At 35.8% G+C, this 230,686-nt stretch carries 208 protein-coding genes and 3 tRNA genes (2 of these 211 running past the window's edge); 116 read left to right on the forward strand and 95 right to left on the reverse strand.

Features of this window, described 5'->3' with window-relative positions; all coding sequences use genetic code 11:
• Both ACS8MM_RS05760 and ACS8MM_RS05765 read right to left on the reverse strand, forming a co-directional pair.
• A protein-coding gene (locus ACS8MM_RS05760; RefSeq protein WP_379713989.1) for a hypothetical protein crosses the window boundary here: on the reverse strand, positions 1–331 show its 5' portion. 32 nt of this gene lie to the left of the window's left edge; 331 of the gene's 363 nt are visible here — the first part of the coding sequence; its start codon is at positions 329–331; its stop codon lies beyond the left edge, outside the window.
• A gap of 81 nt (positions 332–412) precedes the next feature.
• Complete coding sequence (locus ACS8MM_RS05765; RefSeq protein WP_379713994.1) at positions 413–1,402, reverse strand: aspartate-semialdehyde dehydrogenase; 990 nt, start codon at positions 1,400–1,402, stop codon at positions 413–415.
• 246 nt (positions 1,403–1,648) lie between these two features.
• On the opposite strand from ACS8MM_RS05765, the gene ACS8MM_RS05770 reads away from it, so the two are divergent.
• Both ACS8MM_RS05770 and ACS8MM_RS05775 read left to right on the forward strand, forming a co-directional pair.
• The gene (locus ACS8MM_RS05770) at positions 1,649–3,616 is read left to right on the forward strand and encodes a metallophosphoesterase (protein ID WP_379713996.1); all 1,968 of its coding nucleotides are present in this window, start codon (positions 1,649–1,651) and stop codon (positions 3,614–3,616) included.
• Positions 3,609–4,004 carry a hypothetical protein gene (locus ACS8MM_RS05775; protein ID WP_379713998.1) on the forward strand — a complete coding sequence of 132 codons (396 nt, stop codon included), beginning with the start codon at positions 3,609–3,611 and terminating at the stop codon, positions 4,002–4,004. Before ACS8MM_RS05770 ends, ACS8MM_RS05775 begins: the two co-directional genes overlap by 8 nt.
• Positions 4,005–4,047: 43 nt before the next feature.
• On the opposite strand, the gene mscL is transcribed toward ACS8MM_RS05775, so the two are convergent.
• The 3 genes from mscL to ACS8MM_RS05790 all read right to left on the reverse strand — a co-directional run bounded on the left by mscL (position 4,048) and on the right by ACS8MM_RS05790 (position 7,627).
• The gene (gene mscL / locus ACS8MM_RS05780; protein ID WP_379714000.1) at positions 4,048–4,473 is read right to left on the reverse strand and encodes a large conductance mechanosensitive channel protein MscL; all 426 of its coding nucleotides are present in this window, start codon (positions 4,471–4,473) and stop codon (positions 4,048–4,050) included.
• Between the two features lie 74 nt (positions 4,474–4,547).
• Positions 4,548–6,992, reverse strand: coding sequence for a bifunctional UDP-N-acetylmuramoyl-tripeptide:D-alanyl-D-alanine ligase/alanine racemase (locus ACS8MM_RS05785; protein ID WP_379714002.1), 2,445 nt, complete (start codon positions 6,990–6,992; stop codon positions 4,548–4,550).
• Positions 6,989–7,627, reverse strand: coding sequence for a thymidine kinase (locus ACS8MM_RS05790; protein WP_379714004.1), 639 nt, complete (start codon positions 7,625–7,627; stop codon positions 6,989–6,991). The genes ACS8MM_RS05785 and ACS8MM_RS05790 overlap by 4 nt, the downstream gene beginning before the upstream one ends.
• A 153-nt stretch (positions 7,628–7,780) precedes the next feature.
• Here ACS8MM_RS05790 and ACS8MM_RS05795 point away from each other — a divergent pair, with 153 nt between their 5' ends.
• The 6 genes from ACS8MM_RS05795 (at position 7,781) to ACS8MM_RS05820 (ending at position 15,056) form a co-directional block, all read left to right on the forward strand.
• Entirely contained in the window at positions 7,781–8,683 is a 903-nt protein-coding gene (locus tag ACS8MM_RS05795) for a hypothetical protein (RefSeq protein WP_379714006.1), read from the forward strand.
• On the forward strand, positions 8,684–9,385 hold the full coding sequence (rsmI, locus tag ACS8MM_RS05800) for a 16S rRNA (cytidine(1402)-2'-O)-methyltransferase (RefSeq protein WP_379714008.1): 702 nt from the start codon (positions 8,684–8,686) through the stop codon (positions 9,383–9,385).
• Positions 9,378–9,731, forward strand: coding sequence for a HopJ type III effector protein (locus ACS8MM_RS05805; RefSeq protein WP_379714010.1), 354 nt, complete (start codon positions 9,378–9,380; stop codon positions 9,729–9,731). Before rsmI ends, ACS8MM_RS05805 begins: the two co-directional genes overlap by 8 nt.
• Positions 9,732–9,751: 20 nt before the next feature.
• Positions 9,752–11,440, forward strand: a complete 1,689-nt coding sequence (gene recJ / locus ACS8MM_RS05810) for a single-stranded-DNA-specific exonuclease RecJ (RefSeq protein WP_379714012.1) — start codon at positions 9,752–9,754, stop codon at positions 11,438–11,440.
• A complete protein-coding gene (locus ACS8MM_RS05815) occupies positions 11,441–12,715 on the forward strand; it encodes an MFS transporter (RefSeq protein ID WP_379714014.1) in 1,275 nt (424 codons plus the stop codon). It abuts the gene before it with no gap.
• Positions 12,716–12,833: 118 nt separating this feature from the next.
• Positions 12,834–15,056: an NADP-dependent isocitrate dehydrogenase gene (locus tag ACS8MM_RS05820; RefSeq protein WP_379714016.1), complete on the forward strand. Its 2,223-nt coding sequence runs from the start codon at positions 12,834–12,836 to the stop codon at positions 15,054–15,056.
• A gap of 75 nt (positions 15,057–15,131) precedes the next feature.
• Here the strand turns inward: ACS8MM_RS05820 and ACS8MM_RS05825 are convergent, their stop codons facing one another.
• The 7 genes from ACS8MM_RS05825 to ACS8MM_RS05855 form a co-directional block, all read right to left on the reverse strand.
• Positions 15,132–18,452, reverse strand: a complete 3,321-nt coding sequence (locus ACS8MM_RS05825; RefSeq protein ID WP_379714018.1) for a T9SS type B sorting domain-containing protein — start codon at positions 18,450–18,452, stop codon at positions 15,132–15,134.
• A 130-nt stretch (positions 18,453–18,582) separates the two neighbouring features.
• On the reverse strand, positions 18,583–20,454 hold the full coding sequence (locus tag ACS8MM_RS05830; protein WP_379714020.1) for an OmpA family protein: 1,872 nt from the start codon (positions 20,452–20,454) through the stop codon (positions 18,583–18,585).
• A gap of 14 nt (positions 20,455–20,468) precedes the next feature.
• Positions 20,469–21,404 (reverse strand): PorP/SprF family type IX secretion system membrane protein, encoded by a 936-nt coding sequence (locus ACS8MM_RS05835; RefSeq protein WP_379714022.1) that lies wholly within the window; start codon positions 21,402–21,404, stop codon positions 20,469–20,471.
• A gap of 72 nt (positions 21,405–21,476) precedes the next feature.
• Positions 21,477–28,373 carry a choice-of-anchor J domain-containing protein gene (locus tag ACS8MM_RS05840; protein ID WP_379714024.1) on the reverse strand — a complete coding sequence of 2,299 codons (6,897 nt, stop codon included), beginning with the start codon at positions 28,371–28,373 and terminating at the stop codon, positions 21,477–21,479.
• 88 nt (positions 28,374–28,461) lie between these two features.
• Positions 28,462–34,650 (reverse strand): T9SS type A sorting domain-containing protein, encoded by a 6,189-nt coding sequence (locus ACS8MM_RS05845; protein WP_379714026.1) that lies wholly within the window; start codon positions 34,648–34,650, stop codon positions 28,462–28,464.
• 996 nt (positions 34,651–35,646) lie between these two features.
• Positions 35,647–36,846 (reverse strand): tetratricopeptide repeat protein, encoded by a 1,200-nt coding sequence (locus ACS8MM_RS05850; protein ID WP_379714028.1) that lies wholly within the window; start codon positions 36,844–36,846, stop codon positions 35,647–35,649.
• The gene (locus ACS8MM_RS05855) at positions 36,821–38,398 is read right to left on the reverse strand and encodes a helix-turn-helix domain-containing protein (RefSeq protein WP_379714031.1); all 1,578 of its coding nucleotides are present in this window, start codon (positions 38,396–38,398) and stop codon (positions 36,821–36,823) included. Before ACS8MM_RS05855 ends, ACS8MM_RS05850 begins: the two co-directional genes overlap by 26 nt.
• A 342-nt stretch (positions 38,399–38,740) precedes the next feature.
• Here ACS8MM_RS05855 and ACS8MM_RS05860 point away from each other — a divergent pair, with 342 nt between their 5' ends.
• From ACS8MM_RS05860 to ACS8MM_RS05910, 11 genes are all read left to right on the forward strand, one after another.
• Positions 38,741–41,119 carry a TonB-dependent receptor gene (locus ACS8MM_RS05860; protein WP_379714035.1) on the forward strand — a complete coding sequence of 793 codons (2,379 nt, stop codon included), beginning with the start codon at positions 38,741–38,743 and terminating at the stop codon, positions 41,117–41,119.
• Positions 41,120–41,122: 3 nt separating this feature from the next.
• Positions 41,123–41,938, forward strand: coding sequence for a DUF4249 domain-containing protein (locus ACS8MM_RS05865; protein ID WP_379714038.1), 816 nt, complete (start codon positions 41,123–41,125; stop codon positions 41,936–41,938).
• Between the two features lie 52 nt (positions 41,939–41,990).
• On the forward strand, positions 41,991–42,653 hold the full coding sequence (locus tag ACS8MM_RS05870) for a thiamine diphosphokinase (protein ID WP_379714041.1): 663 nt from the start codon (positions 41,991–41,993) through the stop codon (positions 42,651–42,653).
• Positions 42,654–42,658: 5 nt separating this feature from the next.
• Positions 42,659–43,087, forward strand: a complete 429-nt coding sequence (locus tag ACS8MM_RS05875) for a thioredoxin family protein (protein WP_379714043.1) — start codon at positions 42,659–42,661, stop codon at positions 43,085–43,087.
• 3 nt (positions 43,088–43,090) lie between these two features.
• Complete coding sequence (locus ACS8MM_RS05880) at positions 43,091–44,011, forward strand: FAD:protein FMN transferase (RefSeq protein WP_379714046.1); 921 nt, start codon at positions 43,091–43,093, stop codon at positions 44,009–44,011.
• Between the two features lie 11 nt (positions 44,012–44,022).
• Positions 44,023–44,229, forward strand: a complete 207-nt coding sequence (locus tag ACS8MM_RS05885; RefSeq protein WP_379714048.1) for a DUF4266 domain-containing protein — start codon at positions 44,023–44,025, stop codon at positions 44,227–44,229.
• 17 nt (positions 44,230–44,246) lie between these two features.
• A complete protein-coding gene (locus ACS8MM_RS05890; RefSeq protein WP_379714050.1) occupies positions 44,247–45,458 on the forward strand; it encodes a DUF3570 domain-containing protein in 1,212 nt (403 codons plus the stop codon).
• Positions 45,459–45,500: 42 nt separating this feature from the next.
• Complete coding sequence (gene rlmF, locus ACS8MM_RS05895) at positions 45,501–46,457, forward strand: 23S rRNA (adenine(1618)-N(6))-methyltransferase RlmF (protein WP_379714052.1); 957 nt, start codon at positions 45,501–45,503, stop codon at positions 46,455–46,457.
• A 225-nt stretch (positions 46,458–46,682) separates the two neighbouring features.
• Positions 46,683–47,216, forward strand: coding sequence for a sigma-70 family RNA polymerase sigma factor (locus tag ACS8MM_RS05900; RefSeq protein ID WP_379714054.1), 534 nt, complete (start codon positions 46,683–46,685; stop codon positions 47,214–47,216).
• Between the two features lie 66 nt (positions 47,217–47,282).
• A complete protein-coding gene (gene uvrB / locus ACS8MM_RS05905; RefSeq protein ID WP_379714056.1) occupies positions 47,283–49,271 on the forward strand; it encodes an excinuclease ABC subunit UvrB in 1,989 nt (662 codons plus the stop codon).
• A 73-nt stretch (positions 49,272–49,344) separates the two neighbouring features.
• On the forward strand, positions 49,345–50,241 hold the full coding sequence (locus ACS8MM_RS05910) for a DUF6252 family protein (protein ID WP_379714058.1): 897 nt from the start codon (positions 49,345–49,347) through the stop codon (positions 50,239–50,241).
• Positions 50,242–50,292: 51 nt separating this feature from the next.
• On the opposite strand, the gene ACS8MM_RS05915 is transcribed toward ACS8MM_RS05910, so the two are convergent.
• Entirely contained in the window at positions 50,293–50,694 is a 402-nt protein-coding gene (locus tag ACS8MM_RS05915; RefSeq protein ID WP_379714061.1) for a TerB family tellurite resistance protein, read from the reverse strand.
• A gap of 49 nt (positions 50,695–50,743) precedes the next feature.
• Between ACS8MM_RS05915 and ACS8MM_RS05920 the strand changes: the two genes are divergently transcribed.
• The 10 genes from ACS8MM_RS05920 to ACS8MM_RS05965 all read left to right on the forward strand — a co-directional run bounded on the left by ACS8MM_RS05920 (position 50,744) and on the right by ACS8MM_RS05965 (position 62,576).
• Positions 50,744–51,529, forward strand: coding sequence for an alpha/beta hydrolase (locus ACS8MM_RS05920; RefSeq protein WP_379714064.1), 786 nt, complete (start codon positions 50,744–50,746; stop codon positions 51,527–51,529).
• A gap of 5 nt (positions 51,530–51,534) precedes the next feature.
• The gene (locus ACS8MM_RS05925) at positions 51,535–51,978 is read left to right on the forward strand and encodes a DUF1456 family protein (protein ID WP_379714067.1); all 444 of its coding nucleotides are present in this window, start codon (positions 51,535–51,537) and stop codon (positions 51,976–51,978) included.
• A 120-nt stretch (positions 51,979–52,098) separates the two neighbouring features.
• A complete protein-coding gene (locus ACS8MM_RS05930; protein WP_379714070.1) occupies positions 52,099–54,378 on the forward strand; it encodes a T9SS type B sorting domain-containing protein in 2,280 nt (759 codons plus the stop codon).
• Positions 54,379–54,410: 32 nt separating this feature from the next.
• A complete protein-coding gene (locus ACS8MM_RS05935; protein WP_379714072.1) occupies positions 54,411–58,823 on the forward strand; it encodes a T9SS type B sorting domain-containing protein in 4,413 nt (1,470 codons plus the stop codon).
• A gap of 153 nt (positions 58,824–58,976) precedes the next feature.
• The gene (locus ACS8MM_RS05940) at positions 58,977–59,771 is read left to right on the forward strand and encodes an alpha/beta fold hydrolase (protein WP_379714075.1); all 795 of its coding nucleotides are present in this window, start codon (positions 58,977–58,979) and stop codon (positions 59,769–59,771) included.
• Positions 59,772–59,781: 10 nt separating this feature from the next.
• A complete protein-coding gene (locus tag ACS8MM_RS05945; RefSeq protein WP_379714078.1) occupies positions 59,782–60,105 on the forward strand; it encodes a hypothetical protein in 324 nt (107 codons plus the stop codon).
• Positions 60,106–60,114: 9 nt separating this feature from the next.
• Complete coding sequence (locus ACS8MM_RS05950) at positions 60,115–60,588, forward strand: hypothetical protein (RefSeq protein WP_379714081.1); 474 nt, start codon at positions 60,115–60,117, stop codon at positions 60,586–60,588.
• A gap of 25 nt (positions 60,589–60,613) precedes the next feature.
• Entirely contained in the window at positions 60,614–61,465 is an 852-nt protein-coding gene (locus ACS8MM_RS05955; RefSeq protein WP_379714084.1) for a hypothetical protein, read from the forward strand.
• A gap of 30 nt (positions 61,466–61,495) precedes the next feature.
• Complete coding sequence (locus ACS8MM_RS05960; RefSeq protein ID WP_379714086.1) at positions 61,496–62,095, forward strand: peptidylprolyl isomerase; 600 nt, start codon at positions 61,496–61,498, stop codon at positions 62,093–62,095.
• Positions 62,096–62,177: 82 nt separating this feature from the next.
• A complete protein-coding gene (locus tag ACS8MM_RS05965; protein WP_379714089.1) occupies positions 62,178–62,576 on the forward strand; it encodes an ACT domain-containing protein in 399 nt (132 codons plus the stop codon).
• A gap of 422 nt (positions 62,577–62,998) precedes the next feature.
• Here the strand turns inward: ACS8MM_RS05965 and typA are convergent, their stop codons facing one another.
• Positions 62,999–64,798, reverse strand: coding sequence for a translational GTPase TypA (typA, locus tag ACS8MM_RS05970; protein ID WP_379714092.1), 1,800 nt, complete (start codon positions 64,796–64,798; stop codon positions 62,999–63,001).
• A gap of 188 nt (positions 64,799–64,986) precedes the next feature.
• On the opposite strand from typA, the gene ACS8MM_RS05975 reads away from it, so the two are divergent.
• Entirely contained in the window at positions 64,987–65,757 is a 771-nt protein-coding gene (locus tag ACS8MM_RS05975) for a DUF5995 family protein (protein ID WP_379714094.1), read from the forward strand.
• A gap of 58 nt (positions 65,758–65,815) precedes the next feature.
• Here ACS8MM_RS05975 and rpsT read toward each other — a convergent pair whose 3' ends face one another.
• The 4 genes from rpsT to proS all read right to left on the reverse strand — a co-directional run bounded on the left by rpsT (position 65,816) and on the right by proS (position 67,999).
• Entirely contained in the window at positions 65,816–66,067 is a 252-nt protein-coding gene (gene rpsT, locus ACS8MM_RS05980; protein ID WP_379714096.1) for a 30S ribosomal protein S20, read from the reverse strand.
• Positions 66,068–66,224: 157 nt separating this feature from the next.
• Positions 66,225–66,296 (reverse strand) — tRNA-Glu (locus ACS8MM_RS05985).
• A gap of 32 nt (positions 66,297–66,328) precedes the next feature.
• Positions 66,329–66,400, reverse strand: a tRNA-Glu gene (locus ACS8MM_RS05990).
• Positions 66,401–66,520: 120 nt separating this feature from the next.
• Positions 66,521–67,999: a proline--tRNA ligase gene (proS, locus tag ACS8MM_RS05995; protein WP_379714098.1), complete on the reverse strand. Its 1,479-nt coding sequence runs from the start codon at positions 67,997–67,999 to the stop codon at positions 66,521–66,523.
• A 99-nt stretch (positions 68,000–68,098) separates the two neighbouring features.
• Here proS and ACS8MM_RS06000 point away from each other — a divergent pair, with 99 nt between their 5' ends.
• The 4 genes from ACS8MM_RS06000 to ACS8MM_RS06015 all read left to right on the forward strand — a co-directional run bounded on the left by ACS8MM_RS06000 (position 68,099) and on the right by ACS8MM_RS06015 (position 73,126).
• Positions 68,099–69,076, forward strand: coding sequence for a hypothetical protein (locus tag ACS8MM_RS06000; RefSeq protein WP_379714100.1), 978 nt, complete (start codon positions 68,099–68,101; stop codon positions 69,074–69,076).
• Between the two features lie 75 nt (positions 69,077–69,151).
• On the forward strand, positions 69,152–70,666 hold the full coding sequence (locus tag ACS8MM_RS06005; protein ID WP_379714103.1) for an OmpP1/FadL family transporter: 1,515 nt from the start codon (positions 69,152–69,154) through the stop codon (positions 70,664–70,666).
• 138 nt (positions 70,667–70,804) lie between these two features.
• Positions 70,805–72,109, forward strand: coding sequence for a 30S ribosomal protein S12 methylthiotransferase RimO (gene rimO, locus ACS8MM_RS06010; protein ID WP_379714105.1), 1,305 nt, complete (start codon positions 70,805–70,807; stop codon positions 72,107–72,109).
• An 87-nt stretch (positions 72,110–72,196) separates the two neighbouring features.
• Positions 72,197–73,126 carry a C1 family peptidase gene (locus tag ACS8MM_RS06015; protein ID WP_379714108.1) on the forward strand — a complete coding sequence of 310 codons (930 nt, stop codon included), beginning with the start codon at positions 72,197–72,199 and terminating at the stop codon, positions 73,124–73,126.
• Between the two features lie 85 nt (positions 73,127–73,211).
• Here the strand turns inward: ACS8MM_RS06015 and ACS8MM_RS06020 are convergent, their stop codons facing one another.
• Complete coding sequence (locus ACS8MM_RS06020; RefSeq protein ID WP_379714111.1) at positions 73,212–73,616, reverse strand: DUF1573 domain-containing protein; 405 nt, start codon at positions 73,614–73,616, stop codon at positions 73,212–73,214.
• A gap of 166 nt (positions 73,617–73,782) precedes the next feature.
• On the opposite strand from ACS8MM_RS06020, the gene ACS8MM_RS06025 reads away from it, so the two are divergent.
• Both ACS8MM_RS06025 and ACS8MM_RS06030 read left to right on the forward strand, forming a co-directional pair.
• Complete coding sequence (locus ACS8MM_RS06025) at positions 73,783–75,042, forward strand: sensor histidine kinase (RefSeq protein WP_379714113.1); 1,260 nt, start codon at positions 73,783–73,785, stop codon at positions 75,040–75,042.
• Positions 75,042–75,731, forward strand: coding sequence for a response regulator transcription factor (locus ACS8MM_RS06030; protein WP_379714116.1), 690 nt, complete (start codon positions 75,042–75,044; stop codon positions 75,729–75,731). The genes ACS8MM_RS06025 and ACS8MM_RS06030 overlap by 1 nt, the downstream gene beginning before the upstream one ends.
• Positions 75,732–75,742: 11 nt before the next feature.
• On the opposite strand, the gene ACS8MM_RS06035 is transcribed toward ACS8MM_RS06030, so the two are convergent.
• From ACS8MM_RS06035 to ACS8MM_RS06060, 6 genes are all read right to left on the reverse strand, one after another.
• Positions 75,743–77,851 (reverse strand): ATP-binding protein, encoded by a 2,109-nt coding sequence (locus ACS8MM_RS06035; RefSeq protein ID WP_379714119.1) that lies wholly within the window; start codon positions 77,849–77,851, stop codon positions 75,743–75,745.
• A 100-nt stretch (positions 77,852–77,951) separates the two neighbouring features.
• Positions 77,952–80,144 (reverse strand): B12-binding domain-containing radical SAM protein, encoded by a 2,193-nt coding sequence (locus tag ACS8MM_RS06040; RefSeq protein WP_379714122.1) that lies wholly within the window; start codon positions 80,142–80,144, stop codon positions 77,952–77,954.
• Between the two features lie 22 nt (positions 80,145–80,166).
• On the reverse strand, positions 80,167–80,511 hold the full coding sequence (locus tag ACS8MM_RS06045) for a helix-turn-helix domain-containing protein (RefSeq protein ID WP_379714125.1): 345 nt from the start codon (positions 80,509–80,511) through the stop codon (positions 80,167–80,169).
• 410 nt (positions 80,512–80,921) lie between these two features.
• Positions 80,922–81,452, reverse strand: coding sequence for a hypothetical protein (locus ACS8MM_RS06050; RefSeq protein ID WP_379714128.1), 531 nt, complete (start codon positions 81,450–81,452; stop codon positions 80,922–80,924).
• The gene (prfH, locus tag ACS8MM_RS06055; protein WP_379714131.1) at positions 81,436–82,128 is read right to left on the reverse strand and encodes a peptide chain release factor H; all 693 of its coding nucleotides are present in this window, start codon (positions 82,126–82,128) and stop codon (positions 81,436–81,438) included. The genes ACS8MM_RS06050 and prfH overlap by 17 nt, the downstream gene beginning before the upstream one ends.
• 2 nt (positions 82,129–82,130) lie before the next feature.
• Positions 82,131–83,522 (reverse strand): RtcB family protein, encoded by a 1,392-nt coding sequence (locus ACS8MM_RS06060; RefSeq protein WP_379714134.1) that lies wholly within the window; start codon positions 83,520–83,522, stop codon positions 82,131–82,133.
• A 419-nt stretch (positions 83,523–83,941) separates the two neighbouring features.
• Between ACS8MM_RS06060 and bshC the strand changes: the two genes are divergently transcribed.
• The 4 genes from bshC (at position 83,942) to ACS8MM_RS06080 (ending at position 88,892) form a co-directional block, all read left to right on the forward strand.
• Positions 83,942–85,531, forward strand: a complete 1,590-nt coding sequence (gene bshC, locus ACS8MM_RS06065) for a bacillithiol biosynthesis cysteine-adding enzyme BshC (protein WP_379714137.1) — start codon at positions 83,942–83,944, stop codon at positions 85,529–85,531.
• A gap of 71 nt (positions 85,532–85,602) precedes the next feature.
• Positions 85,603–87,303: a carbamoyltransferase family protein gene (locus ACS8MM_RS06070; protein ID WP_379714140.1), complete on the forward strand. Its 1,701-nt coding sequence runs from the start codon at positions 85,603–85,605 to the stop codon at positions 87,301–87,303.
• A 275-nt stretch (positions 87,304–87,578) separates the two neighbouring features.
• Positions 87,579–88,400 (forward strand): formylglycine-generating enzyme family protein, encoded by an 822-nt coding sequence (locus tag ACS8MM_RS06075; RefSeq protein ID WP_379714143.1) that lies wholly within the window; start codon positions 87,579–87,581, stop codon positions 88,398–88,400.
• 72 nt (positions 88,401–88,472) lie between these two features.
• Complete coding sequence (locus tag ACS8MM_RS06080; protein ID WP_379714146.1) at positions 88,473–88,892, forward strand: nucleoside-diphosphate kinase; 420 nt, start codon at positions 88,473–88,475, stop codon at positions 88,890–88,892.
• A 48-nt stretch (positions 88,893–88,940) separates the two neighbouring features.
• Here ACS8MM_RS06080 and ACS8MM_RS06085 read toward each other — a convergent pair whose 3' ends face one another.
• Positions 88,941–90,419 carry a helix-turn-helix domain-containing protein gene (locus ACS8MM_RS06085; RefSeq protein ID WP_379715006.1) on the reverse strand — a complete coding sequence of 493 codons (1,479 nt, stop codon included), beginning with the start codon at positions 90,417–90,419 and terminating at the stop codon, positions 88,941–88,943.
• A 143-nt stretch (positions 90,420–90,562) separates the two neighbouring features.
• On the opposite strand from ACS8MM_RS06085, the gene aceB reads away from it, so the two are divergent.
• The 3 genes from aceB (at position 90,563) to ACS8MM_RS06100 (ending at position 94,054) form a co-directional block, all read left to right on the forward strand.
• Positions 90,563–92,143, forward strand: a complete 1,581-nt coding sequence (gene aceB, locus ACS8MM_RS06090) for a malate synthase A (RefSeq protein ID WP_379714148.1) — start codon at positions 90,563–90,565, stop codon at positions 92,141–92,143.
• 79 nt (positions 92,144–92,222) lie between these two features.
• Positions 92,223–93,500 (forward strand): isocitrate lyase, encoded by a 1,278-nt coding sequence (aceA, locus tag ACS8MM_RS06095; RefSeq protein ID WP_379714151.1) that lies wholly within the window; start codon positions 92,223–92,225, stop codon positions 93,498–93,500.
• Between the two features lie 128 nt (positions 93,501–93,628).
• On the forward strand, positions 93,629–94,054 hold the full coding sequence (locus ACS8MM_RS06100) for a hypothetical protein (RefSeq protein WP_379714153.1): 426 nt from the start codon (positions 93,629–93,631) through the stop codon (positions 94,052–94,054).
• Positions 94,055–94,145: 91 nt separating this feature from the next.
• Here the strand turns inward: ACS8MM_RS06100 and ACS8MM_RS06105 are convergent, their stop codons facing one another.
• Positions 94,146–94,442: a DUF721 domain-containing protein gene (locus tag ACS8MM_RS06105; protein ID WP_379714156.1), complete on the reverse strand. Its 297-nt coding sequence runs from the start codon at positions 94,440–94,442 to the stop codon at positions 94,146–94,148.
• The gene (locus ACS8MM_RS06110) at positions 94,423–94,860 is read right to left on the reverse strand and encodes a lipocalin family protein (protein WP_379714159.1); all 438 of its coding nucleotides are present in this window, start codon (positions 94,858–94,860) and stop codon (positions 94,423–94,425) included. The genes ACS8MM_RS06105 and ACS8MM_RS06110 overlap by 20 nt, the downstream gene beginning before the upstream one ends.
• Before the next feature lie 76 nt (positions 94,861–94,936).
• Here ACS8MM_RS06110 and ACS8MM_RS06115 point away from each other — a divergent pair, with 76 nt between their 5' ends.
• On the forward strand, positions 94,937–96,013 hold the full coding sequence (locus ACS8MM_RS06115) for a serine hydrolase domain-containing protein (protein WP_379714161.1): 1,077 nt from the start codon (positions 94,937–94,939) through the stop codon (positions 96,011–96,013).
• Positions 96,014–96,038: 25 nt separating this feature from the next.
• Here ACS8MM_RS06115 and ACS8MM_RS06120 read toward each other — a convergent pair whose 3' ends face one another.
• The 3 genes from ACS8MM_RS06120 to ACS8MM_RS06130 all read right to left on the reverse strand — a co-directional run bounded on the left by ACS8MM_RS06120 (position 96,039) and on the right by ACS8MM_RS06130 (position 100,344).
• Positions 96,039–96,632, reverse strand: a complete 594-nt coding sequence (locus tag ACS8MM_RS06120; RefSeq protein WP_379714163.1) for a glutathione peroxidase — start codon at positions 96,630–96,632, stop codon at positions 96,039–96,041.
• 3 nt (positions 96,633–96,635) lie between these two features.
• Entirely contained in the window at positions 96,636–99,758 is a 3,123-nt protein-coding gene (gene ccsA / locus ACS8MM_RS06125) for a cytochrome c biogenesis protein CcsA (protein ID WP_379714166.1), read from the reverse strand.
• A 145-nt stretch (positions 99,759–99,903) separates the two neighbouring features.
• Positions 99,904–100,344: a hypothetical protein gene (locus ACS8MM_RS06130; RefSeq protein WP_379714168.1), complete on the reverse strand. Its 441-nt coding sequence runs from the start codon at positions 100,342–100,344 to the stop codon at positions 99,904–99,906.
• A gap of 143 nt (positions 100,345–100,487) precedes the next feature.
• Between ACS8MM_RS06130 and ACS8MM_RS06135 the strand changes: the two genes are divergently transcribed.
• From ACS8MM_RS06135 to ACS8MM_RS06170, 8 genes are all read left to right on the forward strand, one after another.
• Entirely contained in the window at positions 100,488–101,249 is a 762-nt protein-coding gene (locus ACS8MM_RS06135; RefSeq protein ID WP_379714170.1) for a Rossmann-like and DUF2520 domain-containing protein, read from the forward strand.
• Positions 101,233–101,760, forward strand: coding sequence for a KdsC family phosphatase (locus tag ACS8MM_RS06140; RefSeq protein WP_379714173.1), 528 nt, complete (start codon positions 101,233–101,235; stop codon positions 101,758–101,760). The genes ACS8MM_RS06135 and ACS8MM_RS06140 overlap by 17 nt, the downstream gene beginning before the upstream one ends.
• A complete protein-coding gene (locus ACS8MM_RS06145; protein WP_379714175.1) occupies positions 101,760–102,683 on the forward strand; it encodes a geranylgeranylglycerol-phosphate geranylgeranyltransferase in 924 nt (307 codons plus the stop codon). The genes ACS8MM_RS06140 and ACS8MM_RS06145 overlap by 1 nt, the downstream gene beginning before the upstream one ends.
• Positions 102,673–103,251, forward strand: a complete 579-nt coding sequence (locus tag ACS8MM_RS06150) for a Maf-like protein (RefSeq protein WP_379714177.1) — start codon at positions 102,673–102,675, stop codon at positions 103,249–103,251. Before ACS8MM_RS06145 ends, ACS8MM_RS06150 begins: the two co-directional genes overlap by 11 nt.
• A gap of 97 nt (positions 103,252–103,348) precedes the next feature.
• Complete coding sequence (locus tag ACS8MM_RS06155) at positions 103,349–103,909, forward strand: hypothetical protein (RefSeq protein ID WP_379714179.1); 561 nt, start codon at positions 103,349–103,351, stop codon at positions 103,907–103,909.
• A gap of 105 nt (positions 103,910–104,014) precedes the next feature.
• A complete protein-coding gene (truA, locus tag ACS8MM_RS06160; protein ID WP_379714181.1) occupies positions 104,015–104,770 on the forward strand; it encodes a tRNA pseudouridine(38-40) synthase TruA in 756 nt (251 codons plus the stop codon).
• Positions 104,757–106,517, forward strand: a complete 1,761-nt coding sequence (locus tag ACS8MM_RS06165; protein ID WP_379714183.1) for an ABC transporter ATP-binding protein — start codon at positions 104,757–104,759, stop codon at positions 106,515–106,517. The genes truA and ACS8MM_RS06165 overlap by 14 nt, the downstream gene beginning before the upstream one ends.
• An 8-nt stretch (positions 106,518–106,525) precedes the next feature.
• Positions 106,526–106,924, forward strand: coding sequence for an acyl-CoA thioesterase (locus ACS8MM_RS06170; protein ID WP_379714185.1), 399 nt, complete (start codon positions 106,526–106,528; stop codon positions 106,922–106,924).
• Here ACS8MM_RS06170 and folP read toward each other — a convergent pair.
• Positions 106,921–107,742 (reverse strand): dihydropteroate synthase, encoded by an 822-nt coding sequence (gene folP, locus ACS8MM_RS06175; RefSeq protein ID WP_379714187.1) that lies wholly within the window; start codon positions 107,740–107,742, stop codon positions 106,921–106,923. The two genes, ACS8MM_RS06170 and folP, sit on opposite strands and share 4 nt — an antisense overlap.
• Before the next feature lie 77 nt (positions 107,743–107,819).
• Here folP and ACS8MM_RS06180 point away from each other — a divergent pair, with 77 nt between their 5' ends.
• From ACS8MM_RS06180 to tpiA, 5 genes are read left to right on the forward strand one after another with little or no spacing between them, the layout of a single operon-like run.
• Positions 107,820–108,359 (forward strand): DUF1599 domain-containing protein, encoded by a 540-nt coding sequence (locus ACS8MM_RS06180; RefSeq protein ID WP_379714189.1) that lies wholly within the window; start codon positions 107,820–107,822, stop codon positions 108,357–108,359.
• A 1-nt stretch (position 108,360) separates the two neighbouring features.
• Positions 108,361–108,807, forward strand: coding sequence for a GNAT family N-acetyltransferase (locus ACS8MM_RS06185; protein ID WP_379714191.1), 447 nt, complete (start codon positions 108,361–108,363; stop codon positions 108,805–108,807).
• 3 nt (positions 108,808–108,810) lie between these two features.
• Positions 108,811–109,908, forward strand: a complete 1,098-nt coding sequence (locus ACS8MM_RS06190) for a BT_3928 family protein (protein ID WP_379714194.1) — start codon at positions 108,811–108,813, stop codon at positions 109,906–109,908.
• Positions 109,909–109,910: 2 nt separating this feature from the next.
• Positions 109,911–110,423 (forward strand): TlpA family protein disulfide reductase, encoded by a 513-nt coding sequence (locus ACS8MM_RS06195; RefSeq protein ID WP_379714196.1) that lies wholly within the window; start codon positions 109,911–109,913, stop codon positions 110,421–110,423.
• Positions 110,424–110,430: 7 nt separating this feature from the next.
• Positions 110,431–111,180 (forward strand): triose-phosphate isomerase, encoded by a 750-nt coding sequence (gene tpiA, locus ACS8MM_RS06200; RefSeq protein ID WP_379714198.1) that lies wholly within the window; start codon positions 110,431–110,433, stop codon positions 111,178–111,180.
• A 298-nt stretch (positions 111,181–111,478) separates the two neighbouring features.
• On the opposite strand, the gene ACS8MM_RS06205 is transcribed toward tpiA, so the two are convergent.
• From ACS8MM_RS06205 to ACS8MM_RS06220, 4 genes are all read right to left on the reverse strand, one after another.
• Positions 111,479–113,680, reverse strand: coding sequence for a TonB-dependent receptor (locus ACS8MM_RS06205; protein ID WP_379714200.1), 2,202 nt, complete (start codon positions 113,678–113,680; stop codon positions 111,479–111,481).
• A complete protein-coding gene (locus ACS8MM_RS06210; RefSeq protein ID WP_379714202.1) occupies positions 113,680–114,972 on the reverse strand; it encodes a tetratricopeptide repeat protein in 1,293 nt (430 codons plus the stop codon). The genes ACS8MM_RS06205 and ACS8MM_RS06210 overlap by 1 nt, the downstream gene beginning before the upstream one ends.
• A gap of 69 nt (positions 114,973–115,041) precedes the next feature.
• Positions 115,042–115,575: a DUF4331 family protein gene (locus ACS8MM_RS06215; protein WP_379714204.1), complete on the reverse strand. Its 534-nt coding sequence runs from the start codon at positions 115,573–115,575 to the stop codon at positions 115,042–115,044.
• 26 nt (positions 115,576–115,601) lie between these two features.
• The gene (locus ACS8MM_RS06220; protein ID WP_379714206.1) at positions 115,602–116,249 is read right to left on the reverse strand and encodes a DUF4331 family protein; all 648 of its coding nucleotides are present in this window, start codon (positions 116,247–116,249) and stop codon (positions 115,602–115,604) included.
• Positions 116,250–116,402: 153 nt separating this feature from the next.
• On the opposite strand from ACS8MM_RS06220, the gene ACS8MM_RS06225 reads away from it, so the two are divergent.
• A complete protein-coding gene (locus ACS8MM_RS06225) occupies positions 116,403–116,933 on the forward strand; it encodes an RNA polymerase sigma factor (RefSeq protein ID WP_379715008.1) in 531 nt (176 codons plus the stop codon).
• A complete protein-coding gene (locus ACS8MM_RS06230; protein WP_379714208.1) occupies positions 116,934–117,719 on the forward strand; it encodes an anti-sigma factor in 786 nt (261 codons plus the stop codon).
• 47 nt (positions 117,720–117,766) lie between these two features.
• Here the strand turns inward: ACS8MM_RS06230 and ACS8MM_RS06235 are convergent, their stop codons facing one another.
• The 11 genes from ACS8MM_RS06235 to ACS8MM_RS06285 all read right to left on the reverse strand — a co-directional run bounded on the left by ACS8MM_RS06235 (position 117,767) and on the right by ACS8MM_RS06285 (position 125,831).
• Positions 117,767–117,928, reverse strand: a complete 162-nt coding sequence (locus tag ACS8MM_RS06235) for a hypothetical protein (RefSeq protein ID WP_379714210.1) — start codon at positions 117,926–117,928, stop codon at positions 117,767–117,769.
• Position 117,929: 1 nt separating this feature from the next.
• The gene (ftsY, locus tag ACS8MM_RS06240) at positions 117,930–118,883 is read right to left on the reverse strand and encodes a signal recognition particle-docking protein FtsY (protein WP_379714213.1); all 954 of its coding nucleotides are present in this window, start codon (positions 118,881–118,883) and stop codon (positions 117,930–117,932) included.
• 188 nt (positions 118,884–119,071) lie between these two features.
• Positions 119,072–119,224 (reverse strand): DUF4295 domain-containing protein, encoded by a 153-nt coding sequence (locus ACS8MM_RS06245; protein ID WP_014166478.1) that lies wholly within the window; start codon positions 119,222–119,224, stop codon positions 119,072–119,074.
• Positions 119,225–119,302: 78 nt separating this feature from the next.
• Entirely contained in the window at positions 119,303–119,485 is a 183-nt protein-coding gene (gene rpmG, locus ACS8MM_RS06250) for a 50S ribosomal protein L33 (protein WP_011963553.1), read from the reverse strand.
• Between the two features lie 26 nt (positions 119,486–119,511).
• A complete protein-coding gene (rpmB, locus tag ACS8MM_RS06255; protein ID WP_073309425.1) occupies positions 119,512–119,748 on the reverse strand; it encodes a 50S ribosomal protein L28 in 237 nt (78 codons plus the stop codon).
• 74 nt (positions 119,749–119,822) lie between these two features.
• Positions 119,823–121,073, reverse strand: a complete 1,251-nt coding sequence (locus ACS8MM_RS06260) for a CinA family nicotinamide mononucleotide deamidase-related protein (RefSeq protein ID WP_379714220.1) — start codon at positions 121,071–121,073, stop codon at positions 119,823–119,825.
• Positions 121,074–121,120: 47 nt separating this feature from the next.
• On the reverse strand, positions 121,121–121,465 hold the full coding sequence (locus ACS8MM_RS06265; RefSeq protein WP_379714223.1) for an Hpt domain-containing protein: 345 nt from the start codon (positions 121,463–121,465) through the stop codon (positions 121,121–121,123).
• Positions 121,465–122,076: a fumarylacetoacetate hydrolase family protein gene (locus tag ACS8MM_RS06270; RefSeq protein ID WP_379714225.1), complete on the reverse strand. Its 612-nt coding sequence runs from the start codon at positions 122,074–122,076 to the stop codon at positions 121,465–121,467. The genes ACS8MM_RS06265 and ACS8MM_RS06270 overlap by 1 nt, the downstream gene beginning before the upstream one ends.
• A 98-nt stretch (positions 122,077–122,174) precedes the next feature.
• A complete protein-coding gene (locus ACS8MM_RS06275; RefSeq protein WP_379714228.1) occupies positions 122,175–122,948 on the reverse strand; it encodes an exonuclease domain-containing protein in 774 nt (257 codons plus the stop codon).
• A gap of 337 nt (positions 122,949–123,285) precedes the next feature.
• Positions 123,286–124,587: a dihydrolipoamide acetyltransferase family protein gene (locus ACS8MM_RS06280; protein WP_379714231.1), complete on the reverse strand. Its 1,302-nt coding sequence runs from the start codon at positions 124,585–124,587 to the stop codon at positions 123,286–123,288.
• An 83-nt stretch (positions 124,588–124,670) separates the two neighbouring features.
• A complete protein-coding gene (locus ACS8MM_RS06285; protein WP_379714234.1) occupies positions 124,671–125,831 on the reverse strand; it encodes a glycosyltransferase family 2 protein in 1,161 nt (386 codons plus the stop codon).
• A gap of 99 nt (positions 125,832–125,930) precedes the next feature.
• Between ACS8MM_RS06285 and ACS8MM_RS06290 the strand changes: the two genes are divergently transcribed.
• The 5 genes from ACS8MM_RS06290 (at position 125,931) to ACS8MM_RS06310 (ending at position 131,713) form a co-directional block, all read left to right on the forward strand.
• The gene (locus ACS8MM_RS06290) at positions 125,931–127,781 is read left to right on the forward strand and encodes a CocE/NonD family hydrolase (protein ID WP_379714237.1); all 1,851 of its coding nucleotides are present in this window, start codon (positions 125,931–125,933) and stop codon (positions 127,779–127,781) included.
• An 86-nt stretch (positions 127,782–127,867) separates the two neighbouring features.
• Complete coding sequence (locus ACS8MM_RS06295) at positions 127,868–129,727, forward strand: ABC-F family ATP-binding cassette domain-containing protein (RefSeq protein ID WP_379714239.1); 1,860 nt, start codon at positions 127,868–127,870, stop codon at positions 129,725–129,727.
• A 51-nt stretch (positions 129,728–129,778) separates the two neighbouring features.
• On the forward strand, positions 129,779–130,543 hold the full coding sequence (locus tag ACS8MM_RS06300) for a hypothetical protein (protein WP_379714242.1): 765 nt from the start codon (positions 129,779–129,781) through the stop codon (positions 130,541–130,543).
• 4 nt (positions 130,544–130,547) lie between these two features.
• On the forward strand, positions 130,548–130,937 hold the full coding sequence (locus tag ACS8MM_RS06305; RefSeq protein WP_379714244.1) for a hypothetical protein: 390 nt from the start codon (positions 130,548–130,550) through the stop codon (positions 130,935–130,937).
• Positions 130,938–130,939: 2 nt separating this feature from the next.
• Entirely contained in the window at positions 130,940–131,713 is a 774-nt protein-coding gene (locus tag ACS8MM_RS06310) for an O-methyltransferase (RefSeq protein ID WP_379714247.1), read from the forward strand.
• A gap of 45 nt (positions 131,714–131,758) precedes the next feature.
• Here ACS8MM_RS06310 and ACS8MM_RS06315 read toward each other — a convergent pair whose 3' ends face one another.
• Positions 131,759–132,427 (reverse strand): DUF6565 domain-containing protein, encoded by a 669-nt coding sequence (locus ACS8MM_RS06315; protein WP_379714250.1) that lies wholly within the window; start codon positions 132,425–132,427, stop codon positions 131,759–131,761.
• Between the two features lie 152 nt (positions 132,428–132,579).
• Here ACS8MM_RS06315 and ACS8MM_RS06320 point away from each other — a divergent pair, with 152 nt between their 5' ends.
• The 11 genes from ACS8MM_RS06320 (at position 132,580) to ACS8MM_RS06370 (ending at position 142,260) form a co-directional block, all read left to right on the forward strand.
• Positions 132,580–133,269 (forward strand): ABC transporter ATP-binding protein, encoded by a 690-nt coding sequence (locus tag ACS8MM_RS06320; RefSeq protein WP_379714253.1) that lies wholly within the window; start codon positions 132,580–132,582, stop codon positions 133,267–133,269.
• A gap of 100 nt (positions 133,270–133,369) precedes the next feature.
• Positions 133,370–133,939, forward strand: coding sequence for a cob(I)yrinic acid a,c-diamide adenosyltransferase (locus ACS8MM_RS06325; protein WP_379714256.1), 570 nt, complete (start codon positions 133,370–133,372; stop codon positions 133,937–133,939).
• A gap of 163 nt (positions 133,940–134,102) precedes the next feature.
• A complete protein-coding gene (locus ACS8MM_RS06330) occupies positions 134,103–134,324 on the forward strand; it encodes a DUF2795 domain-containing protein (RefSeq protein WP_002986941.1) in 222 nt (73 codons plus the stop codon).
• A 76-nt stretch (positions 134,325–134,400) separates the two neighbouring features.
• The gene (gene secA / locus ACS8MM_RS06335; protein WP_379714259.1) at positions 134,401–137,754 is read left to right on the forward strand and encodes a preprotein translocase subunit SecA; all 3,354 of its coding nucleotides are present in this window, start codon (positions 134,401–134,403) and stop codon (positions 137,752–137,754) included.
• Between the two features lie 189 nt (positions 137,755–137,943).
• Positions 137,944–138,114 (forward strand): hypothetical protein, encoded by a 171-nt coding sequence (locus ACS8MM_RS06340; protein WP_379714262.1) that lies wholly within the window; start codon positions 137,944–137,946, stop codon positions 138,112–138,114.
• Positions 138,115–138,117: 3 nt separating this feature from the next.
• Positions 138,118–138,912 (forward strand): hypothetical protein, encoded by a 795-nt coding sequence (locus ACS8MM_RS06345; RefSeq protein ID WP_379714265.1) that lies wholly within the window; start codon positions 138,118–138,120, stop codon positions 138,910–138,912.
• A gap of 17 nt (positions 138,913–138,929) precedes the next feature.
• The gene (locus ACS8MM_RS06350) at positions 138,930–139,562 is read left to right on the forward strand and encodes a hypothetical protein (RefSeq protein ID WP_379714268.1); all 633 of its coding nucleotides are present in this window, start codon (positions 138,930–138,932) and stop codon (positions 139,560–139,562) included.
• Positions 139,563–139,630: 68 nt separating this feature from the next.
• Positions 139,631–139,918: a hypothetical protein gene (locus ACS8MM_RS06355; protein WP_379714271.1), complete on the forward strand. Its 288-nt coding sequence runs from the start codon at positions 139,631–139,633 to the stop codon at positions 139,916–139,918.
• A gap of 22 nt (positions 139,919–139,940) precedes the next feature.
• Positions 139,941–140,777, forward strand: coding sequence for a sulfurtransferase (locus tag ACS8MM_RS06360; RefSeq protein ID WP_379714275.1), 837 nt, complete (start codon positions 139,941–139,943; stop codon positions 140,775–140,777).
• A gap of 102 nt (positions 140,778–140,879) precedes the next feature.
• Positions 140,880–141,626, forward strand: coding sequence for an alpha/beta fold hydrolase (locus ACS8MM_RS06365; RefSeq protein ID WP_379714278.1), 747 nt, complete (start codon positions 140,880–140,882; stop codon positions 141,624–141,626).
• 1 nt (position 141,627) lies between these two features.
• Positions 141,628–142,260, forward strand: coding sequence for a class I SAM-dependent methyltransferase (locus ACS8MM_RS06370; protein WP_379714281.1), 633 nt, complete (start codon positions 141,628–141,630; stop codon positions 142,258–142,260).
• Here the strand turns inward: ACS8MM_RS06370 and ACS8MM_RS06375 are convergent.
• A complete protein-coding gene (locus ACS8MM_RS06375) occupies positions 142,257–143,660 on the reverse strand; it encodes an FAD-binding oxidoreductase (protein WP_379714284.1) in 1,404 nt (467 codons plus the stop codon). The two genes, ACS8MM_RS06370 and ACS8MM_RS06375, sit on opposite strands and share 4 nt — an antisense overlap.
• Before the next feature lie 165 nt (positions 143,661–143,825).
• Positions 143,826–144,737 (reverse strand): AEC family transporter, encoded by a 912-nt coding sequence (locus ACS8MM_RS06380; RefSeq protein ID WP_379714286.1) that lies wholly within the window; start codon positions 144,735–144,737, stop codon positions 143,826–143,828.
• 48 nt (positions 144,738–144,785) lie between these two features.
• Between ACS8MM_RS06380 and meaB the strand changes: the two genes are divergently transcribed.
• Positions 144,786–145,901: a methylmalonyl Co-A mutase-associated GTPase MeaB gene (meaB, locus tag ACS8MM_RS06385; protein WP_379714289.1), complete on the forward strand. Its 1,116-nt coding sequence runs from the start codon at positions 144,786–144,788 to the stop codon at positions 145,899–145,901.
• Between the two features lie 22 nt (positions 145,902–145,923).
• On the opposite strand, the gene ACS8MM_RS06390 is transcribed toward meaB, so the two are convergent.
• From ACS8MM_RS06390 to ACS8MM_RS06400, 3 genes are read right to left on the reverse strand one after another with little or no spacing between them, the layout of a single operon-like run.
• Positions 145,924–146,799, reverse strand: coding sequence for a hypothetical protein (locus ACS8MM_RS06390; RefSeq protein WP_379714292.1), 876 nt, complete (start codon positions 146,797–146,799; stop codon positions 145,924–145,926).
• A 13-nt stretch (positions 146,800–146,812) separates the two neighbouring features.
• Positions 146,813–147,319 (reverse strand): acyl-CoA thioesterase, encoded by a 507-nt coding sequence (locus ACS8MM_RS06395; protein ID WP_379714295.1) that lies wholly within the window; start codon positions 147,317–147,319, stop codon positions 146,813–146,815.
• 47 nt (positions 147,320–147,366) lie between these two features.
• Positions 147,367–147,957 carry a TetR/AcrR family transcriptional regulator gene (locus tag ACS8MM_RS06400; protein WP_379714298.1) on the reverse strand — a complete coding sequence of 197 codons (591 nt, stop codon included), beginning with the start codon at positions 147,955–147,957 and terminating at the stop codon, positions 147,367–147,369.
• A 178-nt stretch (positions 147,958–148,135) separates the two neighbouring features.
• Between ACS8MM_RS06400 and ACS8MM_RS06405 the strand changes: the two genes are divergently transcribed.
• From ACS8MM_RS06405 to ACS8MM_RS06420, 4 genes are read left to right on the forward strand one after another with little or no spacing between them, the layout of a single operon-like run.
• Positions 148,136–148,777 carry a hypothetical protein gene (locus tag ACS8MM_RS06405; RefSeq protein WP_379714300.1) on the forward strand — a complete coding sequence of 214 codons (642 nt, stop codon included), beginning with the start codon at positions 148,136–148,138 and terminating at the stop codon, positions 148,775–148,777.
• Positions 148,778–148,785: 8 nt separating this feature from the next.
• A complete protein-coding gene (locus ACS8MM_RS06410) occupies positions 148,786–149,451 on the forward strand; it encodes a hypothetical protein (protein WP_379714302.1) in 666 nt (221 codons plus the stop codon).
• Entirely contained in the window at positions 149,424–150,182 is a 759-nt protein-coding gene (locus ACS8MM_RS06415; RefSeq protein ID WP_379714305.1) for a sensor histidine kinase, read from the forward strand. The genes ACS8MM_RS06410 and ACS8MM_RS06415 overlap by 28 nt, the downstream gene beginning before the upstream one ends.
• 2 nt (positions 150,183–150,184) lie before the next feature.
• The gene (locus ACS8MM_RS06420; RefSeq protein WP_379714308.1) at positions 150,185–150,823 is read left to right on the forward strand and encodes a response regulator transcription factor; all 639 of its coding nucleotides are present in this window, start codon (positions 150,185–150,187) and stop codon (positions 150,821–150,823) included.
• Between the two features lie 3 nt (positions 150,824–150,826).
• Here ACS8MM_RS06420 and ACS8MM_RS06425 read toward each other — a convergent pair whose 3' ends face one another.
• Positions 150,827–151,054, reverse strand: coding sequence for a hypothetical protein (locus ACS8MM_RS06425; protein ID WP_379714311.1), 228 nt, complete (start codon positions 151,052–151,054; stop codon positions 150,827–150,829).
• Between the two features lie 10 nt (positions 151,055–151,064).
• Entirely contained in the window at positions 151,065–152,438 is a 1,374-nt protein-coding gene (locus ACS8MM_RS06430) for an MATE family efflux transporter (RefSeq protein WP_379714314.1), read from the reverse strand.
• A gap of 77 nt (positions 152,439–152,515) precedes the next feature.
• On the opposite strand from ACS8MM_RS06430, the gene ACS8MM_RS06435 reads away from it, so the two are divergent.
• Complete coding sequence (locus ACS8MM_RS06435) at positions 152,516–152,989, forward strand: hypothetical protein (protein ID WP_379714317.1); 474 nt, start codon at positions 152,516–152,518, stop codon at positions 152,987–152,989.
• Here the strand turns inward: ACS8MM_RS06435 and ACS8MM_RS06440 are convergent.
• Positions 152,984–153,379, reverse strand: coding sequence for a hypothetical protein (locus tag ACS8MM_RS06440; RefSeq protein WP_379714320.1), 396 nt, complete (start codon positions 153,377–153,379; stop codon positions 152,984–152,986). The two genes, ACS8MM_RS06435 and ACS8MM_RS06440, sit on opposite strands and share 6 nt — an antisense overlap.
• A 4-nt stretch (positions 153,380–153,383) precedes the next feature.
• The gene (locus ACS8MM_RS06445; RefSeq protein WP_379714323.1) at positions 153,384–154,256 is read right to left on the reverse strand and encodes a PPK2 family polyphosphate kinase; all 873 of its coding nucleotides are present in this window, start codon (positions 154,254–154,256) and stop codon (positions 153,384–153,386) included.
• Positions 154,257–154,391: 135 nt separating this feature from the next.
• On the opposite strand from ACS8MM_RS06445, the gene ACS8MM_RS06450 reads away from it, so the two are divergent.
• From ACS8MM_RS06450 to ACS8MM_RS06465, 4 genes are all read left to right on the forward strand, one after another.
• A complete protein-coding gene (locus ACS8MM_RS06450; protein ID WP_379714326.1) occupies positions 154,392–155,207 on the forward strand; it encodes a DUF6929 family protein in 816 nt (271 codons plus the stop codon).
• A gap of 101 nt (positions 155,208–155,308) precedes the next feature.
• Complete coding sequence (locus ACS8MM_RS06455; protein WP_379714328.1) at positions 155,309–155,809, forward strand: RNA polymerase sigma factor; 501 nt, start codon at positions 155,309–155,311, stop codon at positions 155,807–155,809.
• Positions 155,810–155,812: 3 nt separating this feature from the next.
• A complete protein-coding gene (locus tag ACS8MM_RS06460; RefSeq protein ID WP_379714330.1) occupies positions 155,813–156,721 on the forward strand; it encodes a hypothetical protein in 909 nt (302 codons plus the stop codon).
• 99 nt (positions 156,722–156,820) lie between these two features.
• Positions 156,821–158,941 (forward strand): vWA domain-containing protein, encoded by a 2,121-nt coding sequence (locus ACS8MM_RS06465; RefSeq protein WP_379714333.1) that lies wholly within the window; start codon positions 156,821–156,823, stop codon positions 158,939–158,941.
• Positions 158,942–159,004: 63 nt separating this feature from the next.
• On the opposite strand, the gene ACS8MM_RS06470 is transcribed toward ACS8MM_RS06465, so the two are convergent.
• The 3 genes from ACS8MM_RS06470 to ACS8MM_RS06480 form a co-directional block, all read right to left on the reverse strand.
• Positions 159,005–160,078 (reverse strand): PAS domain-containing sensor histidine kinase, encoded by a 1,074-nt coding sequence (locus ACS8MM_RS06470; protein WP_379714336.1) that lies wholly within the window; start codon positions 160,076–160,078, stop codon positions 159,005–159,007.
• Positions 160,079–160,262: 184 nt separating this feature from the next.
• Positions 160,263–161,897: an ABC-F family ATP-binding cassette domain-containing protein gene (locus tag ACS8MM_RS06475; protein ID WP_379714339.1), complete on the reverse strand. Its 1,635-nt coding sequence runs from the start codon at positions 161,895–161,897 to the stop codon at positions 160,263–160,265.
• 126 nt (positions 161,898–162,023) lie between these two features.
• Entirely contained in the window at positions 162,024–162,836 is an 813-nt protein-coding gene (locus tag ACS8MM_RS06480; RefSeq protein WP_379714342.1) for an alpha/beta hydrolase, read from the reverse strand.
• Between the two features lie 112 nt (positions 162,837–162,948).
• Here ACS8MM_RS06480 and ACS8MM_RS06485 point away from each other — a divergent pair, with 112 nt between their 5' ends.
• Positions 162,949–163,236, forward strand: a complete 288-nt coding sequence (locus ACS8MM_RS06485) for a hypothetical protein (RefSeq protein WP_379714345.1) — start codon at positions 162,949–162,951, stop codon at positions 163,234–163,236.
• 35 nt (positions 163,237–163,271) lie between these two features.
• On the opposite strand, the gene ACS8MM_RS06490 is transcribed toward ACS8MM_RS06485, so the two are convergent.
• The 9 genes from ACS8MM_RS06490 to ACS8MM_RS06530 form a co-directional block, all read right to left on the reverse strand.
• Positions 163,272–163,493 carry a putative signal transducing protein gene (locus ACS8MM_RS06490; RefSeq protein ID WP_379714348.1) on the reverse strand — a complete coding sequence of 74 codons (222 nt, stop codon included), beginning with the start codon at positions 163,491–163,493 and terminating at the stop codon, positions 163,272–163,274.
• Between the two features lies 1 nt (position 163,494).
• Positions 163,495–164,127 (reverse strand): DEAD/DEAH box helicase, encoded by a 633-nt coding sequence (locus ACS8MM_RS06495; protein ID WP_379714351.1) that lies wholly within the window; start codon positions 164,125–164,127, stop codon positions 163,495–163,497.
• An 8-nt stretch (positions 164,128–164,135) separates the two neighbouring features.
• Complete coding sequence (locus ACS8MM_RS06500) at positions 164,136–165,299, reverse strand: sigma-54-dependent transcriptional regulator (protein ID WP_379714354.1); 1,164 nt, start codon at positions 165,297–165,299, stop codon at positions 164,136–164,138.
• Positions 165,277–165,711, reverse strand: coding sequence for a hypothetical protein (locus ACS8MM_RS06505; RefSeq protein WP_379714357.1), 435 nt, complete (start codon positions 165,709–165,711; stop codon positions 165,277–165,279). Before ACS8MM_RS06505 ends, ACS8MM_RS06500 begins: the two co-directional genes overlap by 23 nt.
• Positions 165,712–165,715: 4 nt before the next feature.
• Positions 165,716–166,144 carry a hypothetical protein gene (locus tag ACS8MM_RS06510; RefSeq protein ID WP_379714359.1) on the reverse strand — a complete coding sequence of 143 codons (429 nt, stop codon included), beginning with the start codon at positions 166,142–166,144 and terminating at the stop codon, positions 165,716–165,718.
• A 96-nt stretch (positions 166,145–166,240) separates the two neighbouring features.
• Complete coding sequence (locus tag ACS8MM_RS06515; RefSeq protein WP_379714362.1) at positions 166,241–167,548, reverse strand: ABC transporter permease; 1,308 nt, start codon at positions 167,546–167,548, stop codon at positions 166,241–166,243.
• Positions 167,548–168,471 (reverse strand): ABC transporter ATP-binding protein, encoded by a 924-nt coding sequence (locus tag ACS8MM_RS06520; RefSeq protein WP_379714366.1) that lies wholly within the window; start codon positions 168,469–168,471, stop codon positions 167,548–167,550. The genes ACS8MM_RS06515 and ACS8MM_RS06520 overlap by 1 nt, the downstream gene beginning before the upstream one ends.
• Positions 168,472–168,615: 144 nt before the next feature.
• Positions 168,616–169,734, reverse strand: coding sequence for a molecular chaperone DnaJ (gene dnaJ / locus ACS8MM_RS06525; protein ID WP_379714369.1), 1,119 nt, complete (start codon positions 169,732–169,734; stop codon positions 168,616–168,618).
• 85 nt (positions 169,735–169,819) lie between these two features.
• On the reverse strand, positions 169,820–170,356 hold the full coding sequence (locus ACS8MM_RS06530) for a nucleotide exchange factor GrpE (protein ID WP_379714372.1): 537 nt from the start codon (positions 170,354–170,356) through the stop codon (positions 169,820–169,822).
• Between the two features lie 185 nt (positions 170,357–170,541).
• Between ACS8MM_RS06530 and ACS8MM_RS06535 the strand changes: the two genes are divergently transcribed.
• On the forward strand, positions 170,542–171,198 hold the full coding sequence (locus ACS8MM_RS06535; RefSeq protein ID WP_379714374.1) for a YceI family protein: 657 nt from the start codon (positions 170,542–170,544) through the stop codon (positions 171,196–171,198).
• A 20-nt stretch (positions 171,199–171,218) separates the two neighbouring features.
• On the opposite strand, the gene ACS8MM_RS06540 is transcribed toward ACS8MM_RS06535, so the two are convergent.
• Positions 171,219–172,127, reverse strand: coding sequence for a TIGR01777 family oxidoreductase (locus tag ACS8MM_RS06540; protein ID WP_379714377.1), 909 nt, complete (start codon positions 172,125–172,127; stop codon positions 171,219–171,221).
• Between the two features lie 82 nt (positions 172,128–172,209).
• The gene (locus ACS8MM_RS06545; protein WP_379714380.1) at positions 172,210–172,665 is read right to left on the reverse strand and encodes a DUF4442 domain-containing protein; all 456 of its coding nucleotides are present in this window, start codon (positions 172,663–172,665) and stop codon (positions 172,210–172,212) included.
• A gap of 195 nt (positions 172,666–172,860) precedes the next feature.
• On the opposite strand from ACS8MM_RS06545, the gene ACS8MM_RS06550 reads away from it, so the two are divergent.
• The 7 genes from ACS8MM_RS06550 (at position 172,861) to ACS8MM_RS06580 (ending at position 179,292) form a co-directional block, all read left to right on the forward strand.
• Positions 172,861–173,325, forward strand: coding sequence for a DUF4870 domain-containing protein (locus tag ACS8MM_RS06550; RefSeq protein ID WP_379714383.1), 465 nt, complete (start codon positions 172,861–172,863; stop codon positions 173,323–173,325).
• 111 nt (positions 173,326–173,436) lie between these two features.
• The gene (locus ACS8MM_RS06555; RefSeq protein WP_379714386.1) at positions 173,437–173,766 is read left to right on the forward strand and encodes a PadR family transcriptional regulator; all 330 of its coding nucleotides are present in this window, start codon (positions 173,437–173,439) and stop codon (positions 173,764–173,766) included.
• A gap of 6 nt (positions 173,767–173,772) precedes the next feature.
• Entirely contained in the window at positions 173,773–175,488 is a 1,716-nt protein-coding gene (locus ACS8MM_RS06560; protein WP_379714389.1) for a PspC domain-containing protein, read from the forward strand.
• 408 nt (positions 175,489–175,896) lie between these two features.
• Entirely contained in the window at positions 175,897–176,970 is a 1,074-nt protein-coding gene (locus ACS8MM_RS06565) for a M23 family metallopeptidase (protein WP_379714392.1), read from the forward strand.
• A gap of 21 nt (positions 176,971–176,991) precedes the next feature.
• Positions 176,992–177,735: a head GIN domain-containing protein gene (locus ACS8MM_RS06570; protein WP_379714396.1), complete on the forward strand. Its 744-nt coding sequence runs from the start codon at positions 176,992–176,994 to the stop codon at positions 177,733–177,735.
• A gap of 103 nt (positions 177,736–177,838) precedes the next feature.
• Complete coding sequence (locus ACS8MM_RS06575; protein ID WP_379714399.1) at positions 177,839–178,675, forward strand: GIN domain-containing protein; 837 nt, start codon at positions 177,839–177,841, stop codon at positions 178,673–178,675.
• A 65-nt stretch (positions 178,676–178,740) separates the two neighbouring features.
• Positions 178,741–179,292, forward strand: a complete 552-nt coding sequence (locus ACS8MM_RS06580; RefSeq protein WP_379714402.1) for a lysozyme inhibitor LprI family protein — start codon at positions 178,741–178,743, stop codon at positions 179,290–179,292.
• Between the two features lie 50 nt (positions 179,293–179,342).
• Here ACS8MM_RS06580 and trxB read toward each other — a convergent pair whose 3' ends face one another.
• Positions 179,343–180,293, reverse strand: coding sequence for a thioredoxin-disulfide reductase (trxB, locus tag ACS8MM_RS06585; protein WP_379714404.1), 951 nt, complete (start codon positions 180,291–180,293; stop codon positions 179,343–179,345).
• Between the two features lie 163 nt (positions 180,294–180,456).
• Between trxB and ACS8MM_RS06590 the strand changes: the two genes are divergently transcribed.
• From ACS8MM_RS06590 to ACS8MM_RS06635, 10 genes are all read left to right on the forward strand, one after another.
• Positions 180,457–180,531 (forward strand) — tRNA-Pro (locus ACS8MM_RS06590).
• Between the two features lie 294 nt (positions 180,532–180,825).
• Positions 180,826–181,434, forward strand: coding sequence for a uridine kinase (udk, locus tag ACS8MM_RS06595; protein ID WP_379714406.1), 609 nt, complete (start codon positions 180,826–180,828; stop codon positions 181,432–181,434).
• A 3-nt stretch (positions 181,435–181,437) separates the two neighbouring features.
• A complete protein-coding gene (locus ACS8MM_RS06600; protein ID WP_379714409.1) occupies positions 181,438–181,767 on the forward strand; it encodes an FtsB family cell division protein in 330 nt (109 codons plus the stop codon).
• Positions 181,768–181,861: 94 nt separating this feature from the next.
• Positions 181,862–183,232 carry a methylmalonyl-CoA mutase subunit beta gene (locus ACS8MM_RS06605; protein ID WP_379714412.1) on the forward strand — a complete coding sequence of 457 codons (1,371 nt, stop codon included), beginning with the start codon at positions 181,862–181,864 and terminating at the stop codon, positions 183,230–183,232.
• A gap of 10 nt (positions 183,233–183,242) precedes the next feature.
• Positions 183,243–183,695 carry a hypothetical protein gene (locus ACS8MM_RS06610; protein WP_379714415.1) on the forward strand — a complete coding sequence of 151 codons (453 nt, stop codon included), beginning with the start codon at positions 183,243–183,245 and terminating at the stop codon, positions 183,693–183,695.
• Positions 183,696–183,753: 58 nt separating this feature from the next.
• Positions 183,754–185,358, forward strand: a complete 1,605-nt coding sequence (locus ACS8MM_RS06615; protein ID WP_379714417.1) for a WG repeat-containing protein — start codon at positions 183,754–183,756, stop codon at positions 185,356–185,358.
• A gap of 74 nt (positions 185,359–185,432) precedes the next feature.
• Entirely contained in the window at positions 185,433–187,574 is a 2,142-nt protein-coding gene (gene scpA, locus ACS8MM_RS06620; RefSeq protein WP_379714420.1) for a methylmalonyl-CoA mutase, read from the forward strand.
• A 104-nt stretch (positions 187,575–187,678) separates the two neighbouring features.
• Positions 187,679–188,902, forward strand: a complete 1,224-nt coding sequence (locus ACS8MM_RS06625) for a DNA cytosine methyltransferase (protein WP_379714423.1) — start codon at positions 187,679–187,681, stop codon at positions 188,900–188,902.
• The gene (locus ACS8MM_RS06630; protein ID WP_379714426.1) at positions 188,893–191,091 is read left to right on the forward strand and encodes a sensor histidine kinase; all 2,199 of its coding nucleotides are present in this window, start codon (positions 188,893–188,895) and stop codon (positions 191,089–191,091) included. The genes ACS8MM_RS06625 and ACS8MM_RS06630 overlap by 10 nt, the downstream gene beginning before the upstream one ends.
• Positions 191,079–192,194: a hypothetical protein gene (locus ACS8MM_RS06635; RefSeq protein ID WP_379714430.1), complete on the forward strand. Its 1,116-nt coding sequence runs from the start codon at positions 191,079–191,081 to the stop codon at positions 192,192–192,194. Before ACS8MM_RS06630 ends, ACS8MM_RS06635 begins: the two co-directional genes overlap by 13 nt.
• 56 nt (positions 192,195–192,250) lie before the next feature.
• On the opposite strand, the gene ACS8MM_RS06640 is transcribed toward ACS8MM_RS06635, so the two are convergent.
• On the reverse strand, positions 192,251–193,171 hold the full coding sequence (locus ACS8MM_RS06640; RefSeq protein ID WP_379714432.1) for a glycerophosphodiester phosphodiesterase family protein: 921 nt from the start codon (positions 193,169–193,171) through the stop codon (positions 192,251–192,253).
• Between the two features lie 75 nt (positions 193,172–193,246).
• Positions 193,247–193,801 carry a hypothetical protein gene (locus ACS8MM_RS06645; RefSeq protein ID WP_379714435.1) on the reverse strand — a complete coding sequence of 185 codons (555 nt, stop codon included), beginning with the start codon at positions 193,799–193,801 and terminating at the stop codon, positions 193,247–193,249.
• A 520-nt stretch (positions 193,802–194,321) separates the two neighbouring features.
• Between ACS8MM_RS06645 and ACS8MM_RS06650 the strand changes: the two genes are divergently transcribed.
• Positions 194,322–195,761, forward strand: coding sequence for an amino acid permease (locus tag ACS8MM_RS06650; RefSeq protein WP_379714438.1), 1,440 nt, complete (start codon positions 194,322–194,324; stop codon positions 195,759–195,761).
• Positions 195,762–195,912: 151 nt separating this feature from the next.
• Here ACS8MM_RS06650 and ACS8MM_RS06655 read toward each other — a convergent pair whose 3' ends face one another.
• Positions 195,913–196,245, reverse strand: a complete 333-nt coding sequence (locus tag ACS8MM_RS06655) for a hypothetical protein (RefSeq protein WP_379715010.1) — start codon at positions 196,243–196,245, stop codon at positions 195,913–195,915.
• A gap of 67 nt (positions 196,246–196,312) precedes the next feature.
• Here ACS8MM_RS06655 and ACS8MM_RS06660 point away from each other — a divergent pair, with 67 nt between their 5' ends.
• Positions 196,313–197,440 (forward strand): methionine aminotransferase, encoded by a 1,128-nt coding sequence (locus tag ACS8MM_RS06660; RefSeq protein WP_379714441.1) that lies wholly within the window; start codon positions 196,313–196,315, stop codon positions 197,438–197,440.
• A 74-nt stretch (positions 197,441–197,514) separates the two neighbouring features.
• Here the strand turns inward: ACS8MM_RS06660 and ACS8MM_RS06665 are convergent, their stop codons facing one another.
• Positions 197,515–200,715, reverse strand: coding sequence for a VIT domain-containing protein (locus ACS8MM_RS06665; protein ID WP_379714444.1), 3,201 nt, complete (start codon positions 200,713–200,715; stop codon positions 197,515–197,517).
• Positions 200,716–200,894: 179 nt separating this feature from the next.
• Here ACS8MM_RS06665 and ACS8MM_RS06670 point away from each other — a divergent pair, with 179 nt between their 5' ends.
• The gene (locus ACS8MM_RS06670; protein WP_379714447.1) at positions 200,895–201,776 is read left to right on the forward strand and encodes an SDR family oxidoreductase; all 882 of its coding nucleotides are present in this window, start codon (positions 200,895–200,897) and stop codon (positions 201,774–201,776) included.
• Between the two features lie 66 nt (positions 201,777–201,842).
• On the opposite strand, the gene ACS8MM_RS06675 is transcribed toward ACS8MM_RS06670, so the two are convergent.
• A complete protein-coding gene (locus ACS8MM_RS06675) occupies positions 201,843–203,813 on the reverse strand; it encodes a T9SS type B sorting domain-containing protein (RefSeq protein WP_379714451.1) in 1,971 nt (656 codons plus the stop codon).
• Between the two features lie 255 nt (positions 203,814–204,068).
• Between ACS8MM_RS06675 and ACS8MM_RS06680 the strand changes: the two genes are divergently transcribed.
• From ACS8MM_RS06680 to ACS8MM_RS06705, 6 genes are all read left to right on the forward strand, one after another.
• A complete protein-coding gene (locus tag ACS8MM_RS06680; protein WP_379714454.1) occupies positions 204,069–204,833 on the forward strand; it encodes a ParA family protein in 765 nt (254 codons plus the stop codon).
• A gap of 8 nt (positions 204,834–204,841) precedes the next feature.
• Complete coding sequence (locus ACS8MM_RS06685; protein ID WP_379714457.1) at positions 204,842–205,738, forward strand: ParB/RepB/Spo0J family partition protein; 897 nt, start codon at positions 204,842–204,844, stop codon at positions 205,736–205,738.
• Positions 205,738–206,295: a DUF5683 domain-containing protein gene (locus ACS8MM_RS06690; RefSeq protein ID WP_379714460.1), complete on the forward strand. Its 558-nt coding sequence runs from the start codon at positions 205,738–205,740 to the stop codon at positions 206,293–206,295. The genes ACS8MM_RS06685 and ACS8MM_RS06690 overlap by 1 nt, the downstream gene beginning before the upstream one ends.
• A 178-nt stretch (positions 206,296–206,473) precedes the next feature.
• A complete protein-coding gene (gene dapB, locus ACS8MM_RS06695; RefSeq protein ID WP_379714463.1) occupies positions 206,474–207,175 on the forward strand; it encodes a 4-hydroxy-tetrahydrodipicolinate reductase in 702 nt (233 codons plus the stop codon).
• Positions 207,176–207,242: 67 nt separating this feature from the next.
• Positions 207,243–208,808: a signal peptidase I gene (gene lepB / locus ACS8MM_RS06700; protein WP_379714466.1), complete on the forward strand. Its 1,566-nt coding sequence runs from the start codon at positions 207,243–207,245 to the stop codon at positions 208,806–208,808.
• A 67-nt stretch (positions 208,809–208,875) separates the two neighbouring features.
• A complete protein-coding gene (locus ACS8MM_RS06705) occupies positions 208,876–209,487 on the forward strand; it encodes a WbqC family protein (RefSeq protein WP_379714469.1) in 612 nt (203 codons plus the stop codon).
• Positions 209,488–209,493: 6 nt separating this feature from the next.
• Here the strand turns inward: ACS8MM_RS06705 and ACS8MM_RS06710 are convergent, their stop codons facing one another.
• The 7 genes from ACS8MM_RS06710 to ACS8MM_RS06740 all read right to left on the reverse strand — a co-directional run bounded on the left by ACS8MM_RS06710 (position 209,494) and on the right by ACS8MM_RS06740 (position 216,827).
• Positions 209,494–210,546: an endonuclease/exonuclease/phosphatase family protein gene (locus ACS8MM_RS06710; protein ID WP_379714472.1), complete on the reverse strand. Its 1,053-nt coding sequence runs from the start codon at positions 210,544–210,546 to the stop codon at positions 209,494–209,496.
• 61 nt (positions 210,547–210,607) lie between these two features.
• Positions 210,608–211,474 carry a rhomboid family intramembrane serine protease gene (locus ACS8MM_RS06715; RefSeq protein ID WP_379714474.1) on the reverse strand — a complete coding sequence of 289 codons (867 nt, stop codon included), beginning with the start codon at positions 211,472–211,474 and terminating at the stop codon, positions 210,608–210,610.
• A 2-nt stretch (positions 211,475–211,476) separates the two neighbouring features.
• Positions 211,477–212,094 (reverse strand): rhomboid family intramembrane serine protease, encoded by a 618-nt coding sequence (locus ACS8MM_RS06720; protein ID WP_379714477.1) that lies wholly within the window; start codon positions 212,092–212,094, stop codon positions 211,477–211,479.
• The gene (gene mutL, locus ACS8MM_RS06725; RefSeq protein ID WP_379714480.1) at positions 212,091–213,953 is read right to left on the reverse strand and encodes a DNA mismatch repair endonuclease MutL; all 1,863 of its coding nucleotides are present in this window, start codon (positions 213,951–213,953) and stop codon (positions 212,091–212,093) included. The genes ACS8MM_RS06720 and mutL overlap by 4 nt, the downstream gene beginning before the upstream one ends.
• Positions 213,954–214,070: 117 nt before the next feature.
• Positions 214,071–214,916 carry an alpha/beta fold hydrolase gene (locus tag ACS8MM_RS06730; RefSeq protein ID WP_379714482.1) on the reverse strand — a complete coding sequence of 282 codons (846 nt, stop codon included), beginning with the start codon at positions 214,914–214,916 and terminating at the stop codon, positions 214,071–214,073.
• 36 nt (positions 214,917–214,952) lie between these two features.
• Positions 214,953–215,729, reverse strand: coding sequence for a zinc ribbon domain-containing protein (locus tag ACS8MM_RS06735; RefSeq protein WP_379714485.1), 777 nt, complete (start codon positions 215,727–215,729; stop codon positions 214,953–214,955).
• A 3-nt stretch (positions 215,730–215,732) separates the two neighbouring features.
• On the reverse strand, positions 215,733–216,827 hold the full coding sequence (locus tag ACS8MM_RS06740) for a Nif3-like dinuclear metal center hexameric protein (protein ID WP_379714487.1): 1,095 nt from the start codon (positions 216,825–216,827) through the stop codon (positions 215,733–215,735).
• A 59-nt stretch (positions 216,828–216,886) separates the two neighbouring features.
• Here ACS8MM_RS06740 and lpxK point away from each other — a divergent pair, with 59 nt between their 5' ends.
• Together lpxK and ACS8MM_RS06750 are read left to right on the forward strand one after the other, a co-directional pair.
• Positions 216,887–217,918, forward strand: coding sequence for a tetraacyldisaccharide 4'-kinase (gene lpxK / locus ACS8MM_RS06745; RefSeq protein ID WP_379714490.1), 1,032 nt, complete (start codon positions 216,887–216,889; stop codon positions 217,916–217,918).
• Positions 217,890–218,702, forward strand: a complete 813-nt coding sequence (locus ACS8MM_RS06750) for a purine-nucleoside phosphorylase (RefSeq protein ID WP_379714492.1) — start codon at positions 217,890–217,892, stop codon at positions 218,700–218,702. Before lpxK ends, ACS8MM_RS06750 begins: the two co-directional genes overlap by 29 nt.
• Here ACS8MM_RS06750 and ACS8MM_RS06755 read toward each other — a convergent pair.
• Genes ACS8MM_RS06755 through lipA form a run of 3 tightly spaced genes read right to left on the reverse strand, consistent with a single transcriptional unit; the run spans position 218,689 to position 222,827 of the window.
• Complete coding sequence (locus ACS8MM_RS06755; protein ID WP_379714495.1) at positions 218,689–220,890, reverse strand: ATP-binding protein; 2,202 nt, start codon at positions 220,888–220,890, stop codon at positions 218,689–218,691. The genes ACS8MM_RS06750 and ACS8MM_RS06755 overlap by 14 nt on opposite strands.
• Positions 220,891–220,921: 31 nt before the next feature.
• Positions 220,922–221,926, reverse strand: coding sequence for a type I glyceraldehyde-3-phosphate dehydrogenase (gene gap, locus ACS8MM_RS06760; protein ID WP_379714498.1), 1,005 nt, complete (start codon positions 221,924–221,926; stop codon positions 220,922–220,924).
• Positions 221,927–221,954: 28 nt separating this feature from the next.
• On the reverse strand, positions 221,955–222,827 hold the full coding sequence (lipA, locus tag ACS8MM_RS06765) for a lipoyl synthase (protein ID WP_379714501.1): 873 nt from the start codon (positions 222,825–222,827) through the stop codon (positions 221,955–221,957).
• 239 nt (positions 222,828–223,066) lie between these two features.
• Here lipA and ACS8MM_RS06770 point away from each other — a divergent pair, with 239 nt between their 5' ends.
• On the forward strand, positions 223,067–223,858 hold the full coding sequence (locus tag ACS8MM_RS06770) for a hypothetical protein (RefSeq protein ID WP_379714503.1): 792 nt from the start codon (positions 223,067–223,069) through the stop codon (positions 223,856–223,858).
• 62 nt (positions 223,859–223,920) lie between these two features.
• Here the strand turns inward: ACS8MM_RS06770 and ACS8MM_RS06775 are convergent, their stop codons facing one another.
• From ACS8MM_RS06775 to ACS8MM_RS06810, 8 genes are all read right to left on the reverse strand, one after another.
• Entirely contained in the window at positions 223,921–224,739 is an 819-nt protein-coding gene (locus ACS8MM_RS06775) for an energy transducer TonB (protein WP_379714505.1), read from the reverse strand.
• A gap of 121 nt (positions 224,740–224,860) precedes the next feature.
• A complete protein-coding gene (locus tag ACS8MM_RS06780) occupies positions 224,861–226,105 on the reverse strand; it encodes an MFS transporter (RefSeq protein WP_379714507.1) in 1,245 nt (414 codons plus the stop codon).
• A gap of 63 nt (positions 226,106–226,168) precedes the next feature.
• Complete coding sequence (locus ACS8MM_RS06785; RefSeq protein WP_379714509.1) at positions 226,169–226,717, reverse strand: RNA polymerase sigma factor; 549 nt, start codon at positions 226,715–226,717, stop codon at positions 226,169–226,171.
• Complete coding sequence (locus ACS8MM_RS06790) at positions 226,708–227,820, reverse strand: glycosyltransferase (protein WP_379714511.1); 1,113 nt, start codon at positions 227,818–227,820, stop codon at positions 226,708–226,710. The genes ACS8MM_RS06785 and ACS8MM_RS06790 overlap by 10 nt, the downstream gene beginning before the upstream one ends.
• 61 nt (positions 227,821–227,881) lie before the next feature.
• On the reverse strand, positions 227,882–228,502 hold the full coding sequence (locus tag ACS8MM_RS06795; protein ID WP_379714513.1) for an FMN-binding negative transcriptional regulator: 621 nt from the start codon (positions 228,500–228,502) through the stop codon (positions 227,882–227,884).
• A 2-nt stretch (positions 228,503–228,504) separates the two neighbouring features.
• Positions 228,505–229,101 carry a hypothetical protein gene (locus tag ACS8MM_RS06800; RefSeq protein ID WP_379714515.1) on the reverse strand — a complete coding sequence of 199 codons (597 nt, stop codon included), beginning with the start codon at positions 229,099–229,101 and terminating at the stop codon, positions 228,505–228,507.
• A gap of 15 nt (positions 229,102–229,116) precedes the next feature.
• Positions 229,117–230,130 (reverse strand): UDP-N-acetylmuramate dehydrogenase, encoded by a 1,014-nt coding sequence (gene murB, locus ACS8MM_RS06805; protein WP_379714517.1) that lies wholly within the window; start codon positions 230,128–230,130, stop codon positions 229,117–229,119.
• A 41-nt stretch (positions 230,131–230,171) separates the two neighbouring features.
• Positions 230,172–230,686 carry the 3' portion of a DUF2461 domain-containing protein gene (locus ACS8MM_RS06810; RefSeq protein ID WP_379714519.1) on the reverse strand. 160 nt of this gene lie beyond the right edge of the window, so the window shows 515 of its 675 coding nt (coding positions 161–675); its start codon lies beyond the right edge, outside the window; it ends in the stop codon at positions 230,172–230,174.

Here is a 230,686-nt window from a genome sequence, read left to right on the forward strand (position 1 = left end):
GGCCTCGGGATTTTGATGTACTACCAGAGAAAAAAACAAATTTTTCACCGTAACCAAACAAACTGATAGTATCGTAAACCGGAATTTTACTTTCAAAAGTAAAAAAATCGGTTGGTATGTAGTTGCTAAAAGCATATTCACAAACAAAACAGTCGTCAAAATCATGATGACTGTGTGTGAATTCAGTTTTATCTTTATGGTATTTGTGGTCGCAATGTTCAGAAGTTAATTGCTCGACTAAATGCTCGAATGAATGCAGTGATTGAAACAGTACTCCAAAGAGTACTACCATCACCAAAGAGTAGTTTAATATGACTAATTTCTTTTTCATTCTGAACAAATATATAAAACAAAAAATAAATCCGTTCAACAAAAAGTCAAACGGATTCAAATTAATTTATTTTTTAAGCGGTTACACTAAATTATTAGCTACAAGATATTCAGCGATTTGAATGGCATTTGTAGCGGCACCTTTACGTAAATTATCCGCAACAATCCACATATTTAATGTATTCGGCTGACTTCCATCTCGACGAATTCTACCTACGAAAACATCGTCTTTGCCTTGGGCGTATAAAGGCATTGGGAACGTAAAAGTATCTACATTGTCCTGAACATTGACACCTTGGGTATGATGCAAAATCTGACGAACATTACTTACTTCAAAGTCTTTTTCAAACTCAACGTTTACCGCTTCACTATGCCCTCCAACAACTGGTATTCTAACTGCAGTGGCTGTAACAGCAATTGTTTTATCGTCTAAAATTTTTTGTGTTTCACGAACTAATTTCATTTCCTCTTTAGTGTAATCATTTTCTTCAAAAACATCACATTGAGGTATTGCGTTGCGGTGAATTTGATATTTATAAGCCATTTCACCTTTTACACCTTCGTATTCATTTTCCAATTGTCGAACCGCTTTCACACCTGTTCCTGTGATGGACTGATAGGTAGAAACAACTACACGCTTGATGTCGTATTCTTTATGTAATGGTGCCAAAACCATTACCATTTGAATAGTCGAACAATTGGGGTTAGCAATAATTTTATCTTCTTTCGTCAAAACAGAAGCATTGATTTCAGGAACAATTAATTTTTTGGTTGGATCCATTCTCCAAGCAGAAGAATTGTCAATTACTGTGGTACCAACCTCAGCAAATTTGGGTGCCCATTCTTTAGAAGTATCTCCACCAGCAGAAAAAATTGCAATAGCAGGCTTCATGTCAATAGCTGTTTGCATTCCAACCACCTTATACTTATTGCCTTTAAATTCAATCTCGTTTCCAACAGATCTTTCTGAAGCAACTGGGATTAATTCTGTAATTGGAAAATTTCTTTCCGCCAATACCTGAAGCATTACTTCTCCTACCATACCGGTAGCACCTACAACGGCTACTTTCATCTTAAATGTGTGTGTTTAAATTTTGACAACACAAAAGTAAATAATATTTGGTTTCCAAAAACGTATTAACAAAATTTAACAAAATGTTATAAACATACAAATTACTTCTTTTTGAATACGAGTATAACATTAACTTAACAAGTTTTTACAACCCGAATTCAATTGATTTACAAAAGAATAACCCAAATATAAACTAAGAAAATTCTTATTTTTATTATTTTTGCGCCAACTAAAAAATGAAAAAAAATGAAAAAAATCTTATTACTTCTGTTATGCTTTGGGGCGCATAACTTACTTACAGCGCAAACCACGCTTGTCAGTACCGGTTCTTCATGGAAATACTTAGCCAATGGCTCCAATCAGGGAACGGCTTGGAGAGCCACTACCATTAACGAAACAGGATGGTCGCAAGGAAATGCGCAACTGGGCTACGGTGATGGAGACGAAGCCACTGTGGTATCCTATGGGTCAAGTTCTTCAAACAAATATATTACTACCTATTTTAGAAAAACATTCAATGTAGCTAATGCAAGTGCGTTCTTGAACTATACATTAAAAGTAAAAAGAGATGATGGTGTTGCAGTTTACGTTAATGGAACGGAAGTTTACAGAAATAATTTAGCCTCCGGAGCGAGTTATACTACTTTAGCAACATTGGCGAGTGATGACGGTGGAACATTTCAAACTACAACTCTTCCTGTCAATACTTTTGTAACCGGTAATAACACAATCGCAGTTGAAATTCATCAAAATGCAGCCAACAGTTCTGACATCAGTTTCGATTTGGAACTTATCGGTAACATCAGTGCACCAGCATCTGTAACACAGAAGCATATTCGTTGGGGAACTACAAAAAATCCATTGGAAGGTTTGACCGTATCATGGACCAATTCAACCGCAGCAACCACAGACCAAATTAAATGGGGATACACTACATCGTATGAACAAGGCACAAGTAATGTAGCTTCTCGTTCCGGATATTCGTCATCTACTAATAAATTTTTCAGTTATACTTTTCCAGGAGCTGTGACCGCTAACTCAATTATTTACTATTCTTTATTTGATTCGGTTTCAGGAGTATGGAGTGCACAAAAAACATACTCAACCGCTCCAGATTTAACTACCAATACATTTAAATTTGCAGCGGTTGGAGACAGTAGAACTAATGTTGGTGTTTGGAATACCATTTCTACATTAACCAACAACAGAAATCCCGCTTTTGTGGTATTCAACGGAGATATTGTTGACACGGGTAGTTCAGCATCACAATGGAATGCTTGGTTTGATAATGGAAAAAATCTAATTGAAAACAAATTAATTTTACATGCTCAAGGTAATCACGACGTAGCTTCCGCTTCCTATTACCAGAACATTTTCGATTTACCAAAAAACAACACTCCACAAACCGAATTGTATTATTCGGTAGAATATGGAGAAACAGTATTTATTTGTTTGAACTCTGAAACACCTTCGGATGTAACTCAATACAATTGGCTTAAAGCAACTTTAGCTGCCAACGCAACAAAAAAATGGAAAATAATATCTTTTCACAGACCATTCTATACTGTTGGTCCTCATGCTGGTGAAATGGATGCCTATTGGAATACATGGTTCAAAGCTTTTGACGATTATGGAGTAGATTTGATTTTAACAGGCCATGATCATTTGTACGAGCGTTTTAAACCTATAAACCGAAATGTAAGTACTACATCTCCGGTAGCAAATTATGGTAGCCAACCAACTGAAGGAAGATGTCAGGTTGTTTGTGGTGGTGCTGGCGCGCCTTTATATACAGCGGGAAGCTCTTCTTTCTTACAAGCCTTTAAATCCGATTATCATTATGTAATGTTTGATGTAACCAATACAATGTTATGCGGTACTGTTTACGACGATACTAATGTAGCAATTGATAATTTCTGCATTAACAAACCGTATTTAGCAACACAACCACAAAAGCAAACTTTCTATCCAATTAAAGTGTATCCGAATCCGATTCAAGAATCATTCAAAGTTGATTATTCATCACCATACACAGGAAATGCTATTATCAATATTTACGATGTAAAAGGAAAACTAATTACAACGGAAAAAACCAACAAATCGACAACAGATTTCTCATACACCTATAATGGCAAAGCATTAAAAGCAGGTGTATATGTTTTTGAAATTCAAATGGAAAACCAAAAAGACACATCCATATTAGTCCGTGAATAAGAATATCTTAAATAGCATTGAAAAATGTGCCCGATTAGGTGTTTTCGGCACCTATTTGGGTCATGGTATTGTAGCTTTGGGCGTCAACCCAAAATGGATACCATTACTTACCTGTTTCGGTTTTACCGATGCACAAGCAATACAACTACTGCCACTTATAGGAATTTTGGATATTATTGTAGCAATACTAGTTTTATTATTCCCCATCCGAATTATTGTCTTATGGGCTATCCTTTGGGCATTAGCAACTGCCTTAAGCAGACCAATTTCCGGTCAAGAATTTATAGAATTTGTTGAGAGGTCAGCCAATTGGTGTTTACCATTAGTTTTACTTCTCATTTTAGGAATACCTGAAAACGCAAAAAACTGGCTCAAGGTAAGATCATAAAAAAAGGAGGATTTTTGAATCCTCCTTTTTTATAAACAAAACTTTATTTTTTAAGCAAATCTCTAATTTGAGTAAGCAATTCTTCCTGAGTTGGACCTGCTGGAGCAGCTGGCGGTTCAGGCTTCTTCATTTTATTGATTGCTTTAATAATCAAAAACATTACGAATGCGACAATGATAAAATCAATAAGAGCAGTTAAAAAAGCGCCCCATTGGATTGCAACTTCAGCAACGGCGGGTGTAGTTACAGCTCCTGCAGTATCTTTAACTTCAGCTACCCCATCGACAATAACAAATTTTTTGTCATTAAGATCTATACCTCCCATTAGCAGACCAACAACCGGTGCGAACATTTTCTCAACAAAAGCGGTAACCACTTTTCCAAAAGCGCCTCCCATTACGAAAGCAATTGCCATATCCACCAGATTGCCTTTCATGGCAAACTCTTTAAATTCTGAAATAAATCCCATAAATAATTGTTTTTTTTGGTTAGTTAATTGTAATTGATTCGCTAATTTAACATTTTTTATCAATTGACAAATTATTATTCCCTGTAAAAAACTCGTTTTACTCTAGCAGAAATACTTGTTAATATTTCATATGGAATAGTATTGGTCGCTTTAGCAATATCAATAACAGAAGGGTTTTTTCCGAAAATTATTACTTCACTACCTTCAATACAATTAATGCCAGTTACATCTATCATCAACATATCCATACAAATACTACCTATGATTGGCGCTTGCTTTCCGTTAATTGAAACATAACCAACTCCATTACCCCAAAGTCTTGAAATTCCGTCAGCATATCCAATAGGAATCGTTGCGACTTTTGTAGTCGTAGTTGCCATAAATCGGCGCACATATCCCACACTTTCACCTGCCTCAATGGTACGAATTTGGGAAATGACAGATTTCAATGTTCCTACATTTTCCAATTTCACTTGTTCGTACGCTTCATTAGAAACACCATACAATCCTATTCCAAGTCGGACCATATCGAACTGAGCTTGCGGATAATTACTGATTCCGGAAGTATTACAAATATGACGAATAGGATCGATATTCAATTCACTTATCAGCAAAGACGAATCCCTTTCAAAATCGGCTATTTGCTGCAATGTAAAATCTCTATGTTCCGGCACATCACTTGATGCCAAATGCGACATGATACTTTTAATTACAACCCTTTTATTCTGTTGAAGAATCGTAATCAGTTCGGGCAAAACTTCAGGATCAAAACCCAAGCGATTCATCCCTGTATTAATTTTTATGTGTATCGGATAATCTTGCAACTGTTTTTCATCGGCAATCTTTAGAAACGCTTTCAAACCTCTGATATTATAAATTTCAGGTTCCAAATGGTATTGGATTATTGTCTGAAAACTAGTCATTTCGGGATTCATCACCAAAATAGGCAATTCGATTCCCGCTTTGCGCAATTCGATTCCTTCATCGGCGAAAGCCACACCTAAATAATCCACTTTGTGGTGTGCCAATAATTTCGCAATTTCATAACTTCCACTTCCATAACCAAAAGCTTTTACCATGATCATTAGCTTGGTTTTTGGGTTTAATTTGGACTTAAAGTAATTCAAATTATGACTGATGGCGTTCAGGTTAATTTCCAGAATAGTTTCGTGTGTCTTTTCCTCAAGTAGTGACACGATATTTTCAAACTCGAATTGACGTGAGCCTTTAATTAAAACGGTTTCACTAATAAAATGTAGATTTTCGAATGCTTTAATAAAATCTTCTGTCGTTGCAAAAGATGTAGCGTTAAGAAACTTATTCTTAAATTTTGATACCGTTTCACCAATACAGAAAACACGATTTATTTTATGCGAAACGATAAGATGAGAAACTCTCGAATACAATTCTTCATCTGACAAACCCGATTGGAAAATATCCGATAAAATCAACGTTCTTTTTTTATGCTGTTTTTGATGTTCCAGAAAATCCAAAGCAATTTTAAGGGATTGAAAATCGGAACTATAGCTATCGTCGATAAGCGTACAATTATTAATCCCGTTTTTTACTTTCAGTCGCATTTCCACAGGAAACAACTCCTTAACCCTTTCCTCAATCGTTTCGATAGAATAATTCAAATACAACATTGCCAGAATACAATGCATACTGTTTTCGATGGAAGCTTCATCGGTAAATGGAATAGCTATTTTAAAACAATGCTCTTTCCGGGTTATATTCAATTCCGAATGCTCTTCTACCACTTTTTTCTGAATAAAAACATCGGCACTTCTATCTTGTGTACTCCAAGTAAATGTTTTCGTATTCGATTTTAGAAACGCTTCTATCGTTTTATTCTTATTCAGAATCAGCACCTCAACATCTGAAAACAACTTTAGCTTTTCCTTAATTTTTTGAGAAATATCGACAAAGCCTTCATCATGTGCCGATCCTATATTGGTTAATATTCCAATAGTAGGTCGAATGATCTTTTGTAGATGGGCCATTTCACCAACAGTAGAAATTCCAGCTTCAAAAATTCCAAAATTATGATTTTCATTAATACCAATTACCGATAAAGGAACGCCCACTTGCGAATTATAACTCTTCGGACTTCGAATAATGTTGTAATCAGGACCCAATAAAAAATTCAACCATTCTTTAACTATCGTCTTACCATTGCTACCTGTAATTCCAATAACTGGAAAACCAAACAAACCACGGTAATAAGCCGCAAAATCTTGCAAAGCCTTTAACGTATTGTCAACAACTAAGAAATTAGCTCGGGAATTTAATCCTTCCGGAATATAATTGACTACAAAGTAATGAACTCCTTTAGTGATTAACTCATCTATGTATACATGAGCATCGTGATTGGGGCCAACCAGCGCAAAGAATAAAGTTTTATTATTATTTTGAAGAGAGCGACTGTCAATAGAAACATTTTCAATACTATCTAAAACATTTTCGAAATTCGTTTCAGCATGTATACTTTGGATAATGTCTTTTAGAATTACACTCATTTTGTATCGTTTTCGTTCTGGTTTTTATTGACAATTTCCTCATCAACGACCTCCATATTGTTTCGAATCGCATTGAAATAAGCCGCTCTACTCAATGGTTCGTATTCATCTGTTTCACCTAACAAAACCAAATTATCACTGGCTGCTTTTCTAAAACTAAAATGGGCCAAATTACCCGTTCGGGTACATACAGCATGCACTTTGGTCACATATTCTGCAGTAGCCATCAAAGCAGGCATCGGCCCGAAAGGATTTCCTTTAAAATCCATATCCAACCCAGCCACAATGACACGAATTCCGGAATTTGCCAAATCGTTACAAACAGCAACGATTTCGTCATCAAAAAACTGCGCTTCATCAATACCTACTACATCACAACCTTGAGCTAAAATTCGAATATTCGCTGCTGCCGGAACCGGTGTGGAACGAATCTCATTTTTATTGTGAGAAACCACCATTTCATCGTCGTATCGGGTATCAATCGTAGGCTTAAATATTTCTACTTTCTGTTTTGCGAACTGGGCTCGTTTCAATCTACGGATTAATTCTTCGGTTTTTCCCGAAAACATTGACCCACAGATGACTTCAATCCATCCAAATTGTTCTTTATGATTTACTGTATTTTCAAGAAACATTTTTTATTTTTATAACGATAAAAATGAATAGTTTTTATTACTTTGTAACAGAACAAAAATATCAAAAAACTAACGCTATTAATAGCACATCTGAGAAAGTTATCAAAAAAAGTATCATTTAACATTCTTCAATAAAAATTAAGTAACAAAACGATGAGAAAGAAACTTGAAGCCGAATTAATTAGTATTGCGCACCGAATTTTAAAAATGAAACATAAAGACGATGTACGTGAATTACATCATGAAACACAAAAGCTTTATGAGAAATTATCGGTATTGTTATTTGTGGAGGAAAACTTTGACGAAGTAAAACCAACAATTGGTATTCATGACATTGAAGATAGATTAGAACGTGCATTTGATTTTGATGAAAAAATTGTAGTTGCCGAATTGAAAGAAGACGACACTATTGAAATTAAAACAGAAGAAAAAGCCGTTGAAGAAAAAATTGAAGCGACTAAAGAAGTTGAGGAAGTTACTGAAGTTAAAATTGAAGAAATTACAGCAGCTGACACTAAAATAGAAAGTACTAAGGAAGAAGTAATCAATCCTGAAGTAAAAGAAATAAAAGAAGCAAATGTTGAAGAAACTACTAAGGAAGATAAAAAGCATTTTCTTTTTGATGACATTTTAAGTGATTTGCAACCGGAACCCGTTTTCGAACGTGTTGATAACAACAAGCTACCTAACGAGATTGCGAAAATTATCGAAACTAAGGTAGAAGAAACAAAAAAAACGGAAACTGAAATCTTTGTTGCTGCCGAAGAACCTATTTTTGAAAAAGCTGAAAAGTCAAAACCGGGCAGCAATCTTAATGACAAATTAAACAAGGGCATCAATATCACTTTAAATGACCGTATTGCTTTCGAAAAAAATCTTTTCGACGGTAGTACAGCTGATTTGAACCGCGTTATTTCTCAAATTTCAACATTTGACACTTTTGAAGATGCTAAAAACTTCATTGACGAAATGGTACGCCCTGACTACAACGATTGGAAAGGAAAAGAAGAATTTGCAGAGCGCTTCATGGAATTTGTTGAAAGTAAATTTGCCTAAATGTCAAAATTATATCTTGTACCCACTCCTATTGGCAACCTTGATGATATGACTTTCAGAGCTATTAAAGTACTGAAAGAAGTCGATTTAATCCTTGCCGAAGACACACGCAACAGTGGTAAACTATTAAAACATTTTGAAATTGCCACGCATATGCAAAGTCACCATATGCATAATGAACATAAAACGGTTGAAAATATAATCAAACGCATTCAGGCAGGTGAAAATATTGCATTAATTAGTGACGCTGGCACTCCTGCCATATCTGATCCCGGTTTCTTACTTACTAGAGCATGTGTAGAAAATGGCATTGATGTGGAATGCTTGCCAGGAGCTACCGCCTTTGTTCCCGCATTGGTAAATAGCGGACTTCCCAATGACCGATTTATTTTCGAAGGGTTCCTTCCTGATAAAAAAGGAAGACAAACTCGTTATTTGGCTTTGGCAGAAGAAACCAGAACCATGATTTTATACGTCTCTCCTCATAAATTAATCAAAACTCTAGGCGAATTTATTCAGTATTTCGGTGCAGAGCGCCAGGTTTCGGTTTCAAGAGAATTATCAAAATTGCACGAAGAAACGGTTCGTGGTAATGCTGAAGAAGTTTTAAAACATTTTGAAGCAAAACCTCCGAAAGGTGAAATCGTAGTTTGCATTGCAGGCAAATCTTCATCAAAAGAAAAAAGAAAAGAGGATGAATAATATCAACACATTCATAGAAACTATTAAGAAAAAAACTGAAGCATTCGATTTTCAGAATGTTATCAGCATCATAGATGCTAATTACGACTTTACTCCCACCACCTTTAAAAACGGTCATCAACTTAATAATGCTGGTGAAAATAATGGATCATGTAAAATATTCGGATTCGCACAAATGCATAACTTAACAACAGAAGAAACGTTATCTCTTTTTGGTGGTTTTTACAAAGATGTACTTCAGACTCCTGAAGGAACGGACCATCAAAACATCCGAAACTTTATGCAATTTGGTTGGGATGGAATTCAATTTGAAGGTAATCCGCTCATTCAGAAATCAACTATATAAATTCAGAAATCAATTACTAAATGCGTTGGACAATCAAATCAAAGCCCGAAAAAGAAAAAATACAAGCCTTACAAAACGCTTTACAAATTGACGAAATCATTGCCACTCTTTTACTACAGAGAGGAATTGAAACCTTTGATCAAGCACGACAATTTTTTCGTCCTAACTTAGAAGATTTGCATGACCCCTATCTTATGAAAGATATGGAAAAGGCCGTAAGACGAATAGAAGCAGCCTTTCAAAATCAAGAGAACATATTAGTTTTTGGCGATTATGATGTTGATGGTACGACTTCGGTTTCACTAATGTCTTCGTATCTAAAAACAATTTCACCTAACATTGCCACTTACATTCCTGATCGTTATGATGAAGGTTACGGCATATCCTACAAGGGAATTGATTTTGCCGACGACAATGGCATCAGTCTGATTATTGCTCTGGATTGTGGCATCAAATCAATCGATCATATTCATTATGCAAAAGAAAAAAACATTGATTTCATCATTTGCGATCATCACCGCCCAGGAGATACCATTCCGGATGCAGTAGCTGTTTTAGATCCAAAACAAAGTGATTGCAATTATCCTTTCAAAGAATTATGCGGATGCGGTGTTGGATTCAAACTGATTCAGGCTTTAGCGCAAAACCGAAATGAAACCATTGAAGATTTAGTTCCTTATCTTGATTTAGTAGCAACAGCAATTGCTGCCGACATTGTCCCAATAATAGGTGAAAACAGAATATTGGCAAAATTCGGATTGGATGTCATCAATAGCAACCCAAGACCGGGTATTAAAGCCTTGATTCAAAATGTAAAAAAACAAAAACTCACCATTACCGATGTCGTTTTTATCATTGCCCCACGTATTAATGCTGCAGGAAGGGTAAAACATGGTAATTATGCTGTCGAATTGTTGTCCGAATTCAATTTGGAGCAAGCCGAAGAGTTTGCCTCTCAAATTGAAGTCTTTAATGCCGACAGAAAAGACTTGGATAAACAAATTACTCAGGAAGCGTTATTGCAAATTCAAACCAATGATGAGCATGACAAATTTACTACCGTGGTGTATCAAGAAGACTGGCACAAAGGCGTTATTGGTATTGTCGCTTCTCGCTTAATTGAAACCCATTACCGACCTACCATCGTGTTTACAAAGAGTGGCGATAAATTGGCTGCATCTGCACGATCTGTTAAGGACTTTGACATCTATAACGCATTGGAGGCAAGTTCAGAGTTTTTGGAACAATTTGGCGGACACATGTATGCTGCAGGAATGACAATCAAGGAAGAAAATTATGAAGCCTTCAAAAATAAATTTGAGGAAATAGTTCAACAAACCATCCATCCCGATTTATTAACTCCAGAAATTACTGTGGATTTAGAAATCAATCTCGAAGACATTAACGACAAATTACTTCGTATACTAAAACAATTTGAACCTCATGGTCCAGAAAACATGAGCCCAATATTTATTTCAAAGGGCGTAAATGATACCGGATACGGAAAATCTATAGGAAAAGATGAAGAACATTTGCGTTTGTATCTAAAACAAGACGAAAGTGAAGGTTTTGGTGCCATTGGATTTGGATTAGCCAAAAAGAAAACACTTACCGAAAATCATAAAAAATTTGACATCGTTTATTCCATTGATGAAAATGAATGGAACGGAACCACATCCACACAATTGCGATTAAGAGATCTAAAATAATTGAATAAAGTGATAAAAGACAACAGAAAAGATCCGTTTTCTTCATTAAAAATTAAGGAGTTTCGCTGGTTTTTATTCATGCGATTGGGAATTGTTCTAGCGTGGTCCATGCAATTTGTACTAATCGAATGGGAAGTTTACCGATTAACCAAAGACCCTTGGTCATTAGGACTTATCGGTTTAATGGAAGTCATCCCTGCGATTACTTTTGCTTTATTCGCAGGTCATATTGTAGATCAAAACGAAAAAAAAGGAATGCTCATCAAATGCTTTTCCGCTTTGGCCTGTATAAGTATCTTACTGTGTTTGGTCACAAAACCTGAAATAATCAATACCCTTTCCAAAAATAGTATACTTTGGTCAATTTATGGATTGGTCTTTTTAGGTGGAATCGTTCGAGCTTTTATCATACCGTCTATTTTCAGTTTGTTAGGACTAATCGTCCCTAATAAAGAAAAAGCCAATGCTGCTGCCTGGAGTAGTTCAACTTGGCAGATTGCAGCAGTATTCGGCCCAACATTCGCTGGATTTGCAATTGGATTTATTGGTGTGTATTATTCTATGCTATTTGTTGTAGCATGTATTATTATAGGTATAGTAGCGCTTTTACAAATCGATTCAAAACCTATTTTAAACCCCAAACGAGGAGAACCATTTCTCAATAGTCTCAAAGAAGGAATCACTTTTGTGTTTGAAAACAAAACCATTTTAAATGCAATTTCATTGGATATGTTTGCCGTATTATTTGGAGGAGCAGTTGCATTAATTCCTGTCTTTGCCACCGATATTTTAAAAGTGGGTTCGGAAGGGTTTGGTATTTTGAGAGCTGCACCTTCTATTGGCGGATTAATTACGATGCTAATTGCAACCTATATTCCTTTGAATCGCGATGCTGGTAAAAAATTACTCACAGCCGTATTTTTATTCGGAATATGTATCATCATTTTTGGCATATCAAAAAATTTCTGGATTTCGGTCATTGCTTTATTTTTCAGTGGTGTAACAGATGGTATTTCGGTTGTTATTCGACAAACCATTTTGCAACTCTATACACCCGACAACATGAGAGGCAGGGTATCTTCCGTAAATTCGATATTTGTTGGATCATCCAATGAATTAGGCGCCTTTGAAAGTGGATTAACTTCACGACTCATGGGAGTTGTTCCAGCCGTAGTTTTTGGTGGGATTATGACATTACTAGTAGCAGTCACCATGGGTATTAAATCCCCGAAGTTCAGAAATTTAAATATTGAAAAAGACATAGCTGAAAATTAGATTTCGACAATAAAAACCATTAATTATTATCGTTTTCTCATCATTGTTTCGGGTTGAAATAACTATATTTGCTAACTTATTTTATAACACGTACATACATTTTTGAAATAGAAATACAATGACAAAAAAATCGACAATCCACTACACTTTGACGGATGAAGCTCCAATGTTAGCCACACATTCGTTTTTACCAATTGTACAGGCATTCACAGCTCCAGCTGATATTGACATAGAATTGAGAGACATATCCGTAGCATCGAGAATTTTATCACAGTTTCCAGAATACTTAAAAGACAATCAGAAAGTAGCCGATAATTTAGCTGAATTAGGTCAGTTAGCTACAACTCCAGATGCAAACATCATCAAATTACCCAATATTTCAGCTTCGATTACTCAATTAAAAGAAGCTATTGCAGAATTGCAAGCTCACGGTTTTGCTGTACCTAATTTCCCAGAAGAACCTTCCAATGATGAAGAAAAAACAATCAAAGCCAAATACTCTAAAGTATTGGGTTCTGCAGTAAATCCAGTATTACGTGAAGGGAACTCCGATCGTCGTGCACCAAAAGCAGTTAAAAACTATGCCAAAGAAAACCCTCATAAAATGGGTGTTTGGGCTTCAGACAGCAAAACAGCTGTAGCGCATATGAATTCAGGTGACTTTTATGGTACTGAAAATTCAACAACAGTGGCCAACGACTGTAAATTCAGAATAGTTTTTACAGGAAATGACGGCTCAACTAAAGTTTTAAAGGATTTTTCAAACTTAAAAGCTGGAGAAGTAATCGATAGTTCGGTAATGAATCTTGCAGCATTAAAATCCTTTGTTTCAGAGGCAATTGCTGAAGCCAAAGAAAAAAATGTATTGCTTTCTGCTCACTTAAAAGCGACTATGATGAAAATTTCAGATCCGATTATTTTCGGAGCTATTGTTGAAACTTTCTTCAAAGAGGTTTTCGTTACCTATGCCGATTTATTCAAATCATTAGATATCAATCCGAACAACGGTTTACAAGATTTATTCGAAAAAATAACTGGTAATGCACAAGAAGCTGAAGTAAAATTAGCCATTGAAAATGCTTTGGCTAATGGACCACGCGTTGCCATGGTAAATTCTGACAAAGGAATAACCAACTTCCACGTTTCATCGGATGTAATTGTAGATGCTTCTATGGCAGCATTAGCTCGTAGTGGTGGTAAAATGTGGAATGCAGAAGGAAAAGAAGAAGACACGATTTGTATCATTCCAGACCGTACTTATGCAGGTTTCTACCAAGCAGTAGTTGATGATATGATTAAGAATGGAGCATTAGATCCAAAAACAATGGGATCTGTTCCAAATGTGGGCTTAATGGCTCAAAAAGCGGAAGAATACGGTTCTCACGATAAAACTTTCCAAGCAGATGCTGCTGGAACAGTAAAAGTTGAAGATGAAAACGGAACTGTTTTATTATCTCAAAATGTAGAAAATGGTGATATTTTCAGAATGTGTCAAACCAAAGACGCTCCAATCCAAGACTGGGTTAAATTAGCTGTTAACAGAGCCCGTTTATCGGACACACCTGCTATTTTCTGGTTGGATAAAGGTAGAGCACACGACAGAGAAATCATTAAAAAAGTTGAGAAATACTTAAACGACTACGATACTACTGGACTTGACATTCGCATCATGGACGTGAAAGATGCGATGACTGAAACCTTACGTAGAATTCGCGAAGGGAAAGATACCATTTCAGTTTCAGGAAACGTATTACGTGATTATTTAACCGATTTATTTCCAATTTTAGAATTAGGAACATCCGCAAAAATGTTGTCTATCGTTCCTTTGATGAATGGTGGTGGTTTATTCGAAACTGGCGCTGGAGGTTCTGCACCGAAACACGTTGAACAATTTACAGAAGAAGGATATTTACGTTGGGATTCACTAGGTGAATTTTTAGCATTACAAGCCTCATTGGAACATTTAGCTCAAACTCAAAACAATCCGAAAGCACAAGTTTTAGCTGATACTTTGGATGAAGCCAATGCAAAGTTCCTTGCAACTGATAAATCTCCTGCAAGAAAAGTTGGCCAAATTGACAACAGAGGTTCTCACTTCTATTTGGCATTATACTGGGCACAAGCTTTGGCTAACCAAACAAAAGATGCTGAACTACAAGCAAAATTCTCTTCAATTGCTAGCGAATTAACCGCTAATGAAACTAAAATTGATGCGGAGTTAATTGGAGCGCAAGGCACAACACAAAATATTGGTGGTTATTATCAGCCATCCAATGAGTTGACAGACAAAGCCATGCGTCCAAGCGAAACTTTCAATACGATTTTAGCTAAATTAGCATAGTCAATCCGAATAAAGTTTTCATACAAAAAGCCCACGTATACCGTGGGCTTTTTTATTTCTATACTATACTGCTTTTTAACGCTTTAATGAAAAATGAGAACGGAATGTTTTCTCTACATTGTTTTCGGTAAATTTCACAGCAAACCAATAATCGTTCGAAGGCAAATCATTTCCGTTAAAAGTACCATCCCAACCATCGCTACTTGGTCGGATCGTTTTTAAAACTTTACCGTAACGATCGAAAATATGAATCTCGGAATTAGGTTGGCTTTTCAATGCCCAAATATTCCAAGTATCATGATAACCATCTGCATTTGGTGTAAAATACTGAGGATATCCTATAGTAAAAATATGTTCCAAAACAATATTCGTACAACCATTCGTATCCTGAATCGTTACATAATGTTCACCGGTTAGCACATTACTAAACACATTGCTGGTTTGAAAAGAACCCCCATCAATACTATACAAGTAACTACCTTGACCCACAACATTGATAGTAATCATCTGATTGTCCTCAAAATAATTACTTACTGTATATGTCGCTGTTTCGGCTGCTTGAAATGCTTCTACAGTGGCAGTAGCTGCTTCGGAAGTACAAACATTGGTTACTTGCACAGAATAATTTCCTACTTCATTTAATTGATCTACTAAATAGGTACTACCTGTTGCTCCGGGAATAAGCGTACCATTCAACATCCATACAAATGAATATCCTGTACTACTCAACCCCGTATCTAATAAATAATTCGTCAAAACAATATTATTCTTATCGATACAAATTCCTCCGCTGGTTAAAGTAATTTTTGGCAATGGATTAACCACGACCGTATACGTTTTTGTTGGTCCGGCACAATCTCCGAGTAAGGTTGTAATTGTATACACAGCAGTTCCTTGTAAATTCCCGGCATTTATAAAAGTATCATTAATAATAAATACATTACTGGAAGAAATACCACTAAGAACTCCTCCTTGAACACTCACTCCGTTTAATACCAAACTCCATTGAAAAACAGCATTTGGATTCGGGCTTGACATCGATATTGATGTACTTTGCCCGCTACAAATCGCTGGCGGATTAGCTCCAAAAACTGCAGTGGGTATAGGATTAACCGTCACTGTAATTCTTTGTGGATCTCCATAACACGAACCAAGTTTAGGCGTTACTGTATACACAACTGTTCCAGAACTCGCTCCAGTTACCGATAAAACATCAACTATTTCTGGTGAAGAAGAATTAGTCACGTTGTTTTGACCAGAAGCTCCGCTAACCCCCGTTTGCGTTACACTCCAATCGTAAGTAACTCCCGTATTTGGCGATTCTAAATTAATTGCTACAGCGCTGCCCGAACATACAGAATTATCAGCAACGGTAAAAGTCATAGTTGGTTTTGGGTAAACCATTATATCCACTTGTTGTTCACTACTTCTACAACCAGATTCTGCATACACTTTATAACTCACAACAGTAGGCACTAAAATTGTATTGGATAATGTAATCACATCCGTTAAGTTAATTGATCCAACTCCATTTCCACTTGTTCCACCTGAAGCATTGGTTCCTGACAAAAATTGCCAATACAATGTTGCTCCCGGAACGTTTGAACAACTCAGCGCTACATTAATTGAATTACCCGAACAAATTGAAAGACTATTATTAGTTACTGCTATTATAGGTGTTGGATTAACTGTAATCGTCATTGAAGTGGCAACTGCACATTCACTAGTTGCGGGAGTAAATGTGTAGGATGTCGTTGATGTATTGTTTAATGACGGTGTCCATGATCCCGTAATTCCTTCATTTGAAGTTGTAGGTAAAGGAGCAAGTGTTTGCCCTGAACAAATTGGAGAGACTTGGCTAAACGTTGGCGTTACTTTCTGATTAACCACAATTGTCATTGAGGCAGTTCTTACACAAGTTCCGCCTGTTGGGGTGAACACATAAGTCTTTGTCACCGTATTATCTATAGTTGGCGACCAAGATCCCACTATTCCATTGTCTGAGGTAGTTGGCAATGGAGCTAAGGCATCACCTGAACAAATTGGGGCTACTTGCCTAAAAACGGGAACTACCACTGGAGTTACATCTATTGTCATTGTTACAGGAACTGCACATTGTCCTGAGTCTGGCGTGAATGTATATGTTGTTGTTGTAGTGTTGTTTATAGAAGGTGACCAGACGCCAGTAATTCCATTATTTGATGTAGTTTGCAAAGGTAGTAATGCATCACCAGAACAAATAGGAGAAATTTGAGTAAAAACAGGAGTATTTTGAAACACACTAACCGTAATCGATTCATTTTCGGTACGTGAACACAAAGTATTATTGTTAGAATCCAAAATTCTAGTGCTCACCAAGGCAAATGTTGTATTAGCCACTACGTTCTTTGTTATTGTAAAAATCCCAGAAGTATCTAAAAGTCCTCTTTGAATTGTACTGCCATCAATCGTATACTCGACAGTAGCTCCAGGCGTTCCTGTGAAAGTGACCACTACATCACTACCCGAACAAGCGTTTGTAGTTGAAACTGACATATCTGCCGTAGGTATCGGATACACTTTCAAATTGAAATCGGTTATTGTAAAACAACCTGAAACATTATTTACCACTTTCGCATAGATAGTTTGTGGGCTTGAAGTATTGGCTATAATGTTTGGAAGCGGAGAAATTCCATCAATTGCGTTAGCATAGGTCGAATAAAAATTAATGGTATTATTCGTTAAATCCGAATTAATTTGACTTCTAACCGAATTCAAATCAAAGATTCCAACATTTGGGGTAACACTACAGGATTTTAGTTCAACAATTTCATTTGCCGTTGGAGGTGTTGGAAATGCACCTGTTCCATTGGTTGCAGTGCCTGTCCAGCGAATTTCAAACCCGCCATCACCATGCGGTCTGTCGATTGCAATATAATACGACTGTCCAGCAAGAACGGGAATCGATCTTACATATCCGTCGTTATTCCCCGGATTTGTAGCACCTGGACCAATTTGTGTGAACGTATTCGTCATATTCATACCCGTATGATTATTGGAAGCATTCACTGCTTGTGGATTTAATGTTGCACAACGAATAGGGCTTCCCAAACTACCACAAGATTTGTTGGGTCCGTAAACCCAAAAATCATAATCGACTGAAATTGCCGGGTCATTCGGAATCAAATCGAAACCTAAGTTTCCAGATTGCACAATATTAATTTTAATCCATAACGAATTATGTTCTGAACCTCCGCACGATGCAACTTCTTGTGTATTTCCAACACCAGTTGCATTTGAGCTGAAATTACCATTTCCACAAACCGTGATTGCATTAACACAATCATTTGGTTGATTTTGCCCTAACACTATGCTGGTAAAAAACAACCCCAGAAATAATATAAAACTCTTTTTCATTATATCCTCTTTTACAATTAATGATAATTTACCGACTACAAAACAAAGCAGTCACAGTGTTTAGAAGAAGTTCCTTCGCGCCATTTCTAACGCGAAGTGAACCACTAAAAAACAAATTAAAAAACCAGTCTTACTTGGTAACAATCATGAATTCAGAACGTCTGTTTTGAGCATGATCCTCCTCTGTGCATTTAACACCGCATGTTATTTTTGGTGTAGAACTACCGAAACCTTTTCCAGAAATTCTATTACCTGAAATACCTTTAGAAATAATATATTGAACCGTTGATTGTGCTCTTTGTTCTGATAAATTCAAATTGTAAATCGCTTTCCCTTTTGTATCAGTGTGAGATTTAACTAAAATCGCCATAGTAGGATGATCATTCATTATTTTAACAAGCTTATCCAATTCACTCGCCCCTTGAGTTGTGATGTTACTTTTATTGAATTCAAAATAAATTGGAGCTAACAGCACTTCGGTATCTGTAATAATCACATCCTCCGGTTTCAATTTTGCTTCAATTAAATTTTCTCCCGCTTTGGTTTTAGCCAATGAAAATGTCTGAGTATTATAGTTCAAAGCAGAAACTCTCAACTCATAAGCCATATCACAATCAACTGCGTAACTAACTCTTCCAGAAGTATCCGACTGTTGAGTTGCAATTGTATTCCCTTTATCATCTAAAATAGCTACAGTAGCATTAGCAATGCTTTCGCCAGTATTTTGGTTCGTTACTATTGCTATGGCTTCGGCTTTACAAACAGGAATTGCAGTATAAATTGCATCGAAACCGTTGCGATTGGAAGCAAAATAGCCCACATTTAACCTTGAATTCAAACTGAATGAAAAATCATCTTTCTCACCATTGACAGGTTTGCCAAGGTTTTGAACATTATTCATGTTGCTCAAATTCACTTTAAAAATATCCAAACCACCAAAACCTTGTTGTCCGGAAGAAGCAAAATACAATACGTTATCCTCGGTTATGAATGGAAAACTTTCTTTTCCCGGAGTGTTGATCTGATCTCCTAGGTTTTGAGGACTTCCGTATTGTTTTCCGACGACCAACACTTTCCAGATATCTGATTCTCCGTATCCACCCGGCATGTTTGATGCAAAAAATAATGTAGTTCCATCTTGACTCAAACTTGGATGTGATACGGAATAACTGTTACTATTGAAAGGAAGCGCTTCGATATTTGACCATTTGCCATCCACCTTAGTAGCTTTATACAAACCTTGTTGCCCTACTTTAACATTGCTTTTCTTATCCTTTTCAAATTGTCCTTTACTGTGACTGTCTCTAGCAAAAAACATGGTGTTCCCGTCGGCACTGATTGCTATTGGTCCGTCGTGAAAAGGGGTATTAAGTTCATCCACCGATTTGGGTTCAGACAATGTACCGTCTGCTCCCCTAACCGATTGAAAAATATCTACATACGGTTGATTTGCCCATTTATCCTTTTTATTGGAAGCATTTCTAGTACTTACAAAATAGAATGTATTATCATTAGCTAAAACCGGAGCGAAATCACTTTGGTTTTTACTTTGGATGTTCGTTTGAGCTACATCAAACAATTTAGAGTTATTGGATAAACTTGGAATATAATTCGGATTAGCCCTGTGTGCTTTGGCTCTTGGATCATCTGAAGCTTGAGCGGCAAAAACATCCATTTGTTTGTTGGCTTCCTCATACTTCCCTAAAGTCTTTAGAGATTGTGCATAGCGATAATAGGTTTCAGCATCAACTTTTCCCTGAATAGCTTTAGCATACCATTGAGCAGCAGCTTCGGTATTAAAAATTGTATAATAGCTATCCGCCAATCTGGTAAAAACATAAGTATTAGCATGCTTCCCTTCTGCCAGTTTAGAATATTCAGCTATAGCATTGACATATTGATAACTTTCAAAAAGCTTGTCGGCTCTTTCCGTAGATTTATTCTGCCCGTAACCTGTCGTTAAAAGCAAGAATAAACTGATGGTTATATATCTTTTTTTCATGGTTGTTGTTTTGGTTAGAAAAATCTAGGTGAAATCGAAACTTTTTTCGGGAAATTCAAATCAAAAAGTAACATTACTTCATGCGAAGAAGCAGCAGCAATTTTCAAATCTGACACAATATGATCATAGGCATATCCGATTCTTAAACTAGGCGTAATAGCATAATTGACCATAGCTCCGAATGAATCGTCCAATCTAAAAGTTGCTCCGGCTTCAAACTTTTCAAAAAACAAAAAGTTGGCCGATAAATCCAATGACACTGGAGAGCTAAAAGCCGATTTCATCATAAATGAAGGCTTAAATTTAGTTTGATCAGAAAGGTTAAAAACATAACCTCCCGTTAAAAAATAATGTTGTGTTTCACTACCAAAATGGTACTCCTGTCCGTTTTGCGTCAATTCTAAATGTTTACTTTGCAACATATTAGGCACAGAAAAAGCCAAATAATACGAATTGGAATAATAAAACAATCCTGAACCTATATTCAAAAATGTAGAATTAGAGTTTTCGCTGAAGGCTGCATCTCCCGAATCAATAACGTGTCCGTTTCCTATTTCAGAAAACAACCCCACATTGTGTAATGTAGCTCCGGCTTTGATTCCCATTGCTAATCTATGATCACCTCCTAAGTTCAATGTATAAGAGAAATCGGCATAGATATTATTCTCTTCAACCGGACCAATTTTATCCGATATCACCGAAAGTCCCAATCCAACATTTTTTCCTACGGGACCATGAACTGAAAGAGTTGCCGTTTTTGGCGCACCTTCAATATTCACCCATTGCTGTCTGTATAAAAGTCCAACAGACAAATTCTCTTTTGAACCCGCATAAGCAGGATTCATGACGTTCATATTATACATATATTGTGTATAATGTGGATCCTGCTGTGCCTGCATATCAAAGCACAACATCATCATCAGTATTGAGGCTAAATATATTCTTTTCATTGTATGCTCTTGCTTTATATTATTAATAACAGTCTGTTTGAATGACTAAAACAAACAGACTGTTTTTCACTTTTATCTGTTGATATATACCCAACCTGTTGCAGTAGTACCATCCGCCTTAATAATGGTATAGAAATAAGTTCCATCAGGCAGCTTGTCTCCTTTATTGGATACCCCTTTCCACTGATTGGTATAATTTCCACTAAATGCGTACACTTCGGTACCATAACGGTTATAAATAGTTACATTTCTGATATCCAATCCCGTCAAATCAAAGCTTTCATTTGCTCCGTCATTGTTTGGTGAGAAACCTCGTGGAATTTCCACACAAGACGCATCAACAGTTAAAGAAACTGAAGTTGCCCCAGCATTTGAACATCCATTTTGTGCGATTTCATAAGTAACTGTATATACCCCTCCCGCACTATTTGACAAAGTAATTTCCCCAGTAGCAGCATCAATATTCAATCCGTTAGGTTGCGCACTGAAAGTACCACCAGATGTAAAATTCGGAACGGTTGTAATTACCGGATTAGGGTCATTTTTACAGAATATAGTGTTATCATAAGCAAAGCCAACAACAGGAGTAACCGTTTCGTTAACAACTACCTCAATAGCCGCTCTTGGACCAATGCAACCATTAGCATCTACAGCACTTACATAATACATTGTAGTACCGAGAACAGCAACATTTGGTGTAGGTGCTGTTGTAGAACCATTCCCGCCAACAGCCTGTGTATACCAAAGTAATGTATGATTTGCTGGTGCTACTGCAGTCAAAGCCGAAGCCGTTTCGTTTGTACAATACGTAACTTGAGAAGCAACCGTTGGTAAAGCAGTTACTCCTTGATAGGTAATTGTAACTGTATTATCACAGTAACGCGTTTTCCAGTGGTATACATAAACTCCAGGAATCGTAAATCCAGAAATTGTCGTTTGTTTAGCATTTGGCGAATCGATAGTTGTTGTAGCAGGGTTTAATGGATCTTCAGACCATGTTCCTATACCTTCCGCTTCGACAATTGTAGCGGTTTCAGCACAACCTAAAGTAAGCGATGCATTTTTTACTTTGGTATTCGCCTTGAAATTAGCTGCATCCAAAATATGGCCAATAGCATTACCCACAACACGGAAAATAAAACGAGTAGTAGTTTGACCCGTCGGAACGGTATAACTTCCTTGAATTAACTCCCAGATTAAACTATCTGCATGATCTTGCGCAATTACTGTAAACGGCCCGGAAGGAGGTCCGGCAAACAATTGGACTGTCGTCCCGGTACCGTTTGCTTGTCTTGTAGCACTGGCAAAACTGTAATCCATTACAGTGATTTCAGAAGTATCAAAATCTTTGTATAATCCTTTAATATTAGGATCATTTGGATCCCATTCGTCTGCACCATCTTGAACCAATTGCAGATACTGTCCTCCCGAATATGCCGTTGCATCACCTAGAGTTCCTTCCTGTAAAAACATAGCTTTCCAGTCTGTATTCACTCTCCAACCCGGTATAACTTTGGCATCAATAATTGTAGACACACCCGTAACATATTGCATTTGAAGTTTTTCAAAATCATAATTGAAAGCATTCATGGTACACATATCCGTTGGCGTACTCACACAAATGTCAAATAGCTTAACATTCGATTCATTTGAATCTAGTTTTACTCTGATTTTATAGGTCTTACCAACAGTTAATTCAGAAGAGTAAACCGTTACTAAGGAATTATTTTCACTACATGCTCTTTCGGTTAACGAACCATCGGTTTGGACTTCGTAAAGTGATAGTATAATTTTGGGCCAAGTTCCCTGAAAGCTGCTTGTATAATAGCTTCCTGGGCTGAAATTGCTCAATTCAACGGTATGTACTTTAGAATTGGCAACAAATTCATACCAAATATCACCACCGTTTATACCTCCGCAAGAAGTTGGCACAGCAGAAGGTGTCGCTCCAATAAAAGAAGCTTTTGTTCCTTGAGATTCGCAAGAACCATTCGTATTCACTTGAAGTCGAATTGCCGTTGAAGGCTCATCATTTCTAATAAACACCTTAGGACCTGACCAATAACTTTTATCAGTAGTTCCACAAACAGCTCTAACAAAATATTCATTGGTTCCAGCCAAAGGATAGAAAAAATCAGCAGCTTGAGGTGTGTAAGAAGGAGTATTTACAACTACAACTCCCGATTGTGGTATTGTACCATGTTCAAAAGGTTGAATTGCTACTTCCCATTGAGTTTCTGAACCTCCTGGAGTCCATGAAAGTACACCATTTGCATTCACTATAAGGTTCGTCGGTTGAGGACAAGTTACAGGTCCACAACTTGCAACACCAGTATAAATATTTGTGTTAACAGTGCCTAAACCCAGTGGACTCGTCCAAATCACCGTATCGGAATAATCTTTGATTACTGCCTGAGCTTGTGAATATTGAACACCACTACCTAATCCTTCCCAGTACAAACTAAACTCAACACCAGTACACAAGAAAACTTGATGATCCAGCACCGTAGGTTGGTTTGGAGCTACAATAGGGAAAGTAAGTCTTTGAACAACTATTCCATTTTGAACTACATTCAAACTACGACTAACTTGTCCAGTATTTCCATTACTAAGTGAAATGGTATATTGGCATAAATTTGAAGTGTCACATTTGGTAAGAATATCAATAGGTCCAACCCATGAACTTTGATCAGTTCCGGTACAAATTGCTCTTACATAAACTTGATATCTTGTTGAAGGAGTAAGACCTGTGATTGTATAAGGATGAGCCGTTGCTGTATGCAAATATTGAGGAAGAGTATTTCCTACCGGAGCAGGAGTTCCAAAAGGCTGCACTGACAATTCCCATGAAGTTTCAGCACCTGCTACTCCCCAATTCATAATGGCAGTGGTATCAGTTATAGTTCCACTAGTTAAGTTAATAACAGAAGGACAAACCGGTATATCTTCTACGACTACATTGTCAATAAATGTATATTGACCTCTATAATTCCAAGGATTTTCTGGATAATATGGCGTATGAAATCCAATATTGATATCTGTTGGAGATGTAATATCGGTAAGATTAATAACCATTTCACGAGTTTCCACATTATTGATTACTTCATGAATGAATTCAACATGTAAATTCCCAGTTTGAGTTATTGTTGCGCTCGACGATAAGGTTATAACTAGTCCATTTTTTGCAGTAACCGTTGTTCCATAAGGAATTGGAAAACCAGGAATATATACCCTATCTCCTACTCTTACTCTTTGACTTGCAGAAACAGTTATAGTATTACTTCCTGCTGTGGTTCCATTTGCATCTGTTGTAGTCGAATAATTATTTTCATATAAAATAGTTGCAAACTGATTGGTTACCGAACCATTTGTAGAAAGCATCACTTTTAAATCCTCTTGAAAATCACTATTATATACTTTATAAGAGAATCGTAGTCTTTGTCCAGCACGCGCTTTTAACGTTGGTGTTATCAACCAATCATTATTAGCGCCATTCATACCCGTAAATAAAGCTGCCATTTGATCTCCAGCAATAGGCTGAACTGTCTGATCAAGATTCCAACTGTTACCGTCTGCGTTTGCATTTACGACTTTCCAACAAGTTTCTGTTGATGAATTGGTATCAAAAGTTTCGAAAAAAGGTGTCGCCAACGGATTACAATCTGTTCTGAAAGTCAATGGTCCAATCCATTCGCTTTGTTCAGTTGTATTACAAATTGCTCTAATATAATATTCATAAGCAGTATCAGGTGTTAAACCTGTTGCATTGTAAGTCGGTGTAGTATTAACTATTACTCCGGAAGCAGTTGGAATTCCACTACCTATTGCTTGAACAACTATCTCCCATCTTGGTTCTGTATAACCTGCAGTCCATCCCAAATTTGCAGAGGTAGCAGTAACATTGTTAACGGTTAGATGAGACGGATTTGGACACGCGGGTGCATTTTCTACCACGAAATCATCTACAACAATAATCCCTGTATCACTTGGATTTGGCATATTAGAAGGAAGTCTGAAAGCAAAATAAGTCACTCCAGTTCCTGTAAACAAAACAGAGTCTTCCATAAAACTCGGATTAGAGAAGTCATGCATTGCAATCAGCGTCGTATAATTACTGAAATCAGGTGTAGAAGACATTACTACTTCAAAGTTCCCTCTTGGAGAAGGAAAAAATGGAGACGTAGTTACTCTATATTTAAAACGCAATCTTTTTGGACCAACGGCATTAACCGGCGCACTAATTAACCAATCGTTGTAAGCAACAAACGGGTTAAAAAAGGAGATTGGTTGAGGGCGTATTGATGCTTCGGTACCGCTGATTGACCATTGTGCTGGATCATTATCCACGTTATTTGTAGACCAACAGAATTTTTTGGTATTTACATCAGTATCGTTAAAACTCTCTACATATGGTGTTGGTTGGGCAATACACAACGTATTGAAATTAACTGGACCAACCCAAGTACTTTGCAAAGTTGACGAGCAATAAGTTCTCACGTAAAACTCGTATCGTGTTGATGGATCTAATCCAGTGATTGTATAGGGGTTTGTACTGGCAATATTTACCACAGCGCCGACAGCAGGAGGCGTAGTTGGAGTCCCTGTTCCTAAAGGTTGTGCCACCACTTCCCATTGACTATTATTGAAACCATTAGTCCATGAAACTTGGGCTGAGTTTGTTGTAATTGAATTGAAATTCACAGCAGGATAACTAGGCTCAGAACAAGCTGGAAGATCTTCAATACAAACATCATCGATATAAATCCACGTTCCAGTTTGGGTTGCGCCAGCCGGTATTATCCAAGCAATGTTTACATCTCCTGTGATATTTGGTATTGGCACCACCATTTCGACAAAATTATAAGCCGTAGTATAAGACGCCAATGGAACAACTGTTGTAGTAAAGTTTTGAGTACCGATTCCTGTCGATGAAATTTTCACTTCAAAAGAACCCGGCCCTCCAGTAGGATTATCTGCAATAAGGCCCCAATTTCCGTAAATATTATATTTGAATCGTAATCGTTTTTGAGTCACTCCGTCCAAATGAAATTGTGGAGAGATCAACATATCGCTGGTATTTGTACCTGCATTTGATGTACGTAACTTTGCCACTGGTTCATTGAATCCATTATTACCGAAATGGAAAAAATCACTATCATTATTCAAGTTCAATTGTGACCAACAATCGTTCTTTCCTGAATCTTCAAAACCATTACAATAGGGCAAGGTTTGCATATTACAAGGTGTTTTGAAAGCCAAAGGTGCTGACCATGGTCCTGGTGTACTTCCACAAACAGAACGTACATACAAATAATAGTTCGTAGCTGCACTAAGTACCGGACTTGGGTTATTACTGTTTGAACTTGTTGGATTAATAACATCAGCTCCAGTTGGAGTTACTGCTGCTGTTTTTACAACATATTCCCAGTTACCCACTAAATTCTGAGGATTATCCCAATTAAAAGTCGCTCCTGTTTGCGTTAAATTATTATAGGCCAATCCAGAAGGGATAGGACATGAAGGTTGCGATAGCGTTAGCGTGAAACAGATACTTGCACCAGGACTGGTATGTTGATAAGGTGACGAAATCACAAAATAATATGTCTGACCAGCCGTCATGTACATATTTTGAATTTGTGCTGATGTTGCAGTTGAAGGTTGACCAGTTGTAAGAGATGCCAAACAATTAGCAGTAGTTCCAATGGCACAGCTATCGAAAATAAAAACACTTGAAAGTGTGTTAAAACATCCAGCTGACGAATTGGTATTTACTGTCATATTCACATTAACCAATCCCGAAGTCGCTGGAGTATACGATAAAAAGGCATGATCACCACTTAACCAGTTTTGAGTTGATCCAGATGGTTGACAACTCAAATTTTGAGAGTTTAAAGCTGTATAGTTTTGAAAATCATTAAAAACATTCAGATTCGTGCTTAATACATATGGCGTTGTCGAAATATTAGGTGGTATTACAACAGGTGTTGCACACGACAGTCCCAATCGAGTAGTCGTTATTTTAAATGGTCCTGCCCAACCACTGGTAGTAGTGGCATCACAAACCGTCTTAATATATACATCATAGGTCGTACCATTGTCCAAAGGCGCACCGTTAGTGGTTAAATTAGTGACATTGAAAGTTGTTCCAGTTACAGCAGTACCTGATGCAGTAGGTGCAAAATTTTCAGGCCCAACCTGGATTTCGAAATTATTTGCAACTGCATGTGCCCAGTTTAGAGTACCGCTGTTCGCTGACATATTAGAAGAAATACTGGTCACTTTTCCGCAACTTTCAATTACTCTGACATTATCTACAAACCAAATGTCACCACTAGTTCCTGAAATGTTAGCGGCATCTTGATTCGTAACAGCAACAAATGCCAGATAAACCGGTATCCCTTGTGGAATACCCGTAAGAGGAACTATTTTTTCGACATATGTTGTAGCTGGTGAATTTAATTGTGCTTCTGTCCATGAAGCCACCACAACGTTGAAACTATTGATATCTGGTTGTGTCGCAGTCGAAATTCTTAATTGATAAACCGCTCCTCTATTCACAAAACTTCCTTGTTTCGTCCAAAATCGAATTTCAGAATCATTGGGAGTTGTAAATTGAGGAGAAATCAGAAAATATTCCGCAGTTGTTCCAACAGTATTGTTCAAAGCCGGATTTACTTTTGCTCCAGGTGTACCCAGATAACCTTCGGCTGGTGTAGATGCTACCCAGTTACTCGAAACTGTTTGGTTACTGTTAATTGCCCAAGTGGCAGGAATTCCTCCTCCAAAATCTTCCATTGTTAATCCTCCAGATGCGGGGGCAGCAGATTGTGTGCTTCTCTGAGCTGACATCTCATTCGATACCAACGCAAATGTCAAAATCATCAGCATGGCTACTCCATAATTTTTCCTACACTGAAGAAAAATCCGGAAAAGAAAAAGCCAATTTGAAAGGTGTACTTCTTTTCGCATTTTTTTAATTTTTTGGGGGTTAAAAAATAAAAACTGTTATAAAAATGGGAGTAAGACAATCTTTAAGACTGTCTCACATCCCATGAAATTATTTTTTGATTACTTTAAACAGTTGAACATTTCTTTCTGAATATACTTTGATCAGATAAGTAGATGAAGCGAACTCGTTAAAATCGACTTGTACTGTATCTCTAGTAACATGCAATACTTTCAATTGCTGACCTAATAAATTATAAAACTCAACTTTGGTAATAGGCTCTTTAGCAGAAATGGTCAGAAGATCTGTAACCGGATTAGGATAATACAATAGACCCTTGATTGTAAAATGATCTGTATCCAAACACGGTCCTTGAGCAAGTACTGCCATTCTTGGTCCCTCGCAACCATTCACTGTTTGCGATACATAATAAGTCGTATTGGTTACTGCGTTTGTTGAAGTTGGTAAAACATTACCTAAAGTTGCTGCATCGTACCATGTAAAAGTAGCACCAGTCTCTCCGTTAACTGAGAAATCAGCAATTGTACCTGTCAAACATGAGTCTTGTGTTCCTGAACCAGAAGGAGCTTGAACATTAACTACTGTAGCAGTTACGGATATCCTTGCAGATTCACAGATTTCATCAAAGTTCAAGTTATGAAAGCAGTTTGTTGTATTCGCTGTTGTAACAATAGCATCATTTATTCCTGACACATTACCCGTTAATCTAAGTGGGCCACTAGTTGGATAAGATATTACAGCTGTACTGTTCCCCAATGTATTGGTTGTAGTCGCTAATCCATAAGTCGCTAGTAAACGATAATCTTTACCCACTGGAATAGTATAATTAAGCGTAACTACTTGTGAAGTCGTACCTACAGTTCCAGTCACTAAATTTGGAGTAAAAGTTACTGGAGTAGTTCCAGAAACTACATTTCCAGCAGCATCAAACAATGTAATAGTGATTGGTGTTAATGCAGCAGTATTTTTAGGATAGACAGTAACAGTTTTTAATTTTAAAGTATTAGTTACATCGAATGCGATACCTTTGAATAAAGCCGTTGAAGCTGCTATACCTGTGTATGCATTTGTATTTACCGAACCAGCCGATTCAGAACCTGAAGAAACATAATAAGTAGTCGTTGAAGAAATGTTCGGACTATAGGTTGTACCTGTAGCAACAATTGAACCTCCATCCTGTGCATCATACCAATTTAAAATTGTACTTCCTGATGCTGTTAAGTTCGCAACTCCACTACTACATATTGAAGCACCATTCACAACAGCTGTTGATGTTGAAACTGTAACCGTTACTGGAGTTGAAGTCCCTGTATTTGAAGAACAAGTCACGTTACATCTGTACATTGTATTGACAGTTGGCATAACGGTATAAGTTGCGGCTATTGCTCCAGAAATACTATTCCACAATCCTCCACCATTTACTGAACTTTGCCATTGATAAGTGACGTTTGCACCTGTTGTAGCTGTTGCTAAGCTCAATACGGTTGATTGACCTGAACAAACCGAAGATGAAGAAGCAATCGTAGCACCCGGAGCTGGTGTTCCTGAACAAGCAACACCTTCTGCAAAGGCATAATTCCCTAAAAACCCAGCTGTTTGGGGAGTAGCTAAATACAGAGTTGGCATGTTTGGCGTTGCAAAATAAGCTTGCTCGAATGTTGTCGATGAAATTGGTGCTGAAAGCAAATCATAAACTCCATTATCAGAAGCTGAGTGCACAATATTATTTAAAGAAGTAACGGCAGTTGATCCAATTCTTACATTATAACTAGTAAAATTACCAGCAACTCCTACTCTTGAGACTTTCCATCTGTCAGAACTTAAATTCGAACCATTTGCTGGATTGATTGACCCCGTATTGGTATCAAAAGCCTCGGCCATTAATTCAACACCACCTGTAGAAGCAACTAATACCGGAAGATATTTTCCATTTTTACCTACAGGAAATAATCGGTAATTTGTAATTGTACTGTCGAATCGGTTAGCATGAACACAAGGGCCATCGATATGAGTCGTATTACTACCACCGTTTGCAGCACTAAATGTACCTCCGTTAAAAGTAGATCCCATAACATCCTGGATTCCACAATAAATAGGATAAGCAGCTGAAGTATGTAAAATTCCATTGGTTAAGGTAACAGATCCCCAAACTTTGAAATTAGGCACTTGCAAAGTAATCCCCGAAGGATTCGTATTATTGATTGTTAATGATGATAAAGCATATCCATTCGTTGGACCGTTTGTTAATGACCACTGATTGGTAGACCATACTCCTGAACCTGAAATAGTCTGCGCTAATGTAGTTGGTACTGCACTTCCATTAATGAAATTACCAAGATATAGACCTGTTCCAGCAGAAGGAAAATTAATAGACCCGTTATTTATGATATCACCACCTAAGTATACTGTTGCGTTAGCAAATGTCTTTTTGAACACACTTCCAGGTGTAACCGTTAATGTATTCTGAACATTCATGTGATAGTTATTGTTAACGTTGTTACTACTAACATTCATGAATCTTGTGCTTCCGTTAGGGGCGTCTACCGTTAAGTTTCCTAAAGAAAATAATCCTCCCATTGCTTGGAATTGGCAATTAAATCCAGTAGAAACAAGCGCTGAATTTTCAGTTGAAACTCCATCACCTATTTGCAATGTATGATTCAAACCAGAAGCATAATGATTTGTCGAAGCGTAAACAAATGATCCACTTGATAGTGTATTAAATGGATAAAAATTCATAGCTAAAGGAGAAGGAGCACCAACTTGAATGGGTTCAGAAAGTGTGAGTTTTGTACCCGAAATTTCAGCTACAAAAGTCCCTGGTAAAATTCCTGCTCCACTCACTGGCATTCCTGGAATAATATTTGAATTAGAAGCCGATAAAATTGTAGAATAACTTCCTTCAGTCACCGCATTAAAAGTCAATGTTTGTTGAGCATCAATTGGAGATGTCGCTAAACCAGAAATTGGAGCAGATAAAGTAACTTTAGTTAATGTATTTTGATCAACATTACTATTGAATACCAAACCTGTAATTGTTGAACCCGGTTGAATTCCAACACCAGTTACTCCCTGTCCAATTGCAAGATTTGCATTAGCTGTATTCGCCGTAAGTACTATAGTAGAACCTCCATTCTTCATTGATGAAAACTGTAAAGGAGTGCCTGCTGGTATTGATGCTGATACTGGAGTTGATAAGGTTAAAGTAATTGGAGGAGGAAAACCTACAAATCCTACGCTAACGTTTGTAATCGTTGTACCTGGTGCAATATTGGCATGTCCAGAAACTACTTGCCCAACTTCAAAAAGGTTATAAGTGCCGGTTATATTAACTGTACTGGCAGTTACTCCTCCGTTTACTGTAAATGTTCCAGTGGTACCTGCCGTATTCAATGTATAGTCTCCGATAGAAGAACCCGAAATTGGTATTCCTGTATTTACTAAAGGGTCTACCACTGTAATTTTTCCTCCTGTTAGGTTTAGATTTGAAGTTTCAATTTTACATGAAGTGCCTCCAAATGCAACAGAAGTTGCCGCATCACCATTATTATTACTGTCGATTATAATGTCTCCACCAGTTTGGTTAAAGAAACTTCCTGTTTTATGTGCAACAAAACCATTTACTTTTAAATTCCCGGCAGTCATAGTATACGTACCGTAATTGTAAAATGCCGAATTATTATTTGTGCAACCAATCGTCATTGTTGTTGAACCTGCATTGTTGGTTAAAGTACCTCCTTTTGCAATAATTACACCCGCAACATTAGCTGTTGAAGTCACAGTTACATTGTGTCCATTAGCAATTGTTGCAACAGTAGTACATGAAGGAACTACACCACCAACCCAAGTTGAAGGAGTATTCCAGTCACCTGAAGTAGCTGATACAATTCCCGTAGATGTAGTTAAAAGCGAAGAATCATTCACTCCTACATAAATTGGAGCGGCTGTTAAACTTGTAAAAGGCAATCCTTTTCTGAAAGCAAAAGGTTGGGCCGTTCCGTCTTGATGAGTACCCGTTAAAGCGGCTGATGCATTCATTATTCTTGAAGAGCCATCAATGGCTTCAAAGGCTCCGTTTGCATACACCCCTACTCTGTTGGTAGGCGTTGTTGCGTTTGGCGCATATACTAGAACTGGTCCTGCAGGAACAGCATTGCTATCTGGAGTTGAAAAAGTCCAATTACCATTGTATCTTTTGTTAATGGTATAACCGCCATCGGCAATTGAAAGACTTCCGCTTACTGTTGAGGCATCTGTATAAGTTACTGCTACTTCACCTGAAGTTGCTGGTGTAGCATCCGGTAATAAATACAAAGATCTCTCTAAACCTGAATTACTGATAAAAGGAAACCAAAAAGGTTTCGCATTATTATCAGTTCCTGGATATTCTGTCCCGACTTGAACATCTTTTGTATTGGCCGCTGCTATCCATCTAGATATCATACCATTTGTAAATCCATTTCCAGGAGGTATAACGACATTACTCCCTAGTATTGACCCAAAATTCCCAAGAACCAAACGATTACCGGAAGTAACATTTATTCTCCCGTTGGTTAAAAATATCCCTCCGTTAATTCTAACACCGTTGACATTCCATATTACATTAGAAGCAGCTGTAGCAGTGTTATTCACTTCCAATTGATTTAAAACTCCAGCTCTGTTGCCAAAAGCATTCGTTCCTGGAGCTGATCCTCCCATAAAACCAGATGGATCAACAGTTATAGTTTGAATTAATGAACCATTAAGTGCTACTCTACCTTGAAAAGCTGTGGTAGAACCAAAACTACTATCAAATCGGGCACCGGCAGCAACATCCAAATTATGTCCTAATTTTAAATATTTACCATTAGTACCATCGTGGTTATTAAATCGCGCACCACCAGCAGCTAAGTTCAAATCATTACTAATCGTAAATTCATCCATTACTGTACTGATAGCGAACTGTGTTAATGTATTAATTCCAGCAAGAATTAAATCGGAGCATCCTGAATATCGTGAATCAATCATCACTACTTCATTGTCATTATCTAGAATTACAGTATCTGCTGGTGTTGGAACTTTTCCTCCATCCCATGTACTTGTTTGTGACCACAATCCAGATTGAGCACAAGTGATTTCTTCTGGTATTCTAGAAACAAGAGATATATTATCGATGGCAGCCGGAGGAAGTGTTCCTACGGAAGTATTGTTTGTCCACACGAAAATCAACCTGAAAGTTGTTCCTGCAAAAGATTTAGGAACAAAGGCTGTTGTTTTTGTTGTAGCTACTTGCGGATTAGAATTGAAAGAAATCAATGTTGCTCCTGGCCATGAAACTCCATAGGCAAATGGTGCAGTTACCTGCGAATTGGTTCCTACAACCGATTGTGTAATTGGTGCAGCCCAAACTTGCCAACCTCCTCCTGAAGCTGGAGCAGATTTCACATCAAAAGTCAGAGTAATTGCCTTTTCTGCAGTTGGAACCGTTACATCCCGGTAAAAATATAAAGTTCGATTGCTGGAATAACCTCCATAAGAATTGGTAATTCCATTATCATTTGTTATATAAGCTGCATTACCCGAAATTGCAGCCGAAGTAGCCGTAAAATTAAGTGTTTGAGCCACAGCAAGTGCGGTACCATTGATCGAAGCTTTGGACAAACCTAAAGTTGTACCATTAATACTGGCAACATAAGTATTAGCATCAATAAATCCCGGTATTGGAGCAATTGCCATACCGACAGATATTGTAGGATTGGCTGCAGCCAAAGTAACGGAATAAGTATTAGCTGCTATAGAAGCTGTTGTAAGTTGAATCGCGCCAACGCTGATACCTCCAGAAAATTTCCCAAAACCTAAAGTGATTCCCGAAGCGGTAGCAGTCGCATTTTGAGACAATGTTAATGTTGTTCCTGAAATACTTTGAACGAAAGTATTTACTGGGATATTTGTTCCATAAACAAGTTGCCCTTGCGAAATGTTGCCATTTGGAGCCGTAAGCGTAACAATCGTTGATGCAGTTGTTGTAGCACCAGTAGAAGATGTTCCTGAAGCCGCTGTCCCTATTGCCCATTTAATTGGACCTGATCCTTCATTAGCCACTGTCCATCCGTTTGCCCCGAATGTGCTACCTGAATTAAATCCGCCATCTGTATTCGGATTAATTAATGTAGTCTGTGCAAACAAACTATCAGTAAAACAAAAAAGCGAAGTAAATAGAAACATACAATGAAGTAGTTTATTTCGCTCTTTAGAAACAAAGTAATCGATCACTTTGTAGAGATGTAATTTTTTTTGCATAATCATACTTTTTCGGTTAGTAGTTGATTGCATAAAAATAATTCTACAAAGCATACATTAATGGGTTATGGCTTTGTCAATTACTGAATTTTAAAAGAAGAAAAAAGGCTCAAAACACCTATAAAACAAGGAATTAATAAAAAATTAGAAGAAAAATAAGAGTACCTACAAAACATGTGGTTTTATGGTATTTTGGCTACATTTTGGGCTGATTTAAGCCAACTTCAAATCGAAAAATCATCACTAAAAGTGTTAAAATAACTTTCATTTATAAAAAATAAAATCATCAATCAATTAAAACAAAAAGTTATAATTAATTACTTTTTAACTTAATTTAACAGAAATAAATTAAAAACTAAGGATTATAAATAATCGTGTTTTTCAATGAATAGTTCTACAGTGGAACAAAAAAAAGAAAGCCCCTCAAATCGTAAAGACTTGAAGGGCACAACTAAAAAACAAATTAAAAAAACCTATTTTTCGGAATAACAATCTTAATGCAAATGGATGATCATTATTCGTGCAGCGTAACTGCAATATATTATTATGAACTTTATGAGGCGAAACTCTTGTTCAATTCACTCTATTTTTAGAAAACAACAGGCACTTTTGATGTTCTCTCAATGAACTATATCGAAAATATGTTACTAACAATAAATCCGAATCGATTCGTTTTAACTTTAAACTTTGTTAAGATAAAAGTAGTTATTGTTAGAATATTTAAATAGACGATGCCTTTTACAATTACTGAATTTCAAAAACAAAAAAGAACTCTAAAGAGACTATTAAACAAGGTATTAACAAAAAAAAAGCATGAAAATCAGAAGAAAGTTATTTTTAGTTTTCTGTAAGTATTTGGCTTCAAAAAAAATAAAAAAATTATACTTTTTGTTACAATTCCAAAGTAATAAAACAAAGTTTTACACTAAAAACAAAAAGTTGCATTTAACGAATAAAACAATTTTTTAAAACAAAAATCAAATATTTAAGGATAATTTATTCTACCTCTTCACTGACCGTTTTATCTGTTTGAAGAGTTTTAATAATCTCTTCTAATTTTACGATTTGAGATTCCGATTTTTTCTTGTAGACTATCAAAGCAACAACAAACACCAAAGAAACAATTAGAACAATCACAATTGCATACCAAAATTGAGGTATCGAATCTTCATATTTTTTTTGCTCCTCTTGCTCCTTTTGAAGTAGGGAATCACTAACCGAACTTCGTTCTTGTTCTTTAAGTTTAAGCTGAGTCTTAAGGTATTCAGAACGGTATTTTGTATACTTTTTCCATTCATTAATAGCAAGGTAATTCTCCGATAATCCTTTAAATATTTCCTGCTTAAGTACTAAATCATCAACATTTTTAGATACAACAAGAGCTTCTTCAAGAGTTTTTACCGCATCTTTATATTTACCTTCCATTGTATACACCTGAGCCAATCCCTTTTGTGCAAAAGCTAAAAGACTGCTGGCATTCATTTTTTTCGCATAAGCAATCGACTCCAAAAAACTTTTAGTAGCTAATTTTGTATCCGACATTAACAGATAGCAATTCCCCTTATTGTATTTTGCTATACTTATTTTATTAGCATTGTCTTTGGCTCCTTTATTTAACAATAATTCGTCAATACCTCGATCAAAATAATTATTAGCGATATCACAGTTTAATTTTTCTTTATAGATAAAACCTCTCACAATGTAATTCACACCAAGAAATACATGCACCGAATCACGAACGGGATATTCCAAACTTAACTTTTCTGCTTCATCAAGATACTGTATCGATTTGTCATAGACTTTCAGTTGATGGTATTGAATCCCGGTTTTATTAATGATAAGAATTTTGAGCAGTTTATCCTCACTTTGAGGTAATAATTCGTTCGCCTTAATAACATATTGCAATGATTTCTTATACTCCCTTTTGGAAGAATATCCGTCAGAAATCAATTTATAACCTCTAATTTTAATATCAATATCATCCCCGGCTTCTTTAACCACTTGATTTCCGGCAAGAATCACAGCATCAGGATTTTCATACATTTTAATAGTATTGACTTTAATAATACTATCCAAACGCTTAGAATGCTGTGCTTGGGTTGACACAGTTGTCATTAGCATCAAAATAATAGCCAATACAGACAGATACCTATTTAGTATTTTGTTCGTTTTATGAATTAACGGCTTCTTTCTCATCTTTCAAGAGTTCAATAAACGTTATGGGAGCGATCCCAGTGATTGATTTAAAAACGGTAGCAAAACTACTATGAGATGAAAACCCACAAGTTTCAGCCAAATAACTAATTTTATAATTGATGAAATTGGAATCTGATTTTAATTTTTTAACAATAAAATTAATTCGAAGTTTATTTATGTAGGTATTGAAATTAACGTTGTAATGCTTATTAATAACTTCCGATAAATACTTCGTATTAGTTTCAAACTGACCAGCTAAAACAGCCAAAGACATATCTTTACTGGTAAATCGAGTAGAGTTTTCAAACTTTTTCAATTTAGCCAAAAGCAATTGTTCTGTGTCTTGAGGTACAAAAAATTTCTTACCAACCTCTTTCTTTTCAGTAAAACGAATAATAAAATTGTTTCTAGTGACCTCCAGATAACTGATAATTTCACTCAACCTTTTCTTTTTCCAGTACAATTTGGAGTAAACAAATCCACCTCCGACTAGAATCAATACTAAAACAAAAAGTGCAACGTACAATTTGGTAAAATATTCATCCCGTTGACGCTGATAATATTTTTCCTGTTCCTTTACAATAAAATTAAAGGCTGTATTCACGGATTCCTGATCGGCATTTTCTAACTGAGCCTGTGTTTTTAAAAAAGCTTGGTGGTAGAGTTTATAATTTGTACTGTCATTCAAAGCAATAAAATTAGCCACCAACAACCTATTTGCTGTATCAATATAATATAGATTTTGTAGCTTATTTCCAATTTCCAATGATTTCAGAAGAAAATTCGTTCCTTCTTGTGGAACTTTCTCATGAAACTTTATAGTGGCAAGTCCGGTTAAGGCATGAAATTCCGCAAAAATGTTACGTTCTTTTTCCTTATCGAGTAATTGCATCACTTTATTATAAAACGCCTTTGCCTTCTCATAATTTCCAAAACCAAAATTGATTCTTCCATTTACAATAAGATATTTTAAATTAAGGGATGGATGTTCTGCCAAAGTGGAACCGAAATCATTCTCTTCCTCACTCAATTTTTCAAACGCCTCTTTGTATTTTTGACGTTCAAGCAATAACGCACATTGCTCCAAAGTAATCGAAGTATGAAGAAAACTTTTAATCTTTCGATCTTCAACCAATGCAATTTCCTCTTTGGCAAGTAAAAGATACTTTTTCGCTTGTTTATCAAGGTACAATGTTCGTAAAACAATCGATTTTCCTATCAATATCTGAATTCTGTCAAGTGGAAGAATTCCCGAGGCATTTTCATCTGCTAAATACAAATAATTAAGCATGTTATTATGATCGCCTTTGACTTTATACGTTTCCGCAATTAAGAAATGAATTCTTGTCCTTTCCGCTTCAGATATATTTCCTTTTAAAAGATGCAAGGCAATCTTCAAAGCCTCATCTGGCTTAGAATAAATCAAATCATTCGATTCTTTATACAATGCCTCTCTTTTTATATAATCCTGTGCAATGATTTCATCATAACTGAACAAAAACATCAGATTGATTAATATCAAAAAGAAAAGTGAAAACTCTTTATCTCTCATTGGAATAGGTTGCTGATAAATCTAAACTCATTTCATAAAATGTCATACAAATGTATCTATTTAAAGAGTTACACAAAACCCTTTGAATTTCCCTTGAATAGTTGCTAAAAAAACGATTTTGATTTTCGTTTAAATTTAACTAAAAAAACACGAATTCAATCAAAAACAATTAAATTTTATAAATAATTGATTACAAAAACCATTACTATCAAAAAATAACGAACCTACTCTTTTTTGTGATTTTTAATCGCTACATTTTCATCTTGATTTAACGATACATTAACATATTTTCAAAATTAAAAGGGGCAACTTTACTCTATATTTTAACAGATTCCAATCCTAATGAAAAAAAAGTTTCTTTTCGCCATATTACTGTTAATAGTTAATTACTCACTTTTTTCTCAGGAGAAATATACACTGAGTGGAGTTGTTACAGATACCAAAACCAATGAAACACTCATTGGAGTTTCTATTTTCATTAAAGAAACAAACACAACTTTGTACACCAATGAATATGGTTTTTATTCTATTACTCTTCCTTCGGGAAACTACGCTATTGAACTCAGCGCTTCTGGTTACAGCTCATTAACCGAAACAACCGTTTTAAATCAAAACACACGCAAAGACTTTCATTTAATAGAACAGAACAAGCAAATCAAACAACTTGATGAAGTTGCAGTTACCGGAAAAAACCGAGCCAATATTCGAAAACCTGAAATCAGCGTAAACAAATTAAGCATTCAAACCATCAAACAAATGCCTGTAGTTTTGGGTGAAGTTGACATCATCAAATCACTACTTTTTCTTCCAGGTGTTACAAATGCGGGTGAAGGACAATCCGGTTTCAATGTTCGTGGAGGCGGTGCAGATCAAAACTTAGTCCTTTTAGACGAAGCTACTGTTTATAATTCTTCTCATGTTTTTGGCTTTTTTTCCGTATTCAACCCCGATGCCATCAAAGATTTGAAGTTGTTTAAAGGTGGTATTCCTTCACGCTATGGCGGCAGAGCTTCTTCTGTACTTGATATTTATCAGAAAGATGGAAACAGTAATAAATTTGCTATGAATGGTGGTATTGGACTCATAACGAGTCGTATTCTTGCAGAAGGTCCAATTGTAAAAGAAAAAGGCTCATTCCTTTTTGGTGCTCGAGGATCGTACGCACACTTATTTCTAAAATTTACAGACAATGACAACAAAGCCTATTTTTATGATTTAAACACGAAACTGAATTACAAACTAAACAACAACAACAATTTATACCTTTCCGGTTATTTTGGAAGAGATATTTTTTCGTTAAGTGAAAGTTTCACCAATACTTACGGTAACAGCACCTTAAACCTCAGATGGAACCATCTCTATTCAGACAAACTCTTTTCAAATCTGTCATTGATTTACAGTGACTATTATTACGGTTTAAAACTCGATTTCATTGGATTTAATTGGGATTCCGGCATAAAAGCCTACAACCTAAAATACGATTTCAAACATTATCTTTCCGATCGCTCTAAAGTAAATTATGGTGCCAATGCTATTTATTACAATTTCAATCCGGGAACCATCGAACCCATAGATGATGAATCATCAATAAACTATAGACAACTGGATCGCAAGTATGCTCTAGAACCCTCTTTTTATATTGATGCTGAACATACCTTCAAAGAGAAAGTATCCATTTCATACGGTATGCGATGGAGTTTATTTTACCGATTAGGACAATCTACCATAAATTATTATGAAAACAATCAACCAGTAGTTTATGATGAAGAATTGAAAATCTACGAAAAAGCAACTCCAATACGAACCGAATACTTTGGGAAAAACAAAACCATAGCGAACTTCGGCTATTTGGAACCACGCTTTGCCATGTCGTATGAAATCAACAAGGATCAATCCGTAAAATTCGGTTACAACCGCATGGTTCAATACCTTCAATTAGTTTCCAACACTGCTTCTCCTACTCCACTTGATGTTTGGACTCCAAGTGACAATTATATTAAACCGCAAATTGCCGATCAAATCTCCTTGGGCTATTTCAGAAATTTCAACGATGACAACTATACTTTGGAACTAGAAACGTATTATAAAGGAGTACAAAACAGAATGGATTATATTGACGGTGCCGATTTAATTGCAAACGAAGCCATTGAACAGGTAATTCTCAACGGACGAATGCGATCGTATGGATTAGAAATGCTTTTTCGAAAAAACACAGGCGATTTCAACGGATGGATAGCTTACACATTATCGCGTTCGGAACAACAAACACCGGGAAGAACTGCAACAGAAATTGGAATAGCCAATGGTCAATGGTATCGCTCTGCTTATGACAAAACACACAACTTTGTAGCAACAGCAAGCTATAAACTTAATGATCGATGGACATTTGGTGGTAATTTTACTTTCCAAACCGGTCAACCTGTAACATATCCATCTGGAAAATATGTCTTTGAAGATGTTGTAGTTCCGTACTATAATTCCCGAAATGAAAACCGTTTACCAGCTTATCATCACTTGGATGTTTCGGCAACTATGAAAACAAGACAAAAAAAAGACAAACGATTACGAAGCGAATGGGTGTTTAGTATCTACAATTTGTATAGCAGAAAAAATGCTGCATCCATCAGTTTTAGTCAAAATAGTGAAACCGGAAAAAATGAAGCCACACGCTTATCAATCTTCGGGATTGTTCCGGCAGTTTCTTATAATTTTAAATTTTAAACCATGAAACGATTTTTATTTATAATCACCATTGCAGCCCTTTTGAATTCTTGTCAAGACACAGTTGACATCCCTTTGGAGACTGGAAAACCTAAATTGGTAATCAACGCCGTAATCAAATGGGCAAAAGGAACTACAGGTGAAAACCAAACCATAAAACTAAGTCTTACTAATGATTTCTATAGTAACACTGTAGTTTTCGCCAATGGAGCAACTGTAACTGTAACCAACAGTTCAAACACGGTATTTAATTTCGTTGAAGATCCAGGAACCGGAAATTATATTTGTACCAATTTCCAACCTGTAATCAATGAAAATTACACTCTAACCGTACTCTATCAAGGCCAAACTTATACTTCTACAGAAAAGTTAATTGCAACACCTCCAATTATTAATGTACAACAGCAAACTGTTCCTGGACCAACCGGAGCAGACGAAATTCAAGTGAAATACTTTTTTCAAGACAACGGTACAGAAAATAATTTTTACTTACTTGGGGTACGAAACTCGAAGAAAAAAGTACAGGAATACGGAGTGGTTAGCGATGAGTTTTTCCAAGGAAATGTAATGTTCGGTTTTTATGCCAGTGAAGTAGAAGAAGGAAATACATTAAAATTATCGCTTCAAGGCATCACCAATTCGTATTATAATTATATGAACAAATTAATACCGATTTCAAGTACCAATACAGGAAATCCTTTTGCTACTCCACCTGCGACACTTAGAGGAAATATCATCAATCAAACCAATAGCAACGAATATCCATTAGGTTATTTTGCTTTAGGGGAAACTGACTCAAGAGATTATGTTGTCCAATAATTTCTTATTTTTGATACCTACTTTTACTCACAACCCTCAAATACTCAATTAAATGTCTTCACATCACATTGTCAGAGACGACCAAGAACCTGCTTTAATTATTGCTAATGGTGCTGAATGTTCCCGCGATTTATTAGATCAACTGCTGGAATGGTCACCGTTTGTGATTGTTTTAGACTCTGCAATTGAACGTGTATTGAATTTAGGCATAAAAATTGACGTTCTCCTTGGAGATTTTGATCACGGTTTTGACCCTCAAATCTATAAGGAAAAACAATACCCTTTGGAAATCGTTCATACACCAGATCAAAACAAAACCGATTTAGAAAAAGCATTTGATTATCTTATTGAGAAAGGCCATAAAGCGGTAAATGTAGTTTGGGCTACAGGCAAAAGAGCCGATCATACTATCAGTAACCTGACCAATATTGTACGCTATAGAGAGGAATTAAAAATTGTTATTCTAGATGATCATTCTAGGGTATTTCTATTACCAAAAAAATTTGAAAAATGGTACACAAAAAATAGTATTATATCGTTAATACCAGTTGGGGAAGTTACAGGAATTTATTCCGAAAATTTGTTTTACTCATTAAAAAAAGACACCTTAACTATAGGATTTCGAACAGGAAGCAGCAATCATGTAACTGAAGACGGATTAGTCGCCATTACTTATGAAACAGGTCATTTATTATTAATTGAATCCCTAGATTAAACCACATGAAAAAATTAATCTCATTAACATTCTTACTGATTGCATTGGCAGGATTTTCGCAACAAACAGAAAAAATCACTTTCTCTCAATCACTGGATAAAGCAAAAACCGAAAACAAAAAAATCCTATTGTACTTTTCGGGCTCCGATTGGTGTGCTCCTTGTGTAAAGTTCAAAAAACAATTTGTTTTCACAGATCAATTCCAATCTTACGCAGCAAACAACTTAGTCGTTTACAATGCTGACTTTCCAAGATTGAAAAAAAATCAATTACCTCCAGACACAACAAAAGAAAACGAAACATTGGCTGAGAAGTACAACAACAAGGGTTTATTCCCACTCATTTTGCTTTTAAATAGCGATGGAAGTATTCTTAAAAAATGGGAACATTTGCCTTCAGAATCATTAGAAACATTCATTGCCGAAATCAAATAAATCATGCTGACAAAAAGAGTAGCCAAATTAATGGGAAATCGATTCGAAATTTCGGTGATAGGTCCAGATGAAAATTGGGGCAACTCGAAAATTGAATTGGCTATTCAGGAAATTCAACGCATTGAAAAACTACTGACTACTTTTTCGGAAGAAAGCGTCACTTCACACATCAACAATAACGCTGGTATCCAAGCAGTAAAAGTTCCAGTAGAAGTTTTTGAGCTTATCGAACGAAGTCAAATGATTTCTAAAATAACACAAGGAGCATTTGATTTAAGCTATGGGAGTATCGACAAAAAACTATGGAATTTTGACACCAAAATGAAAGTGCTTCCTGATGAAGAAACTGCAAAAAAAGCGGTTGCACTCATCAATTACAAAAATATCTTCCTAGACAAGGAAGAACAAACGGTTTTTCTTAAGAATAAAGGAATGCGAATTGGTTTTGGTGGCATTGGGAAAGGATACGCCGCAGAAATGGCAAAAAAAGTACTTCTCAAAGAAGGCGTGAACGACGGAATTGTAAATGCTTCAGGCGATTTATCAGCCTGGGGAACCCAAGAAAATGGAGAACCCTGGACGATAGGTATTGCTAATCCGAATCATCAAAATGCTATCTTTTCGACATTTAAACTAACGAATAAAGCTGTGGCAACCTCAGGAAATTACGAGAAATATGTGATTATTGACAATAAAAAATACTCGCATACCATTGATCCAAAAACAGGTTATCCCGTATCAGGTATAAAAAGTGTCACCATCATTGCAGAAAATGCTGAAATTGCTGATGCTTTGGCAACTCCGGTTACTGTCATGGGAATTGAAGTCGGAATGGATTTTATCAATCAATTAAAACACATCGGATGCATCATTATCGATGACAACGACAGAAAATATTTTTCAGAAAACATTAAACTAACCTAACACCCAAATACATGAAACTGACATCCTCACTTCTATTCATGCTTATTTTAAGTAGCTGTACGTCTGTTAAAGAATATCAAAAATCAAAAATCAATGATTCAGATATGGAATTGGCAGCAAGAAAATCGGAAAAATTCGAAAACACATTCCAACTTTATAGAGAAGCAAGCTCAGGTGCCAATGGTGGAAAAACAGGTGGAGGCTGCGGCTGTAATTAATTCAAGTAAGGAAAAAGATGAAAAGAAGAATAATTACCGCATCGGTATTGGCGCTCTTGCTCAATAGTCAAACTAAAGCACAAGAAAACACTAGTAGTGATTCAACCTCAGCTTATAAAAAAAATAAATTAAAAATTGAAGAAGTAAATTTCATCAGCAGCTACTACACTCAAAACGGCGATAATTCAGCAGTAACAGGAGGTGAAGGAACTGAAAAACTGACTGATATAGCCACTACAATTGAAGTGAAATTATCCAAATTGGATAAAAATCAAAACAAACACAATTTTAATTTTGAATTGGGTGTCGATTCCTATACCTCCGCTTCCTCAGACAAAATTGACCCTAATACGGTAACTTCAGCATCATACCAAGACGTAAGAGTTTATCCGTCTTTAAATTATGCTTTCCAAAATGATGAAAAGAACTACATTCTTAACGGTGGGATTTCAGGATCAGCCGAGTTTGATTATTTTTCAATTGGAGCCAATGCCGGATTCACAAAACTGTCAAAAGATAAAAACAGGGAGTTTTCCATCAAAGGAATGGCCTTTTTTGACACTTGGAAAGTAATACTTCCCGTCGAATTAAGGAACAATCCATCCGACAATGAAGCAAAACACGGAGATAGCAAACCGAGAACATCTTACAACTTAGGATTGACTTTTTCACAAGTAATCAATAAAAACCTTCAATTAGCTTTGATGACGGATATAGGCTATCAAGAAGGTTTGTTAGCAACCAAATTCAACAGGGTGTATTTTAATGGTGGTGATGTCGCCTCAGAAAAACTGCCAAGTACCCGTTTTAAAATTCCTTTCGGCGCTAGGTTGAATTATTTCCTTGGTGATCATATTGTATTACGTAGTTATTATCGTTATTACCAAGACAATTGGGACATCAAGTCGCATACTTTTGGTTTTGAACCGACAGTCAAACTGACTGCTTTTTCATCACTATCAATCCCTTATCGATTCTATACACAAAGTGCTGCCGACTATTTCAAACCTATATTGACACATCAGCTGGGTGAAGAATTCTATACAAGCGACTATGATTTATCGGACTTCAAAAGTCACATGATTGGAATGGGGTATAAAATTACCGACTCCGACAAAGGAATTTTTGGTGTCAAAAGAATCAATACTTTCGAACTTCGCTATGGGTATTACACTAGAGATACCGGTTTGAACTCACATATTATTACTCTTTTGATGAAATTCAAATAACCGTTTATACTTACCTTTGTTCCTTAAAATCTTTACCCAGAAATGAAACCCAAAATTATCACAGAAAAAAAGAATTTGCATCCGAGAAATCCGCATCGGTTTGGGTATGATTTTAAGGAATTAACGGTACGTTATCCTGAATTGGAAAAATTTATTCAAACGAATAAGTACAAGACTGAAACTGACGAAAAAACGATTGATTTCAGTAATCCGAATGCAGTAAAAGCATTAAACAAAGCTTTATTAATGACTGATTACGGAATTCAGTATTGGGACATCCCTGAGCAAAATCTTTGTCCACCCATACCCGGAAGAGCAGATTACATCCATTATATTAGTGATTTGTTGGCAGAATCCAACAAGGGAGCTATTCCCGAAGGAACAACGGTAGAAGGATTGGATATTGGTATTGGAGCCAATTGTATTTATCCAATACTTGGTAACAAAGCCTATGGTTGGCGTTTTGTTGGGACTGACATTAATGAAAATGCGTTACAAAACTGTAAAAAAATCATCCATAACAATCCGGCATTAATCGATGCTATACGTCTTCAAAAACAATCGGAATCCAGATTTATTTTCAAGAATATTATTGCTCCGGAAGACCGCTTTTCTTTTACCATTTGCAATCCACCATTTCATGGATCTGCGGAAGAAGCCAACAAAGCGACTACCCGAAAAAGCAACAATCTTCAAAACACGAAAACAACAAAACCAATATTAAATTTTGGCGGTAAAAATGCAGAATTATGGTGTGAAGGTGGTGAAATAGGCTTTCTAACCCAAATGATTTACGAAAGTGTGAAATACACAAATCAAGTGCTTTGGTTCACAACTTTGGTTTCCAAAAAAGAAAACCTCAACCGTATTTACAAACTATTAAAAAAAGTCGGTGCCGTAACTGTCAAAACCATTGATATGGCGCAAGGCCAAAAAACAAGCCGAATCGTAGCTTGGACTTTCTTAACCGAAAAACAGCATCAAACCTGGAAGTTTTAAAAAATTATTAATCCATTTTGCATCTTTTTTATTATTTCAAAGTCTTATAGGTATAACTTTTAAATTATAATAAAATGGAAAATACTGAAAATTGCGTTTGTCAATGCTCAAATTGCAGCGATTGTACTTGTGAAAACTGTACTTGTAAAAATTGCAACTGCTAAATAATGCAAAGCCCAAAGCTAATTTAGCAATGGGCTTTTTTTAATTTTATACCAAAGAACAATGGAAACAATAGATATTTGGAAACAGTTTTCAGAAAACTTAAAAGGATATATCGTAAGCAAAATAAAAGACACTGAAATCACCAAAGATTTACTTCAGGAGGTTTTTATAAAAATCCATCTCAACAACCATAAACTTAAAAATACGGATAGTCTGAAATCCTGGGTTTTCAGTATTACACACAATACCATCATTGACTATTTTAAAAGTCAATCCAAACCGATTCCTTTGCTCGAATTACCCGACAATGAAGAAACCAACCATCATTCGGCCGAAAATTGTATTATACCTCTGATCAATCATCTCCCAGAAAAATATAAAGAAGCCTTACTCCTAAGTGAAATAAAAGGTAAAAAACAACAAGAAGTCGCAGAAATTTTAAATATAACGCTTCCAGGAGCGAAGTCACGAATTCAAAGAGGGCGAAAATTATTGCAACAAGGATTAATAGACTGTTGCGATTATACACTGAACAACAAAGGTTTTTTAGTTGGTGAACATAAAGACAAAGAAAATTGCAAAGTATGCAACTAATGATTTTTAATAGTTATCTTTTTACTTTGTAACTTAGCACATCTGAACTTTTTGCAATTATAACCAATGAAATTCCAAGTCATATCCGATTACAAACCAATGGGTGATCAGCCTCAAGCTATTGAAAAATTAGCAAAAGGCATTATCAACGAAGAAAAATACCAAACTTTATTAGGTGTAACGGGGTCAGGAAAAACATTTACCGTTGCCAATGTGATTCAGGAAGTGCAACGTCCTACATTAGTGTTAGCGCACAATAAAACGTTAGCCGCTCAGCTCTACTCGGAATTCAAACAGTTTTTCCCGAATAACTCGGTGCAATATTTTGTTTCTTACTACGACTATTATCAGCCCGAGGCATTTATACCGGTTACAGGAACTTACATTGAAAAAGATTTATCCATCAACGATGAATTGGAAAAATTGCGTTTGAGCACTACTTCTGCCCTGCTTTCAGGCCGTCGCGATGTATTGGTGGTTGCATCAGTCTCTTGCTTGTATGGTATCGGAAATCCAGTAGAGTTTCAGAAAAATGTGATTTCCATCGAAAGGGATCAAACCATTTCACGAACTAAATTCTTACACCGATTGGTACAGAGCTTATATGCTAGAACCGAAGCTGATTTCACACCCGGTACATTCCGCATTAAAGGTGATACGGTAGAAGTTTTCCCTAGTTATGCAGACGAACCGTTCCGAATTCATTTTTTTGGTGATGATATTGAGGAAATCGAAGCTTTTGATGCCAAAACGGCCAAAGTGATTGAAAAATATTCAAAACTAAACATCTATCCTGCCAATATGTTTGTGACTTCACCTGATGTTTTACAGAATGCTATTTGGCAAATACAACAAGACTTAGTCAAGCAAGTTGATTATTTCAAAGAAATTGGCAAACATCTTGAAGCCAAACGTCTTGAAGAACGAACCAATTTCGATTTGGAAATGATACGTGAGTTAGGTTATTGTTCCGGAATTGAAAACTACTCCAGGTATCTTGACGGTCGCGAAGCAGGCACTCGTCCCTTCTGCCTTTTGGATTATTTCCCAGAAGATTATCTGATGGTTGTCGATGAAAGTCACGTAACTATTTCGCAGGTACATGCCATGTATGGAGGTGACCGAAGCCGCAAAGAGAATTTAGTGGAATATGGCTTCCGACTGCCTGCAGCAATGGATAACCGCCCTTTAAAATTCGAAGAATTCGAAGCGTTACAGAATCAAGTTTTGTATGTATCTGCAACACCAGCCGATTATGAATTGCAAAAATCGGAAGGAATCTATGTAGAACAGGTTATTCGACCTACCGGATTGTTAGATCCTATTATTGAAGTACGACCAAGTGCCAATCAGATTGACGATTTGATTGAAGAAATCCAACAGCGCTGTGAACTGGACGAACGCACTTTGGTAACAACACTAACCAAAAGAATGGCGGAAGAATTAGCCAAATACCTTACTAAGGTTTCCATACGTTGCCGATACATCCACTCTGATGTAGATACTTTGGAACGTGTTGAAATTATGCAGGATTTACGTAAAGGAATTTTCGATGTACTGATTGGTGTTAACTTGCTTAGAGAAGGTTTGGATTTACCGGAAGTTTCGTTAGTTGCCATTTTAGACGCGGACAAAGAAGGCTTCCTAAGAAGTCATCGATCACTTACACAAACCGTTGGTCGCGCTGCACGTAACGTAAATGGTAAAGCTATAATGTATGCCGATAAAATCACTGCATCCATGCAGAAAACCATCGATGAAACCAATTACCGCCGTGAAAGACAAACGAATTTCAATACGGCTAACAATTTGGTTCCAAAAGCATTGAACAAAAGTTTAGGTAGTGCATTGAGCGGTAATTCTGTTTCTACGAAATATTACGAAGAAAAAATACTGAAAGCTGCCGAACCGGAAAGTGAATACTTATCAAAACCGGAAATCGAAAAGAAAATCCGCGACAAACGTAAAGCCATGGAAAAAGCGGCTAAAGATTTAGACTTCATGCAGGCAGCCAAACTTCGAGACGAAATAAAGGCACTACAGGAGAAAATTTAAAATAGGAAACCTCTTACTTTTTTAGTTTTTTTGATATTTTTGTCGCTCAATTAAATCTATCAACTAAAAAATTATGAAAAATTTCTTAAAATTCTTTTGTCTTGCTCTGACAGGAATGTTATTATTTTCATGTAGCGGTTCTGATGACGCTTCAAATAACGAATCAATTACGGCGACTATCGATGGACAAAGATGGTCTTCTACTGGTGCTGGTGCCACAATTGAAGATTACTCTACCGCTGAAGAGAACGTTCATGTCTTGGAAATTTTTGGTGTTAAGTCCAATGGTTCATCCATGACCTTCCAAATTCCAATTGCTGATTTAACTGTTGGTACCCACAACTATGATATCGATAGTGGAGCATTGTTGACATATGTATCGGCTGATGAACAATATTACGCTAGCCATGAAACCGGATCATCTTTTACGTTAACTATTTCGGATATAAACATCAATACAGGAAGACTTTCGGGTACATTTTCAGCAACTTTACACGATTTGGATGGTAATAGTATAACCATAACAGATGGAGAAATAAACAATGTAATTGTAATCAATAATGACTTCTATACTAACGGCACTATGACGTTGACCAAAAACGGAGGTACAGCATTCACTATGGACAACAATCCTAGTGACAGTAAGTTTTTAATGATTTCTCAAACTTCGGCTTCTACTGGGATTAATTTATTCGGAAACAATACAAATATTGGTTCAGATTTCGGTGTTTATAACATCTCTTTTCCAAAAAACGTAACGCCTGGAACCTACAATTTGGCTTCTACAGATGGTTTCGGTGCCGGAATTGGAAATGCCGAAAATCAAGCTGAGTTCAATTTAACCTCTGGTAGTTTAACCATCAGTTCACACAATGGAAATAACGTTGTCGGAACCTTTAATTTTACAGTAAGTAATGGTTCACAAACGGTAACACTTACCAACGGAAGTTTCAACATTACACACAAATAAAAACAAACAGAAATCCCTTGAATATTCAAGGGATTTTTGTTTGTTTTTTTATTAATTCAATTGTTCATGAAAAGCACCTAACAAAACTTCAGCTTCAACCATTTGGTCTGGAGATGCTTCCATTAGATGCAAAATTCGTTTCATGGCATTAGGATTCAATCCCATGTTAATACCAATTTCATTGATTGCAATTCGCTCGTGTTCGTGCATTACGCCATCACAATGCATAAGCAACGCCAAACGATAAAAATGTAAAATACGATGAAACTCATCTTTGATCACAGTTATCTCGTTACGTCTTTTGAATAAATCTAAAAAAGTCGCTTTATCTATTTGTAATTCCTGAGAAACCATTAGTAAAAAATCATATTCACGATCGTGCAATTCCCCATCAACAACAGCGAATGCAATCATTTCAGACAACAAGCTGATTTTCTCTTCGTATGAATCCATAAATTGATTATTTTTAGCAAAACTATACTTTTTACTGTAAATCCAAAACATGTTTCAAAAAATATTCCTCTTTGCAATTGTTCTATTAATTTTCCCTAAAGGAATGAGCCAGGAAAATACAGCAAGTAAACAAGTTTCCACATTTATCATTGAAGCACTTCAATTGAAAAAAACCAAAAAAATATGGGTATATCTTCCAGAAAATTATCATTCTACTACCAAAAAATATCCTGTGATTTATTTGAATGATGCTCAAAACCTTTTTGATACTAAAACCTCCTTTTCTGGAGAATGGAAAATTGATGAAACCCTAGACAGTTTAAAAGCCGAAGTGATAGTAATTGGTATTGAACATGGTAACGAAAAACGAATAGATGAATTAACTCCTTATGCTAACGAAAAATACGGAGGCGGTAAAGCAGATGAATACTTGGATTTCATCGTAAAACAACTCAAACCACATATAGACAAAACGTATCGTACAAAAACTTCTTCCAAACATACTACAATCGGAGGCAGTTCTCTTGGCGGATTATTTTCATTGTATGCGCTTCTAAAACATCCAGATATTTTTCAAAAAGGTATTATTTTCTCGCCTGCATTTTGGATAAATCCCGAAATGTACCCACTAGTTCAAAAGTCAAACCTGAAAGCAAGAATGTATTTTTTATGTGGTGACAAAGAAAGTGAAGATATGGTGACCGACATGCAAAAAATGATTAACGTACTACCTAAAAATTGTACAATTGCATCCAAAATCATAAAAGATGGACAACATAACGAAAAATTATGGCGGGAAGCTTTTGCAAAAGCGTATCTTTGGCTTTATAAATAATTGACATGAATAATAACGAAATATTCAAAAAACTTCGAGTTGCTCTACAGCTTCGCGATGATCAGATAGTAGAAATTTTAGAACTGGTTAATTTTAGAATTTCAAAGGGAGAAATTGGCAATTTTTTTCGTCAGGAAGAACATCCAAAATTTATGGAATGTGGCGATCAGGTTTTACGTAATTTCCTAAACGGGTTGGTGATTCATTTGCGAGGTACTAAAGAACAACCTAAAAACGCAATGGATGTAATTAATGAAAACGCAAAAAAAGTAGCCTCAGCACCCAAATCCACTGAAGAAAAAAAGAAAAAAAACTTTTCAGAAAAACCCAAAACCGATTTCAAAAAGAAAACTACTTTTAAACCAAAATCGGCACCAAAAAAACCGGAAACAAAGACATCCGTAGTTGAAAATGTTAAATTCAATAACGGAAAAAACAAAAAAAAATAATCCCAAAAATCCCTTTGTGAACAGCTTAGGGATTTTTTCCATTCAACAAAAGCTATCATTTTGTTAAAAACTCCTAAAAAATTACAATTGTAATTATATTTGCGGGCTATTTATTTTAGAATGAGAAACTTTGCCCTACTTTTTTTATTCAGTTGTACCAGTTCATTATATTCACAATATATCCAAGTTGACGATACTTACACAGCGCAACAATTGGTAACCAATTTCTTTGCCAACAACACCAATTGCGGACAAGCAATCAATGTCTCTGTTAGCGGAGGTAATTTCTCAGGAGCACAAAGTTTCGGAAGTTTCAGTCAAGGAACAAGTACATTCCCCTTTGCAAATGGTATTGTGTTAAGCACCGGAAGAGCTTCCTCAACGGTTGGTCCAAATACAGGAAACAGTAGTGAAACCATTTCCACATGGCTCGGAGATGCTGATCTAGAACAAGCTTTATCACTAGGAAGCACTTTCAATGCCACTGTTTTAGAATTTGACTTTATACCAAACACCAATTCAATCAGTTTTGATTATATATTTTCTTCGGAACAGTATTTAAGTAATCCTTCCCAAAACCAATGCGGTTTCACTGACGGATTTGCATTTTTAATTAAACCAATTGGCGGTACCTATCAAAACATCGCATTAGTACCCGGCACAAACATTCCGGTTTCGGTGAATACAATCCGAGGCACAGGTACGGTTTGTCCACCAAGTAACGAAATCTATTTCGATGCGTTCAATGGACCAAATCATCCCACCACATTCAACGGTCAAACCAAAGTACTCAAAGCACAAGCCAATGTGATTGCTGGTAATTCGTATCATATCAAATTAGTCATTGCAGATCAAGGCAACGGCTTATATGATTCAGCCATTTTTCTCGGTGGAGGTACTTTCCAAAGCGAAACCGACCTAGGTCCGGATCGCCTTGTAGCCACAAACAATTCGTATTGTGCAGGTGACAGTGTTGTTCTTGACGGTACCCAATCTGGAACAAATAATACTTACAGATGGTATAAGGACAATGTTTTTACAGGAATTACAACACCTACTTACAATGTCATTGACAATTCCAATCAAAATATTGTGGAATACAAAGTGGAAGTATTAATTAATGGTACTTGTCTTTCCACCGGTGATGTACGACTTCAATTTGCACCACTACCATCACTTTCAAATCAAACTTTGGTTCAGTGTGATAGCGACAATAATGGATCGGCAATCTTTAACTTGACTAAACTGGATAATTTAATCCGAAACAATGACCCGAATCTTGGTGCAGTAACATATACTGAAAGTATCGGAGGTAACCCAATTCAAAATCCTACTAGTTACACCAGCACTCCCAAAACAATTTACGCAAATGTCACTAATACATACGGATGCACTGCAGTAGCCCAAGTAACTTTAAGTATTGAAAACAATACTGTTTCTTCAGTTACCTATTCCAAATGTGATGAAGATGGTACTAAAAACGGAATCACAACTTTTGACTTGAATACAGAAATAACTCCTTTGGTAACGAATGGACTTCCATCAGGAATTGTAGTTGAATATTATAGTTCTGCTAGCAATGCCGAAAATCAAACCAATCCATTAGCAAACAACTATACGAATACAAATGCGAACAATCAAACGCTCTATGCAAGATTGGTTAATGGTCCCGATTGTTATGATATTGTGCAAATACAACTAAATGTAAATTACAATACACCAAATAATTTTGGTGATGAAAATTCGTATTTATGTCCAAACGAAACAGTAACGTTGAGTGTTTCTTCAACTTTTAACAGTTACAATTGGTCCAATGGAGATACTGATTTTGAAACTCAAATTACTACTTCCGGCACCTACACCGTAGAGGTTACAGATACCAACGGATGCAAAGCAACAAAAACATTCAATATACTACCATCTGCTCCGGCAAGTAATATCGCTGCAATTATTCGTGACTTTTCAGAAAACAATTCAATAACGATTACCTATACTGATAATGGTGGTGATTATGAGTTTTCGATTGATGGAGTAACTTTTCAAGATAGTCCCACATTCAACAACCTCGAAGCAGGTGAATATACTATCTATGTAAGAGATAAAAATGGTTGCCAACCAACACCATCAACAACAATCTACATACTCGACTTTCCTAAATATTTTACACCAAATAATGATGGTTATAATGATACTTGGAAAATAGCTAATTTGGAATTAAATGGACTTTCCTACATTTCTATTTTTGACCGTTATGGTAAATTAATCAAACAAATGGATTCCAATTCATCCGGTTGGAATGGAACTTATAATGGAAAATCTCTTCCCGCTGATGATTATTGGTTTGTTTTAACACTTTATAATGGAAAAACATTAAAAAGTCACTTCTCGCTTAAAAGATAATTATCTACCTTTGGGCTGCAATTAAAAAACCCATGAAGATAAAATTACTTTTACTAACTTTTTTAGTTAGTGTAACTTGTTTTGCACAATTTAGTAAAACACATTACATACCTCCTATCTCGAATGCTGCGAGTATTGTACCGCAAGATCAAAGCTTATACATTTCTTGTCCAAGCGTTACGCCTATAAACTTCAGAATTATTCAATTGGGAGGAACTACGATTAATGGAACTGTTTCTAGAGACAATCCTTATATCCTATCTATTGCCACAAACGGTTCCAACAACCAGTTAATGGTAGATGAAACTGGCGCAAATTCAGTATTCAATAATAAAGGTTGCATTATTGAAGCCGAAGACCTTGTATATGTAACAGTTCGAACTGTGGCAACACCAGGCCGATTTCACGCTGGTGGACTAGTATCCAAAGGATTAGCAGCACTCGGAACACAATTCAGAATTGGTGGATTCTTAAATCTTGGAACTCCTGTTTTCTCTGAAAATTACTACACATTTGCTTCCATTCTAGCTACTGAAAATAATACAGTTGTTACATTTGACGACATCAAACCCGGAGTAACTTTGGTGAATAGTTTCACTGGAAATCTTCCCTTCAGTATCACACTGAATGCAGGTGAAAGTTATATTATAGCTACCCAAGGTGGCTTGACCGAAGCCAATCGCGATGGCTTGATTGGAGCATCAATCTCAGCCACTAAACCGATTGCTGTAAACTGCGGAACTTTTGCAGGAAGTAATAGTAATACAACCAATTTAGATTTAGGTTTCGACCAAATCGTATCTGCCGAAAGAACAGGTATGGAATATATCTTTGTTAAAGGTGATGGTTATGACGAAATCGAAAGACCACTACTTATCGCTAATGAAGACAATACCGAAATTTTCATCAATGGAAATGCAACACCAATCGCTACCATTAACGAAGGAGAGTACTATACTTTTGACGGAAGTTTTTTTTCAGGAAATAGAAACTTGTATGTACGAACTTCAAAAAAAGTATTTGCCTACCAAGCTATTGGTGGAATAGGCACAGATGGCGGACCTAATTTAGCCAATCAAAACATGCACTTTGTACCGCCTTTAAGCTGTGAAACCCCCAAGGTAATCAACAACATTCCTCGTATCAATGAAGTAGGTAATGATACCAATTTTGGTGGAACGGTATGTGTGGTTACCAAAACAGGTGCAGCGCTTAATTTCATAATCAACGGTACTAATCATACGCTAAGTTCTTTAACATCCATAGGTGTTTCTTTTATTGGGCCTTCAGTTGTTAACGGAAATAGTGATTATGAAACTTATATTTTCTCAGGACTTAACGGTAACATATCCGTTTTTTCCAGCGAATCGGTTTACCTTTCTTACTACGGATCATCTGGGGCTGCAACTTATGGTGGCTTTTACTCTGGATTTACATTCGAACCTGAAATTGCATTCAATAAGATTGCGGTTACTAGCGAAAACTGCTTACCCAACGTTAATCTTAGTGTAAACGATGCTACATCCTTTGACGTTTTTCAATGGTATTTCAATAATACAATTATTCCAAGTGCTACAACAAACTCATACAACCCTACTCAACCGGGATTTTATCATGTTAGGGCCACTATTTCTACTTGTGGAACGAATTTAGAATCTGACAGAATCCCCGTAAGTGCTTGTCCTACAAACGCAGATGGAGACTTAGCAAACGATAATATCGATATCGATTATGATAACGATGGTATCACCAATTGCACAGAATCATTCGGAAATCAAATTATAAATACTTCTGTTGCTGCTGGAACCATTCCAAACACAACAACAACATACACGGGAGTAGCTTCAAATTCGCTACCGGCTGCCACAATACCCTTTACTGGAAATGCAGATGGAAGTTTTATCACCGATATATTACCTGGAAAAGGATATTATGTTGATTATACGTTAACGTTCAGTCAACCTAGTAATATTACTTTGGAATACCCGCAAATTGCAGCTGCAACCGATTTAATGAATGCCAATGCCGAATACATTGTCAACTCTGATACCGATAAAAACGTAACGGTTTTAAATCCTGATAATCAGTTATTAATCGACACCAATTATGACGGTATTTACGAAAGTGGCGTAACGCAATTCTCTTCCTTCGAAATTCGATTCCGACTTAATGGAAATGCACCTTTAGCTGCTGGAACTGGAACTTTCAAATTCCAGACTTTCCAATCTAGCTCGTTCAAAATAACACACAAAAACTTATTGGACTCAGCACCAAACAAATCGACTTTCAAAGTTGTGGCTACTTGTGTATACAAAGACACCGATTTGGATGGCACTCCTGATATGTTCGATACAGATAGTGATAATGATGCTATACCAGACGTTATTGAAGCACAAGGAAATTCACCGGTAACGATTGCAAATGCCGACACTAACTTGGACGGATTAGATAATGCTTTCGAACCTGGATTTGTTCCTGTGGATACCGATTTGGATTTAATTCCAGACTATATTGATTGGGATAGTGATAATGATGGTATTTACGACAGTGTTGAAACCGGAATTGATACCGATACCGACACCATTGGGAATTATAGAGATTTAGATAGCGATAGCGACCAATGTTTTGACGCCAAAGAAGCTGGCTTTGCCGATACTGATAATGATGGAATACTCGGAACATCTCCAGCAACAGTTGCAGCCAATGGTGAAGTCACAAGTGCTACTGGATACACAACTCCTAACCCGAACTACATCACTTCTGCATCAATTACAATTACAACACAGCCTGCAAATAAAGCACAATGTTTATTTGAAAGTACTACTTTCGAATTGGCAAGTAATGCCGAATTTTTCCAATGGCAAGTATCTGTCGATGGAGGAGTTAACTGGACCAACCTTGTCAATGATGCAACTTATTCGAATGTGACCTCAAATCAATTGACTTTGACAAACATTCAGAATAATATGAATGGTTATTTATACCGTACGCAGTTAAACCGTACCGGAAATAGCTGTGATTTCTTTTCCAATTCCGCACAATTGACAGTATATCCAAAACCGGTTTTAAACACTGGCGTACGAATCGTTCAATGTGATGATAATACAGACGGCATCACTGTTTTCAATCTTCGTCAAAAAGAATCTGATATCTCTGCTACAGCCACAACTGAAACTTTCACCTATTTCACTACACAAACTGGAGCGCAAAACAACGACACCTCGCTACAAATCACTAATCCATTAGCATTTGCCAATACGACACCGTACTCTCAAATTATTTGGGTTAGAGTAACCAATGCAAACAACTGTTATGAAGTAGTAGATATGCAGTTGGTTTCATCAACTACCAATGCCATTTTGAGTGCTGCAGTAATTAATCCATTACACGTTTGTGATGATTTTGTAGATGCTACCAATGATGACTACGACGGTATTTCAGAATTTGATCTGACAACTGTTCAATCGTACATCGATGGCTTAATTACCGCAACTGGTTACACCTACAAGTTTTATAAAAACTACAATGATTTCCTTCAGGAAGTAGATGCTGCTGGGAATTCATTAGCAATAACCAATATTACCAATTACAGAAATATCGGCTACCCTAATACACAAACAATTTGGGTACGTTTGGAAGACGCAAGCACAAATGACTGTGTTGGAAGTACGAATTTTCAACTGATTGTTGATCCGAAACCAAATATTGACACGAATGTTGACATGGAAGACGACGCATACATCTGTACCAATGAACCGAATATTTATCAAACCATTACAGCCGGATTACCGAATGGCGCCAACCCAGCGGATTACACTTACACATGGTACAAAGATGGTAATCTATTAACTGGTGAAAACAATGCCACATTAATTACCAATCAGGATGGTGTTTATAAAGTTGAAGTAGCGAATGCAACTGGTTGTTTCAAGGAAAGAATAGTAACTATAAAACAATCCAATTCAGCTACCTTGGTAGGCGACCCAATAGTTAAAGATTTAACTGAAAACAATACCATCACTGTTACCGTAACTGGTTTGGGCAACTATGTTTTTGCTTTGGATGATTTATATGCTGAAAGACAAACTACTGGTTTCTTCGAAAATGTTCGTCCTGGTTTACATACTGTTTATGTGATTGATTTGAACGGATGTCCGGTATTGGAAATCCCTATTTCTATAACTGGATTCCCACAATTTTTCACACCTAACGGAGACGGATACCATGAAAATTGGAACATTATTGGAGCCAACAGTCGCTTCAATGCGAATGCTAAAATTTATATTTATGACCGTTTTGGAAAATTCCTAAAAGAAATCACTCCCCTTTCACAAGGTTGGGATGGTACCTATTTAGGAACTCCATTACCTGCTGACGACTACTGGTACAAAGCTACTTTAGAAGATGGTAGAGAAGTAAGAGGTCACTTCACACTAAAACGATAAAGATAAACTCCCGCAAATGTCGGGAGTTTTTTTATGTGCTTTTTCTTATATTTATAGTTCACTTTTAAAAAACAGACAGCAATGAAACTAATTGTAATAGCAATTTTTTCCCTCTTAACAATGACTGGCTGTAAGAATTCAAACCACAAAGCAATGAAAACTTCTAAATCTTTGGAAAGTTCAAATGGTTATGCCAATGTGAACGGAATCAAAATGTATTATGAAATTCACGGCACTGGAGAACCATTAGTAGTGATTCACGGTGGCGGTTCAACTATTGAAACTTCATTTGGTCGTATATTACCCGAACTAGCCAAAAACAATACTGTCTATGCACTGGAAATGCAAGCACATGGACATACAACCGACAGGAACTCGCCGCTATCTTTCGAACAAGATGCAGATGATATCGCTGCACTTCTTAAGGAATTGAAAGTCAAAAAAGCCCATATTCTTGGTTTCAGCAACGGCGGAACGACAACTTTGCAATTTGCTATCCGTCATCCGGAAATGACAAATAAAATTATCGTGGCTTCGGCTTTTTATAAGAAATCTGGTGCTCCGGATTGGTTTTGGCCCATGATGCAAAATCCGACATTTGAAGGGATGCCACAAGCGCTCAAAGAGGCTTTTCTTAAGGTCAATCCAGATCCGAAAGCATTATACAAAATGTACGAAAGAGATGTCGCCAGAATGCAATCGTTCAAAGATATAACAGACGAACAACTCCAATCAATCAAAGCACCCGCACTGATTCTCTTGGGAGATAAAGATGTGGTCACCATTTCTCATGCAGCCGAAATGCAAATCATCCTATCGGGTGCACGATTAGCGATATTTCCTGGTGGCCACGGAGATTATATTGGTGAAATTACGACACCACAAGATTCGACTTTAATCAAAACCACCGCTACAATAATTCATAAATTTCTAAATGATAAACTTTAAAAAACAAACTATGAAAACTGATCTATACACTAAAACTGTTCTCTCTATTATTGCCGTTTGTTTAACGATTCTAACTTTACAAAGCATTGATATCATTCCGAAATCATACGCTTCGGAAGGACATAAAAACCTATCCATAGTACCCAACCGTAACTATGGTTTAGTACCTTTGAACGAAAACGGAACTATCGATGTCAATATCACTTCTTCTAGCGCTGAATTGGACGTCAATCTCAGAAGAATCAATACAAACGATGAATTGGATGTGAATATAGACGAAATTGGAGGCGGCTTCATTTCGCATGGCGGACCTATACCGGTTACCATTAAATAATCCAAACCCATGCAAACGCTCAAACTATCCGAATTAATCGGTAAAGAAATTACAGATATAAGGTTTCACTATACCGAAGAAAATCAATATGGCTTACAATCATTTCATGCTTATCTGAAACTGAACGACAATACAATTATTGATATTCCTCAATCCGATGAAGATGATTATCTCGAATTGACAACAGAAAACATTGACTATTTACAAAAGAAATATGACAGCGGCGAATCAATTAATGAACTTGCCAAAAAATACTGTATTGGACAGAAAATTGTCGATTTCTTCTTCTATAGTGATGATGAATTCGATATAGGAACCTCAGGCTATATAAAATTATCCAATGGTTACTATCTCTCAGAAATCAATTATGGTCCACCGGGTATAACTACAGTCGATTTAATTCTACTGAACGAATCAAAATTTGAAAACCATCGAAATGATCCAAAAATGGACATTCGTTCCTTTTTAAATTCTCTACAATAATCTTCTACTGACATTCAAATAAACCATGAAAACCCAAGTTTCTTTCTATTTCCTTTTGACGTGCCTTTTGCTATATGCCTGCAAAAAGGAAGTCACTACAAATACCAAGCAAAAAGTAGTACCATCCAAAGCTACTTCAAATGCAAAAACCGACACCATTGCTAAAAAGGAATTGAAAGAAGAAAAAAAAGAAATGGATTGGATTGCAGAGGTTATGAAAACCGTCCCTAAAAACCTCAAACCGGTATTGGGTTATCGATTTATAATTGAAGGTGATTTTAATGGCGATGGCAAAAAAGAAAAACTCATCGAACACTATTACAGTGAAAAAGAAAAAAAAGAAACGTGTAAATACTATGAAAATATAGAGGAATTAGATCAATTGATCGCAGTAACAATCCGAAAACAAACGCGCTCGTACCTGCTTTCTGATGCTAAAAAAATAGACACCTTAAACTTCAACTATCTTGATAATTTTGGCTTAGCTTTCTTAAAAAATGAAGGAGATTTGAATGGTGACGGCACTGATGAAATATCCTATGTACTTGATTATGCCGATTATTCCAGTCTAAACAGCTGGCATATTGCAACCTATAAAAACAACCAATGGAAAGACATTTACACTTTCCCCATTTGGGATTGGCAACTTCCTGATTTGCCAGACGCACCGAATCAATACGGTCTTTTCGGAGTCCAAAACAAAATCATAACTACCGAAAATGATTCCTTGAATAAAGCACTTGAAAAAAAAATTAAGGATTTCAAAGGATTGGTCCGTAAAGTCAAAAAGAACCGCATCGAAGTCATTTACAGAACCGACGAAGCTGACGAAGGAAAAAAGATCGTAAAACTGGATAAACTGACGTCAAACAATTAATTCCTACATTTGACACTTAAGATACAAACAATGAAATTTACCTTACTATTGAACGCCTTTCTGTTTTCACTGAGCTGCTTTGCACAGGAAGAACAAATTGCCCCCATCAATACCATTGAACAGGCCAAAATACTCATCCAAGTGCATCCTGAATTAGACGGTCAAATCTGGACCACTATCCCGGAAACTCACTCAACTGACACTTCGAATGTATTTACCGGTAAGAAAAAAGGAGCTATTTTCAGTGATGAAAACCGTGTTTTCAAAGTGCTAAACACTCAAAAAACGAATGCACATAGAGTAAGTTATATCTACCTTGACGGAAGTAAACTTTCCATGGAAGCTATCAATGCCCTGCGAAAAACCATCCTGGAGAAATACAAAGCCGGAACTCCGTTTACCGAGTTGGCGAATGAATATAGCATGGATCACAACAAAACTGGTGATTTGAATTGGTTTAAAGACGGAACGATGGTACCCCTATTTGAAAAAGCAGTCAAAAAGCATAAAGTAAACGACATTTTCACTGTTGATATCCCTGAGAACAAATGGTATTATGTGACGCTAAAAACATTTCAGGACAAAGAATTAGAAGAACTGACACTGTTGAGCGTAAAGAAAAAGAAATAGATCCTTGCAATAGATTTAATTTCTACAAAACAATAAACCCAAACTTTATAACTTTTCAACTTTACAACATTAAACTAAAATCATGTCCGGCGAAAAAAACTTAGCTACTTTACTCAAAACTATGAAACCCCAATTGAACAATGGGGAATATGTTTTTTGTACAGTCAAAAATGACACTCTGGTAAATTTCAGTGAAATCCTTTTTCATTTCAAGGAAGAAGAAGGCATTACAATCGTGCTGAAAAAGCACATAGCTGACCAATTAAGCCTTAACTATTCTTATATAGCTTCCTGGATTACCCTGACTGTGCATTCATCGTTAGAAGCCGTTGGATTAACTGCGGCGTTCTCTAATGCGCTCGCGAAAGAAAACATCAGCTGCAATGTGGTGGCTGCCTTTTATCACGATCATATTTTTGTAGATAAAAAAGACGCAACAAAAGCAATGGAAATCCTGAACCGCTTTTCAGAAGACAAATAACACCAATACATCTCTGAGAGAAATCCAAAGTTTTTGGACTACTGAACAGAGAAAACTCCTTACTGCTTGGTTAACACTCTTTACTGCTTCGTGTACAATCGTTACTGCTCGGTTAACACTCCTTACTGCTTGGTTAACACTCTTTACTGCTTGGTTAACACTTCTTACTGCTCGGTTAACACTCTTTACTGCTTCGTGTACAATCGTTACTGCTCGGTTAACACTTCTTACTGCTCCGTGTACAATCGTTACTGCTCGGTTAACACTTCTTACTGCTCGATTAACACTCCTTACTGCTTGGTTGACACTCTTTACTGCTTGGTTAACACTTCTTACTGCTTTAAAAACTTTGGACTTTCTTTATCAACCACAAACAAAAAATCCGGCATAAAAGCCGGATTTTCAATATAAATACATTCGTATTAAGCAATCTTATTACGTTTTCTGTCATTTTCATTCAAGTAGATTTTACGTAAACGAAGTGACTTAGGCGTTACTTCAACGTACTCATCTTTTTGGATGTATTCCAATGCTTCTTCCAAAGTGAATTTGATCGCAGGAACAATTCTTGTCTTATCATCAGCACCCGCAGAACGGAAGTTAGTCAACTGTTTCGTTTTAGTGATATTCACCACCATATCGTCACCTCTTGAGTTCTCACCGATAACCTGACCTTCGTAAACATCTTCGTTAGGATCTACGAAGAATTTACCACGATCTTGTAATTTATTGATAGAATAAGGAATTGCTTTACCATTCTCCATTGAAATCAATGAACCGTTGATACGTCCAGCAATTTCTCCTTTGTACGGTTGATACTCTAAGAAACGGTGTGCCATGATAGCCTCACCAGCAGTAGCAGTCAACAATTGGTTACGTAAACCGATGATACCACGTGAAGGAATGATGAACTTAATGATCATACGCTCTCCTCTTGGCTCCATGCTCAACATTTCACCTTTACGCATCGTTACGAATTCAACCGCTTTTCCAGATACATTCTCTGGTAAATCAATAGTTAATTCTTCAATTGGCTCACATTTAGCACCATCAATTTCTTTGATGATTACTTGTGGTTGACCAATTTGCAACTCATATCCTTCACGACGCATTGTCTCAATCAATACAGATAAGTGCAATACACCACGTCCGAATACCATGAATTTATCAGCAGAATCAGTTTCATTAACTCTTAAAGCTAAGTTTTTCTCTAATTCTTTCGTCAATCTGTCTTTTACGTGTCTTGATGTTACGAATTTACCTTCTTTACCAAAGAAAGGTGAATCATTAATCGTAAACAACATACTCATTGTAGGTTCATCAATAGCAATAGTTGCCAATGCTTCAGGGTTTTCAAAATCAGCAACAGTATCACCAATTTCGAATCCTTCCAAACCAACAATAGCACAAATATCTCCAGCAACTACTTCAGCAACTTTCTTACGGCCTAAACCTTCAAAAGTGTGTAGTTCTTTAATTTTAGATTTTACAATAGATCCATCACGTTTTACCAAAGAAATATTCATTCCTTCTTTCAAAACACCTCTTTGTAAACGTCCGATGGCAATACGTCCTGTAAACGAAGAGAAATCCAATGAAGTAATCAACATTTGTGGCGTTCCTTCAGAAACTTTAGGAGCTGGTACATTGTTCAATACCATATCCAATAAAGGCTCGATGTTTTCAGTTTGATTTTTCCAATCGTCACTCATCCAGTTGTTCTTAGCCGAACCGTAAACAGTAGGGAAATCCAACTGCTCTTCTGTAGCACCCAATTCGAACATCAAGTCGAAAACTTTTTCATGCACTTCTTCCGGAGTACAGTTTTCTTTATCCACTTTATTGATAACCACACATGGCTTCAAACCTAAATCGATAGCTTTTTGCAATACGAAACGAGTTTGAGGCATTGGTCCTTCAAAAGCATCTACTAATAAACAAACACCATCAGCCATGTTCAATACACGCTCTACTTCCCCACCGAAATCGGCGTGGCCCGGAGTATCGATAATGTTGATCTTTGTTCCTTTATACGTAACCGAAACATTCTTAGAAGTAATTGTAATTCCGCGCTCGCGTTCCAGGTCGTTATTGTCAAGAATTAAATCACCTGTGTTCTCGTTTTCACGAAACAACTGACAGTGATACATGATTTTATCAACCAACGTAGTCTTACCGTGGTCAACGTGCGCAATAATCGCAATATTTCTAATTGATTCCATGTGATTTTTTTTGTGGTGCAAAAGTACGATTATTTTTTACATAAAAAACATTTTTAATTCAAGCGCTAAATACTTAACAATTAGAACATAATAAAATAATAAGAACACCGCACCGAAGCAATGCAAAAAAGGATAGGCATCTCAGATTTTATTTTTACATTTATGAAAATTTAGAAGAATTCACCTACATGCAAGCGAATACCATTAACGAAGTCATTAGTATATTAGACACTATAGTTGAAGAATGCAAAACCAACAACAACCCTTTGGGTTATTTTGCTGTTTTATATCGAAAAGTAACCATCAATGTTAGAGATGGAATTGCGAACCAGCGTTTTGAAGACAATCAAAGAATGGAAAAACTAGACGTATTATTTGCCAATCGTTATTTTAAAGCTTATTTTGACTATAAAGAACAGAAACCTATCTCAAAGTGTTGGGAGATTTCGTTCAAAGCCGCTTCCAAAAAAAATTTGGTATTACAACATCTTCTTACTGGAATCAATGCTCATATCAACTTGGATTTAAGCATCGCCACCATCGACACTATCGAAAACAACACTTTGGACAGCATACAAAACGACTTCAACCATATCAACTCGTTACTTTCAGAAATGACCGATGAAGTAAAACGAAATATGAGTGTAGTCTCTCCTATTTTCGGATTGGTAATGCCTTTAGCCAAACAATGGGACGATAAACTAATTCAATTCAGCATTCAGACTGCCAGAGACGGCGCGTGGTTATTTGCCAAAGAATTAAAAGCAGCCCCGGAACAAAGAAATGATTTAATACAAATAAGAGATTTAAAAATCGAAAACTTAGGCTTCAAATTACTTAATCCTGTAAGGACATTGCAATGGGTTCTAAATATAATATTGTGGTGTGAATGGGGTACTATTGCTTCTAAAATCGAAGCACTTGAAGGAAAACTAGCCACTGAACCAGCACTGACTTAAAAACAAAAAAGCCTTGCAAATGCAAGGCTTTTGAGTAAATTTTGAACACTAATTTAAATTATAAAGCAGCTACGTGTCTAGTTAATTTAGACTTCAAGTTAGAAGCTTTATTATCGTGTATGATATTTTTCTTTGCTAATTTATCAATCATTGAAATAACGCTAGATAATTTTGCAGCAGCTTCAGCTTTGTCAGTAGCTACACGGATTGCTTTAATAGCATTACGAGTAGTTTTGTGCTGATATCTGTTTAACACTCTTCTTTTTTCGTTACTTCTGATTCTTTTTAAAGCTGACTTATGATTTGCCATTTTCTTTTAATTTTAATTGTAATAATTATTTATAAACTATCAGTTAAAAAAGAAAAACCTCCCACAACTGCATTTACAATCACTTTGGTTTTAACTAATAAAATAAAGACCGAGACACTGCTCTTTATTTTATAAAACTTATTTACAACTAATTTTGTAGCCCGTAAGGGAATCGAACCCTTCTTACCAGGATGAAAACCTGGCGTCCTAACCGATAGACGAACGGGCCATCGCATTATTAATTTCAATATTTCAAAAAAGTAGCCCGTAAGGGAATCGAACCCTTCTTACCAGGATGAAAACCTGGCGTCCTAACCGATAGACGAACGGGCCATTTACTTACTCTGATTCTCATGTTGAGCGCTCATTTCTGTAATGCGAGTGCAAAGATATACACATTTTTTATTTCTGCAATAGCTCTCGCAATTTTTTTTAATATTTTTTTTCTTAATTTTAGTAAGCCTTTGCAAATAAGACTCTTCCGTTTGAAGATTTTCCTGTCAAAACACAAGCACCAACCTCTTCTTTTCGATCCAAAGGAATGCAACGAATGGTTGCTTTGGTCAAATCTTTAATTTTTTCTTCTGTTTCTGCTGTTCCATCCCAGTGCGCAGATACAAATCCACCCTTACCTTCTAAAACCTCTTTAAACTCTTCAAAGGTGTTTACTTCTGTAACATGCGAATTTCTATACTCAAACGCTTTTGTATATAAACTCTTCTGGATTTCCTCTAATAAATCACTTATATAGGTAGTTGCATCATTAGCAGCAATTACTTCTTTCGATAATGTATCACGACGAGCAACTTCAAAAGTTCCGTTTTCTAAATCCTTCGGACCAATTGCTATTCGCACTGGAACACCTTTCAACTCCCATTCAGCAAATTTAAACCCTGGCTTCTGCGTCGTTCTATTATCAAACTTAACAGAAATACCCATTTTTCTGAATTTTGTCTGCAAATCGTTCGCAACCGCCGAAATCTTATCCAATTCCTCATCCGATTTAAAGATCGGAACAATAACCACCTGAATTGGCGCTAAATTTGGAGGCAACACTAATCCGTTATCATCAGAATGCGTCATTACCAAAGCACCCATTAAACGAGTTGAAACTCCCCATGAGGTTCCCCAAACATATTCTTGTTTTCCTTCCTGGTTCGCAAATTTAACTTCAAAAGCTTTTGCAAAATTCTGACCTAAGAAATGCGATGTGCCGGCTTGTAAAGCTTTTCCATCCTGCATTAATGCTTCTATACAGTACGTTTCATCTGCTCCTGCAAAACGCTCTGTTTCTGTCTTCACTCCTTTTACTACCGGAATAGCCATAAAGTTTTCAACGAAATCAGCATACACATTCATCATTTGCACTGTTTCATCCAACGCTTCCTGTCTAGTAGCATGCGCTGTATGACCTTCTTGCCATAAAAACTCAGCTGTACGCAAAAACAAACGAGTACGCATTTCCCAACGCACAACATTCGCCCATTGATTGATTAACAATGGTAAATCTCTATACGATTGCACCCAGTTTTTATAAGTACTCCAAATAATAGCTTCACTGGTTGGACGAACAATTAATTCTTCTTCTAGTTTCGCATTGGGGTCAACCATTAATTTCCCAGGCTTCGATTCATCATTTTTCAAACGATAATGCGTCACAATGGCACACTCTTTTGCAAAACCTTCCGCATTTTTTTCTTCCGCCTCAAACATACTTTTTGGAACAAATAATGGAAAATAAGCATTACTGTGTCCTGTTTCTTTAAACATCCTATCCAATTCTGCCTGCATTTTTTCCCAGATTGCATACCCATAGGGTTTAATTACCATACAACCTCTTACACCAGAATTCTCGGCTAAATCAGCCTTGACAACTAGTTCGTTATACCATTTGGAGTAATCTTCTGCACGCTTCGTTAAGTTCTTGCTCATATTGAATAGTTTGGCACAAAAATTGTGAAATGTTAAATATTATAATTATTCGACAAAACTAACTATTTTTGAGTTGTCCAACAATAAATTTTCAAGATTATGAAAGCAAAATACTTTTCGATTAATGGTCTAATTGTTAAATCCATTGTTGGATTGTTGGTTTTAACAACAGTCTCTTGTGGTTCATACAAAAATGTATCGTACTACGAAAACGATGGCATTTACGGAAGCGAAAAAAGAGAGACCGTAACAAGCACCTCTGAAACTCCTCGAACCTCTCAGGATGACTCCAATAAAAAATACAAAGAATATTTTGGCTCCAACGCCAACAATTATAGTATTGAATCATCAGATGTATTCACAGATGTAGAAAGCTACTCCACAGAAAACGACACTACCGAAGTAAAAAAACAAGTTAGCTACGCCAGCTGGGGAGACAATACCGACCACATCACTGTTAATGTTTATGAAAGCAATTGGGGATGGGGCAACAATTGGGGATGGAATAACTACTATTGGGGCTACAGACCATGGAGAAATTACTGGGGCTGGAACTCTTATTGGTGCGATCCATATTGGGGCGGATACGCTTTCTACGGTCCTTCTTACTGGAACGGATGGTATAGCCCATATTACTACGGAGGATACGGCTATGGCTACTACGGAAATGGCTACTACGGCAGAAACTATGCCTACAATGGAGGAAGAAGAACAGTTGCCTATGGAGACAGAACAAACGACAGATACAGTAATCGTTACACAGGAGACAGAAGATCTTCTTACAACAGCCAAGGATACTCTTCTAATCCGAGATCAGCTACTACTTTACCGAGAAGAAGAAACTTTGATAGTCCGTCATCGAACGGGACTATAGGAAATGGAAATACTTCAATTCCAAGACCTCGATCAACTCCTAGACCATCTTCTCCAAGAAATGAAGATTCACCAAGAAGCTCTTCACCAAGAACATATGATTCTCCAAGAAGCTACGATTCTCCTCGTTCATCAGGCGGAGGTAGTTATAGCGGAGGCGGTAGTTCCGGTGGCGGCGGAGGCAGAAGCGGAGGTCGCAGATAACAACATTTTACTCAACAAACCTATACAAAGATTCTGTGACAACTTTTTTGTGTGGGTTTTTTAATGAAATAGAATATGAAAAACTATATATCACTTTTAAGCCTAATCTTGGCAACTACTGCAATGCAGTCTCAAGATATAAATGACGCATTACGATACTCTCAAACAGAATCTCTAGGTACTGCTAGATTCAGAGCACTAAGCGGTGCCTTTGGTGCACTCGGAGGAGATTTATCTGCAATTAACATAAATCCAGCCAGTTCTGTAATCTTCAACAACAACCAAGTTGCATTTACTCTTGGCAATTACAACACTAAAAATAATTCGAATTATTTCGGAACAAAAAGCAGTGACAGCAATAGTTCCATTGATTTAAATCAAGCTGGCGGTGTTTTTGTATTCGAAAACAACAATGAAAGCGAATGGAAAAAATTTGCATTTTCATTGAATTATGAAAACCAAAACAATTTCGATAATTCATTATTCATCAGTGGTACAAACCCCAATAATTCGATTGATGATTACTTTTTAAATTATGCCAACGGAATTCAATTAGGAGTTTTACAAAATTTCAACTTCGAAGAATTATCCTTTCGCGAGCAACAAGCTTATTTAGGCTATAACGCTTATATAATTGACCCAATACCTTTAGTTACCGACCCTACCAACTACAACAATCCGAACATCACTCAATACAGCTCAGCAGTGATTCCCGGTGATTTCTACCATGAAAATTCAGTAGAAACTACAGGTTACAATGGAAAATTAGCATTCAATGCATCTGCAAATTATCAAGACCGATTAATGATTGGCATTAATCTAAACTCTCATTTTTCTGATTATGTTAGATCTTCTCAATTTTTTGAAAGCAATGATAACAATACATCAACTGATAATTATGTAAAAAGAATATATTTCGACAATTACCTACACACTTACGGTAATGGCTTTTCATTTCAAATAGGAGCAATTCTAAAGTTGGGCGACCAATTCAGAGTTGGTGCTACTTATGAATCACCAACTTGGCACAAACTCACCGATGAATTATCTCAAAGTGTAGTTGCAGTAAGCGGTAATAACACCAGTGAATTAGCTGCAGATATTGTAGATCCAAATATCACTATGGTTTTTGCTCCTTACAAAATCCAAACTCCTGGTAAATTAACAGGAAGTGCCGCATTCATATTTGGAAAACAAGGTTTCATCAGTGTTGATTATAGCAGCAAAGACTACAGTACCATGCGTTTAAAACCCGAGAGTGACTACACCAATGACAACAACCAAATTGATGAGACATTCACCACTTCAAATGAATTGCGAATTGGCGGCGAATATAAAATTGAAAAATGGAGTCTTCGTGCCGGATTTCGTTCCGAAACAAGTCCATACAAAGATGAAAATATTATGGGCGACTTAAAAGGGTATTCTGGTGGTTTAGGCTATAACTTTGGAGGCACTAAGCTTGACTTTGCTTATTCAACATCCGAAAGAGACTATGGTCACCAAATATTTACAACTGGTTTAGTTGACAGAGCCAAAACAACGGTAAAAAACAACAACGTAACAGTTACCCTTTCATTCGAATTGTAATTCAACACGTTAAAAAGATAAAAGCCCACAAAATTTTGGGCTTTTTTAGTACAAAATACTATTAAATTACGTGTTCAGCGTCCAAATGTTTCGCCACTTGAAATAAATATTGTAATTTTGCGCTCCTAAATTAAAGCAATGAGAACCAAATCGTTAAAGAAAAACAAGATTAATGTTATTACACTGGGTTGTTCTAAAAATGTTTATGACAGCGAAGTCCTAATGGGGCAATTAAAAGCCAACGGTAAAGATGTAGCGCACGAACAAGAAGGTAATATCGTAGTAATTAACACTTGTGGTTTTATTAATAATGCCAAAGAAGAATCGGTAAATACGATTCTAGAATATGTTGACAAAAAACAACAAGGCATTGTAGATAAGGTTTTCGTTACCGGCTGTTTATCTGAAAGATACAGACCTGACTTAGAAGCAGAGATCCCTAATGTAGACCAATATTTTGGAACTACAGACTTGCCTTTATTATTAAAAGCATTAGGCGCCGATTATAAGCATGAATTATTAGGCGAACGTTTAACTACTACTCCGAAAAACTATGCATATTTAAAGATTGCCGAAGGATGCGACCGTCCATGCAGCTTCTGTGCAATTCCAATCATGCGTGGAAAACACGTTTCTCAACCTATTGAAAAATTAGTTAAAGAGGCAGAAGGTTTAGCAGCTGATGGCGTGAAAGAATTGATCTTAATTGCTCAAGATTTAACCTATTACGGTTTGGATTTGTACAAAAAACGTAATTTGGCCGAGTTATTGGAAAACTTAGTAAAAGTTGAAGGCATTGAATGGATTCGTTTACACTATGCCTTCCCTACCGGTTTCCCGATGGATGTTTTGGAGTTAATGAAAAACGAGCCAAAAATCTGTAATTACATTGATATCCCTTTACAACATATTTCTGACAACATTTTAAAATCAATGCGTCGCGGAACTACTTATGCAAAAACGACGCAATTATTAAAAGATTTCCGCGCTGCCGTTCCTGGAATGGCAATTCGTACGACTTTAATCGTGGGTTACCCTGGTGAAACCGAAGAGGATTTCCAAATTCTAAAAAACTGGGTAGAAGAAATGCGTTTCGAGCGTTTGGGCTGTTTTGCTTATTCTCACGAAGAAAATACGCATGCTTACTCTTTAGAAGACGATGTTCCTGAAGATGTAAAACAAGCTCGTGCTACTGAAATCATGGAAATTCAAGCCCAAATTTCATGGGATTTGAATCAGGAAAAAATCGGACAGACTTTCCGTTGTATTATTGACAGAAAAGAAGGACAATATTTTGTAGGTAGAACCGAATTTGACAGCCCAGATGTAGATAACGAAGTATTGATAGACGCTTCAAAGCATTACTTGAAAACTGGTGATTTTGCCATGATCAAAATTTTTGATGCTACTGAATTCGACTTATACGGCGAGCCTGCAAACTAAATAAACCTTTTTAAGAATTTTATTTTTGTAGTAAAAAACTGTATTTTTTTCATTAATTTTATTTAAGACAAACTTAAATAACTACAAATGAAAACTTTACTAACTTTACTATTAGTTCCCATTTGGGCTAATTCACAGCAAAACACCCTTCAATCGCCTGACAAATTATTTGGCGAAACCATTCATTGGAATTCGCAATCTGCAGTAAAAAACCAAGGACAAAGAAATACTTGTAGTGCTTTTGGTGTTGCTGCTGCATTGGAAACTTTTGATGGAGTACCCAAAGATTTAAGCGAAAAATACCTATATGGCATCCAAAAAGCGAATGATTTCGTGAATGGTAAACAAACCACTCAAGGTCAGTTTCTTGCTTATTATCCTAATGCTTTACTAAATGATGGAGCGATTAAGGAATCCCAATTGCCCTATGATCCAAATGCCGCTCAAAAATGGCAGGAAACAGACAGTGAACTAACTAAATCCTTATTTGAAGGCGGAATTGGTTATATGACACTTTCTTTAAAATACAAAAAAAAGGCCAAAGTATTTCTTAAAGACTATGAATACTTGGATTTTAAAGCCTCCAAAAATACTGCTTACCTAAAATTTCTTCTTAAAAACGGAATCAAAGCGATTCCTGTAAGTTATGAACTATATGTACCTGCATGGAATGCCTATCCTTCTAGAAATTTCAACACCATAACACCTGATCCTGGCTACAGTGTAATTAGTCTTACAGGTCAAGAAATGCCGTTTTCTGCCCTTCAAAAATTATCTTCAACAGATTTGGCAGATCAAATAATTAATGGTGAAGTAAAGATTATACGAAATGATCGATTACCCAATCAATACGCAGGACATGTGGTGACCATTATTGGATATGATGACCAAGGCTTTATAATTAAAAATTCTTGGGGAACCAATTGGAGATGGTCTGGCTATGAAAGAGTTAGTTTTGATTTTCACAAACTCTTTGCATACGAAGCACTAGTCATTAAAAGTGTTCGATTCAAATAGAACGATAACAACCAATTTGTACCAATAAAAAACTCCAAAACAATGATGCTTTGGAGTTTTCCGCTTAATTAACCCTATAAATTTATTATATCACAGTTCCTTTGAAAGACAAAACCTTCGGAGCCTCCTCCGCATTGGTTGTCACGGTCACTGTTTTTGTAAATACTCCTTTTGCAGCAGCATTATAAGTAGCTTTTATTGTTGCCTTTTTTCCCGATGCAACAGGTTCTTTAGTATAATCTGTAGCTGTACATCCGCAAGATGCTTTTACATTTGTAATAACTACTGGTGTTTTGCCAGTGTTGGTAAATTCGAATTCAATCGTTACGGGCTTCCCTTGTGGAATTTGTCCCAAATCAATTACTTCGCTTTTCCATTTAACCGAAGTTCCATCAACGACTTTAACGATGGTTTCGTGTTGCAGTGTTTCTGCTGTAAAAGACATCAAACCAAAAGTTAATGCCAAAAGAGAGATTTTAATTACTTTCATACTGTCTATATTTAAGTTAGGTAGTTGTTTTACTTGTTTTGTTTACTCAAAAGTAGTCCAATAAATTACACCCTCTTGTTAAGCAGTTTCAAATGTTTGTTAATGACTTGTTAACAGAGAAATCAAGTCTTTTTTTTCAGTAATATTACATCACGAATTCCTTGCTGTGAAAACAAAAAAACTAAATACGATTATCGTCTTGGGGCTGGTGGCAACTACCGGTATTCTGATTGCACAATTGCTTTGGACCAAAGAAGCGTTTACTATTGAAGAAAAAAAATTCTCCCAAAAAGCCCACATTGCACTATTGAATGTAGTTGAACATCTTTATGAAGGAACCAACCATGAAGTTCCAGCCAATAACCCTGTAAAAAAAGTAGCCAACGATTACTACATTGTGAATGTTGACAACGATTTTGAACCCGAAATACTAGAACATTATCTTAAAGTAGAATTTGGAAAAATTGGTATTACTACTGATTTCGAATATGCCATGTACAATTGCCAAAGTGACGAAATGGTATATGGAAACTATATCTCTTTCTCTAATAAAACACCCAAAAAAACTTCCATTCACTTTCCAAAGCATAAAAACCTAATTTATTATTTCGCGGTACGATTTCCCAATGAGACTTCCTATTTATTTAATTCATTGCGTTTTTGGTTTGTACTATCATTTGCCTTAGTCATTATTTTGGTCGTATACGTCTACTCTATTTACACGATAATCCAACAGAAAAAATATTCCGAATTGCAACGTGATTTCATCAATAACATGACACACGAATTCAAAACACCACTCTCCTCTATTCTGATTGCTTCTAATTATTTGCATCAACAGGAAAGTATTAAAAAGGATCCGAAGTTAGAGAAATACAGCAAAATCATTATCGATCAAACACACAAACTGAACCACCACATTGAAAAAGTACTCAATGTGGCGAAGTCCGACAATTCAGCATTGGTATTAGACAAACAACAAACTGCAATTGTTCCGATACTCAAATCCGTTATTGACAATATCCAATTAAAATATCCTGAAACTTCTATTACGATTAACACCAACAGCGACAACTATATGATTGAAGCTGATCCGTTTCATTTCACCAACCTTGTATACAACCTTATCGATAATTCTATAAAATATTGTGAGTGTGAACCCGAGATTGCTATTTTCCTATCGGAAGACAACAAACAATTAAAAATGGAATTTGTGGACAACGGTATTGGCGTTGCCAACAAAAACATTTCGTTTATCTTTGATAAATTTTACCGAATTCCGAGTACGAAAAGTAATGAAGTGAGTGGCTTCGGGTTAGGATTGTATTATGTAAAGAAAATATGCACCCAACATCAGTGGAAAATTACTGCTAAGAACAATACTGAAAAAGGCATCACTATCACTATTTTAATTCCGAATAAATAATGACAAAAATTAAAATATTATATGCAGAGGACGATGAAACATTAGGTTTTTTAACCAAAGACAATTTGGAACAAAACCAGTATGATGTAACTCATGCAACTGATGGTTTAGAAGCATTACACGCTTTCCAAACGGATGTATTCGACATTTGTATTTTTGACATTATGATGCCTAAATTAGATGGATTTGAACTAGCTGAAACCATTCGAAAATCCAATACCGATATACCTATTATTTTTCTTTCTGCGAAAACATTAAAAGAAGATCGCATCAAGGGTTTGCGTTTGGGCGCTGATGATTATTTGGTGAAACCCTTTAGTATTGAAGAACTATTATTGAAAATTGAAATTTTTCTAAAACGTTCCTCTAAAAACACTTCGGTTGAAAAATCTACCTATACGCTGGGAAAATACCAGTTTGACAGTAAAAACTATTTTGTGGTTTCAGAAAGTGAAAAAATAACTTTGACCCAACGGGAAGCCGAACTTCTCAAATTATTTCTTGACAACAAGAATGTGGTTTTAAAAAGAGAAGAAATACTCAAATCACTTTGGGGTGATGACGATTATTTCATGGGTAGAAGTTTGGATGTATTCATATCCCGACTGCGAAAAATTGTGGCGTCTGAAGACGGTATTGCCATTGAAAATCTTCACGGTATTGGATTTCGATTTACGACAAGCCAATAATCAAATTGTTTTTAGTTCAGAATTAAAATCAACAAATCGTATAATTTTTCTTTATCTAACGGTTTGGTGATGTAAGCGTCAAATCCAAAGTTTTTTATCTTTTCAATTTCTTCAGAAGAAGAAAAAGCGGTTTGTGCAATTACTGGCAATTTCGGATTTATTTCTTTCACCTTTTCAAAGGCATCATATCCACTCAATCCAGGCATCTTAATATCCATCAAAACCAAGTTGATTTCACTATCATGCAGCTTACACATTTCGATAGCTTCCACTCCGTCTTTCGCTCGAATCACAGTATAATGCTTCATTTTGAGTAGTTTCTCAATCAACAAGAAATTGATATTATCGTCTTCGGCGACAAGAATCGTAGCCATTTTATCTGAAACGGAATCTTTTTCAGTCTCTTTGGTTTTAAATTTTCTGGTAGTATCCGTATCAACAACCAGCGGAACATTGAATTTAAAAGTAGAGCCTTCTCCTAATTCTGAAACCAATTTGATATCGCCGCCCAATAAATGCACATAGGCTTTGGAAATAGCCAATCCCAAACCTAAACCACCTACTTTGATGGAATAATCGCTATCCACTCTACGGAAGCGATCAAAAATGAAAGGTTGATTTTCCTCATCGATACCTAATCCCGAATCTTTTACAAAGAAATGAATTTGCGAATCATCGGTGCTTTTATTGTAGCCAAATTCTACGAAACCGGAATCGGTAAACTTAATTGCATTGGTAATCAAGTTGATTAAAACCTGTTTCAGTTTGATTTCATCGATTAAAATTCTTCCTGAAACCGGGTTATTCGATGGCACCAAGCGAAAGTCGATATCCTTATCTTTCGAGATAGTGATTGCGATGGATTTGTACAATTCATTCATACACGACTCCAGATTAAGGCTCGAAATATTCGGTTTCACCTGTTTGGCATCAATTTTAGACATTTCAATTAAATCGTCGATAATGGAGACTAGATTGGTACCACTCTTATTGATGATCTTGATATAATTTTGCTTCTCGGCTTCTTCAATCTCTTTTTCTTTAAGCAATTCGGAAAAACCAATGATAGCATTCATCGGCGTTCTAATTTCGTGTGACAAGTTAGTCAAGAAGGCCGTTTTCAGCTGATCACTTTCTTCGGCTTTGGCTTTGGCCTTTTCCAGTTGTTTTCTTTGTGAAAAAGCCTCTTCAAACAAAGCACCAATTTTACTGAACTCACCGGGAGACGATTTTAATTTTTTCATGGCCTTCTTACTTCCGGTTTCCAGAATTTGAGTGGTAAGCGACAAAGGTCTGGACACCCATCGTTGCAGAAACATCGTACAAACAATTAAAAACAGGATAAAAGAAAGCATAATGACAGTCAAAATCTTTTCGGTATCATTAAAATTCACGTAGAACTTTCGTTTAAAGACGATATTGGTCACTTTTTCACCATCCCAAGAATACAAAGCGTGAAACCCTTGAATGTAATCATCATAGAATAACTTTTCATTTTTAGCGTCGGTAAAAAAGACATCAGCGGTACTAATTTGTTCCAGACGTTTGATGTATTCTTGGTCCAAGAGGCGCACCATTACGAAATAGCCTTCGGGTTTCGTTTTGTTCTTATTCGGGTCGTTGGATGGGTGAATGGTAGCCATAAAAACTTCGGCATATCCTTCTGGGATTTTGGTATAAAAAGTAATAATCTTCTTTTTATACACTTCATTTAGAAGTTCTTTGGTAACAAAGTTTATGGGTTGTTTGATTTCATTGGTATACTTATAGCCCAATTTATTGCCTTTCAAATCGTAGACAGCCAGGTATTCGACAAAATACATATCGATGGCGCTGGCGATGGTATTGTCAAACCATTTTGGATCTTGGTGTTTGATGTATTTGACCAATTCGTCCCAGTAGGTAATATCAATGATTGTAGAAACGTGCGATTCCGAATTCAGTTTCATTAAAGAGTTCACCTCATCATTCAACTGATTTTGAGTCATTGAATAGACTTCATCTTCCTGTTTGAGAGTATAATAAAAAAGGTAGAGAAACAACAGTATAAATGCGATACTTGAAACAAAAATCAACAGAAGTAACTTCGAATAAATTGAAATTTTGTCGATTTTTTTCATATATATAGTGATTGGTACCTATAAACTTAGTGAAATTAAAACTATTTAACAAAAAATACCAGAATAAACACTTCCGATTAATAAAAACAAAACGAAAGTCTTACAATACTAAGAGATTGCTTTCTTTCAAAGTTTGCATAGGTTTTGAGAACCAAAACAATTCGAAATCATCGAAACCCTTATTTTCATAATCTGCTTTGATTTCTTGGAAGGTATTTTTCTTCTCGTTGGTTACTGCAATTTTTTCCAGAAGCGAAGATAACCACTCCCCTTTTTCCTTTTCGACTGTGATATCGAACGTTTCCCTTTTGTCGTGAAAGGTAAGTTGCATCATTTCCCAGGAATTTCCTTTCTTCGATTTTGTAAACACTTCGGAAGCGGGATATCCACCGAGCCAAACGATTTTAGCATTGGGTTTGGTTTGCAGCTGATTTTCCTCCTGTAAGCAATCGTAGATAAAATCGGGATTGATTGTAGTGGCAGGAATTTTGAAATCGAACCAATCCTGAAGCGGATAGTCGAAACAAATACCGTGCATATAGTTAAATAACGATTTTTTCAGACCGAAGCTAAACTTATCATGATTGATTCCGGTTTTGTCTTTGAATTGAATATCGTTATTAGCGAAAGTGATTTCATTTATTTGCGGTGTCACACCGAATTCTTCCGGGTTCATACCCACGGGGCTGTGAGCCGTCATGGCGAACTGGTGCCAGAAACCCGATTGCAAGATCCCCAGTTCGAACATTTGGCGCACCATTTCCAAGCTATCGATCGTTTCCTGAACAGTTTGCGTTGGATAACCATACATTAGATACGCATGCACCATGATGCCGGCTTCGGTGAAGTTGCGTGTTACTTTCGCTACTTGTTCGACAGTCACCCCTTTCTTAATCAGTTCCAACAAACGATCGGAAGCCACTTCGAGTCCGCCCGAGACAGCGATACAACCGGACGCTTTGAGTAACACACACAAATCGGAGGTAAAACTCTTTTCAAAGCGAATGTTTGTCCACCATGTGACAGTAAGATTTCTTCTTAGGATTTCCAAAGCCACTTCGCGCATTAACGCAGGCGGTGCCGCTTCGTCTACAAAATGGAAGCCGTTTTCGCCGGTTTGCGCGATGAGTTCCTCCATTCGATCCACTAAAGTTTTGGCGTGAATAGGTTCGTAGACTTTAATATAATCAAGAGAGATATCGCAGAACGTACATTTTCCCCAATAGCAACCGTGCGCCATGGTTAGTTTGTTCCATCGGCCATCACTCCAGAGGCTGTGCATAGGATTGGCGATTTCGATAACAGAAATGTAGTTCTCCAGCTGTAAATCAGAATAATCCGGTGTACCCACTTCACTTTGTTTGTAATCGTGGCGGGTGGTATTGTTTTTATAGACCACTTCTCCGTTTTCCAGAAGAAACGTCCTTTTGAATTCGGTTGCCTCCGCATTGGTACAACTTTCGATCAGTAATTCGACAGGCAATTCGCCATCATCGAGCGTGATAAAGTCGAAGAACTCAAAAACGCGTGCATCTTTGAGGTCGCGCAATTCCGTGTTTGGAAAACCGCCACCCATAGACACTTTGATTGTTGGATAGTTTTGTTTGATGAACTGCGCACAACGGAAGGCACTGTAGAGATTACCCGGGAACGGAACAGAAAAGCACACCAATTGAGGCAATTCTGTTTGTTGCAGTTGCGAATCCAGAAGATGCAGTGTAATGGCATCGATAAAAGTAGGATCGGTTTGCAGGTAGTCGTACAATTCATCGAACGAGTTGGCACTTCGGCCGAGACGTTCGGCGTAGCGACTAAAACCGAAGTTATCATCGACCCCTTCTACGATAAAATCAGAAAGATCCTCGAGGTATAACGTTGCCAAGTGTTTTGCTTTATCTTGCATACCCATCGAGCCAAAAGCCCAGTCCATATCGTCCAATTGTGCGAAGCGAGAAGCTTCGGGAAGGAAATTTCCGGAACAGATTTGGCGAGCCAATGTTGGGTTTTTTCCTTGCAAGAATTCGATGACCGAATCGATGGTTTTGATATACTCGTTTTGTAGTGCCAGGATACGTTCTGCGTTGGGTGACAGTTCGATTTCCTCATCGGCTACAAGTTCAAAAACAGTAGTTAGTCCCTCTTTGGAAAACAATTCCAGGATCACTTCAATACCCAAATCCATTTGAAACGAACTTATGGATTTCGTATTGAGAAAACCTTTCAAGTAAGCCGTTGCGGGATACGGTGTATTCAGCTGTGTAAAAGGCGGAGTGATAAGAAGGGTACTGTACATTGAAAACGATTATTCGGCAAAATTACTCCATATTTTTAATGATATCATGGATTTGCTGAATTTTATCGACGGAAAGCGTATTAATTTTCTCAAAGAGCTCGTTAGTGACAACCATTTTCTTTATTGAGTGCAAAGCGTGGTCCTCGGGAATTGTGTCATTTTCATACACTCGGAAATCGAGGATATCGTTAGGTGTGCAGTTAAGATCGCGGCAGATGCGTTCCAACATGGGCAGCGTCATTTGTGAAACTTCATTATGCGCCATCTTTGTGGCAAAAGTACCCGAGTAGCCCAGAGCCGTCATGTATTTATAAGGACGATGAATCCCTTTTAGTTTAAAGATGCGGATAAAATTGAAATACAACATACTTACATTTTTAAGAATACACTTACAAAATGTATGCCTGAATTTTGAAGGTCACTCACAAAACCCATGTGAGGTAATAAAAAACCCGTGTGAGGAAAAAAAAATACCCTGCCGGGAACAAAAAAAACCGTGTAAAGAAAATAAAAACCCATGCGGATAAAAGGAAAAACCATGCGGGAAAAGAAAAATACCATTTCAGAAAAAGAAAATACCGTTCCAGGAATAAAAAAAACCGTGTGAAAAAAAAAGAAAGCCTTGCGAGAAGCAAATAAAGTCGGTTATAGATAAAAGAGAGAGCAATGTTTTATTTTTTTTATTCGTTTTGATAAATAATTATATTAGACTGGAGAATTGAGATTGTGGCTTCGAGTTCCTCAGCCATCAATTGAATAATATACAAAAAAGAGCAGTTATTTACTGCTCTTTTTCTTTTTGGACTTTTTCTTTTTCTTTTTGGATGCGATTAACTTCAGTTTTTCGGTCAATCGTTTTTCCGTTTCCTCGATACAATAATTAAAATCATTGTTGACGATTGCCAATTTCACGGCTTTCAACAAGGTTTTTGCTTTTTTATACTCCTGTTTTCTTTCGAACAATTGGATTTTTTTCAATTGCAATTCGGCTTTATTGCTTCCTTTGACGGTCAAGGCGAATTCGATTAATTTTTCCGCTTCGTCATAATCTTCGTTCAACAATAAAGTTTCGATGTAATAAGCGTATACTTCTAGCGCATTGACATTGATTGCCAACGCTTTTTGGAAATAGCTTTTCGCCTCTTCGAATTGCAACAATTGTTCGGTGTATACACGACCGTACAAGCACAACGCCATGGTATTTTTATCATCATAAGACAAGGCATAATCCAATGATTCGATGGTTTCCTCCAACGAATACGGATAATTGTCCAATGCCTGAAACAAGTATTTATCTATAGATTTCATCTTTCAATTCTTTTTTCAACCGCTGTCGGTCGGTTTTGTTCTTCTTTTCTTCCTTTGTTTTTTTGAAGTCGGTCCCTTGGAAGGTACGCACCGGATTTCCCCTTTCGATTTGCATCTGGTTCCTCCATTGTTTTTGAAACTCATTTTTTATCAGTTCCAAATTGACCACTTCCAATTTTTCGAACAAACGTTCCTTCGCCAGTTTTTTATTCTGGTGTTGCGAACGCGAATCCATGGCTACCACCGAAGTACCCGTTGGTACGTGTGTTGCTCGGATAGCCGAACTCACTTTGTTCACATTTTGGCCTCCTGCCCCGCTACTACGCATGGCTTGGTATTGAATCTCTTTTTCTTGAAAAGCCGCTTGTTTCGGTTTTTCCACTTCAAAGATTCCGATGAACCAGTTTTTACGTTTGTGCATTTTACGGAATTGGCTTTGACCGATCCATTGGATGGTTCCTTTCCACGAAGCGGCGAATTCGGCAGCATTCTTACCCTCCAATGCCACCAATGCCGATTCGACCGTGCCGTTTTCGTTACCCGGTTCCCGATCAATTACAGTAGCACTTAAGCTACAATCTTGAGCTTCCTCCAGTACTTTTTTAAGCACTTGGGCGACCACCCAAGTGCATTCTGCAGGACCACGTCCTGCGGTTATTTGTATGATAGTGTCCATTTTTATTTATCCATTCTCACAATTTTGGGTGTGAAAGTTCCCATTACGTTGACTAATTCTTTTTGCAATTCCATTACCGTGTTGATATTCTTATAGGCCATTGGTGCTTCGTCTATATTTCCGCCGATTAATTGCACTTCGTGTTTTTTCAATTCCTTTTTAATATCACTTTGGGTGAACGTTGCTTTACATTTGGCGCGAGAGAACAAACGTCCGGCGCCGTGAGAAGCCGAGTTCAGACTTTCCGGATTTCCCTTACCCATTACGATAAACCCCGGAGCCGTCATAGAACCCGGAATGATTCCCAATTGGCCTTCGCTGGCTGGTGTTGCCCCCTTTCGGTGCACGATACACTCTTTACCGTTGACCATTTCCTTCCACGCGAAATTGTGGTGGTTTTCGATGGTAGTTACGATACGTTTTCCCAGCGCTTTGGCGATACGTCTGTGAATATCATCGTGACAGGCTTTAGCATATTCACCGGCTAAATTCATAGCCATCCAATATTCCTGACCGTCGTGTGTATTCAAATCAAGCCAAGCCAAATGCTGCACCTGTTTCGGTAGCGGACATTGCTTAGTGGCCAGATACGTGTAATGCTTCGCGATGTTAGCGCCCATTCCGCGGGAGCCACTGTGAGACAAAACTGCCAGGTATTCGCCCGGGAGTAATTTCCATTCCGGCAAAACCGTCTCCAGTTTTGCGATACCAAATTCAACGAAATGATTACCGCCTCCCGAAGTTCCCAACTGCTTGTACGCTTTACCCAATAGGTTTTTCAAAAGCGGAATATCTTTGAATTCACTTCTGCTGAACACTTCATGATCCGCTTTGATTTTGTGCGTTTCTGTCATTCCGAATTTCGTATGCTCGCTCAAAATCGCTTTCAGCTGATCGTCTTTACCTTTCAGAAAAGAAGCAGGTAAATCAAATACAGACAAACTCATACGGCATCCGATATCGACACCTACTCCATAGGGAATAACGGCATTATCTGTGGCTAAAACTCCGCCAATTGGCAAACCGTACCCCGAATGTGCGTCGGGCATCAAAGCACCCGAAACGGCGATAGGTAATTTCAATGCATCGTACAATTGGAATTTCGCCTGTTCGTCAATTTCATTTTCACCAAAGATCGAGAACGGAGCTCGTGTGGTATTCAACTGATGCATTCTAACCTGCACCGGATTGATTAAACCTTCAGCCACTTTGCCCCAAGTACCGTGTCCTTTGAATTTTTCAGGTGCCAAGAGTACTTCTTTTGCTTCGGTTAAAATGCTGGCTTTCTTTTCTTTTTTTCTATATCTGTTAATTTGCCCTAAGGCAATGTTTATTGCGTTATTTTTAGGGAAACCCAATTGAATTAGATCTCTCCCTGATAATTTATTTCCCATGATTTTGTTACTAAAAATTTCTATTGTTGCCTAATGACAATGCATAGGCAAAACATTTTATTCGTTACGAATAAATAACAATCGGTGTTCGGGAAGTAATTGTGAAGTGTCTAGAATATACAAAAAAGCCCGAAACTAAATGTCTTCGGGCTTTTTCATATATTTTGATTTAAATCGCTACGATTGAAATAAGCCACGAAGAAAAGCTACACCAGGTACTGATGAGTTGCTTTGAGATGTTACGTTGAATACAAACATTTTTCTTCGTTTTTAAGAGTTAATTATTACGGCACAAATTTTTAGAAAACTTTTTCTAATTTCCAAATTTCTTACAAATTATTTTTTTTGAAATGATAATAAGACGTTAAAATAAAATCGTCGAATACCTCAATTTAGTACATTTACAAAAAATAAAAAAAATGCCAACCGACTGTATCAGCTACCAAAATTCAGGATATTTTTCAAAACTCATCATCGATTATTTAAATCAGAAACCCGAATTACAGTCGTTATACCATCGTTTTCCCACTAATGAGAATTTTCTTTCACAAATTGAAGAAAAAGGCACTAATTTTCCAATTGAAAACCGAAAAGTATTAGTTGAAAGTTTGTTACAACAATATACCAACTTCACCTTATCCGACACTTCTTTGCACAACATCGAATTGTTAAAACAGCCCAATACCTTTACAATTACTACCGGTCATCAATTGAATTTATTCACTGGTCCGTTGTATTTCCTTTATAAAATTGTTTCGACGATCAATTTATCCAAGCAGTTAAAAGCACAATATCCCAATTATCATTTTGTTCCCGTGTATTGGATGGCGACGGAGGATCATGATTTTGAAGAGATCAATCACTTTACATTCAAAACAACCAAGGTAAAATGGAACAAATCCAGTCAAGGACCCGTAGGTCGATTATCCACCCAAGGATTGGAGGAAGTATTTGCACAATTTGAAAAAGAATTGAGTATTGGTGATCATGCCAAGCATTTAAAAGAACTATTTAAAAAAGCCTATTTAGAACATACCACATTAGCCGATGCCACTCGGTTTTTGGCCAACGAATTATTCAAGGAGGAAGGTTTGGTGATTGTGGATGGTGACGATGTGAATTTGAAACAACTGTTTGCTCCCTATGTTAAAAGAGAGCTATTAGAGCAAGCTTCCTTTCAAAACGTTACCGAAACGAATAAAGCATTAGCACACTATGACATTCAGGTAAATCCGAGAGAAATCAATTTATTTTATATAGAAGATAAACTCCGTGAACGTATAGTACTTGAAAAAGGAAAATACATAATCAATAACACAAAAATTGAATTTTCCGAAAGCGAAATTCTGACGGAGTTGGAAAACCATCCGGAGAAATTCAGTCCGAATGTAATTTTACGACCGTTGTATCAAGAAGTTATCTTACCGAATTTATGTTATATTGGTGGTGGCGGAGAAATCGCTTATTGGCTACAATTGAAATCCAATTTTGAGAGTAATGGCGTTACATTTCCTGTTTTACTAGTTCGAAATTCAGTAGTGATTGCTTCAGCAAAACAAGTGCAGAAGATTGACAAACTGGATTTAAGTTGGGCCGATTTATTTACGAAACAGCACGATTTGATCCATAAAAAAACCAAAGAACTTTCCAGTCTGACGATTGATTTCTCGGAGCAAAAAGAATTTTTAAAGCAACAATTCATTACGTTAAACGACATTGCCAAGCGTACTGACCCTTCTTTTACTGGAGCCGTAAAAGCCCAGGAAGCGAAGCAAATCAAAGGTTTGGAGAATTTAGAGAAGCGATTATTAAAAGCCGAGAAGAGAATTTTAAGCAATCAATTGGAACGCATTTCGATGATTCAAAATGAACTTTTCCCCAATGGAGGACTTCAGGAGCGCAAACAGAATTTTTCAGAATTTTATCTTGAAAATGGCGATCAGTTGCTTTCTAAATTATTTAGTGCACTCCATCCGTTGGATCAAGATTTCACCCTATTGATTGTGTAAAACCCTAACGTAAAAATTCAATCTCCAAATCCAAAGATTATTTATAACTTTCGATTGCACAAAATCGAAAAATGAATACACCAATTTATATACTGGGAACCGGATTATCTCATGATGGTTCTGCGGTATTACTGAAAGACGGAAAAGTTTGCGTAGCAATTGAAAAAGAACGCATTACGAGAGTTAAACACGATGGTGGTAACGATACCGATGCGATTCAGTACTGTTTGGATGCTGAAAACATTACAATTGACGACATTAGTTTAGTTGTACAAAGTGAAAACTTCACTATTCCATCACGCGAGCGTTTTAAGGGAAAACGTCTTTTTGCAGAAAAATCCACTCCGGAAATCATCACAATATCGCACCATCTTGCTCATGCTTATAGTGCTATTGGCACATCTCCTTTTACCGAATGTGCGGTTATGGTTATTGATGGATGCGGGAGTCCACTCGAACAGTTTTTACAATTAAACCCTGAAGAAAAAGACACTGTTCCAGCACATTATTTGACGGCTAATGTAATGCTTTGTGAAAAAGATAGTTTTTACTATTACAATGGAACCGAATTAAAAACCCTATATAAAGATTTCAGTCCGATGGCTGAAGCAACAGAAAATCAATTAAAACTACCCACCACTCGACATTCCATAGGGGGTTTTTATGCAGCGGTAAGTCATTATGTATTTGGTAATATGGACGATGTTGGTAAATTAATGGGATTGGCACCTTATGGAAAATCCGGAGCATTTGAAATGGAAGCCTTTTATTTTGAAAATCAGAATGTTTATGTTTCTGACGATTGGAAAGCAGTGCTGAACAATCCCTCTGAAGGATATGATTATTTCAAAGCCCATTTTTCCTATTATGCCGATGTTGCAAAATGGGCACAAGAACAAGTAGAAAAAGCAGTTTTGAAATGCATTACCCAACGCTACACACTATTTTCCCATCCCAACCTTTGTTATTCCGGAGGAGTTGCTTTGAATGCTGTGGCCAATGCCAAATTGCAAGATACGAACTTAGCCCAAAACATCTATTGGGAGCCCGCTGCCGCTGATAACGGGTTGGCATTAGGATGTGCATTTTATGGTTGGCTTCAGCATTTGAAAATGCCCAAAATCACACATCAAGGTTCCACCTGTTTTGGAAAAAAATACAGTGACGATGAAATCAAACAGGCACTACAAAATGTAGACCATACAAAATACAAGGTGAATTATTTTCAAGATGAAGATAACTTATTACAACATTGTGCAACGAACATTGCTACTGGGAAAACAATCGCATGGTTTCATGGAGAATCTGAATTTGGCCCAAGAGCTTTGGGCAGACGCAGTATTTTGGCGCATCCCGGCATAAAAGGAATGAAACAACATATTAATAGCAACATTAAATTTAGAGAAGACTTTCGCCCTTTTGCACCCGCTGTTCCTGAAGAAAAAGTAGCCGTTTATTTTGAAAAAGGCAGAAACAGTCCTTATATGATTTTGGTAGATACAACTCGTAAAAACCATATCGAATTACTTCAAAACACCACCCATGCAGACGGTTCTGCGAGAGTTCAAACTGTGAATAAACAGTGGAATGAGCGTTTCTATAAACTTATCGAAAATTTTGAAAAAGAATCCGGAATAGCAGTACTCTTAAACACCAGTTTGAACAGACGCGGCATGCCAATGGTAGAAACGCCAGAACAGGCGATTGCGCTTTTTGAAGAAACCGCACTTGATGTATTAGTTTTGGAAAATTATGTAATTGAGAAACAATAGTAGAACCAGCGTACAAGACTTTCATAATTGCAGTACACTTTACTTTTTAGAGTCAAAAAAACTATTTTGACCTAGATTTACTTTGAATATATCCAACACTTCGACAATTTGATGATTATTTAATAAAATCATCAATTTAACGACTATTCTTCACATTTAATCGATTATGGCAATCAAAAATTATCATAATTTAATTTTAAGTCTACTTTTGCGCCCGATTTGAAATAACAATTCACAACAAAAACAAACTAACAAACAAACTAACAAACAAAAAAATGTCAAGAAAACTACTATTCATCGGCGCTGCATCAATGACTTTACTATCCTTTTACAGATTGAGGAATCCTGTACTAGAAATGGTAAAAGTTAACGGAGGAAGTTTTATGATGGGTTCCAAAGATGATAATCGTATTGCTGAAAATGACGAACAAAAACAACATGAAGTAAAACTAAACGCATTCCAAATCAACAAATTGGAAGTTACTGTATGGGAATGGAAGGACTATTGCAAGAAAACAAAGAAAAAAATGCCTGTAGTTCCAACTTGGGGTTGGAATGACAACAATCCGGTTACTAACATTACTTGGTATGAAGCTATTGAATATTGCAACTGGTTAAGTAAAATTGAAGGGTTAAAACCAGCATACACTATGGTAGGTCCTAATGTAAAATGCGATTTCACAGTTGACGGCTATCGTTTACCAACAGAAGCTGAGTGGGAATTTGCTGCCAAAGGAGGAAACAAATCAAAAGGAAATGCTTTTGCTGGATCAAATAACTCCAATGATATTGCATGGTGGATTAAAAATAGTGAAAAAAAGCCACATGCAGTTGGCACAAAACTACCTAATGAATTAGGTATTTATGACATGAGTGGCAACGTTTGGGAATGGTGTTGGGATTGGTACAATAAAGATTATTACAAAATTGAAGACAGCAACAATCCAAAAGGCCCTATTCGTGGTGAGAAAAAATCGGTACGAGGTGGTTCATGGGACAGTCAGGAAAATTACTTGAGAACAGCAAACAGAATTAGTACTGATCCAAATAAAACAAACGAGTTTTATGGATTTAGATTGGCTAGAAGCATCAACTAAAATATCCTTACAACTTTTCTTTCAGATTGATTAAAAAGTTATACTTTTGCACCCAAATTAAAAAAGGAAAAAATGGCAAGTAATAGAACTTTTACTATGATCAAACCGGATGCGGTTGAAAAAGGGAACATCGGTGGAATTTTAAACATGATTACTGAAGGTGGTTTCAGAATCGTTTCTTTAAAATTAACACAATTAACTGTGGCAGATGCTCAAAAATTTTATGCTGTTCACTCAGAAAGACCTTTCTTTGGTGAATTAGTAGAATTCATGACAAGAGGTCCAATCGTAGCTGCTATCTTAGAGAAAGATAACGCTGTTGAAGATTTCCGTACTTTAATCGGTGCTACTAACCCAGCTGATGCTGCTGAAGGAACAATCCGTAAAAAATACGCTACTTCAATTGGTGAGAATGCAGTTCACGGTTCTGACTCTGATGAGAATGCAGCTATCGAAGGTGCTTTCCACTTTGCAGGAAGAGAAATGTTCTAATCCAACATATATCATAAAAAAAGCCGTTCAATTGAGCGGCTTTTTTTATTACTTATATTTTTCAAAAATCCCTTGAACCACTTCATCGGTTTGGGCGAATCGAACTTTTTTCTCCACGGTTTTTGGTGGCGCAACTCTTTCGGCGCAATCGGCAATTCTACACGATTCACAAGTAACTCCTACTTCCCTTTTTTTCACTTTTTCATCATTTAGAAAAGCGATTTTGGAAGAAGAATTCGGTGTAATCATGATACCAAAACCAATACTTCTGTAATAACCCGTTCTAAACGGATCTTTTGTAGCCGATGACATGGTAAAATATTCCACACCACTATGGGTGTAGGAGGAAATCTGACTATCAAACAAATGATCTACTTCAAGATTCGGAATTTCTTTTATGGTTTGTAATGAAATCCATCTTCTACAGTAATGCTCATAACTTTCATTAGCATGTGGCTCCAATAGATTGGTAATATGCAATTCTTTGGTCAGTTTGATATCATTTCGTTCCGGTTTATAACTGAAGCGAAGGAAAAACAGGTTTTTAAGATTGAAATCCTTTGGCAATATATTTGTTAAACGCTGATAAAACGTTTCAGGCGAATCGGTATATTCAGCAATTAAATTTTGAAATTCAATGGCATCGAAGGATTTCTTTTCAAAAAAAGCTTTCAATTTTTTCACCAATGGTTTTCTCGGAATTAATAACGCTCCAGCAAAATAAGAAGCCAAGAAATTATTCAATACTTGATCAAAACGTTCAAATTTAATCCAAGAAAACGTATACAAACGATCGGTAATATTCAAATAATTATAAGCGATTTCTTTAGCATAAATGAATAAACGCTGTGATTCATCGGTTTCAGAAGAGACCAACAACGTTTTGGAAGTAGGCACAAAAACCGAACGCAAATTAATTAATTCTTTGTGTTGCGATAATTCTTCATTGTTGATGGTATAACCGTATTCTTCAGTAAGAATTTCTTCCAATTCAGTAACGGAGAGCTTTTGATTCAAATCTATGGAATAGGCTTTCGCGAATTTTTCCACCTGACTTTCAATCTCATCAAAATAGTTATTATTGGCTTCCTGGTACGATCGCAACGCTGCCAAAAAGAAACTTTCACGCGTTAAATTGTAATGTTTTGCAATTTCAAAAAGTGTACTAATGAAAGCATTGACTTTTACAGGAGCTTCGGCGATAATATCAATCAGATCACTTTCTTTAATTCCGAAAAGTTCCAGCGGAATTTCCTTTAGTATATTGGATTGTAGAATTTCACCGATTGGAGCAAGGTTTTTATCCAGTTTTAAGGAAACCAAATGATCATAATTCGATTCTAATGCTTCGGCCAATAACAGAATTTTATCCCTTTTGGGGTATTTCTTTCCTTTCTCGATTTCATTTAGATAGGATTTCGACAAACCGGTCATTTTGGCCAAACCAAATAAAGACAGATTTTTTTCTGTCCGCATCTGCTTCATCTTCAATCCGAAAATCAAACGAATATATTCTTCTTCAATCATTATAAATACTGGAATTATTACTTTCAAACAAAGATATGACTTTTAATGAATTTTGCAATTTTAAAATATTTTGCGAACGTTCGCTTGTTTTGTAAAAATTAATTTTATAAGTTTGTTCGCAGAAAACAACTAAACCACTAAACATGGAAATAGCATTAACTAAAATTGCACAAGTAAACAACCAAGAAACTTATGCCAATATCCTAACCGATGAAGCAATTGCATTCTTGGAAGCATTGCATAAAAAATTCAATAAGGACAGAATTGCACTTTTGGAGAAAAGAGAAATCCAGCAAGAGATTTTCAATTCGGGAGAAACACCAATTTTCCCTTTGGAAACCAAAAACATCAGAAACACAGCATGGACAGCTGCTAAAATTCCAGAAGCATTATTAGATCGAAGAGTGGAAATCACAGGACCGGTTGATCGAAAAATGGTCATCAATGCATTGAATTCAGGCGCCAAAACGTTCATGGCCGATTTCGAAGATAGCTGCTCACCAACATGGAGCAACTTAATGGAAGGACAACAAAACTTAAGCGATGCCATCAACAGAACGATAGATTTTGAGCAAAATGGTAAAAAATACAGTTTGAACGAAAAAACAGCAGTATTACTGGTTCGTCCACGCGGATTGCATTTGGAAGAAAAAAACATCGCTTTTGAAGAAGAATTGGCTTCCGGATCTTTGGTAGATTTCGGTTTGTTTTTCTTTCATAATGCACAAAACCTAATTGAGAAAGGTGTTGGCCCTTATTTTTACTTACCCAAGCTAGAACATTATGAAGAAGCACGTTGGTGGAATGATGTTTTCGTTTTTAGTCAAGATTATTTAGGTATCAAACAAGGTACGATAAAAGCAACTGTTTTAATAGAAACCATCACCGCCAGTTTCCAACTCGATGAAATCATTTATGAACTAAAAGAACATATTGCTGGATTGAACTGTGGTCGTTGGGATTACATATTCTCGTACATCAAAAAACTAAAAAATCATAAAGACTTCATAGTTCCCGAAAGAGACCAGATTACAATGACAAGTCCGTTCATGAGTGCATACTCTTTACGTGTTATCCAAATTTGTCACAAACGCAATATTTTGGCAATCGGAGGAATGGCAGCACAAATTCCGATAAAGAATGACGAAGAAGCCAATCAAGTAGCATTCAACAAAGTCATTACAGACAAAGAACGTGAAGTGAAAAATGGACATGACGGAACCTGGGTTGCACATCCAGCATTAGTGCCTGTAGCTATGAAAGTTTTCAACGACAACATGCACACTAAAAACCAAATGCACATTAAACGAAATGAATTGAGTATTTCCGAAAAGCAATTATTAGAAATTCCTGAAGGAACAATCACTTTGAAGGGTATTCAAAAAAACATCAATATCGCCATTTTATATATTGAATCTTGGTTAAGTGGTGTTGGAGCTGCGGCATTGTATCATTTAATGGAAGATGCCGCAACCGCAGAAATATCAAGAACACAAATCTGGCTTTGGCTACAAAAAGGCATCCAACTAGAGGATGGAAAAACATTCACTCCTTATGCCTTAGAACAATTGACTGAATTAGAATTACTAAAAATAAAAGAAGAAGTTGGCGTAGAACGATTTACAAAAGGAAGATATGAATTGGCTGCTGATTTATTCACTGAAATGTCGTTAAGAAAAGAGTTAGATGATTTCTTAACCATTATAGCCTACAAATACTTATAAAAAAAGCCGTCAGATGCGGCAACATCTGACAGCTTACATTCAAATAATTAACAATAACTATTTAAAGCACAACAAAATTATGAAAACTGAAGAAAGAATTCAACAATTAGTAACGGATTGGACAACAAACCCAAGATGGAAAGGTATTGAAAGACCTTACACTGCCGAAAAAGTAGTGGAATTACAAGGTTCTTATCAAATTGAACATTCCATTGCGCGTCATGGCGCTGAAGTACTATGGAAAAAATTACATTCTCAGGACTGGGTAGCCGGATTAGGTGCAATGACAGGAAATCAAGCCATTCAAGAAGTAGAAGCCGGATTGGAAGCTATTTATCTAAGTGGTTGGCAAGTTGCAGCAGACGCTAATTTAGCAGGCGAAATGTACCCAGATCAATCATTATATCCAGCCAACAGCGTACCGCAGGTAGTAAAAAGAATCAACAATGCTTTATTACGTGCCGATCAAATTCAATCGGTAAATAAGGTAGAAAATAAAAAAGAGTATTTAGTTCCAATTGTAGCTGATGCAGAAGCTGGTTTCGGTGGAAACCTAAATGCTTTCGAATTAATGAAAGGGATGATTGAGGCGGGTGCAGCAGGGGTGCATTTTGAAGACCAATTATCTTCTGCAAAAAAATGTGGGCATTTAGGTGGAAAAGTATTGGTACCCACTCAAGAAGCTATCAACAAACTGATTGCCGCTCGTTTGGCTGCCGACGTTATGAATGTTCCAACATTAATTGTGGCACGTACCGATGCAGATGCAGCCAACTTACTTACTAGCGATGTTGACTATAGAGACAGAGAATTCATTACAGGTGAAAGAACTCCGGAAGGTTTCTTCTATGTAAATGCCGGTTTGGAACAAGGAATTAGCCGCGGGTTATCCTATGCTCCCTATGCCGATTTAATCTGGTTAGAAACATCAACACCGGATATTACTGAAGCTAGAAAATTTGCCGAAGCCATTCACGCACAATTTCCAGGAAAACTATTGGCATACAACTGTTCTCCATCCTTCAATTGGGCTGCAAAATTATCAGTAGGAGAAATGGAAACATTCAGAGAAGATTTAGCCGCATTGGGATACAAATTCCAATTCATCACTTTGGCAGGATTCCATGCATTGAACACTTCAATGTTCGAATTGGCTTTAGCGTACAAGAAAAAAGGAATGGCGGGTTATTCGGAATTACAACAAAAAGAATTCGCGTTACAAGCTGAAGGATTCAGAGCGGTAAAACATCAAAATTTTGTAGGTACAACCTACTTCGACGAAGTTCAGAATGCGGTTACTGCAGGATTAGCATCAACAGTTGCAATGAAAGACTCTACAGAAACAGCGCAATTCTAATTTTTTTGGTTAGTGCAAAAATGCCCCGGAATTCGGGGCATTTTTTTTAAAAAATTTTGACTTCTAACTATTTTTCAATACTTTTAATTTCAAAAATCAACATAAAAAAACCGAAACCATTTAATACAATGAATTTATTCAGAAAGTGTTATACACTCATTTCTATACTAAAATTTAGCGCTCTACTTTTATCAGTAATTAACATCTACAGTTATTTCCAAAATGGCGTCCAACTTTTCAATGACAAAATAGATCCTGATTCTGAACGTTTCCTCTATGGCAAATACATCATTTTTGCAATGGTTCTACATACAATATTCGAAAGTATATCAACAATCAATATATTTTCCTACTATGCCAAGAAACATCATTTCCTTAATTATATATTAGGTCTAATTTCAATAGCTATCTCTTTACCCTTATTTTATGACTTCGCAGATGATTTTGATTATTTTGATGGTAAAGTTAATCCTATGTCTTTCCTTTTTCCATTAGTGTACTTCGTTTGTGGAATATTCGACTTTATAATTGCAGGCAAAACAATTGAAGACTAAGCAAAAACAACAAATATCATTCAATTGATACTATGAAGTACTATAAACAAATTATAAGTTTCACAACTAAAGAATATTTATAAAATCAAAGTTACCTTAAGACCACATCTTTTACCACTTCCCTGCCCAATTCTTCATTAATCATCTTGATAATCTTGTCTTTGCCGTAACTTAATTCTTCACGCAAAACCGAAGAAGTTAGTTCAACATATAAAACAGATCCCTTCAGCAATACATTACGAGTATAATTATTCACTCCATTACCCATAAGGTTTTTCCATGCATCAGCCACAGAAATCTGATTCAAGCCTTTGTCTAATTTATTGGCTTCAATGATTTCTTTTAAAATATCCCCAATGGAACTTTCGTTACTCAGCCTTTTTGCCATACTCTGGTAATCGGTTTACATTTACTTTTTTATAATAAAATTCGGCGCCTTCTTGAGATTCCAGCACCAACAAACTATCCGTCAACTGAATTACGTTTTCAGTACGTTTTCCAAATTCAGATGAAAAATTCAACACCAGGTTTCCATCTCTTTCGGTAGCTGTCATTTTTTCCTGTAAATCATCAACCAAAAAAGTTCCCATGGGTTGCCAGCGTACTTTTTTATGAAATCCAATGTTATTTTTGATGTCGAAATATTCATAATTTTCATTAACTGGATACTCCTTTTCATTACCATCAGCACTTTCCACTTTAGTAATTTGCCAATACCCAATTATTTTTCCTACATTCCCGATAGCCACTTTTTCTTTACACGAAAAAACAGACAGAACCGACAGTATTATTATAATTTTTCTCATGTTGTAAAATTAAGACATTCGATTAAACCTTTCTGAAAAAATATAGTCTAAATTTGAAATAACTAAACCAATCGAAATGAAATCTTTTTACTATGTAATTATCGCTGCATTAAGCTTATTTGGATGTGGGAATGAAGAAACAGAAAACTCACCCACTGAAGAAGCAATGTATTTTCCGCCTCTAACCGGATCAACATGGGAAACCAAAACCATTTCTTCATTAGGATGGAATCAGAGTGCCGTTCAACCATTAAAAGACTATCTTAACACTAAACACACCAAATCATTCATCATTTTAGTGAATGGCAAAATTGTTATGGAAGAGTATTTCAATGGTCATAATGCATCATCCGTTTGGTATTGGGCAAGTGCTGGAAAAACACTTACTGCAACACTTACTGGAATTGCACAACAGGATGGTTCTCTTTCTATCAACAACAAAGTTTCAACGTATCTTGGTACCGGCTGGACCAGTGCATCATTAGCTCAAGAGAATTTAATTACCTGTAGACATTTATTATCTATGACATCCGGATTGGATGACGAATACAATGCCGACTTAGTGGATCCGAGCAATCTGATATACAAGGCAAACGCAGGAAGCCGGTGGGCCTACGACAACGTGTATGTTAAATTACAAGATGTAGTTTCACAAGCAACCGGACAAACATGGAATGCTTATTTCAATAGTAAACTACGAGATAAAATCGGAATGAGTACTACTGGATTCTGGTTTAATAATGCTGATGGCTTACGAATTTACTCCAGCGACACCAGAAGCATGGCTCGATTTGGATTACTAGCATTAAACAAAGGAAAATGGAACAACGAAGTAATACTGAATGATAGTTACTTTAACGAAGCTACTTCTACATCACAAACCATCAATTTGGCTTATGGCTATTTATGGTGGTTGAATGGAAAAACATCCTATCATTTACCTAATTCTCAATTTGAATTTCAAGGCAGTATTATCCCTTCTGCACCAAACGACATGTTCATGGCTTTAGGCAAAAATGATCAAAAAATATATGTTGTACCCAGTAAAAAAATGGTCATCATACGTATGGGTGACGCCGCAGACGGAAGCAATATGGCACTTTCCGATTTTGACGAAATACTCTGGCAAAAAATAAATGCGCTATTTCCATAGCGCATTTATTTTTTATTTTTAATTCTTAGGATTTAATCCAATTGGTAATCACCTCATCAATAGGTAGCGTTTGCGGCCCTATAACTTTAGCCAAAGTTCCATCTTCATTGATCAAATACTTTTGGAAGTTCCATTTCACTTCGTTGTCTTCCAAACCGTTTTTTGCTTTTTGAGTTAGAAACTGATATAACGGATGTGTGTCGTCCCCGGTAACAGAAATTTTCTCCATCATTGGGAAAGTTACTCCGTAATTCTTTGTACAGAATGTTGCAATCTGCTCATTACTACCCGGCTCTTGTGCTCCAAAGTTATTCGCAGGAAATCCAATGATAATAAAATTATTGTCTTTGAATTCGGTGTACAATTCCTGCAATTGCTCGTATTGAGGTGTCAAACCGCATTCTGAAGCCGTGTTCACAATCATTACTTTTTTTCCTTTCAACGAAGCCAAATCAAAATCGTTTCCAGCAATATCTTTGACCTTAAATTGGTAAATTGTAGTTGCAGTCATAATTTCCTTTTTAGTTGTTTTATTACTTGTTGCGTTTTTACTTTTCTTTTCTTGACCCTGACAGCCTAAGACCAAAAGTAAGCTTAAAATTACAAAACTATTTTTCATGTTTTATTTTTTAAATTTTCTGTATCTGAAATAGACTAATCCTGAATAAGCTAAAAATCCAATCAGAACGTATAAATAAATAATCACATTCTGTTTTTCACCGGAAGCGTATGAATGTAAGCCGCTCAAGTGGAAATTTACACCGAAGTAAGTCATCAAAACCGATGCAAAAGCCAATACACTCAAAAAGTTATAAATAAACTTACCTCTCAAGGCGGGAACAAAACGCATGTGAATTACAAAAGCATATACCATGATACTAATTAGCGCCCAAGTTTCTTTTGGATCCCAACCCCAGTATCGTCCCCAGCTTTCATTAGCCCATTGTCCACCCAAGAAGTTTCCAATAGTCAACATTACCAAACCGACAGTCAAAGCCATTTCGTTGATGTATGTAATTTCCTTGATGTTCAAATCCATTACTTTTTTATTTTTTTCATTGGTAAATAACATCAATCCAAGTGAGACTAAACCAAGTATTGCTCCTAATGCAAAAGGACCATAACTACCTACAATCACTGCAACGTGAATCATTAACCAATAAGAATTCAACACTGGCTGTAAGTTACCAATTTGAGGATCCATCCAACTTAGATTAGCCACCCACAATATCATAGTGGCAACAAATGCAGTCGAAGCAACCGTCAAAGCTGATTTCCTTCCAAAGGCCAATCCGAAGAACATAATTGACCATCCCACATAAATCATCGATTCATAGGCATTACTCCACGGTGCATGACCAGAAATGTACCAACGAGCTATTAAACCAAGAGTATGTAAAACAAATAATAATCCTAAAACTACGTGGAAGAATTTCACAGAAATATTCACCCATTTCTTTTTATTGAAAATATTAATTATAACAAATACAAACATTAAAAGTCCTGCCAATAAGTACCACTTATAAAGCTTTTTGAAAATATCATATTTATTATACTTAATCTCTAAATCGATTTGTTTGTCTGAAGGACGCACTTTTGCCCCGTATTTTTTCTGATATTTTTCGATACCAGTAACCAAGCTGTTAGCCAACTTGTAATCTTTAGAAACAGAAGCTTTATCCAATGAATTCAGATAAAAAGGCAACACATTTTTAATAGTATCTAACGATGTTCCTGTCGGCTGATTGATTTCTAAAAAGCTAACCCATTTGTTGTTTTTATCATTCGGAATTGGAAAAATTTTCAAAATTTGTCCTGAGATCGCCGAGTATAATAAATTTACTTTCTTATCGGCTTCAATAAAATCTTTTTCAAACTGATTAGGAACAGCTGCTTTGTAGGCTTTATCTATTTGACGTGACAGTTTGTAATTCCCTTTTTCGTCAAAAAAATCGATTAGTTTAGCATATTTAGTTTTCTTTTCAATACCTAATAACTTATGAATACTATCGTTGTCTTTTTGCACAAAAATAATTGGAATTTCATACCAAACTTGTGGAAATTGAGTAATAGACAAAAACACTTGGTCGGAATTCATATCCTTGTAGGTGTCTTTTTTACTTACCTTACGTAGTAATTCAGACGAAAACGTATTTAAAGGCTTCATACGTCCTCCTTCATCCTGAATGATTAATCTTCCGAACTTCTCAGCTTCATTAACGGGTACAGTGTAACGCTTTAAAATAGAATCAATTTGCTGTTCCGTTGGAATCTTGTGCGCATGATTTTGTGAAAATCCACTCAAAGAACACATCATTATTATGATTGACAACAAATTAGCTTTTTTAGCTTTTACTTTCTCCAGCTTCTGTTTTAAATCATCAAATCGTGTATGCTTAGCAAATAAAATAGCCATCATTCCAAAGTATAACAGAAAATACCCAATGTAAGTAATTGTAGTTCCCCAAAAATCATGGTTTACAGACAATTTAGTCCCTTTTTCATCAGGATCAAAACCCGCTTGAAAGAAACGATAGCCTTTATGATCTAAAATATGATTCATGTAAATACGCGCATCAAATGGTTTTTCATCCAAAATAGTTACTTGACTTTCGAAAGCAGAATAACTTTTTTCAGTACCAGGATATTTTGACGCGATGAATTTATTCAATTTTATTTTAAAAGGTAAATCATATACTTTACTTCCAAAAAACACTGTATATTCCAAATCACCCAATGTAAAAGCCTGTGGTTCACTTACCTTTCCCTTTGAGCCCAAAAGTGTAATAATTTTTTCTTTTCCTTGGTTGGATATTTTAAACACCAAAGCATCATCAGTTTCCTGATCTTTATAATTGCCGTTTGATTTGTATTCTTTCACCCCTTTAATTGCAGCTTCTGGAAAAACAAACTGACTTCCTCCAACATTATATAACGAACGATACATTAAATCAGCTTTTGTATTTTTGACTACATTCCCTTTCATTTGATCCGCCATACGCATGAAGTTACCATCAAATGGCGTTTCAATAGAGGATTCCTTTTCGTTAATCGTAATATTCACAGCACCTTGTGTATACTTATTCAACGCAAAAAGGATATTATGAATACTTTGTACTTCACCTTCTTTCAAATAATGTTCATGACGCTCACCACCACCAGCTTCTACCATTTTTAGAAATAAGATTCCTTTATCATCAGGTTTAATCGTTTCTTTCGCTCCCATAATAAAATCTACCAATTCCACTTGAAAAGGGATTTCACTGAATTGATATTTATCCACAAAATGGTTATCGACTGCACCTGATAACAACAATTGCTTTTCAATTGTTTTTCGTTTCATTTCACCTTGATGCTGACCATCAACATACAAGGTTAAATATGTTTTGTCTGAAAAAACTTGATTTTCTGTTGCTCCTTCACGGATTGGCATCATCCCTTCATAACTAATGTAACGCGTAACAAAAGCTCCGACTAAAATTAAAATGAATGACAAATGTAAAATCAAAGTTGCCCATTTCTCTTTTTTGAACAATTGATAACGTTTGATGTTTCCTAAAAAGTTCAACATAAAGAAAAACATGATAGCTTCAAACCACCAAGAATTATAAATAATAATCCTTGCGGTGTCTGTATTATATGCGTCTTCAATAAAGGTTCCTGCTGCCATGGCTGCTGCAAAAACAATAAATAAAACAGCCATTAATCGAGTTGAGAAAAGAAAAGAAAATATTTTTTTGTCCATTGTTTTGGAATGCTAATTTAAGTGTCACAAAAATACTTAATTAGTTTCTTTTAAAACTGAAAAGACTTTGTTTTTTAAGGAGATTTTAAGAATAAAAAAAGCGAAACATATAGTTTCGCTTTTGTCTTGAATCAAATATAGAAAATTAACTTCTCTCGAATAATTTTTTAACGTCTTCTACACTCAACATTTGTGAAATTCCTGTTGAAGAAGTTACCTTGTTAGTTGTCATAAACTGTACAACTGCTTTGTTCGTTGCTTTAGTGTAATGTAACCACACATAATCGTTTGGCAATTCCAATTTAATATCGTACATCGGAGACGCATTGAAACCATCCATGATGATTTTGTACAAATTGTCATAATCTCCTTCTACATTTTTAAATGAGAAGTTTTTGATTGAAGTGTCATCAGTGTTTTCCATGTCTTTATAAAAGAAAGTATACTGACTTCCTTCTTTCTGAACATAAACATCATTTGTCCCTACTCTCCCTAATCTTTCCAAAGGAGTTGTTGGCAATACTTTAATTTGTGCGAAACTTAAACTACTGATTAATAGTAACGCTAACATAAATACATTTTTCATGGTATAACATTTAAGGAATTGGTTGTCGCAAATATAATTTTTTTGTTGAATAAAACACAATTTCAAACATTTGATTATTAACAACATATTGTTAATAGAATATGAATTGTAGTTAAATTTTTAAATTTTCTTATTTTAGCCGAATGATTCAGGTAATAATTTTAGGCTCCGGAAATGTAGCACAACATCTTATTTCGGCTTTTGAAAAAAACACAACAGCCCGAGTAAAGCAGGTTTTCGCACGTAATCCAAAAAATATATCTCATTTAATTGATTATGAAAGAGTTACAAACAACATTGATTCACTTCTAGAAGCAGATGTTTATATTATTTCTGTAACTGATGATGCGATTGAAAACATTTCCGCACAAATTCCTTACAAAAACAAATTAGTGGTTCATACCTCAGGTACGATTTCGATTACTAATTTGGATTCAAAAAATCGAAAGGGCGTTTTTTATCCATTGCAAACCTTCTCAAAAAACAAATCGGTCAATTTTAAAGAAATACCTATTTGTTTGGAAACACAAAATCAGGAAGATTACCACTTATTGGAAAAGATAGCACATTCCATTTCTGATAAAATTTTCAACATAAACTCCGAACAACGAAAAGCCTTACATGTTGCGGCAGTATTTTCCTGTAATTTTGTCAACCACCTATATCAATTAGGTTCCGAAATCTGTAAAGAAAATAATATTCCCTTTGAAATATTATATCCGCTAATTCAAGAAACAGCCAATAAAATAAAAACACTTTCGCCTGAAGAAGCTCAAACCGGACCAGCAAAGCGCAATGATACCACAACCATCAATGCACATTTGCATTTTCTTCAAAATGAAACACAAAAAGAGATTTACAAACTACTCACAAAATCAATAATTGATAATGGCAAAAAGCTATAAAGAAATCATGAACGACATCACTACATTTATCTTTGATGTTGATGGTGTATTAACAGACGGAACAGTTCACGTTTCGCAAACCGGAGAAATGTTACGCGAAATGAATATCAGAGACGGATTTGCCATGAAAGCTGCAATCGAAAGCGGTTATCATGTTTGCATTATTTCCGGCGGTAGCAACGAAGGAGTTCGCATTCGTTTACGTAATTTAGGAATTACAGACATACATTTAGGATCACCCGACAAAGTAGAAACCTTTAAGGAATACATAGATGTTTATAACATCAAACCCGAGCAAGTTCTTTACATGGGAGACGATATTCCTGATTACCATGTAATGAAATTAGTAGGATTACCTACATGTCCTCAAGATGCTTCTCCAGAAATCAAAGAAATATCCAATTATATTTCACACAAAAACGGAGGTAAAGGAGCTGTACGTGATGTTATCGAACAAGTTATGAAAGTTCAGGAAAAATGGAATATTTATTTTAACGGTAAATTTGACTAATGAAATACTTACAATTAATACGCTATCAAAATTTATTACTTATTGCCTTGATGCAACTTGTGGTACTGCATGGCTTTCTTAAATTCCAAAATGCGTGGCTTTTTCTTCAAGACTGGCAATACTACTTATTGGTTATAGCAACAGTATGTATAGCTGCTGGTGGTTATATCATTAACGATATCAATGATCAGAATGCCGATGCAGAAAACAAATCTTCGGGAAATATAGTCGGAAAGACAATTTCCGAAAGTACAGCATATAACCTGTATGTTGGCTTTACCATTATAGGAGTTGGCATTGGCTTTTATCTTTCCAATGCCATTCAAAAACCTAATTTCGTCACCGTTTTTATTCTATGTGCCGCCTTACTTTACATCTATGCTACCAACTTCAAACAAATTCTTTTGGTTAAAAACATAGTAGTTTCTTTTTTACTTGCTTTTAGTATAATAATTATTGGGCTTTTCGACATTTATCCTGCCATTACTTTTGAAAACAGGAGTGTAATGCAAATTATCTTTTCCATTTTACTTGATTTTTCAATTATTGCTTTTATCATTAACTTCATGCGAGAAATTGTAAAAGACATGGAAGACATCAAAGGCGATTACAATAATGGCATTCAAACGTTACCCATTGTTTTAGGAGTTTCTAGGACAGCCAAATTACTGCTGGTATTTACCTTAATTCCGGTGGGTTTGATTTTATATTATACTTATACTAACTTATTCAAATTAGAATTTGCAACCGTATACATATTAGGCTTCATCATTGGCCCCTTATTTTACTTTATGATTAAAATAGCGTCAGCACGAAGTAAAAAGGAGTTCAATCATTTGAGTACCGTATTAAAGTTTGTTATTTTCTTCGGAATCATTGCCATTGGAGTAATCGGATTAAACATGAAATACTATGCTTCATAATAAATTTAAAGAGTATAAAATCATCTTGGCTTCTGGTTCACCAAGACGCCAACAGTTTTTCAAAGATTTGGATTTGGATTTTGAAATTCGCTTAAAAGAAATTGAAGAAATCTTTCCACCTCACCTGCAATCTTTCAATATCACCAATTATTTAGCCCAACTCAAGGCGGATGCTTTTACAGATTTAGCCGAAAACGAATTACTCATTACCAGTGATACCTTAGTTTGGTTAGAGAATGAAGCTTTGGGAAAACCTACAGATGAAGATGACGCTATAAAAATGCTTCAACAATTATCAGGAAAAACACATGAAGTAGTTACTTCAGTCTGTTTTAAAACTAAAAACAAGAGCGAAATCATCTACGATATTACAAAAGTTACCTTTGCTGATTTAAGCCTGGAAGCGATTCAATATTACATCCAAAATTACAAACCACTTGACAAAGCCGGAAGCTACGGAATCCAAGACTGGATAGGACTTGTTGGCATTTCAAAAATAGAAGGTTCGTATACAAATGTGGTTGGTTTACCCACCGAAAAGGTATACCAATATCTGTTAAAATTCTAATTCAAATGCAATTCATATTGTTTTTTGGCACAGTAATTGGATACTAATTATCAAACGTTCACGTTTAGCTATTATCCATAACTTAAAACTAAATAATATGAAAAAGTTACAATTTATATTCGGAGCATTTTTAGTCTTATTTGCCCTGGAATCGAATGCACAAGTATCAGTGAGTTTAAACATCGGTTCTCGTCCAACGTGGTGCGATCATTACGATGACAGAGTTCAATACGTTTACTTACCAGAAATCGAATGTTATTACGATACCTATGATGCGGTTTATGTTTACTATGGTCCTAGCGGATGGTGTCGTTCTCGTTATTTACCAGAATACTGTAACGGATATGATATCAATAGAGGTCACCGTGTAGTTATTGACTACAGAGGTGGAACGCCTTGGACTCATTTTGATTACCACCGCAAACATTATTGGAGAGATAATTACCGTAACTATCGTCGTGAATACTACGGACCAAGATACGATAACAGAAGAAGTAACTATGTAGCTGTAGCACACAGAGACAGAAATTACGACAATGACAGATACTACCGTGGTAACGGAAGAGGAAATGGACATTACAAAAAACACGATAGAGGAAATGACAACCACCAAGGTCACGGAAGAGGACATGGTAGAGGAAATGGAAGACGTGACTAAACTTCTTTTAAAACAACTATAAATAGAAAAGAGAGAACTTAGGTTCTCTCTTTTATTATTTTAAACCCCATTGTTTTATTTTATCTTTGCAAAAAGATTTTCAAATTGAGGTATTTCATCGAATTTGCTTACAACGGAACCCATTATCATGGTTGGCAATACCAACCCAATGCCATTTCCGTTCAAGAAACTTTAAACAAGGTTTTTTCCACTTTATTACAAGAAGATATTGAAATTGTTGGTGCCGGTAGAACTGATACTGGCGTACATGCTTCACAAATGTATGGCCATTTCGATACTGATAAAATAATCGATAAACAAAAGCTAATCTACAAAGCCAATTCTTTTTTACCGAAAGATATCGTCGTTTACGATATTATTCTAGTACACGATGATGCTCACGCCCGTTTTGATGCTACATCCAGAACCTACCATTATCATATCGCAACCAAAAAGGATATTTTTGGAAATGAAATTTCTTGGTTCAATCAATTACCATTGGATTTGGATGCCATGAATGAAGCCGCAAAATTATTACCTACTTTCACCGATTTCCAATGTTTTTCAAAATCAAACACGGATGTTTTTACTTATAACTGTAAAATCACCGAAGCGTATTGGAGAAAAGAAAATAATACACTTATCTTTACCATCACGGCAGATCGTTTTTTGCGTAACATGGTAAGAGCCATTGTTGGAACACTAGTAAATATTGGTCTTCACAAAATCAATATAGAGGATTTTATAAAAATCATAGAAAGTAAAGATCGAAAAAAAGCAGGTTTTTCTGTTCCGGCACAAGGGCTATTTTTAACCAATATAAAGTATCCATACATCAATAAGGAGAATGAAAGCATTTGATTCGACATTATTCAAACGAATTTTAGAATACACAAAACCCTACCAATGGAGGTATCGCAGTGTAATTGTATGGGCTATTTTACTCTCTATTTTCGCAGCATTACGCCCTTACTTATTAAAATACACTGTCGATCACCACATCCAATCTAAGAACCAAGAAGGATTAACTTTATTCATTTGTCTTATTGGAACTACCCTATTATTGGAAGTGCTTGCCCAATTTTATTTTGTATTTTGGGCGAATTGGCTAGGCCAAGACATCATCAAAGATATCCGAATCAAGCTATTCAAACATTTGAGTGGATTCAAAATGAATTATTATGACCACGAACCTGTGGGTAAGCTGGTTACACGTGCAGTCTCTGATATTGAAGCCATAGCACGAATCTTTAGCCAAGGTTTGTTTATGATCATAAGTGACCTACTTAAAATGATAGTTGTACTAGGGTTCATGTTGTATATGAATTGGAAACTGACCTTAATCGTAATTGCGGCTATGCCAATTCTAATCTATGCAACTCGCGTGTTCCAGATAAAAATGAAAGCCGCTTTTGAAGAGGTGCGTACGCAAATTGCCAACATGAATACGTTTGTGCAAGAACGTGTTTCGGGTATGAAAATCGTGCAATTGTTTATTCGGGAAGAAACCGAATACCAAAATTTCAAAAAAATCAATTACTTACACAAAAAAGCCTGGGTCAAAAACGTGTGGTACAACTCCATCTTTTTTCCCATTGCTGATATTGTTTCTGCATTAACATTAAGCTTAATCATTTGGTATGGAGGGATCAATATTCTCAACAACGATACCTTCACCACTTTTGGAGATTTGTTTGCTTATACCATGTATATTTCCATTTTCTTCACACCATTGCGTCAAATAGCAGATAAATTCAATGAGATGCAAATGGGAATGATTGCTGCAAATCGTGTTTTTGAAGTATTGGATACTCAAAACCATACCGAAGATTCCGGCACTTTGGAAGCACCGCATTTTGAAGGGAAAATTGATTTTAAAAATGTGGTTTTCGGATACAAAGAGAATGAAGATGTTTTGAAAAACATCAACTTATCCATCAACAAAGGAGAGACTATAGCCATTGTGGGAGCAACCGGGGCTGGAAAATCTACCATTATCAATTTATTGAATCGCTTTTATGATATCAAATCGGGTGAAATCTGTATCGACAATGAAAATATCAATCGTTTTTCGTTAGCAAGTTTACGCAAACAAATTGCAGTAGTTTTACAAGATGTTTTCTTGTTCGCTGATTCCATTCATAACAATATCACGCTCAATAATCCAAGTATTACAAGGGAAACAGTCATTACAGCTGCCAAAGAAATTGGTGCGCATGATTTCATTATGAGTTTACCCGGCAATTACGATTACGATGTAAAAGAAAGAGGTAATATGTTATCCTCTGGGCAACGCCAGCTCATTGCCTTTTTACGCGCTTATGTAAGTCAACCCAGCATTTTAATCTTAGACGAAGCCACTTCATCGATTGATGCGTATTTAGAAGAACTAATCCAAAAAGCTACAGTAACACTTACAAAAAACAGAACTTCGATAGTTATTGCACATCGATTAGCGACTGTTATCAATGCCGACAGAATTGTTGTTTTAGACAAAGGAATCGTTGTCGAAGAAGGAACGCATCAGCAACTTTTACAGAAAACCGGAGGTTATTACCGTAAATTGTATGAAGCGCAATTTGTCAATCACGAAGAAGAAATCAACTAAACTAAAAAATGGAAAAATATTCAATTGAATTAGACGTACGAGATTACGAACTAGACGTACAAGGAATTGTAAACAACTCAGTATACCAAAATTATTTAGAACATGCACGCCATGAATTTTTACATCACCATGGCATTGATTTTGTCGATTTTGCACAAAACAATATAATGTTAGTCGTAAAAACCATCGAAATGAATTTCAAAAACTCTTTGGTGAGCCGTGACAAATTCAAAATTGAAGTTGCTGCAGAAAAAGAAGGCAATTTAAAAGTCGTATTCCATCAGGATATCATCCGTCTTTCAGACAATAAAGCAATTTTATCGGCTAAAGTAACGGGAGTAGCCATTAAAAATGGAAGACCGGTGGCACCAGATACTATACCACAGATTCAAGGATTTTTGAGTTAACCCAATTGACTCATCAATTTCACACACTCCACTGCTTCTTTTACATCATGCACTCTTATAATGTTAGCTCCTTTCTGTAATGCTAACGTATTTAAAATCGTCGTGCCGTTCAAAGCATTCTCTGGGGTTGTTTCCAAGGTTTTATAAATCATCGATTTTCGGGAAATACCAACCAAAACAGGTAATTCCAACATTTGAAACAACTCCAGTTTGGAAAACAATTCAAAATTTTGCACGACTGTTTTCGCAAACCCGAATCCCGGATCTACAATCAAATCATTAATTCCCAGCCTTCGGGCTTGGGTAATTTTTTCTGAAAAATAGAAAAGTATCTCTTTAACCAAATCATTATAATCCGTTAGTTGCTGCATCGTTTGTGGAGTACCTCGCATGTGCATCATAATATAGGGAACTTGGAGTTTTGCAACTGTTTCCAGCATTTTTTCATCCAAATTTCCAGCCGAAACATCATTAATCAAGGCTGCTCCGGCAGTAATGGTTTCTTCGGCAACTTTTGCATGGAAAGTATCAATAGAAAGTAACGTTTCAGGAAAATTTTTCAGAATTAAATCTACTACAGGCACTACCCTTTTCAGTTCTTCTTCCGCAGTAATCAAATCGGCAGATGGCTTTGTTGTTTGTCCGCCAACATCAATAAAATCAGCACCTTCAACCAGCATTTTTTCAACTTGTTGCAACAATACGGCATCGGAAGAAAACCTTCCTCCATCATAAAAAGAATCGGGAGTCACATTTAAAATCCCCATCACTTTGGGTGTTGTTAAATCAATCAGGTTTCCTTTACAGTTGATGGTCATTTTTATACTTTTTTTAAATAAATTGTAAACAAAAAAAGGCTATTTTTGGACAAACTTGATACAAATATAATTTAATAATGAGTAACACCTCACAACAATACGACGCAATCATTTCAATTTGTCGTGATTTATACGCCAAAAAATTACAAGATTACGGAAGTGCATGGCGCATTTTACGCTTGCCATCACTAACCGACCAAATATTCATCAAAGCGCAACGTATCCGTTCGTTACAAGAAAATGAAGTTCGAAAAGTAGATGAAGGAGAAGCTTCAGAATTCATTGGTATTATCAATTATTCTATCATGGCTTTGATTCAATTGGAAAAAGGTGTCGCAGACCAACCCGATTTGAATGTGGAAGAAGCTGTAAAATTATACGACGAAAAAATACAACTGACAAAAGATTTAATGGAAGCCAAAAACCATGATTATGGTGAAGCTTGGCGTGATATGCGAGTGAGTTCGTTAACCGATTTAATTCTTCAGAAACTATTGCGTGTTAAACAAATCGAAGACAATAAAGGCAAAACATTGGTTTCGGAAGGTATTGATGCCAATTACCAAGACATGATTAATTATGCAGTATTTGCATTAATCTTATTAGAGCACAAGTAAAATGATTTTCAGAGAAGCACGACGTGAAGATATTGATCAAATTCAGATCGTTAGAAATTCAGTTACGGAAAATACACTTTCTGATCCGGGATTGGTAACCAATCATGATTGTGAAGAATTTATGTTCGAACGCGGAAAAGGTTGGGTTTGTGAAATCGACCAAACGATTGTCGGTTTTGCTATTGCCGATTTGAAAGAAAACAATATCTGGGCTTTATTCCTAGATCCGAAATACGAAAAACAAGGAATTGGACGAAAACTTCATCAAATGATGATGGATTGGTATTTCAGCCAAACGAATGAAAAAGTATGGTTAGGAACTGCCTTTAACACTAGAGCCGAAGAATTTTACCGCAAAGCCGGATGGACAGAAGCGGGAACAAACGGCAGTAAAGAAATCAAATTTGAAATGACCAAAGAAGACTGGTCCAAAATAAATACAAAGTAAAGAATGAAATATTTAGTACATTTTTCACGTCTGTTTGTAGGCGTTTTATTTATCATTTCGGGATTAATCAAATTGAATGACCCAGTTGGATTTTCGTATAAACTGGATGAATATTTTGGTGAAACCGTATTCAACTTACCATTTCTCTTACCTTACACACTGGCTTTGGCCTTGTTTGTAGTTATTTTGGAGGTGGTTTTAGGGGTTATGCTTCTGGTGGGTTACAAACCGAAATTCACGGTTTGGAGTTTGTTGGGATTGATTCTATTTTTCACTTTCCTGACTTTCTATTCTGCTTATTTCAACGTAGTGAAAGATTGTGGCTGTTTCGGGGATGCTTTGAAATTGACACCATGGGAATCTTTCACTAAAGATGTGGTTTTATTGGTTTTCATTCTGATTTTATTCTTCGGAAGAAAATACATTACACCATTATTCGGTACAAAATTTGCTGCAATTACTTCGATTGCAAGTATTGTTTTAAGCTGTTATTTGGGTTACCATGTCCTGCATCATTTACCGGTTATCGATTTTAGAGCGTATGCCGTAGGCAAAAACATCCAAAAAGGAATGGAAATTCCGGAACGCGCGCCAAAATCGGAATACGAAATGAAATTCATTTACGAAGTAAACGGTGTAAAAAAAGAATTTTCAGATAAAGAATTAATGAACATTCCTCCGAACGCGAAGTTTATTGACCGTATTGACAAACTAATCAAAGAAGGATATGTACCACCAATTCATGATTTTGGTTTGGAAAAAGAGGGAAGCGATTATAAAGACGATATTCTTAATGAAGCAAAAGTAATTTTCTTCACGGTATACAATTTGGACAAATCAAAACCGGAAGGATTGCAATTACTGGAAACTTTTTATCAAAAAGCGAAAGCGAAAGGCTATCATGTCTTAGCCGTAACCGGTTCAGATACAGCTACCGTTGAGAAATTTAAAAAACAATATGGTTTTACTTTTGATTTCTATTTCTGTGATCCAACAACGATTAAAACCATCGAAAGAGCCAATCCAAGCATTGTGGTGATTAACAAAGGAACTATCACTCAAAAAGCACATTACAACGATATTGACAACATAAATTTATAACTATGAAAAAAGTAATAGCACTTCTCTCCGTTGCAGTATTAGCAATAGTAAGCTTTGCTTATACCAAAGCACAAATAGGGAAAAAAGAAGGTTTTTCTACTGAAGCACTCACATCAAAACTAAAAGATGTTAACGGAAAAGAAATCTTGTTTCAAGACATTATCAACAAACACAAAGGCAAGCCAATTGTTATCGAAGCTTGGGCTTCATGGTGTGGCGATTGTGTAAAAAACATGCCTAAACTAAAAGAATTGCAAACCGAATTCCCAAAAGCGGCATTTGTTTTTCTTTCGGCTGATAAGACTTCGGAAGCTTGGTTGAAAGGAATTGAGAAGCACGACTTGAAAGGCGACCATTATTTAATGGATGGCGGAATGAAAGGCAGCTTTGGAAAAGCAATCAACTTGGATTGGATTCCGAGATACATTATTATTGACAAAACCGGAAAAGTAGCGTTATACAGAGCTATCGAAACCGATCATGAGCAAGTGAGCAGTCTTTTAAAAACATTATAATTAGAACATGAGACAAAAAATTGTAGCCGGCAATTGGAAGATGAACAAAAATGCCGAACAAACTGAAGATTTAATCAACGAATTGATTCATAAATTACCCGAAACCGATGCTAAAGTCATCATCGCACCAACGTTTGTAAACTTGGCTTCTGCGGTAGATCATACAGAATTTACAGCTATTGAAGTAGCGGCTCAAAATATGCACCAGGCTGAAGGCGGTGCTTTTACCGGAGAAATCTCTGCAGATATGTTGAAAAGTATTGGTGTCGATATTGTAATCTTAGGACATTCGGAACGCCGCGCCTATTTTCATGAGACGGATGCTTTATTGGCAAGTAAAGTCGACACGGCCTTAAAACACGAAATGAAAGTTATTTTCTGTTTTGGTGAAGAATTGAAAGACCGTCAGGACAAACAACATTTCAACGTGGTGGAATACCAATTGAAAGACGGTTTGTTCCACTTACCCGAAAGTGCATGGACCAATATCATTTTGGCGTACGAACCAGTTTGGGCCATCGGAACTGGAGAAACGGCATCACCTGAACAAGCACAGGAAATGCACAAATTCATCCGCGAAACCATTTTGGAACGTTACGGAAAAGAAGTTGCCGAAAACGTATCCATCTTGTATGGCGGAAGTGTTAAACCGGACAATGCCAAAGAAATTTTCTCGCAAGAAGATGTTGACGGCGGATTGATTGGCGGCGCATCACTAAAAGCTGATGACTTCATCGGAATCATCAACGGAATTTAAAAAATAAAAACAACATAGAAAATCCTGATACAACGTCAGGATTTTTTTTGCCCTTTTACTAAAGCCGTATGGATTTTTCGCGTGTTTAATTTTTAAAAACAATTTTTTAAGCACAAAAACTGTGTCTTTTTTAAAAAAAAATTAAATTAAACACAAAAGGCGTGTTTAATTTAAAAAAAATATTTTTTTGACATACTTTTTAAATACTGATCAGAAGAAAACTATGCTTCATCAAAACAGAAAACCCGCAGCAACAAAATCTCGCAACGGGCTTTCCTCTAAACAAACTAAAACTATGTCAAAAACTGTATGTTATTTTTCCTTTAATAAAAAATGGAGTTCCAGGTGTAAAATGGATTTCTTCAACACTTTCACTTTCGTTTTGCAATTGAGATTCGGTAGCGAACTGCGTTTCATTCCATTCGGTATTGAACAGATTTTCAACCGACACACCAAATGTCATTGCTTTCCATTCATAATTAATAGTGGCATCAGTAACCATATAACCTTTGGCAACGATTGAATTGTCTTCATTGGCCGGTCGGGATTTTAAATAACGGTATTGCAATCCGCCTGACCAGTTCTTATACTTTTTCAAGCTAATTCCGGCCGTAGTTGTAAAATCGGGTGCCAAAGGTATATAATCTTGTCCTTGGGGTTCATCAATGCTTCTTCCGTACGTATAATTGGCGTCGGCATCAAAAAACAGATATTCGTTGAATTGATAACGTAAACCGAAATCCATTCCTCTTCTACTCGTTCTTCCGCTGGGCTCTACAATCCCCGCATCTCCAACATACACAAACTCTTGCTCTAAATTGAGCATCCATAGAGCTGCGTTGACAACTAATTTTGGTAAAGGCTTATAAATAAATCCCAAATCGGCTCCGAAAGAGGTAGGCAATACCTTTTTACCAGCTTGCGACACCACAACACGGGTATCATTAGAATGGAAACCAAAACCGGTTTTTACGAAAAGCTGTAAAGTATTATTCTGTGCATAAATCAAATTCAGCTTGGGTGACAACTTCATTTTACTTTCCGATTGATTTTCATAGGTCGTTGCCAGTTGATCATAGTAATTGAATTTAAAATAATCCAAGCGCAGTCCCGGATTCACTTTCAGTTTACCAAAATCAAATTCCGTATTCAAATAGGCATACATATTGGTTTGATCGATATCGCCTAATTGGATGGATTCCAAAGTCGTTTTTCGGTTCAGCGTATGCGATAATTCCGAATCGGATGTCGCATCCGCTCTAAAGCCGGCTCCTAACTGAACCAGACTTGAATTCCATTTTTTACTCAGTTGAGAATTCCAACCATAAAGGGATCTATTTTCCTTTTGTCGAATTTGATCCCCATTTACCGGGTCTTCCAAAAAGAAGGTAAAATTGGAATACAATTCAAATTGATAATTCGAATAAAAAGCATTCGTTTTAAAAAAAGTACTGTCATTAATAGGCTTTGAATAGGCCACATTGATATTCGTTCGAGACGTTTCACCTCCTTCGGTATCATCAACAGCACCAAAACGACCAATGGCACCGCTATTTACTAATCGCATTGGAATTTGTCCTGAAGCATCCCATTTACTACTAAATCTTGAGGCTAATACAGAAACCTTACTATTATCTGGTAATTGTTTCGTGTATTTTCCAAAAAAATTCATTCGTTTAAAATTTTGAGGCGAATCAAACGGTCCGTCAGTAAGCAAGTACTCGGTTGCAATGTAGGCCTTCTCCTTTGATTGTTTACCCAACAAATCAAAAACCCCTACAGTTCGAATGGTATTGAACTGACCAATTTCGGCGCTTATACTACTTTGTTCAACAAAATCTTTAGTTTTAAAACTAACATAACCCGCAGTAGCAAAGTCGCCTTTGTCTGCATAATAACCTCCTTTTCCAAAATCGATTTTATCAATGGTTTCCGGAATTACAAAATGTAAATCGGCATAACCCTGACCGTGTGCGTGCGAAACCATATTTACAGGCATACCATCAACGTTGATTGCAACATCAGTTCCGTGATCAATATCAAATCCGCGTAAAAAAATCTGTTCCGCCTTTCCTCCGCCGGCATGCTGACCGATAAACAATCCCGGGACTTTTCGCAAAATTTCCTGGGATGATTTTACCGGTGCTGTGGCTAAATCTATTTTGGAAATTACATTCATTGCCGAAAGATTTGAAGTAATGACCACTTCATCCAATTTAAAAGCATCCGATTCCAAAACTATCGTTAAGTTATAATCAACCACTTGTACTCGTTTCTTTTTAAAACCGAAAGCAGTAATCATTAACTGATCATTGGTTTTGGTTTTATCAATCGAAAAACGACCAAATGCATCTGTATGCGCATGAGATTGTGAATCCTCATTAAACACGTAGGCATTTTCAATCGGGTTATTCAGTGAATCAAGAACAAAACCTTTTTGAATTTGGCTATAACTTAAAACAGAACTGAACAAAAACAGAAGGAGTCCTATTCTTTTCATTATAAATCTTCAATTTTATCAGCCATATTTGGGCCTAATTCAAAAATACTTGCTTTCAAATCTTCTTTTATAGGTTGAATCTTATTTTTAAGATTATTTGCTTTGTATATTGTAGCTACGTGATAATTCAATTCTGGTTCGAACGATTTATCTGCTACATGTTTTTGAACAATTTCAAAAGCTTTTTTTGTATCTCCTAAATTATAATAAGCCCAAGCCAAAAGATCGTACGAATCCGGTGTAGGACGGTTTTTTATTTCCTCCTCGGCTATCAAAAGCGCCTTTTGAGCCGAATCTTTGTTATCGGCATATAGTAAAGCGTTGTATTTATTATACATCACGCCATAATTATTTTGTTCCAACATTTTAAAATACACTTTCATGCTAGATTCTTTCAATAGATCGTCCTTTTCGTATTCCGCTATTTCCGCTTTTAATAAATAAAAATCAGGAGAGTTGTGTTTTTTAGAAATATGAGTAATGATTCGCAATGCCTCTTTCGTATTTTTTTCATGAGAGAAAGCAATCCAAGCCAATCCTTTTAGAGAAAAAGAATGATTGGGATTGATTTTTAATGCTTTTAAATACGAATCGTATCCTTCTTGGATTCTTCCGGCATGACCATACATATCGCCTAGGTTCGAGTATGACCAAAGTAATAACCCGTCATCTCCATTCATTTTTGCTTTTTCGGTGGCTTTTTCCATTAAAGTAATGGCCGTATCCAAATCACCTTGATGATCGTTCCATTTCGCCATTCGAATCAAGCAATCGAAATCATTTTGATTGCAGATGAATGTCAAACATTTTTTTGCCTCATCATAATTCCCTAATTCCATATGAACATCAAACAATAATTTTTGAGTTTCACGCATTCCTTCGCCAATTTTCAATGCCTTTTCGGCCAATTGCAAAGCTTCTTTAAAACGATGTTGCGTAATATAATTTCTAGCGAGTGAACGAATTGTTCCTACTTCAGAATACTTAAATGCTTCATTCGATTCTAACAACAAATCTTCTGCTTTGTACAAATAATTGATATCTCCAGTTTCTTCAAAAAGTACAGCATAATTGGCGGCAATCTTACTCAGATAACTGATTTGATTGGGCGCAGCATCAAATTTTGCTTGCCAAAAATTAATTTCATTAAATGAGAACTCCTTGACTTTATTTACTTCACTTAATAAAAAATGATTGTAATCGTCTCTATTCGTTACACTATCCGAATTTTTCTCACAACCTGATAAGAAAAAAAGTAGTGCAAGGGATCCAATGCTTATAGGTAGTTTCATAGTTTTAGTTTTAGTTGTTAATTATTTTAAAAAGAGCGCATAATTTTTAATGCGCTCTTTTTATACTGATTACCAAGCCGAAGCCAAGTAAGGAAATGAAGTTGAAAAACTTTTGTCATTAGAACCCACGTTATCTGAAGTCAATCCAGGATTCGAAGTTCCTGAAGGTCCACCAAAGATTAACAATAACTCAACATCGATTACATCATCGGCAAGTGCTCTTCCTGTTAATACATTAGTCCCGTCAAAGAAAGTTGTAGTCCCTGTTTTACTTACGCCTAAAACATCAGTCGCAAGAAGCCCAGTAAATTGAGCAGCAGTTTGTCCTAAGGCATTCGTTGTATATCCAGAATTCAATGCCAATAATCGCGATTGAAAAGTAGCTTGATAGCTAGCACCCATCATAGAAGGAATTGTTCCGTTAAAACCATCTTTCGGAGCACCAGAAGCGATGAATACGGTATTAATTGCCGGTCGGGCCATTTGATCTTTTTGAACATAGGTTCCTGAGAAATCAGGTCCGTTATCATCATCTGAATCACAACTCACGAATAAACTCATGAATACTACAGAGAAACCTAAAATATATTTACTTGTTTTCATAATTCTTTGTTTTAAAAATTTACAGATTATTTTTGTTTGGTTTCTGCCCATATATTGATTGAAGAAGAGGCTCCTAAACTAGTTTTAGGCACTTCAACCACAATAGAAAGCACGTTAGTTCCAGCGAAAGTATCGGTTCCAGGATTATTAAAACCTGAAGCGGTTCCACCTAGAATGGCTTTGTACTGATTCAAGTCAAAGAAGAAAGGATCATCTCTTGGACCAGCGAAAAACTTCATTCCGTTAGTTGTTTTAATAATTGGTGATTGTCCGTATTGAGATATCTCAACATTTCCAGCTTCGTTATTGGTTTTAATTGTACTAGATGTTCCTGTAACTCCCGGAGCAGTTGGACCGAAAAAGTACATCTTATTCCCACGTCGGATAGCCTGAATTACCAAATCTTCTACATTGTCATTGTTGTTGTCAATGTTAATTTCTGTCAATACATTCTCGTTGAAATTTGCACTGGCTGTAGCACCAGGACTTAACAATCCTTGGGTATTAACCACAAACACCATGTTGTTGTTGTCTTGCCCTTGAAAAGCATACACATCGGTAATATCAGAAGCATTACCTGTCACTGCCGGTGCATCCGCATGGTCAGCTGCGATTAACATAAGGCCAGTAACTGCAAATACAGATAAGCCTATGAATAATTTTGTCTTTTTCATTTTTACTGTTTTTAAATGATTATAAGGTCACTTACGCAATAACATTAGAGTTGGTTTTTAAAAACAGCCATTTTTTTTGAAAAAAAAATTAATTCCTTCATTCCATGCGGTTTGTGAAAAAGAATAATTATGTTTGTAATACAAATCTTAACTATGATTCAAGAAGAAATCGTCACGTTGCTGCAAAAAAAAGATGATAAAGCATACAGTACCTTATATGATATGTATGCGAAGAGTCTCTTTGCAGTTATTACTAATTTGATTAATGATAGAGAAGAAGCCGAAGATGTACTTCAGGAAGTTTTCATCAAAATATGGAAAAACATGGACTCTTACGATGAATCGAAAGGGCGGTTTTATACTTGGATGATTAATATTGCCAGAAATACGGCCATCGATAAATTGCGTTCCAAAAACTTTAACAATTCCAAAAAAAACCTTTCTACTGATAATTTCGTACATCTATTTGACGAGAGCAATAAAGCTATTTTCAAGATTGACGCCATCGGTATTCAAGAATTCATCAAAAAGCTAAAACCCAAATGCATTGCCTTAATTGATCTATTGTTTTTCAAAGGATATACGCAGCAGGAAGCTTCAGAAGCATTGGAGATACCACTAGGTACTGTCAAAACGCAAAACAGAAATTGCATAAATGATTTAAGAATCTTTTTAAAAGTATAAATGGATAGTAAAGAATATATCGAATCAGGAATTTTAGAACTTTATGTTTATGGGCTTTTGGATGAAAACCAGAATAAGGAAATTCATGAATTGTCCCAAAAAAACGAAGAGATCAAAAACGAAATAGAGGCAATAGAAAAATCTATTCTTTCTTTGTCAACTAGTTTTTCGCCATTCCTTTCCGTTCAGCATTTTGAAAAAATAAAAGCGGAACTAGAAATAAAGCATAGTAACGTAATCCCATTAAAACCAAAGGGAATCCCGAATTACATTGGTTGGGCTGCGGCTGCCGTTTTATTGGTATTTGTCGGATACCAATACAATCAACAATCTGAAATTAAGAATGAGGTTGTAATATTGGAAAACACCAACAAACAGCTGAATGAAGCAGTAGTTACTACTGAAAATGAAAACCAAAAGACCAAAGAAGCCTTAACTATTATCAGGGATTCTAAAAACACAGTGGTTTCACTTGCAGGTCAGGCTGTTTCACCTTCTTCATTTGCGAAAGTATACTGGAATAAGCAGTCAAAAACTGTTTATATTGATGCTACGGGATTACCGGAACCTCCAGAAGGAAAAGAGTATCAGATATGGTCGTTAAAACTAAAACCAGCATTAACACCTACAAGTATAGGATTACTATCTGATTTTACAAAAAACAGCGCTCGATTCTTCAAGGTTGATGGCACTTCCGATGCAGAAGCTTTTGGAATTACTTTGGAACCAAAAGGAGGAAGCAAAACACCTACAATGGAACAGTTGTATACGCTAGGTGCGGTATAAACACAAGTATAATAAATAAAAAAATCCAGCAAATGCTGGATTTTTTTTTATTGTCTTTTCTCTTTATTGAATTTTACCCAGGCTAAAATGTATAGCACCAATGCTACCATATAAAAACCAATGGATACATATATGTTTTTTACGGTTTGCGCCAACAACAATGAAGAAGTGGCGAACAAAAACAAATGAAAGGCTTTAAAATCTTGCATATTATTTAAAAAATGAATCTACGAATTCGTATTTATTAAACACTTGAAGATCATTAATACCTTCACCTACTCCAATATATTTTACCGGAATCTGAAACTGATCTGATATACCGATAACTACACCACCTTTAGCAGTACCATCTAATTTTGTAACTGCTAAACAGGTAACATCAGTGGCTGCAGTAAATTCTTTGGCTTGTTCGAAAGCATTTTGCCCTGTTGAACCATCCAAAACCAACATTACATCGTGTGGAGCATCACCAACCACTTTCTGCATTACACGTTTCACTTTCGTTAGTTCGTTCATCAATCCGACTTTATTATGCAAACGTCCAGCAGTATCAATAATTACAACATCGGCATTTTGAGAAACAGCACTTTGCAAAGTATCAAAAGCAACCGAAGCTGGATCACTACCCATTTGCTGTTTCACGATTGGAACACCTACTCTATCTGCCCAAATTTGCAACTGATCTATAGCTGCGGCGCGAAAAGTATCAGCAGCTCCTAAAACCACTTTATACCCCGCACTTTTGAATTGGTTGGCCAATTTACCTATGGTAGTCGTTTTTCCAACACCATTCACACCCACCACCATAATCACGTATGGTTTTTTATCTGAAGGAATTGTAAATTCGGTTTCTTCACCAGAATTGGTTTCAGAAAGTAGACCAGCGATTTCTTCGCGTAATATTTGGTTCAACTCTTCAGTTCCTAAATATTTATCACGAGAAACACGTTCTTCAATGCGTTCGATAATTTTTAATGTGGTATTCACACCTACATCGGAAGTTACCAAGACTTCTTCAAGGCTGTCCAAAACTTCATCGTCTACTTTGGATTTACCGGCTACGGCTTTCGTCAATTTCGACAAGAATGAAGTACTTGACTTTTCAAGACCTTTGTCTAATGTTTCTTTTTTTTCGGAAGAAAATAATCTTTTGAAAAAACTCATTCTAAATTATAAATTATGATCCGGACCGTAGGTAAACGGAACACGGAGTTAGTTATATGTTTCTTAATGATTCAAAACCTTAACAGTTTCATGCATTCCTGAAAAATCAAGCTTCAAATCACGCACAAATATAAAATAAAAAAGCTACTTCCCAATGAAAGTAGCTTTGTTATATTGAATAGATAAAATTATTTCTTTTTTAGAAATTCATCTACTTCCTCTGGAGACATGATAGCCTCAACGAAAGTATAAGCACCAGTTTTTGGCGATTTTACCATTTTAATAGCTTTCGATAATCTTTTTGAAGCTGTTTGTAAGGTTGCAACGGTTTTCTTTGCCATGACTTATATTGTTTTATGAAATTTTACAAATTGAAAATCTCTAATGTTTCCATTTGAGATTTATTTCAAAATCTCTAATTATTTAATTTCTTTGTGTACAGTCACTCTTTTCAAAACAGGATTGAATTTTTTAATTTCCAATCTATCTGGAGTGTTCTTTTTGTTCTTAGTCGTGATGTAACGAGATGTTCCAGCTACGCCAGAAGCTTTATGCTCAGTACATTCTAAAATTACTTGGATTCTATTACCTTTCTTTGCCATTTTGCTATAAATTTATTAGGAACAGATTATTTAATAAATCCGTCTGCTTGTGCTTTTTTCAAAACTGCAGAAATTCCGTTCTTGTTAATCGTCTTAATTGTAGAAGCAGCTACTCTTAGAGTAATCCATCTGTCTTCTTCAGGAAGGTAAAAACGTTTTTTAACCAAGTTAACAGAGAATTTTCTCTTAGTCTTGTTCATAGCGTGAGAAACGTTATTTCCTACCATCGCTCTTTTTCCTGTAAGGTCACAAACTCTTGACATTATGCTTATCTTTTATCGTTATTCAAAATCAGGGTGCAAAGTAACAAAAAAGAAATGTTAGTAACAAATAATTTTTAGTAGTTTTTTAAAATTTCTTTATAAATCATCTCCAAGCCTTTATTAACGGCTCTATCAATCACTTTTTCACGAGGTTGTCCAAAGTTAAATTCTTCAGAGAAGACTCCTTTCGGCGTTGCAATTCCGACAAAAACCGTTCCCAAATCTGCATTAACATCTCCTCTTGACGGACCTGCATTTCCTGTAGTCGCAATTGCAAAATCAGTTTGTAACAATTGTTGAACGTTTCTAGCCATTAATTCAGCCACTGCTGCACTAACAACAGAATTCTTTTCTATGAATCCAGAAGGAATTTGAAGCAAATGTTCTTTTACTTCATTAGCATAACTTACCACACTACCTTTAAAATAACTGGATGATCCAGCAATCGAAGTTAATGTAGTCGCAATTTTTCCGCCTGTACAACTTTCAGCTGTAGCAATAGAAAACCCTTTATTCGTGAGTAATCTTCCCAAAACCACCTCAATCGTATCCTCTTCTTCAAAACCTACCAAACAGTCTTCAATTTGCGGTTTCAATCTATCGATTTGTTCTGTTAAGGCTCGCTGTAAAACTTCTTCATCAACTCCACGTGCCGACAATCGCAATCTTACGCGCCCCGGACTTGGCAAATACGCCAACTTAATGAATTCAGGCAAGCTATCTTCCCATTTTTCAATTCTTTCCGCAAGCAGACTTTCACCCAAACCATAGGTCAACAATGTTTTATGAATAATATATGGCCTTTGGTATTTTGTAATCAAACGAGGAATCACCTCATTTTCTATCAGATATTTCATCTCAAAAGGCACACCCGGTAAAGAAATAAAAACCGTATTGTTTTTTTCCATCCACATACCAGGAGCGGTTCCTACTTTATTGAAAAGTACTTCCGCCTTAGAAGGCACCAAAGCCTGATCTTTATTGAGTTGTGTAATAGGCCTATTGAAATACTGCTCTATTAATTGAGTCACATGCTCCAACACACCTTCATCCACGACCAACACATCGTCAAAATACTCGCTTAATGTCTTTTTTGTAATATCATCTTTTGTAGGACCAAGCCCACCTGTAAGAACAACAACATCAACCGTATTCTGAAGTTTTGATAGTGTATTTAGTATATGTTGTTTATCATCCGAAATGGATAGCATTTCCCAAACTCCAATACCGATTTTATCAAAGGCTTTCGCGATAAAACCCGAATTGGTATCGACGATTTGACCAATTAAAATTTCATCACCGATAGTAACAATGGCTGCTTTCATTTTTGAATTAAAATTGAGGGATGTAGTAAGACTTTAAGCCCTAAAGCTTAAATATTAAAATCATTCTTTACTTCTTCCAAAGCCTGATCAACTCTGTTTTTGAGACTTTTGTAAACTTCCTTGATTTCTTTTTTCTTTCCTTTGTCTTTGGTCCATTGCTCGATTTGCAGAATTTCTTCTTTAGCTGCATCCATACCAAGCAAGTCCAATGTAGGCTTAGTTTTATGTGCAAAACTATACGCTCGGGCATAATCTTTATCTTTTATACCCGCTTTCATTTCCTTAATGTCGTTTGGAACTTCATCCACGAACAAATTAACAATTTGCAAGACAAAGTCTTTATCATCATCTGAAATTGCGTAAACTTTTGCTAAATTATAATGTATCGCCATTATTTTACTTGAATCTTAAATAATTGTTCACCTTCTAAAAAACCTTCCAGAACATCTTCCGGATTTACTTTTGCAACTCCTGCAGGAGTTCCAGTAAAAATAACATCACCTGTTTTTAAAGTAAAAAACTGTGAAACATAAGCGACCAACTCATCTATTTTCCACAGCATCAAATTTGTGTTGCCTTGCTGAACAACTTGTGCGTTATTTCTTAACTCAAAGTTAAGATTTTCTAATGAACTAAATTTTTTTTTCGATAAAAAGTCACCTATTACCGCTGAACCGTCAAAAGCTTTCGCTTTTTCCCATGGGAGTCCTTTTTCTTTCAACTGACTTTGGAGATCACGTGCAGTAAAATCGATTCCTAATCCAATTTCATCATAGTATTTGTGTGCAAATTTGGCATCGATATACTTCCCTACCTTGTTTATTTTCACCAAAACTTCCACTTCATGATGCACATCATTACTAAATTCAGGGATCACAAATGGAAATTGTTTCGGCAATATTGCTGTGTCCGGTTTCATAAAGACAACCGGATCACTTGGGCGCTCATTGTTTAATTCCGAAATATGGTCCGCATAATTGCGACCTATACAGATTATTTTCATTTCAATTCTTATTAGTCGCTTGTTCCTTCTATATCTAACCCTCTCTAATTCTTTCTATTTCCCCAAACAACTAGAGAGATGCTCTTTAAACAAAAAAACTATTGTTTAGTATTTAATTTTCTAAGTTTAATTCCGGTCAATACTTTTTTGGTATACAAAGGAAAGTCCGCATTTTGAATCCATCCGAAATATCCTGGCTCTTTCTCCAAGACATCATCTACCAAAGCTCCTTTATGCTTTCCAAAAGTAAAAACTTCCTGTCCGTTTTCATTCACGGCAATAAAACCGGCAAAATCAACTGATTTTTTACGGGTTGTGAATTCCGATAGCATTTTCATATCATTTTCCAATTCCGGATAACGATCCAATTGTGCTTTTAAAATTTCATATGTTGCTTCTGTGTCTGCAGCAGCACTATGTGCATTTTCCAAACTTTGTCCACAGTAAAACTTGTAAGCTGCACTCAATGTTCTTTCTTCCATTTTATGGAAAATGGTCTGAACATCTACAGAAACCCTGTTTTTCATATCAAAATCGACTTCGGCACGCAACAATTCTTCCGCCAATAAAGGGATATCGAATCGATCCGAATTGAAACCCGCCAAATCAGAATCTTTAATCATGTTATGTATTTGCGAAGCCAATTCTTTAAAAGTAGGTTCGTTGGCTACTTTTTCATTAGAAATCCCATGAACCGCAGTAGCATGAGGTGGAATTGGAATGGTTGGATTTACCAGCCATGTTTTACTTTCTTTATTCCCGTTAGGATAAATTTTTACAATTGCAATTTCAACAATTCGGTCACGAGCCACATCAATTCCTGTGGTTTCCAAGTCGAAAAAGCAAATAGGTCTGTTTAATTTTAGTTCCATTTGTTTTATTTGATAGACAAATATAAGTAGTAAATTTTTCTATTTTTGACTAAAGATAAATTCAACATGCTAATTCTACTATTTATACCACTTACTCTTATCCCAATACTAACCTATATATTGGACGGTGTGATAGAGAAGCAAGTAAAAAAATCTATAATCCATATTTTGATATTCGTTTTTCTTCTGCTAATAACACTATTGCTTTTGAAGGTATTTGGAATTTATTTTGCCATTTCCATACCTTTATTGCTATTTGTTTATGTAGCCATAGCAAAACGAAAAAAATAAACCCGACTGTTTTTTTTTCAGTCGGGTAGAATATAATTGCTTTACTTTAGATATCTCTGTTGATATCCCAAGCTTCTAAGTAATCTGCAACGCGTTTCACAAAGCTTCCTCCCAACGCACCATCAACTACTCTGTGATCATAAGAGTGTGATAAGAACATTTTTTGACGGATTCCTATAAAATCTCCTTCCGGAGTTTCAATTACCGCCGGCACTTTTCGGATTGCTCCTAATGCTAAAATACCTACTTGTGGTTGATTGATAATTGGCGTTCCAAAAACCGATCCAAAAGTTCCCACATTAGTTACTGTATAGGTACCACCTTGCGTATCGTCTGGTTTTAATTTTCCAGCTTTTGCACGGTTTCCTAAATCGTTAACCGCTTTTGCCATACCAACTAAATTCAATTGATCTGCATTTTTGATTACCGGCACGATTAAGTTACCATTCGGTAAAGCCGCAGCCATACCTAAGTTAATATTTCTCTTTTTAACGATATATTCTCCTTCTACCGAAATATTCATTCCAGGGAAATCTCTCAATGCTTTTGCAACCGCTTCCATAAAGATTGGCGTAAAGGTCAACTTCTCGCCCTCTCTCTTTTCGAAAGCATTTTTCACTTTATCTCTCCATTTTACGATGTTTGTTACATCTACTTCAATAAAAGACTGAACGTGAGCAGAGGTTTGTACCGATTCCACCATGTATTTAGATATCAACTTACGCATTCTATCCATTTCCACGATTTCATCGCCACCATTTACAGAAACCGGAACGGCCTGAGCTGATGGTTGTACGGGAGCCGATGCAGTTTTTTGTGCAACTGCGACTGGAGCTTCCGCTGGTTTATTACCTCTATTTTTGATATAGTTTAATAAATCTTCTTTATTTACACGGCCATCTTTACCTGAACCTTGAATTGACTCTAATTCAGCCAAAGACACACCTTCCTCTTTAGCAATATTTTTCACCAATGGAGAGAAAAATTTATCTGATCCCGAAAAATCAGCAGGAGCAACTGCTTCTTTAGCTGCTTCAACAGTTTTAGCGATTTCTGCAACTGGAGCTGCTACTGCTTCCGCTTTTGGGGCTTCAACAACAGCACCACCTTCTGTTTCAATAATAGCAATTGTTTGTCCAACCTGCACTACATCATCGGTATTGAAAAGAATTTCAACTAATGTACCTGCAACTTCTGAAGGAACTTCACTATCCACTTTATCTGTAGCGATTTCAAGTACCGCTTCATCCATTTCAATTTTATCTCCAACCTTTTTTAACCAGTTGGTTACTGTTGCTTCCGCAACACTTTCTCCCATTTTGGGCAGTTTCAATTCGAACTTTGCCATATTCTTAAACTAAAGTTGTGTTTTCTAATTTGGTTTGCAAAATTACTAATTATTTTGATTTATAATTTTACAAAATGTATTTTTTACTTGATTTGAATGATTTCACCTCGATCATTACTACTATTACTTCCTATACAATAGGAGGTGTTTTCCGGGATGATTTTGAAAGTGAAGCCTCTATTTTTGTTTTTCTCCATAAAAGCAATGATTTCTTTAAATGAAAAACTATGATTGTCCAATAGAATTTCTATTTGCTTATTGGGTGAATTTCGATGCGAAAATAACGCATTTTCATCAATATTAGCATTACGAATCACCTTTTTTTGCAATTGTATTTCTATTTTATTTCTCAGCTCTTCATCAGTTGAAAACAGCAGATATTCGTCAATATCCAACACAATTTGTTCGGCTTGATTTTTCTTTATCAATGCAAAGAAAAAAGAGCCTAACTGCATTAGAATATCAAAAACAATGGAACCGCCAAAATGTTTATTATAAAAAAACTGCATTGCTTCTCTGAAACGTTTCACATAAGTAGTATCGCGAACCGTACTCTCTCCTTTATAATGAATAGCAGAAATTTCGTGAAAATAATAGTTTTGTTTTCCTCTTTTTTTTACCGAATAACTTAAATCAATATCATCCGAATACATAAAACAGTTTTCATCAAAACCTCCCACTTCAAGATACAACTCTTTTTTCAACACCATAAAAGCACCAACAAGTATATCAATTTCTCCCGATTGATTTTCGGATAAATGCTGCGCGTAATACTGATTGAAGATTTTACTATTCGGAAAGATTTTATACAGACTAAAGATTTTAGTCAAAGCCACCCATGGCGTAGGAACTCCTCTTTTTGATTCCGGCAGAAAATTACCAGTACCATCTATAAGTTTACAACCCACAATTCCCAAATCAGGTTTTGAATCGACAAATTCCAATAGTCGCACAAAAGTATCTTCTGCCACAACAGTATCCGGATTCAAAATACAAATATATTTCCCATTAGCAGCAGCAACACCTATATTATTGCCTTTTGGGAAACCCAAATTAGACGTATTTTCTATGAGCTTCACCTTAGGAAAACACGCTTTCATCATGGCACAACTACCATCATTAGAAGCATTATCCACCACGATAATTTCTCCATCAATAGTTGCAAGTGCTTTTTGAACACTTAAAACGCATTGTTGTAGAAAAAAGCGAACGTTATAATTAAGGATAACAACTGATAATTGCATACTGCGAAAATATACATTAATAAGAAATTTCAGAAATTAACACTAGATTAAATCTTATTTCTACATATTATTGATAAATTCGGCAAAAAAAACACAACCATGAAATTCATCGCCCAATTTTTACTGCTTTTATTCACATTGAGTAGTTTTTCCCAAAACCAGATTGAAAAAGAATACGATAAAAAAGAAGTCTATATCCCGATGCGTGACGGTATAAAATTATTTACCAGCATTTATATACCTAAGGACATTTCAAAAACGAATAAATATCCATTTTTAATGGAACGTACATGCTACAGCGTCGAACCTTACGGTGAGAAAAAATATAGCGAAGTGCTAGCTCTCAACAAGTTTTTAGAACAAGACAAATACATCTTTGTCTTTCAAGATGTTCGAGGTAGATACATGAGCGAAGGAACTTTTACCAACATGACTCCCCAAGTGGATCATAAAACAAAAAAAGATGTAGATGAAAGCACTGACACGTATGACACGGTGGATTGGCTGATTAAAAACATCGCCAACAACAATGGAAAAGTAGGACAATACGGAATTTCTTACCCGGGATTTTATTCTGCCGTAGGCACATTAGCAAATCATCCAGCTTTAGTTGCTTCTTCTCCACAAGCACCTGTTTCCGATTTCTTTTTTGATGATTTTCATCATAATGGTGCTTTTGTAATGGGCTATTTCAGAACATTCCCTGTTTTTGGTGTTCAAAAAAATGAAGCTACTGAAAAGCATTGGTATCAAAATCAAATGTTTAAATCCCCATCTAAAGACGGTTCCGTATTGTATAACAATTTAGGCACTTTAAAAGAAGCTGCTGACAAATACTACAAGGACAATTTCTTTATGCAAGAAAATATCAATCATCCCAACTATGATTCATTTTGGAAAAGCAGAAGTCTTTTACCGCATTTAAAAAACATCAACCATGCTGTTTTAACGGTTGGCGGTTGGTTTGATGCAGAAGATTTATCCGGCCCATTGAACATTTACAAAACCATTGAAAAAAACAATCCCAAAGCCAAAAACACTATTGTCATGGGTCCATTTTCTCATGGAGCTTGGGCTGTTGAAAAAGGAAAACACTTCCACAATGACATTTATTTCGGAGATAGTATTTCAACATTTTTTCAAAAAAACATTGAACGGAAATTCTTCTACCATTATCTGAAAGGAAATTCCAAAGAAGCCGTTGCATTACCCGAAGCGTATATGTTTGACACCGGAAAAAAACAATGGAATGAATTTTCAAGTTGGCCTCCAAAAAATGCTGTGAAGCTTCAATTTTATTTAGGGCACAATGGAAATCTAACCAATTCAAAACCGGAAACGAGAAACAGTAGTGACTATTTTAGTGATCCTAACAAACCGGTACCAAGTAGTATCAATTATGCAGAATACAACGGATTTACTCCAAGAAATTACATGAGCGAAGACCAACGTTTTGCGACTAGCCGACCGGATGTTATCACATTTACTACCGATTATTTAACCGAAGACATTACACTTGGTGGAGAAATCATGGCAAAACTAAGTATTTCAACAACGGGAACAGATGCAGATTTTATTGTTAAGTTAATTGACGTGTATCCGTTAGATGAACCACAAAATACAGACAAACCCAATGTTTTATATGCCAATTATCATCAAATGGTGAGAAGTGAAATTATGCCAGCCCGATTCAGAAACAGTTTTGAAAAACCAGAAGCACTAACTCCCAATCAAATAACTGAGGTTACTTTCAGACTGCAAGATGTGCTACACACATTTAAAAAAGGACATAAAATTCAGATTCAAATCCAAAGTACTTGGTATCCATTAATGGCTATTAATCCACAAAAATTCTTGGAAAACCCTTACTTAGCTGAAAAAGAAGATTACACCAAAACCTTCATTAAAGTATTTAACGATAGTCATATCGAAGTTGATGTGATTAAATAACTCCAAAGCTGTCTTTTTAGGCAGCTTTTTTATTTCCTTTCGATTAACTCAATACAAAAGATTACTTTTGCAAAAAAATAACCACTGTGAATTACTTATCCGTCGAAAATATATCGAAGTCATTTGGTGAACGCACCTTGTTTGAAAACATTTCATTTGGAATCAACAAGGACCAAAAAATCGCCTTTATTGCCAAAAACGGTTCTGGAAAAACCTGCATCATGAAAATCCTTAATGGTGAAGACGAGCCTGATACCGGACAAGTTGTAGTCCGCAAGGATATCAAAATGGCTTTTCTTTCTCAAGATCATAATTTACAAGACGAATTAACCATTGAAGAAAGCATTTTCGCATCGGACAATGAGACGTTGAAGGTTATTGAACGCTATGAAAAAGCATTGGAAAATCCGGAAGATGAAGAAGCGTACCAAAAAGCGTTTGATGACATGGACCGCCACAATGCCTGGGATTTTGAAACGCAATTCAAACAGATTTTATTCAAACTGAAATTGGAAGATTTCAAATTGAAAGTCAAAAACCTTTCGGGAGGTCAAAAGAAGCGTTTATCCTTAGCAATTATCTTGATCAATCGTCCTGATTTATTGATTTTGGACGAGCCAACCAACCATTTGGATTTAGAAATGATTGAATGGTTGGAAAGTTACTTCGCAAAAGAAAACATTACCTTATTTATGGTGACACACGACCGTTTCTTTTTGGAACGTGTATGTAATGAAATCATCGAATTAGAAAATGGTAAACTATACCAATACAAAGGCAATTACTCCTATTATTTAGAAAAAAAGGAAGAACGGATTGCTTCAGAAAATGCGAGTATTGACAAAGCTAAAAACCTATTTGTAAAAGAATTGGAATGGATGCGTCGTCAGCCAAAAGCTCGAACTACCAAATCCAAATCGCGTCAGGATGACTTTTACATCATCAAAGAAAAAGCGCAAAGCCGTCGTAAAGAAAATGTAGTCGAATTAGAGATTAACATGGAGCGCATGGGAACCAAAATCATCGAACTTCATAAAATTTCGAAAAAATTTGGCGACAAAATTATTTTACACGATTTCAGCTTCGATTTCCAACGTGGTGAACGCGTAGGAATCATAGGTAAAAACGGAACCGGAAAATCCACATTCTTAAATTTACTTACAGGAACAATTCCTCTAGATGGCGGAAAAGTTATCAAAGGAGATACCATCAAAATAGGATACTATACCCAAAGCGGTATCAATCCAAAACCAGGCCAACGTGTAATTGACATCATTAAAGAATATGGTGAATATATTCCGTTAGCCAAAGGAAGAATTATCTCAGCATCTCAATTATTGGAACGTTTCCTTTTCGATTCCAAAAAACAATACGATTATGTTGAAAAACTAAGTGGTGGTGAGTTAAAACGCTTGTATTTATGTACTGTTCTAATTCAGAATCCAAACTTTTTAATTCTGGATGAGCCTACCAACGATTTGGACATTGTAACATTAAATGTATTGGAAAGTTTCTTATTGGATTATCCAGGATGTTTATTGGTGGTTTCTCACGACCGTTATTTCATGGATAAAATTGTAGACAATTTATTTGTATTCAGAGGCAATGGTGAAGTTGAAAATTTCCCAGGAAACTATTCCGATTTCAGAGCTTATGAAGACAGTATCGAACCGGTAAAAGAAGAAGCGAAAGAAAAAGTCAATTGGAAACAAAACAATGCTACCACTTCGGGTTTGTCTTTTAACGAGCAGAAAGAGTTTCAAAAAATAGAAAGAGAAATCAAAGATTTAGAATTCAAGAAAAAAGAAATTGAACAATTATTTTCTGAAGGAAAAGTAGCCGATAGCGATATCGAAAAGAAAGCCAACGAATTGCAAAACATCATCAAAAAGATGGAAGATAAAGAAGAACGTTGGTTTGAATTATCTGCAAAAATGGAGGGATAAGTGAACTATAAACAATATTTCAAAAAGTGCTAACGTTATTATTTAAAAATCATGTTTTTAATAAGAATTTTTATCTTGTCCATCCTTTTTTTCAATGTTAATCAATCTTTTGCGACAGCTCAAAGACCTGATTATTTAATAATTGAAAATGATACTTTAAAATTACATTGCAATCCGTTAGAAAGTTATTTTGAAAGTAAACCTTTCCCCAAGGAACTGATGAAATTTAACTCAAGTTTATGGAGAAGTTACATTGCATATTTTAAGTTTGAAAACAATAAACTGATTGTAGAGGGTTTATATCAACCTGAATATTTTGAAGATCAAAACGGGAACACAAAAGAAAAATTAGTATCGATTTATGAAAAAATTTTTGGCAATAAAAACAACTTTGAATGCAATTTTTATAACGGAGTCTTAATCTGTCCATTAGGCGAAATGAAAGAATATGTCCACATGAGCTATAGTTCTATTTATGAAAACTATAAATTATTTGAAATAAAAAACGGCGTATATCAAAAAGAAAAAAAACTTACTGACAAAGAATTTATTGAGCTGAAAATAAAACATTTCCAAAAATTTAAAGAAACAGATGAGTATAAAACTAAATTCGAAGAATTGTTAAATGCTTCAAAAGAATCTGAAGAAGAATTAAACAAAATGCTTGGTGGAATTTCTGACGAAGAGAAAAAGAGAAAAAAACAAAACAAATACTTATATCAAAAGGAAAAAGAATTAGAAAAGATTAAAATGACAGAACATTTTTTATTCTTATTTACTTCTGACAACATTAAAACAATTGACATTATTAACTAGAATTATGAAAACAATAAGAAGCTTATTTTTAATATCACTATTTGCATTTATTACTTCATCATTTATCCTAAAAACTGAAAATGACAAAAAATTAGTAGGGATTTGGAAAGGTTTTGAAAAAGAGAAACAATTAGAAGGTATTGAAAAACATTGGATAGTTCAAAGATTTAGCAATGGTAAATATGTGATTATGTTTACAGCTAAGCAAGGATGTGAAATCGAAACTTTTACAGAAAAAGGAAAATGGTGGACAAAAGGTGATGTTTTTTACGAACAACAAGAAGGAAACGAATCTATTGAATCTTATCAATATTCCATTAAAGAAAATCTGGTTGTGCATTTTAAAAGTTTAACAAATACCTATGAGTTTGAGGATTATAGATTAGAGGATTAAAAATGATTTTAAAATCGTATTTCAAATTTCTTTGGAACTCCAAAAACCAACACGGAGTACACTCTCCTTTTGTATTCGATTTAGTTACCCGATGTTTTTATGACAGAACAAGTTATCCAGACTACTCAACGTTGAAAAACTATCGAAATTCGTTACTTCAAAACAAAAAAACGATTGAAGTAACCGATTTCGGTGCAGGTTCACGTGTTTTCAAATCGAATACCCGCCAGATATCCAAAATTGCAAAAACTGCTGGTATTTCTCGCAAAAGAGCACAATTATTATTTAGAATCATCAATTATTTCCAACCGGAATCCATTCTTGAAATTGGAACCTCATTAGGATTAGCCACTGCTGCCCTATCGTTAGGAAATAAAAAATCAAATGTTACAACTCTCGAGGGCTGCCCAGAAACATCGGAAGTTGCCAAGAAACAATTCGAACAATACGGACTTAACAATATCAAATCGGAAGTAACCGAATTTTCTTCTTTTTTAAGAAATTCTCCAATTCCCAATTCCCAATTCCAATGTATTTATTTCGATGGCAATCATTCCAAACAAGCTACACTGGAGTATTTCGAACTTTTATTACCCACAATTACCAATGAAACCGTTTGGATTTTCGACGACATTCATTGGTCGCTCGATATGGAAGATGCTTGGAAAATAATTCAGCAACATCCCAAAGTAAAAGTAACGATTGACACCTTTCAATGGGGATTGGTATTTTTTCGTTATGAACAGGAAAAAGAGCATTTCGTAATTCGAACATAAAAAAGACAGTTATTTGTAACTGTCTTTTTTTATCAAAGCTTGATTTTATTCTTTGGCTTTTTCCATTTCAGCAGATTTTGCGAGTATTCTATTCAATCTGTACATTGGAGCAAACTTTAATTTTAAAGCTGCAATTTTACGATTATCTTCACTCGAAAGACCTTCCTTTTCTACGGTATTTTTACGACTATCCAATGCCTCATACATCATCTTGATTTCATCCCAATCTTCACGTGAATAACTATCCTTATTGCTTTCTACTGTTCGAACAAACTGCTCGTACACATTAAGAATATTATCTTTATTCACCCAATTGAACTTCATATCATCCCCAATTTTTCCCTTACCGAAAAGAGCGTTTCGCATTTTTTGCTTTGGACTTACTGATGTCATTGCCAATTCTTCTTTTATTTCCATCCGATCTTTCATACTCTCGTATTTCGCTTTAGCTCGAATAATTTTAGCTTCAAACTGACTCTTATCTTCTAGCTCATCTAAAACAATTTCGACATCGGAGACTTTTACGAGATATTCTGCTTCAATTTCAACCCAATTCGCTTCAGGATCTTCAACAGATACCTTTTCAACTGAATCTACATAAGTAATATACGATTCTACAACTTTTTTGGCCCTTAATTCCTTTTCATCATTACACGACGAAAAACCGAAAACAATTATCATCGCCAAACCTAAAAACAAATTTCTATTTTTCATGATATACGATTTTAAAGTTAAATGATAAAAATAGTACTTCAATGCTGCAACCATTTTACATGATTGTCATGAATTGTTACACAATTCTTTATTTTGCTGTAACAATATTGGTTATTTTCATACTAATTTTAGAATCATAAAAATTTCAGGAAATGGCTAATCCATTAATCAAAATCACCAATATCAAAAGAGACTTTCAGTTGGGAAGCGAAACCATCAATGTTCTTAAAGGAATCAATCTTGAAATTAATAAAGGTGAATATGTAGCATTAATGGGACCTTCGGGATCAGGAAAATCAACTTTAATGAATCTTTTAGGATGTTTGGACACCCCAACATCTGGAACCTATATACTTAATGGTAAAGATGTAAGTAAAATGATTGATGATGATTTGGCAGAAATCCGTAACAAAGAAATTGGATTTGTTTTTCAAACCTTCAACTTATTACCTAGGACTACTGCATTAGACAATGTTGCTTTACCAATGATTTATGCCGGCTATTCTAAAGCCGAGAGAAAAGTAAGGGCTACGGAGGTTTTGAGCCAAGTTGGTCTCAATGACCGTATGGATCACCAACCGAACCAACTCTCTGGAGGACAACGTCAGCGTGTAGCAGTTGCAAGAGCTTTAGTCAATCATCCATCGATTATTTTAGCGGATGAACCTACTGGAAATTTGGATAGTAAAACTTCGGAAGAAATCATGCGATTATTCGGAGAAATACATGCCAATGGTAATACAGTAATTTTAGTTACGCACGAGGAAGACATTGCTTCTCATGCACACCGAATCATTCGACTTCGAGATGGTTTAATAGAAACTGATTCAAAGAACAAATAATTTCAAAAACGAGTTGTAGGCTTTTATCTTTAATGTTTGCATAGTACTCCAAAAACTTAGTACCTTAGCGACTTAGATACTTAGTAACTCAAAAACAACAATGAAAGTCTACACAAAAACCGGTGACAAAGGAACCACAGCACTTTTTGGAGGTACCCGTGTCCCTAAACACCATATCCGTATCGAAAGTTACGGCACTGTTGATGAACTTAATTCTTATATAGGTTTAATTCGTGACCAACAAATCAATACCCACTATCAAGACGTATTAATTGAAATTCAAGATCGATTATTTACATTAGGTGCTGTTTTGGCAACTCCACCTGAAAAGGAAATTCTGAAAAACGGACAACCCCGCCTTCAGAACTTAGGAATCACAGAATCTGACATTGCTTATTTGGAGAACGAAATCGACACTATGGAAGAAAGTCTTCCACCTATGACACATTTTGTATTACCTGGAGGACACACCACCGTGTCATATTGTCATATAGCGCGCTGTGTATGCCGTCGTGCCGAGCGTTTGGCGACACATCTACATGAATCAGAACCTACAGACGAGCTTGTTTTGAAGTACCTGAACCGACTTTCTGACTATCTTTTTGTCTTGGCACGGAAGTTGTCATTTGACTTGCACGCTAATGAGGTGCCTTGGATACCTCGCAAGTAAAGTTTCAATTTTTAAAATACAAATAACAACATCCGAATTTGTTTTTTTTGCTTTTGGAATTTGAAGAAAAAACGTTCTTAAAAATTAACTGAAAATAAATCAAAAAAAACTTGATTTTTTAAGTAGAAAAATTATTTTTGCATAAATTAAAAATTTTACAAAGATGTATTGGACATTAGAATTAGCATCGTATTTAAGTGATGCTCCTTGGCCTGCTACAAAAGACGAATTGATCGACTATGCCATTAGAACTGGTGCTCCACTAGAAGTAGTAGAAAACCTGCAATCTATTGAAGATGAAGGTGAAATCTATGAGTCTATGGAAGAGATTTGGCCTGATTATCCAACAGACGAAGATTATCTTTGGAATGAGGATGAATATTAATCATAAAACCTACTAAAAAAGTCTCATTTGAGACTTTTTTTTTGGTTATTTTTACACACATTTAAACAAAACCGTTATGAGTTTCGTAAACAGTATATTAAAAGTTTTCCTAGGCGACAAATCGCAAAACGATGTCAAAGCTATTCAGCCTATTATCAATAAAATAAGATCATTTGAGGGTACTCTTCAATCATTATCCAACGACCATTTACGTTTAAAAACTGTAGAGTTCAAAGAAAAAATCAAACAGGCACGTGCCGAAAAAGATTTAAAAATTGCTTCTCTAAAAGCGGAAGTAGAAAACATCAGTGATGTTGATGCTCGTGAAGATATCTATAACGAAATTGATAAGCTGGAAAAAGAAGCTTACGAAATCTCCGAAAAAACATTAAACGAAATCCTTCCTGAAGCATTTGCTGTGGTTAAAGAAACGGCACGTCGTTTCAAAGAAAACGCTCAAGTAATAGTAACTGCTACAGCAAAAGACAGAGAATTGTCTGCAACCAAAGCGTATGTTACTCTTGATGGAGATCAGGCAGTTTGGGCCAACTCATGGGATGCAGCCGGAAAAGCCATCACTTGGGATATGATCCACTACGATGTACAGATGATTGGTGGTGTGGTTTTACATCAAGGTAAAATTGCAGAAATGCAAACAGGTGAAGGTAAAACTTTAGTTGCAACTCTTCCTTTGTATTTGAATGCATTAACTGGAAACGGGGTTCACTTGGTAACCGTGAATGACTACCTTGCAAAACGTGATAGTACATGGAAAGCTCCTTTATTCGAATTCCATGGCTTAACCATTGATTGTATCGACAATCACCAACCGAATACAGATGCGCGTCGTAAAGCGTATGAAGCGGATATTACTTACGGAACAAATAACGAATTTGGTTTTGACTATTTGCGTGATAACATGGCACATTCGCCTAGTGAATTAGTGCAACGCAAACATAACTTTGCAATTGTCGATGAGGTCGATTCAGTATTGATTGATGATGCCCGTACACCGTTGATTATTTCAGGACAAGTTACTGATGGTGACCGCCACGAATTCAACGAATTGAAACCAAAAATTGAAGACTTAGTAGCCATTCAACGTCAATTGGCTAATGGATTCTTAGCAGAAGCAAAACGTTTGATCAAAGAAGGCAACACAAAAGAAGGTGGTTTCCAATTATTGAGAGCACACCGTGCTTTACCTAAAAACAAAGCCTTAATTAAATTCCTTTCTGAAGAAGGTGTAAAACAAATTCTTCAAAAAACAGAAAACGAATACATGTCGGATAACAACCGTAAAATGCCACAAGTTGATGAGGCATTGTACTTTGTTATCGAAGAGAAAAACAACCAAGTGGAGTTGACTGAAGGTGGTATCAAAGAACTTTCTAAGAACACCGATGATAAATTCTTCGTACTTCCGGATATCGGAACTGAAATCGCTCGTATCGAAAAAATGGAGCTTTCAAAAGAAGAAGAAGCAGAACAAAAAGAAGCTTTATTTGCTGATTTCTCTGTAAAAAGCGAGCGTATCCACACCTTAACCCAATTATTAAAAGCGTATACCTTATTTGAAAAAGATACTGAATACGTTATTATGGAAAATGAGGTTTTAATTGTTGATGAGCAAACAGGACGTATCATGGATGGTCGTCGTTACTCTGACGGATTACACCAAGCAATCGAAGCCAAAGAAAATGTAAAAATCAAAGATGCCACACAAACATATGCCACTATTACTTTACAGAACTATTTCCGTATGTATAGTAAATTAGGAGGTATGACAGGTACAGCTGTAACTGAAGCGGGTGAGTTCTTTGAAATCTATAAATTAGACGTTGTTGAAATCCCTACCAACAGAGGTATTTCACGTAAAGACAAGGAAGATTTGATCTACCGTTCGGTGCGTGAGAAATTCAACGCAGTAGCGGAAGATGTACAACAATTAGTTGCTGAAGGTCGCCCGGTATTGATTGGAACAACTTCGGTAGAAATTTCGGAAGTATTAAGCCGTATGTTGAAAATGCGTGGTATTCAGCACAATGTATTGAATGCTAAAATGCACAAACAAGAAGCGCAAATTGTTGCCGAAGCAGGAAAACCAGGCGTAGTAACCATTGCTACGAACATGGCAGGTCGTGGTACCGATATTAAATTGACTGACGAAGTAAAAGCGGCAGGTGGTTTAGCGATTATTGGTACAGAACGTCACGATTCACGTCGTGTAGACCGTCAGTTACGTGGTCGTGCAGGTCGTCAAGGAGATCCTGGAAGTTCACAATTTTATGTGTCTTTAGAAGATAACCTAATGCGTTTGTTCGGTTCTGACCGTGTGGCAAAAATCATGGACAGAATGGGCTTGAAAGAAGGTGAAGTAATTCAACATTCGATGATGACAAAATCTATCGAAAGAGCGCAGAAAAAAGTAGAAGAAAACAACTTTGGTGTTCGTAAACGTTTATTGGAATACGATGATGTGATGAACTCACAACGTGAAGTAGTATACAAACGTCGTCGTCATGCTTTGAACGGAGAGCGTTTGAAACTGGATATTGCCAACATGATTTATGATGTTTGTGAAAACATTGCGGATAAAAACAAGTTGAGCAAGGATTTCAAGAATTTCGAGTTTGAATTGATTCGTTATTTATCGATCACTTCTCCTGTTTCTGAAGTAGAATTCAACAAATTGTCTGAAATCGAAGTAGCAGGAAAAGCGTACAAAGCAGCGATGGAATACTACCAAGCGAAGAATGAAAGAGATGCAAGAGAAGCTTTCCCGATTATCAGAAACGTTTATGAAAATCCAGGAAATCAATTCGAAAGAATCATTGTTCCTTTCACTGACGGTATCAAAACATTGAATGTAGTTACTGATCTTAAGAAAGCATACGAAACACAAGGTGCTCAATTGGTGGCTGATTTCGAAAAGAACATCACTTTGGCTATTGTGGATGAAGCTTGGAAGAAACACTTACGCAAAATGGACGAATTGAAACAATCGGTTCAATTGGCAGTTCACGAGCAAAAAGACCCATTATTGATTTACAAATTTGAAGCGTTTAACTTGTTCAAAAACATGTTGGATGGTATCAATAAAGAAGTAATCTCTTTCTTATTCAAAGGGGATTTACCACAACAAAACTCAATCCAGGAAGCACACGAAGAAGTTCGTCGTGAGCAATACAACGAAATCAAAGACGAAGTATTGAACATGGAAGAGCAAGCAGAACGTGCACGTGAAGCGGGTCAAACCCAACAGCAACACCACCACGTTACAGAAACGATAGTTCGCGACCAACCGAAAATCAATCGTAATGATAATGTTACCATCAAACATGTATTGAGTGGTAAAACAGAAACGATGAAATTCAAAAAAGCGGAAAGCTTATTGGCTTCTGGCGAATGGGTTTTAGTTCACGAATAAAAAGAGTCAAATCCTTATAAACAAAATCCCCGATTATCTTATAATTGGGGATTTTTTATTGCAATGAATTTCATACAATCGGTTCATTTTCCGATGCTGTTAATTACCAAAAAATTAACTTTGGAAAAGTAAAAACCAAAGTTAATTTTGAAATAAAATTAGTACATTTGGCAAATCAAAAGTTTGATTATGAGTAGTTTTTTCGACATATTCAGAAGAAATAAAAAAGAAGAACATCCTAAAACAGCGGAAGTCAGAAGTGCGTTGGTTCACATTGTAAGCAATCTGGACACTACTGACGGCAAAAGCAGAGTCGTAAAAGTTGGTGAAAAGTATTTTAGAGTTAGAGAACTTGGATAAAATATGAACATCGCATTTACCTCGATACTCCTATTCATATTATTAGCGCCCGGATTTTTATTTAGAATCTCCTATAATTCCTCCAAATTAAGCGTTAGAGATCCCAACCGAAATTTAATCAACGATTTAACCTGGTCGATTATACCGTCGTTATTGTTTCATACGGTTGCGATATTTTGTGTCGAATTGCTTTCTACCTATGCGATCGACTTCAAACAATTAGGCAATTTATTATTAGGTGTAACCTCAGCCAATAAAGCAGAAGACAGCTTTATTCAATTGCGATCGTACTTCTACCCTATCTTTTTTTACAACATCATAGTCTTTTTACTGTCTATACTAATGGGGTATTTGGCAAGAAAAGCGGTTCGGTATTTTAAATTCGATCGTAGATTTCGGTTTTTACGTTTTTCCAACAAGTGGCATTATATCTTTTCGGGGGAATGTTTAGACTTTCCCGATGTACCGGATGATTTCAAAGAGATTACCGAAAAATACATCAATGTATTGTGCAAAGTCAATGGCAAGAGTGTGTTGTATTCCGGTGAATTTTTCAATTACTATATTGACAACAAAGGTGATTTGGAAGCGATTCATTTGATTTTCCCGGAGAGACGCTATTTGGAAGACGACAAGGACACCAACAAGAGCTTTTATAAGATCCCTTCAAAATACTTTGTGATACCCAACAGTGACATTATTAATATCAACTTCAAGTACATGTCGAGTGTTGAGATATCGAAATCGGAATTGACACCAGAAGAATTGGAGGAATTGAAAGAGCAGGAAGAGACTTAGTCATTAAATTCCAATCCATGCGAACAGCCTATAGCCTTGTTATTCTTCTATTCCTTTTCCAAAGCTGTGAGAAGAAAGAGACTGATTTGCAATTTGAGCAAAACGTTTTAGATCAAGTTTTTGTTGACATTGTCCATCAAACGTACAAAGACAAACGTGTTTACACTTTCAATTGTAAAGAAGGCAAACCTATCTTTGAAAAAGGAAACCCTATCGGCTGGGATCATCCCGAATGCGAGAAACACTTCATTGCTATACAAAAAGACACACTAGGATTGGTAGTAGCCATTAGCGATTCGGTACAACCCATCGATTCGGATGACAAAGAATTCATTCCTTCTTCTTTTAAAATTATAGATACGAAGAAATATCGTATACCATTAGCTGATTATAATAGTCAAAAATTCCAATTCAAGTATCTTTCTGAACTACGCCCAGATGATGAATTTGAAAACTGGAGTAGAAAATATCCGAAGTTCATTGGAAATCTCAAGATATCAAAGATCTATTTTGATCCCAAAAGAGAAAATGGGGTTGTGACAGTGTATTACTTCTGTGGCTCTAACTGTGGTTTGGGCTATGTTGTTTACTTACAAAAAGACCAAGAGCAATGGAAAGTCAAAAAGACTGAAAACACTTGGATCTATTAAAAAATAGATCACTACTACCACTTCATTATCCATTACAATAGGCTATCAAATCGACAAAACCACTCGCATTGAAAAGAAAACCATTCGCAACACAAAAAAAACCATGCGAGGTAAAAACAAAACCACTCGTAACGAAAAAAAAACCATGCGAGGCAAGAAAAAAACCAGTTGCCCAAAAGGAAAACCCATGCGAGGTAAAAACAAAACCACTCGTAACTCAAAAAAAGCCATGCCAGGCAAGAAAAAAACCAGTTGCCCAAAAGAAAAACCCATGCGAGGTAAAAATAAAACCACTCCCCAAGCAAATAAAGTACACCGTTTCCAAAAGAAGTCCTCTTTTTGTACATTTGATTTAACAACAAATGATACACAGAAAGCATGACACCTATTATCAGCGCCAGCGAATTATTGCAACTTTATCCATTAGATGAATTGATTCTTATTGATGTCAGCAACGGAAAAGACGCCCGTTCCCATTATGAAACAAAACATTTGAATGGCGCTTTATTTGTGGACTTGAATAGCCAGTTGGCCGACATTAAAGACAATGTTGCTGAGGGTGGAAGACATCCGTTACCGTCAGTTACTGCATTTACCAAAACCTTATCAGAGTTGGGTATTACACCAAAGAGTCATGTTGTGGTATACGATGATAAAAACGGTTCCAATGCAGCAGCTCGCTTCTGGTGGATGCTGAAAGCCGTTGGCCATGAGAAAATACAAGTCTTAGATGGTGGATTTCAAGCCGCAGAAAAAGTCCATTTTCCTATCAATGCTTTACTTCCTGCCGTTACCCCTTCGGCACTTTATCCAATAAGCGATTGGCAATTGCCTCGAGCTACAATGGACGAAGTAGAACGCGTTGTACAGGACGATCAACATATTGTTATTGATGTTCGGGATGCTGCCAGATACCGAGGCGAAACCGAACCCATTGATTTAGTGGCTGGGCATATTCCCGGTGCGATCAATATTCCTTTTACTGAAAATCTGGATGCTAATGGATTGTTTTTACCTTCGGAAGTACTGAAAGAGAACTACCAGAAGGCCTTTGGCACTACCCCATCTGAAAACATCATTTTTCATTGTGGATCCGGAGTAACAGCTTGTCATTCGCTTTTGGCAATTGCTCAAGCCGGAATGGAAATCCCAAAACTATATGTAGGTTCCTGGAGTGAATGGAGCAGAAATAACAAAGCCATCGCAACGAAATAAGTACAACCATGCCTTTTACCTTTTCCTAGATCGAACAATCAATCCGTTAAAATAACAATCCTTAATTACAGCAATGTCATTGGGGATTTTTTATCTTTGGATATGAAAAACACAGTCCTATTACTCCTTGTCTTTATTTTGAATTTTTCAGGAACTACCCTTTCTCTTCGAGAAAAACCAATCAAAGAGAAAGATATTACATTATTTGACAAAAAAAGAAACAGAGAAATTCCGGTAACGCTATATTTACCAAAACAGATTAAAAACGCCCCTTTGGTAATTATCAGTCACGGTTACAGTCAGAACCAATTGGGAGCAAACAAAGGCTATTCATTTATTGGTAAAGCGTTGGCTTTGAAAGGCTATTTTGTGGTCAGTATTCAACACGAATTACCCACAGACGAATTAATGCCTACAACAGGAGAAATCAAGGTAGTCAGAAAACCATTTTGGGAAAGAGGTTCAGACAATATCCTTTATGTAATCAATGATTTTAAAAAACGTTACCCGGAAGTTAATTTCAATAAAAACATTCTGATTGGTCATTCCATGGGTGGCGATATTTCGGTGACTTTTGCCGTACAACATCCTGAATTAGTTGATAAATTAATTACCCTTGACCAGAGAAGAGTTGCTTTTCCGAGAGTACAAAAACCCAAAATCTATTCTTTACGTTCGAGTGACCAACCGGCTGATGAAGGCGTACTTCCAACAATTGAAGAACAGAAAACATTCGGAATTAAAATCATACCTTTAGCCAATACCATTCACAATGTGATGTGTGACAATGGTTCAAAGGAACAAAAGAAAGAAATGTTAGATTGGATTTTACAATTTATTGCAGATTAAAATGAGTTTACCCTGTCCACTATGTCATCACTCCAGTACTTCGTTTTGTAAATTCAAAACGAGAATGTACTATGAATGCACCAATTGCAAGGCGATTTTCTTAAATCCGAGTCAGTACATGGATTTTGAAAGTGAGGAGAAGCATTATCGTTTTCATAACAATGATGTGGAAGACATTGGCTATCAAAACTTCGTTTCCCCAATTACCCGGAGTATTTTAAATGATTTTACGCCACAGCATTCCGGATTGGATTTTGGAGCTGGAACTGGGTCGGCTATTGCCAAGGTTTTAACTGACAATGCCTATCAGATTGTCCAATATGATCCTTATTTTCACGATTATCCCGAACTACTAAAAAAACAATACGATTATATCGCATGTTGCGAAGTAGTGGAACATTTCCATCATCCGGCAAAAGAGTTTGAAATGCTTCGAAAGTTATTGCTTCCGGGAGGCAAATTATACATCATGACCCATTTGTACACACCAGTTTTGGATTTTGCTTCCTGGTATTACAAAAACGATCATACTCATGTATTCCTATACCAGAAAGAAACCATGGAATGGATTGCCAAAACCTTTGGATTTTCGGATGTGTTGATTGATAACCGATTGATTGTCTTTACGAATTAGCTTCTGTCCGGAAGGATTTTGCCTGGATTCATGATGTTATTCGGGTCGAAAATGTATTTGATTTGCTCCATGATTTCCAGATGACTTTTTGAGAAGGCGATATCCATAAAGTTTTTCTGAACGTAGCCGATACCGTGTTCACCGGAAAGCGTTCCTTTCAAAGCAACCGTCAAGTCAAAAATTTCACGAATACCTTTAGGCACTTCCGTTTTCCAGTTTTCATCCGACATATTGCCTTTGATGATGTTCACGTGTAAGTTTCCGTCACCGGCATGACCGTAGCAAACCGATTGGAAACCGTATTTATTTCCGATAGTTTTGATCCCTTTCAACAAAGTAGGCAATTCGTAACGAGGAACAACAGTATCTTCTTCTTTATATATTGAGTTTGATTTTACGGCTTCTGCGATTCCACGGCGCATTTTCCATAGCGCATTTTTCTGATCTTCGGTGTCGGCAAACAATACCTCATCGATTTCGAATTGCTCCACTACCGTCATAATCTTTTCCGCTTCCAGCATTAAGATATCCGGATAATTACCATCGACTTCGATTAAAAGATGTGCTTGGTGCTCCGGTTTGATCTCGACACTCATACCTTCGATGTGTTGTACCGCCCAATCAATAGCATCACGTTCCATAAACTCTAAAGCACTTGGAACAATTCCTGCTCTGAAAATCGCTGAAACCGCTTCGCAAGCTTGTTCTGCCTTATAAAACGGCACCAACATTAGAACATTATGTGCATTTTTAGGCCATAATTTCAAGACTGCTTTCGTTACGACTCCCAAAGTTCCTTCGCTACCCACCATCAATTGTGTCAGGTTATAACCCGTTGAGTTTTTGAGTGTATTGGCTCCCGTCCAGATGATTTCCCCGTTGGGTAAAACCACTTCCAGATTCAATACATAATCTTTGGTTACACCGTATTTCACGGCACGAGCACCACCGGCATTTTCGGCGATATTACCACCGATAAAACAACTTCCCATACTACTAGGATCCACAGGATAGAATAGTCCTTTTTCGGCAACAGCATCGCGAAGTACTTGAGTGATTACACCCGGTTCAGTGATTACTTGACCGTTTTTCTCGTCGATTTCGATGATTGTATTCAGTCTTTCCGTTGACAAACCGATACCCTTCAAAATACACAAAGCGCCACCACTCAAACCCGTTCTTCCGCCAATGGGAACAACAGCCGTGTAATGTTCGTTGGCCAACTTCATAATAGCAGCCACTTCTTGAGCACTGCCCGGTTTTACCACCACATTCGGAGGAAAAACGTAATCTTCAGTTTCATCATGGCCGTAATGATTGCGGGTTTCTTCATCGGTGAATACATAAGCTTCACCTACGATATTTTGTAGTTTTTGAATTATTTCGGGAGTAATTGTCATTGTAATTTCAGTGATTGATTTCTAAACAAATTTATAAACTTAAGCTCCGGATTGCAAGGCTTTTGGCTAAAATTTACCAGGCCATAGCCCTGATGGAAACGGCATCCTTTTTTTGCTTTAACAAATGGCAAAAAAAGATATAGTGTACAGCAGGAAAAGCTCCACTTAAACCCACTTCAAAATAGAATACCAGAAAAGGAGCGTTAGAAACGATAGCGGGATTCCGAAACCGATCATCATGGAGCTCAGTTTCGGTTTGAGTCCGTAAGTAGTTGCTACAATGGTACCGGTAATCATGGGTGCCATAGCCGCTTCAAAAATAGACACTTGCACTTCCAACCCTTTTCCGTTGAGTAGCAGAACGTATAAAAGATAAAAGAAGGCCGGAGTGAGAAACAATTTAAACAGCAAACCCAGTGAGAGGAACTTCCAATGTTTGCTTTTGCTATCGAATTCCAATTGCATCCCCACCGATACGAGAGCAATAGGTGTTACTGTGCTTCCTAAGCGCTGAAAAACAGATTGCAAGATGGCAGGAAAATCGAGTTGAATTATATTAAGTACTAAAGCCATTGAAAAAGCGATGAAAGGCGGAAAGAAAAGTATCTTTTTGATAATTTCACTAGAATTTGTAGTACCTCTGGAGAACAGTGTAGCCACCAAAATTGCCAATGTAGACACCACAACGAATGATCCCGGTTGATCGACGATAACCGCTGTTTCCAATCCTTCTTTGCCATAGACTGCTTCGACTAAAGGAAATCCGACAAAAGACGTATTTCCTAATCCAGCTGTAATAATGAGGCATCCCGTTAGTTTTTTAGACCAATTGAATAATTTCGCAAAAGCACTAAAAAAAACAAAGGACAAGGCAAATCCCACCCATGCAATTCCGAGAGGGAAGAGTAATTTAGAGCTAATTTCCAGTTTTGGGATGTAATACAATGCAATCGCCGGAAGCGAGATATAGATTACAAACTGATTAAGCGTTTTGTGACTAGCATCGGGAAAAGCCTTCGTTCGTTTGAGAAGAAAGCCAAGAATCATGCAAACAAAAACCAGAAGAATGTTATCCATAAGAAGGTATTACAAATCAAAATTACTACTATTTTCAATCTATTTGCAATGTATTTACTATTTTTACCGAAAGCTTTTATTTTGAATACTTCACCTAAGAAATCGGCATTGACAGAAAACGACGGAATAGAACCGCCAGAGATCATTAGTGCTAATTCTGTCAAGCAAATTCAACAATTCAGGCGAGCTCAACCTTCGGCTGAAGAGTTGATTTCCGAAATCCTTAAAGGCAATAAAACCGCTTTAAGTCGGGCCATTACTTTAGTAGAAAGCACCAGTTCCACCCATTTAGAAAAGGCAAATGCAGTAATTCAAGGCTGTTTACCTTATGCCAACCGATCAGTACGAATAGGCATCACAGGTGTTCCCGGCGTTGGAAAAAGTACATTTATCGAGGCTTTTGGAAAGTATTTGACCTCATTGGGTAAAAAAGTCGCTGTTTTGGCAGTAGATCCAAGTAGTTCCATTTCGCATGGGAGTATTTTGGGAGATAAAACGCGAATGGAAGAATTGGTTAAAGACGAAAATGCTTATATTCGACCGAGTGCCTCTGGAGAAAGTTTAGGAGGAGTTGCTCGAAAAACCAGAGAGAGCATTATGTTGTGCGAGGCCTGTGGATTTGATACTATTTTGATCGAAACTGTTGGAGTTGGTCAAAGCGAAACGGCAGTGCACAGTATGGTTGATTTCTTTTTACTGTTGAATTTAGCAGGTGCCGGTGACGAATTACAAGGCATTAAGCGCGGTATAATGGAAATGGCCGATTTGATTGTCATTAACAAAGCGGATGGCGACAATGTTAATCGTGCTAGATTAGCTAAAACCGAATTCAATAGAGCATTGCATTTGTTTCCAATGAAAAGTTCAGGCTGGTCACCGAAAGTAATAACCTGTAGCGCTATTCAAAAAGAAGGCATTGATGATGTATGGAACACCATTACTTCTTATTTCGATTTAACCACGGAGAATCATTATTTTGAGCAAAAGAGAAAAGAGCAAAATCAATACTGGTTATTAGAAACTATCAACGATCAGTTGAAAAATAATTTCTACAACAATCCCGAAATCATTCAGCTATTGGAAGAAAACAAAAAAGCAGTGCAAAATAGCGAAATATCGCCCTTTGCAGCTGCTCAATTGTTGTTGCAAAACTATTTCAAATAGTGTCACAACTCCCCTAATTCTTTTAGTGGATATATAGTAATTCTTTCTTGATTGAAATAAAATTCAATGTACCATCTAACATTCCAGGTACTACCAAATGATCTCTGAATACTGTAAAATCAGCCGGACCACTGATTGGCTCAGGCAATCTTAGTACCGTTACTTTATTGTTATTCAATACTTCAATTGCAACCACAATACCTTTTTTCTCAAAAGCCACCCAGTTTGTAAAGTAAAGAACATCTTCATAAGCATAAACACCATCATAATATCCTTCTAGCGGAGTAATTGTAGTAAATTTATTGTCTTTCAAATTCACATACCCGATACCACTTCCGAAACCATTAACATACAAACGGGATTGCACTTTGTCATAAAACAAACCGTTCATTCCAACAATAACTTTATCAACAGCAAGTTCTGAGAAAGTCTTATCTGTTAAGTTTACTTTAAAGATTTTGTTTTTATCGGTTGCAGAAACATACAAAGTATTCTTATCAAAAACAGTGATATCATTTAAAAATGAAGTCACACTGCTAAAATCGATTTCATATAATTTTTTAGCTGTTTTCAGATCAAAAGCCAAAAGTTTATCAATGTCATTCACGAAAAGAATTCCACCCTCAAGCGCTAATCCTTTCGGTGCACTTAACGTTTCTTTGATGTAGGCAGCGTCAATAATTTTACCGTCTTTATCTACTTTTAAGATTTTTCCATCGCCATCTTTTTCGCCAGGTTTCATAGCGCTACCAATATCAGCAACATATAAAAAAGTTCCGTCAGAAACTACACTTTCGGGGTGACTAAAACCACCTACCGTTTTAATGTCTTGTGCATTTGCGGTTATAACACCTAAAACTACACTCAGAATAGCATAAATTTTTCTCATTTTACTCATTACATTTATTTTATTAATTTTTATTCGAGGTTATTCTGCTGGTTAATTTTAAATCCTCTACTCTCTTTTCAAAAGGAACCATTTCGGTTAAAGGATTTACAATTTCATTGAAAAAACTTTTCAACTCATCAGAATGAATTGTACTTCGGTTAATTTTAAGATCATAATGCACTAGTTTAGTCCACAAAATGGCTTTCAGAGACGTTTTTTGTTCATCCCACATTAAGGCTTCAACGACCAAACTTTTATCATCAAAACTCAACAGTTTCGACTCAATGGTAACTGTTTCCATTAACATGGCTGGAAGTAAGTAGGCAATTTGATTTTGTGCTACTACCCAACTGATCCCTTTTTCTTTTGCCAATTGGTACAAGTCAAAATCATAGGCTTCCAACAATTGGTCTTCTCTTGCATTAATGATATAATCGATATATCTTGAGTTATTTAGATGATTGAACGGATCACAATCCGGGAATCGCACTCTAACCTTACTTTCTATTATTTTATTAAAATTTTTCATAATAGTTCATAAAAAATACCAAATGGTATATTATTTCTTAAATTTTTTTACTTTTTCAAAGAAAGTATGTAACGCTCCAAATAATCCATTGATGAATTTAATGAAGTCATTTTTCTGGTCACTTTTGCTTGTAAAATACCACCTTGCATGATAGAGATGAACACTGAAATAAATTCATTGATATCTGTATCGGATTTAATTTCACCATTATTTATTCCATTATTCAAATGGTTTTCCAGAGTACTTCTCCAAAAATTATAGGCACTTTCCGCTTTTGCTCTCAACAAAGGATGGGTATCATCAGCTTCCGTAGAAGTATTGGTTACGGGACAACCCGAACTCAAGATAGGGTTTTTCAAATAGTTACGGTATGTTTCAGGATAAACCAACAACTTTTCAATCGCCGAATGTTTCGTATCCATTTTACCCCTGATGTAGGCTACCAATCTTTCAAAGTTATAATCAAAAGCGGCTAAAGCTACCTGATCTTTATTTTCGAAATTGCCATAAATACTGCCTTTAGTTAACCCTGTAGCAGCTATCAAATCATTAATAGAAGTACCTGCATATCCTTTGGTATTGAATATACAAGCTGTTTTTTCTATAATATATTGCTTGGTGCGATCTGCTTTTGACATTTTAACTAACTCATTATGATGCAAATATATAAAAAATACCAATTGGTATTAAAATTTAATCGAAAAATATTAATCATCGTTTTCCCAAAGCAAAATCCTCAAAAAAACTGGGTGTTTTTCCCTTTCGAATTATAGGACAAATATTTTACTTTTGTAGGTAAATTAATATAAACAAACTATGAAAACAATTCGATTTTTTACACTTGCAGGAACCTTGTTATTGCAAATGCTAACCTCATGCGAATCGCAAAGAGAAACTGAAGTCAAAACACCACACAACATCATCCCTGTCCAAAAAGGAATCATAATGAAAGAGTCGTATCAAAACGACATTCAAAGAATTATCGAAAGAAACAGAGAACAAGGCACATATCAAGCCACAGAATTTGCTTGGATTAATTTGGATTCACTGAAAAACTATATTGCATTATTGGATAAGGTATCGAAATTAAACAATCAGAAAGTTTCTGGAGTTCGAATCTATTTTTCACAATATCCTGTAGAAGGGAATTACACTGCTGAAGAAAGAGAGCGATTAATCCCGGGGAGAGAAACGCTTTTCTTTGCACCAACTACAACAATTGCACCAACGGCAACTACCAAAAGATATCCAATCTTGGAAAATGTACCCTTTGCAATTGAAAGAACAGGAACTAATCCATATGTAGGAAATTTTAAAGTAATCTCGAGATTATTAGGCAGGAATGAAAGGGAAATAAACAGAGACACGACTCCAACGCGCCAATCGTTCGTTGAAGAAAGCCAAACCAGCATTTTACTAAACGAGTTGGCCATGTATCCTCCTCCAAAAAGCAACTAAAACCTTATATGCAATTAAAAAATATTACAACAGAAGACATCAGGTATTTCATGATGTTATTACAGTTTATAACTGCTATCGTTGGTACTGTATATTATAATAAATACAAACACTCTGTACTAAAGTATTTCTTGTTCTTACTATGGTATACCTGTTTGAATGACTTAATCGGTTATTTTTACCAAGATATCACTCATGCAGACAACAACTATTGCATTTATAATTTCTATCAGATTTTACGATTTAGTACTATCCTTTTCATCTACAAATCCTTTGTAGAAAGTATAGTCTATAAAAAGGTAATTGTAGTCTTCATTGCTACTTATTGTCTTTCTGTTGTAATTAATTTTTTTGTCGAAGATTTCTTCGAAAATTACTTTGTGAACACATTCATTATTGGTGCAACATTTATTGCCACCTCTGTTCTATTTTATCTATTTGAAGTTCTAAAGTCAGATAAAGTATTGTATGTAACCGAATCTTTGATTTTTTGGATTAGTTTCGCACACTTGGTTTATTTCGTTCCAAACGTGCCCTTTTATATTGTCAGAAAGTACTATTCCAATTCCAGTTCGATTCCGTACATCTTTATGATCAATTATTTCTTACTTTTAGTGTATTATTTAATTCTTATCCTTGGTTTTATATGGAGCAAACCGGAATTGAAGGAGTAATTTTTGCCATACTAGGACTTACGGGACTATCATTTGTAATTATTCTTCTGATTATTATTTTTCAAAAGAAAAAAAACAAATTGATAATTAAGCAAGTAGAAGCGCAAAAACATTTTGAAAAAGAAATCATCGAATCGCAAATTGAAATCAAAGAGCAAACATTGCGTAATATCAGTTGGGAATTACACGACAATATTGGCCAATTGCTAACGTTAGCTAAAATTCAACTTCAAAAAATTAACGATCAGGACACCAAGGAAATCAACGACAATTTAACCAACATCTTAAATGAAGTGAGAGCATTGTCTAAAGTAACCAATCCGGACTATGTTAGTAAAATAAGTTTGGAGGAAGCTTTGAAACTTGAGATCAATCGTTTCAACCGATTGAACTATATTGAATCGTCCTTAATTAGTGAAGGCAATTCCTTCTCTATAAATCCGAAATCTGAAATTATTATTTTCAGAATTTTACAAGAGTTCTTTTCCAACACTATTAAACATTCCAAAGCTTCTAAACTAGACGTATGGATTAATTTTGAAGAAGTCAAAAACAAACTAACCATTATTGCAAAAGACAACGGAAAAGGATTCGACTTGTCAATACCCAATATTGGAGGCATTGGTTTAACCAACATGAAAAAAAGAGGACATCTGATTGATGCCGAAGTACACATCAAATCTGAATTAAATACAGGAACCAGCTTAACCATCATTTACCACCAAAAATAAACATGGAAAAATATACCGTTGCCATCATCGAAGATCACACACTACTATCCGAAGCCATAGCAGGAGTAGTCGAAAACTTTCAGCAGTTTGAAGTTGCTTTTCAATGCAAGAATGGCGCTGATTTAATTGAAAAATTAAAAACCAAACCGCTTCCGAAAATCATACTCATGGATGTGAATATGCCTATCATGAACGGTATTGAAACTACAGCATGGCTAAGCGAAAACCATCCGGATGTTTCTGTATTGGCGTTAACCGTTGAAGAAGATGAAAGTACTATCCTAAAAATGATTCGAGCCGGTGCCAAAGGCTATTTACTGAAAGATGTCGATAAAAAAACATTGGAATTGGCCCTTTTAAAAACTATCGAAACTGGTTTTTACCATTCGAGCGTAGTAATGGATGTTTTGTTAAATTCGGTAACAGGTAAAGGCAATAATCAAGAAATATTGAAAGATACCGAAATAGAATTTCTGAAATTACTGTGTACAGAAATGACGTATAAGGAAATTGCTAATAAAATGAATCTCAGTCCAAAAACTATCGATGGCTATCGAGATAACTTATTTGTAAAACTCAATGTCAAAAACAGAATTGGACTGGTCATTTATGCTATAAAGAACAAAATTTTCACTTGTTAGTGATTATTCTTCGTAACGTTCCATTTCGCGATCGTAGAATTCGCCGGCGATAGTAATCAAATGTTCCATTTCCGATTCCAATTCCTGTTCGTCTTCTTCGTCCAATTCCTCAAGAAATTCAACAGAGTCATCCTTTAGGTTGATTAAAAATCTTGGATATTCTAAATGAATGATGAAAATATCATCTGGAAAGTCAGAGTTATCGGCCAATACAAATTTTGGTAATTCCATAGTACAATTATTAATGATGAGTTATCAATTTTTTTGTTAGATTATTAAAGCGAAGATACAAAAACAAGGCGGCGGCAGTTAATCCTGATAATAAACCGATCCATACACCAATAGCTTTTAATTCGGTGAACAGTCCTAAATAGATTGAGATAGGAAACCCAATTACCCAATAGGCTACAAAAGTAATATACATTGGTACTTTTACGTCTTGCAATCCACGAAGTGCTCCTAAAACCACTACCTGAATCCCATCAGACAATTGAAAAACAGCCGCAATTAAAATCAGTCCCGATGCTATTGAAATCACTTCTGCACTATCACTCATGGTTTTTAGATTGTCTGAATTCACAAAAAATTCAGGTAAAACCGTATGAAACAGCACAAACAATAGTGCGAAAGTTCCTTGAACGATAATCGCCAAAAGGAAAATCGAACGTGCTACGATTTGTAACTTTCTAAAATCCTTAATTCCTTTCTGATTTCCCACTCGAACCATTCCCGCTACACTCAATCCCGAAACGAACATAAAAGTGAATGTTGCCAAAGTCAACGCAATCTGATTGGCTGCCTGACTTGTAGTTCCTATTCTTCCACACAGCCATATTGCTCCGGTAAACAAAGCAACTTCAAAAAACATTTGCATTGCAGAAGGCAATCCCAAACTTACAATTCGATTTGTCATTGTTTTTCCTATGGCTTTAAAACTAAAACCTTCAAAATACGGTTGAAATTTCTTTTTCGACTTCAAAGCAAAATGCATGTAGATTACCATCACAATTCGAGAAATTACAGTACCATAAGCGGCTCCTAACATCCCTAACTTAGGAAAAATCCAAACACCATAAATCAAAACTATATTTAAAAACAGGTGTACCACATTACAGAGTAAATTGGCCCACATTCCGTACTTTGTTTCACTCTTTCCATCAGCAAACTGCTTGTAACCTTGAAAAATCACTAATGGAATCAATGAAAAAGCAACCAAATCCAAAAAGGGTTTCGCCAATTCCACTACTTCCTCCCGTTGTCCCATCAAAACAATTAAAGGTTTAGCCAGATAAATCAGCCCAAAAAGTGTCAATCCCAGAATAGTACACAAAACCAATCCGTGATGAAAAACACTTCGTCCTTTCACCAAACTATTTTCACCATCCGCTTCTGCAATTAAAGGAGTTATTGCCGTAGAAAAACCAATACCCAATGATATTCCAATAAACACAAAACTATTGGCCAAAGAAACTGCTGCCAACTCTGTCGCACCCAATTTTCCTACCATCACATTGTCTACGATACTCACCAATGTATGTCCCAACATTCCTAAGATTACAGGATAGGCCAATTTGATATTTTCGGGGAATTCTTTGGTATATACAGACCACTTCATGGCATTTTTTTTGGCAAAAATACAATAATAAATAGCGAATACGAGTTTACTTAACAACCAATCTACAATAAATCATCATGAATTCTTTAAAAAACAATCTCTTTTTATTTGTCTTTCTACTCTGTTCAACAACCTTTTTTGCCCAAAAAAAAGCAGGTGACATGCGTTTGGGATATGGTTTCAGCGGTGGAATACCTTTTAATGATTACGGTGGAGCCGTTGGTGTCGATGGTAGATTTCAATACGACATCACTTTAAAAACTTCTCTATTAGGAACGGCAGGATACACACACTTTTTTAGCAATGAAATTCCGGATTTGGCCTACGCTCCGGTAAAAGTCGGTTTCAAATCACATATTGGCGATCAAGTGTATGTTTTGGGAGAAATCGGAGCGGCTTTCAGCACAACAGGCATGGGGATTTCCCCAGTCTGGAATCCTGGTATCGGTATTGCAACCAAACACATTGACATCAGTTTGCGTTACGAAAACCTCAATAAATTTGATACGGGACAATTTGCTTTACGCTTGGCTTATGGCTACAAGTTATGATACACTTTTTTCATTTCTGAAATAATCTAAAATCATAAAAGACATAATTACGGGTGGTAGTATGTGTAAATCCAAATGGATTAGACGAAGCATTCTCAAAAGTCCAATTCCAAAAACACACACCACCCAAGCCAATTTAAGATATTCCAATCGGTTTTTAATTGGTTTGTTCGTGAAGTATTTCACATAGAACAACAAAATCGCCAAAGAACTTAATATAAGTATTTCGTTAGCGTACACAAAATGGGTTATTTTAAAAACAACACCTATCGGATAAGCTAGTATAAAAAGTAAGGCTATTTTGAAATAGATGGTTTTGATGAAATTACCGTTTTGCAGAAAAAACAAAGCACCCGTAAAATTGAGTATCGACAAAATAGTTTCTAACATGATCTTACTCTAATTGTTTTTTGTATTCCGCAAAGTTGAGCTTTACTTTTTCATCCAAAGCAGGTTCTTTGATATCTGTGTATTTTTGCATCTCTTCCCAAATTATTCGTCCCACCATATAACGCGCCATTTCCTTGTCATCGGCTGGAATCACATACCACGGCGCATGAGGTTTAGAAGTTTTATTAATGGCTTCTTCGTAGTATTTCATATAATCGTCCCAACGCTCTCTTTCTTTCAGATCGCCTGGTGAAAATTTCCAATGGTGTTCTTCTTCTTCTAATCTTCGCAACAAACGTTTGCGTTGTTCTTCTTTACTCATATAAAAAAAGAACTTTAGCACTATTGTCCCATTTTGCGTAATATGTTTTTCAAAATTATTGATCTGTTCAAATCGGTTCTCCCAAAATTCGGGTGTGATATCTTCAACTTTTTCAATACCTGGCAAATTTTCATTTAGAATATATTCCGGATGCACACGTGTGACCAAAACATTCTCATAATGGGTTCGATTGAATACTGCAAACTTTCCTTTTTCGGGTAAAGCCAAATAATGGCGCCATAAATAATCGTGTTCCAATTCGGTCGAATTCGGAGTTTTAAAACTATGCACTACAACTCCTCGCGGATTAAATTCTTTAAAAACCTCTCTAATCAGACTATCCTTTCCTGAAGTATCCATTCCCTGAAGGCAAATTAATACTCCATACCGATTGTGTGCATACATTACATCTTGCAATTCACTCAAAGGTTGCTGCACCTCATCCAGCATTTTCTCTTTTTCCTTGTCTTTTAAAGTCGTTTCGATTTCCGTTGGAAAATCTTGCAACTTGATCGCTTTAGTTATTTTAAAGTCTTCCGATTTGAATACTGCCATAAATTTTGAATTATATTTGTTCTTATTTGGAGCTATTTCCCGCTCTTCGCTATATCTTTTTGCTACACGCCGCATTCGCTTTGTGTAGCAAAAAGGATACCGCTGCTATCGGGGCTAGGCCTATATTGTAAATTTATGGAAAAAATTCAACTTCTCGCATTTTTGACTATTCAAGGCATTGGTGCCGCATCAGGAATAGTATTTCACAACAATTCATTATTTATCGTCAGCGACAACTCAGGCTATTTATTCGAGCAAAGACTAGATGCTTCACCGCTTATCAAGCATACGTTAATTCATGACGCAACTGTCAATATCGAAAAAAAACGCAAACCCGACTTTGAAGCCATCACATTAAAAGACAATGAGCTTCATATTTTCGGATCGGGATCAACTTCCCAAAGAAATAGAATGCTAACATTTGATTTGAAAAATAATAAAGCAAAGGAAAATGATTTTTCGGTAACCTATAAAAAACTGAAAGAACAGGCAAATATTTCTGATGATGATCTGAACATTGAAGGAGCATTGTACTTCAATGGCTCTCTTCTTTTGTTTCAAAGAGGCAACGGTAGCAATGCGCAAAATGGAATTTTCACAATCGATTCCGACCAAAACACAAAGTACCATCCTATCCCCTTACCTAAAATCAAACATGTAGAAACCAGTTTTACCGATGCCATTCTGTTTGAAAATAAAATTTATTTCCTAGCAGCAGCTGAAGATACAGTATCAACCTATGAAGACGGTGAAGTTCTGGGTACAATCATGGGTGTAATGAATCCAGAAACTATGGAAATTGAGAAAACCATCCAATTGTCACCAACCCACAAACTGGAAGGATTAACTGTATTGGAAAAACACGACGATCAAATAACGTTTCTACTTTGTGAAGACAACGATACCGAAGATTTGAATGCTACCATCTACAAATTGAAAATAAAATTGTAAAAAAAAGTGATTGCTTCCCAACCTTTTGATAAAAACTGTTCTCTTTAGTAATAAAGACATTGATTGTGATAGACGAAAAATTAATACAAGCCTGTAAAAAAATGCATCGGGACGCCCAGCGTCAGGTGTATGAAATCTTGGCGCCTAAATTATACCGGACTTGCAAACGGTACTTAAAAAAGGAAGAAGAAATTGAAGAAGTTTTGGCAGATGCCTTTTATACCATTTTTACAAAAATGGATCAATTAAAAGAAAATGGTGCCTTTGAAGCTTGGGCAAGAAAAATTACCGTAAACCATTGTTTGTACCAGCTGCGTAAAAACGTGAACTTTAATTTGTACCTGGAAGATACCAAGTTGCAAATTCAACCACAAACTGCTGCTGATAGTAAAATGGAAGAGGAAGATTTGTTAAAGCTACTCAATTTCATTCCCGAAGGCTGCAAAACAGTATTCAACTTGTTTGTAATTGAAGGTTACGGACATAAAGAAATTGCTGAAATGCTGAATATTTCTGAAGGAACATCAAAATCACAATTGAATGCAGCAAAAACCAAATTGAAAGATTTAATCAACAATTTGTATTATCAACAAGCGAAGTAAGTAATGGAAAATCAAGACAATAATTTATTCGACCAATTTAAAAAAGCAGCTGATAATTCAGAGTCGACGGACTTTCCCGGATTGGAAAAAGTCTGGTCCCGAGTGGATGCAAAATTGGACACTCAAATATATCAGCAGCAAAAAAATATCAATTCGGGATGGAAAAAATTTGCAGTTGCAGCATCAATAGTAGTCGGAACGGTTTTCGCCTATCAAGTGATTAAAAAAGAAAAAACAGCTCCTGCCTTCGAAGACAATACAACACGACTGGAAACGCCTAAAAATAATACTTCCAAATCTGAAGTTATCATTACCGAAGACTCAAACTTAATAGTGGAAAAAAAAGAAGCTGAAAAAATAATCGAAAAACAAATCCGATTAAAAACACAGGTTGCTACTAGCACCCACTCAGCAAATTGGTCAACCAACGACACATTAATCTTAAGAGAACCGGCAAAAATAGTTTCCAATGAATCGGATAAAATCGAAAGAGAAAACGCCACAATGATGCGAGGTGAAGTCTTTGATGCCATTGGAGTAAAACATATAAGAACGGAAGAAATCACTGAAAAAAAACAGGAGCCAGAAAGCAAAAAAGTTACTCTTAAAAAAGCACCACCATTAATCCTAATCGATGGAAAAGTTTCTAACAACGCTAGAGATATCCGTGAAGCCGAAACAGTAACGGAACTAGAAGAACCATTATACATTGTGAATGGGATTGAATACAGTGAGAAAGAAATGTTTGGACCTAATCCAACTTCTCCCTACTACCCGCTCAACAAACAAAACATCGAATCAATCGTTGTTTATGAAGGTAAAGAAGCTATCGAAAAATTCGGTCTTAAAGGTTCAAAAGGAGTTGTGGTTGTGAAAACCAAAGATGGGAAGCCTGCAGTTCTGAAAAAATAAAATCCTCCCAACAACCTATTAAAAAATCAGCATGAAAAGTATCATTACTATTTCATCAGCCCTACCTATGCTTTACAACAACCTAAAAATTGAAACACCATGAAAACAGTAAAATCTATTATAGCAAGTTACGTATTACTTATTAGTTCGTTTGTATTCGCTCAAGAAAAAACCATTACAGGAATTGTATCGGATGCAACGGGGCCAATCCCAGGAGCTAATGTTGTGGTAAAAGGAACCAATCGTGGCACATCAACCTACTTTGATGGTAGTTATTCAATCAAAGCTAAAGAAGGTGAAAAACTAGTATTTAGTTTTATGGGAATGCAGGATGTGACAAAAACAGTAGGAGCTTCAAACATTATCAATACGGTATTACAAGATGACACTCAGCAGTTAAAAGAAGTCGTAGTTACTGTTGCTTCAGGAATTAAAAGAAGCCCACAAAGGCAATTGGCAGTCCCAAAGTCGGCAAACTATCACAATGCTTTAAACAATAAAGAACTCAATTTTATCGACCTATTGATTAAAAAACAAAAAGAAGCGGTAACAATCAGTGATGAACCTTTAATGTATCTGAATGGTAAAAAAACCAATCGTAGTACTATTGCCAATTTAGACACTAAATCCATAGCTGAAATTGAGATTGTTAACAATGATGATGCCATTCGATTTTTTGGCAAAAAAGGAAACAAAGGTATTTTATTAGTTACCACTAAAGATCTTACTGAACCTGAATACCTATCCTCCGAAAAACTTCATGAAAAATTGGATGACAAGGAGGTAGACTATGATAGTATTGATTATTCATCGATTCTGGAAGACTATTCACCCTTTTCGGAAAATGAATTCGAAAGTCCGAAACAATCGCCACTTTCAACTTTTTCGATTGATGTAGACAATGCTTCTTATACCAATGTGAGACGCTTTCTAAACAATGGCATGCAAGTTCCGAAAGATGCAGTGCGTATAGAGGAAATGATAAACTTTTTCAAGTATCAATATCCAAAACCCACAGACAAACATCCGTTTTCAATCGATACTGAATACAGTGATTGTCCTTGGAATCCAGGAAATAAATTAGTTCGCATCGGTTTACAAGGCAAGAATATTCCTGTGGGTAACTTACCACATTCCAATTTTGTATTTCTAATTGATGTATCGGGTTCAATGAATCAAGACAACAAATTACCTTTATTGATTGCCTCTTTGAAAATACTTGTAAAAGAATTGCGTCCAAAAGACAAAGTGTCTATTGTAGTGTATGCGGGTGCTGCCGGATTGGTTTTACCTCCTACAAATGGCGATCAAAAGCAAACCATTATCGAGGCTTTAGACAAGTTACATGCAGGCGGAAGTACAGCTGGTGGTGCAGGAATACAATTGGCCTACAAAATAGCTCAAGAAAACTTTATCGAAAGCGGCAATAATCGAGTAATTCTTGCTACTGACGGCGACTTCAACGTGGGTGCTTCCTCAGATAATGACATGGAACGATTAATTGAAGAAAAAAGGGAATCGGGGGTATTTTTAACTTGTTTAGGCTATGGGATGAACAATTACAAAGACAGTAAAATGGAGATTCTAGCAGATAAAGGCAATGGTAACTATGCTTACATAGATACTATTCAGGAGGCCAATCGATTTTTGGGTAAAGAATTCAAAGGTTCGATGTTTGCTATAGCCAAAGACGTGAAGATACAGATTGAATTCAATCCGAAGCATGTACAATCGTACCGTTTAATTGGTTATGAAAACCGAAAACTACGTCCTGAAGATTTTACCAACGATGCCATTGATGCTGGAGAACTAGGGAGCGGACATACCGTTACGGCTTTGTACGAGATTATTCCATCAGGCGTAAAAAGTTATTTTTTCAATGAACCTGCCGACTTAAAATACACCAAAACCAAAATACAAGAAAGCAATACTGACGAATTAGCCACAATCAAATTCAGATATAAAAAACCAGATGGCAACAAAAGCATCGAAATGGTGCATACCATCGAAAATAAAACTGAAACTGTGCAAAACGCATCGGAAGATTTCAAATTTGCTACAGCAGTAGCTTGGTTTGGGTTAAAACTGAGAGATTCAAAACTAATCCAAAACAAATCTCTTGAAGACATACAACAATTAGCAAAACAAGGCTTAACATACGATCCGGAAGGATATAAAGCCGAATTCATACGTTTAACTGAAAATACGTTAGTACAATAAAGTTCGTAATGTAGTTTATTTTGTTTGGTTGCGAAACCCTGAGTAGTACTCGGGGTTTCCGTTTTAAAACAACACCTTAACTTTAGTTCCTTTACCTGGCGTACTTTCAAAATCAATCGAACAATCAATCATATTCGCAAATCGTTTTACCAATTGCAATCCCATACCGATTCCTTTTTCATTTTCGGTACCATTAGTCGACACATAAGTATTGCTTTTGATACTGTTTATCTTTTCCGCAGACATTCCTATACCGGAATCTTGCACAATCAAAACGTTGTCCTGATGATAAAACGAAATCGTTCCGTATTCCGGGGTAAACTTAATGGCATTCGAAAGTAAATTTCGAAGGATAACCGTCATGATTTCCTTATCACAATCTTTAGTATGAAAATCATCCAAATTGACTTCAACCTTAATATGCTTATTCTGAATCATACTACTGTAAAATTCAATGATTCCTTTGGTTAGGATTGAATAGTCTATCGCAATAGGCTGCACTGCAACCGTATTGAAATTCAATTTCGTCCAATTTAAAATTGTTTCAATCATTTCGAGAAGCAATGTAGATTCCTGATAGATCATCTTAACCATTTCCTTAAACTCCTCGTTGCTAATTTCGTTTTCCGCCGCTAAGGAAGAAATCGACGATAAATTAGCAATTGGATTTCTCAAATCATGTCCTAGAATGGACAACATTCGTTCGTTGTTCTGATTGATTTGTGCTAATTTGTCTTGTAAAACAACCTCATTATTAATATCTACAAAAGCAAGAACGAAAAAATTATCAAAAAAGAAGGTTTTAATTTCGTACCATTTTTCTTCTTTATTTTTAGGTTTCAGTCGGGCTTTGATTTTAATTACCTTTTCGTTTTTAAGAGAAGCCTCCTGAAGTTTTTCATTCCATGCTTGTCTGATTTCATTTCTGTACTTTTCTTCCGGGTACAAGAGTTCGTACCAGGTATCTACATCGGGTATCTCCTGAACAGTGTAACCAAATTCCTGAATCAAGTTCTCATTAAAAAACAAGCTTTCGAAACTCGTATCGTGAGTTTCTATTTCTGTAATGATAAACGGATAAGGCAATAAATTGGCAACTTTAATTACATCTTCTTTTGAATTAAAAAGAGACTCCATAACTATTTTTCATTAACTCCATTTTAAAATTAGTGATAATTCCTATAAAAGAAAAAGAATCAAGTCACGATACCCAACTTCAACGACCAAAAGCAATTTCATAGGCTTATCCCTACAAAATCAGCTCATTAAAAAAGGGATAGAATGTACATCCTATCCCTAATCATTTGTATTCCGTTTGTTATTATTTTTCAATTTCTTTCAAACTCTCCATTTTCTTGTGTGCCAAGAAACCTTTAATATCTTCAAAATGTTCTCTTACTCGTTTGTGACCGAACTCGAAAACTTTTTCGGCCAAACCATCCAAGAAGTCACGGTCGTGAGAAACCAAAATCAAAGTTCCGTCAAAATCTTTCAGGGCATCCTTAATGATATCTTTGGTTTTCATATCCAAGTGATTCGTTGGCTCATCGAGAATCAAAACATTCACCGGCTCCAATAATAATTTGATCATAGCCAGACGGGTTTTTTCACCACCGGAAAGTACTTTTACTTTCTTTTGAATATCATCACCTTTAAACATGAAAGCGCCTAAAATATTTTTTATTTGCGTACGGATATCACCTTCGGCGATGCGGTCGATGGTTTCGAAAATCGTGGCTTCACCATCTAACAAAGCGGCTTGATTTTGGGCAAAGTAACCAATTTGAGAGTTATGTCCTATTTCCAACTTACCACTATCAAAACCGATTTCTTTCATGATCGCTTTAATCATGGTTGATTTACCTTCACCGTTTTTCCCAACGAAAGCCACTTTTTGTCCACGTTCGATTACCAAATTCGCTTTTTGAAATACTACATGGTCGCCGTATGATTTAGACAATTCTTCCACTACGACAGGATACTGACCTGAACGTGGTGACGGAGGGAATTTCAGTTTCAAAGCAGAAGTATCAATCTCATCCACTTCGATAGGTACAATTTTTTCCAACATACGCACACGAGACTGAACTTGTTCCGTTTTAGAAAATGTTCCTCTGAAACGCTCAATAAATGCTTGGTTATCAGCTATAAATTTCTGTTGTTCGTCGTATGCTTTCTGTTGGTGTATTCTTCTGTCTTTACGCAATTCCAAATAATCCGAATATTTGGCTTTGTAATCGTATATACGTCCCATTGTCACTTCAATAGTACGATTGGTAATATTATCTACGAAAGCACGGTCGTGGGAAATTACCATTACCGCTTTGGCTTGCGTTACCAAAAACTCTTCCAGCCATTGAATACTTTCCATGTCCAAGTGGTTGGTAGGCTCATCCAATAAGATCAAATCTGGTTTTTTCAATAAGATTTTAGCCAATTCGATTCGCATTCTCCATCCTCCTGAAAATTCAGATGTTTTACGATTAAAATCTTCTCTTTCGAAACCCAATCCTTTCAGTACTTTTTCAACTTCGGCTTCGTAATTTACTTCTTCAATCGAATAGAATTTTTCAGAAAGTTCAGAAACGCGTTCAATTAATTTCATGTACGCATCACTTTCGTAATCGGTACGGATAGTTAATTGTTCGTTGATTTCATCGATTTCTGCTTTCATCCCAAGCACAGCGGCAAATGCTTTGGAGGCTTCTTCCATCACAGTAGAATCATCATTTAACAGCAAATGCTGAGGCAAGTAGGCGATTACAGCATCGCTAGGTGCAGAAATTCCGCCACGAGAAGGTTTATTTTCACCCGCAACAATTTTCAACAAAGTCGATTTTCCGGCTCCGTTTTTACCCATAAGGGCGATTTTATCATTTTCATTAATGGCAAAAGTGACCTCACTAAAAAGTGTTGTTCCGCCAAACTCTACGGCAATATCGTTTACTGTAATCATTATTCAAGACTGTTAGATGGTTAGCTTATCAGATTATTGAATGATCTGACAAGCTAAATTTTGAAGGTGCAAAGATAAATTTATTTAGTAAATAGTGCTAGTCCTTAGTCCTTAGTTTTTCAGTACTTAATGATTAGTGGTTAGCACTAGTTTTTTTAGTTCTTCCTGATAGGTTGTATTGTCGTTCATGCCGAGGTGCCCTTGGTTTTCGAGTAAAAAGAGTTGATCCGATTTCTTTAAATACCGTTTTAACTTTTCGGAATCAGAAGCCGGAATCATTTGGTCATCAATCCCATGAAAGATGGTGATTTGCGATTTCGTGTTACGGATATACTGATCAGTGGCAAAATCGAACTTTTTAAGAAAATCAGGAAAGAAAGGGACTTTTCCTCGGGTTAATTCCAGAAAATTATAATACGGTGCCTGTAAAATTAAATGATTTGGATGGTATTTTGAAGCCAGATAAGCAGCAGGACCAGTCCCGATGGAATAGCCGATGACAATCACGTTTTCATACCCTTTACTTAACTTTTTATACACTTTGCTGACATCGTCAACAACCTGATTACTGTTTTCGACGGCCCCATCACTTTTTCCGAAACCGCGATAATCCATGATAAAGATATCATATCCCAGATTTGTATACTGATTCGCGATATTACCCCAGGCGTTTAAGGCACCAGCATTGCCATGCAGATAAAAAACCAATCCTTTAGGAGCATTTGCTTTGAACAACAAGCCATGGATGTTTGTATTTGCCTCAACAAGTGTATTGATTTCGGAATAATTACCATCAAATTCAAAAGCATACTCCTTTTCCAGTTTATAATACTTGAAAACCATTTCTTCCTGATTGCAATAGATATAGGAAACATACAACAAATACAATCCACCGAACAAAACGGACAAAGACACAAGAATAAAACGAATTAATTTCATTAGTAATTTTTAAAATATAAGAATAGTATTAGCTGTACAATAAGTACTATTGACTCCACAATAAAATATATTGACTCCACAATAGACAACTGAGGCTTCACAAGCAGCAGTATTGACTCCACAAGCGACAACAGAGACTCCACAAGCAGCAATGTTGACTCCACAAGCAACAATAGAGGCTCCACAAGCAGCAATATTGACTCCACAAGCGACAACAGAGACTCCACAAGCAGCAATGTTGACTCCACAAGCAACAACAGAGACTCCACAAGCGACAACTGAGGCTCCACAAGCGACAACTGAGGCTTCACAAGCAGCAACAGAGGCTCCACAAGCAGCAATCTTAATTTCAACCCAATTTAATAAAAAAAGCTACCCTAAAGTAGCTTCTGAGAATTGAATTTATTTTATTATAAATTGAAAAGTCGTTACCGTTTAGCAGATTCTCAGGTTTAAATCACTAACAATCTCTTTCGCTGTGCTGGCATCGGATGATGCAACATAGACATCGACGGTTTGGTTAAAGATTCCAAAACCGGCAGAAATGGCAGACTGCACATTGTTTTTAGTCCAGCTTGCTATTCCTACATCCTGAAGTTTAACTTGTAAAGCCTGAGCCAAAATTTCGCTACCCGAATAAATTTTAATAGAGTCCATTTTATTCTTCGTCTTCTTCGTAATCCTCTACTCCGAAAAGGAAGGGATCCAACATGATCTTATCTGCTAGCACTTCTACTCTTTCTGTTAATTCATTAGAAAAGAAAAGGCGTTGGGTTTTTTCAACACTCATGGACAACCGTTGAATTGTTGGTTCGTGACGTAGTTTAAAAATTTCATTGGCATCGTCAACCACAAAAATCTTTACTGTATTCATATTAAAACCAGCTGAAGAAAACATTGCATTGATTTTGATTGGAGTTCCAATTAGCACATCCATTCCGGCTGAAATGATATTCTTTTCTTCATCGATATCGGTTTTATCGTTTACACCGATCACTCTCAGGTTGGTATATTTGCCGAATTTTTCGAATAGTTCCACCATTTCCAACACGGCTTCTTTGTCTTTCACTATTACCAGTCCACGTGTTGATTCACCTTGCGCTTTTTCCAGCTTTTGAATCACCGTATAAGCAATAGTTGTTGATTTGCCTTCGCCTTCCGGCATAATAACAACAGCATCGGCTCCACTTTTCAGTGTGCTCCAGCAATCGGCTTGTACTTCAGTTGGTTCAGTTATACCATATTCTACAAGCGCCTGTTGTAAATTGGTGTTTATTTTTTTCAATTGCATAATATCATTTATTTCGAAGCAAACAACTTCACATCATTTTCAGAAATTTCATTACCACCAAGAATAATCAAACGTTCCACCACGTTTCTTAGCTCGCGAATATTTCCTGTCCAATCGTATTCCTGCAATAATTTAATAGCTGTTTTCGCAAATGTTTTTTTGGCACTTCCTTGTTCATCTGCAATTTTAGCTGCGAAATGCTCTATCAAAGCAGGAATATCTTCTCTCCTATCGTTTAGAGCAGGAACTTTAACCAGAATTACAGCTAAACGATGGTACAAATCCTCGCGGAAGCGTCCTTCTTCGATTTCCTTTTTTAAATCTTTATTGGTAGCAGCCACTACACGAACATTCACTTTTATATCTTTATCAGCACCTACGCGTTGGATTAGATTTTCCTGTAAGGCTCTTAGCACTTTAGCCTGAGCAGGAAGACTCATATCGCCAATTTCATCCAAGAAAATAGTTCCTCCGTCGGCCGCTTCAAATTTTCCGGCGCGGTCTTTTACTGCAGAAGTAAAAGCACCTTTCATATGTCCGAACAATTCACTTTCGATCAATTCAGAAGGGATGGCAGCACAGTTAACCTCAATGATTGGCGCATTGCATCGTTCACTTTTCTGATGGATTTGATGCGCAACCAATTCTTTACCCGTACCATTCGGCCCTGTAATTAATACCCTTGCTTCCGTTGGTGCTACTTTATCAATCATATCTTTAATGTGATTGATTGCATCACTTTCACCGATCATTTCATAGTTTTTCGAAACCTTCTTTTTCAGAATTTTATTTTCGACAACTAATTTTTTACGATCTAAAGCATTCCGAACCGTATTCAATAAACGATTCAAATCCGGTGGTTTAGAGATATAATCGAAAGCGCCCAAACGCATGGTATTAACCGCTGTTTCCAAATCACCATGACCGGAAATCATAACCATTGGTATTTCAGGTTTGATTTTCTTTATGGCCTCCAACACCTCAACGCCATCCATTTTTGGCATTTTGATATCACAAAGAACCAGATCGTAATCCTCATTTTTGACTTTTTCAAGTCCTTGCACACCATCTTCGGCTTCCTCTACTTTATAAGTATCGTTTTCCTCTGAAAGGATTTTTACCAAAACCCTGCGGATGGCCGCTTCATCTTCAATGATTAGTATTTTCGACATTGTTTTTCTTTTTTACTGCAATTCCACTATATGTTATAGCACTGTATTTTTCTAAAGGTTCATCGTCAAATAAAAAGCCAGAATTCCTAATCACGTAATTTTTCTTTATTCCGATGATTGCATCACAGCATTTACTTTTGGACAATGCCTTAAGCTTATTGATGACATCCAGATCATTATGATAGTCACTACCCTGTACTTCAATCAATCCAATTTTTTCGTATTCAAAATTAATGGGTTCAGATTCGAAATTCAAACTAACCTCCATATCGGTCTTTTCACAGTTTTCAACAGTATTTTGAGAAGCTCCTGCGGGATTATTTCTCAAATCTGTAAATATATCTCTGGAAGACAATCCAACACATGAGGTTAAACTAATTACTAACGACAATGTTGCAACTTTTTTAATCATAATTTTAATTTACTGTATTTTTTCGTTTTACTGCGATTCCGGTAAAGGTACTTACGGTATAGTCATAACTGTCTTTAGACTCAGGAATAAACAACAATCCGGCTTTAGTTGTGGTTTTCCCTTTTCTAATACCAATTATTGCATCGCAACATTTACTTTTTGCTGTCAATTTCAATTCTTTCAGTACATCCTCATCAGTTGAAGAAGTTCCTCCTTCGGCTTCAATCAAACCAATTCGTTCATACTCAAAATTTATGGGTTCTCCATCGAACAACAAAGTCACTTCCGTTTCTGATTTCAAACAGTTTTCTTCTTCCAATTTAGTCATTTGCACTTTTTTATCACTCAAATCTGTAAAAGTAGCAGATGACCAATAACCCACACATGAAGTTAAACAAAATACCAGAGAAAGTGGAACTATTTTTTTAATCATAAATTCATTTTTTTTCGGCTATAAAGATAAAAAGACAAAAGGACTTAAAGACAAAAATCTTTAAATCCTTTACGCCTTACTATACTATAGATATCCTTAATATTTTAACCATTTGTAGAGTTCTTTCCAAGTTGGTTTTTTTCCATACATCAAAATTCCAACTCGGTAAATTTTAGATGCGAACCACACTACAGCAAAAAATGTACCAAAAAGCAACACAATCGACAAAATTAATTGCCAAACTGGGACTCCAAAAGGAACACGCATCAGCATTACAATTGGTGAAGTTAACGGAATCATTGAAAAAACCGTAGCCACCGTTCCGTGTGGATCATTAATTACAGTAAAGAAACCAACATAAACCCCAAGCATCAAAGGCATAATGATAGGCAATAAAAATTGTTGGGAATCTGTTTCAGAATCGACAGCAGCTCCAATAGCTGCATACAATGAACTGTATAGAAAATACCCTCCTGTGAAATAAATCAGAAAGAAAATTACCGTACTTAAAACAGGTATTTCATTATAATACAATTTTGCATTGGCTATAAAATTGGCTATAAAATTCTCATTGCCTTGCATTTTACTCATAACTTCAGCAGTTGCATGCGTATTGACGTCTGGTCCGAAAAAGGCAGATGCCCCAAAGAACAAAACCAAAGCCAATACCACCCAAATCATAAACTGTAGAATTCCAGCTAACGAATTTCCAATGATTTTTCCCATCATCAGATGAAATGGTTTCACTGAAGAGATAATTACCTCGATAATTCTGGATGTTTTTTCTTCTATCACACTTCGCATAACAAAATTACCATAGATAATAATAAACATCATGATAAGATAACCAAAGGCACCTCCGAAGATTACCTTAGTAATATTAAGGTATTTCAATCCTTCTTCCCCGGAAAACTTAGTAATATGCAAATCCGAATCCACTTTCGCATCTTCAATTTTTTTAGCATCAAAACCAAGTGATTTCAAATTGTTTTTCGTTAGTTGATTATCAATTATTTTTTCAATACCGGCAACAAACTCCAAGCTTGGACTGTCATCAGAAATGTATTCAACTTTTGTTTTCAGTTCATTGGTATCGCTAACTTTAGGTACATAAATAAGTCCTTCATAACCTTTTTCAGCAGTATCTTTCGCCAATTTCAATGGCATTTTCGATAAGTCTACATATTTGATTTCTTTGGTATTTTTAAAATCGGTTTTCAAAATACCTGCCTCATCATGAATGGCAACTTTAGTCACTTCATCTTTACTCATCTTGGCCAAATAACCTATAAAGAAAGACAAGCCAACCATTAACAACGGACTTAAAAAAGTCATAACAATAAATGATTTATTACGCACTTTGGCAATAAATTCCCTTTTGATAATTAATGCTAAAACTCCCATTATTTTTGACTTACGGTTTGAATAAAAATATCGTTTACACTTGGTATATTTTCTGTAAAATGCGTTACTTGACCATTTTTCATCAGTACTTCCAACAATTCATTTTGAGTTCGTGTACCCAAATCGATTTCTAATTTCAAATCCTCATTCAAAGATTTAAAAGTAGTTTGACCGACAGTGAATTTCTGAGTCAAATCGTACATCAAGCCTTCCACATTCGCAGAAACAATGCCCACTTGGAATTTATTAGTACGGTATTGTTTTTTAACATCACTCAGCTTTCCTTCGATCAATTTATTGGATTTGTGAATCAGAGCAATATAATCACACATTTCTTCTACACTTTCCATACGGTGCGTGGAAAAAATAATTGATGTTCCTTTTTTATTCAATTCGATGATTTCGTCTTTGATCAAATTCGCGTTAACCGGGTCAAAACCTGAAAAAGGCTCATCTAGAATTAACAATTTTGGTTGATGTAAAATAGTTACAATAAATTGAATCTTTTGCGCCATTCCTTTAGAAAGCTCTTGAATTTTCTTGTTCCACCATCCTTCAATTTCAAATTTCTCAAACCAATACTTTAATTGTTTTTTAGCTAGATCGTATGGCATCCCTTTCAATTGCGCCAAATATAGTGCCTGTTCCCCTACCTTCATGGTTTTGTACAACCCTCTTTCTTCCGGCATATAACCGATATATTGCACATGGTTAGGCGCCAATTTTTCACCATCCAAATAAACTTCGCCTGAATCTGGCATCGTAATTTGATTAATGATACGTATTAATGATGTCTTTCCAGCTCCGTTTGGACCTAACAACCCATAAATACTACCTTGTGGCACTTGTAATGAAATTGAATTCAATGCGGTATAATCGCCGTATTGCTTCACTACGTTTTTTACTTCAAGAATATTACTCATTGTAAAAGTTTGATTTTATTTGGTCGGTTGGGCAATAGCCCTTATTTGTAAATGTACTGAATTAGATGCGCTAGTAGTCTTTTTGTTACAAAAAATCCCAACATTTTATAGTTGGGATTGCATTTATTACTGTATTGTAATCATTTATGAAAACATATCTTTTACTTTTTCAAAAAAAGACTTTTCTGATTTTTCTGGTTTCGGCGCAAAATTGGCATCCTCTAGATTACTCTCAAAAAATTTCTTTTGCTCTTTAGAAAGGTTTTTCGGTGTCCATACATTAATATGTACTAACAAATCTCCACTTCCATAACTGTTCAGACTTGGAATTCCTTTCCCTTTCAGGCGAAGAATTTTTCCGGATTGAATTCCTTCTTCCAATTTAATTCTCACTTTACCATTAATTGCGTCGATATCTTTTGAAACACCTAAAACTGCTTCAGGATAACTGATGTACAAATCATAGTGAAGATTTTCACCTTCGCGCTTCAGGAATTCATGTTCAACTTCTTCAATAGCCACAATCAAATCACCTGCAATTCCGTTGCCTGGTGCATCATTTCCTTTACCGGAAACTTTCAACTGCATCCCATCTACAACTCCAGCTGGAATTTTGATTGAAACCGTTTCGTCTTCCATAATCATTCCTTGCGCATCTGCATTATTCGGTTTCGAATCTATAGTTTGACCCGAACCTCCACACACATGACAAGGTGAAGCCGTTTGCATTCTTCCTAAAATGGTATTCGTAACACGAACCACTTGTCCAGAACCATTACAAGTACCACACGTTTTATAAGAAACACCCGGAGCTTGTATTTTACGTTTCACTTTAACTTTTTTCTCTACACCATTTGCAATTTCATCCAAAGTTAATTTCACTTTGATACGCAAATTACTTCCTTTGGCACGACGTTGGCCTCCGCCTCCACCGAAACCTCCGAAACCTCCTCCAAAAGCACTTCCGAAGATATCACCGAACTGACTAAATATATCATCCATGTTCATATGATGACCACCGCCAAATCCTCCAGCACCGTCAAATGCAGCATGACCGTACTGATCATATCGAGCACGTTTATTAGCGTCACTTAATATTTCATAGGCTTCAGCAGCTTCTTTGAATTTTTCTTCTGCAGCTTTATCACCTGGGTTTTTATCAGGATGGAATTCAATAGCTTTTTTACGATAGCCTTTTTTAATTTCAGCTTCCGAAGCTCCTTTACTAACACCTAAAATTTCGTAATAATCTTTCTTGCTCATAATTTCTTAAATTCCAAAATCCAATTTCAAAATTCCAAATCCTTGTTTTACCTATTTGGAATTCAGCCTTTGGCATTTGTTATTCTTAGTTTCCTATAACTACTTTAGGGAAACGGATGATTTTATCTCCTAACTTATATCCTTTTTCCACCACGTCAACGATTTTTCCTTTCAAATCGTCTCCGGCTGGAATTTGCGTAATAGCCTCTGCAAAATCGGCATTAAACACGTCACCAGTTGCAATTTCAACTTGCTCCAAACCTTTAGAAATCAATGTTGACTTTAATTTCTCCTGAATTAACTCGACTCCTTTTACCAAAGCTTCATCTTCTGATTTTGAAATCTGAGCCCAAGCTCTGTCAAAATCATCTAAAACTGGCAACATAGCCTGCAAAACCTCTTGACCAGCAGTCTTGAATAACTCTATTCGTTCTTTAGAAGTTCGTTTTTTATAATTTTCAAATTCGGCAAACAAACGCAAAAATTTATCTTTTTCAGCAGCCAATTCTTCTTGCAACTTTTCTTCAGCCGTCATTTCCGGATCTGTAATCCCTTGATTTTCTGAAACATTTTCATTTTCTAATGCATCTTTTTCGATGTTTTCAGTTCCCTCTTGGTTCATATCTATGTTTATTTTTTATACAATTATTTCTGTTTCATTTGATTGCAAAAGTACTGCCAAAGCTTATAAAATGCCAAATTGTCATTACTATTTTTATCAAATTCTTGTGAAGACCAAATTTCTTAACTAATTTAGTAACAATAAAACATACGGTTTTACACTCTAAACTTCTAAAAAACATGACTATGAAAAAAATTGTTTTAAGCCTGATTTTAACCACGGTATTTACTTTGGTTTCCTGTAAAAAAGAAAAAACCGAAGAAAGTACCCCGCTTCAAAATGAAATTGCAGTAGATGGAACTAAATATACTGTAGATGTAAAACAATCCATTGTGAACTGGGCTGGTTCAAAACCAACAGGAAAACATACGGGTGTGATACAATTCAAAGAAGGATTTGTAAACATAAAAGACAGTGCAATTGTAGATGGTAGATTTTTCATAAACATGAACACTATAACAGTAACCGACTTAAAACCCGGAGATGGAAAAGAAGACTTGGAAAATCATTTGAAAGGAACGGCAGAAAAAGATAAAAAAGATCATTTTTTTAATGTCAATAAATATCCGACCTCCGATTTAAAGATTGTCAAAATTGAAGAAAAATATGGTAAAACAATCATTTATGGAAATCTTTCCATCAAAGGGGTTACCAAAGCAGTGAACTTTCCGGCCGAAGTAAACATTACTGACAAAGAAGTAACTATAAAAAGCGACACATTGGCTTTGAACAGAACGTATTTTAATGTAAACTATGCTTCAAAATCATTATTTGCCGATTTAAAAGACAAATTCATTGACGATGAAATCAGAATACAAGTTAACGTAAAAGCAACTAAATAAAAGAAGCGCCTTAGGGCGCTTTATTTTTGCAATAAATTTTTAACTGCGACATCTATATTTTCAAACTGAAAATCATAACCTGCCTCTTGGATTTTCTGACAACTGACGTTTTGACTTTCGATTAATAATGTATGCATTTCTCCTAAAATCAAGCGCAAAATAAATTTTGGTACATTAGGAAGGAAAATGGGCACATCCAAAACTTGTGATATACTTTTAATTAATTGCGTATTGGAAACCGGATTGGGAGCTACTGCATTGTAAACCCCTGTCAAATTATTCTCTAAAGCAAACAAAAAGATTTCCGCCAAATCTTTACTATGAATCCATGACTGCCACTGCTTACCAGAACCAAAGGCAGCACCAAATCCCATTCGAACCGGTTTAGCCATTTTCGGCAAAGCTCCACCATCTGAAGACAAAACCAAGCCAATTCTTATCTTACACACTTCAATTCCCAAACGTTCCATTTGAGTAGCTGCTTCTTCCCATTTCACTACAACATTGGACAAGAACGAATTGTTAAAATTCGTAAAATCTTCTGTGTAAATAGTTTTTTCATCACTTGGATAAACCCCAATTGCTGATGCAGTTATAAAATTTCGTACTTGATTTGGATTATTTTTAAGTGCGCTATATAATAGATTAATAGCGTTGGTTCGACTTTCGACAATATCTTCTTTATATTTCGATGTCCAACGTTCTGAAATACTCGAACCAGCCAAATTGATTATGGATTCAACATCAATAAAACAACTTTCATCAATGATTCCTTCCGCTGGATTCCAATAAAACCCTTGGTAATTCGGTTGATGTTGAATTTTATTTTGAGAAGTGGTCAAATAGTTCACCTTCATGCCATTTTTCAATAGCAATTCGGTAATTTCTTTACCCAATAATCCCGTCGCTCCTGTAATTAAAACCCGCATGTATGAATTTTATTTCAAAATTACGACAGGAAATTCTTAAGTAAATATTAATTGTAAGTAATTTAACTTTTCCTACAAACAATTATCGTTTCACACGGATAGTCCATTCAAACTCAAGTACAGATACCTGGTCGCCTTTCTCATCAATACCTGTCGATTTCATCCAAAAAGTCTGTCCCTCGCCTGTAGCTAAAGTTTTTTCAATGGCATCAGTAATTAAATGTCCGTCATTACAAGTAAACGTGATTCTGCCCGTAGCCTTTTTAGTAAAAGTAGCTTTATTGTTGGCTACCAGCATGGATATGTTCTTCCCGCTTTTCTTGATATGAAGCATTACCAATGCACCCGTAGATAGCTCGGCCGCCATGGCTTGTACCGCAAAATACATCGAATTGAACGGATTTTGATTGAACCAGCGGTGTTTTACAGATACCACACATTGGTTTTCATTAATTACTTTAGTTCTAACGCCACACCAAAATGCAGAAGGTAGCTTAAAAAAAAGAAAAGTATTCAGTTTTGAGGGTGTAAACTCCATAAGGCTATATTTTTCGCTAATCTACAAAAAAATAGTATGCGCGCCTAATATTTTCATTTGTTAATATTTTGTTAAATTCCACTACTTTGTTTTGCATAATACCTTTTTTTAGACTTATCTTTGTATAAGAAATTAATAGCCTAAAGAAAGTATTATTAAGTTTCAATCATCAATCAAATCAAAATTAATAACATCATGGAAACATTAACAGTAAGAAACAACGAGAAAAATTTTGCAACACTTATTCATTTAAGTGCATTAACAAAATACTTCATCCCTTTTGGAAATTATATTTTACCAATAGTATTATGGAGTACCAAAAAAGGAACATCAGAATATATCGATCACAATGGAAAACAAGCGATCAATTTTCAATTAAGTATGTTAACCTACTCTTTAATTCTTTTAGTAATTACAGTACCCGCATTAATTATAGGAGTACTTAACAATGTAACCTTCAACGAAATCGACAACGGTGATTTTATTGTCAAAAATTTCGCCGAAGGAAATTTAACAAATGTGGCCATCGCAGGAATTGTAGCTGCTGTAGTATTGGTAACGATGAAAGTAGCTGAGTTTTTCATCATTATTTATGAAGCAATCAAAGCTAATAATGGAGAACATGTTCAATATCCATTTACCATCAATTTTTTAAAATAAAAATCAATCAATCATCAATCAATCATCAATCAATCAATCAATCAATCAATCAATCAATCAATCAATCAATCAATCGAAAAATGAACAGTTTAACAACAAAAAAGAAATCCTATGAACATTGAGAACACAAAAGCTCAGATGCGTAAAGGAGTTTTAGAATTCTGCATCCTATCTGTTTTAAAAGAAAAAGACGCTTATACTTCTGAAATTCTAGACACACTGAAAAACGCGAAATTGCTAGTAGTTGAAGGCACAGTATACCCGCTATTAACAAGATTAAAAAACGACGGACTATTAAGCTATCGTTGGGAAGAATCAACTTCGGGACCACCAAGAAAATATTACGGTCTAACCGATGAAGGACAAGAATTTTTAAAAGAATTAAGCATAACCTGGAATGAACTTGCAGGTGCAGTAAATACAATAACTATACAAAACTAACGAGCCATGAATAAGACAGTAAATATGAATTTAGGTGGTTTTTTCTTTCACATTGACGAAGACGCCTATCAAAAACTAAATCGCTATTTTGACGCAATCAAAAGATCTTTATCCGATGAAGCACGCGACGAAATCATGAGCGATATCGAAAGTAGAATTTCAGAATTGTTTTCAGAAAAACTACAAAGCAACAAACAAGTCCTGACTTTAAGCGATGTGGACGATGTTATAGCTATCATGGGGCAACCAGAGGATTATAAAATTGAAGGCGAAACTACTGAAAGTAAATCTGCTTACACTTATTCAGGAACTGGCCGTACTAAAAAATTATACCGAGACAAAGATTCTGGAATTGTTGCCGGAGTTTGTTCAGGATTAGGACACTATTTTGGAGTAGATCCAGTTTGGATTAGAATCATCTTAGTTCTATTAGTATTTGCAGGTTTTGGAACAGGAATCTTGGCCTATATCATTCTTTGGGCAGTAACTCCTGAAGCAGTAACAACAAGCGAAAAACTTGAAATGACTGGCGAACCGATTACTATCTCAAATATAGAGAAAAAAGTAAAGGAAGAATTTGAAGGTGTTTCTGATAAAATCAAAAATGCCGACTACGGACAAATGGGAAACCATGTAAAATCCGGAGCTCAAAAAATTGGAAGTTCATTAGGTGATATCATCGTTTCTATAATGGGTATTTTTGCAAAAATGGTAGGGGTTTTCATCGTGCTTATCTCTGCAGTAGCAATCATTTCCTCTTTAATTACTTTATTCACCTTAGGATCAACATCGTATATTGATGCACCATGGATTGATTATTTCAACACGTTTAATTTTACTGATACATCAATTTGGTTCATCGCATTGGCTTTCTTTCTTGCAATTGCTATCCCGTTTTTCTTCCTTTTAATCCTTGGATTGAAAATATTGGTAAACAATCTTAGATCGATTGGAAGCATCGCAAAATATACATTATTAGCAATTTGGATTGTTTCAGTTGGTGTAATTATCAGTTTATTTGCAAAAACAGCCAATGAATTTGCATTCGAAAACAAAGTGGTAGATAAAGCAAACATCAACATCACAGCTGTAGATACGTTAAACGTAAAATTTAGAGAAAACGAATATTATACCAGAAATAATGGTCACGATGGTGATTTCAGATTGGTTCAGGATTCAACAGGTATTGAATACATTTATTCGGAAGATGTAGAATTTGAAGTACTACCAACTGAAGAAAAAACACCTTACATTCAAGTTGAAAAGAATTCTAAAGGTAAATCATTCAATGAGGCTAAAAATAGAGCTGAGAAAATCAAATACGGATTCAAAATCGAAGGCAATCAGTTGATTTTAGACAACTATTTCTTAACGGAAGCAAAAAGTAAATTCCGCGGACAAGAAGTAACGATCTATCTTTATGTACCAAAGGGAACTTTCCTGAAATTTGACGAATCTGTTGAAGATCATGACGTATCAGATAACGATTTCTTCAACCTACACCACAGCTCAGATGACTATGTATACAAAGTAGATAGTGAAAAAGTAAAATGTTTGAACTGTCCTCCTGACGAAAACGAATGGAACGATGTAGATAGTAAACATAAAATCACTATTGATGAAGATGGTGTAACGATTGAAAACGACACAGTAATCTCTGATAAAAAAGAAATTAAAGAGTTAAAAATCAACGAAGACGGTATTATCATCAAAACCAAATAAAAGACTGGAAAGCGTACCCATCGGTCTAATCAGCCAACTGGGTTTACCACAAACTTTCGATAAGTTAAACAGTCAAGCATACTCCGGTTCGCTGGAAACCAACAATTAATTCATGGGAAGTTTAGCAGTGTCTCAAATACGGGACACTGCTTTACACCAAACCTATAGATTAGAAAGAAGTAGAGTAAGGAACTAAACGCAACGAATTTAAAAATCACTCGTTAATTTCTACTTGACAAAACTGGTTTATTCAACTCTTTAAAACACAAAGTAAAAAGCTTTTAAACAACCGAATAGACAAAGTACCAAAATTCACAAAAGAATCAATCAATTAAAATTTTAAAATGATGGTGCTGCGGATCACATGGCTCAAAAAACGAGAAGCAGTGCCATCAAAATTAATACAAAATGAAAATCATCAATCAAATCAATCAATCAATAACTCTTTTAGCACTTGTCTTCAGTAGTGCGGTTGGGGCGCAAAACACTCCCAAAATCGAACACAAACCGGAACAACCGTTAATCGAAAAAGTTAACAACACGACAGTAGTCAATTTCGATTTCATCATCGAAAACAACTCAAAAGACACCTTAAAGTTAACCCGCTTGGAATTACGTCAATTCGACAAAAACAACGTTTTGGTTCACCAAAAATTCCTAGACAATAACGGTACAGCTCCAAGTATTAACACAATTCCTTCCAACGTATGGAATGGTACTTCCAGAAAATTGATATTCAATCCATTTCCTGAAATCAATCCGCTAACTACCAAACTGGAATACCTATTTACATTCAACAACACTATCGAAATTAAACAAACAGTTACACCAAAAGAATACCATCAAGCTACTCATTTTATTTTGCCTTTAAAAGAAAAACTTTTAGTTTACGATGGCCACGATTTCAATTCGCATCACCGCCGTTTTGATTACGAATTTGAACCTATAAAACAATTGGGGTTTGAAAGTAACTTCATGAGATTTGCCTATGATTTTGCTATTCTAAACAATGAAAACCAACAATTCGCTGGAGATGAAAAAAACAATAACGATTGGTTTGGATTTGGGAAAGAAGTAATCGCTGTAGCAGATGGAGAAGTTATCGCTGTAGAAACACAACAAAAAGACGACAAAACATTCGATATTCCATCTTTAAAAAACAATCCGCTAGCATTGTACGGAAATTACGTAGTAATCAAACACGCTAATAATACACTAAGTATGTATGCCCATTTAAAAAACAAAAGTGCCGAGCATTTGAAACCAGGAACTAAAGTAAATCAAGGGCAAACAATTGGAGCAATAGGAACCTCTGGAAGTTCATTTTTTCCACACCTTCACTTTGAAGTAAGAGACACAATTAATCATCAAGCCGAAGGAATTCCATCCTATTTCAGCAATTATTCCTTATTTTTAGGAAGTACAAAAAAAGACATCAAAACAGGAACGGTTAATACCGGAGATATCATTCAATCAAAATAATCAAATTTAAAAAACAACAGTATGATAAAATTAATGATTCACGTAGTAAAAATAGTAATGGCAGCCATTGTTGCCTTATTGTTAGGATCATGTAAATTGGAAACTACCGGCTTAGGGAAAAGCATAAAAGGAAGTGGAAATGTCGTGACCAAAGAAAGAAATCTAAATGATTTTACCAAGGTAGAAGTTAAAAAAGGTTTGGAATGTGAAGTAGTACAGTCCAGCACTTTTAAAGTTGAAGTAGAAGCAGATGACAATTTACAGGATGGCATACTAACCACTGTAGAAAACGGAACTTTGAAAATCACTTCGAAATACAACAACTATCACAATGTGGCATCAAAAAAGGTAAAAGTATTCATGCCGATTATTGAAAGTTTGGAAACCAACAGTGGTGCCGACTTAAGAACCGTGGGTGTGATTAAAAGCAATACCATTCATGTAAAATCAGGTAGTGGAAGTTCGATTGATGCCGAAATTGAATCCGAAAACATCACTTTGGAATCGACTAGTGGAAGTACAATCAAAGCTTCAGGAAAAGCGATTTTAGTAAACACTTTGTCTTCAAGCGGAAGTTCAATAGAAGCAGAACGTTTGATTGCCAACGAAATTCGCGCACAAAGTACTAGCGGAAGCAGTACTAAAGTAAACCCAATCTTAATTTTGAATGCTCAAGCTTCCAGTGGTTCACACGTAGAATACGTGAACACACCGAAAAGGGTTACCAAACAAGAAACTTCTGGAGGAAGCGTTTCAAGAGACTAAAAATAACTCCAATCATTTCACAAAAATCATTCGCCTCACGCGGATGATTTTTTTATATTTGTAATTAAACAAAGTATTTGAAAATAAATAAACCCAAATAGAAATGAAAAAAATTACTTTTTTAGTACTGGCCATACTTTGGACAACGCTAACATTTGCACAGAAAAAAGAAAAGGTAAAAGGAACCAAGCTGGTAACTGTTGAAAAAAGTGATATTGGAGCATTTGACCAAATTGAAATTGAAGACAATGTCGATGTATTTTTAATTAAAGGTGACAAAAATGCTATCGAAGTAGAAGCTGATGACAATCTACATGCTACCATCAACAAACAAGTATACGGAACAACACTACGTATCAATACCAATAAAGAAGTTAGTTCTTTCAAAAAATTCGAAGTACGCATTACTTATACCGACAGCCTGAAACTGGTTTCTGTAAAACATGAAGCAAAATTAAACAGTATTCAAGAACTGAAACTGCCTAACATTACCATCAAAACCTACGATTATTCCAAATCATTTCTGAATGTAAATTCGCCCAATTTTGCCATCATTTCTACCGATAAATCAAAAGTAGAATTAAACCTTAAAGGTGGTGATGATGCTTCCATTGAAATGAACAAAAATGCTGAAATTAAAGCATTGATTTCTTCAAACAAAGTAAAACTGGATATGTACCAAAAATCGGAGGCCAATATTGAAGGCGATGCCAGTGATATGAAAGTTCGTTTGGACAACAACAGTAAATTTATAGGTAAAAACTTAACTGCTAAATCCATAATACTGACAGCTGAAGGCTATTCCAATGCACAGGTAAAAGCAAAAGACAACTTATCTTTAGCGGCATCCGGTAAAGCTGAAGTTGCCATTTTTGGCGATCCAAAAATAGAGATTAAGAAGTTTGCTGACGACGCTACACTTTATAAAAAATCCAAATAATAAAAAACTACAAAGCCTTGAACTCAACATCAAGGCTTTTTTTAAAAAAAATAGATCCAAAAAAAATGAAGAAAGTCTACTTCTTATTTTTCCTGTTTTTAAGCGCATTTACTTATGCTCAAAATAACGGACCAAAAGAGATAACACCCCAACTGTTACAAAAAATCAAAACCGATGTTGAAAAACAAATACCGACATTACGACTTAAATTGAGCAAGGACGATTACAATTCCAAAGACAGAATCGAATTCATGATTGACACTTTTAGAATTGAAAAAATTACAGAAAAAAGAATGGAAATGGATTACAGCACCGCAGGAATGAACAATGCTGTTGGCGACTTAACAACTGAATACGACAAATTGTTAAACAAATATTACAGTCAATTAGTAAAAATAATCAAACCCGAAGACAAAAACACACTGATCAAAGCGCAACGTGTTTGGATTTCTTACCGGGATAGTGAACAAGATTTAATCAATACTTTTACTGACGAAAAATATACTGGCGGTGGAACTATGTATTCCAACATAAGGGTCGGACATTACCACAACTTAGTTAAAGAAAGAACAATAACCCTATTCAATTACTTTGATGAAATCAAAAACGGTATATAAAAAAACCAGCCTTGAGGCTGGTTTTTTCTTACTTTATAATTTGTCTTTTATTAATGTCCTTTAGCCGCTAAATAACGTTCTGCATCCAAAGCAGCCATACATCCAGTACCTGCTGCAGTAATTGCCTGACGATATACATGATCTGCAGCATCACCACCTACAAATACACCCGGCACATTGGTTTTAGCAGTTCCCGGTTCATTCACAATATAACCTGTTTCGTCTAAAGTCAAATACGCTTTGAAAATATCAGTATTTGGTTTATGACCGATAGCTACGAAGAAACCGGTAGCAGGAATATCAATCAATTCTCCTGTTGTTTTATTTTTAGCACGAACTCCCGTTACAACATTTCCGTCTCCTAAAACTTCTTCCGTTTCAGTATGCATCAAAATTTCAATATTTTCGGTGTTACGAACACGATCTTCCATAATTTTAGAAGCTCTGAACTGCTCACTACGAACCAACATTGTCACTTTTTTACACATTTTAGCCAAATAATGCGCTTCTTCACACGCACTATCCCCTGCCCCAACAATCACCACTTCTTGATTTCTGTAGAAGAAACCGTCACAAACTGCACATGCAGACACTCCACCACCCATATTCAGGTAATGTTGCTCTGAAGGTAATCCTAAATATTTAGCAGAAGCACCTGTAGAAATAATTACTGTTTCACAGTACAATTCAATTGTATCATTAATCCATACTTTATGAACATCTCCTGAAAAATCTACTTTCGTAGCCCATCCATCGCGAACATCTGTACCAAAACGCTTGGCTTGCGCCTCCAATTGTACCATCATTTCCGGACCGGTAACACCATCAGGATAACCCGGGAAGTTTTCTACCTCATTCGTTGTAGTCAATTGACCACCTGGCTGAGTTCCTTGATACAAAACTGGATTCATACTCGCTCTCGCTGCATAAATAGCCGCAGTATAACCAGCAGGTCCAGAACCGATAATCAAACATTTTATTTTTTCTATTGAATCTGACATAGCATTATTTTTTTGTGGGTCAAAAATACTCAATTTATCAGCGAAAATCCGAGACTTACATTACAGTTTTCAATAGTTTTATAAACAATTTTGATACTCCTGATAAAAATCTTTAAAAAATTCTTTTGAAACTAAAAAAACTTCTTATATTTGCACCCGCTTTCGGGGTGTAGCGTAGCCCGGTCATCGCGCCTGGTTTGGGACCAGGAGGTCGCAGGTTCGAATCCTGCCACCCCGACGAAAGTAAATCCTCTTTGTAAAAACAAAGAGGATTTTTTTATTTCCACTACCTGAACTTGTTCAAAGGTAGTTGAAAATAAAAAAGACTCCGGATTTGAAAAATCCGATGAGGATTTTCTTTCAGCAATAACATCCTAATTAGGATATCCAATACTACCTTCTTACTCCAAGAAAACAACTTAAGGCAGTAAACTTTTTGGTCTTTTGTATAGTTCTCAAAAAACATTGCAGCAAACAAAAATATCTCTAAAATAATTTCCTATTTTTGCCATTTAGATTCAACACAATTCATATGTTAATTATCGGTATTGCAGGGGGCACAGGCTCAGGGAAAACAACGGTTGTTCATCAAATCATGAATGAATTACCAGAAACTGAGGTAGGTATTATTTCACAAGATCATTATTATAAAGAAACGAATGATTTATCTTTAGACGAACGTACAAAAATTAATTTTGATCATCCTCGCTCCATCGATTTTGAGCTTTTGGTACAACACTTAAAAGACCTAAAAGAAGGCAAAGCAATTGATCAACCGGTTTACTCATTCGTGAAACACAACCGCACAGGAGATACCATTCACACACATCCACGTAAAGTAATGATTGTTGAAGGCATTCTTATTTTAACCAATCCGGAATTACGTGAAATGTTCGACATTAAAGTATACGTTCATGCTGATTCAGACGAAAGATTAATTCGTCGCTTGAAACGCGATATTGCAGAACGCGGACGCGATATGGAGGAAGTTTTAAATCGTTACCAGACTACTTTAAAACCAATGCACGAACAGTTCATCGAACCAACTAAAGCCTACGCTGATATTATTATCCCGAACGACAAATACAATACAGTAGCTATTGACGTAGTTCGAGCGGTAATCAATCAAAAAATCGCATAAGCAATGAAAGAAAAAGTCACACAATTTTTAGCAGAACACAATTGGCTGAAATTTATAGGAAACAAATACTTCCTTGTGACTTTGTTTTTTGTAATCTGGATCCTTTTTCTGGACAACTATTCGTACCTTGATCATCGCATTCTAAATCAAGAAAAAGAAGAGTTGGAAGACAACAAAGCGTATTATCAAGGGGAAACTAAAAAGGATAAAGAACAGATCAAAAAACTAAAAAATCCAAACGAGATTGAAAAATACGCGCGTGAAAAATACTATATGAAACGCGAAAAGGAAGATATTTACATTATAGAGTTTGAAGGAGATACCATAGAGTAATCCAATATAAAACAAAAAGCAATCTTTAGTAATTCCAATTCGAATTGAAAATTACTACCGATTGTCCCGAATTTCGGGATTAGAATATCAAATTATGAAAGAACAGCTTTTCAATGATTTTGGCCCCGTTGCATCAAAACAATGGAAACAACAAATTCAATACGAATTAAAAGGCGCCGATTATAACGAAACATTGGTTTGGGAAAGTCCGGAAGGTATTAAAGTAAAACCTTTCTATCATCGCGACGAGGACGGAAACAAATTGACCGCATCCACTACCGGGAATCCTTTCAAAATAGTGCAAAACATTTTTGTATTCGACCTTGAAAAATCAATCCGTAAAGCGAATGATTCTCTAAACCGAGGCGCCGAAAGTATCCGTTTTACTATTGATAACGACACTATCGACGTAATGCGTCTGCTTTCGGAAATCAATATTCAAAATCACGCTATCTACATCAACCTTCGATTTCTTTCTGCTGATTATATCAAAAAAATCAACCAGATTGCTTCACAAAAAGAAACACACATCTATTGTTTGATCGATCCAATTCATCAACTGGCTTCCGATGGAAACTGGTTCAATACCGATGGGAAAGACAATTTCGAAATCTTAGCTACTTTGATTTCTGAGTGCAACAACATCAGCTTCATTAACATTAATACTACATTGTATCAAAATGCTGGTGCCAATATGGTACAACAATTGGCTTACACCCTAGCTCACGTCAATGAATATTTTAATAAAATCGAAAATTACAACCAACCCATTACACTAGAAGTAGCGGTGGGTACCAACTATTTTTTCGAAATTGCTAAAATGCGAGCATTACGATTGCTATTTCAGAAACTGGCAACGGAATACAATTTCACAGGCAACTGTCACATTATCGCTACACCTACCAAGCGCAACAAAACATTGTATGACTACAATGTCAATATGTTACGCACTACTACCGAATGCATGAGTGCTATTCTTGGTGGAGCCAATGCAGTGACTAATCTGGCGTATGATGCCATTTACCATAAAGACAATGAATTTGGCGACCGTATTTCACGCAACCAATTATTGGTCTTGAAACACGAAAGTTATTTCGACATTGTTGAGAATGCTGCTGATGGAGCCTATTATATCGAAAACCTAACTTCCCAACTTGCCGAAAAAGGCTTAACTTTATTCAAAAACATCGAAGCAAATGGTGGGTTACTAAAACAACTTAAAGAAGGAACCATCCAAAAGAAAATTCAGGAAAGCGCACAAAAAGAACAGGAATTATTCGATGCTGGAAAGGAAATTTTACTAGGAACCAACAAATATCCTAACAAAAATGACCGTATGGCAGCCGATCTTGAACTGTATCCTTTCGTTAAAGTCAATCCAAGAAAAACATTAATCACACCAATAATCGAAAAACGATTAGCAGAAAAAATGGAGCAGGAAAGACTTGCTTCTGAAAACCAATAAACCAACCACTATGAAAAAGTTGCTGTCTATTACCTTTCTCCTACTTACAATGAGTGTATTGGCACAATCCAAAAAATTGGAAGCCACCAACAAAACCAACGGAAACCAAGTAGTTTTTCAAGAAGGCCAAAGAGTAAAAGTCATCACCAGTGATCGTAAAAAAATAGTTGGAATGCTGTCTTTTGTTGATCTTCAAACCATCAACGTCAACGGAACAGCGATCAAGACTGAAAACCTAAGCAGTATCAAATACTTCCCAAAAGGAGGCAGAACAATTAAAAATATACTTTTAGGTACAGGAGCAGGATTATTGGCTACTTCCGGAATACTAGCTGCAGACAATAACGGTTCAGCTTTTGCTGTTTTCGGCGCCGGTACCGGAACCATTATTATTGGTGCATTAGTCAACAACAAAAACAAAACGCTAGTACATCGCCATTATGTATTTAAAGTAGTAGAATAAAGGAATTTCATTTCAACTATAGCCAATAATCATAAATTCTATTACAAAATTTTAAAGAATGAATAAACGAATTTTTATTTTAATTTTTCAATTATTTATAACCCAATTATTTTACGCTCAGAAATGTAACTTCGAAGGATATAAACTAAACTCTTTCGAAACCAACAAAAGATTAAAAGAATTAAAAATCAAAAAAAGATTTGATTACAGTAAAAACGGCTATATCCTAATCGAAGATGGCGACAATAAATTTGCCGATACACTTGGGAAAATAACGGTGATAAATCTTCCTAAAAACCATAAAATACTTCAAAGCCCGAGCAGAAACAAAACAGTTTTCGTTGGAAAAAACATGAGTAAAGGACTAGAACATTCACAATACGAATTAAGTATTTATGATTTTAACTCAAACTTAATCAAACAGTTTGACTACAACAACATACAGTACTTATTCAATTTTGGAAATACTTCAGACCAATATGTACTTGAAAATGGAGATTTCTTAAAAGTCTTTTCAAATAACTTGTCAGGTATAATAGACGCCAATGGAAATTTCGTTTTAGAACCAAAATACAATCGTATTACTTATTTATATGCTAACGTTTTCCTTTTAGAAGATACGACTACGAAAAGTTTATTCAATATTAAATCAAAAACGTTTACCCCATTTAATTATGATGATTACAGCATACGCAATAGCAGACTAAACAGAGTCACTTGTCCAACAAAAATGATAATTATTAAAAATGGCAAATACGGTTTGTATGATGTAATAAACAATAAAGTACTAATTGAACCTAAATTCAAAGAATTAGAACTTATTGTTGATTCAATGGATGATTATAACTTTCAGGATAATTATTATTATTTCAAAGATAATGAGAACCAACATGGTCTGATTGATAATAACGGAAAAATTCTTATTCCTGCTCTATATGAAAAATTTGTTTTTTTTAGCCCGGACTATGACATTATCCTAAAGGGGAATGATAAAAAAAAGTATTTTTTTGATCACAAAAAAAACAAAGTACTAGATCATCTGAAATATGATGAAATTAACAAAATTGAACCATTTTTAATACTAAGTGATTATTCTAAAAATACAACTGACATTTACGATCTTGAGAGCTCCAAAACGCTCCAAACACTTAACAAAAAGTTTGAAAATCACACTTATTTCAATGAATTTACCTCATTAGTAACTTTTGAAGACAAATCGTCCAAAATTGTACTCAAAAAACAGAAGATGTTCATCGATATTAAAACTTCAATTCCAGTAAAAGCTATAAAATATTCACTAAATAACACTATTTTTATAGTAGAAAATACGAATTCGTCTTTCAGCTTGATTAGCGTAGCAAATAAAGATTTGATTTTAGAAAATTTAAAAAGTTATCATGATGTATTCAATCAAAAAAATGAAATTATAAAGAAATATATTGGTGTTAAAAATTCGGAAAATTCATTTTCAATTGTTGATGAATTAGGAAATGTAATCGTGAAGCCTTTTTATTCGGAAGCAAAGTACATTTCTTTTGAAAACGAGCACTTTTTATTCTATTCTGATAAAAACAAAACATCTCTTATAAATGTTTTTGATAGCAATGGAAATTTGGTTAGCCCTTTTACATATAAAGTGAATCTTCTAAAAAAGACAAAATAGAAGGCATTTCTTACGATATCAAAATTCATAAATAAATTAAAATTTGGTCACTGAGTAGCATCGTCATCGAAACTATGAGAAAAAACATTCAACATATTACTTTAGAAAATTCCAATTCCGAAGCTTCGGAACAAACCGCAAATCCAGACATTCAGAAAACCAACTTTCTGACTGCCGAAGGAATTGAAGTTAAATCCAACTATTCCGAATCGGATATCGAAGGATTGGAACATGTGGACTTCGGTGCTGGTTTTGCACCCAATCTTCGCGGACCCTACGCAACCATGTATGTTCGCCGACCTTGGACAATTCGTCAGTATGCCGGTTTCTCCACCGCTGAAGAAAGCAATGCGTTCTACCGCCGAAACTTGGCTGCCGGACAAAAAGGACTTTCTGTAGCGTTCGACTTAGCCACACACAGAGGTTACGATTCAGACCACGAAAGAGTGGTTGGTGATGTTGGAAAAGCAGGTGTTGCCATAGATTCTGTCGAAGACATGAAAATATTATTCGACCAGATTCCGCTAGGAGAGATGTCGGTTTCAATGACCATGAATGGCGCTGTTTTACCAATTATGGCTTTCTACATAGTAGCTGCCGAAGAACAAGGTGTCGAACCAAAATTACTTTCCGGAACAATACAAAATGACATCCTGAAAGAATTCATGGTACGTAATACCTACATCTATCCGCCTACGCCTTCCATGAAAATCATTGCGGATATTTTCGAATATACCAGTAACAATATGCCGAAGTTCAATTCGATTTCCATATCGGGTTATCACATGCAGGAAGCAGGTGCTACTGCCGATATCGAATTGGCTTATACTTTGGCCGACGGACTCGAATACATTCGCACCGGATTAGCTGCAGGAATGGACATTGACACCTTCGCACCTCGATTATCCTTCTTTTGGGCGATCGGAATGAACCACTTTATGGAAATTGCAAAAATGCGTGCGGGTAGAATGCTTTGGGCCAAACTCTTAAAACAATTCAATCCTAAAGACGAAAAATCTTTAGCACTTCGCACACACTGTCAAACATCAGGATGGAGTTTAACAGAACAGGATCCGTTCAATAATGTAGCCAGAACAGCCATCGAAGCGGCTGCTGCTGCTTTTGGAGGAACCCAGTCTTTGCATACCAATGCCTTAGATGAAGCAATCGCATTGCCAACTGATTTCTCCGCACGAATTGCCCGTAATACACAAATCTTCTTACAAGAAGAAACCAAAATATGCAAAACAGTCGACCCTTGGGCTGGAAGTTATTATGTGGAAAGCCTAACGGCCGAAATTGCAGAAAAAGCATGGGCTTTAATCGAAGAGGTAGAAGCTTTAGGTGGTATGACCAAAGCGATTGAGGCTGGAATCCCGAAACTGCGCATCGAAGAAGCTGCCGCACGTAAACAAGCACGTATCGACAGCGGACAGGATATAATCGTAGGGGTAAACAAATACCGTTTAGAGAAAGAAGATCCGTTGCATATTTTAGAAGTAGACAACCAAACCGTTCGCAAACAACAAATCGAACGCCTGGAACATATCAAAGCTACCCGAGATAACGCCAAAGTACAAGAATGTTTAGACAAACTAACCGCTTGTGCTAAAGGTGAAACCGGGAACTTATTGGATTTAGCAGTGAATGCAGCACGCAACAGAGCCACTTTAGGTGAAATTAGTGATGCATTGGAAACTGTTTTCGGAAGATACAAAGCACAAATCAGAAGTTTTAGTGGCGTGTACAGTAAAGAAATCAAAAACGACGAAAGCTTTGAAAAAGCAAAACAGTTAGCAGATGAATTCGCTAAAAAAGAGGGACGTCGCCCTCGTATCATGATTGCCAAAATGGGTCAGGACGGACACGATCGTGGCGCTAAAGTAGTCGCTACAGGCTATGCTGACGTTGGCTTCGACGTAGACATCGGGCCATTATTCCAAACCCCGGCTGAAGCCGCTAAACAAGCCGTGGAAAACGATGTACACATTTTAGGGGTTTCTTCTTTGGCAGCCGGACACAAAACATTGGTACCTCAAGTCATAGAAGAACTGAAGAAATACGGCCGTGAGGACATCATGGTAATCGTTGGTGGTGTTATTCCTGCCCAGGATTACCAATATTTATTCGATGCAGGTGCCGTCGCCGTTTTTGGCCCTGGGACTAAAATCAGTGAAGCCGCCATTACCATATTGGAGGTATTGATTCAAGACTAAATAGTATCCTACAGAATTAAAAACACCAGCAGAAATGTTGGTGTTTTTCTTTACAAGAAACTTATTTTATATAAATTTGTGAAAATCATATATTTTCAATATTCATGCCTAAAACTCTCAATTTTATTGACTTATTTGCTGGCGCATCTGGAATGTCAGAAGGTTTTATTAACGCCGGTTTTAACCCAGTAGCGCATATTGAAATGAATTCAGAAGCCTGTCAAACAATTAAGACAAGAGCCGCTTATCATTATTTAAAATCACTCAACAAGCTTGATTTATATTATCAATATATAAAAGGAGAAATATCAAAAGAATCCTTTTTTAAAGAAATTCCAACTACAATACTTGAATCCGTTATTAATGTTGAGATTAACGATGAAACCACAACAGGGTTATTTGACAACATAAAAAAATCAGGTAAAAAAGTTGATTTAATAATTGGCGGACCTCCTTGCCAGGCATACTCCTTACTGAGAAGGCATCAAGAGGATATTGAAAAAGACCCTAGAAATAAATTATACATTCAATACGGTAGATTTTTAAAAGAGTTCTCACCTAAAGCATTTGTATTTGAAAATGTTCCAGGATTATTAACAGCACATAAAGGCGAACATTTTAAAAACTTAAAAGCCTATTTCAGAAGACTAGGATTTGAAGTATATCACGATACTTTAACAGCTTCTGACTACGGAGTTGTTCAAGCAAGAAAAAGAATCATTATCGTAGGATGGAAAAAAGAAAATGATTTTGGATTTCCTGAATTCGAAAAAGTAATAAAAAATTATACCGTTAATGATGCCTTTGCAGATTTACCCAAACTAAAACCTGGAGAAAGTTTACAAAAAACAGCATATACGATTGCTAAAAACGAATACTTAGAAAAATTCAACTTACGCAATGGGGTTGATTTTGTGACACAACATATTTCAAGACCTCATAACGACAGAGATTTAGCTATTTACAAAACAGCAATTCAAAAATGGAATAAAGGAAAGGAACGATTACGTTATCCGGATTTACCAGAAAAGTTGAAAACACATAAAAACGAAAACTCTTTTACTGATAGATACAAAGTGGTGGATGGCAATGGCGTTTCTCATACTGTTGTAGCTCATATAGCAAAAGATGGTCATTATTACATACACCCCGATATAAAACAATGTCGTTCAATTTCCGTAAGAGAAGCTGCAAGATTACAATCCTTTCCTGATGATTTTTATTTTGAAGGCTCCCGCTCTGCAGCATTTAAACAAATAGGTAATGCCGTTCCACCAATAATGGCGAATGCCATTGCTAAAAAAATGAAAGAATTGTTATGTCAGTAGATTTGAACAATGGCTATTATAAAATAAGACCAGCAGCAAGATTAATTCACACAATTGGAAGTGATTTAATAGGTGACTCATATGCTGCATTAGTTGAATTAGTAAAAAACTCTTACGATGCAGATGCATCCTTTGTAAATATTATCTTTGAATATAAAAAAATTGACAATCAAGATTCATTATTGATTAAAATAACTGATGATGGTCATGGTATGAATTTCGATACTGTTGTCAATAAATGGTTAGTTCCTGCTACGAATGACAAACTCAAACGCAAAATAAGTCCAGAAAAGAAAAGAAATTTTCAAGGAAGAAAAGGAATTGGAAGATTTGCTGCTTCAATTTTGGGTCAAGAAATGTCAATGACTACAGTCGATAAGTTTGGAGAGAAAACAACTACAGTAATTGATTGGAGAGTTTTTAATGCCGATGATTTTCTTGAAAATATTGAATTACTTGTCGAGAAAACTAAAACTCAAGAAAGCTCTTATACTGATATTGAAATTGTTGCGAAAAATGAAAATGATGATGAAAAAGTATCTATTTGGGACAAAAAAAACATCGATGAATTAATCAATGAATTGCGAAAACTCATTTCTCCGTTTAAAGATTTTGAATCTGATAAATTTAAAATTAATTTATCATTTATAAATTCCCCCGTAGAATCTTATAACGACATTGCTTTTGATATTGAAACTTATCCAATTATTGATTTATATGATTACCGAATAAGTGGAGAAATTGACGGATCTGGAAATGCAAATTTAATTTTTGAAAACAATGTAACGGAAGTAAAACAATCTGAAATTATAAAATGTAACTACAAACTTGAAAATAACGGTAAATATTGTGGTAACCTAATTATAGATTTTAGAGTTTTTGATAGAGAACCTGAAGCAATCGACAATTTAATTAATAAAGGATTGATTGACCCAATTTCTAAAAAATTTGCTGGAAAAAACGAAGCTAAAAGAATGCTAAATGAAACTTATGGCGTTAACATTTATAAAAATTTATTTAGAATTCGTCCATATGGGAATGGAGGTATTGATTGGCTCGATTTAGACAAAGAAAGAATACAGAATTTTACACTAAAAATAAGCAATAATCAAATAATAGGTTTTATAACAATTGAGCCAGAAGAATTATCGAATCTTGAAGAAAAAAGTGCAAGAGATGGTCTAAAAGAAAATGAATTTTATTTTGGTTTAAAAGAATTAGCACAAAAAGCCCTTAAAGAATTGGAATTGCGTAGGCTTCTTTTTAGAGAAAGAAGTTTAAAAAGTAGAAAAATAAGAAATACAATTAACGATAGTGTTCAAAATCTTTTCAGTTTTTCAAACTTGTCTAAAAACATAGAAACTAAACTTGAACAATTTAATGTTGGAAAAGAAAATATTTCTCAAATCAAATCAATTTTAAAAGAAGAAGAAGAAAATAAAGCAGAACTTTTAGAAGACATTCAAAAAACTATTGCTATTTATCAAGGTCAAGCTACTTTAGGAAAGATAGTAAGTTTTATTCTTCACGAAGGCAGAAAGCCTGTACATTTTTTTAACACTGAAGCAAATGTCATTGAGAGATATGTAAAACATTACAGAATTACTAAAGATGTTGATTTATTAGATCAATTAGATGTTAGTGCACAAGGAATAAGACGGAATAGCAAATTGATTTCTGATTTATTTAAAAGAATTAATCCTCTTGCTGGTCAAAAAAGAGGCAACAAAATAGATTTTTCTGTTGCTGAAATAATTGACAATTCATATCAAATATTCTCTAGCACAATGAAGGAATATGATATAAACTTTAATTTAAATTGCAGTAAATCCATCTTAATTTTTGGTTGGGAAGAAGATCTTTTTACATCAATTACAAATCTAATTGAAAACAGTATATACTGGCTTAACTTGTCAGATATTAAAAATAAGAAAATTGAAATTAATGTTTCAGAAACTACTGATTCTGTAATAATTGATTTTATTGATAATGGCCCTGGATTAACGGATGATGAAATCGAATCAGAAATAATATTTGAGCCGGGTTATTCAAAAAAACATAACGGAACAGGATTGGGTTTAGCTATTTCTGGCGAATCAATAGATAGATTAAATGGAAAGTTAAAAGCTAGAAAAGTTGGAAAGGGTGTTTATTTTCAAATTGAAATTGATAAAAAATGGCAGAATTAAAATTACTGATTGTTGAAGATGATGCAGAATTAATAACTGCATATAATAGAGATATACAATCTTTTAACTTAGCAAGTGATGTTAAAATCATTCAACAGCATGTGGCAGACAAAGAAGCAGCTCTTAATATTCTAAAAGACAAAAAAGTTTATTTTGATGCTGCTATAGTTGATTTAAAATTAGATTCTAATGAAAAAACTGATGATAACTATTCAGGTAATGATGTTATTAGAGAAATAAAATCAAATTTACGATTTCCTGTTTTTGTAGTGACAGGTACTCCTCAACACATTTCTGAAGATTTAAAAATTGAGAGTAGTTTTTTTAAAATAAAAACTAGAGGAGAAGAAGATAATCATCTTGAGCAATTAGTTGATATTTACAAAACTGGAATAACAAAAATTATAAATAGCAAAGGTCATATAGAAGATTTTCTTAACAATATTTTTTGGAATCATTTATCAAATTCAATGGAGAACTGGATTAAAGATGAATCTAGAAGCCCTGAAGAAAAGCAAAAATCTCTTTTAAGATATACATTAATGCATATGCAAGAGTATATCGATGAGGATATTGAAAAATACCACCCAAGTGAATTTTACATAATAGAACCTATAAAAAAACACATTTACACTGGTGACATAATAACATTTGAGGAAAATAGATATATTGTACTTACTCCATCTTGTGATATAGTTTTACGTCCTGATAAAACAAGAAATACCAAAAGAATTTTATTTTGTAAAATAAAGAAACTAGATGAAGTAATTGAGAATTACTCAAACTTATCACTAGAAACTGGAGAAAATAATCCTGCGAAGAGAAGTTTAAATAATTATATTCAAAATAATTCAAAGCAGAACTTTCATTTTATTCCTAAAAGTAATTTAATTGAAGCAGGTTTAATTGACTTTCAAGACAAATTAACAATTGCTGAAAATGAAGTTAATGGCTTAGTAGAAAATGGGAAAATTGTTAGAAAAGCAGCTATTTCAACGCCTTTTTTGAAAGACATAATTTCTAGATATTCGAACTACTATGCTAGACAAGGCTCTCCAGATTTTGACAAGGAAGAAATTTACAAATCATTATTTAAAAAATAAAAACAAAAAACCGCAACTATTTACAGTTGCGGTTTTCAATTATAAATCGTCCAAAACTACTCCGATATTTTTATAAATGGAGTGGTTAAGTTATTTTGTAGTATGTACTGTTCCATTTGTTGAGCCACTGCAATGGGTCTGTCAGTGGATATAAATCGAACTCCCGCTGCAACCAGTTCCAAATAAATGTTATCTCCACTAGCGGTTGCTTTTTTGTCAAGATTCCCCATCGTTCCAGAGATACATGCGATACCTCTAGAATGCATGTAGGAAATCACTTCAGGGTTTGGAAAAGTAATCCCTACAAAAGCAACCATGTTACTACTAGAAACTCCGCTATTCTCCATACGTTCAACATCTTCTTTGCCATTGGCAGAAACCGATAGTAGCATATCAGGTGCCAAATGTGCCACCTCGGCCGCTTGATTTGCGTTGTAGGTAATAATCATAGCATAGCGTTCTGCATGATTTCTACGAACCGCGTCGACAATCATTTTAAATGGAACACCTCTTTTCACATCTAGAGTATATACTACTTTATCTTTCCCCCATTGCAAAACCTCATCTAAGGTTTCTATTTTATACGAGGTCACATTCCCCTCATTGTCTTTTAAAAACAACGATTGCAATTCTTTGTAGGTATAATTCTGAATTGGTCCGGTGCCTGTTGTAGTTCTATCTAAAGTATTGTCATGCATCATCACCAAAACAGAATCTTTGGTCAAGGCAATATCCGTTTCAATGATGGAGGGTACTTGCCGAATGGTATTGGCAAAAGTTGCCGTACAGTTTTCCGGAAAACGGAGAGCTGGACCACCTCTATGCGCACTAACAATGGGATACCTATTACTTTTTCCTTGAAAAAAAGAATGAAATTCGGTGGGATTTGGAAAAGAAATACAATGCGATTTGGTTTGACCAAAACTAGCACAAGTATAAAAAACGAGTACCACTGCGTACCTTAAAAATGAAAACATGTTATGGAATTTTTAGTAAAAGTACACAATTGAAAGGAAATAAAACGAATTCGTTGCAGCCCTAACCGATATAAATCACATAGCTTCTATTGCCATCACCCCTTTCAAAAAATCAATCCCTTTCACTTCCTCAAAAAAGTCAATCTCTGTTGTATGCGGTAAAAAATCAGAAATGATTCTCACTATACAATCCTGCGGATTCTTAAGATACATAAAGGTATAATCTTCCATATTCACTATCGTGCCTTCACTCAAATCTGTCGTACGTACAAACTTATCCGATGTTAGCGATGACATACTCGGCAAAGTAAGCTTAGCATCCGTAATAATCGGCTTTCCGTTTTCAAACAAACCGCCTTCATAACCGTACAGCGAAGCATTGGTAATTTCTATAGGCATCCCGAAACCTAAATGTTCAGGCAAATTTTCCTCAGAACCCACAATTGCAGCAAAGCCCATCAAAACACAAACATCATGTGCTGGTAGGTTAAGCATCGCTTTTGCGGTACTTTCCCTTCCAATTCCAGATACAATAACTTGATAACTATGTTGAGGGGAAGTTAGTTGAGCGATTGCGGCCAACACTTTTTCCTTTTCAATCTCCATTGGAGTTAATATATTTATTTTCAAAGTGATTTTTTGTTCAAAAATAGAACATAAAACACAATTGCAAATGAAAAAAAATCCCTACTTGTAAACACAATCCAACCAAAAAAAAACAATACCTACAAATAACTTGGATCAAAAACCAATTACAAAACTTTACCTCCTTCTTTGTTATTTGCCTAGCAACGAGTTCTCCAGATATATGGCGTATATATGGCGTATATATGGCGTATTTATGGCGTATCAAAGTAGAGTAAGACTGTTAGATCATTAGAAGATGAGACTACTTCTATTTTTAGGCACCACCAACAACAAACAATAAACCCTAAACATTTCAACTCAACTTTAGTAAAAAAACTTACCACTTCCCCTATTCCCAAAATTATTATCAACCAAAACCTTCAATCAGCGAAAAACACTACACAATCCTATAAATCAATAGAATTCTAATCGGTTCGTTTTCAGGAGGCTAAAAAAATGTTCGCTTACCTTTGCCCCCGTTTTCAACGTTTCCGCTTGATAAAGGCGGCACAAATCATTATATATGTTAAAAAAATCCATCGAAGCCCTACAACAGGAAGCTTCAAACACTGGAGCCAACAGTCTCAAACGCAGTCTGGGTGGTTTCAACCTCATCATGATCGGAATTGGTGTTATCATCGGTGCCGGATTATTTTCACTAACCGGAATTGCAGCCGCTAACAACACCGGACCGGCAGTTATTCTATCATTCATAGTAGCAGCTGTAGGTTGTGCTTTCAGCGCACTGTGTTACGCCGAGTTCGCCTCTATGGTTCCTGTTTCGGGAAGTGCCTATACCTATGCTTATGCCACTATCGGAGAATTATTCGCATGGATCATCGGCTGGGATTTAATATTGGAATACTCGGTAGGTGCCGCGACAGTCGGTATTAGCTGGTCACAGTACTTAGTTAAGTTTTTAGAGAAATTCGGGTTATATATACCACCGCAATTAGTAATGTCTCCTTTTGAAACCGCTATAGGCAAAAACGGAGAAGTCATTCATGGTATCGTTAACCTACCCGCAGTATTAATCATCATGCTGATTACTGCGGTGATTATTCGAGGAACCAAAAGTTCGGCCTTGTTCAATGCCGTTGTGGTAACACTGAAAGTAGGTGTGGTTTTATTATTCATCGGCTTAGGCTGGCAATACATCAACCCGGAGAATTACCATCCGTTCATTCCGCAAAACACAGGAACATTCGGAGAGTTTGGTTGGTCAGGAATATTACGTGGTGCGGGTGTCGTTTTCTTTGTATTTATTGGTTTTGATATTGTTGCCACCATGGCTCAGGAAACCAAAAACCCACAAAAGAACATGCCCATTGGTATTTTAGGATCGCTTATCGTTTGTACCGTTCTCTTCATCGCTTTTGGTTATGTGATGACAGGTTTGGCACATTATACCGAATTCAAGGACAGTGCTGCACCAGTAGCGATTGCTATTGCCAAAACACCTTACATCTGGCTGGCCACGGCGGTAATCATGGCGATATTGATAGGCTATACTTCGGTGATACTGGTGGATTTATTAGGTCAATCCCGTGTGTTTTATGCTATGAGTAATGATGGTTTGTTACCGAAAGTCTTTTCGCAGTTGCATCCACAGTTCAACACGCCCTACAAATCTAACATACTGTTATGTGTATTTATCAGTCTGTTTGCCGGTTTAGTACCGATTCATGTGGTGGGTGAAATGACCAGCATCGGGACATTATTAGCTTTCGTAATGGTATGTATCGGTATTTTAATCTTACGAAAGAAGGAACCGAACTTACCTCGTCCTTTCAAAACACCATGGGTTCCTGTGGTTCCTATACTAGGCATTGTAACCTGTTTAGTGATGATGTTTGCACTTCCAATAGGAACATGGATTCGTCTATTGGTTTGGTTGGCCATTGGAATCGCCATCTACTACGGCTACGGAAAAAAGAACAGTAAGTTGAGGAAAGAATTATAAATTATAAGCTATAAATTATAAGTTATGAGTGACTAGTGATTGGTAAATAAGTACTGATTACTAGTCACTTGCTTTTAGTGCCTTCTGAAGAGCAACCGGTAAAGATTAATTAGTAATAAGTACCGATTACAAAGTTTTTGGTATATGAGACTTAGTTCTTAGTACCAGTTAAAAAGTCTTCGGTACCACTTACATAATCATCAGTACCACCTAAAAAGTCTTTGGTACCACTTACATAATCATTGGTACCACCTAAAAAGTCTTCGGTACCACTTACATAATCATTAGTACCACCTAAAAAGTCTTCGGTACCACTTACATAATCATTGGTACCACCTAAAAAGTCTTCGGTACCACTTACATAATCATTGGTACCACCTAAAAAGTCTTCGGTACCACTTACATAATCATTGGTACCACCTAAAAAGTCTTCGGTACCACTTACATAATCATTAGTACCAGTTAAAGAGCAATTACTATTCAGTAAGGACTAAGGACTAAAAGCGAAATACTAAAAAAACACTACTTTTACAAAACCAACTAAAATTCAAATGTCCAAACTACCTAACGTAACAGCCAGTATCTTTTCGGTAATGTCCCAATTGGCCAATGAACATGGCGCCATTAATTTGTCTCAAGGATTTCCCAACTTTCCAGAAGACCCACGTTTATTGCAAATAGCGGAAGGTCTACTGACTTCAAACATCCATCAATATACACCGATGACCGGTTTACCATCGTTATTGGAAAAAATAGCCCTTCAAACCTATAAACAGTACCAACGAAAAGTCAATACCGCTACCGAAATGCTGATTACCGCCGGAGCTACGCAAGGCATTTATACAGCTATAAACGCGTTGATTGGTAAGGATGATGAAGTGATTATTTTAGATCCGAGTTATGACAGTTACGAACCTTCGGTACTGGTAGCAGGCGGAACACCGGTAAGAGTTGCACTGAATTCAGATTACACACCGGATTTCAATCGAATTGCATCGGCAATAACCGCCAAAACCAAAATGATTGTCATTAACAATCCGCACAACCCCACAGGCAGAATTTGGACTCTTGCCGACTTTGAAGCCTTTGAATTACTACTAGAGAAGCATCCGCAAATATTTATCTTAAGCGATGAGGTGTATGAATACATAACGTTTTCGCAACCGCATATCTCCTGCAATACCAGAGAAAAGCTACAACACCGAACGATTATTTCCTCATCTTTTGGGAAGTCATTGCACGTTACCGGATGGAAAGTAGGCTATCTCATTGCTCCCGAAAACCTTATGGTGGAGATAAAGAAAGTACATCAGTTTTTGGTCTTCAGTGTGAACAGCTTTGGTCAGCATACCATTGCGAGCTACTTGGATGTAGTCGACTTCAATGAAATAGCGACAATGTACCAACAAAAAAGAGACTTATTCCAATCACTGATAAAAGACAGTCGGTTCGAATTAATGCCTTGTGATGGCACCTACTTTCAAGTGGTGAGTTACAAAAACATTACTACCGCAAATGATGTGGATTTTGCCAAAGAACTGATTACAAAACACGGTGTAGCTGCAATACCTATTTCGGTATTTTACAATGATGCTACCGACAGACAAATGTTGCGCTTCTGCTTTGCTAAAACCGACGAAACCTTGATAGCCGCAGCCGAAAGACTCAATACAATCTAATTTACAGCCATAAAAAAACACCAACATTAAGTTGGTGTTTTTCCGCTGAACTACCGAAGTTAGTATAGAGATGGTTAGTTTAGAAGAAGTTCAGCTAAGTTTTGGTTTTCTTTTACCGTTCCCAATTGGATAGTTTGCAGTTTTCGTTCGGTTACACCATTTTTAGTGGTATAAATTTCAACCATAACAGTGGCAGGACCGTTTTCTGTTAGTGCACTTTCTCCATAATAATTCGACTTAATCTGATATTTCCCTTTCAACGGATTGCGTAGCAAATACTGCTCGGGTCCGTATCCTTGTGTGAAATCTTTTGAGAATCGGGCACCAGCTTCGGTATCTGTATGTCCGTAATAACATTCTTCACCTGTTGGTTCAATGACATGCAAGTCGATATCCGTATCCATCTGATTCCAATTCAAAATAATTCTAACCGCAACCGGCATGGACTTTAGGTATTTTTTATCGAAGTCACGAATGTTAATCCCCGGATGTTCTGTTAGCAAACGATTGATATCCATCAATAAAATATCCTCTACACCAGCATATTGCCCACCCATATTAGCAAAATAATTCGTTTCCAAAGCTTTAACCAATTCGTCAAATGCTTCTTGGTATTTTTTATTATCTTCTAAAGCCAGGGCCAAATCCCTATGATTTTGCGGTTCGTGACCTCTCCATTTCACCACTTGATTAGCGGTATACAATGCTTCTTCGTATGCTTCCCATTGACGCAACTGATAGGTAAGTGACTTATAAAGCTGATGATTCTCCAAACCTAAATCTGCAATATTACTAAGGATTAACAATGCTTTTTGTTTATCTCCATTGTTATAAAAATGATTTGCCACATCAAAATAAAAGCTTGGGTTATTCCATTGCTCTTCTCTTAATTTTAGATACAAGGCATATCTTTTTTCTATTGGTGCAGCATCCAATGCTTTTAAATATACCCGGTCCGGATTCCAACCTTCCGTTTTTACATTTTCGATTGGAATAAAACCTTGATTGGGTTGTAAGCGTATTGAATCTGTTCTTGATTCTCTAGAAGGAATGCTTAGCACAGATCGCACCCTTACAGGAGCATTAGCACTTTCCTGATTAATCATTACACCTGAAACTTTACCTGCTAAAGCACGTGTTGCTTCAGGGTTATTAGTTTTAAGATCTCCATCCCTTTTATACGTTTCTTCAACCACATTCGGTCTTACGAATTTGACTTCATCGACTTCAGCAGCGCTAATTTGTTTATCTTTAATTTCTTCGGTAGTTTTTAGTTCTACCGATGCGACTGTTGTAGTGGAAGAAACTACACTTCTCCTTCTTGCAACTCCTTCTGATGGATTCATTTCTTCTCTTCCTGCATCGGTTTGTTCAATAGTTACATTACCGTTAGCATCAACAGTCACTACTTCATATTCACTGTTTCCAGTTGGTCTGTCAATGGTTACACCGCTACTCAATTCCCCTTTCTTGTTTTTCTTTCCCTTTTTAACAATTGGTTTTACATACTTGATATCTTTATTCCACCATTTAGACAATTCGCTATGGTAATTATCTACATTCTCCCAATTGCTTTTCATTTCAGCAAGTCTTTTCTCTTGTTGTTGTTTCTGGATTTTATCGAATTCTGTTCTTAACTCAGCAGGCGGCACAATATCATATTGAATGTAATCGTTGATATCTTCCAATACAATAAGCGAAGTATTCTTGGTAACGATTCCATACTTTTTGCCCATGGTTTCGATTTCTTCGGCATTCTTTTTATACTGAATTTCCAGATTGGCAATCTTTTTTTGTGCCCAAAGCTTCTCGATATTTACCTCAGTTTCCTGTTGGTATTTAGCATCCAAGACAATCTTTTTTTCATGCAACGGTTTGCCATTATACCCGAAAAGCAATACCACTTCGTTTTGTTCTTTCAGTGAAATACCCGAAAAACTAAAGTTCCCCGAAACCGAGGTTCCGGTCATGGGATACATATCAGTTACTGTATAATTTTCCTTGATTCCTAAGAATTTAAGATTTTGATATACTAATTTATCCAGTGCTTTGTTTGCATCCAGTTCGTTCAGATTAATAAAATCGGCTCCTGATTTCATCGCAGTATAATTCAAAAAAGCATAATCCGCTGAAGGCAATGAAGTAAACGTATATACCGGTTTTTTGCTTATATCCAATTGATTTTTACTCAACGAAGAAAGTCCATCACTGAAAAACAAATACTCATCCTGCCCAGTCAAATCTACCTTTGAATATCGTGTTCCACCATCATATTGTGTATTCTCCAATTGTGCTTTCAACTCGCTCCAATCTCCATTGGACACTGTATATACCTTACCTTTTTCGAAATGGTAACTCAAAAGATATAAAGCAACCTCTACATTCTTCAACTGCTTAAAATAACTATCCAGTAATTGCAGTTCTTTCTTAACATCTCTATTTCTGCAGCTTAATGAATTATCCCATATCAAACCAATAGACTTAGGCAAACTCTTTGGTATACGGTTGTTTTCAACCATAACATTCCCATAAAAATAATGTTGCCCTTGTACCGATTGAAGTACCACATTATGAATCTCATTTCGAACAGGAATTTTCACCAAGAGTTTTTCGGATGGTACATAATTTTTCTTCTTAATCGAAGTTTGGTAAGAAAGATTCCATTCTGAATTTCCAGATTTTTCAAAAGCAGAAAACGCACCTTCCTCTTCAACAATTGATGGTTTTGATTTAACTCCAGACACATCAATAATCATTTCGAATTCGTCCAATTTTTTAGGATAACGACTCATTAACTGATACTGTAAATTATTCTTATCATATAGTGCCAACTCTTGTTCATAGCCAATAATTACAATTCGCTCCTTACCCTCAACAATAGGGAATATTCGTGTTTTAAAATTATTTCCCTCTACTTTTTCAAGCAATCCGGGATCTACCCTTTTATGCTCTATAGCCTCAAAAACCTGTTTCCCTTTACTTTTATTTACTGGAACCGCTTCACGCATTCTGCCATTTACATCAATAGCATATCGGGAAACCGATACACCTTCTGGTAATGGGAATAGTAATTCCCCTTCCATTTGCCCTGGACCTGAATTTACAAAATGCATTTCTGCGGTGGTATAAGCAATAGTACCAAACACATTTACCTTAACAAACATTTTGTTCATTCTTACATTCACAGAATCCTTGCCTTTTACTTTCAATTGTGGACTTTGTGCCATCAAATTAGCTGTAATAAGCAAAACAAGGGCAAGTGAGAATCTTTTCATAGTATTTCAATTGTTTATATAAACTAAAGAGTACAATTAACAACAAAAGGTTGGGATTTGACAATAAAAAAAAACAGTATTCATCGATCCGACCTAAATTGATTTAGAATCCTACTCCACAAGAATTACTAATCACTATAATTTTACTAACTTTACCTAGTATCAAAAAACAACTTACTATGAATTTTTCAGCAAAAATGCTTCGTGATAATGCTTTAGCAGACAAAGTAATTGTAATCACCGGTGGTGGTAGTGGATTAGGGAAAGCCATGACCAAATACTTTATGGAATTGGGTGCCAAAGTTGCCATAACGTCGCGTGATTTAGACAAACTAAAAACCACCGCGCAAGAACTGGAAACAGAAACTGGTGGAAAATGTCTCCCTTTACAATGTGATGTTCGTCATTACGATCAGGTAGAAGCCATGTTAGCCGAAGTACTCAAAGCCTATGGCAAAGTAGATGTACTTTTAAATAATGCGGCTGGAAACTTCATCTCTCCTACCGAAAGATTATCCGCCAATGCTTGGGATACTATCATCGATATTGTTTTAAAAGGATCCAAAAACTGTACATTGGCCTTTGGAAAACATTGGATAGATAAAAAACAAACCAACACCAACGTTCTGAATATCGTCACCACTTATGCATGGACAGGTTCTGCCTATGTGGTCCCGAGTGCAACTGCAAAAGCAGGTGTATTAGCCATGACACGCAGTTTGGCCGTGGAATGGGCAAAATATGGTATCCGAACCAACGCCATTGCTCCAGGTCCATTTCCTACCAAAGGTGCATGGGACAGATTATTACCAGGCGACTTGAAGGATAAATTTGACTTAGCGAAAAAAGTACCATTAAAACGTGTGGGAGACCATCAGGAACTGGCTAATTTGGCCGCTTACTTGGTTTCAGATTTCTCAGCTTATGTCAACGGTGAAGTCATCACTATCGACGGTGGTGAATGGTTACAGGGCGCAGGACAATTCAATTTATTGGAAGCGGTTCCCAATGAACTTTGGGACATGCTCGAAGCTATGATTAAATCGAAAGGGAATAAGTAAATATTATTATAAACAAAAGGAAAACGAAAATACCGTTTTCCTTATTGTTATCTTGTATTAAATCTTTTATCTTTTTAAAGAAAAATGACCTTTAACATATTCATTATCATTATTCTTTTTCACAACAAACCAATAGTCACTGGACGGCAAATCCCTTCCTTGGTATTTTCCATCCCACCCGTCATTCCCATTCAACATCTTCAGTAATTTACCATATCGGTCATAAATAAAGATCTTAAAATCATCTCTTGACTTATCAAAATTTATGTTCCATACGTCATTGTATCCATCGTTATTTGGAGTGAAAAAATCAGGGTAATTCAAAATCGTAACACTTTTTACTTGATAATTACAATTGTTCAAATCCTTTACAGTAATCGCATAGTTTCCAGGTTCCAAATGAGAAAACCTAGGGCTATTCTGAAAACTAAACCCATCAATGGAAAATTCATAATTACCATTTTGGGTCGGTACCACTTCGATAGAGTTATCATTATTACTCCATTCCTTTGTAATGAAAGATTGAATTATAGTTTCGACCTTTTCTCCTTCGATATAATTGATAAAAAAATCAGTAGTAGTAAAACATTTGGATACTTTATTCTTCAAATTCACATAAAAATGATTCGACTGGGTATTTAGTTCTACCGGCATTAGAATGCGGTTCAATTCGTTTTGAGCATCGAAGAGCGTTAAGTAATAGTGAATTTCGAAATCACTTGCTGGACGATTCTGGATCACTTTTGGATTTAAAGCTTGCAAATCAAATATACTTGAACTTACTGGGGAGTTGGCACAAACAGTAGTATCAGGAATTGCATTTAAAACCGGACTTTGATTTACCTGTAGCTCAAAATCAAACACCGAAAAACATCCTGTTGTAGTATTGGTAATTCGTGAAAACACCTTTTGATACTCGCCGATTAAAGTAAACACATCCGGATGTCGATTATTATCTTTTTGAGCATCATCCGCATTCAGGTAATAATGAACTACTACATTATTTTGTCCATCTTTAATAAGGTTATCCGTCAACTCTCTAACATTAAATACTTTTGAATCACAATTTGTAAGTGGAGTCGGCTTTATAAATCGTGGTGGTATATTTACTATCAAATCCACAGGTACGATAACCGATTGATTTGTAATTGTATTCAACACCGACACATAAACAGTTTGCCCGCCAGAAACCGTATTAAACCATAAATTAGGCAAAGGATTTTCATTGTTAGTTGCATTGTTTTCTGTTTCAAAAACATTAATTTTAAATGCTACAGCTTCGTTTTGACCTGCAGCACCATACCACAAATCTGAAGTAGAAGGATTATATACCACTGTAACTGTCTGCATAGTTGACTTATCAATTTTATAAAGACTTGAAACTGTAACTCCGTAAAGATTTCCTAATTCGCTTGCCAAGCCAAAAGTATTATCAGGAATCCTTCCTAAATCAACATAGCTTTGAAAATTATTGTTACTATCAAGCGTAATTTCATACAATCGGCATTCAAAATTTATTCTCCACGCGACATACATTTTATCACCAACAATTACAAAATCTCCTGCTGCAGTTCCTTGACCGAAATCATGCCAGATTTCAACACGGTCATAACTCCTTTCTTTTGCCTGATATACTTTAGTATCAAAACCACCCAAATACATATTTGATTTTGTGTCGAATGAAAGCGCCGTAATCGATCCAGAAAAGCCGTAATCGTAGAGTAATTCTGGCTGACAGTTTACCTTATTTATCTTCTTAACATTCCTTCCGATTGCCACATAATAATCATTATTTTGACTGATAGCAATATCTAACAATGAGTTCATCACCGAGGTTGAATAAACACATTTTGTAGAAATTGCTGGGTTTACATCTAAATCCGACACAAAAAGTACTCTGCCGTTTTTTGTAGAAATATACACCCCTTTTTCTGTTGATAATTGGTTTGAATATTGATCCAAAACAACTTCTTTTATCCTTGAAAAATCGATTGCAACTTGTCCGTCAAAATCATTATCACAATAAGAATATTGCATATTACTTTTTTGGATTTTTACAATTTCGCTTTTAGTAAAATCTTTATTTGGTTTGGAAAACTTCTGAGAATGTATACTAGTAGAAAACAAAAACAACAGCAATACCAATGCTTTATAACAATTCATTATTTTTTAATTTTGCGCAAATTTACCACTACTAAGTTAAAATTCATAAAGTTTTCAGATTGTTGACAAAATAGATTTTCAAAACCCATAAATAGTTGTATTTTTACGGCTCAAAATTTCAAAAATCAAATGGGCAAAATCATTGCAATTGCTAATCAGAAAGGTGGTGTTGGAAAAACAACTACTTCTATCAACTTAGCAGCCGCTTTAGGTGTTTTAGAAAAAAAAGTATTACTTATTGATGCTGATCCTCAGGCAAATGCCACTTCAGGATTGGGTATTGATGTGGAAAGTGTTGAAACCGGTACTTACCAAATTTTAGAGCATAGTAATACTCCTGAAGAAACTATCATTAAAAGTTCGGCTCCTAATGTAGATGTCATTCCGGCACACATCGACCTTGTTGCTATAGAAATCGAATTGGTAGACAAGGAAAACCGCGAATATATGCTTAAGAAATCATTGGAAAGCGTGGTGGACAAGTACGATTACATCATTATCGATTGTGCTCCATCATTGGGACTACTGACACTTAATGCATTAACAGCAGCCAACAGTGTTGTAATCCCTATTCAGTGTGAGTATTTTGCATTGGAAGGTTTAGGTAAATTACTAAACACCATCAAAAGTGTACAGAAAATCCATAATCCTGAATTAGACATCGAAGGCTTATTGCTAACAATGTACGATTCTCGTTTGCGATTATCCAATCAAGTTGTAGAAGAAGTACAAAAACACTTTAACAATATGGTTTTTGAAACCGTAATTCAGAGAAACATCAAACTAAGTGAGGCGCCTAGTTACGGAGAAAGCATCATCAATTACGATGCTACCAGTAAAGGAGCAACCAATTATTTACACTTAGCAGAAGAAATCATAAAGAAAAATAGTTAATAGAGAATATGGCATTGGCAAAAAAACAAGCAATGGGACGTGGATTATCAGCGTTATTAAAAGATCCTGAAAACGACATCAAATCAGTATCGGATAAAAATGCAGATAAGGTAGTAGGAAATATCATTGAATTGGAAATTGAATCAATTGAAATCAATCCTTTTCAGCCAAGAACCAATTTTAACGAAGAGTCTTTACAAGAATTAGCCACTTCGATCCGTGAACTTGGAGTAATCCAACCTATTACGGTTCGTAAGATGGATTTTAACAAATACCAACTAATTTCAGGAGAACGCCGTTTACGTGCCTCCAAAATTGTGGGTTTAAAAACGGTTCCGGCCTACATTCGTTTAGCGGATGATAACGAATCGTTAACTATGGCATTGGTAGAAAACATCCAACGTCATGATTTGGATCCAATCGAAATCGCCTTATCGTACCAACGTTTAATGGATGAAATTCAATTGACTCAGGAACAAGTAAGTGACCGTGTAGGAAAAAAACGTTCTACAGTGGCCAACTATATGCGCCTTTTAAAATTAGATCCAATCATTCAAACAGGTATTCGTGACGGATTTATCTCTATGGGTCATGGGCGCGCCATCATCAACGTTGACGATCATGATGCACAAACCGATATTTACCAAAAGATTGTTAGCGAAAACTTATCTGTACGTGAAACAGAAGCATTGGTAAAAGCGTACCACGAAGGAACGCCGGAAAAACCATCCACAAAAACCACTACAGTTGCTTTTGAAGTAAACAATGATGACCAAGAGGTATTCAACACCTATTTTGGAACAAAAATCGATGTAAAAATTGCTTCAAACGGTAAAGGTAAAATTACTATTCCCTTCAAGTCTGAAGAAGATTTCAACAGAATCATCAAATTGATCAAAGGGTAGTGAAATATTGGTATTACATACTACTTTTCTGCGCTTTGTTCGGTAACTTTTCAGGATACAGCCAGGAAGAATTGAACCTAAAAGCCTCTGACACTATTAAAAACAAAATCAATCCTTTAGCGCCTTCTAAAGCCGCTTTTTTATCGGCAGTACTTCCAGGCATGGGACAAGTATACAACAAGCGTTATTGGAAAGTTCCTATTGTATGGGGCGCCATGGGAACGGGTATTTATGCCTATTCTTGGAACAAAAAAAAGTACGACAGCTACAGAACTGAGTACAAGAAAAGATTAGCAAACGACCCGAATCTTAATCCAAAATACACTCGATTGAGCAACACTCAGTTGATTGATGCCCAAAAATACCATCAAAGGAATAAAGATTTATCACTTTTAATTACTGTAGGCTTGTACGCATTGAATATTATCGATGCCAATGTAGATTCGCATCTCAAACAATTCAATGTCAATGGAAAATTGACAGTGAAACCCGAAATCCAACAGAACGAATTCAGTTCCAAACAAAATATTGGTTTATCCTTACATTATAATTTTTAATTATGGAAAGAACAAGAATAATAATCCTATCTATTTTATTTCTTGGCGCTACCGGCAGATATTTTTCTCAGGACAATAGTGCAATTAGAACGATAGATTTTGTACAAATTTTTGTAATTGGACTACTTTGCGGATTACTTTCTTTCCTTCTTATCAATAAATTCAAAAGAAACAAAAAATGAAAATAGCTTTACTGGGATATGGCAAAATGGGCAAAGTAATCGAGCGCATCGCTTTAGAACGCGGACATGAAATCGTTTTACGCAAGTCAAGCTCAGCAACATTCGAAGGACTTGAAAATGCAGATGTTGCTATCGATTTTAGTGTTCCTGACAGTGCCGTTTGTAACATCTCTGAATGTTTTGCTACTAATATTCCAGTTGTGTGTGGTACTACCGGCTGGCTGGAGCATTACGATGAAATAGTCGACCTATGCAATGAAAAAAATGGAGCTTTTATATATGGTTCGAATTTTAGCTTAGGTGTAAATATTTTCTTTGAATTGAATTCTTATTTAGCCAAAATGATGGCAAATCTGAAAGAATACAAAGTATCCATGGAAGAAATTCATCATACGCAGAAACTGGATGCTCCAAGCGGAACAGCGATTTCATTAGCTGAAGGTATAATTAACAATTCTGACTATTCAGGTTGGACATTGGAAAACCCAACTGATAATCAAATTCAGATTGAAGCCAAACGTATTGAAAACATTCCCGGAACACACAGCATTTTTTACGATAGCGCAGTAGATCAGATTGAGATCAAACATACAGCCCATAGTAGAGAAGGCTTTGCTTTAGGTGCCGTAATTGCTTCCGAATGGTTGTTTGGAAAAAAAGGAGTTTTTACTATGAAAGATGTTTTGAATTTAAAATAAAATTACACACTAAAAGCAACAATTTAATTTTAATAGAAGTAAATCGTAACCGAATAAATACAAAAAGATGACAGCATTACAATGGTTTATATTTTTCCTAGCACTTCAAATCATTCACGGTTTAGGAACATGGAAACTATATCAAAAGGCAGGTAGAAAATCATGGGAAGCTTTTATTCCTGTTTATAATTCTATCATTTTAATGAAAATTATTAATCGTCCAACTTGGTGGACTGCGCTATTGTTCATACCGGTAATCAACTTAATTATGTTTATTGTCGTTTGGGTAGAAACCATTAGAAGTTTTGGCAAAAACTCCACAACAGACACTTTATTGGCAGTAGGAACTCTTGGTTTCTATACCTACTATATCAATTATGCAGTAGATGTAACATACATTAAAGACCGTAGTTTAGTAGCCAAAACACAAGTAGGCGACACGATCAGTTCTATTTTATACGCTGTGGTAGTGGCAACTTTGGTTCACACCTATGTAATGCAACCATTCAATATCCCAACATCTTCATTGGAGAAATCATTGTTAGTCGGTGATTTTTTATTCGTAAGTAAATTCCATTACGGTGCGAGAACTCCAAAAACTGCAGTCGCATTACCAATGGTTCACGATAGCTTATTCATAGTTAAAGGAAAATCCTATTCAAGCTGGCCTCAATTGCCATCATTCCGTTTACCTGGGGTTCAAAGCATAAAACGTAACGATATCGTGGTATTTAACTGGCCTGCAGATACTGTATATTTCTTCAGAGATCCTTCAGGAAGACACATAGACAAACCGTTAGACAAACGTTCCAATTATGTAAAACGTTGTGTTGGATTACCTGGAGACAACCTTTCAATCAAATCAGGTGAAATTTACATCAACAATAAGCGAATTACATTACCCGAAAGAGCCAAAACACAATATTCTTATTTTGTTACTACCGATGGCACTTCTTTAAACAATTATGCAGAATATTTACTTAATGAATTAAAAATCACTGATGGAATTTATCAATCAGGAAAACCAAACGAATACATATTTGCAGCTGTAACAGAAGAAAACATCGCTAAAATAAAACAAATTCCCATCATCAAATCAATTGTCAAAAGGATAACACCTGCACCACAAAAAATCGACAAAGGAATCTTCCCACACAATCAAAAATGGTCGCAAGATAATATGGGACCAATTTATATTCCGGAAGCTAACAAAACAGTAGCGATCAACAAAGAAACACTTCCGCTATACCGAAGAATAATAACCATTTACGAAGGCAATAAACTGGAAGAAAAAGGAGGCAAAATCTACATTAACGATAGAGAAGCGATTAATTACACCTTCAAACAAGATTATTATTGGATGATGGGAGACAATCGCCATAACTCGGAAGACAGCCGTTACTGGGGGTTTGTGCCTTTCGATCATGTGGTTGGAAAACCTGTATTTATCTGGTGGAGTATTGATCCTAATGTTCCATGGAGTAAAGCCATTGATAAAATTCGTTGGGATAGATTATTTTGCACTGTAGGTGGAGATGGTGAACCAACATCGTACTTCAAATATTTTCTAATGGCACTTCTTGGATGGTTTGGATACGACTGGTACAAAAGAAAAAAAGCAAAAAAAGCATAAAGAATACTAAATAAACAGAAATGCTAAATCAACACATTGGTTTAGCATTTTTTAAATACTAATTACAATGGACTTACTTATACATCCAACCTATTTCCCCTCAATAAGTCATTTTGTTGCCATTGCACAATCCAATTCGGTAACTTTTGAAATGGAAGACAATTTCCAGAAACAAACCAACCGAAACCGAATGTATATTTACAGCCCAAATGGTATTCAGTTACTGAATATACCAATCAAACACAGTAAAGAATTACGTCAAAAAACCAAAGATGTTAAGTTAGAAACTGCTTTTGATTGGCAAAAACAACATTTCAAGTCATTAGAAGCCGCTTATCGCACTTCACCTTTCTTCGAATTTTACGAAGATGCCATCCAGCCTATTTTCACTAAAAAGCATACCTTTTTAATGGATCTTAATTTAGAAACCATTGAAATCGTAAAAAAATGCTTGGGTTTGAATTTTGAAGCGCAAAAAACCATTGAATACTTTCATGAAGTTAGTCAATACGAAGATTTACGCGTTTTAGCAAATGGAAAGAAAGATACCGCAGTATTCGAATCCTATTCACAGGTTTTTGAAGAAAAACATGGTTATTTGAACAATTTGAGCATTTTGGATCTTTTGTTTAATGAAGGAAGATACGCAAAAGAATATCTTTTAAATCAAAAGCTATAAATAGAATTACTCCACCGCCACACGTGTCATAATAGGCATGTGGTCGGAGTTGATAAAGTCTGGAAAGTTTTCAAAACTTTTCACGCTCATCTTATTATCGGCAAAAATATAATCGATTCGAGCAGGATAATGTTTGAAATTATAGGTTTTCCCAAATCCTGTACCTGCTTCTTCAAAACAGTCCTGCATATTGCCTTTAATCACTCTGTATACATAAGAGAATGCACTATTATTCATATCCCCACAAACAATTAGTGGATAACTGCAAGTCCGCTTGTGCTCCATAATAATTTCCGCTTGTTGCTGTTGCTTTGTAAATCCATCACTGATTCGCTTCACAATGAGTCTAGAATCTTTTTGTTTTATCCCTTCAACATTTTCAGAAATATCATTGACATCTGGAGATATTTTAAGTGATTCCAAATGCAAATTATAAAATCGAACAATATCCTTACCTATTTTAACATCGGCAAAAATGGCATTGTTATTTGAGTTTGGAAAATCAATTTTACCTTCATTTACAATTGGAAATTTAGAAAAGATAGCATTACCCGTTTTAATTTGATCTCCATCCATGAAAATAGCACGATAAGGGTAAATTTTCAAATCAATTTTTGCAGAAGCAGAGGTAGAATATTCCTGAATGCATAACACATCAGGATTCTTTTCATTCACAAATTCAAGAATATCTTGCGCCACATTTTCTCTTGGTATCCAATTAAAAAGATTTAGTAATCGGACATTGTAGCTCATTACCACAAAATCCCTATCAGTAGCTTCCTTTTCTTTACTGGAGAACTTGTAATATTTATTAATGAATGTTATTCCTAAAATTAATACCAACCCGGAAAGAATCAACTGTCTCTTAAATTGTATAAACCAGTACACAAAAAACAATGCATTAATGATCAAAAACAGCGGAAGTATTAACGTTAAAACCGATAAAAAGGGAAACCAATTCGGAGCAAGAAAAGGTAAAACATAAGCAACGAAAGTCAATATAGTAAGGACTATATTGAAAAAAAACATTACTTTATTAAACCACGAAAGGTTCTTCATTACTTACTCTCTACTCTATTACTATACAAATAAACGATTTTTTTGTCAGAAAAATTAAACGTTACTTACCCGCTTTGAACAAAAACTCCTTTTCTTCTTTGGTAAGACTATCATAACCTGACTGACTAATTTTATCCAAAATCTCGTCTATTTGTTGTTGGCTTTTATCTTTTGTTACAACTCTTGATGTCGATTTAGCTGAATCTGACTTTACGTTTTTATGCACTTTCTTGAATGGAGTAGATTTTCTTCCTGAAAACAAACCTACAATGGCATCCAAAAGCGTATTGAATCCGGAAGTCAAATCAGTTCCTGCTTGCAAAGTTTTAATATATATAAAGCCAAACAAAGCGCCACCAAGATGCGCCAAATGACCTCCAGTATTCGCTAGTTGAAAATTTAAAATATCCAATGCAATAATAATTGTAGCTGTAATATACCAAAGTTTAATATGCCCCAGTAGAGGCAAATGCACCATCATTAAAGGCTGATAAACCGTAACCGCTACCAAAACAGCCATTACAGAAGCAGAAGCACCTACCAATACTCCAAAATTTTGAAGCAACAAGTAACCTATTACAAAAACAATTCCTGCGAATGCTCCTCCTAAAATATAAACTCCTAAAAGTTGTTTCTGAGTAAAAAAAGTTAAAAACAACCTACTAGCAAATGTCAGGGCGAACATATTCGCTACAAGATGAAAAAAACCACCGTGAAAAAATTGGTAGGTAATTAAAGTCCACGGAAAAATCAGTGACCTATTATAATCTGAATTCAGAGACAACCAATCGGGTATCTCGAAAACACCTTTCTGAAAACTATAAAAGAAGGGTATTGACACTAGAAATGTAAAAACACAAATCATGATAATCTTAATCGAGATATCCCCAATTTTAAATTCAAGTTTCAAATCTTCAAAAATACTCATAACTAATTCCAGCGACGATTATTAAACGAATTTTTCTTCCAATACCACATCATTATAAAACCAATCAAAGCTCCTCCTAAATGCGCAAAATGCGCCACACCGGTTGAACGGCTAAAAAATGACGAACCATAAAAACCTAATAGATAATCTATTGATAAAACTATAGGTACAAAATATTTCGCTTTTATAGAAACAGGAATCAGCATTAGTCCCATTCGCGACTCAGGAAACATGAATGCAAATGCCGTCATTAAACCATAAACTGCACCAGAAGCACCTAATACTAAAGCAACATCAATTCCATTCATGTAAAAGATACCGTTTTGCAACAATCCTGCTCCTAAACCACAAGATATATAAAAAAACAGAAACTTTTTAGCACCCCAAATGTATTCTAGTGCCGAACCAAATGAATACAATGCCAGCATATTAAAAGCAATATGTCGAATATCAAAATGCATAAACATATTGGTTACTAACTGCCATGGTCTAAAAGCTTCGTTTTGAAACGGAACCAAACCCAAATGCACATAGGCTAAATCACCTATCAGCCAAGTTCCTACGAAAAAAATAATATTTATAATCAACAGTTGTTTTACTGTTGGGGACATTGGTATCATATACTAAATTTTTTATCTAAATCTTCTACACTCAACGTGATAAAAGTCGGTTTATTAAATGGAGAAACCGAAGTTTCTTTACAAGCAAATAAATTATTTACTAAATTTTCCTGTTCTTTTTCAGAAAGATATGTTCCAGTTTTTACTGCTAGACTTTTAGCCATCGATTTTGCCATACTGTCCATCTGACTAAAACTACTATCTGGAATTTCATCTTGTAAATCGGCGACCAATTGTTCTAAAACGATAGACGCTTCACTTTCTGAAATCGTTACAGGTAAACCCGAAATTTCAATAGCATCCTGACTGATCGAATCAAAAACAAATCCAGTATTTTCCAAAGAAGGAATCAACTCACGTAGTAAAGCCATTTCATTTCCGGAAAAATAAAGCGTTAATGGGAACAACAACTGTTGGCTGTTCGCTTGATGTACAGTAATATTCGTTAAAAACTGTTCATACAACACACGTTGGTGCGCTCGTTGCTGATCAATGATTAACATACCCGATTTGATTGGACTTACAATATATTTTTTATGAATTTGATACGTTGCTGTTTTCGTTTGTTCAATTTCATTATCATTGAATAAAGAACTTGTCACTACATCCGATTCAAATTGCATTTCCTGTGGTTCTGGTTCGAAACCCTCTTTCAAACCAACATACAAGCTTTCCCAATGCGGCTGTGCCTCTTTTTTTGGTTTAAAAGAAAAATTACTACCACCACTTGATACGTTTGATTTTTTCTCCTCGGCAAATGGATTGAAAGTGCTATCTACCTGTATTGTTGGATATTCAACAGACTTACTCTGATAATCGTAAGGTGTATCTAATGTTGCATCTCTATCAAAATCCAATACCGGAGCTACATTGAACTGACCTAAACTATGTTTCACCGCTGAACGCAAAATAGCATATAAAGCATGTTCATCGTCGAATTTAATTTCTGTTTTGGTAGGATGGATATTGATATCAATAGTATGTGGAGGCACTTCCAGGTATAAGAAATAACTTGGTTGAGCACCATCCTTTAACAAACCTTCATAAGCAGCCATAATAGCATGGTGTAAATAACCACTTTTAATAAAACGATCATTCACAAAAAAGAATTGCTCACTACGATTCTTTTTGGCAAATTCGGGTTTCCCAATAAAGCCATTGATCGTTACTATATCTGTTGTCTCCTGAACGGGAACAAGTTTTTCATTGGTTTTACCTGAAAAAATTGCTACGATGCGTTGACGCAGATTGGATTGCGGCAAATTAAACAATTCGCTACCATTATGATATAAAGTAAAATGAATATTCGAATGCGCCATCGCTACACGTTGAAACTCATCAACCACATGCTTTAATTCGACTGTATCGGATTTCAGGAAATTACGTCGTGCAGGAATATTAAAAAAAAGATTCTTTACTGAAAATGAAGTTCCTTTGGCCAATACAGCAGGTTCTTGCGAAGTAAACTTACTTCCTTCTATAACCAAATGCGTTCCTAATTCGTCTTGATCCTGTTTGGTTTTCAACTCGACATGTGCAATTGCGGCAATAGAGGCCAAAGCTTCACCTCTAAATCCTTTGGTATGCAAATCAAATAAATCTTCAGCTTTGCGAATTTTTGAAGTCGCGTGTCGCTCAAAACACAAACGAGCATCGGTTACACTCATTCCTTTTCCATTGTCAATTACCTGAATTAATGTTTTTCCAGCATCTTTACAAATTAACTTTATATCGGTTGCTCCGGCATCAATGGCATTTTCCATTAATTCTTTCACCACAGATGCAGGTCGCTGAACCACTTCTCCGGCAGCAATTTGATTGGCAACATGATCAGGGAGTAATTGTATTATACTTGACATTGAAAATTATAGATTTTGACATTTGCGCTAACAGTTATCAGCGCTTCCTTGACAAATTTAAGGAAAAGGAATGGGTTTTAATAGCCAATAAATTCTTAATTATTGACAATCTGCTACTCAATTATCAAATAAAAACTGGTAAATATTCTCGTAAAGATTGTCATCATGCATACTATGTCCAAGTCCTTTGGTTTCAATCAACTTTGCATTAGTCCAAACTTCGGCAATTTTTTTAGCTTCATTAATGGACACCACAGTATCATCAACATCATGGGCAATCAAACCTTTCGTCGTAATTACGGAAGCAAATTTTCGCCCTGAAAAGTCTTCTAGTTTTTGCTTGTATCTTCTCGCATATTTCTCCTCCAAATCTTTAGCAATACGAGAGTTCAAACTCAGAATATTGATATAGTTTTTTAAAATGATTGTAAAATCACTTGGCGCACCTAATATGACCATTTTCTTAATATCTTCATTGGGATACAGATACTGATAGTACAAACAAGTTTTCCCTCCTATCGAATGCCCAATCAAATATTGCGGTTTGTATTTATCAACTGTTCTATGAATAAATTCAGCATATTGAGGAATACTAAATTCCTTTCCACTTGACAATCCGTGTGCAGGTCCGTCTATAGCGATAATCGTTGAACCTGATTTTTTTAAAAAAGGAAGAATATTGGCCCATCGCGAAGCATTACTTTCCCATCCGTGTACCAAAAGAATTTTGTTTTCGTTACCTTCCCAAACATAAGCTTGAAAATTACAACCTTCGTGTTCAAAAGTTTCCGAGGTGACATTTTGCAGAATTGCCGGCATATTTTCTTTGGAAATCTTACCTTCACGTGGTTCACTAAAAAGCTGAAAAGCCAATCTAACAGCCTTTTTTGGAGACAACAAACCCATCAGGTTTATATACAACCCGATTGATTTGGTAAATAAAAAATAAGTAACTTTTTTCATAAAAAAATCCCGATGCAAAATCGGGATTTAAATTACTTATATTTTCGCAAATAATTGCTCCATTTTTTCTTTTTCTTCATCAGCTAAAGCAGTGTCTACTAAAATTCTTCCACTGTGTTCGTCAGTAATGATTTTTTTACGAGACGCAATTTCCATTTGTGTTTGCGGAGGAATTGTGAAGAATGAACCTGCAGAAGCACCACGCTCAATTGACACAACTGCTAAACCGTTACGAACACTCGAACGAATACGTTTGTAAGCATTCAATAAACGCTCTTCAATTTGTGCTTGGTATTCTTCTGATTTTTCAGTTAAGAATTTTTCTTCTTTTTCAGTTTCAGACATAATTGCGTCTAATTCTGATTTTTTATGCTTTAAGTGAGTTGATTTAGCCTCTAATTTTTCTTTTGATTGCGCAATCACTTCTTTTTTGTGTTCAATTGAAGCTTTCATCTCGCGGATGTGCTTTTCAGCCAATTGAATTTCCAATTCTTGAAATTCTACTTCTTTTGTCAAAGAGTTGAATTCACGATTGTTACGTACTTCTTTTTGCTGAGTTGTATATTTTTTAATAGCTTCTTTGTGCTCATCAATAGCATTTTTCTTTACTTTGATTTGCTCTTCGATGCTATCCAAATCAGTTTTAAGCTTCTCTAAACGAGTGCTTAATCCCGCAACTTCGTCTTCTAAATCTTCCACTTCAAGAGGCAATTCTCCTCTTACGTTTCTAATTTCGTCGATTCTAGAATCTATTAATTGTAAATCATACAACGCTCTTAACTTTTCTTCAACGTTCAATTCTTTTGTTGCCATATTTTATAAGTACTTAACTGGATTTGTATTTATTTGAGATAAAACGATTGCAAAATTAGGAATTTTTTTCGTAAGATAATCAACTATATAATTTTTTGTGTAACGTTCACTTTCAAAATGTCCAATATCGGCCAATAAAATCTTGTTTTCTGCTTCGTAAAAATTGTGGTACTTCAAATCGGCTGTCAAATACGCATCAGCTCCGGCTGCAATCGCATTCTTAATTGCATAACTTCCAGAACCGCCCAAAACAGCAACTTTCTTAATTTTTTTTCCTAAGAAACCAGTATGGCGAATTCCACCACACTCCATTTTATCCTTCACCATCGTAAGAAAATCAACTTCATTCATATCCTGAGTCAATTCTCCTACCATCCCTAAGCCAATATTTTGATGATTATTTTGCAGCTCGTATATTTCATAAGCTACTTCTTCATATACATGGTTTGAAAATAAAGCTTTCAGAATTTTAGACTGTAAATATCTCTCAAAAGTCACCTCAATCTTAATTTCTTCTGCTTCCACAAACTCAAACCGCTCACCTATTTCCGGATTACTGTTCTCGTTACCCATATACGTTCCGATACCTTTCGAATTAAAACTACAATCTTCATAGTTCCCAATTTTTCCGGCTCCGGCATCGAACAAAGCGTTGCGCAATTTTTCCACATTTTCAGGAATGGTATAAGTAATCAGTTTTTGAATAAAGTTTTGTTTTGGCACCAAAACCTTCGTATTTATTAAACCCAAAGCATCACAAAAAATTTTATTAACTCCCGCTTTATGATTATCCAATGCAGTATGTACGGCATAAATGGCAATATCATTCTTTATTGCCTTAAGAATAGATCTTTCCACATAATTTTTACCGGTAATTTTTTTGATACCCGAAAACAAAATCGGGTGAAAACAAACAACCAAATTGCATTGCTTTTTGACAGCTTCATCAATTACAGCCTCCAATGCATCATGACACACCAAAACACCAGTTGCTTCAGCATTTGAGTCGCCAACCAGCAAACCAACATTATCAAAATCCTCGGCATAGGCCAAAGGAGCCATTTCTTCAAGTATTGAAAGTATTTCTTTTATTTTCATATAACAAATTAACGAATAAACCCATCAACTAAAAAATAAAAATTAGTTACATTCGTACTATGAATTTACTTAGAAAATTACTTTTCCCTTTCGCGATTCTCTATGGTTGTATAACCGGAATCCGTAACTTTTTTTTCGATAAAGGCATTCTAAAATCCTACTCGTTTGATATCCCCGTAATTGCCGTAGGAAACTTAAGTGTTGGCGGAACTGGAAAAACACCTCAAATAGAATATTTGATCCGTTTATTATCTAAAGAGTATAAAATCGCAACATTAAGCAGAGGTTACAAACGAAAATCAGAAGGTTTTGTTCTTGCAGATAAAAAGGCAAATGCAGAAACAATAGGCGATGAACCTTATCAATTTTTTCAGAAATTTCCCGAAATTCAAGTCGCTGTTGACGCCAACCGAAAGAACGGAATAGAACACTTCTTATCACAAAACAATAAACCGGAAATTATACTATTGGATGATGCTTTTCAGCATCGAAAAGTCAAAGCAGGATTTTATATTGTACTGACTTCCTATGATGATTTATTTTATAATGATTTTATCTTACCTACAGGAAATTTAAGAGAAAGCAGAAGTGGCGCAAATCGCGCTGATATTATTATTGTAACAAAATGCCCACCAAATATTTCACTTCAAGAACAAGAGAAAATAACACAAAAAATTCAACACTATTTACATCTAGAACAACCCGTGTATTTTAGTTATATAGCTTATGATGACTACTTATTCTCAGAAATAGAGTCGATCAATTTGAAAAATTTTCAGGTTGTTGATAAATTAGTGGTCGCAGGAATTGCAAAACCCGAACCTTTTTTTGCATATTTGCAGGCTGTCAAAAAATCAACGATGGTATTTCCGGATCATCATCATTTTACGGAAAAAGACATTCAAACGATTCTGGAAACAGCAAATGGAAGAAAAATTGTTACAACCGAAAAGGATTTTGTACGTCTAAAAGGAAAATTACCCATTGACCAATTATACTACCTACCTATAAAATCATCGTTTGTAACCAGTAGTAATGAATTTGATAAAAAGATTTTAGAGTATGTGGGAGCAAGTACAGGAAACCGTTGATTACATTCAAAACAAAACTAATTTTTCACCCGAATATGGGGTGATTTTAGGTTCTGGTTTAGGTGGATTTACCGATGACATTGAAATTGACTATATTTTATCCTATAATGAAATTCCGAACTTCCCTGTATCTACAGTTGAAGGACACAAAGGCGCTTTGGTATTCGGACACATTCACGGAAAAAAAGTAGTAGCTATGCAAGGACGTTTTCATTTTTATGAAGGCTATAGCATGAAAGAAGTAACTTTTCCGGTTAGAGTAATGAAATATTTGGGTGTTGAAAAATTGATTGTTTCAAATGCGTCTGGAGGCGTAAATCCAAATTACAAAGTAGGTTCAATCGTGATCATTAAAGACCATGTAAATATGATGCCTGAGCATCCATTACGAGGAAAAAATGACTCTCGTTTTGGTCCACGTTTTGTAAACATGAGCGAACCTTACAGCCGTAAAATGATGGCTAAAGCGAAAGAAATTGCAGAAGAATTAAACATCCATGTTCAAGATGGTGTGTATTTAGGACTACAAGGACCAACATTTGAAACTCTTTCAGAATACAAAATGGTTAAAGCATTAGGATGTGATTGTGTAGGTATGTCAACCGTTCCTGAAGTTATTGTAGCGCGTCACATGGAATTGGAAACTTTTGGAATTTCTGTGATTACCGATATGGGAGATGCAGAAAACATCGATTCGATTACTCATGAAGAAGTTTTGGAAGCAGCACGCGAAGCAGAACCGCATGTACGTCGATTAATCAAAGAATTAATTATGCAATATTAGGCTCAGCCATTAAGTTAATCTCGATAATTTTATAAAAGTTATCGGGATTAAATGGCTTAGTGATTACATCGGTCATACCGAAAGACATCAACATTTCCCTATTTTCGTTTAGCGAAATAGCTGTTAAGGCAATAATTGGCGTAACATTATCAAACTTCCTGATTTCTTCTGTTGCTATAGTCCCATTGATTCCTGGAAGATGCACATCCATCAAAACCAAATCGTATTTATTATTGCGCATCATTTCAATAGCATCTTCACCCGTTTCACAAAGCTCTGCAATCATTTGCTTTTTCTCAAGGATTTTCTTAGTAATCATTTGATTGATTTTGTTATCCTCAACCAATAAAATCCTCTTGTTGATGAATACTTTTTCATCGATAATTTCATTTACGTTTTTCATAACAATTGCTTCACCAATTTTAAAAGTTAAGTCAAAATAAAAAGTCGAACCTACTCCAACTTCACTTTTCACATTGATTTTACCATTCATTAATGCCACTAGTCGTTTTACAATAGTCAAACCCAATCCTGTTCCGCCGTATTTTCTATTAATTTCTACAGAACCTTGTGAGAAACTATCAAATATCGATTGTTGTTTTTCAAGTGGTATACCAATTCCGGTATCCTCTACTTTAAAACTCAACTTACAATTCCCATCTTCTTTATTTACCAAATTGGCAGTAACTACAATTTTACCATTTTGGGTAAATTTAAGAGCATTATTGATTAAGTTGATAAAAATCTGAGACAACTTGGTAGGATCACCAACAAGTACTTGTGGCACTTCATCCTCAATTTTCAGTATAAATTCATTATTATTCTGACTTGCCTGTTCTTTCAGCGAATTTTTGATATTTTGAAGCAATTCACGAATATCGAAGTTAATTTTTTCAATTTCAATATTATTCGATTCGATTCGGTTAATTTCGAGGATATCATTAATATACGTCAACAAATAATTCCCTGAAAACTTCAGTGATTTGAGGTATTCGATTTGATTTGCTTTAGGCTTTTCCTCTAAAAGAATATGTGTAATCCCATTAATGGCATTGAGAGGAGTTCTCAATTCATGACTCACAGTTGAAAGAAACTCTGCTCTGGCTTTTGATGCTTTTTCAATTCGTTCTTTAGCCTCTTCAAGTTCCATATTTTTTTCACGTAGCAATTCATTGGATTTATTACGTATGATATTGTTTTTATACAAAGACAAACTCAACAAAGACAAAATGGTGATTAATGCGATACTGAGAATATTAATCAGTTTGGAGAATTTCCCCGCTTTTTCTTGTTCTTTCTTCTCTTTGTCCAATTTTTCCATATCACGCATGATATCACCCACTTTCACACGTTCAGAAAGTAGATTTTGCTTTTTGGTCGAAGCAATTGCGTCTAAGGAATCCTTAAGTTTTAAATGAATCTTCAAAAAAGCCAGAGAATTCGAAGTTAAAGTCATCTGATCGTAAAGCTCACTGAGTTTTTTTGCCACTTTCAATTGCTGCTCAACATTATTATTGACGACACTAAGTTCATACGCTTTGTTCAAATAATTCAAAGCCGAACTATTTTCTTTTTCTTTGGTTTTAAGGACGCCCAATTGGTAAAAAGCTTCCGATTTAAGATTAAAAGTATCCTTACCGTTGGACAAATAAGTCAGTTCAGTAAGTGCGTTTTCAGCAGTTTTTAATTCTTTTTTTTCTATATACAGCAAAGCCTTTTGAAGGTTTACCATATTTTTACCATTTTTCAAATCGATACTTTCATAGACCGAATTCGCTTTATTAAAATACGACTCAGCTCTACTGAAATTATTTTTCTGCATATAACAAATACCAAGATTGTAATATGCTAACGCCAGCTTTGCATTAGGTTCGATTGTATTATAAACAGATACAGCCCGTATCAATTTTTCAATAGCTTCGTCATATTTTTTCAGATCGATATAAACGATTCCGAGTGTGTAGTAACTATTGGCTAGATTGGAATTGTTTTGTGTTTTTTTCGAGTAAAGAATTGCTTTATTCGCATTTTCCAAAGCCTTATCAAAAACTTTATTATTCTTGTAATAAATTGCAGTTTCGGTGTAGTAAAAAGAACTATCAATAATAGCCTCGTCCTCGAATCTATTGGATGCAAATCCCAATAAACAGAACAAGCTAAAAAGAAAAATTAAGGACTTTTTAAACATAGAATTGTGCGCAAAAACTCCCTAAATATACTTATTTTTTGTTAAAGTGGTCAATTAAATCAATAATTCGTGAGGAATAACCAATTTCATTATCATACCAACCTACAACCTTAACCATTCTATCGATCACGGAGGTCAGTTGTGCATCAAACACACAGGAATGTTGATTCCCTAAAATATCAACGGAGACGATCGGATCTTCGGTATAGGCTAGAATTCCTTTGAGACTGCCTTCTGAAGCTATTTTAAAAGCCGTATTAATTTGCTCTATAGTAACTTCGTTTTTGACATTAAAAGTAATATCCGTTAAAGAACCATCTGGAACCGGTACACGAATACCACAGCCTCCCATTTTACTATCCAATTCTGGAAAAATTTTGGTCAATGCTTTTGCTGCACCAGTTGTCGTTGGCACAATAGACTGTGCTGCACCGCGAGCGCGACGCAAATCTTTATGAGGTTGATCGTGTAAACTTTGATCGGTTGTATACGAATGAACTGTGGTTATGTAAGCTTGTTCAATACCGCAAAGATCCTGAATAACTTTAATCATTGGAGCAGCATTATTGGTCGTACAACTTGCGTTCGAAACAATCTTTTCCGTTCCGTCAAGTATATGTTCATTAACGCCCAAAACGACCGTTTTAATTGAATCGTCTTCGGGTGGCGCAGAAAGCACCACTTTCTTGGCTCCCGATTTCAAATGTTGTTCTGCCAGATTGTATTTTAAAAATTTACCTGTAGATTCAACAACCAAATCAATAGATAAATCCTTCCAATTTAGCGCGTTGATCTCTTTTTCATGAAAGAAGGCATATTTTTTATCGGCAACTATTATTGAAGTTTCATCATACGAAACGGACAAAGGCAAAACACCATGTATACTATCGTATTTCAACAAATGAGCCATTGTTCTATTATCGGCTATATCATTTATAGCCACCACTTCAATGGTAGGATGATTCAACAACAAGCGGAATAGATTTCTTCCGATACGGCCAAAACCATTAATAGCAATGCGTGTTTTTTGACTCATTTACGTATGAAATTCAGTATTGAACTAATTAAAGAATGTGCTTTTGGGCATGGTAAGAAGAACGAACCAATGCGCCACTTTCCACGTGACGGAATCCTAATTCCTTACCGATTTGCTCATATTTTGCAAATTGTTCTGGCGTGATGAACTCTTTAACTGGAAGATGTTTTTTACTTGGCTGTAAGTACTGACCGATAGTAACGATATCCACATTGGCCTCGCGCAAATCTTTCATGGTCTGTATAACCTCTTCTTCCGTTTCACCCAATCCCAACATGATGCCGGATTTAGTTCTACGAATACCTTGCTCTTTCAAATATTTCAAAACCGCTAAACTGCGGTCGTATTTTGCCTGAATACGCACTTCACGAGTTAAACGTCGAACAGTTTCCATGTTATGTGAAACAACCTCTGGATTTGCCTCGACAATACGATCAATTATGCGCTCTACTCCTTGAAAATCAGGAATCAACGTTTCTAATGTCGTTTCAGGATTCATTCTACGGATAGCTTTAACCGTTTCCAACCAGATAATAGAACCCATATCTTTTAAATCATCACGATCTACACTAGTAATAACCGCATGTTTAATTTTCATGATTTTAATAGAACGGGCAACTTTTTCGGGTTCATCCCACTCGACATCCTCAGGACGACCCGTTTTAACACCACAAAAACCACACGAACGCGTGCACACATTACCGAGAATCATAAAGGTAGCAGTTCCCTCACCCCAACATTCTCCCATATTTGGGCAACTTCCCGAAGTACAGATAGTATTCAGTTTGTATTTATCAACCAATCCTCTGAGTTCAGTGTATTTTTCACCAATTGGCAATTTAACCTTCAACCATTTTGGTTTTCCGGTAGGTAATATGTTTGATTGTGTAGCTGTTTCCATAAAAACAATTTTGCATTGCAAAGATATGGAAAGATTGATGATTAATCAGTAGACAGTCTATTTTTATGATTTTTTTGACTTTCTGTTCAATATTATCTGTAAACATTAATTTTCTTCTACTCAAGACACTTCAAATCCAAACAAAATATAAAATAAAAATTAATACAATGGTAAAATCAAAACAATATAATTTGGATAAGAATTATGTTATTTTTGTAAGAAATTTAATATATTTTATTATGAAAAAAATTACATTCTTTGTTGTTGCACTAACAACATTGTCTTTCGCACAAGCTATTGCTCAGTCAGCCCAACACCATTTAAATTCGGCAATAGAATCGACAGAAAGCATCAGAACCAGTGTCGTTACATCTAAAACAGCGGTAAATCAATTAACAAAAGAAATTGCGATAATTGGCAATCCGAATGCCGTATTATTCAACACTAAAATGATGGATCAAATCAATTCAGTTCAAAATAATGTAGATGACACCGATTATTATGTCAATGAAGCAAAAAACGTATCAGTCATTCCTTTCAGTTCACAACCTATCAACGCTTTAACTGCAGACTTGATCAATTTAAACGACGAATTAATTAGACTTACCTATCAAATTGAAGAAGCGTTGAACAATAACAATAACACTACTGCTTTAGATCTTTTACCACAAGTAACAGCTGTTTTGAATGCGCAAGACACGAGAGCTATTGAAGTAATCAACACCATTCAAAACCTAAAACAAACGATTAAAGTATTCAACGTATGTATTCAGACTGTAGATTACCAAGGCAATCCGGTTCCAGGAGATGATTTACACGGATTTTGGGCACAAAACCTTGCTACTGGTGAATACATTTACCCAACCAACCAAGAAGGCAACTGCTTTGAAAACCTTCCAGCTGGAACATACCGATTCGATTCTTATAACGGATATTGGAGTGGTACTTCATCAACAGATGTTACACTATCAGAAAGTCTTGAAAATTCAAACGGAAACATCATAGTTAACTTGACCTATTGGTCAGAATAAAACACAAAAAAAGCCATTCAATTCTAGCGAAAAGAATGGCTTTTACAATTGGTGTTTAGATCTTATTGCAATTTCACTACAATCGGCAATGAATATTGTGTTCTAACCGGTTGACCTCTGTAAACTCCAGGTTCCCATTTCGTTTTAATCGATTTTAGCACACGGATAGCTTCTGCATCGAGTCCATGGCCCGGATTTTTAGGTACAGTTATATTGGTAAGACTTCCGTCTTTTTCCACTACAAAGAAAACCACAACACGAACTGTTCTTTCTTCATCCAATTCAGGTGTTCTGAAACGATTTCCCACAATTCTTAAAAACTCATCAATTCCACCAGGGAAAAGAGGATTTTTTTCAACCATAGAAGGAGTTGCAATTAAAGTTCCGTTATCAACTGGCGTCTCTACAAGTGCATTTCCTTGACCAGTTGTATTAGAGGTTCCTGACCCAGCTACAGCATTAGGATCATTAGTTGTTTCTTTCCCGACATCTTCAGGTTTTGTATATTCTGTATCCGGAGCAACTTCTGCATTAACAACCACAGGATTGGTTAATGTCTCGGTAGTTATAGGCGCTTGAGAAGAAGACTCTTTTGGTTGTTTAATAAATGGCAAAATATCTTCTTTAGGCTCTTCCCACTTTGTAACCCTTATTTCATCATCAATGACATCAATGGGTTTTTCTGGAATAACATCATCAGTAAAAGAACTAAATAAAATTGGCAACATTGCTAATCCTGCAAGAAAAACCAAAGCACTAAAAAATGCTTTCGTTGTTGTAGCTCCTTGTTCTTTTCTCAATTGGTACGCTCCGTACTCTTTGTTTTTTCCTTCAAAAACGAGTTCTAACCACTCGGCTTTGTTAATGTTTAGCTTAGACATAATTTTCGGTATTTATAGGTTAATTAATAATCTTTTACTGATTACGTTAACCACATGAAAATATCATGCCAAAAATTAGTTAAAAGTTAAATTATTTATAAATTTTTAGTAAAATCACTATTTATTCAATAAAATCAAGATCTTTTCCATGCGTTTCCTTAACCGTCAAAGTTGCGTAAATACCTAAGGCAAAAGCGATTGCACCCACAATAGTTGCCGCAACAATCACTCCGTAATCTTCTTTGAAAAATCCAAAGCCAAAAAGCATAGCCGGTAGCAAACCGCGCACCATATTTGGAATTGTTGTAGTAGCAGTACTACGAATATTGGTTCCAAATTGTTCTGCCGCAACCGTCACAAACATTGCCCAATACCCCGTTCCCAAGCCCAACCAACAACAAAAGAAATAATACCATCCTTCTGAATTAGTTCCTCCATACAACATCAATAGCACACCAACAATAGTAAACAGCATCATATAAAAAATCGCTTTTTTTCGAGAATGCAAAGCATGAGAAATAAAGCCACTTAAAAAATCTCCAACAGAAATCCCCACATACCCCCACATAATGGCTTTCCCTGGAACTAAATTATCAATACCCAATTCTGGCGCAAACTGATTCGCCATTTGAGCTAAAATCCCGATACAAAACCAGGTTGGCAAACCTATAGCTACGCATTTTAAATAACGGATGAATCGTTCTCTGTTGGTAAAAAAAGAAAAGAAATTACCTTTAGCAACATTCTCTTGCTTTTCTACATCTTTATAAATACCCGATTCCACTACACCTACTCTTAAGAATAACAACAGCAACCCCAGAGTTCCACCAATGAAATAAGCAGTTGTCCAGCTACCCGCCAATTCAACAGAAAGTTGCGCCACTACAGCACCCATCAATCCAAAACCCGCCACAATGGAAGTTCCAATAGCACGCAATTCTTTTGGCAAGGATTCTGAAACCAAGGTGATACCCGCACCTAATTCACCAGCTAGGCCAATACCCGCGATAAAACGCAATACAGCATATACCATTGTTTTATCTTCAAAAGGGAAATACGGCAAAAAACCACAGGCGATATTCGCTAATGAATACACTATTATAGAACCAAACAATACAGAAAGCCTACCTTTTTTATCCCCTAAAACACCCCAGAGAATTCCACCGATAAGCAAACCAAACATTTGGTAGCTCATGATTAAAGTACCTGCAACATCAGGATTGAGCTCCAAAGCTTTTAGACTAGGTACTCGGACAATACCAAAGAGTAATAAATCGTAAATATCAACAAAATAGCCTAAGGCAGCTACGATAACTGGTAAAGAAAATAAGTGTTTGAGTTTTTCTTGGTTAGAGAAAGTTTGCATCTTTTTTGGTTTTTGGCCAAAGATAAAAATTCAAACTTGAGAAACGGAATTTGGTTTTGAAATTTATCCTTTCGATATAATTTCCGCCAATAATTTTTTTGCCCGAAGTAATTTAATTTTAACATTATTAAGTGGCTCGTTCAATTCGTCGGCAATTTCCTGGTAACTCATTTCTTGAAAATAGCGCATTTGAATTACTTCTTGGTAAGCAGGCTTTAATTCTTTGATAAACTGAAGCAATCGATTTAGATTTTGCTCCGTAATAATTTGATCTTCTGCAGATGGCGAATCATCGGCAATTCCATAAGCGATATCATCTTCTTCATCGGTAATATCGATAAATAAAGATGATTTTTTCTTACGCAACAAGTCAATATGCACATTTTTAGCAATAGCAATTAACCAAGTATTGAATTGGTATTCGGGATTGTAGGTAGCAATTTTATCAAAAGCTTTTGAAAACGTTTCTATAGCAATATCCTCTGCATCGGTTTCATTTTCGGTCCGTTGCAACATAAAACCATAGACTTCATTCCAATATTTGTCCAGCAAATAGGTAAATGCTACTTGGTCGCCTCGAATGGCTTTATCAATGTAATGCTTTATTTCCAAGTAACAGGTTTTGACAAAATGTTTCTAAAAAACACGTTTAATTGTGTGAAGATAAGAATTATTTCTAAAAGAGGATACCAATACATTACGTCTTTTTCATCTAGTTTACCAGCAGAGAATCCTAAAGAAATCCAAGAAGCCAAATAACGAAAGACAATAGCACCTAAAACCACAATCCATTCAAACTGTAAAGACAAAAGTGGAATTGGAAGGATAAAAAACAACAATTGTGTACAATAAAACAACCCTAATTGCGCCTTATCAAAACCTTTGTAATATTTTGCTGTTGAAGCATGGCGGCGTTTTTGCATGAACCATTCTCCAAAACTTTCTTTTGCTTTTGAATACGTAAAACCATCCGGATCGAAAGAAATTGCCGTTTTAGACTTTGTAGCTGCCTCATTAACGAACAAATCATCATCACCTGAACGTATTTTCATGTGATTAACAAACCCGTTTACTCTAAAAAACTCTTCTCTTTTGTAGGCTAAATTGCGACCAACACCCATATACGGTTTACCAATTTTTGCCCAACCAAAATATTGAGTTGCGGTTAACAATGTTTCGAATCGGATTAATTTATTCAAGAAACCACTGTCTTTTTCATAAGCACCGTATCCCAAAACAAATGTTTTATGCATGGTAAAATGAGACGTCATCTCGGCAATCCATTCGGTGGAAGCTGGATAACAATCGGCATCCGTAAACAACAAATATTCTTTGGTTGCTGCCTTAATTCCTAAGGTTAACGCAAATTTTTTATTTCCCCAAAACGCTTCGTTGTTTTCAACCTTAACCAATTTCAAATTGGAATGTTTGGTTTGAAATTCTTCAATAAGTGCAATAGTATCATCACTAGAAGCATCATCGATAATGACCACTTCATAGTTTGGATAATTTTGATTCAGTAACAACGGAAGATATTCTTCAATGTTCTTTTGTTCGTTTTTGGCACAAACAATTACCGAAACCGAAAGATGTTTAGGTGCAATTTTTTCATTTTTGGCAAAAGAAAATTTACCAAAAACCAACAGGTAATATAACGCCTGAATGGCTACTACTGCTAGAAAAACGAAAAGTAAAACAAGTAAAAACTGCTCCATAAACCACATTAAAATTGTGGCGCAAAGGTAATAAAAAAGTTAACAGATTGCAGTAATCCTTTTAGAGATTTGTTCTGTTTTTCCTCATTTCTTCAGCGACTTGACGATCGTCTGTTTTATTTGATTTTTCGAGATGCGTTATAATGTTCTTATAGTTTTTATCGTCACGATTTTGTGACATCTTTTTAACCGCTTGTAAATCGGTAATATCAATTTCGAACGCCAAAATTCCACGCGCTTGAAGCATTGTCGTTTCCGACAGCTCTTCTACTTTAACAGGATTTTCCTGGTTTTCCTCATACTTATTCACCAACTTCGCCAAAGAAGCAACCGATTCCTCATAATTAAGCAATCTAAGTTTTCCATATACATGAACCGCAATGTAATTCCAAGTAGGCACATTTTCATGATCATACCAAGACGAGGAAATGTAGGTATGCGGACCACTAAAAATAGCCAATACTTCATCTCCTTCGGTAAAATTTTCAGCTTGAGGATTAGCTTTTGAAATATGTCCACCCAAGATTTTATTTCCTTTTGAAGTCGTTTCTAAAAACAAAGGGGTGTGCGTTCCCCAAAGCTTACCATTAGTTTGATTCACAAGAATTGCAAAGCCATTTTCGTTTAGAAACTGTTCAATTTCTACTTGATTTTCGTTTAAGTATAAATCAGGAATGTACATAATTATCGCGGTGTCATTGTTCTTGCAAAAGATTCCTTCATACGCAATCTGGCAATCCAGATTTTGGATTTATTCGGATTAGTCTCTATTTTTTCCAATATTCCTCCTGATCTTACATTTTTACCAATATAATCTTGAGGATTTAGTTTTTCTGAAAAATAAAAATATTCAAAGAAAAGAATGCTAACCCTTTTTTTGTTAAAAGTAATCACACTCGCTTTTTGCTTTCCATCTTCTTCACTAAACTGGATTGAATTTGAGGCTTTTTCCTCTGACGACACACAAGGATGTGCCGGCATGACCAATCTTTTTCCAATAAATTTTTTAGAATGCTTAACAAAATCATCGTAATTCATCTGATCAATTGTAACCATTCCTGCCAAAGCATATAAATTCATATAGGAAACAATCCCTCTTAAATCCGAAGAATCGTCTAATGTTTTATCCAAAATTTCATTAGATTTTTCAAACACTTCCTTATAACTTTCATTTTCAACAAAAGGAATCAATGCTTTAAAATCTTCATAAGTCACTGTTTGAGAAAAACCTTCAAACGACACAAACATTAAGGCAATCAGAAAAGCTATTTTTTTCATCATCGGGTTTTAAAAAATTCAAATCACATTCACCTCTGCTTCGATAGCAATGGTATATTTTTCAAAAATCGTTTTTTGAATTTCTTTAGAAAGATTCACAATTTCCTGTCCGGTGGCATTACCATAATTCACCAATACCAAAGCTTGATTTTTATGCACTCCAGCATCGCCAATACGCATTCCTTTGAATCCAGCTTCTTCAATTAACCATCCGGCCGGCACTTTCACTTCTGTTGGAGAAATTTCATAATATTTCATGTGAGGAAATTGGGCATGCACTTTTTCAAAATGCTCTCGAGTTATGATTGGATTTTTAAAGAAACTTCCACTATTTCCTAATTCTTTCGGATCAGGCAATTTGCTTTGACGTATCGCAATTACGGCGTTACTCACATCTTTAATCGAGGCTTCAGCCACATTTTGTTTTTCTAATTCCTTTGTAATATCTCCGTAGGAAATATTAATTTTATGATTGTGTTTGGTTAACTTAAACACAACCGAAGTGATGATATACTGATCTTTCGCTTCATGTTTAAAAATACTTTCGCGGTAACCAAAATTGCATTCTTCTTTCGTAAAGGTTTTCATTTCTTGTGTAGCAATATTAATCGCATCACAGGATATAAAAGTATCTTTGATTTCAGCACCATACGCACCAATATTTTGAACTGGTGTAGTTCCCACATTTCCGGGAATTAAAGACATGTTCTCTAGTCCACCGAAATTATGATCAATATTCCAAAGCACAAATTCGTGCCAGTTTTCACCCGCCTGACCTTCAACCCACACAAAATCATCGTCTTCTTTGATTACTTTTTTCCCTTTTAAATCGATATGAATCACCAAAGCATCTACATCTTGCGTTAAAAGCATATTACTTCCACCACCCAAAACAAACTTTTTCTTAGCGCTATTTTGTTCCAAAATTTCTTTTAGTTCCGAAACAGAATGCACTGCAACAAATTCTTTTGCTTTGGCATCGATTCCAAAAGTGTTGTGTTTTTTTAGGGAAAAATTATATTGAATTTCCATGAAATTGTATGAATTGTAAATTATAAAATTGATAAAAGAGTTTATTCTTCCGTTTCTAATCCGCGATTTAAGAAATCATTCAAAGGCTTGATTACAATCAGTTTTTGGGCAATTTTTCGGGCAAAATCTTTATCTAAAAACAATGCGTCGTCTATTTTTTGGGAAACAGTAAAACTTTTCAGTTTCAAAAAATCAATAGCAGGATGATTTGAATCATAACCTTTAGGTGCCGACTTCAACATATTGCCTTCCTCTACATCAATGGCCCCGAATTCTTTTTTGAAACTGGAATCTTCCACTACTTTTTCCAAATCCTCATAAAAGAAAGCAATTTCCTTTCTGATCTTCTTTAAATCACTAGCTTCAGGACACCATATTCCACCAGCCACAAACGAATTTCCCTTTTCGTAATGCACGTAGTATCCAGCACTGTTTTTTCGGTTACGATTGGTCGTCATCCAAATGCCCATGTTGGTTTTATACGGTGATTTATCTTTCGAAAAACGAATATCTCTATTGATACGAAAAGTACAATTTTTAACCTCCAATTGGTCTA

Origin of the sequence: Flavobacterium sp. MAHUQ-57 (assembly GCF_051908335.1) — a bacterium.
In the GTDB taxonomy this organism is placed as follows: Bacteria; Bacteroidota; Bacteroidia; order Flavobacteriales; family Flavobacteriaceae; genus Flavobacterium.

What these genes read in the sequence shown, in the direction of transcription:
- ACS8MM_RS05900 (WP_379714054.1), top strand. Translation starts at nt 46,683, where the DNA reads ATGGAAACAATAGATATTTGGAAACAGTTTTCAGAAAACTTAAAAGGA.
- ACS8MM_RS06150 (WP_379714177.1), top strand. Translation starts at nt 102,673, where the DNA reads ATGCTTCATAATAAATTTAAAGAGTATAAAATCATCTTGGCTTCTGGT.
- ACS8MM_RS05945 (WP_379714078.1), top strand. Translation starts at nt 59,782, where the DNA reads ATGAAAACTGATCTATACACTAAAACTGTTCTCTCTATTATTGCCGTT.
- rimO (WP_379714105.1), top strand. Translation starts at nt 70,805, where the DNA reads ATGAGAACCAAATCGTTAAAGAAAAACAAGATTAATGTTATTACACTG.
- lipA (WP_379714501.1), bottom strand. Translation starts at nt 222,827, where the DNA reads ATGGAAACAGCTACACAATCAAACATATTACCTACCGGAAAACCAAAA.
- proS (WP_379714098.1), bottom strand. Translation starts at nt 67,999, where the DNA reads ATGAGCAAGAACTTAACGAAGCGTGCAGAAGATTACTCCAAATGGTAT.
- ACS8MM_RS06775 (WP_379714505.1), bottom strand. Translation starts at nt 224,739, where the DNA reads ATGTCTAAGCTAAACATTAACAAAGCCGAGTGGTTAGAACTCGTTTTT.
- ACS8MM_RS06275 (WP_379714228.1), bottom strand. Translation starts at nt 122,948, where the DNA reads ATGGAACTAAAATTAAACAGACCTATTTGCTTTTTCGACTTGGAAACC.
- ACS8MM_RS06190 (WP_379714194.1), top strand. Translation starts at nt 108,811, where the DNA reads ATGAAATATTTAGTACATTTTTCACGTCTGTTTGTAGGCGTTTTATTT.
- tpiA (WP_379714198.1), top strand. Translation starts at nt 110,431, where the DNA reads ATGAGACAAAAAATTGTAGCCGGCAATTGGAAGATGAACAAAAATGCC.
- ftsY (WP_379714213.1), bottom strand. Translation starts at nt 118,883, where the DNA reads ATGAGTTTTTTCAAAAGATTATTTTCTTCCGAAAAAAAAGAAACATTA.
- ACS8MM_RS06170 (WP_379714185.1), top strand. Translation starts at nt 106,526, where the DNA reads ATGGAAAAATATTCAATTGAATTAGACGTACGAGATTACGAACTAGAC.
- ACS8MM_RS06185 (WP_379714191.1), top strand. Translation starts at nt 108,361, where the DNA reads ATGATTTTCAGAGAAGCACGACGTGAAGATATTGATCAAATTCAGATC.
- rlmF (WP_379714052.1), top strand. Translation starts at nt 45,501, where the DNA reads ATGAAACCCAAAATTATCACAGAAAAAAAGAATTTGCATCCGAGAAAT.
- ACS8MM_RS06235 (WP_379714210.1), bottom strand. Translation starts at nt 117,928, where the DNA reads ATGCAAGATTTTAAAGCCTTTCATTTGTTTTTGTTCGCCACTTCTTCA.
- ACS8MM_RS06635 (WP_379714430.1), top strand. Translation starts at nt 191,079, where the DNA reads ATGGCAGAATTAAAATTACTGATTGTTGAAGATGATGCAGAATTAATA.
- ACS8MM_RS05925 (WP_379714067.1), top strand. Translation starts at nt 51,535, where the DNA reads ATGAATAATAACGAAATATTCAAAAAACTTCGAGTTGCTCTACAGCTT.
- ACS8MM_RS06445 (WP_379714323.1), bottom strand. Translation starts at nt 154,256, where the DNA reads ATGGCAGTATTCAAATCGGAAGACTTTAAAATAACTAAAGCGATCAAG.
- prfH (WP_379714131.1), bottom strand. Translation starts at nt 82,128, where the DNA reads ATGGACACTATCATACAAATAACCGCAGGACGTGGTCCTGCAGAATGC.
- ACS8MM_RS05765 (WP_379713994.1), bottom strand. Translation starts at nt 1,402, where the DNA reads ATGAAAGTAGCCGTTGTAGGTGCTACCGGTATGGTAGGAGAAGTAATG.
- ACS8MM_RS05950 (WP_379714081.1), top strand. Translation starts at nt 60,115, where the DNA reads ATGCAAACGCTCAAACTATCCGAATTAATCGGTAAAGAAATTACAGAT.
- aceA (WP_379714151.1), top strand. Translation starts at nt 92,223, where the DNA reads ATGAAAACTGAAGAAAGAATTCAACAATTAGTAACGGATTGGACAACA.
- ACS8MM_RS06640 (WP_379714432.1), bottom strand. Translation starts at nt 193,171, where the DNA reads ATGTTTTCATTTTTAAGGTACGCAGTGGTACTCGTTTTTTATACTTGT.
- ACS8MM_RS06270 (WP_379714225.1), bottom strand. Translation starts at nt 122,076, where the DNA reads ATGAAAATAATCTGTATAGGTCGCAATTATGCGGACCATATTTCGGAA.
- ACS8MM_RS05805 (WP_379714010.1), top strand. Translation starts at nt 9,378, where the DNA reads ATGAATAATATCAACACATTCATAGAAACTATTAAGAAAAAAACTGAA.
- ACS8MM_RS06505 (WP_379714357.1), bottom strand. Translation starts at nt 165,711, where the DNA reads ATGATTAAAAAAGTTGCAACATTGTCGTTAGTAATTAGTTTAACCTCA.
- ACS8MM_RS06685 (WP_379714457.1), top strand. Translation starts at nt 204,842, where the DNA reads ATGGCATTGGCAAAAAAACAAGCAATGGGACGTGGATTATCAGCGTTA.
- ACS8MM_RS06410 (WP_379714302.1), top strand. Translation starts at nt 148,786, where the DNA reads ATGCAATTAAAAAATATTACAACAGAAGACATCAGGTATTTCATGATG.
- ACS8MM_RS06465 (WP_379714333.1), top strand. Translation starts at nt 156,821, where the DNA reads ATGAAAACAGTAAAATCTATTATAGCAAGTTACGTATTACTTATTAGT.
- ACS8MM_RS05830 (WP_379714020.1), bottom strand. Translation starts at nt 20,454, where the DNA reads ATGAAAAAAAGATATATAACCATCAGTTTATTCTTGCTTTTAACGACA.
- ACS8MM_RS06220 (WP_379714206.1), bottom strand. Translation starts at nt 116,249, where the DNA reads ATGAAAAAGACAAAATTATTCATAGGCTTATCTGTATTTGCAGTTACT.
- aceB (WP_379714148.1), top strand. Translation starts at nt 90,563, where the DNA reads ATGGAAATAGCATTAACTAAAATTGCACAAGTAAACAACCAAGAAACT.
- ACS8MM_RS06780 (WP_379714507.1), bottom strand. Translation starts at nt 226,105, where the DNA reads ATGCAAACTTTCTCTAACCAAGAAAAACTCAAACACTTATTTTCTTTA.
- ACS8MM_RS06430 (WP_379714314.1), bottom strand. Translation starts at nt 152,438, where the DNA reads ATGAAGTGGTCTGTATATACCAAAGAATTCCCCGAAAATATCAAATTG.
- ACS8MM_RS05885 (WP_379714048.1), top strand. Translation starts at nt 44,023, where the DNA reads ATGAAACTGACATCCTCACTTCTATTCATGCTTATTTTAAGTAGCTGT.
- ACS8MM_RS06230 (WP_379714208.1), top strand. Translation starts at nt 116,934, where the DNA reads ATGGATAGTAAAGAATATATCGAATCAGGAATTTTAGAACTTTATGTT.
- ACS8MM_RS06455 (WP_379714328.1), top strand. Translation starts at nt 155,309, where the DNA reads ATGCATCGGGACGCCCAGCGTCAGGTGTATGAAATCTTGGCGCCTAAA.
- ACS8MM_RS06380 (WP_379714286.1), bottom strand. Translation starts at nt 144,737, where the DNA reads ATGGATAACATTCTTCTGGTTTTTGTTTGCATGATTCTTGGCTTTCTT.
- ACS8MM_RS06680 (WP_379714454.1), top strand. Translation starts at nt 204,069, where the DNA reads ATGGGCAAAATCATTGCAATTGCTAATCAGAAAGGTGGTGTTGGAAAA.
- trxB (WP_379714404.1), bottom strand. Translation starts at nt 180,293, where the DNA reads ATGTCAGATTCAATAGAAAAAATAAAATGTTTGATTATCGGTTCTGGA.
- ACS8MM_RS06415 (WP_379714305.1), top strand. Translation starts at nt 149,424, where the DNA reads ATGGAGCAAACCGGAATTGAAGGAGTAATTTTTGCCATACTAGGACTT.
- dnaJ (WP_379714369.1), bottom strand. Translation starts at nt 169,734, where the DNA reads ATGAGCAAGAAAGATTATTACGAAATTTTAGGTGTTAGTAAAGGAGCT.
- ACS8MM_RS06110 (WP_379714159.1), bottom strand. Translation starts at nt 94,860, where the DNA reads ATGAGAAAAATTATAATAATACTGTCGGTTCTGTCTGTTTTTTCGTGT.
- ACS8MM_RS06100 (WP_379714153.1), top strand. Translation starts at nt 93,629, where the DNA reads ATGAATTTATTCAGAAAGTGTTATACACTCATTTCTATACTAAAATTT.
- ACS8MM_RS05880 (WP_379714046.1), top strand. Translation starts at nt 43,091, where the DNA reads ATGCTGACAAAAAGAGTAGCCAAATTAATGGGAAATCGATTCGAAATT.
- ACS8MM_RS05770 (WP_379713996.1), top strand. Translation starts at nt 1,649, where the DNA reads ATGAAAAAAATCTTATTACTTCTGTTATGCTTTGGGGCGCATAACTTA.
- ACS8MM_RS06515 (WP_379714362.1), bottom strand. Translation starts at nt 167,548, where the DNA reads ATGGGAGTTTTAGCATTAATTATCAAAAGGGAATTTATTGCCAAAGTG.
- ACS8MM_RS06050 (WP_379714128.1), bottom strand. Translation starts at nt 81,452, where the DNA reads ATGAAATCTATAGATAAATACTTGTTTCAGGCATTGGACAATTATCCG.
- ACS8MM_RS06375 (WP_379714284.1), bottom strand. Translation starts at nt 143,660, where the DNA reads ATGACAATTACTCCCGAAATAATTCAAAAACTACAAAATATCGTAGGT.
- ACS8MM_RS05845 (WP_379714026.1), bottom strand. Translation starts at nt 34,650, where the DNA reads ATGCAAAAAAAATTACATCTCTACAAAGTGATCGATTACTTTGTTTCT.
- ACS8MM_RS06015 (WP_379714108.1), top strand. Translation starts at nt 72,197, where the DNA reads ATGAAAACTTTACTAACTTTACTATTAGTTCCCATTTGGGCTAATTCA.
- ACS8MM_RS05870 (WP_379714041.1), top strand. Translation starts at nt 41,991, where the DNA reads ATGTCTTCACATCACATTGTCAGAGACGACCAAGAACCTGCTTTAATT.
- ACS8MM_RS06395 (WP_379714295.1), bottom strand. Translation starts at nt 147,319, where the DNA reads ATGAAAAATTTTAATAAAATAATAGAAAGTAAGGTTAGAGTGCGATTC.
- ACS8MM_RS06360 (WP_379714275.1), top strand. Translation starts at nt 139,941, where the DNA reads ATGACACCTATTATCAGCGCCAGCGAATTATTGCAACTTTATCCATTA.
- ACS8MM_RS05850 (WP_379714028.1), bottom strand. Translation starts at nt 36,846, where the DNA reads ATGAGAAAGAAGCCGTTAATTCATAAAACGAACAAAATACTAAATAGG.
- secA (WP_379714259.1), top strand. Translation starts at nt 134,401, where the DNA reads ATGAGTTTCGTAAACAGTATATTAAAAGTTTTCCTAGGCGACAAATCG.
- lpxK (WP_379714490.1), top strand. Translation starts at nt 216,887, where the DNA reads ATGAATTTACTTAGAAAATTACTTTTCCCTTTCGCGATTCTCTATGGT.
- dapB (WP_379714463.1), top strand. Translation starts at nt 206,474, where the DNA reads ATGAAAATAGCTTTACTGGGATATGGCAAAATGGGCAAAGTAATCGAG.
- ACS8MM_RS06390 (WP_379714292.1), bottom strand. Translation starts at nt 146,799, where the DNA reads ATGAGTAAAATGAGAAAAATTTATGCTATTCTGAGTGTAGTTTTAGGT.
- ACS8MM_RS06470 (WP_379714336.1), bottom strand. Translation starts at nt 160,078, where the DNA reads ATGGAGTCTCTTTTTAATTCAAAAGAAGATGTAATTAAAGTTGCCAAT.
- ACS8MM_RS05820 (WP_379714016.1), top strand. Translation starts at nt 12,834, where the DNA reads ATGACAAAAAAATCGACAATCCACTACACTTTGACGGATGAAGCTCCA.
- ACS8MM_RS06145 (WP_379714175.1), top strand. Translation starts at nt 101,760, where the DNA reads ATGAAATACTTACAATTAATACGCTATCAAAATTTATTACTTATTGCC.
- ACS8MM_RS06070 (WP_379714140.1), top strand. Translation starts at nt 85,603, where the DNA reads ATGAATACACCAATTTATATACTGGGAACCGGATTATCTCATGATGGT.
- recJ (WP_379714012.1), top strand. Translation starts at nt 9,752, where the DNA reads ATGCGTTGGACAATCAAATCAAAGCCCGAAAAAGAAAAAATACAAGCC.
- ACS8MM_RS06060 (WP_379714134.1), bottom strand. Translation starts at nt 83,522, where the DNA reads ATGGGAAATAAATTATCAGGGAGAGATCTAATTCAATTGGGTTTCCCT.
- ACS8MM_RS06005 (WP_379714103.1), top strand. Translation starts at nt 69,152, where the DNA reads ATGAAAAACTATATATCACTTTTAAGCCTAATCTTGGCAACTACTGCA.
- ACS8MM_RS06180 (WP_379714189.1), top strand. Translation starts at nt 107,820, where the DNA reads ATGAGTAACACCTCACAACAATACGACGCAATCATTTCAATTTGTCGT.
- ACS8MM_RS06215 (WP_379714204.1), bottom strand. Translation starts at nt 115,575, where the DNA reads ATGAAAACAAGTAAATATATTTTAGGTTTCTCTGTAGTATTCATGAGT.
- rpmB (WP_073309425.1), bottom strand. Translation starts at nt 119,748, where the DNA reads ATGTCAAGAGTTTGTGACCTTACAGGAAAAAGAGCGATGGTAGGAAAT.
- ACS8MM_RS06750 (WP_379714492.1), top strand. Translation starts at nt 217,890, where the DNA reads ATGTGGGAGCAAGTACAGGAAACCGTTGATTACATTCAAAACAAAACT.
- ACS8MM_RS06305 (WP_379714244.1), top strand. Translation starts at nt 130,548, where the DNA reads ATGAAAACAATAAGAAGCTTATTTTTAATATCACTATTTGCATTTATT.
- ACS8MM_RS06570 (WP_379714396.1), top strand. Translation starts at nt 176,992, where the DNA reads ATGATAAAATTAATGATTCACGTAGTAAAAATAGTAATGGCAGCCATT.
- ACS8MM_RS05910 (WP_379714058.1), top strand. Translation starts at nt 49,345, where the DNA reads ATGAAAAATTTCTTAAAATTCTTTTGTCTTGCTCTGACAGGAATGTTA.
- ACS8MM_RS06650 (WP_379714438.1), top strand. Translation starts at nt 194,322, where the DNA reads ATGTTAAAAAAATCCATCGAAGCCCTACAACAGGAAGCTTCAAACACT.
- ACS8MM_RS05785 (WP_379714002.1), bottom strand. Translation starts at nt 6,992, where the DNA reads ATGAGTGTAATTCTAAAAGACATTATCCAAAGTATACATGCTGAAACG.
- ACS8MM_RS06320 (WP_379714253.1), top strand. Translation starts at nt 132,580, where the DNA reads ATGGCTAATCCATTAATCAAAATCACCAATATCAAAAGAGACTTTCAG.
- ACS8MM_RS06400 (WP_379714298.1), bottom strand. Translation starts at nt 147,957, where the DNA reads ATGTCAAAAGCAGATCGCACCAAGCAATATATTATAGAAAAAACAGCT.
- ACS8MM_RS06290 (WP_379714237.1), top strand. Translation starts at nt 125,931, where the DNA reads ATGAAATTCATCGCCCAATTTTTACTGCTTTTATTCACATTGAGTAGT.
- ACS8MM_RS05975 (WP_379714094.1), top strand. Translation starts at nt 64,987, where the DNA reads ATGCAAGCGAATACCATTAACGAAGTCATTAGTATATTAGACACTATA.
- ACS8MM_RS06605 (WP_379714412.1), top strand. Translation starts at nt 181,862, where the DNA reads ATGAAAGAACAGCTTTTCAATGATTTTGGCCCCGTTGCATCAAAACAA.
- ACS8MM_RS06265 (WP_379714223.1), bottom strand. Translation starts at nt 121,465, where the DNA reads ATGGCGATACATTATAATTTAGCAAAAGTTTACGCAATTTCAGATGAT.
- ACS8MM_RS06020 (WP_379714111.1), bottom strand. Translation starts at nt 73,616, where the DNA reads ATGAAAGTAATTAAAATCTCTCTTTTGGCATTAACTTTTGGTTTGATG.
- ACS8MM_RS06480 (WP_379714342.1), bottom strand. Translation starts at nt 162,836, where the DNA reads ATGAAATTAATTCGTTTTATTCTTGTGTCTTTGTCCGTTTTGTTCGGT.
- ACS8MM_RS06000 (WP_379714100.1), top strand. Translation starts at nt 68,099, where the DNA reads ATGAAAGCAAAATACTTTTCGATTAATGGTCTAATTGTTAAATCCATT.
- ACS8MM_RS05890 (WP_379714050.1), top strand. Translation starts at nt 44,247, where the DNA reads ATGAAAAGAAGAATAATTACCGCATCGGTATTGGCGCTCTTGCTCAAT.
- ACS8MM_RS06115 (WP_379714161.1), top strand. Translation starts at nt 94,937, where the DNA reads ATGAAATCTTTTTACTATGTAATTATCGCTGCATTAAGCTTATTTGGA.
- ACS8MM_RS06300 (WP_379714242.1), top strand. Translation starts at nt 129,779, where the DNA reads ATGTTTTTAATAAGAATTTTTATCTTGTCCATCCTTTTTTTCAATGTT.
- ACS8MM_RS06475 (WP_379714339.1), bottom strand. Translation starts at nt 161,897, where the DNA reads ATGATTACAGTAAACGATATTGCCGTAGAGTTTGGCGGAACAACACTT.
- bshC (WP_379714137.1), top strand. Translation starts at nt 83,942, where the DNA reads ATGCCAACCGACTGTATCAGCTACCAAAATTCAGGATATTTTTCAAAA.
- ACS8MM_RS06530 (WP_379714372.1), bottom strand. Translation starts at nt 170,356, where the DNA reads ATGAACCAAGAGGGAACTGAAAACATCGAAAAAGATGCATTAGAAAAT.
- ACS8MM_RS06795 (WP_379714513.1), bottom strand. Translation starts at nt 228,502, where the DNA reads ATGTACATTCCTGATTTATACTTAAACGAAAATCAAGTAGAAATTGAA.
- ACS8MM_RS05935 (WP_379714072.1), top strand. Translation starts at nt 54,411, where the DNA reads ATGAAGATAAAATTACTTTTACTAACTTTTTTAGTTAGTGTAACTTGT.
- ACS8MM_RS06035 (WP_379714119.1), bottom strand. Translation starts at nt 77,851, where the DNA reads ATGAAAAAAATCGACAAAATTTCAATTTATTCGAAGTTACTTCTGTTG.
- ACS8MM_RS06510 (WP_379714359.1), bottom strand. Translation starts at nt 166,144, where the DNA reads ATGATTAAAAAAATAGTTCCACTTTCTCTGGTATTTTGTTTAACTTCA.
- ACS8MM_RS05955 (WP_379714084.1), top strand. Translation starts at nt 60,614, where the DNA reads ATGAAAACCCAAGTTTCTTTCTATTTCCTTTTGACGTGCCTTTTGCTA.
- gap (WP_379714498.1), bottom strand. Translation starts at nt 221,926, where the DNA reads ATGAGTCAAAAAACACGCATTGCTATTAATGGTTTTGGCCGTATCGGA.
- ACS8MM_RS06045 (WP_379714125.1), bottom strand. Translation starts at nt 80,511, where the DNA reads ATGTTGTATTTCAATTTTATCCGCATCTTTAAACTAAAAGGGATTCAT.
- ACS8MM_RS06085 (WP_379715006.1), bottom strand. Translation starts at nt 90,419, where the DNA reads ATGATTGAAGAAGAATATATTCGTTTGATTTTCGGATTGAAGATGAAG.
- scpA (WP_379714420.1), top strand. Translation starts at nt 185,433, where the DNA reads ATGAGAAAAAACATTCAACATATTACTTTAGAAAATTCCAATTCCGAA.
- ACS8MM_RS06155 (WP_379714179.1), top strand. Translation starts at nt 103,349, where the DNA reads ATGAAAAAGTTACAATTTATATTCGGAGCATTTTTAGTCTTATTTGCC.
- ACS8MM_RS06540 (WP_379714377.1), bottom strand. Translation starts at nt 172,127, where the DNA reads ATGCGGGTTTTAATTACAGGAGCGACGGGATTATTGGGTAAAGAAATT.
- ACS8MM_RS05875 (WP_379714043.1), top strand. Translation starts at nt 42,659, where the DNA reads ATGAAAAAATTAATCTCATTAACATTCTTACTGATTGCATTGGCAGGA.
- ACS8MM_RS06195 (WP_379714196.1), top strand. Translation starts at nt 109,911, where the DNA reads ATGAAAAAAGTAATAGCACTTCTCTCCGTTGCAGTATTAGCAATAGTA.
- folP (WP_379714187.1), bottom strand. Translation starts at nt 107,742, where the DNA reads ATGACCATCAACTGTAAAGGAAACCTGATTGATTTAACAACACCCAAA.
- ACS8MM_RS06495 (WP_379714351.1), bottom strand. Translation starts at nt 164,127, where the DNA reads ATGCAATTGAAAAAAATAAACACCAATTTACAACAGGCGCTTGTAGAA.
- ACS8MM_RS06500 (WP_379714354.1), bottom strand. Translation starts at nt 165,299, where the DNA reads ATGTCGAAAATACTAATCATTGAAGATGAAGCGGCCATCCGCAGGGTT.
- ACS8MM_RS06285 (WP_379714234.1), bottom strand. Translation starts at nt 125,831, where the DNA reads ATGCAATTATCAGTTGTTATCCTTAATTATAACGTTCGCTTTTTTCTA.
- ACS8MM_RS06205 (WP_379714200.1), bottom strand. Translation starts at nt 113,680, where the DNA reads ATGAAAAGAATAGGACTCCTTCTGTTTTTGTTCAGTTCTGTTTTAAGT.
- ACS8MM_RS06325 (WP_379714256.1), top strand. Translation starts at nt 133,370, where the DNA reads ATGAAAGTCTACACAAAAACCGGTGACAAAGGAACCACAGCACTTTTT.
- ACS8MM_RS06130 (WP_379714168.1), bottom strand. Translation starts at nt 100,344, where the DNA reads ATGAAAAATGTATTTATGTTAGCGTTACTATTAATCAGTAGTTTAAGT.
- ACS8MM_RS06420 (WP_379714308.1), top strand. Translation starts at nt 150,185, where the DNA reads ATGGAAAAATATACCGTTGCCATCATCGAAGATCACACACTACTATCC.
- ACS8MM_RS06345 (WP_379714265.1), top strand. Translation starts at nt 138,118, where the DNA reads ATGAACATCGCATTTACCTCGATACTCCTATTCATATTATTAGCGCCC.
- ACS8MM_RS06330 (WP_002986941.1), top strand. Translation starts at nt 134,103, where the DNA reads ATGTATTGGACATTAGAATTAGCATCGTATTTAAGTGATGCTCCTTGG.
- meaB (WP_379714289.1), top strand. Translation starts at nt 144,786, where the DNA reads ATGTATTTACTATTTTTACCGAAAGCTTTTATTTTGAATACTTCACCT.
- ACS8MM_RS06520 (WP_379714366.1), bottom strand. Translation starts at nt 168,471, where the DNA reads ATGAGTAATATTCTTGAAGTAAAAAACGTAGTGAAGCAATACGGCGAT.
- ACS8MM_RS05855 (WP_379714031.1), bottom strand. Translation starts at nt 38,398, where the DNA reads ATGAGAGATAAAGAGTTTTCACTTTTCTTTTTGATATTAATCAATCTG.
- mutL (WP_379714480.1), bottom strand. Translation starts at nt 213,953, where the DNA reads ATGTCAAGTATAATACAATTACTCCCTGATCATGTTGCCAATCAAATT.
- ACS8MM_RS06405 (WP_379714300.1), top strand. Translation starts at nt 148,136, where the DNA reads ATGAAAACAATTCGATTTTTTACACTTGCAGGAACCTTGTTATTGCAA.
- murB (WP_379714517.1), bottom strand. Translation starts at nt 230,130, where the DNA reads ATGGAAATTCAATATAATTTTTCCCTAAAAAAACACAACACTTTTGGA.
- ACS8MM_RS06030 (WP_379714116.1), top strand. Translation starts at nt 75,042, where the DNA reads ATGACAAAAATTAAAATATTATATGCAGAGGACGATGAAACATTAGGT.
- ACS8MM_RS06340 (WP_379714262.1), top strand. Translation starts at nt 137,944, where the DNA reads ATGAGTAGTTTTTTCGACATATTCAGAAGAAATAAAAAAGAAGAACAT.
- ACS8MM_RS06670 (WP_379714447.1), top strand. Translation starts at nt 200,895, where the DNA reads ATGAATTTTTCAGCAAAAATGCTTCGTGATAATGCTTTAGCAGACAAA.
- ACS8MM_RS06310 (WP_379714247.1), top strand. Translation starts at nt 130,940, where the DNA reads ATGATTTTAAAATCGTATTTCAAATTTCTTTGGAACTCCAAAAACCAA.
- ACS8MM_RS06080 (WP_379714146.1), top strand. Translation starts at nt 88,473, where the DNA reads ATGGCAAGTAATAGAACTTTTACTATGATCAAACCGGATGCGGTTGAA.
- ACS8MM_RS06560 (WP_379714389.1), top strand. Translation starts at nt 173,773, where the DNA reads ATGAATAAGACAGTAAATATGAATTTAGGTGGTTTTTTCTTTCACATT.
- ACS8MM_RS06075 (WP_379714143.1), top strand. Translation starts at nt 87,579, where the DNA reads ATGTCAAGAAAACTACTATTCATCGGCGCTGCATCAATGACTTTACTA.
- ACS8MM_RS06735 (WP_379714485.1), bottom strand. Translation starts at nt 215,729, where the DNA reads ATGGCAACAAAAGAATTGAACGTTGAAGAAAAGTTAAGAGCGTTGTAT.
- ACS8MM_RS05865 (WP_379714038.1), top strand. Translation starts at nt 41,123, where the DNA reads ATGAAACGATTTTTATTTATAATCACCATTGCAGCCCTTTTGAATTCT.
- ACS8MM_RS05920 (WP_379714064.1), top strand. Translation starts at nt 50,744, where the DNA reads ATGTTTCAAAAAATATTCCTCTTTGCAATTGTTCTATTAATTTTCCCT.
- ACS8MM_RS06610 (WP_379714415.1), top strand. Translation starts at nt 183,243, where the DNA reads ATGAAAAAGTTGCTGTCTATTACCTTTCTCCTACTTACAATGAGTGTA.
- ACS8MM_RS06625 (WP_379714423.1), top strand. Translation starts at nt 187,679, where the DNA reads ATGCCTAAAACTCTCAATTTTATTGACTTATTTGCTGGCGCATCTGGA.
- ACS8MM_RS06615 (WP_379714417.1), top strand. Translation starts at nt 183,754, where the DNA reads ATGAATAAACGAATTTTTATTTTAATTTTTCAATTATTTATAACCCAA.
- ACS8MM_RS06715 (WP_379714474.1), bottom strand. Translation starts at nt 211,474, where the DNA reads ATGAGTATTTTTGAAGATTTGAAACTTGAATTTAAAATTGGGGATATC.
- rsmI (WP_379714008.1), top strand. Translation starts at nt 8,684, where the DNA reads ATGTCAAAATTATATCTTGTACCCACTCCTATTGGCAACCTTGATGAT.
- ACS8MM_RS06245 (WP_014166478.1), bottom strand. Translation starts at nt 119,224, where the DNA reads ATGGCAAAGAAAACCGTTGCAACCTTACAAACAGCTTCAAAAAGATTA.
- ACS8MM_RS06630 (WP_379714426.1), top strand. Translation starts at nt 188,893, where the DNA reads ATGTCAGTAGATTTGAACAATGGCTATTATAAAATAAGACCAGCAGCA.
- ACS8MM_RS05790 (WP_379714004.1), bottom strand. Translation starts at nt 7,627, where the DNA reads ATGTTTCTTGAAAATACAGTAAATCATAAAGAACAATTTGGATGGATT.
- ACS8MM_RS06135 (WP_379714170.1), top strand. Translation starts at nt 100,488, where the DNA reads ATGATTCAGGTAATAATTTTAGGCTCCGGAAATGTAGCACAACATCTT.
- ccsA (WP_379714166.1), bottom strand. Translation starts at nt 99,758, where the DNA reads ATGGACAAAAAAATATTTTCTTTTCTTTTCTCAACTCGATTAATGGCT.
- ACS8MM_RS06580 (WP_379714402.1), top strand. Translation starts at nt 178,741, where the DNA reads ATGAAGAAAGTCTACTTCTTATTTTTCCTGTTTTTAAGCGCATTTACT.
- ACS8MM_RS06280 (WP_379714231.1), bottom strand. Translation starts at nt 124,587, where the DNA reads ATGGCAAAGTTCGAATTGAAACTGCCCAAAATGGGAGAAAGTGTTGCG.
- ACS8MM_RS06545 (WP_379714380.1), bottom strand. Translation starts at nt 172,665, where the DNA reads ATGGAGTTTACACCCTCAAAACTGAATACTTTTCTTTTTTTTAAGCTA.
- ACS8MM_RS06770 (WP_379714503.1), top strand. Translation starts at nt 223,067, where the DNA reads ATGAAAAAAATTACATTCTTTGTTGTTGCACTAACAACATTGTCTTTC.
- ACS8MM_RS06165 (WP_379714183.1), top strand. Translation starts at nt 104,757, where the DNA reads ATGAAAGCATTTGATTCGACATTATTCAAACGAATTTTAGAATACACA.
- ACS8MM_RS06350 (WP_379714268.1), top strand. Translation starts at nt 138,930, where the DNA reads ATGCGAACAGCCTATAGCCTTGTTATTCTTCTATTCCTTTTCCAAAGC.
- ACS8MM_RS06710 (WP_379714472.1), bottom strand. Translation starts at nt 210,546, where the DNA reads ATGAAGAACCTTTCGTGGTTTAATAAAGTAATGTTTTTTTTCAATATA.
- ACS8MM_RS06790 (WP_379714511.1), bottom strand. Translation starts at nt 227,820, where the DNA reads ATGGAGCAGTTTTTACTTGTTTTACTTTTCGTTTTTCTAGCAGTAGTA.
- rpsT (WP_379714096.1), bottom strand. Translation starts at nt 66,067, where the DNA reads ATGGCAAATCATAAGTCAGCTTTAAAAAGAATCAGAAGTAACGAAAAA.
- ACS8MM_RS05930 (WP_379714070.1), top strand. Translation starts at nt 52,099, where the DNA reads ATGAGAAACTTTGCCCTACTTTTTTTATTCAGTTGTACCAGTTCATTA.
- ACS8MM_RS06665 (WP_379714444.1), bottom strand. Translation starts at nt 200,715, where the DNA reads ATGAAAAGATTCTCACTTGCCCTTGTTTTGCTTATTACAGCTAATTTG.
- ACS8MM_RS05965 (WP_379714089.1), top strand. Translation starts at nt 62,178, where the DNA reads ATGTCCGGCGAAAAAAACTTAGCTACTTTACTCAAAACTATGAAACCC.
- ACS8MM_RS06260 (WP_379714220.1), bottom strand. Translation starts at nt 121,073, where the DNA reads ATGAAAGCAGCCATTGTTACTATCGGTGATGAAATTTTAATTGGTCAA.
- ACS8MM_RS06460 (WP_379714330.1), top strand. Translation starts at nt 155,813, where the DNA reads ATGGAAAATCAAGACAATAATTTATTCGACCAATTTAAAAAAGCAGCT.
- udk (WP_379714406.1), top strand. Translation starts at nt 180,826, where the DNA reads ATGTTAATTATCGGTATTGCAGGGGGCACAGGCTCAGGGAAAACAACG.
- rpmG (WP_011963553.1), bottom strand. Translation starts at nt 119,485, where the DNA reads ATGGCAAAGAAAGGTAATAGAATCCAAGTAATTTTAGAATGTACTGAG.
- ACS8MM_RS05835 (WP_379714022.1), bottom strand. Translation starts at nt 21,404, where the DNA reads ATGAAAAGAATATATTTAGCCTCAATACTGATGATGATGTTGTGCTTT.
- ACS8MM_RS06550 (WP_379714383.1), top strand. Translation starts at nt 172,861, where the DNA reads ATGGAAACATTAACAGTAAGAAACAACGAGAAAAATTTTGCAACACTT.
- ACS8MM_RS06535 (WP_379714374.1), top strand. Translation starts at nt 170,542, where the DNA reads ATGAAAAAAATTGTTTTAAGCCTGATTTTAACCACGGTATTTACTTTG.
- ACS8MM_RS06800 (WP_379714515.1), bottom strand. Translation starts at nt 229,101, where the DNA reads ATGATGAAAAAAATAGCTTTTCTGATTGCCTTAATGTTTGTGTCGTTT.
- ACS8MM_RS06105 (WP_379714156.1), bottom strand. Translation starts at nt 94,442, where the DNA reads ATGGCAAAAAGGCTGAGTAACGAAAGTTCCATTGGGGATATTTTAAAA.
- ACS8MM_RS06225 (WP_379715008.1), top strand. Translation starts at nt 116,403, where the DNA reads ATGATTCAAGAAGAAATCGTCACGTTGCTGCAAAAAAAAGATGATAAA.
- ACS8MM_RS06435 (WP_379714317.1), top strand. Translation starts at nt 152,516, where the DNA reads ATGAATTCTTTAAAAAACAATCTCTTTTTATTTGTCTTTCTACTCTGT.
- ACS8MM_RS06365 (WP_379714278.1), top strand. Translation starts at nt 140,880, where the DNA reads ATGAAAAACACAGTCCTATTACTCCTTGTCTTTATTTTGAATTTTTCA.
- ACS8MM_RS05915 (WP_379714061.1), bottom strand. Translation starts at nt 50,694, where the DNA reads ATGGATTCATACGAAGAGAAAATCAGCTTGTTGTCTGAAATGATTGCA.
- ACS8MM_RS06490 (WP_379714348.1), bottom strand. Translation starts at nt 163,493, where the DNA reads ATGGACTCTATTAAAATTTATTCGGGTAGCGAAATTTTGGCTCAGGCT.
- ACS8MM_RS05795 (WP_379714006.1), top strand. Translation starts at nt 7,781, where the DNA reads ATGAGAAAGAAACTTGAAGCCGAATTAATTAGTATTGCGCACCGAATT.
- ACS8MM_RS06210 (WP_379714202.1), bottom strand. Translation starts at nt 114,972, where the DNA reads ATGAAACTACCTATAAGCATTGGATCCCTTGCACTACTTTTTTTCTTA.
- ACS8MM_RS06705 (WP_379714469.1), top strand. Translation starts at nt 208,876, where the DNA reads ATGGACTTACTTATACATCCAACCTATTTCCCCTCAATAAGTCATTTT.
- ACS8MM_RS06450 (WP_379714326.1), top strand. Translation starts at nt 154,392, where the DNA reads ATGGAAAAAATTCAACTTCTCGCATTTTTGACTATTCAAGGCATTGGT.
- lepB (WP_379714466.1), top strand. Translation starts at nt 207,243, where the DNA reads ATGACAGCATTACAATGGTTTATATTTTTCCTAGCACTTCAAATCATT.
- ACS8MM_RS06660 (WP_379714441.1), top strand. Translation starts at nt 196,313, where the DNA reads ATGTCCAAACTACCTAACGTAACAGCCAGTATCTTTTCGGTAATGTCC.
- ACS8MM_RS06755 (WP_379714495.1), bottom strand. Translation starts at nt 220,890, where the DNA reads ATGTTTAAAAAGTCCTTAATTTTTCTTTTTAGCTTGTTCTGTTTATTG.
- ACS8MM_RS05840 (WP_379714024.1), bottom strand. Translation starts at nt 28,373, where the DNA reads ATGCGAAAAGAAGTACACCTTTCAAATTGGCTTTTTCTTTTCCGGATT.
- ACS8MM_RS05960 (WP_379714086.1), top strand. Translation starts at nt 61,496, where the DNA reads ATGAAATTTACCTTACTATTGAACGCCTTTCTGTTTTCACTGAGCTGC.
- ACS8MM_RS06730 (WP_379714482.1), bottom strand. Translation starts at nt 214,916, where the DNA reads ATGAAAAAAGTTACTTATTTTTTATTTACCAAATCAATCGGGTTGTAT.
- uvrB (WP_379714056.1), top strand. Translation starts at nt 47,283, where the DNA reads ATGAAATTCCAAGTCATATCCGATTACAAACCAATGGGTGATCAGCCT.
- ACS8MM_RS06555 (WP_379714386.1), top strand. Translation starts at nt 173,437, where the DNA reads ATGAACATTGAGAACACAAAAGCTCAGATGCGTAAAGGAGTTTTAGAA.
- ACS8MM_RS06720 (WP_379714477.1), bottom strand. Translation starts at nt 212,094, where the DNA reads ATGATACCAATGTCCCCAACAGTAAAACAACTGTTGATTATAAATATT.
- ACS8MM_RS06140 (WP_379714173.1), top strand. Translation starts at nt 101,233, where the DNA reads ATGGCAAAAAGCTATAAAGAAATCATGAACGACATCACTACATTTATC.
- ACS8MM_RS06575 (WP_379714399.1), top strand. Translation starts at nt 177,839, where the DNA reads ATGAAAAAAATTACTTTTTTAGTACTGGCCATACTTTGGACAACGCTA.
- mscL (WP_379714000.1), bottom strand. Translation starts at nt 4,473, where the DNA reads ATGGGATTTATTTCAGAATTTAAAGAGTTTGCCATGAAAGGCAATCTG.
- ACS8MM_RS06370 (WP_379714281.1), top strand. Translation starts at nt 141,628, where the DNA reads ATGAGTTTACCCTGTCCACTATGTCATCACTCCAGTACTTCGTTTTGT.
- ACS8MM_RS06425 (WP_379714311.1), bottom strand. Translation starts at nt 151,054, where the DNA reads ATGGAATTACCAAAATTTGTATTGGCCGATAACTCTGACTTTCCAGAT.
- ACS8MM_RS06040 (WP_379714122.1), bottom strand. Translation starts at nt 80,144, where the DNA reads ATGTACAGTACCCTTCTTATCACTCCGCCTTTTACACAGCTGAATACA.
- typA (WP_379714092.1), bottom strand. Translation starts at nt 64,798, where the DNA reads ATGGAATCAATTAGAAATATTGCGATTATTGCGCACGTTGACCACGGT.
- ACS8MM_RS05860 (WP_379714035.1), top strand. Translation starts at nt 38,741, where the DNA reads ATGAAAAAAAAGTTTCTTTTCGCCATATTACTGTTAATAGTTAATTAC.
- ACS8MM_RS06565 (WP_379714392.1), top strand. Translation starts at nt 175,897, where the DNA reads ATGAAAATCATCAATCAAATCAATCAATCAATAACTCTTTTAGCACTT.
- ACS8MM_RS05940 (WP_379714075.1), top strand. Translation starts at nt 58,977, where the DNA reads ATGAAAACTTCTAAATCTTTGGAAAGTTCAAATGGTTATGCCAATGTG.
- ACS8MM_RS05825 (WP_379714018.1), bottom strand. Translation starts at nt 18,452, where the DNA reads ATGAAAAAGAGTTTTATATTATTTCTGGGGTTGTTTTTTACCAGCATA.
- ACS8MM_RS06120 (WP_379714163.1), bottom strand. Translation starts at nt 96,632, where the DNA reads ATGAAAAATAGTTTTGTAATTTTAAGCTTACTTTTGGTCTTAGGCTGT.
- ACS8MM_RS06600 (WP_379714409.1), top strand. Translation starts at nt 181,438, where the DNA reads ATGAAAGAAAAAGTCACACAATTTTTAGCAGAACACAATTGGCTGAAA.
- ACS8MM_RS06675 (WP_379714451.1), bottom strand. Translation starts at nt 203,813, where the DNA reads ATGCAATATTCTTATTGTGATAATGATTTTGACGGACAAGTTGCAATC.
- ACS8MM_RS06440 (WP_379714320.1), bottom strand. Translation starts at nt 153,379, where the DNA reads ATGTTAGAAACTATTTTGTCGATACTCAATTTTACGGGTGCTTTGTTT.
- ACS8MM_RS06740 (WP_379714487.1), bottom strand. Translation starts at nt 216,827, where the DNA reads ATGAAAATAAAAGAAATACTTTCAATACTTGAAGAAATGGCTCCTTTG.
- ACS8MM_RS06315 (WP_379714250.1), bottom strand. Translation starts at nt 132,427, where the DNA reads ATGAAAAATAGAAATTTGTTTTTAGGTTTGGCGATGATAATTGTTTTC.